230 protein-coding genes, 4 tRNA genes, 1 pseudogene and 1 riboswitch (2 of these 236 running past the window's edge) are annotated in these 218249 nt (G+C 68.7%); of the genes and pseudogenes, 109 read left to right on the top strand and 126 right to left on the bottom strand.

The genetic code is table 11. The annotated features are described in order from the left end of the window. The 4 genes from ACIA58_RS08830 to ACIA58_RS08815 form a co-directional block, all read right to left on the bottom strand. Positions 1–623: the beginning of an extracellular solute-binding protein gene (locus tag ACIA58_RS08830; RefSeq protein WP_396403003.1), read on the bottom strand. Its footprint begins 652 nt before the window's first position; 623 of the gene's 1275 nt are visible here — the first part of the coding sequence; its start codon is at positions 621–623; its stop codon lies off the left edge, out of view. Between the two features lie 185 nt (positions 624–808). After that, positions 809–2050: a hypothetical protein gene (locus ACIA58_RS08825; RefSeq protein WP_396403002.1), complete on the bottom strand. Its 1242-nt coding sequence runs from the start codon at positions 2048–2050 to the stop codon at positions 809–811. Then, entirely contained in the window at positions 2047–2457 is a 411-nt protein-coding gene (locus ACIA58_RS08820) for a hypothetical protein (protein ID WP_396403001.1), read from the bottom strand. The genes ACIA58_RS08825 and ACIA58_RS08820 overlap by 4 nt, the downstream gene beginning before the upstream one ends. Before the next feature lie 37 nt (positions 2458–2494). Continuing rightward, on the bottom strand, positions 2495–3547 hold the full coding sequence (locus ACIA58_RS08815; RefSeq protein WP_396403000.1) for a substrate-binding domain-containing protein: 1053 nt from the start codon (positions 3545–3547) through the stop codon (positions 2495–2497). Between the two features lie 76 nt (positions 3548–3623). On the opposite strand from ACIA58_RS08815, the gene ACIA58_RS08810 reads away from it, so the two are divergent. Continuing rightward, positions 3624–4259, top strand: a complete 636-nt coding sequence (locus ACIA58_RS08810; protein WP_396402999.1) for a DUF624 domain-containing protein — start codon at positions 3624–3626, stop codon at positions 4257–4259. A gap of 62 nt (positions 4260–4321) precedes the next feature. Next, positions 4322–5806 carry a DHA2 family efflux MFS transporter permease subunit gene (locus ACIA58_RS08805; RefSeq protein WP_396402998.1) on the top strand — a complete coding sequence of 495 codons (1485 nt, stop codon included), beginning with the start codon at positions 4322–4324 and terminating at the stop codon, positions 5804–5806. A gap of 58 nt (positions 5807–5864) precedes the next feature. Here ACIA58_RS08805 and ACIA58_RS08800 read toward each other — a convergent pair whose 3' ends face one another. Further along, entirely contained in the window at positions 5865–7115 is a 1251-nt protein-coding gene (locus ACIA58_RS08800) for an MFS transporter (protein ID WP_396402997.1), read from the bottom strand. 196 nt (positions 7116–7311) lie between these two features. On the opposite strand from ACIA58_RS08800, the gene ACIA58_RS08795 reads away from it, so the two are divergent. Both ACIA58_RS08795 and ACIA58_RS08790 read left to right on the top strand, forming a co-directional pair. Next, positions 7312–9876, top strand: coding sequence for a Tex family protein (locus ACIA58_RS08795; protein ID WP_396402996.1), 2565 nt, complete (start codon positions 7312–7314; stop codon positions 9874–9876). 59 nt (positions 9877–9935) lie between these two features. After that, a complete protein-coding gene (locus ACIA58_RS08790; RefSeq protein ID WP_396402995.1) occupies positions 9936–10475 on the top strand; it encodes a dihydrofolate reductase family protein in 540 nt (179 codons plus the stop codon). Positions 10476–10479: 4 nt separating this feature from the next. Here the strand turns inward: ACIA58_RS08790 and ACIA58_RS08785 are convergent, their stop codons facing one another. Both ACIA58_RS08785 and ACIA58_RS08780 read right to left on the bottom strand, forming a co-directional pair. Next, positions 10480–10680 carry a heavy-metal-associated domain-containing protein gene (locus ACIA58_RS08785; protein ID WP_396402994.1) on the bottom strand — a complete coding sequence of 67 codons (201 nt, stop codon included), beginning with the start codon at positions 10678–10680 and terminating at the stop codon, positions 10480–10482. Next, entirely contained in the window at positions 10677–11057 is a 381-nt protein-coding gene (locus tag ACIA58_RS08780; protein WP_396402993.1) for a nuclear transport factor 2 family protein, read from the bottom strand. The genes ACIA58_RS08785 and ACIA58_RS08780 overlap by 4 nt, the downstream gene beginning before the upstream one ends. A gap of 37 nt (positions 11058–11094) precedes the next feature. On the opposite strand from ACIA58_RS08780, the gene ACIA58_RS08775 reads away from it, so the two are divergent. After that, entirely contained in the window at positions 11095–11667 is a 573-nt protein-coding gene (locus tag ACIA58_RS08775) for a TetR/AcrR family transcriptional regulator (RefSeq protein WP_396402992.1), read from the top strand. Between the two features lie 35 nt (positions 11668–11702). On the opposite strand, the gene ACIA58_RS08770 is transcribed toward ACIA58_RS08775, so the two are convergent. Further along, entirely contained in the window at positions 11703–12479 is a 777-nt protein-coding gene (locus tag ACIA58_RS08770) for a GNAT family N-acetyltransferase (RefSeq protein WP_396402991.1), read from the bottom strand. Between the two features lie 23 nt (positions 12480–12502). Beyond that, positions 12503–12940 carry a helix-turn-helix domain-containing protein gene (locus ACIA58_RS08765; RefSeq protein WP_396402990.1) on the bottom strand — a complete coding sequence of 146 codons (438 nt, stop codon included), beginning with the start codon at positions 12938–12940 and terminating at the stop codon, positions 12503–12505. A gap of 47 nt (positions 12941–12987) precedes the next feature. On the opposite strand from ACIA58_RS08765, the gene ACIA58_RS08760 reads away from it, so the two are divergent. From ACIA58_RS08760 to ACIA58_RS08750, 3 genes are all read left to right on the top strand, one after another. Then, the gene (locus ACIA58_RS08760) at positions 12988–14169 is read left to right on the top strand and encodes an MFS transporter (RefSeq protein WP_396402989.1); all 1182 of its coding nucleotides are present in this window, start codon (positions 12988–12990) and stop codon (positions 14167–14169) included. Between the two features lie 301 nt (positions 14170–14470). Then, positions 14471–14656, top strand: a complete 186-nt coding sequence (locus tag ACIA58_RS08755) for a hypothetical protein (RefSeq protein WP_396402988.1) — start codon at positions 14471–14473, stop codon at positions 14654–14656. Next, positions 14653–14979 (top strand): hypothetical protein, encoded by a 327-nt coding sequence (locus ACIA58_RS08750; protein WP_396402987.1) that lies wholly within the window; start codon positions 14653–14655, stop codon positions 14977–14979. Before ACIA58_RS08755 ends, ACIA58_RS08750 begins: the two co-directional genes overlap by 4 nt. A gap of 146 nt (positions 14980–15125) precedes the next feature. Here ACIA58_RS08750 and ACIA58_RS08745 read toward each other — a convergent pair whose 3' ends face one another. Both ACIA58_RS08745 and ACIA58_RS08740 read right to left on the bottom strand, forming a co-directional pair. Beyond that, complete coding sequence (locus ACIA58_RS08745) at positions 15126–15878, bottom strand: hypothetical protein (protein ID WP_396402986.1); 753 nt, start codon at positions 15876–15878, stop codon at positions 15126–15128. A 425-nt stretch (positions 15879–16303) separates the two neighbouring features. Continuing rightward, positions 16304–17104: a methyltransferase domain-containing protein gene (locus ACIA58_RS08740; RefSeq protein ID WP_396402985.1), complete on the bottom strand. Its 801-nt coding sequence runs from the start codon at positions 17102–17104 to the stop codon at positions 16304–16306. An 89-nt stretch (positions 17105–17193) separates the two neighbouring features. On the opposite strand from ACIA58_RS08740, the gene ACIA58_RS08735 reads away from it, so the two are divergent. Beyond that, a complete protein-coding gene (locus tag ACIA58_RS08735) occupies positions 17194–18051 on the top strand; it encodes an aminoglycoside phosphotransferase family protein (protein WP_396402984.1) in 858 nt (285 codons plus the stop codon). Here ACIA58_RS08735 and ACIA58_RS08730 read toward each other — a convergent pair. Further along, a complete protein-coding gene (locus tag ACIA58_RS08730; RefSeq protein WP_396402983.1) occupies positions 18043–18786 on the bottom strand; it encodes a phytanoyl-CoA dioxygenase family protein in 744 nt (247 codons plus the stop codon). The genes ACIA58_RS08735 and ACIA58_RS08730 overlap by 9 nt on opposite strands. Positions 18787–18954: 168 nt before the next feature. After that, a complete protein-coding gene (locus ACIA58_RS08725; RefSeq protein ID WP_396402982.1) occupies positions 18955–19317 on the bottom strand; it encodes a nuclear transport factor 2 family protein in 363 nt (120 codons plus the stop codon). A gap of 113 nt (positions 19318–19430) precedes the next feature. Between ACIA58_RS08725 and ACIA58_RS08720 the strand changes: the two genes are divergently transcribed. Together ACIA58_RS08720 and ACIA58_RS08715 are read left to right on the top strand one after the other, a co-directional pair. Further along, on the top strand, positions 19431–20225 hold the full coding sequence (locus ACIA58_RS08720; RefSeq protein WP_396402981.1) for a helix-turn-helix domain-containing protein: 795 nt from the start codon (positions 19431–19433) through the stop codon (positions 20223–20225). Continuing rightward, positions 20222–20725, top strand: coding sequence for a DinB family protein (locus tag ACIA58_RS08715; RefSeq protein ID WP_396402980.1), 504 nt, complete (start codon positions 20222–20224; stop codon positions 20723–20725). Before ACIA58_RS08720 ends, ACIA58_RS08715 begins: the two co-directional genes overlap by 4 nt. Before the next feature lie 38 nt (positions 20726–20763). Here the strand turns inward: ACIA58_RS08715 and ACIA58_RS08710 are convergent, their stop codons facing one another. Together ACIA58_RS08710 and ACIA58_RS08705 are read right to left on the bottom strand one after the other, a co-directional pair. Beyond that, positions 20764–21846 carry a hypothetical protein gene (locus ACIA58_RS08710; RefSeq protein ID WP_396402979.1) on the bottom strand — a complete coding sequence of 361 codons (1083 nt, stop codon included), beginning with the start codon at positions 21844–21846 and terminating at the stop codon, positions 20764–20766. Continuing rightward, positions 21846–22361: a SigE family RNA polymerase sigma factor gene (locus tag ACIA58_RS08705; protein ID WP_396402978.1), complete on the bottom strand. Its 516-nt coding sequence runs from the start codon at positions 22359–22361 to the stop codon at positions 21846–21848. The genes ACIA58_RS08710 and ACIA58_RS08705 overlap by 1 nt, the downstream gene beginning before the upstream one ends. Before the next feature lie 156 nt (positions 22362–22517). Here ACIA58_RS08705 and ACIA58_RS08700 point away from each other — a divergent pair, with 156 nt between their 5' ends. Then, the gene (locus tag ACIA58_RS08700) at positions 22518–23714 is read left to right on the top strand and encodes a hypothetical protein (protein WP_396402977.1); all 1197 of its coding nucleotides are present in this window, start codon (positions 22518–22520) and stop codon (positions 23712–23714) included. A gap of 48 nt (positions 23715–23762) precedes the next feature. Here ACIA58_RS08700 and ACIA58_RS08695 read toward each other — a convergent pair whose 3' ends face one another. The 5 genes from ACIA58_RS08695 to ACIA58_RS08675 form a co-directional block, all read right to left on the bottom strand. Further along, positions 23763–24428 (bottom strand): hypothetical protein, encoded by a 666-nt coding sequence (locus ACIA58_RS08695; protein ID WP_396402976.1) that lies wholly within the window; start codon positions 24426–24428, stop codon positions 23763–23765. Between the two features lie 64 nt (positions 24429–24492). Next, positions 24493–25185 carry a hypothetical protein gene (locus tag ACIA58_RS08690; RefSeq protein WP_396402975.1) on the bottom strand — a complete coding sequence of 231 codons (693 nt, stop codon included), beginning with the start codon at positions 25183–25185 and terminating at the stop codon, positions 24493–24495. Continuing rightward, entirely contained in the window at positions 25182–25706 is a 525-nt protein-coding gene (locus ACIA58_RS08685; protein ID WP_396402974.1) for a SigE family RNA polymerase sigma factor, read from the bottom strand. The genes ACIA58_RS08690 and ACIA58_RS08685 overlap by 4 nt, the downstream gene beginning before the upstream one ends. Positions 25707–25727: 21 nt before the next feature. Continuing rightward, a complete protein-coding gene (locus ACIA58_RS08680; RefSeq protein ID WP_396402973.1) occupies positions 25728–27065 on the bottom strand; it encodes a diguanylate cyclase in 1338 nt (445 codons plus the stop codon). A 148-nt stretch (positions 27066–27213) separates the two neighbouring features. Then, positions 27214–28773 (bottom strand): helicase HerA-like domain-containing protein, encoded by a 1560-nt coding sequence (locus tag ACIA58_RS08675; protein WP_396402972.1) that lies wholly within the window; start codon positions 28771–28773, stop codon positions 27214–27216. 177 nt (positions 28774–28950) lie between these two features. Here ACIA58_RS08675 and ACIA58_RS08670 point away from each other — a divergent pair, with 177 nt between their 5' ends. Together ACIA58_RS08670 and ACIA58_RS08665 are read left to right on the top strand one after the other, a co-directional pair. Next, positions 28951–29244, top strand: a complete 294-nt coding sequence (locus ACIA58_RS08670; protein ID WP_396402971.1) for a type II toxin-antitoxin system VapB family antitoxin — start codon at positions 28951–28953, stop codon at positions 29242–29244. 28 nt (positions 29245–29272) lie between these two features. Beyond that, positions 29273–29836 carry a LytR C-terminal domain-containing protein gene (locus ACIA58_RS08665; RefSeq protein ID WP_396402970.1) on the top strand — a complete coding sequence of 188 codons (564 nt, stop codon included), beginning with the start codon at positions 29273–29275 and terminating at the stop codon, positions 29834–29836. A gap of 4 nt (positions 29837–29840) precedes the next feature. Here the strand turns inward: ACIA58_RS08665 and ACIA58_RS08660 are convergent, their stop codons facing one another. The 5 genes from ACIA58_RS08660 to ACIA58_RS08640 form a co-directional block, all read right to left on the bottom strand. Beyond that, on the bottom strand, positions 29841–31352 hold the full coding sequence (locus ACIA58_RS08660; RefSeq protein ID WP_396402969.1) for a potassium/proton antiporter: 1512 nt from the start codon (positions 31350–31352) through the stop codon (positions 29841–29843). A 98-nt stretch (positions 31353–31450) separates the two neighbouring features. Next, positions 31451–31541, bottom strand: a tRNA-Ser gene (locus ACIA58_RS08655). A 13-nt stretch (positions 31542–31554) separates the two neighbouring features. After that, a complete protein-coding gene (locus tag ACIA58_RS08650; RefSeq protein ID WP_396403322.1) occupies positions 31555–31983 on the bottom strand; it encodes a nucleoside deaminase in 429 nt (142 codons plus the stop codon). A 31-nt stretch (positions 31984–32014) separates the two neighbouring features. Then, a complete protein-coding gene (locus ACIA58_RS08645) occupies positions 32015–32488 on the bottom strand; it encodes a tRNA adenosine deaminase-associated protein (protein ID WP_396402968.1) in 474 nt (157 codons plus the stop codon). Positions 32489–32730: 242 nt separating this feature from the next. Beyond that, entirely contained in the window at positions 32731–32913 is a 183-nt protein-coding gene (locus ACIA58_RS08640) for a hypothetical protein (RefSeq protein ID WP_396402967.1), read from the bottom strand. Between the two features lie 116 nt (positions 32914–33029). On the opposite strand from ACIA58_RS08640, the gene upp reads away from it, so the two are divergent. Beyond that, on the top strand, positions 33030–33671 hold the full coding sequence (gene upp / locus ACIA58_RS08635) for a uracil phosphoribosyltransferase (RefSeq protein WP_396402966.1): 642 nt from the start codon (positions 33030–33032) through the stop codon (positions 33669–33671). 6 nt (positions 33672–33677) lie between these two features. Here the strand turns inward: upp and ACIA58_RS08630 are convergent, their stop codons facing one another. The 4 genes from ACIA58_RS08630 to ACIA58_RS08615 all read right to left on the bottom strand — a co-directional run bounded on the left by ACIA58_RS08630 (position 33678) and on the right by ACIA58_RS08615 (position 37645). After that, on the bottom strand, positions 33678–34640 hold the full coding sequence (locus ACIA58_RS08630; RefSeq protein WP_396402965.1) for a hypothetical protein: 963 nt from the start codon (positions 34638–34640) through the stop codon (positions 33678–33680). 3 nt (positions 34641–34643) lie between these two features. Beyond that, positions 34644–35609 carry a hypothetical protein gene (locus ACIA58_RS08625; RefSeq protein WP_396402964.1) on the bottom strand — a complete coding sequence of 322 codons (966 nt, stop codon included), beginning with the start codon at positions 35607–35609 and terminating at the stop codon, positions 34644–34646. Between the two features lie 95 nt (positions 35610–35704). Beyond that, on the bottom strand, positions 35705–36607 hold the full coding sequence (locus ACIA58_RS08620) for a 1,4-dihydroxy-2-naphthoyl-CoA synthase (RefSeq protein ID WP_396402963.1): 903 nt from the start codon (positions 36605–36607) through the stop codon (positions 35705–35707). Between the two features lie 24 nt (positions 36608–36631). Continuing rightward, positions 36632–37645, bottom strand: coding sequence for a LacI family DNA-binding transcriptional regulator (locus ACIA58_RS08615; RefSeq protein ID WP_396402962.1), 1014 nt, complete (start codon positions 37643–37645; stop codon positions 36632–36634). A 144-nt stretch (positions 37646–37789) separates the two neighbouring features. Here ACIA58_RS08615 and ACIA58_RS08610 point away from each other — a divergent pair, with 144 nt between their 5' ends. Together ACIA58_RS08610 and ACIA58_RS08605 are read left to right on the top strand one after the other, a co-directional pair. Continuing rightward, on the top strand, positions 37790–39718 hold the full coding sequence (locus tag ACIA58_RS08610) for a Xaa-Pro dipeptidyl-peptidase (protein WP_396402961.1): 1929 nt from the start codon (positions 37790–37792) through the stop codon (positions 39716–39718). 244 nt (positions 39719–39962) lie between these two features. Continuing rightward, positions 39963–40769, top strand: coding sequence for a hypothetical protein (locus ACIA58_RS08605; RefSeq protein ID WP_396402960.1), 807 nt, complete (start codon positions 39963–39965; stop codon positions 40767–40769). Between the two features lie 94 nt (positions 40770–40863). On the opposite strand, the gene ACIA58_RS08600 is transcribed toward ACIA58_RS08605, so the two are convergent. Next, on the bottom strand, positions 40864–41790 hold the full coding sequence (locus ACIA58_RS08600; protein WP_396402959.1) for a helix-turn-helix domain-containing protein: 927 nt from the start codon (positions 41788–41790) through the stop codon (positions 40864–40866). A gap of 127 nt (positions 41791–41917) precedes the next feature. Here ACIA58_RS08600 and ACIA58_RS08595 point away from each other — a divergent pair, with 127 nt between their 5' ends. Both ACIA58_RS08595 and ACIA58_RS08590 read left to right on the top strand, forming a co-directional pair. Further along, a complete protein-coding gene (locus ACIA58_RS08595; RefSeq protein WP_396402958.1) occupies positions 41918–42247 on the top strand; it encodes a PadR family transcriptional regulator in 330 nt (109 codons plus the stop codon). Beyond that, on the top strand, positions 42244–43506 hold the full coding sequence (locus ACIA58_RS08590) for an HAAS signaling domain-containing protein (protein WP_396402957.1): 1263 nt from the start codon (positions 42244–42246) through the stop codon (positions 43504–43506). The genes ACIA58_RS08595 and ACIA58_RS08590 overlap by 4 nt, the downstream gene beginning before the upstream one ends. Here the strand turns inward: ACIA58_RS08590 and ACIA58_RS08585 are convergent. The 12 genes from ACIA58_RS08585 to ACIA58_RS08530 form a co-directional block, all read right to left on the bottom strand. Then, a complete protein-coding gene (locus ACIA58_RS08585; RefSeq protein WP_396402956.1) occupies positions 43503–44222 on the bottom strand; it encodes a GNAT family N-acetyltransferase in 720 nt (239 codons plus the stop codon). The genes ACIA58_RS08590 and ACIA58_RS08585 overlap by 4 nt on opposite strands. A 119-nt stretch (positions 44223–44341) precedes the next feature. Beyond that, complete coding sequence (locus tag ACIA58_RS08580; protein WP_396402955.1) at positions 44342–45325, bottom strand: adenylate/guanylate cyclase domain-containing protein; 984 nt, start codon at positions 45323–45325, stop codon at positions 44342–44344. Next, positions 45315–45713 carry a cyclic nucleotide-binding domain-containing protein gene (locus ACIA58_RS08575; RefSeq protein WP_396402954.1) on the bottom strand — a complete coding sequence of 133 codons (399 nt, stop codon included), beginning with the start codon at positions 45711–45713 and terminating at the stop codon, positions 45315–45317. Before ACIA58_RS08575 ends, ACIA58_RS08580 begins: the two co-directional genes overlap by 11 nt. Before the next feature lie 57 nt (positions 45714–45770). Continuing rightward, positions 45771–47156 carry an FAD-dependent monooxygenase gene (locus ACIA58_RS08570; protein WP_396402953.1) on the bottom strand — a complete coding sequence of 462 codons (1386 nt, stop codon included), beginning with the start codon at positions 47154–47156 and terminating at the stop codon, positions 45771–45773. Next, the gene (locus tag ACIA58_RS08565) at positions 47153–47794 is read right to left on the bottom strand and encodes a VC0807 family protein (RefSeq protein ID WP_396402952.1); all 642 of its coding nucleotides are present in this window, start codon (positions 47792–47794) and stop codon (positions 47153–47155) included. The genes ACIA58_RS08570 and ACIA58_RS08565 overlap by 4 nt, the downstream gene beginning before the upstream one ends. Continuing rightward, positions 47794–48387, bottom strand: coding sequence for a TetR/AcrR family transcriptional regulator (locus ACIA58_RS08560; protein WP_396402951.1), 594 nt, complete (start codon positions 48385–48387; stop codon positions 47794–47796). The genes ACIA58_RS08565 and ACIA58_RS08560 overlap by 1 nt, the downstream gene beginning before the upstream one ends. A gap of 32 nt (positions 48388–48419) precedes the next feature. Continuing rightward, on the bottom strand, positions 48420–49112 hold the full coding sequence (locus ACIA58_RS08555) for a class I SAM-dependent methyltransferase (RefSeq protein ID WP_396402950.1): 693 nt from the start codon (positions 49110–49112) through the stop codon (positions 48420–48422). Beyond that, positions 49109–50311 (bottom strand): 3,4-dihydroxy-2-butanone-4-phosphate synthase, encoded by a 1203-nt coding sequence (locus ACIA58_RS08550; protein WP_396402949.1) that lies wholly within the window; start codon positions 50309–50311, stop codon positions 49109–49111. Before ACIA58_RS08550 ends, ACIA58_RS08555 begins: the two co-directional genes overlap by 4 nt. A 180-nt stretch (positions 50312–50491) precedes the next feature. Then, the gene (locus ACIA58_RS08545; protein WP_396402948.1) at positions 50492–51418 is read right to left on the bottom strand and encodes an ArsR/SmtB family transcription factor; all 927 of its coding nucleotides are present in this window, start codon (positions 51416–51418) and stop codon (positions 50492–50494) included. A gap of 150 nt (positions 51419–51568) precedes the next feature. Continuing rightward, positions 51569–52915: a threonine/serine exporter ThrE family protein gene (locus ACIA58_RS08540; RefSeq protein WP_396402947.1), complete on the bottom strand. Its 1347-nt coding sequence runs from the start codon at positions 52913–52915 to the stop codon at positions 51569–51571. Next, positions 52905–53882: a sugar-binding transcriptional regulator gene (locus tag ACIA58_RS08535; RefSeq protein ID WP_396402946.1), complete on the bottom strand. Its 978-nt coding sequence runs from the start codon at positions 53880–53882 to the stop codon at positions 52905–52907. The genes ACIA58_RS08540 and ACIA58_RS08535 overlap by 11 nt, the downstream gene beginning before the upstream one ends. 39 nt (positions 53883–53921) lie before the next feature. Continuing rightward, positions 53922–55415: a DUF4038 domain-containing protein gene (locus tag ACIA58_RS08530; protein WP_396402945.1), complete on the bottom strand. Its 1494-nt coding sequence runs from the start codon at positions 55413–55415 to the stop codon at positions 53922–53924. A gap of 45 nt (positions 55416–55460) precedes the next feature. After that, a riboswitch (FMN riboswitch) is annotated at positions 55461–55594 on the top strand. A 90-nt stretch (positions 55595–55684) separates the two neighbouring features. Here ACIA58_RS08530 and ribB point away from each other — a divergent pair. Next, positions 55685–56323, top strand: coding sequence for a 3,4-dihydroxy-2-butanone-4-phosphate synthase (gene ribB, locus ACIA58_RS08525; RefSeq protein WP_396402944.1), 639 nt, complete (start codon positions 55685–55687; stop codon positions 56321–56323). Here ribB and ACIA58_RS08520 read toward each other — a convergent pair. Genes ACIA58_RS08520 through ACIA58_RS08490 form a run of 7 tightly spaced genes read right to left on the bottom strand, consistent with a single transcriptional unit; the run spans position 56307 to position 63160 of the window. Next, on the bottom strand, positions 56307–57275 hold the full coding sequence (locus tag ACIA58_RS08520; RefSeq protein ID WP_396402943.1) for a transketolase family protein: 969 nt from the start codon (positions 57273–57275) through the stop codon (positions 56307–56309). The genes ribB and ACIA58_RS08520 overlap by 17 nt on opposite strands. Continuing rightward, entirely contained in the window at positions 57272–58150 is an 879-nt protein-coding gene (locus ACIA58_RS08515; protein ID WP_396402942.1) for a transketolase, read from the bottom strand. The genes ACIA58_RS08520 and ACIA58_RS08515 overlap by 4 nt, the downstream gene beginning before the upstream one ends. Beyond that, positions 58147–59142 carry a sugar phosphate isomerase/epimerase family protein gene (locus ACIA58_RS08510; protein ID WP_396402941.1) on the bottom strand — a complete coding sequence of 332 codons (996 nt, stop codon included), beginning with the start codon at positions 59140–59142 and terminating at the stop codon, positions 58147–58149. Before ACIA58_RS08510 ends, ACIA58_RS08515 begins: the two co-directional genes overlap by 4 nt. Before the next feature lie 9 nt (positions 59143–59151). Then, positions 59152–60048 carry a carbohydrate ABC transporter permease gene (locus ACIA58_RS08505; RefSeq protein ID WP_396402940.1) on the bottom strand — a complete coding sequence of 299 codons (897 nt, stop codon included), beginning with the start codon at positions 60046–60048 and terminating at the stop codon, positions 59152–59154. After that, entirely contained in the window at positions 60045–60941 is an 897-nt protein-coding gene (locus tag ACIA58_RS08500; protein WP_396402939.1) for a carbohydrate ABC transporter permease, read from the bottom strand. Before ACIA58_RS08500 ends, ACIA58_RS08505 begins: the two co-directional genes overlap by 4 nt. A gap of 3 nt (positions 60942–60944) precedes the next feature. After that, positions 60945–62270, bottom strand: coding sequence for an ABC transporter substrate-binding protein (locus ACIA58_RS08495; RefSeq protein WP_396402938.1), 1326 nt, complete (start codon positions 62268–62270; stop codon positions 60945–60947). Further along, complete coding sequence (locus ACIA58_RS08490; protein WP_396402937.1) at positions 62270–63160, bottom strand: nucleoside hydrolase; 891 nt, start codon at positions 63158–63160, stop codon at positions 62270–62272. Before ACIA58_RS08490 ends, ACIA58_RS08495 begins: the two co-directional genes overlap by 1 nt. Before the next feature lie 157 nt (positions 63161–63317). On the opposite strand from ACIA58_RS08490, the gene ACIA58_RS08485 reads away from it, so the two are divergent. Continuing rightward, complete coding sequence (locus ACIA58_RS08485; RefSeq protein ID WP_396402936.1) at positions 63318–64727, top strand: FGGY family carbohydrate kinase; 1410 nt, start codon at positions 63318–63320, stop codon at positions 64725–64727. On the opposite strand, the gene ACIA58_RS08480 is transcribed toward ACIA58_RS08485, so the two are convergent. Next, positions 64714–65532: a hypothetical protein gene (locus ACIA58_RS08480; protein WP_396402935.1), complete on the bottom strand. Its 819-nt coding sequence runs from the start codon at positions 65530–65532 to the stop codon at positions 64714–64716. The genes ACIA58_RS08485 and ACIA58_RS08480 overlap by 14 nt on opposite strands. Before the next feature lie 339 nt (positions 65533–65871). Here ACIA58_RS08480 and ACIA58_RS08475 point away from each other — a divergent pair, with 339 nt between their 5' ends. The 7 genes from ACIA58_RS08475 to ACIA58_RS08445 all read left to right on the top strand — a co-directional run bounded on the left by ACIA58_RS08475 (position 65872) and on the right by ACIA58_RS08445 (position 73186). Further along, the gene (locus ACIA58_RS08475) at positions 65872–66606 is read left to right on the top strand and encodes a cupin domain-containing protein (protein ID WP_396402934.1); all 735 of its coding nucleotides are present in this window, start codon (positions 65872–65874) and stop codon (positions 66604–66606) included. An 11-nt stretch (positions 66607–66617) separates the two neighbouring features. Further along, positions 66618–67778, top strand: a complete 1161-nt coding sequence (locus ACIA58_RS08470; RefSeq protein WP_396402933.1) for a Gfo/Idh/MocA family protein — start codon at positions 66618–66620, stop codon at positions 67776–67778. Next, positions 67778–68938: a dihydrodipicolinate synthase family protein gene (locus ACIA58_RS08465; protein WP_396402932.1), complete on the top strand. Its 1161-nt coding sequence runs from the start codon at positions 67778–67780 to the stop codon at positions 68936–68938. Before ACIA58_RS08470 ends, ACIA58_RS08465 begins: the two co-directional genes overlap by 1 nt. Further along, complete coding sequence (locus ACIA58_RS08460) at positions 68935–69750, top strand: sugar phosphate isomerase/epimerase family protein (RefSeq protein ID WP_396402931.1); 816 nt, start codon at positions 68935–68937, stop codon at positions 69748–69750. The genes ACIA58_RS08465 and ACIA58_RS08460 overlap by 4 nt, the downstream gene beginning before the upstream one ends. Before the next feature lie 19 nt (positions 69751–69769). After that, positions 69770–70516: a sugar phosphate isomerase/epimerase family protein gene (locus tag ACIA58_RS08455; RefSeq protein WP_396402930.1), complete on the top strand. Its 747-nt coding sequence runs from the start codon at positions 69770–69772 to the stop codon at positions 70514–70516. A gap of 91 nt (positions 70517–70607) precedes the next feature. Further along, positions 70608–72047: a diguanylate cyclase domain-containing protein gene (locus ACIA58_RS08450; protein WP_396402929.1), complete on the top strand. Its 1440-nt coding sequence runs from the start codon at positions 70608–70610 to the stop codon at positions 72045–72047. A gap of 68 nt (positions 72048–72115) precedes the next feature. Next, on the top strand, positions 72116–73186 hold the full coding sequence (locus ACIA58_RS08445) for a hypothetical protein (protein ID WP_396402928.1): 1071 nt from the start codon (positions 72116–72118) through the stop codon (positions 73184–73186). A 70-nt stretch (positions 73187–73256) separates the two neighbouring features. On the opposite strand, the gene ACIA58_RS08440 is transcribed toward ACIA58_RS08445, so the two are convergent. Genes ACIA58_RS08440 through ACIA58_RS08430 form a run of 3 tightly spaced genes read right to left on the bottom strand, consistent with a single transcriptional unit; the run spans position 73257 to position 74809 of the window. Then, positions 73257–73739 carry a GNAT family N-acetyltransferase gene (locus tag ACIA58_RS08440; protein ID WP_396402927.1) on the bottom strand — a complete coding sequence of 161 codons (483 nt, stop codon included), beginning with the start codon at positions 73737–73739 and terminating at the stop codon, positions 73257–73259. Positions 73740–73784: 45 nt separating this feature from the next. Then, complete coding sequence (locus ACIA58_RS08435) at positions 73785–74582, bottom strand: Fic/DOC family protein (protein WP_396402926.1); 798 nt, start codon at positions 74580–74582, stop codon at positions 73785–73787. After that, positions 74579–74809: an antitoxin VbhA family protein gene (locus tag ACIA58_RS08430; RefSeq protein ID WP_130445777.1), complete on the bottom strand. Its 231-nt coding sequence runs from the start codon at positions 74807–74809 to the stop codon at positions 74579–74581. Before ACIA58_RS08430 ends, ACIA58_RS08435 begins: the two co-directional genes overlap by 4 nt. 164 nt (positions 74810–74973) lie before the next feature. Here ACIA58_RS08430 and ACIA58_RS08425 point away from each other — a divergent pair, with 164 nt between their 5' ends. From ACIA58_RS08425 to ACIA58_RS08405, 5 genes are all read left to right on the top strand, one after another. After that, on the top strand, positions 74974–75849 hold the full coding sequence (locus ACIA58_RS08425) for an aldo/keto reductase (protein ID WP_396402925.1): 876 nt from the start codon (positions 74974–74976) through the stop codon (positions 75847–75849). A gap of 63 nt (positions 75850–75912) precedes the next feature. Then, the gene (locus ACIA58_RS08420) at positions 75913–76257 is read left to right on the top strand and encodes a tetratricopeptide repeat protein (protein ID WP_396402924.1); all 345 of its coding nucleotides are present in this window, start codon (positions 75913–75915) and stop codon (positions 76255–76257) included. Positions 76258–76312: 55 nt separating this feature from the next. Then, positions 76313–76441 carry a hypothetical protein gene (locus tag ACIA58_RS08415; protein ID WP_396402923.1) on the top strand — a complete coding sequence of 43 codons (129 nt, stop codon included), beginning with the start codon at positions 76313–76315 and terminating at the stop codon, positions 76439–76441. 87 nt (positions 76442–76528) lie between these two features. After that, positions 76529–77629 (top strand): LLM class flavin-dependent oxidoreductase, encoded by a 1101-nt coding sequence (locus ACIA58_RS08410; RefSeq protein ID WP_396402922.1) that lies wholly within the window; start codon positions 76529–76531, stop codon positions 77627–77629. After that, entirely contained in the window at positions 77626–78228 is a 603-nt protein-coding gene (locus ACIA58_RS08405; RefSeq protein WP_396402921.1) for an FMN reductase, read from the top strand. Before ACIA58_RS08410 ends, ACIA58_RS08405 begins: the two co-directional genes overlap by 4 nt. Here ACIA58_RS08405 and ACIA58_RS08400 read toward each other — a convergent pair. After that, a complete protein-coding gene (locus ACIA58_RS08400; protein ID WP_396402920.1) occupies positions 78214–78987 on the bottom strand; it encodes a TetR/AcrR family transcriptional regulator in 774 nt (257 codons plus the stop codon). The genes ACIA58_RS08405 and ACIA58_RS08400 overlap by 15 nt on opposite strands. A 94-nt stretch (positions 78988–79081) precedes the next feature. Between ACIA58_RS08400 and ACIA58_RS08395 the strand changes: the two genes are divergently transcribed. Further along, positions 79082–80029, top strand: a complete 948-nt coding sequence (locus ACIA58_RS08395; protein WP_396402919.1) for an ATP-binding cassette domain-containing protein — start codon at positions 79082–79084, stop codon at positions 80027–80029. Next, complete coding sequence (locus tag ACIA58_RS08390; RefSeq protein WP_396402918.1) at positions 80026–80811, top strand: ABC transporter permease; 786 nt, start codon at positions 80026–80028, stop codon at positions 80809–80811. Before ACIA58_RS08395 ends, ACIA58_RS08390 begins: the two co-directional genes overlap by 4 nt. On the opposite strand, the gene ACIA58_RS08385 is transcribed toward ACIA58_RS08390, so the two are convergent. After that, positions 80738–82447 carry an ABC transporter ATP-binding protein gene (locus ACIA58_RS08385; RefSeq protein WP_396402917.1) on the bottom strand — a complete coding sequence of 570 codons (1710 nt, stop codon included), beginning with the start codon at positions 82445–82447 and terminating at the stop codon, positions 80738–80740. The two genes, ACIA58_RS08390 and ACIA58_RS08385, sit on opposite strands and share 74 nt — an antisense overlap. 306 nt (positions 82448–82753) lie before the next feature. Beyond that, positions 82754–83521, bottom strand: a complete 768-nt coding sequence (locus ACIA58_RS08380; RefSeq protein WP_396402916.1) for an SDR family NAD(P)-dependent oxidoreductase — start codon at positions 83519–83521, stop codon at positions 82754–82756. An 82-nt stretch (positions 83522–83603) separates the two neighbouring features. On the opposite strand from ACIA58_RS08380, the gene ACIA58_RS08375 reads away from it, so the two are divergent. Beyond that, the gene (locus ACIA58_RS08375; protein WP_396402915.1) at positions 83604–84143 is read left to right on the top strand and encodes a GNAT family N-acetyltransferase; all 540 of its coding nucleotides are present in this window, start codon (positions 83604–83606) and stop codon (positions 84141–84143) included. 419 nt (positions 84144–84562) lie between these two features. On the opposite strand, the gene ACIA58_RS08370 is transcribed toward ACIA58_RS08375, so the two are convergent. From ACIA58_RS08370 to ACIA58_RS08345, 6 genes are read right to left on the bottom strand one after another with little or no spacing between them, the layout of a single operon-like run. Continuing rightward, the gene (locus ACIA58_RS08370) at positions 84563–85378 is read right to left on the bottom strand and encodes a bifunctional allantoicase/(S)-ureidoglycine aminohydrolase (RefSeq protein WP_396402914.1); all 816 of its coding nucleotides are present in this window, start codon (positions 85376–85378) and stop codon (positions 84563–84565) included. Next, positions 85375–86715: an allantoinase AllB gene (gene allB / locus ACIA58_RS08365; protein ID WP_396402913.1), complete on the bottom strand. Its 1341-nt coding sequence runs from the start codon at positions 86713–86715 to the stop codon at positions 85375–85377. Before allB ends, ACIA58_RS08370 begins: the two co-directional genes overlap by 4 nt. After that, positions 86702–87898, bottom strand: coding sequence for a glycerate kinase (locus ACIA58_RS08360; RefSeq protein ID WP_396402912.1), 1197 nt, complete (start codon positions 87896–87898; stop codon positions 86702–86704). Before ACIA58_RS08360 ends, allB begins: the two co-directional genes overlap by 14 nt. Beyond that, a complete protein-coding gene (gene gcl / locus ACIA58_RS08355; protein ID WP_396402911.1) occupies positions 87898–89673 on the bottom strand; it encodes a glyoxylate carboligase in 1776 nt (591 codons plus the stop codon). The genes ACIA58_RS08360 and gcl overlap by 1 nt, the downstream gene beginning before the upstream one ends. Beyond that, positions 89673–90557, bottom strand: coding sequence for a 2-hydroxy-3-oxopropionate reductase (locus ACIA58_RS08350; protein WP_396402910.1), 885 nt, complete (start codon positions 90555–90557; stop codon positions 89673–89675). The genes gcl and ACIA58_RS08350 overlap by 1 nt, the downstream gene beginning before the upstream one ends. Positions 90558–90574: 17 nt before the next feature. Then, the gene (locus tag ACIA58_RS08345; RefSeq protein ID WP_396402909.1) at positions 90575–91387 is read right to left on the bottom strand and encodes a hydroxypyruvate isomerase family protein; all 813 of its coding nucleotides are present in this window, start codon (positions 91385–91387) and stop codon (positions 90575–90577) included. Positions 91388–91540: 153 nt separating this feature from the next. On the opposite strand from ACIA58_RS08345, the gene ACIA58_RS08340 reads away from it, so the two are divergent. The 6 genes from ACIA58_RS08340 (at position 91541) to guaD (ending at position 101023) form a co-directional block, all read left to right on the top strand. Beyond that, entirely contained in the window at positions 91541–93073 is a 1533-nt protein-coding gene (locus tag ACIA58_RS08340; protein WP_396402908.1) for a PucR family transcriptional regulator, read from the top strand. A 124-nt stretch (positions 93074–93197) separates the two neighbouring features. Beyond that, positions 93198–95126, top strand: coding sequence for a 2-oxo-4-hydroxy-4-carboxy-5-ureidoimidazoline decarboxylase (uraD, locus tag ACIA58_RS08335; RefSeq protein WP_396402907.1), 1929 nt, complete (start codon positions 93198–93200; stop codon positions 95124–95126). Further along, a complete protein-coding gene (locus tag ACIA58_RS08330; RefSeq protein ID WP_396402906.1) occupies positions 95123–96559 on the top strand; it encodes a xanthine dehydrogenase small subunit in 1437 nt (478 codons plus the stop codon). The genes uraD (ACIA58_RS08335) and ACIA58_RS08330 overlap by 4 nt, the downstream gene beginning before the upstream one ends. Then, the gene (gene xdhB, locus ACIA58_RS08325) at positions 96556–98895 is read left to right on the top strand and encodes a xanthine dehydrogenase molybdopterin binding subunit (protein ID WP_396402905.1); all 2340 of its coding nucleotides are present in this window, start codon (positions 96556–96558) and stop codon (positions 98893–98895) included. Before ACIA58_RS08330 ends, xdhB begins: the two co-directional genes overlap by 4 nt. Beyond that, a complete protein-coding gene (gene xdhC, locus ACIA58_RS08320) occupies positions 98892–99749 on the top strand; it encodes a xanthine dehydrogenase accessory protein XdhC (RefSeq protein WP_396402904.1) in 858 nt (285 codons plus the stop codon). The genes xdhB and xdhC overlap by 4 nt, the downstream gene beginning before the upstream one ends. Then, positions 99746–101023, top strand: a complete 1278-nt coding sequence (gene guaD, locus ACIA58_RS08315; RefSeq protein ID WP_396402903.1) for a guanine deaminase — start codon at positions 99746–99748, stop codon at positions 101021–101023. The genes xdhC and guaD overlap by 4 nt, the downstream gene beginning before the upstream one ends. A 28-nt stretch (positions 101024–101051) precedes the next feature. On the opposite strand, the gene ACIA58_RS08310 is transcribed toward guaD, so the two are convergent. The 8 genes from ACIA58_RS08310 to ACIA58_RS08275 all read right to left on the bottom strand — a co-directional run bounded on the left by ACIA58_RS08310 (position 101052) and on the right by ACIA58_RS08275 (position 107144). Then, positions 101052–101999, bottom strand: a complete 948-nt coding sequence (locus ACIA58_RS08310; protein WP_396402902.1) for a type IV toxin-antitoxin system AbiEi family antitoxin domain-containing protein — start codon at positions 101997–101999, stop codon at positions 101052–101054. 133 nt (positions 102000–102132) lie between these two features. Then, positions 102133–103506, bottom strand: coding sequence for an 8-oxoguanine deaminase (locus tag ACIA58_RS08305; RefSeq protein WP_396402901.1), 1374 nt, complete (start codon positions 103504–103506; stop codon positions 102133–102135). After that, positions 103479–104384 carry a factor-independent urate hydroxylase gene (gene pucL / locus ACIA58_RS08300; protein WP_396402900.1) on the bottom strand — a complete coding sequence of 302 codons (906 nt, stop codon included), beginning with the start codon at positions 104382–104384 and terminating at the stop codon, positions 103479–103481. Before pucL ends, ACIA58_RS08305 begins: the two co-directional genes overlap by 28 nt. Positions 104385–104389: 5 nt before the next feature. Beyond that, on the bottom strand, positions 104390–104704 hold the full coding sequence (uraH, locus tag ACIA58_RS08295; RefSeq protein WP_396402899.1) for a hydroxyisourate hydrolase: 315 nt from the start codon (positions 104702–104704) through the stop codon (positions 104390–104392). Further along, positions 104701–105195: a 2-oxo-4-hydroxy-4-carboxy-5-ureidoimidazoline decarboxylase gene (gene uraD / locus ACIA58_RS08290; protein ID WP_396402898.1), complete on the bottom strand. Its 495-nt coding sequence runs from the start codon at positions 105193–105195 to the stop codon at positions 104701–104703. Before uraD (ACIA58_RS08290) ends, uraH begins: the two co-directional genes overlap by 4 nt. A gap of 91 nt (positions 105196–105286) precedes the next feature. Then, positions 105287–105682 carry a helix-turn-helix domain-containing protein gene (locus ACIA58_RS08285; protein ID WP_396402897.1) on the bottom strand — a complete coding sequence of 132 codons (396 nt, stop codon included), beginning with the start codon at positions 105680–105682 and terminating at the stop codon, positions 105287–105289. Continuing rightward, positions 105675–105914: a thiamine-binding protein gene (locus ACIA58_RS08280; RefSeq protein ID WP_350853623.1), complete on the bottom strand. Its 240-nt coding sequence runs from the start codon at positions 105912–105914 to the stop codon at positions 105675–105677. Before ACIA58_RS08280 ends, ACIA58_RS08285 begins: the two co-directional genes overlap by 8 nt. A 27-nt stretch (positions 105915–105941) precedes the next feature. Continuing rightward, the gene (locus ACIA58_RS08275; RefSeq protein WP_396402896.1) at positions 105942–107144 is read right to left on the bottom strand and encodes a DUF6986 family protein; all 1203 of its coding nucleotides are present in this window, start codon (positions 107142–107144) and stop codon (positions 105942–105944) included. A 114-nt stretch (positions 107145–107258) separates the two neighbouring features. Here ACIA58_RS08275 and ACIA58_RS08270 point away from each other — a divergent pair, with 114 nt between their 5' ends. Continuing rightward, positions 107259–108026, top strand: coding sequence for an IclR family transcriptional regulator (locus ACIA58_RS08270; protein ID WP_396402895.1), 768 nt, complete (start codon positions 107259–107261; stop codon positions 108024–108026). Positions 108027–108035: 9 nt separating this feature from the next. Here ACIA58_RS08270 and ACIA58_RS08265 read toward each other — a convergent pair whose 3' ends face one another. Together ACIA58_RS08265 and fgd are read right to left on the bottom strand one after the other, a co-directional pair. Beyond that, positions 108036–108614: a GNAT family N-acetyltransferase gene (locus ACIA58_RS08265; RefSeq protein WP_396402894.1), complete on the bottom strand. Its 579-nt coding sequence runs from the start codon at positions 108612–108614 to the stop codon at positions 108036–108038. Positions 108615–108645: 31 nt separating this feature from the next. Next, positions 108646–109650 (bottom strand): glucose-6-phosphate dehydrogenase (coenzyme-F420), encoded by a 1005-nt coding sequence (gene fgd, locus ACIA58_RS08260; RefSeq protein WP_396402893.1) that lies wholly within the window; start codon positions 109648–109650, stop codon positions 108646–108648. A 91-nt stretch (positions 109651–109741) separates the two neighbouring features. Here fgd and ACIA58_RS08255 point away from each other — a divergent pair, with 91 nt between their 5' ends. The 3 genes from ACIA58_RS08255 (at position 109742) to ACIA58_RS08245 (ending at position 111825) form a co-directional block, all read left to right on the top strand. Next, a complete protein-coding gene (locus ACIA58_RS08255) occupies positions 109742–110083 on the top strand; it encodes a hypothetical protein (RefSeq protein ID WP_396402892.1) in 342 nt (113 codons plus the stop codon). Between the two features lie 370 nt (positions 110084–110453). Then, positions 110454–111287: a carbon-nitrogen hydrolase family protein gene (locus ACIA58_RS08250; RefSeq protein ID WP_396402891.1), complete on the top strand. Its 834-nt coding sequence runs from the start codon at positions 110454–110456 to the stop codon at positions 111285–111287. A 37-nt stretch (positions 111288–111324) separates the two neighbouring features. Beyond that, on the top strand, positions 111325–111825 hold the full coding sequence (locus ACIA58_RS08245) for a methylated-DNA--[protein]-cysteine S-methyltransferase (RefSeq protein ID WP_396402890.1): 501 nt from the start codon (positions 111325–111327) through the stop codon (positions 111823–111825). 85 nt (positions 111826–111910) lie between these two features. Here ACIA58_RS08245 and ACIA58_RS08240 read toward each other — a convergent pair whose 3' ends face one another. Further along, positions 111911–112372: a hypothetical protein gene (locus ACIA58_RS08240; protein ID WP_396402889.1), complete on the bottom strand. Its 462-nt coding sequence runs from the start codon at positions 112370–112372 to the stop codon at positions 111911–111913. 19 nt (positions 112373–112391) lie between these two features. Next, positions 112392–113234 (bottom strand): DUF72 domain-containing protein, encoded by an 843-nt coding sequence (locus tag ACIA58_RS08235; protein WP_396402888.1) that lies wholly within the window; start codon positions 113232–113234, stop codon positions 112392–112394. A gap of 18 nt (positions 113235–113252) precedes the next feature. On the opposite strand from ACIA58_RS08235, the gene ACIA58_RS08230 reads away from it, so the two are divergent. Continuing rightward, positions 113253–114188: a phosphotransferase gene (locus ACIA58_RS08230; protein ID WP_396402887.1), complete on the top strand. Its 936-nt coding sequence runs from the start codon at positions 113253–113255 to the stop codon at positions 114186–114188. 96 nt (positions 114189–114284) lie between these two features. Here the strand turns inward: ACIA58_RS08230 and ACIA58_RS08225 are convergent, their stop codons facing one another. Then, complete coding sequence (locus ACIA58_RS08225) at positions 114285–114659, bottom strand: hypothetical protein (RefSeq protein ID WP_396402886.1); 375 nt, start codon at positions 114657–114659, stop codon at positions 114285–114287. 52 nt (positions 114660–114711) lie between these two features. Between ACIA58_RS08225 and ACIA58_RS08220 the strand changes: the two genes are divergently transcribed. After that, positions 114712–115092 carry a VOC family protein gene (locus ACIA58_RS08220; protein WP_396402885.1) on the top strand — a complete coding sequence of 127 codons (381 nt, stop codon included), beginning with the start codon at positions 114712–114714 and terminating at the stop codon, positions 115090–115092. On the opposite strand, the gene ACIA58_RS08215 is transcribed toward ACIA58_RS08220, so the two are convergent. Further along, a complete protein-coding gene (locus tag ACIA58_RS08215; protein ID WP_396402884.1) occupies positions 115089–115583 on the bottom strand; it encodes a hypothetical protein in 495 nt (164 codons plus the stop codon). The genes ACIA58_RS08220 and ACIA58_RS08215 overlap by 4 nt on opposite strands. A 146-nt stretch (positions 115584–115729) precedes the next feature. On the opposite strand from ACIA58_RS08215, the pseudogene ACIA58_RS08210 reads away from it, so the two are divergent. The 3 genes and pseudogenes from ACIA58_RS08210 to ACIA58_RS08200 form a co-directional block, all read left to right on the top strand. Next, positions 115730–115855: pseudogene (locus ACIA58_RS08210) on the top strand (ClpX C4-type zinc finger protein); the annotation flags it as partial. Between the two features lie 218 nt (positions 115856–116073). Further along, positions 116074–116766, top strand: a complete 693-nt coding sequence (locus tag ACIA58_RS08205) for a nucleotidyltransferase domain-containing protein (RefSeq protein ID WP_396402883.1) — start codon at positions 116074–116076, stop codon at positions 116764–116766. A gap of 69 nt (positions 116767–116835) precedes the next feature. Beyond that, positions 116836–117741: a threonine/serine dehydratase gene (locus ACIA58_RS08200; protein WP_396402882.1), complete on the top strand. Its 906-nt coding sequence runs from the start codon at positions 116836–116838 to the stop codon at positions 117739–117741. Here ACIA58_RS08200 and ACIA58_RS08195 read toward each other — a convergent pair. Further along, on the bottom strand, positions 117738–118496 hold the full coding sequence (locus ACIA58_RS08195) for a phosphotransferase (protein ID WP_396402881.1): 759 nt from the start codon (positions 118494–118496) through the stop codon (positions 117738–117740). The two genes, ACIA58_RS08200 and ACIA58_RS08195, sit on opposite strands and share 4 nt — an antisense overlap. Before the next feature lie 34 nt (positions 118497–118530). Here ACIA58_RS08195 and ACIA58_RS08190 point away from each other — a divergent pair, with 34 nt between their 5' ends. Further along, on the top strand, positions 118531–118671 hold the full coding sequence (locus tag ACIA58_RS08190) for a hypothetical protein (protein WP_396402880.1): 141 nt from the start codon (positions 118531–118533) through the stop codon (positions 118669–118671). 26 nt (positions 118672–118697) lie between these two features. Here ACIA58_RS08190 and ACIA58_RS08185 read toward each other — a convergent pair whose 3' ends face one another. Further along, positions 118698–119453, bottom strand: a complete 756-nt coding sequence (locus tag ACIA58_RS08185) for an SAM-dependent methyltransferase (RefSeq protein ID WP_396402879.1) — start codon at positions 119451–119453, stop codon at positions 118698–118700. Positions 119454–119531: 78 nt separating this feature from the next. Between ACIA58_RS08185 and ACIA58_RS08180 the strand changes: the two genes are divergently transcribed. The 4 genes from ACIA58_RS08180 (at position 119532) to ACIA58_RS08165 (ending at position 122033) form a co-directional block, all read left to right on the top strand. Continuing rightward, positions 119532–120563, top strand: a complete 1032-nt coding sequence (locus ACIA58_RS08180) for a hypothetical protein (RefSeq protein ID WP_396402878.1) — start codon at positions 119532–119534, stop codon at positions 120561–120563. Between the two features lie 5 nt (positions 120564–120568). After that, positions 120569–121015: an NUDIX domain-containing protein gene (locus ACIA58_RS08175; protein WP_396402877.1), complete on the top strand. Its 447-nt coding sequence runs from the start codon at positions 120569–120571 to the stop codon at positions 121013–121015. Positions 121016–121075: 60 nt separating this feature from the next. Then, complete coding sequence (gene smpB / locus ACIA58_RS08170) at positions 121076–121555, top strand: SsrA-binding protein SmpB (protein WP_396402876.1); 480 nt, start codon at positions 121076–121078, stop codon at positions 121553–121555. Between the two features lie 118 nt (positions 121556–121673). Continuing rightward, positions 121674–122033, top strand: coding sequence for a YciI family protein (locus tag ACIA58_RS08165; protein WP_396402875.1), 360 nt, complete (start codon positions 121674–121676; stop codon positions 122031–122033). Positions 122034–122142: 109 nt separating this feature from the next. Here ACIA58_RS08165 and ACIA58_RS08160 read toward each other — a convergent pair whose 3' ends face one another. Continuing rightward, positions 122143–123366: an MFS transporter gene (locus ACIA58_RS08160; protein ID WP_396402874.1), complete on the bottom strand. Its 1224-nt coding sequence runs from the start codon at positions 123364–123366 to the stop codon at positions 122143–122145. Next, positions 123366–124760, bottom strand: a complete 1395-nt coding sequence (locus ACIA58_RS08155; protein ID WP_396402873.1) for an FAD-dependent oxidoreductase — start codon at positions 124758–124760, stop codon at positions 123366–123368. The genes ACIA58_RS08160 and ACIA58_RS08155 overlap by 1 nt, the downstream gene beginning before the upstream one ends. 79 nt (positions 124761–124839) lie before the next feature. Here ACIA58_RS08155 and ACIA58_RS08150 point away from each other — a divergent pair, with 79 nt between their 5' ends. From ACIA58_RS08150 to ACIA58_RS08135, 4 genes are all read left to right on the top strand, one after another. Beyond that, complete coding sequence (locus ACIA58_RS08150) at positions 124840–125208, top strand: ArsR/SmtB family transcription factor (RefSeq protein WP_396402872.1); 369 nt, start codon at positions 124840–124842, stop codon at positions 125206–125208. A gap of 518 nt (positions 125209–125726) precedes the next feature. After that, positions 125727–126422, top strand: a complete 696-nt coding sequence (locus ACIA58_RS08145; RefSeq protein ID WP_396402871.1) for a helix-turn-helix domain-containing protein — start codon at positions 125727–125729, stop codon at positions 126420–126422. Then, the gene (locus ACIA58_RS08140; protein ID WP_396402870.1) at positions 126419–127177 is read left to right on the top strand and encodes an aquaporin; all 759 of its coding nucleotides are present in this window, start codon (positions 126419–126421) and stop codon (positions 127175–127177) included. Before ACIA58_RS08145 ends, ACIA58_RS08140 begins: the two co-directional genes overlap by 4 nt. Beyond that, positions 127174–127581, top strand: coding sequence for an arsenate reductase ArsC (locus ACIA58_RS08135; RefSeq protein ID WP_396402869.1), 408 nt, complete (start codon positions 127174–127176; stop codon positions 127579–127581). Before ACIA58_RS08140 ends, ACIA58_RS08135 begins: the two co-directional genes overlap by 4 nt. A 44-nt stretch (positions 127582–127625) precedes the next feature. On the opposite strand, the gene ACIA58_RS08130 is transcribed toward ACIA58_RS08135, so the two are convergent. After that, positions 127626–127701: transfer RNA gene (locus tag ACIA58_RS08130), tRNA-Arg, on the bottom strand. A 109-nt stretch (positions 127702–127810) separates the two neighbouring features. On the opposite strand from ACIA58_RS08130, the gene ACIA58_RS08125 reads away from it, so the two are divergent. The 4 genes from ACIA58_RS08125 (at position 127811) to ACIA58_RS08110 (ending at position 132552) form a co-directional block, all read left to right on the top strand. Next, positions 127811–128365 carry a hypothetical protein gene (locus ACIA58_RS08125; protein ID WP_396402868.1) on the top strand — a complete coding sequence of 185 codons (555 nt, stop codon included), beginning with the start codon at positions 127811–127813 and terminating at the stop codon, positions 128363–128365. A gap of 155 nt (positions 128366–128520) precedes the next feature. Further along, a complete protein-coding gene (locus tag ACIA58_RS08120) occupies positions 128521–129111 on the top strand; it encodes a hypothetical protein (protein ID WP_396402867.1) in 591 nt (196 codons plus the stop codon). After that, a complete protein-coding gene (locus ACIA58_RS08115; protein WP_396402866.1) occupies positions 129108–130337 on the top strand; it encodes a hypothetical protein in 1230 nt (409 codons plus the stop codon). Before ACIA58_RS08120 ends, ACIA58_RS08115 begins: the two co-directional genes overlap by 4 nt. Positions 130338–130662: 325 nt before the next feature. Next, positions 130663–132552 carry a phosphoenolpyruvate carboxykinase (GTP) gene (locus tag ACIA58_RS08110; protein ID WP_396402865.1) on the top strand — a complete coding sequence of 630 codons (1890 nt, stop codon included), beginning with the start codon at positions 130663–130665 and terminating at the stop codon, positions 132550–132552. A gap of 61 nt (positions 132553–132613) precedes the next feature. On the opposite strand, the gene ACIA58_RS08105 is transcribed toward ACIA58_RS08110, so the two are convergent. After that, positions 132614–133267: a phosphoribosyltransferase gene (locus ACIA58_RS08105; protein ID WP_396402864.1), complete on the bottom strand. Its 654-nt coding sequence runs from the start codon at positions 133265–133267 to the stop codon at positions 132614–132616. Positions 133268–133410: 143 nt separating this feature from the next. On the opposite strand from ACIA58_RS08105, the gene ACIA58_RS08100 reads away from it, so the two are divergent. Then, positions 133411–134277 carry an LLM class flavin-dependent oxidoreductase gene (locus ACIA58_RS08100; RefSeq protein WP_396402863.1) on the top strand — a complete coding sequence of 289 codons (867 nt, stop codon included), beginning with the start codon at positions 133411–133413 and terminating at the stop codon, positions 134275–134277. A gap of 131 nt (positions 134278–134408) precedes the next feature. Here ACIA58_RS08100 and ACIA58_RS08095 read toward each other — a convergent pair. Further along, positions 134409–134498, bottom strand: a tRNA-Ser gene (locus ACIA58_RS08095). Between the two features lie 274 nt (positions 134499–134772). On the opposite strand from ACIA58_RS08095, the gene ACIA58_RS08090 reads away from it, so the two are divergent. The 4 genes from ACIA58_RS08090 (at position 134773) to ACIA58_RS08075 (ending at position 138853) form a co-directional block, all read left to right on the top strand. After that, positions 134773–136353, top strand: coding sequence for an LCP family protein (locus ACIA58_RS08090; RefSeq protein WP_396402862.1), 1581 nt, complete (start codon positions 134773–134775; stop codon positions 136351–136353). 77 nt (positions 136354–136430) lie between these two features. Beyond that, positions 136431–137396 carry a hypothetical protein gene (locus ACIA58_RS08085; protein WP_396402861.1) on the top strand — a complete coding sequence of 322 codons (966 nt, stop codon included), beginning with the start codon at positions 136431–136433 and terminating at the stop codon, positions 137394–137396. A gap of 34 nt (positions 137397–137430) precedes the next feature. Beyond that, positions 137431–137889 (top strand): hypothetical protein, encoded by a 459-nt coding sequence (locus ACIA58_RS08080; protein ID WP_396402860.1) that lies wholly within the window; start codon positions 137431–137433, stop codon positions 137887–137889. Between the two features lie 4 nt (positions 137890–137893). After that, complete coding sequence (locus tag ACIA58_RS08075) at positions 137894–138853, top strand: acetylxylan esterase (protein WP_396402859.1); 960 nt, start codon at positions 137894–137896, stop codon at positions 138851–138853. Between the two features lie 7 nt (positions 138854–138860). On the opposite strand, the gene ACIA58_RS08070 is transcribed toward ACIA58_RS08075, so the two are convergent. Next, positions 138861–139265 (bottom strand): GNAT family N-acetyltransferase, encoded by a 405-nt coding sequence (locus tag ACIA58_RS08070; protein WP_396402858.1) that lies wholly within the window; start codon positions 139263–139265, stop codon positions 138861–138863. Between the two features lie 102 nt (positions 139266–139367). Here ACIA58_RS08070 and ACIA58_RS08065 point away from each other — a divergent pair, with 102 nt between their 5' ends. Then, positions 139368–142532, top strand: a complete 3165-nt coding sequence (locus ACIA58_RS08065; RefSeq protein ID WP_396402857.1) for a BTAD domain-containing putative transcriptional regulator — start codon at positions 139368–139370, stop codon at positions 142530–142532. 87 nt (positions 142533–142619) lie between these two features. Continuing rightward, the gene (locus tag ACIA58_RS08060; RefSeq protein ID WP_396402856.1) at positions 142620–144026 is read left to right on the top strand and encodes an FAD-binding oxidoreductase; all 1407 of its coding nucleotides are present in this window, start codon (positions 142620–142622) and stop codon (positions 144024–144026) included. Between the two features lie 6 nt (positions 144027–144032). On the opposite strand, the gene ACIA58_RS08055 is transcribed toward ACIA58_RS08060, so the two are convergent. Then, complete coding sequence (locus ACIA58_RS08055; protein WP_396402855.1) at positions 144033–145244, bottom strand: alpha/beta hydrolase family protein; 1212 nt, start codon at positions 145242–145244, stop codon at positions 144033–144035. Between the two features lie 111 nt (positions 145245–145355). Next, complete coding sequence (locus tag ACIA58_RS08050) at positions 145356–145586, bottom strand: hypothetical protein (RefSeq protein WP_396402854.1); 231 nt, start codon at positions 145584–145586, stop codon at positions 145356–145358. Between the two features lie 72 nt (positions 145587–145658). Here ACIA58_RS08050 and ACIA58_RS08045 point away from each other — a divergent pair, with 72 nt between their 5' ends. Continuing rightward, positions 145659–146597 carry a hypothetical protein gene (locus tag ACIA58_RS08045; protein ID WP_396402853.1) on the top strand — a complete coding sequence of 313 codons (939 nt, stop codon included), beginning with the start codon at positions 145659–145661 and terminating at the stop codon, positions 146595–146597. Here the strand turns inward: ACIA58_RS08045 and ACIA58_RS08040 are convergent. After that, positions 146583–147005 carry a MarR family winged helix-turn-helix transcriptional regulator gene (locus ACIA58_RS08040; RefSeq protein ID WP_396402852.1) on the bottom strand — a complete coding sequence of 141 codons (423 nt, stop codon included), beginning with the start codon at positions 147003–147005 and terminating at the stop codon, positions 146583–146585. The genes ACIA58_RS08045 and ACIA58_RS08040 overlap by 15 nt on opposite strands. Before the next feature lie 76 nt (positions 147006–147081). Here ACIA58_RS08040 and ACIA58_RS08035 point away from each other — a divergent pair, with 76 nt between their 5' ends. Next, a complete protein-coding gene (locus tag ACIA58_RS08035) occupies positions 147082–147906 on the top strand; it encodes an NmrA family NAD(P)-binding protein (RefSeq protein ID WP_396402851.1) in 825 nt (274 codons plus the stop codon). A 47-nt stretch (positions 147907–147953) separates the two neighbouring features. Here ACIA58_RS08035 and ACIA58_RS08030 read toward each other — a convergent pair whose 3' ends face one another. Beyond that, entirely contained in the window at positions 147954–148820 is an 867-nt protein-coding gene (locus ACIA58_RS08030) for an HIRAN domain-containing protein (protein WP_396402850.1), read from the bottom strand. Positions 148821–149052: 232 nt separating this feature from the next. Here ACIA58_RS08030 and ilvA point away from each other — a divergent pair, with 232 nt between their 5' ends. Beyond that, complete coding sequence (gene ilvA, locus ACIA58_RS08025; RefSeq protein WP_396402849.1) at positions 149053–150336, top strand: threonine ammonia-lyase IlvA; 1284 nt, start codon at positions 149053–149055, stop codon at positions 150334–150336. A 21-nt stretch (positions 150337–150357) separates the two neighbouring features. On the opposite strand, the gene ACIA58_RS08020 is transcribed toward ilvA, so the two are convergent. The 7 genes from ACIA58_RS08020 to ACIA58_RS07990 all read right to left on the bottom strand — a co-directional run bounded on the left by ACIA58_RS08020 (position 150358) and on the right by ACIA58_RS07990 (position 157544). Beyond that, a complete protein-coding gene (locus ACIA58_RS08020) occupies positions 150358–150810 on the bottom strand; it encodes a hypothetical protein (RefSeq protein ID WP_396402848.1) in 453 nt (150 codons plus the stop codon). 65 nt (positions 150811–150875) lie between these two features. Next, complete coding sequence (locus ACIA58_RS08015; protein WP_396402847.1) at positions 150876–151118, bottom strand: LuxR C-terminal-related transcriptional regulator; 243 nt, start codon at positions 151116–151118, stop codon at positions 150876–150878. Between the two features lie 5 nt (positions 151119–151123). Continuing rightward, positions 151124–152545 carry a rhamnulokinase family protein gene (locus ACIA58_RS08010; protein WP_396402846.1) on the bottom strand — a complete coding sequence of 474 codons (1422 nt, stop codon included), beginning with the start codon at positions 152543–152545 and terminating at the stop codon, positions 151124–151126. Further along, positions 152542–154005 (bottom strand): arabinose isomerase, encoded by a 1464-nt coding sequence (locus tag ACIA58_RS08005; RefSeq protein WP_396402845.1) that lies wholly within the window; start codon positions 154003–154005, stop codon positions 152542–152544. The genes ACIA58_RS08010 and ACIA58_RS08005 overlap by 4 nt, the downstream gene beginning before the upstream one ends. A gap of 9 nt (positions 154006–154014) precedes the next feature. Beyond that, complete coding sequence (locus ACIA58_RS08000; RefSeq protein WP_396402844.1) at positions 154015–156048, bottom strand: bifunctional aldolase/short-chain dehydrogenase; 2034 nt, start codon at positions 156046–156048, stop codon at positions 154015–154017. A gap of 2 nt (positions 156049–156050) precedes the next feature. Continuing rightward, positions 156051–157214, bottom strand: a complete 1164-nt coding sequence (gene rhaI / locus ACIA58_RS07995; protein ID WP_396402843.1) for an L-rhamnose isomerase — start codon at positions 157212–157214, stop codon at positions 156051–156053. Positions 157215–157217: 3 nt separating this feature from the next. Continuing rightward, a complete protein-coding gene (locus ACIA58_RS07990) occupies positions 157218–157544 on the bottom strand; it encodes an L-rhamnose mutarotase (RefSeq protein ID WP_396402842.1) in 327 nt (108 codons plus the stop codon). Between the two features lie 206 nt (positions 157545–157750). Between ACIA58_RS07990 and ACIA58_RS07985 the strand changes: the two genes are divergently transcribed. Then, positions 157751–158827: a LacI family DNA-binding transcriptional regulator gene (locus tag ACIA58_RS07985; protein ID WP_396402841.1), complete on the top strand. Its 1077-nt coding sequence runs from the start codon at positions 157751–157753 to the stop codon at positions 158825–158827. 55 nt (positions 158828–158882) lie between these two features. After that, on the top strand, positions 158883–159965 hold the full coding sequence (locus tag ACIA58_RS07980) for a YbhN family protein (protein WP_396402840.1): 1083 nt from the start codon (positions 158883–158885) through the stop codon (positions 159963–159965). On the opposite strand, the gene ACIA58_RS07975 is transcribed toward ACIA58_RS07980, so the two are convergent. Beyond that, positions 159953–160588: a TetR/AcrR family transcriptional regulator gene (locus ACIA58_RS07975; RefSeq protein WP_396402839.1), complete on the bottom strand. Its 636-nt coding sequence runs from the start codon at positions 160586–160588 to the stop codon at positions 159953–159955. The genes ACIA58_RS07980 and ACIA58_RS07975 overlap by 13 nt on opposite strands. Before the next feature lie 77 nt (positions 160589–160665). Between ACIA58_RS07975 and ACIA58_RS07970 the strand changes: the two genes are divergently transcribed. Together ACIA58_RS07970 and ACIA58_RS07965 are read left to right on the top strand one after the other, a co-directional pair. After that, the gene (locus ACIA58_RS07970) at positions 160666–161469 is read left to right on the top strand and encodes an alpha/beta fold hydrolase (protein ID WP_396402838.1); all 804 of its coding nucleotides are present in this window, start codon (positions 160666–160668) and stop codon (positions 161467–161469) included. A 40-nt stretch (positions 161470–161509) separates the two neighbouring features. Then, complete coding sequence (locus tag ACIA58_RS07965) at positions 161510–162061, top strand: DUF4240 domain-containing protein (RefSeq protein ID WP_396402837.1); 552 nt, start codon at positions 161510–161512, stop codon at positions 162059–162061. Between the two features lie 34 nt (positions 162062–162095). Here the strand turns inward: ACIA58_RS07965 and ACIA58_RS07960 are convergent, their stop codons facing one another. From ACIA58_RS07960 to ACIA58_RS07945, 4 genes are all read right to left on the bottom strand, one after another. Then, positions 162096–162413 (bottom strand): MerR family transcriptional regulator, encoded by a 318-nt coding sequence (locus tag ACIA58_RS07960; RefSeq protein ID WP_363879581.1) that lies wholly within the window; start codon positions 162411–162413, stop codon positions 162096–162098. A gap of 581 nt (positions 162414–162994) precedes the next feature. After that, a complete protein-coding gene (locus ACIA58_RS07955; RefSeq protein ID WP_396402836.1) occupies positions 162995–163660 on the bottom strand; it encodes a hypothetical protein in 666 nt (221 codons plus the stop codon). A 3-nt stretch (positions 163661–163663) separates the two neighbouring features. Beyond that, positions 163664–164890 (bottom strand): RNA polymerase sigma factor, encoded by a 1227-nt coding sequence (locus ACIA58_RS07950; RefSeq protein WP_396402835.1) that lies wholly within the window; start codon positions 164888–164890, stop codon positions 163664–163666. Continuing rightward, on the bottom strand, positions 164887–165240 hold the full coding sequence (locus ACIA58_RS07945) for a YciI family protein (RefSeq protein WP_396403321.1): 354 nt from the start codon (positions 165238–165240) through the stop codon (positions 164887–164889). Before ACIA58_RS07945 ends, ACIA58_RS07950 begins: the two co-directional genes overlap by 4 nt. Positions 165241–165420: 180 nt before the next feature. Here ACIA58_RS07945 and ACIA58_RS07940 point away from each other — a divergent pair, with 180 nt between their 5' ends. The 3 genes from ACIA58_RS07940 to ACIA58_RS07930 all read left to right on the top strand — a co-directional run bounded on the left by ACIA58_RS07940 (position 165421) and on the right by ACIA58_RS07930 (position 167511). Next, positions 165421–166815, top strand: a complete 1395-nt coding sequence (locus tag ACIA58_RS07940; RefSeq protein ID WP_396402834.1) for an MFS transporter — start codon at positions 165421–165423, stop codon at positions 166813–166815. 96 nt (positions 166816–166911) lie between these two features. Next, positions 166912–167067 carry a DUF6131 family protein gene (locus tag ACIA58_RS07935; RefSeq protein WP_166679556.1) on the top strand — a complete coding sequence of 52 codons (156 nt, stop codon included), beginning with the start codon at positions 166912–166914 and terminating at the stop codon, positions 167065–167067. An 81-nt stretch (positions 167068–167148) separates the two neighbouring features. After that, positions 167149–167511, top strand: a complete 363-nt coding sequence (locus tag ACIA58_RS07930; RefSeq protein ID WP_396402833.1) for a YciI family protein — start codon at positions 167149–167151, stop codon at positions 167509–167511. Here ACIA58_RS07930 and ACIA58_RS07925 read toward each other — a convergent pair. Both ACIA58_RS07925 and ACIA58_RS07920 read right to left on the bottom strand, forming a co-directional pair. After that, positions 167482–168249 (bottom strand): enoyl-CoA hydratase/isomerase family protein, encoded by a 768-nt coding sequence (locus tag ACIA58_RS07925; protein WP_396402832.1) that lies wholly within the window; start codon positions 168247–168249, stop codon positions 167482–167484. The two genes, ACIA58_RS07930 and ACIA58_RS07925, sit on opposite strands and share 30 nt — an antisense overlap. 102 nt (positions 168250–168351) lie before the next feature. Then, complete coding sequence (locus ACIA58_RS07920) at positions 168352–168900, bottom strand: ester cyclase (protein ID WP_396402831.1); 549 nt, start codon at positions 168898–168900, stop codon at positions 168352–168354. A 58-nt stretch (positions 168901–168958) separates the two neighbouring features. Here ACIA58_RS07920 and ACIA58_RS07915 point away from each other — a divergent pair, with 58 nt between their 5' ends. Further along, the gene (locus ACIA58_RS07915; RefSeq protein ID WP_396402830.1) at positions 168959–169606 is read left to right on the top strand and encodes a TetR/AcrR family transcriptional regulator; all 648 of its coding nucleotides are present in this window, start codon (positions 168959–168961) and stop codon (positions 169604–169606) included. Positions 169607–169770: 164 nt separating this feature from the next. Next, entirely contained in the window at positions 169771–170739 is a 969-nt protein-coding gene (locus ACIA58_RS07910; RefSeq protein WP_396402829.1) for an SH3 domain-containing protein, read from the top strand. 59 nt (positions 170740–170798) lie between these two features. On the opposite strand, the gene ACIA58_RS07905 is transcribed toward ACIA58_RS07910, so the two are convergent. After that, the gene (locus ACIA58_RS07905) at positions 170799–172067 is read right to left on the bottom strand and encodes an FAD-binding oxidoreductase (protein WP_396402828.1); all 1269 of its coding nucleotides are present in this window, start codon (positions 172065–172067) and stop codon (positions 170799–170801) included. Positions 172068–172145: 78 nt separating this feature from the next. Here ACIA58_RS07905 and ACIA58_RS07900 point away from each other — a divergent pair, with 78 nt between their 5' ends. Beyond that, the gene (locus ACIA58_RS07900) at positions 172146–172883 is read left to right on the top strand and encodes an aminoglycoside phosphotransferase family protein (protein WP_396402827.1); all 738 of its coding nucleotides are present in this window, start codon (positions 172146–172148) and stop codon (positions 172881–172883) included. Here ACIA58_RS07900 and sigJ read toward each other — a convergent pair. Further along, positions 172864–173802 (bottom strand): RNA polymerase sigma factor SigJ, encoded by a 939-nt coding sequence (sigJ, locus tag ACIA58_RS07895; RefSeq protein WP_396402826.1) that lies wholly within the window; start codon positions 173800–173802, stop codon positions 172864–172866. The genes ACIA58_RS07900 and sigJ overlap by 20 nt on opposite strands. 37 nt (positions 173803–173839) lie before the next feature. On the opposite strand from sigJ, the gene ACIA58_RS07890 reads away from it, so the two are divergent. Then, positions 173840–174625: a glycoside hydrolase family 16 protein gene (locus ACIA58_RS07890; RefSeq protein ID WP_396402825.1), complete on the top strand. Its 786-nt coding sequence runs from the start codon at positions 173840–173842 to the stop codon at positions 174623–174625. 147 nt (positions 174626–174772) lie between these two features. Further along, positions 174773–175822: an anthranilate phosphoribosyltransferase gene (trpD, locus tag ACIA58_RS07885; RefSeq protein WP_396402824.1), complete on the top strand. Its 1050-nt coding sequence runs from the start codon at positions 174773–174775 to the stop codon at positions 175820–175822. Here the strand turns inward: trpD and ACIA58_RS07880 are convergent. Both ACIA58_RS07880 and ACIA58_RS07875 read right to left on the bottom strand, forming a co-directional pair. Beyond that, complete coding sequence (locus tag ACIA58_RS07880) at positions 175800–176561, bottom strand: alpha/beta fold hydrolase (RefSeq protein WP_396402823.1); 762 nt, start codon at positions 176559–176561, stop codon at positions 175800–175802. The genes trpD and ACIA58_RS07880 overlap by 23 nt on opposite strands. Next, a complete protein-coding gene (locus ACIA58_RS07875; RefSeq protein WP_396402822.1) occupies positions 176552–177541 on the bottom strand; it encodes an acyltransferase domain-containing protein in 990 nt (329 codons plus the stop codon). The genes ACIA58_RS07880 and ACIA58_RS07875 overlap by 10 nt, the downstream gene beginning before the upstream one ends. 124 nt (positions 177542–177665) lie before the next feature. Between ACIA58_RS07875 and ACIA58_RS07870 the strand changes: the two genes are divergently transcribed. Next, positions 177666–178391: a DinB family protein gene (locus tag ACIA58_RS07870; RefSeq protein ID WP_396402821.1), complete on the top strand. Its 726-nt coding sequence runs from the start codon at positions 177666–177668 to the stop codon at positions 178389–178391. Positions 178392–179163: 772 nt separating this feature from the next. Here the strand turns inward: ACIA58_RS07870 and ACIA58_RS07865 are convergent. Beyond that, positions 179164–180102: an aminoglycoside phosphotransferase family protein gene (locus ACIA58_RS07865; RefSeq protein ID WP_396402820.1), complete on the bottom strand. Its 939-nt coding sequence runs from the start codon at positions 180100–180102 to the stop codon at positions 179164–179166. Positions 180103–180942: 840 nt separating this feature from the next. Beyond that, a tRNA-Ser gene (locus tag ACIA58_RS07860) sits at positions 180943–181031 on the bottom strand. 133 nt (positions 181032–181164) lie between these two features. Between ACIA58_RS07860 and ACIA58_RS07855 the strand changes: the two genes are divergently transcribed. The 3 genes from ACIA58_RS07855 (at position 181165) to ACIA58_RS07845 (ending at position 184568) form a co-directional block, all read left to right on the top strand. Then, entirely contained in the window at positions 181165–182403 is a 1239-nt protein-coding gene (locus tag ACIA58_RS07855) for an MFS transporter (RefSeq protein WP_396402819.1), read from the top strand. A 72-nt stretch (positions 182404–182475) separates the two neighbouring features. After that, complete coding sequence (locus ACIA58_RS07850) at positions 182476–183693, top strand: MFS transporter (RefSeq protein WP_396402818.1); 1218 nt, start codon at positions 182476–182478, stop codon at positions 183691–183693. Positions 183694–183938: 245 nt separating this feature from the next. Beyond that, positions 183939–184568 (top strand): gamma carbonic anhydrase family protein, encoded by a 630-nt coding sequence (locus tag ACIA58_RS07845; RefSeq protein ID WP_396402817.1) that lies wholly within the window; start codon positions 183939–183941, stop codon positions 184566–184568. Positions 184569–184593: 25 nt separating this feature from the next. Here ACIA58_RS07845 and ACIA58_RS07840 read toward each other — a convergent pair whose 3' ends face one another. The 5 genes from ACIA58_RS07840 to ACIA58_RS07820 all read right to left on the bottom strand — a co-directional run bounded on the left by ACIA58_RS07840 (position 184594) and on the right by ACIA58_RS07820 (position 189545). Next, positions 184594–185211 (bottom strand): sucrase ferredoxin, encoded by a 618-nt coding sequence (locus ACIA58_RS07840; protein ID WP_396402816.1) that lies wholly within the window; start codon positions 185209–185211, stop codon positions 184594–184596. A gap of 368 nt (positions 185212–185579) precedes the next feature. Continuing rightward, positions 185580–186767: a cupin domain-containing protein gene (locus tag ACIA58_RS07835; RefSeq protein ID WP_396402815.1), complete on the bottom strand. Its 1188-nt coding sequence runs from the start codon at positions 186765–186767 to the stop codon at positions 185580–185582. A gap of 73 nt (positions 186768–186840) precedes the next feature. After that, entirely contained in the window at positions 186841–187416 is a 576-nt protein-coding gene (locus tag ACIA58_RS07830; RefSeq protein WP_396402814.1) for a hypothetical protein, read from the bottom strand. 249 nt (positions 187417–187665) lie between these two features. Next, the gene (gene cobC, locus ACIA58_RS07825; RefSeq protein ID WP_396402813.1) at positions 187666–188694 is read right to left on the bottom strand and encodes an Rv2231c family pyridoxal phosphate-dependent protein CobC; all 1029 of its coding nucleotides are present in this window, start codon (positions 188692–188694) and stop codon (positions 187666–187668) included. A gap of 59 nt (positions 188695–188753) precedes the next feature. Beyond that, positions 188754–189545, bottom strand: coding sequence for a carbon-nitrogen hydrolase family protein (locus ACIA58_RS07820; protein WP_396402812.1), 792 nt, complete (start codon positions 189543–189545; stop codon positions 188754–188756). Between the two features lie 60 nt (positions 189546–189605). Here ACIA58_RS07820 and ACIA58_RS07815 point away from each other — a divergent pair, with 60 nt between their 5' ends. The 3 genes from ACIA58_RS07815 to ACIA58_RS07805 are packed head-to-tail and all read left to right on the top strand — an operon-like array spanning position 189606 to position 192052. Then, a complete protein-coding gene (locus tag ACIA58_RS07815) occupies positions 189606–190145 on the top strand; it encodes a molybdenum cofactor guanylyltransferase (RefSeq protein ID WP_396402811.1) in 540 nt (179 codons plus the stop codon). 49 nt (positions 190146–190194) lie between these two features. Further along, positions 190195–191058 carry a phosphotransferase family protein gene (locus ACIA58_RS07810; protein ID WP_396402810.1) on the top strand — a complete coding sequence of 288 codons (864 nt, stop codon included), beginning with the start codon at positions 190195–190197 and terminating at the stop codon, positions 191056–191058. Positions 191059–191074: 16 nt separating this feature from the next. Then, complete coding sequence (locus ACIA58_RS07805; protein ID WP_396402809.1) at positions 191075–192052, top strand: NAD(P)H-quinone oxidoreductase; 978 nt, start codon at positions 191075–191077, stop codon at positions 192050–192052. Here the strand turns inward: ACIA58_RS07805 and ACIA58_RS07800 are convergent. Continuing rightward, positions 192042–192458 carry a VOC family protein gene (locus ACIA58_RS07800; RefSeq protein WP_396402808.1) on the bottom strand — a complete coding sequence of 139 codons (417 nt, stop codon included), beginning with the start codon at positions 192456–192458 and terminating at the stop codon, positions 192042–192044. The two genes, ACIA58_RS07805 and ACIA58_RS07800, sit on opposite strands and share 11 nt — an antisense overlap. 72 nt (positions 192459–192530) lie before the next feature. On the opposite strand from ACIA58_RS07800, the gene ACIA58_RS07795 reads away from it, so the two are divergent. Then, entirely contained in the window at positions 192531–193103 is a 573-nt protein-coding gene (locus ACIA58_RS07795) for a TetR/AcrR family transcriptional regulator (protein ID WP_396402807.1), read from the top strand. Here the strand turns inward: ACIA58_RS07795 and ACIA58_RS07790 are convergent. Further along, positions 193087–193248 (bottom strand): hypothetical protein, encoded by a 162-nt coding sequence (locus ACIA58_RS07790; protein WP_396402806.1) that lies wholly within the window; start codon positions 193246–193248, stop codon positions 193087–193089. The genes ACIA58_RS07795 and ACIA58_RS07790 overlap by 17 nt on opposite strands. A 25-nt stretch (positions 193249–193273) precedes the next feature. On the opposite strand from ACIA58_RS07790, the gene ACIA58_RS07785 reads away from it, so the two are divergent. Both ACIA58_RS07785 and ACIA58_RS07780 read left to right on the top strand, forming a co-directional pair. Further along, a complete protein-coding gene (locus ACIA58_RS07785) occupies positions 193274–193804 on the top strand; it encodes a CGNR zinc finger domain-containing protein (protein WP_396402805.1) in 531 nt (176 codons plus the stop codon). A gap of 86 nt (positions 193805–193890) precedes the next feature. After that, positions 193891–194511: a bacterial proteasome activator family protein gene (locus ACIA58_RS07780; protein WP_396402804.1), complete on the top strand. Its 621-nt coding sequence runs from the start codon at positions 193891–193893 to the stop codon at positions 194509–194511. Positions 194512–194515: 4 nt separating this feature from the next. On the opposite strand, the gene ACIA58_RS07775 is transcribed toward ACIA58_RS07780, so the two are convergent. After that, entirely contained in the window at positions 194516–195325 is an 810-nt protein-coding gene (locus tag ACIA58_RS07775) for an HAD family hydrolase (RefSeq protein ID WP_396402803.1), read from the bottom strand. A 577-nt stretch (positions 195326–195902) separates the two neighbouring features. On the opposite strand from ACIA58_RS07775, the gene ACIA58_RS07770 reads away from it, so the two are divergent. Further along, on the top strand, positions 195903–196460 hold the full coding sequence (locus ACIA58_RS07770; RefSeq protein ID WP_396402802.1) for a WhiB family transcriptional regulator: 558 nt from the start codon (positions 195903–195905) through the stop codon (positions 196458–196460). 139 nt (positions 196461–196599) lie between these two features. Here the strand turns inward: ACIA58_RS07770 and ACIA58_RS07765 are convergent, their stop codons facing one another. Next, positions 196600–197394 carry an HAD family hydrolase gene (locus ACIA58_RS07765; RefSeq protein ID WP_396402801.1) on the bottom strand — a complete coding sequence of 265 codons (795 nt, stop codon included), beginning with the start codon at positions 197392–197394 and terminating at the stop codon, positions 196600–196602. Beyond that, complete coding sequence (serS, locus tag ACIA58_RS07760; protein WP_396402800.1) at positions 197391–198665, bottom strand: serine--tRNA ligase; 1275 nt, start codon at positions 198663–198665, stop codon at positions 197391–197393. The genes ACIA58_RS07765 and serS overlap by 4 nt, the downstream gene beginning before the upstream one ends. A gap of 257 nt (positions 198666–198922) precedes the next feature. Between serS and ACIA58_RS07755 the strand changes: the two genes are divergently transcribed. Both ACIA58_RS07755 and glnII read left to right on the top strand, forming a co-directional pair. Beyond that, positions 198923–200515 (top strand): diacylglycerol kinase family protein, encoded by a 1593-nt coding sequence (locus tag ACIA58_RS07755; RefSeq protein WP_396402799.1) that lies wholly within the window; start codon positions 198923–198925, stop codon positions 200513–200515. Positions 200516–200721: 206 nt separating this feature from the next. After that, positions 200722–201741, top strand: coding sequence for a glutamine synthetase GlnII (gene glnII, locus ACIA58_RS07750; protein WP_396402798.1), 1020 nt, complete (start codon positions 200722–200724; stop codon positions 201739–201741). Positions 201742–201823: 82 nt separating this feature from the next. Here glnII and ACIA58_RS07745 read toward each other — a convergent pair whose 3' ends face one another. Then, positions 201824–202297 (bottom strand): hypothetical protein, encoded by a 474-nt coding sequence (locus ACIA58_RS07745; protein ID WP_396402797.1) that lies wholly within the window; start codon positions 202295–202297, stop codon positions 201824–201826. 130 nt (positions 202298–202427) lie between these two features. On the opposite strand from ACIA58_RS07745, the gene ACIA58_RS07740 reads away from it, so the two are divergent. Beyond that, positions 202428–203015, top strand: coding sequence for a GNAT family N-acetyltransferase (locus ACIA58_RS07740; protein WP_396402796.1), 588 nt, complete (start codon positions 202428–202430; stop codon positions 203013–203015). 130 nt (positions 203016–203145) lie between these two features. Here ACIA58_RS07740 and ACIA58_RS07735 read toward each other — a convergent pair whose 3' ends face one another. Next, complete coding sequence (locus ACIA58_RS07735) at positions 203146–203622, bottom strand: DUF4446 family protein (protein WP_396402795.1); 477 nt, start codon at positions 203620–203622, stop codon at positions 203146–203148. A 112-nt stretch (positions 203623–203734) separates the two neighbouring features. On the opposite strand from ACIA58_RS07735, the gene larB reads away from it, so the two are divergent. Both larB and larC read left to right on the top strand, forming a co-directional pair. After that, positions 203735–204451 carry a nickel pincer cofactor biosynthesis protein LarB gene (gene larB, locus ACIA58_RS07730; protein WP_396402794.1) on the top strand — a complete coding sequence of 239 codons (717 nt, stop codon included), beginning with the start codon at positions 203735–203737 and terminating at the stop codon, positions 204449–204451. Next, positions 204451–205749 carry a nickel pincer cofactor biosynthesis protein LarC gene (larC, locus tag ACIA58_RS07725; protein WP_396402793.1) on the top strand — a complete coding sequence of 433 codons (1299 nt, stop codon included), beginning with the start codon at positions 204451–204453 and terminating at the stop codon, positions 205747–205749. Before larB ends, larC begins: the two co-directional genes overlap by 1 nt. Here the strand turns inward: larC and ACIA58_RS07720 are convergent. Both ACIA58_RS07720 and ACIA58_RS07715 read right to left on the bottom strand, forming a co-directional pair. Continuing rightward, a complete protein-coding gene (locus tag ACIA58_RS07720; RefSeq protein ID WP_396402792.1) occupies positions 205746–207290 on the bottom strand; it encodes a DUF2029 domain-containing protein in 1545 nt (514 codons plus the stop codon). The two genes, larC and ACIA58_RS07720, sit on opposite strands and share 4 nt — an antisense overlap. Further along, positions 207287–208093 (bottom strand): glycosyltransferase family 2 protein, encoded by an 807-nt coding sequence (locus ACIA58_RS07715; protein ID WP_396402791.1) that lies wholly within the window; start codon positions 208091–208093, stop codon positions 207287–207289. The genes ACIA58_RS07720 and ACIA58_RS07715 overlap by 4 nt, the downstream gene beginning before the upstream one ends. Positions 208094–208291: 198 nt before the next feature. On the opposite strand from ACIA58_RS07715, the gene ACIA58_RS07710 reads away from it, so the two are divergent. Both ACIA58_RS07710 and ACIA58_RS07705 read left to right on the top strand, forming a co-directional pair. After that, entirely contained in the window at positions 208292–208879 is a 588-nt protein-coding gene (locus ACIA58_RS07710) for a dihydrofolate reductase family protein (protein WP_396402790.1), read from the top strand. Between the two features lie 92 nt (positions 208880–208971). Further along, positions 208972–210189, top strand: coding sequence for an arginine deiminase (locus ACIA58_RS07705; RefSeq protein ID WP_396402789.1), 1218 nt, complete (start codon positions 208972–208974; stop codon positions 210187–210189). 232 nt (positions 210190–210421) lie between these two features. On the opposite strand, the gene ACIA58_RS07700 is transcribed toward ACIA58_RS07705, so the two are convergent. After that, on the bottom strand, positions 210422–211390 hold the full coding sequence (locus tag ACIA58_RS07700) for a DUF5926 family protein (protein ID WP_396402788.1): 969 nt from the start codon (positions 211388–211390) through the stop codon (positions 210422–210424). Positions 211391–211429: 39 nt separating this feature from the next. Beyond that, positions 211430–211846, bottom strand: coding sequence for an ATP-binding protein (locus ACIA58_RS07695; protein WP_396402787.1), 417 nt, complete (start codon positions 211844–211846; stop codon positions 211430–211432). Positions 211847–212177: 331 nt separating this feature from the next. Here ACIA58_RS07695 and ACIA58_RS07690 point away from each other — a divergent pair, with 331 nt between their 5' ends. The 4 genes from ACIA58_RS07690 (at position 212178) to ACIA58_RS07675 (ending at position 215530) form a co-directional block, all read left to right on the top strand. Then, positions 212178–213002: a hypothetical protein gene (locus ACIA58_RS07690; RefSeq protein ID WP_396402786.1), complete on the top strand. Its 825-nt coding sequence runs from the start codon at positions 212178–212180 to the stop codon at positions 213000–213002. 92 nt (positions 213003–213094) lie between these two features. Continuing rightward, on the top strand, positions 213095–213850 hold the full coding sequence (locus ACIA58_RS07685) for a hypothetical protein (RefSeq protein WP_396402785.1): 756 nt from the start codon (positions 213095–213097) through the stop codon (positions 213848–213850). Next, entirely contained in the window at positions 213766–214467 is a 702-nt protein-coding gene (locus tag ACIA58_RS07680; RefSeq protein ID WP_396402784.1) for a phytanoyl-CoA dioxygenase family protein, read from the top strand. The genes ACIA58_RS07685 and ACIA58_RS07680 overlap by 85 nt, the downstream gene beginning before the upstream one ends. After that, positions 214460–215530, top strand: coding sequence for a polyprenyl synthetase family protein (locus ACIA58_RS07675; protein ID WP_396402783.1), 1071 nt, complete (start codon positions 214460–214462; stop codon positions 215528–215530). Before ACIA58_RS07680 ends, ACIA58_RS07675 begins: the two co-directional genes overlap by 8 nt. Before the next feature lie 13 nt (positions 215531–215543). Here the strand turns inward: ACIA58_RS07675 and ACIA58_RS07670 are convergent, their stop codons facing one another. Beyond that, positions 215544–216407, bottom strand: a complete 864-nt coding sequence (locus ACIA58_RS07670; protein ID WP_396402782.1) for a glycerophosphodiester phosphodiesterase — start codon at positions 216405–216407, stop codon at positions 215544–215546. A 39-nt stretch (positions 216408–216446) separates the two neighbouring features. Between ACIA58_RS07670 and ACIA58_RS07665 the strand changes: the two genes are divergently transcribed. Beyond that, positions 216447–217427 carry a zinc-binding alcohol dehydrogenase family protein gene (locus tag ACIA58_RS07665; RefSeq protein ID WP_396402781.1) on the top strand — a complete coding sequence of 327 codons (981 nt, stop codon included), beginning with the start codon at positions 216447–216449 and terminating at the stop codon, positions 217425–217427. A 173-nt stretch (positions 217428–217600) separates the two neighbouring features. Here the strand turns inward: ACIA58_RS07665 and ACIA58_RS07660 are convergent, their stop codons facing one another. Beyond that, positions 217601–218249 carry the 3' portion of an LLM class flavin-dependent oxidoreductase gene (locus ACIA58_RS07660; RefSeq protein ID WP_396402780.1) on the bottom strand. 680 nt of this gene lie beyond the right edge of the window, so only the last 649 of its 1329 coding nucleotides appear in the window; its start codon lies beyond the right edge, outside the window; it ends in the stop codon at positions 217601–217603.

Genomic DNA, 218249 nt, shown 5'->3' with positions numbered 1-218249 from the left:
AGGTCGAAGCCGCTGCGGGTGATGTTGCCGTTCTTGTCCCGTTTGGTCAGCTTCTCGGCCGCGACCTTGATCTCGGCCAGCGACGTCGGCGGCTTGTTCGGGTCGAGGCCCGCCTCGACGAACGCGCTCTTGCGGAGCGCGACCGCGCGGGCGTCGGCGAGCAGCGGGTAGGCGTACAGCTTCTTGTCGTACGTGACCGCCGGGATCAGCGCCGGGGTGCTCTTCTCCTTGATGAAGTCCGGCGTCACGCCGTACTTGCCCAGGTCCTCGAAGATGTTCTTGGAGGCGAACGGCTGGACCCAGCCGACGCCGGTCACCATCACGTCGTACGGGATCCCGGCCGCGATCGAGGTGGCCAGCTTCTCGTTCAGGTTGTTGTACGTCGCGAAGTCCGGCTCGACCTTCATCTTCGGATAGGTCTTGTGGAACTCGTCGACGACGTTCTGGAACGCCTCCCGGCCCTTGGTACTGGGCGGGAAGGACGGGATGAGCACCCGCAGCGTCCCGGTCGCCTCGGCCGGCGGGACGCCGTCCGTGCTCTTGTCGATCACCCCGCTGCCACAACTGCTGACCACCACGCTGAGCGCAGCCGCCAGCAAGGTCAGTCCCACACCACGTCTCACAGGGGAACTCCTTCGCTGCCTGTTTCAGCCGGGGGCCTGCGACCCCTCAAGTGCAGCGAAAGTATGGGAAAGGGCTTTCCTCGTCAATACCTCAGCGCTCGAATGATCACATTCGATCACGATCGGAACCTGACCGATCAGAGTTCCGGCCCACGGACCCAGCGCCTGAACTCACCGGCCGGCACTCAGCGCTGACCCTCCGGCCCCGGCCGCTGAGCACCACTCCCCTGCCGCTGAACCGCCGGCGCAGCCGCCCCCGCACCGCGCGCCCCCTGCCGATCAGCACTCAACCGACTGGCCGACGCCAACGGAGGCCCAGACAACCCGGCCCGAGCCGCTGCCGCAACATCCGGCGGCAACGCAGGAGCCGCCGGTTCGGCCGGAGCCGCCGAGGCAGCCGCGGAGGCGGGAGCAGGTGGGGACGCCGCTGATGCGGCCGATGCCGCGGGGGCCGGAGAGCCCGGCACCGCGGTAGACCCCGCGGGCCCCGGAGAGACTGTGGGCGCCTCGGAGGCCGCGGGAGAGCGGGGGTCGTTGCCACGGTCAGACTGGGTGGTGCGGCCCTGCTCGGCGCTGGTGCCACGCTGCACCTGTTCGCCTGGCGCGGGCATCTGCCATTGCTTCTTCAGCCGGCTGATCACCTTGGACCCCTCGGCGGCAGCTTGAACACCGACGGTGTGGCGCGCGTTGGCATCCGCGTCCTTCGGCAGCTTCGACACCTTGCTGAACTCGGTGCCCATCGCTCTGGCTATCTGTCCGACGGCTTGCTCCCGCTGCTCGGCCGGGATCAGCCCAGGCAGCTTGCTGTTGTCGTACATGGCCTCGGCTGCCACCCGGAACTTCTGGTCGGCGGGTACGACGGCAAGCTTGCCGATCAGTTCGTCGCGCGGTACGCCGGACTGACGCCCGACTATCTCTGCAAAGCCCTCGACCGCGGGAGTGAACTCCTTGTAGACCATCGGGGACTTGACGTTCTTGATCCCCGGCGCGACCTGGTCGACTCCGAGCTCGTCGATGTAGGCGTCCAACCGCTGATGCGCGTAGAGCTCGGTCACGCCCTCCTCCAACTGGCGTACGCCAGGGCCGTTGGCCATCGCGGCGTACGACTGCGAATGCTCCCGGCCCTCCGATGCCAGCAGGTGCACGTTCTCGTGCAGGACGACCCGGATCGCGTCGCGGTACCTCCGCAGCTCGGACTTGTCCTGGTTGTGCACCCGCGCGTTCCGGAACATGTCCTGGAGCGGCTCGTCCACGTGACGTGGGTTGTACGAGATCGAGTTGTCCCAGTTCGCGGTGCCGCCGAGCTCACTCGGGCTTGGGATCGGCGTACCGAAGCGTCCGTTCCAGGATGAATGGTTCGCACCCGAGACCTGCACAGCGGCTTTCGCCTGCTCGCGCATCAGCTCCCGGAAGCTGGTGACCTTCATCGCATCAGCCGCAAAGCACCGATCAGCATCTGGAGCGTGTGCTCGAGGGCTCCGATCTCGCGTTGCTCGTCCGGAGTGCCGTTGGCCGCGATGCGCGACAGTGCCCGGACAGCTTCCTCTGCCCGGGCCAGGCGCTCGGCCACGGTGCCTTCGTTCCGGTCGCCTTCGGCGAACGCTTCACGGGCCTGCAGGATGATCTCGGAGGGAGGCTCACCAGGCTCGCGGGCGATGATGTCCTCGATTCCCGCAAGTACCGAGTCGGCCAGGTGGCGGTCGTCCTCGTCGTCGATCTGTTCGGCCAGCGCGCGGAGACGCGGGATCTCCGCGGTCAGGTCGGTGTCGCGCCGGCCCTCGATGATGCTGTCGGCGACGCGTTTGTACTCGACTTCGAACTCGGCGTACTCCACGTGCGCTTCTCCCCAGATCCGGTGCAATGCTCCAAATTTACCCGGCGGTGCCGCAGGAGGTGCGGATGTTGAGGGTGGGGAGGAGGCTGAGGTGCTGGATGGGGGCGGTGGGGGACTGGACTTTGCGGAGGAGGAGGTCGCAGGCGGTTTCGCCTAGGGCTCGGCGGGCCGGGGAGATCGCGGTGAGGGGTACGACGGCGAGGGAGGCGGTGACGTCGTTGTAGGCGATGACGGCGAGGTCCTCGGGGACGCGGAGGCCTAGCTCCATCGCGCGCTCGACCAGGCGGGCGCCGTGCTCGTCGGAGTGGACCAGGACGGCGCGGCTGCCGAACGACTCGCACTCGGCGAGGAACGCGTCGAGCTGCGTCACGGCGCCGGGGTCGTCGCCGCGCATCGGGAGGTCGACGGGCGACAGGAAGACCTCCACGCCGAGCGCCTTCGCGGCCGTCTCGATGCCGCGGCGGAGCCAGTACGCCGTGACCGTGGCCTGCAGGTTGATCGCGATCCGGCGATGGCCGAGTGCGACGAAATGGCGCAGCGCCAGCATCGCGCCGTACGCGTGATCGGTGCGGACGTGGTCGTACTCGCGGGCCACATGCGGGAACCCGAACGCCCGCTCCATCAGCACCACGGGTACGTCGATGTCGTCGAGCCTGGTGTCGAGCCGCTCCGCATCGCCGTCGCCGAGCGCGGTGCTGATCAGGAGGCCCGCGACCCCGATCCCGAGGACCTTGTCGATCCGGTCCCGCTCCATCGCCACGTCGTACCCGGAGACGCCGAGGACCAGGCGCGCGCCGTACCGGTCGGCCATCGCCTCGGCGCCGCGGATCACGTCGGAGTAGTACGACGCGGCGCTCGGGACGATGATGCCGATCGTCAGCTGACTGCCGCGGGTGCCCTGGTCGGCGGTCTGGGTGCCGATCGCGCCGCCGTGCACGCGGCGGAGCAGGCCGGCCGAGTCCAGTTCGGCCAGGTCCCGGCGTACTGTGATCGCGGAGACGCCCAGCTCGGCCACCAGATCGGCCACCCGGAGCCGGCCGTGCCGCCGCAGGCTCCGCAGGATCAGCTCGTGGCGCTCCTGTGCAAGCATGCGGTCCCCTGATCTTCGCGTGATTGTTCGTGATCATACGATCAAGGCACGCCCGGACGGAACGAGGAGACGATCGGTGGCTGTTCCCCCTGCTGACGGCGGCGCCGGCCGGACCACCACGGTGCTGGCGAAGCTGTCGGTCGTCGGCGACCTGCTGATGCTGCAGCTGGTGTTCGTGGTCATCAGCCTGGGCATCCTCACCCTCTTCCCCGCCGCCTTCGCGATGCAGCGGGTGCTGCCGGACGCGATCAGCCAAGACAAGCCGAAGCTGATGCGGCGGTTCTTCAGGGAGTTCCGCTGGGCGATGAAGCGCTTCTGGCTGTCCGGCTTCGGGCTGTACGCCGGTGCGGTGCTGCTCGCGTTCGGCATCTCGTTCTGGGCGTTCGCCAGCGGTCCGATGCGCGTTTTCGCCCTCGTCGTGCTAATTCCGCTGACCGGGATGATCCTCGGGCTCTATCTGAGCGGCCTGGCCGTGCTGCCCGAGGCGGCTGCGGACGCCACCATGAAGACGGTGTTCCGGTCCGCCAACCTGTTCCTGCTGCGTCGGCCGATGCCCGTGGCCGGCGGGGTCGTCGTACTGCTCACCTGGTTCGCTCTGGCGTCACAGGTGCCCACACTGCTCGTCGTCGGGTCCGGACTGGTGCCGGCCCTGACGGCGTACATGCTGTCGCGGAAGCCTCGCGAAAAAACTTCTGACGACGTGTCAATCTGAGCTCCTCCAGTTCGACGTATGGGTGTAAGGCCACCAACGACGAACTGCAAGGAGACCCCAAGATGTACGCGACGACCGACACCCTGGCGACTTCGCCGGCCACGCAGGGCGGCCGCTCGCGCTGGCTGGCTCTGTACACCCTCTGCGCGGGCATGTTGATGATCGTGCTCGACGTGACCGTGGTGAACGTGGCGCTGCCGGCCATCCAGGACGACCTCGGCTTCTCCAGCTCCTCGCTGGCCTGGGTCGTGAACGCCTACCTGATCGCCTTCGGCGGCCTGCTCCTGCTGGCCGGCCGGCTCGGCGACCTCCTCGGCCGGCGGAACGTCTTCACCGCCGGACTGATCGTTTTCACCGCCGCCTCCGTACTGTGCGGCCTGGCGCGGACCCAGGAGCTGCTCGTCATCGCCCGGTTCGTCCAGGGCGTCGGCGGTGCGCTGACCTCCGCCGTGATCCTCGGCATGATCGTGACGCTGTTCCCCGAGCCGCGGGAGCAGGCCAAGGCGATCGGCGTCTACGCGTTCGTCGCCTCCGCCGGTGGCTCGATCGGACTGCTGGCCGGTGGCGTCCTGACGCAGGCGATCAGCTGGCACTGGATCTTCTTCGTGAACCTGCCGCTCGGCGTGCTGACCGCCGCACTCGCGGTGAAGCTGATCGAGAAGGACAAGGGCCTGGGAATCGGCAAGGGCACCGACGTACCGGGTGCGGTGCTGATCACCGCGGCGCTGATGGTCGGCGTGTTCACGATCGTCAAGCCGGCTGCCGAGCTTGGCTGGACCGCTCCGCGGACGCTGACGCTGGCTGCGGTGACTCTGGTACTGCTGGCCGGATTCGTCGCCCGTGAGGCGACCGCCGCCAACCCGCTGGTCCCGCTGCGGATCTTCCGCTCCCGGACGCTGACCGGTGCGAACCTGATCCAGGCGCTGTCCAGCTCCGGGATGTTCGGCATCTTCTTCCTGGGTTCGCTGTACCTGCAGCGCGTGCTCGGGTACGACGCTCTGCAGATCGGACTGGCCTTCCTGCCGACCACCGTGGTGATGGGGCTGCTGTCGGTGAAGTACTCCGAGAAGCTGGTCATGCGGTTCGGCCCGCGCCGCCCGCTGATCGTCGGACTGTCCCTGATCGTGGTCGGACTGGCGCTCTTCACCCAGGCGCCGGTCGGCGGCAACTACTTCGTCCACGTCCTGCCGGTGCTCGCGCTGCTCGGCCTGGGCGGCGGCATCTGCTTCCCGGCTCTGATGGGCCTGTCGATGTCGGACGTGAAGCCCGAGGACGCCGGCCTGGCCTCCGGTCTGATCGGCACCATGGGCGAGGTGGGCGCCGCCCTCGGCCTGGCCATCCTGGCCACCCTGTCCGCCACCCGCACCGCCGGCGCTACCACCAAGTCCCCGCTGGAGGCCCTGACCACCGGCTACCACTTCTCCTTCGGGGTAGCGGCCGCCATCGTCGCTGCCGCGGTGGTCGTCGCCATCACGGTGATGCGTCCGGCCAAGCAGCCGGTCGCGGTCGAGTCCGACGAGGACGAGCTCCTGCTCGAAGCCGCCTGACCTGCAGTACGACGAACTCCCCGGTGACCACGCCCTGGTCCCGGGGAGTTTGTCGTACTCAGGGCACGTCGACCTCGCGGACCTCAGCCAGCGGAGTGCGCAGTACGTCGAGTGCGCGTGCGAACAGGTTGATGATCGCGAACGGGACCAGCAGGGCGGAGAAGCAGAGCACACCGACTGTGGCGCCGAGGGCGTCCGCGAGGACACCGACCAGGATCATGCCCAGCCAGACCAGTGACTGCGCTGAGAAGTTCGCGACCGATCCGACGCGGCCGACGTACGCATCGGGGACCAGACTGGCCACGTACGCCTCCCAGACCGACACGGTAGGGACGGACGCGAAGACGAACAGCGCCGCCGCCACGGTGATCTGCCACGGCTCCGGAGCGACTGCGGCGAGCGCCAGCGTCATCACGTACACCCATCCGCCGATCAGGAACACCGTGCGGGGCCTGACCCGGCGCAGGATCCAGCCGGCGACCACCGCGCCGATCAGCCCTCCGACGAGGACGATCGAGTTGGTGAAGCCGACGGTCCGGGGTCCTGCGCCACGGTCCCTGAGCAGCACGATCAGCAGGAGCAGGAACGAGTTGCCGACCATGTTCGTGACCGCGACCCAGAGCATCGAGTAGCGCAGGAACGGTTCGCGGCGTACGACGCGCAGCCCGGCGCGGACGTCGGCCAGGAAGCTGGGCTTCTGCTCACCGGGTGCGGCGCGATCCGGACCGAGCGGCCGCCGGATGAGGGCCGAGAAGAACGAGCCGAGCAGGAAGGTGACCGCGTCGAACCCGAACGGCAACCAGCGGGCCGCCGTGTAGAGGATGGCGGACAGTGGCGATGCGATGAGCTGCGCCGCCTGGTGGAGTCCTTGCTCCTGGGCAGCTCGCGCGGCGAACTGCTCCCTTGGCACGATCCGGCGCAGCGCCGGGAGCTCTGCACCCGACAGGACGCCGGACAAGAGACCGTTGACCAAGCCGATGCCGCCGAGCAGGAGCAGTCGAACGTGACCCGATGCGACCGACACGGCGACGCCGGCCATCAGGATCGCCTGTACCAGCGGTACGACGACCAGGATCAACCGCCTGCTGACCCGATCGGCGAGGGCACCGCCCCACAAGGTGGTGATCAGTCCACCGATCCGCCCGGCCGCGCCGATCACCCCCGCGGCCGCGACCGACCCGGCGCCGAACACCACGAGCAGCGGGAAGGCAACCAGCGTGACGTTGCTCCCCAGCACGGAGAGCGCAGTACCGGTCCACCAGCTCAGGTAGTCCCGATTCCGCCACAACGATGACGAGCCGGAAGCCATCCCCGCATGCTCGCACCACTCGGGTCCAAGCCTCGCCTACACCTGAAGGCGGGCCCGTTGACGGACGGCGCCTACGGGTTGTCCACAGGCGGGGGTGGGACGGGTTTCGGGGTGGGGGGTGGGATGGGGAAGGATATGGAGCCCGGCCGGGGCAGAATGTTCGGCGGGTTTGTCGGTAGAGGGGAAGCGGACAGTGGTGGTGCAGTCGATCGAGCAGCGGATCGCCGGGGAACTGGAGGTCGGCGAGAACCAGGTGCGGGCGGCGGTGGCGCTGCTGGACGAAGGGTCGACGGTCCCGTTCATCGCGCGGTACCGCAAAGAAGTCACCGGGATGCTGGACGACGCGCAGCTGCGCTCGCTCGAGGAGCGGCTGCGGTATCTGCGTGAGCTGGAGGAGCGCCGGCAGACCGTGCTCGAGTCGATCGAGAGCCAGGGCAAGCTCGACGACGCGCTGAAGGAGCAGATCCTCGCCGCGGACACCAAGTCCCGGCTCGAGGACATCTACCTCCCGTTCAAGCCGAAGCGCCGGACCAAGGCCATGATCGCCCGGGAGAACGGTCTCGAGCCGCTCGCCGACGGCCTGATGGCCGACCCGGACGTCGAGCCGTTCGCCGCGGCCGCGGTGTTCGTGAACGCCGAGGTGCCCGACCCGCAGGCCGCCCTCGACGGCGCCCGCGCGATCCTGGTCGAGCGGTTCGCCGAGGACGCCGACCTGATCGGTGACCTGCGCGAGCGGCTCTGGTCCCAGGGCCGGCTGGCGTCCGCCGTCCGCGAGGGCAAGGAGACCGACGGCGCGAAGTTCTCGGACTACTTCGACTTCGACGAGCCGTTCACGAAGATGCCGTCGCACCGGATCCTCGCGCTGTTCCGCGGCGAGAAGGAGGACGTGCTGACGGTCTCCGTCGAGCCGCTGCCCGCGGGCGTGGAGGTCGACGGACCGACGGAGTACGAGACGACCATCGCCCGCAAGGTCGGCATCGAGAACCAGGGCCGCCCGGCCGACAAGTGGCTGGTCGAGACGGTCCGCTGGGCCTGGCGGACGAAGATCCTGGTGCACCTCGGCATCGACCTGCGGATGCGGCTGCGGCAGGTCGCCGAGGACGAGGCGATCCGGGTGTTCGCGGCCAACCTGCGCGACCTGCTGCTGGCCGCTCCGGCCGGCACCCGCGCGACGATGGGCCTCGACCCGGGCTTCCGCACCGGCGTGAAGGTCGCTGTCGTCGACGCCACCGGCAAGGTGGTCAACACCGGCGTCATCTACCCGCACGTCCCGCAGAACCAGTGGGACAAGTCGATCGCCACCCTGGCCGCGCTCGCGGCCGCGCACGACGTCGACCTGATTGCCATCGGCAACGGTACGGCGTCGCGCGAGACGGACAAGCTGGCCGCCGAGCTGATCGCCAAGCACCCCGAGCTCAAGCTCACCAAGGCCGTGGTCAGCGAGGCGGGCGCGTCGGTGTACTCCGCGTCGGCGTTCGCGTCGCAGGAGCTGCCAGGGATGGACGTGTCGCTGCGCGGCGCGGTCTCGATCGCCCGCCGGCTGCAGGACCCGCTGGCCGAGCTGGTGAAGATCGACCCGAAGTCGATCGGCGTCGGCCAGTACCAGCACGACCTCCCGGAGAACTCGCTGTCCCGCTCGCTCGACGCGGTCGTCGAGGACTGTGTGAACGCGGTCGGCGTCGACCTCAACACCGCGTCCGCGCCGCTGCTCACCCGGGTCTCCGGCATCACGCCAGGGCTGGCGGACAACATCGTCCAGCACCGCGACGTCAACGGCCCGTTCAAGTCGCGTACGGCGCTGCGCGAGGTCGCGCGTCTCGGCCCGAAGGCGTTCGAGCAGGCGGCCGGGTTCCTCCGGATCCCCGACGGCGACGACCCGCTCGACACGTCCAGCGTGCACCCGGAGTCGTACCCGGTCGTACGGCGGATCCTCGACGCGACCGGCTCGGACGTGAAGTCGCTGATCGGGTCGTCGGAGCTGAAGCGGCTGAAGGCGGCCGACTTCGTCGACGACATGTTCGGGCTGCCGACCGTCACGGACATCCTGGCCGAGCTGGAGAAGCCGGGGCGTGACCCGCGGCCGGCGTTCAAGACCGCGGTGTTCGCCGAGGGCGTGGACAAGATCGCCGACCTGAGGCCGGGGATGACGCTCGAGGGCCAGGTCACCAACGTGGCCGCGTTCGGGGCGTTCATCGACATCGGCGTCCACCAGGACGGGCTGGCGCACGTTTCCGCATTGTCGAAGAACTTCGTCAAGGACCCCCGCGAGGTGGTCAAGCCCGGTGACATCGTCAAGGTCAAGGTGCTCGAGGTCGACATCCCGCGCCAGCGCATCTCACTCACTCTCCGTCTTGACGACGAGCCAGGCGCCGGATCAGGTCGCCCGGGCGACCGCGGCTCCCGGCCGGCAGGCAACCAGGGCGGACGCGGACAAGGCCGCGGCCAGGGCGGGCAAGGCCGTGGACCAGGCGGCTCAGGCGGCTCAGGCGGCTCAGGCGGCTCAGGCGGCTCAGGCGGCGCGGGCGGCCAGGACGGTCGCGGTGGCCAAGGTGGGCGCGGCGGCCAGGATGGTCAAGGCGGTCGTGGTGGACAGGGCGGCCAGGGCGGTCGTGGTGGACAGGGCGGGCGCGGCGGGAATCGCGGTCAGGGCGGTCAGGGCGGTCAAGGCGGTCAAGGACGAGGCGGCAAGCAGTCCGAGACGCCGATGGACGAGACCTCGCTCGCCGACGCGTTCCGTAAGGCAGGCTTCACGGTCCGTTGATGTCGAAGGGTGACGACCGGGTCCGACGTACCAGGTGAACCCCAACGAGGAGGAGTCTGATGCGCGACCTGATCGTCACCCAGAACATCACTGTCGACGGTGTGATCGAGGCAGGTGACTGGTTCGGACCCGCGGACGGCGGGCCGGAGGTGCTCCGAGCGCTGCGCGAGCAGATGGCGCGGGCGGACGCGTTCCTGACCGGTCGTGTGACGTTCGAGCAACTGCGCGGCTACTGGCCCGCGCAGACGGACGACCCGACCGGCGTCTCGGAGTACCTCAACCAGGTCCAGAAGTACGTCCTGAGCTCGACGCTGCGCGATCCGGGATGGCAGCCGACCACGATCCTCAGCGGTCTGGACGAGGTACGCCGCCTGAAGGACGCCCCCGGCAAAGACATCGTCTGCACCGGCAGCATCGACGTCACCCACCAACTGATCATGGCTGGGCTTGTCGACGAGTACCGGCTGTTCGTCTACCCGTCGGTGGTCGCCGAGGGTCGCCGGCTGTTCCCTGACGGCTCACCGCAGTCGCTGACGTTGAGCGACTGCACGTCGTTCCCGAGCGGCGTTGCCCTTCTCACGTACCGCCGGACGGCCTGACGGGTCACTCCGCCATCTCGTAGCCGGCGGTCTCGACAGCTGTGCGGATCGCGGCTGCATCGACAGGTCGATCGCTGACCAACGAGACCGTCCCGGTCGGCAGGTCCACCGTGACCGACTCGACGCCGGGGATCGTCCCGAGTTCCTCGGTGACGAAACCGACGCAGTGGCCGCAGGTCATTCCGAGCACGCGGAAGGTCGTCATGCCGCGGTCACATTGCGCGTGGCTTGGGTGGTCCGGCGGATCCGGCCGTCCGGGGCGAGTTCGCCGAACAGGTAGACCTCGGTCGAGATCGTCCGTCCACGGCGCAGCTCGGCGTGGATCGTGAACCGAGCCGCCAGCCGGTCGTCGGTCCGGATCGCCTCGTGGACGTCGTACGAGCAGGAGACCAGGTTCTTCCGGACCGGGCCGAGGTGATCGATTAGTCGCTGCCGGTCGAGGGTGATGCCGTCGGCGATCTGCTCGATGTCGGGCGTGTAGTACCGGTCCACGACCATGGCGGCGTCATCGCCCGCGACGACCTCCCGGGTGAACGATTCGAAGAAGTCCGCGACGAACTCCCGTGCGCTTAACTCTGACATACTGTCAAAGATAAGCAGATCCGTTAAACTTGACAAGGTGTCAGAGAACAAGCCGGTACGTCGGCGCCGCCGCGCTGATGCGGACCGGAGTCGTACGGCGATCCTCGCGGCGGCGGTCGCCCTGCTGGACGAGCAGCCCGACGCGAGCCTGGAACGCATCGCGGAAGCGGCAAGCGTCACCAGGCAGACCGTGTACGCGCACTTCTCGTCCCGCGACGTCCTACTGAATGCCGTCCTCGATGAGCTGACCCGGGAGACCCTGCAGGCGATCGACGCCCTCGAGCTGGACGAAGGCCCGGCGCTGGACAAGCTGTTGCAGTTGATCAACCTGAGCTGGCGCGCCTTCGAACAGCACCCTCTACTGCTGCACGTACCGCAAACGTCCGGTTCAGCTGAGCGGCACGATCCGGTGGTCCAGCGGTTCGCCCGCTTGATTCGCCGCGGTCAACGCGCAGGCGAGATCACCCGCGAGCTCCCCGTCGACTGGTTGACCACGTCGCTGATCGCTTTGGGCCACGCCGCCGGTGAGTCCGCAGCCACAGGCCGCCTCGCCACCAGAACCGCCAGCAAGACCCTCAACACCACCATCACCCGACTCCTGCAGCCCTGACCACCGCACGCACCGACCGCCGCGGCGGAGAGGCGTCAGCGTAGGTCGGACAAGTGGCCGCCTGGGTCGCCGAGGTGTACGGCGGTGGCTCGTGGTGCGTAGCCGAGGCGGCGGTAGACGCGGTCCGCGCCGTCGTCGCCCGGCGTGAGCCAGGCCAGCGTGGCGCCGCCCAGCTCGAAGGACTTCAGCGTTGCGTACGCCGTCGCGATCGCACCGAGACCGCGGCGCCGGTGGCTGTGGATCGTGCCGACGCCCGCGACCTCCGACACCTCGTCCGCAACCGCCGTCCACGCCGCTGTAGCCGCCGGTACGCCGTCAACGTGCACGAGGACCGCGCCGCCATCGGCCGGATCCGGCTTGTACGGGAAGTCGGCGCTGTCCATCTCGTACGCCTCCGCGCCCACCGCATTCGCCACGGCCTGCTCCTCCGCGGACGCGACGACCGACACCGTCGTACCGTCCGGAAGATCGGGAACGATCAGCTCGGCCGGCTCGACCACCAGCAACGGCAGCCGCGACACGATCGTCATCCCGTTCGCCTCGAGCGCCTCAGCCAGACCGGCGCTCGCCTCGTCGACGAACTCCGCGTGCACCCACCGCCCCTCGGCCGCGAAGGCCTGCCGGATCGTGTCGATCGCCCACGGAATCTCCTCCGGATCGAACGCCTGCCCAGGCTCGGCCGCGAGTACGGCGGACAGGTACCAGGCGTCGTCGTCGTGCAACATGCCGGCCAACGGCCCGGCGATCACCTGTCGCCTCGAGCGCGCCGAACCGGTCAACTGAGCCGCGGCGATCCGCGCACCGATCTCCATGACCGGACCTTACGGTGCGGCGATCACAGCGCGCGACCGGGTTGCGCGAGCAGGAGCAGGTCGAGGAACCGGCTCAGGTCGGCCTCGCTCGGCGGGCGGCCCAGCAAGACTGCGAGCGAGTCGAGCGCCGCGACCAGATCGCGGCGCGTGGCCGCGCGTGACCGGCCGCCGGCAACCGCGGCGACAACCGAGTCGACCCGATCGGACCCGGACACCAACTCCGCTCCGGCCGACGGCAGCGGGGGCGGCTCCTCCTCCCCGATCCGCACCTCGAGCTGCGCCCCCAGCGCCGTCGCGAGCCGATCCAGCGCGGCCACGGTCGGATTACCCCGGCCGTTCTCCAGATTCGCGATGTACGGCACGGACAGACCGGCGTCGACGGCCACCGACGCGATGGTCCGACCGGCCGCCTTGCGACGGTCGCGCAGTACTTCGCCCAACTCCATGGGCACTATCTTCACAGAACACTCTTGCCGATGTCTATTCCTTGAGGATAGATTGCCGCGTCGTGAGAGATTTCCGCAGACTCTGGTTCAGCGGCGCGGTGTCGGGCATCGGGTCCTGGCTGCTGGTCGTGGCGATCCCGTTCTACGTGTTCGCGTTGACCGGGTCGGCAGTGGCCACGGGACTGACCCTCGCGCTGGAAGCCCTTCCAGCGTTGACGATCGGGCCCTGGGCCGGCGTACTGCTGGACCGCTGGGACCTCGCGCGGGCGATGTGGATCGCGGACCTCGCCGGCGCGGCCGCGGTCGGAGTGATTCTGTTCGCCGACCGGGATCACGTCTGGCTGATCTACCTCGCGATCCTGCTCGAGAACACCGCCACCACCGTCTTCCGGCCCGCAGCCCGCGCCCTGATCCCGGCCGTCGTCGGAACCGGCAGCGAACTCGCGAAAGCCAACGCGATCAACGCCGTCACCAGCAGCGCGATCCGGCTGGCCGCACCGCCGCTCGGTGCGCTCCTGCTGGCCGGCCCCGGGATCAAGTTCGTCCTCGTCGTCGACATCGTCAGCTACTTGTTGTCGGCAGCAACGATCGCGACCGTCCGCACGCGCCGCCACGCGACCACCGGAGTACCACCGCGACCCTTCGAGGGACTCCGCGCCGTGATCAGCCATCGAGCGCTCCGCGGCATCCTGATCGGCCAGACGGTCTTCCTCACCGCGAACGCGGGACTGACCGCACTCCTCGTGCCGTTCACCGTCGGTCGCCTTCACGCCCCCGGGTACGTCGTCGGCTACCTGATCTCCGGCCTCGGAGCCGGATACCTCGTCGGCGCCTCCTTGAGTACGAAGGCCGCCCGGCTCCTGGGCACCCGCGAGATCCTGACCCTCACCCAGTTCGTCACCGCCTTGGCGTACTTCGCCCTGTTCAACGCCCCCAGCGTCCCGCTAGCCATCGCCGCCGCGGTCCTGATCGGCCTGCCGGGAAGCATTCTGCTGATCACAGTGGAAACCACGATCCAGCGGTCGGCACCAACCGCGGTGCTGGCCAGCGTCGGCGCGCTCTTCTTCGCGGCGGACTCACTCGCCCTGCTGATCGGCGCACTCGCCGCCCCGGCGATGACGCTGGTCCTCGACCTGCCCCTCACGCTCAACGTCATCGCGGCGACCGCCGTCTGCGCGGCAACCCTTACCCTGATCGTCCTGCCGCGCCACCCGGCGAGCTTCACCCGGAAATCCGGTGTGTGAGCACGCAAATGCAAGCGGTTAGCAGGACGTCATATGTTTCTCGCCGAATCAAATAGCCCCGGGCGTCGCCGAATCGTTATCGGCACATTGCTGCAACCATTCTTGACATGGATTCCCGGTGCCACGGGTACTGGTCAGAGAGGCCGTTGACCTGCGGATTCGTAGGGTTTCCCTACTCTGCGTTAGGCCTCTGTAAAGGTCCCTTCCAAACTGTTCCGGAGGGGCCCGTCGATGTTGTGTTCTTTACTCAGCACCGGACAAAGCCGTCCGGCGCACACCAAACACTGTCGAAGGAACCGCGATGACCGAGACGCTCGAGACCCCCGCAACGCACCGTCGGGTGCGGGTCTGGTTCGGCGGTCACCCGATCGCGGACCACACCACGAGCGTGGAGCAGGCAGGTCAGTACGAGGAAGCCATGCGCCGGCGGTTCGCCTCCCTCCGGGTGACGAGCGAGCCGGTGCTGGTGGACGCGGCAGGACGATGACCACCCGGCCGACGCTGCTCGGGTATGTACGGGCCGACGCGCTGAGCTGCGCGGAGGAGCTGGCCGCGGCGACCGATTCACTCGCCGCATTCGCCAGCGCGGAGGGCTTCACCCTCGGCACCGTCTACACCGAGCGCGATGCGGCCGAGTCAGCTGCCTTCCACGCATTGCTCGACGAAGTGAAGCGGTCCGACGTCCGCGCGGTCGTCGTACCGACGATGAACCACCTCGGCATCGGCGCGACTCCGGCCGAGCTGCGGCAGCACCTCGAGTTCCACCAGGCGCAGGTCTGGGCGGTCGACCCGAGGGTGACAACTCCATAGACAAGCGGAGCTGACGTCTTGACCCCTGCATCGGCGTCGGTTCCGCTCTCCACCTCCACAGCTGCACCGGGGATGCCCGGGCGGTAGTGGACCAACAAGGCCCCACCGGCTGCTACCGGTGGGGCCTTGCCCATGTCGCGACGCGCTCAGGAAACGATCGTGTAGCCGTACCGCTTCATCACCGCGGCGACCGAGGTGTTGAAGATCCCGGTCACCTCCAGCTTGAAGTGCAGTTGCACCTTCCGGATCACTCGCTGGAAGTGCAGGTGCCACGGCACGCCCGCCGGCGGGACGGTCTCGGCCTTGCTGATCGCGCCGACCCGCGGATGCGCCGCCCAGGCGATCACCCTGGCCCGGTCCGCGCCCCACACGCCGGTCATCGCGTCGTGCGTCCGCGCGTACGCCATCGCGGCGAGCGAGATCGTCGAGTCCGGCACCGGCTGCTTCGGCGGGTGTGCCTTCAGGTACAGCTCCCAGGTCATCCCGTAGTACCCGGGCGGCCCGTCGTCCTTGCCGCGGTTCGCCAGGCCGTTGAGCTTGCGGTGGTACTCCGTGACCTGGACCGCCGCGCCGCGGGACAGGTCCTTGTCGCCGACCGCGATCGCGTGCACGTGGTACGGCCAGTTGCCCTGCGCCGGTGTCCGGATCCAGGCGGCGAACCCGACCGCGCGCATCGCCTTCACCACCGCGACCCGCTGGGCGGCGCTCTTGGTCCGTACGTCGATGTCGACCGCGCCGCCGCCGTCGTGCGTGCCGGCCGACGCCTCCACGCCGCCCTTGTTGTACGACCCCTGCAGGATCGCGAACTTCGACTTGTACAGCTGCTCGGCGGCCTCGACCATCGCCACGGTCCGCCGGTTCATCGTCACCCCGCGCCAGGAAATCCTTGCCTCAGGCATCTTTTTCCCCGGTCGCCGGGCCGAGGATCAGCTCCGCGTCCTCGGCGGCGCCGAGCGCCTCCAGCTGGTCCAGCTCGTCGTCGGTCAACTCGTCGTCGAACACTTCCGGCATAGCCCCGTTCCTTCCCCCTGGACGATCGCGCGCCGACCCCCGGCGGGCGAAATCCTGACCCAGGGTAGGCGCGTGCCAGGTCAGGTAACTAGCTGTGAAGGTTTGAGGAACGTGAAGTTTTCCGTCCGATCCGCGTGCCGGGGTGTGTGCGAACGGGCGACCTGGGGTACCTCTAGGTGGTCCCGCGGTTCGGTCAGTGCCATTCGGGCATGGGTGGTGTTCACCGAGCCGCGAGTTCTCCCACTGAGGGGCGGGAGAACGACCGGCCCGGCGGGTGTGTCTCTCCCAGGATGCACCCGCCGGGGTACGGGGTTCAGAGTGCGGACGCGACGAACAGGTACCTGTTCAGGCTGAAGAAGTAGCTCGCGCCGAGGCTCCGCAGATCGTCCGCCCAGGCGCGCGCCTCGTCCTCGGTGACGTCGGCATGACCAGGGACGAAGTCCGACACGATGTCGATCAGACCGGCACTGTACGTGCGCGCGTCGTACCCCGTGTTGAGAATCGGCACCACCTGCTCGTGCGTAAGCGTGAAACCGGACTTGGCCAGTACGTCGCCCAGCGTCCGGGGCAGATGCGGATCGGCCAGATGGTCCTCGAACGCGGTGAGCACCCGGGCCATCCGCCCGTCGTCGCTCGACCGCCACACCGCCGAACCCCAGTCGGTGTCGAGCAGTACGACGCGACCTGCCGGCCGGAGCACCCGTCGTACCTCTTCCAGCGCGGCGGCCACGTCGTCGACGTACTCGAAGACCTGGGTCGAGACCACCACGTCGAAGCTCTCCGCCGGATGCGGGATCCGCGCGACCGATGCGAGCTCCAGCTCGATCCGCGGCCCGCCCGGCACGTCTGTCCGGCTCCCTGCGATCGCGAGCATGCTCTCGCTGATGTCGATGCCACAGATCCGGCCGTCCGGCCCGACCTCACCGGCCATCTCGGCCGCCAGCAGCCCTGGTCCGACACCGGCGTCCAGCACGCGATCCCCGGGCCGCAACGCCAGAGCCGCCCGCACCACCCGTCGCTGTTCGATCACATCCGGCGTCCGGTAGACCGACTCGATCTGCCGGGAAACTTCCGGGTCGAACTGCAACCCGTCCACGTCAACCTCTCCGCCCATGTCCCACATCATGGTCTGCGATTCCGTTCCCGGGGAGGCCTTTTGGAAATCAAGGGGCGTGCCCCGGGGTGCCCCGCTACGGTTTCGGGGTGATAGAGCTGCCCCGGACGTTCCTCGAAATGCCACGCTGGTGGACCGAAGGGCAGGCCTGGCTGGAGTCGCTGCCGCGAGCAGTCGACGAGCAGTGCCGCCGCTGGAACCTCGCTGTGGCAGGCCCGATCGCCCATGGATCGAACGCGATCGTCGTACCGGTCGAGCGGGACGGCATGGAGCTCGTACTGCGGATGTCGCCGTCCGGTGACGAGGTCACGCAGCACGCCCGGGCGCTGAAATGGTGGGACGGCCGCGGCATGGTCCTGTTGCTGGACGACGACGCCGAGGCCGGGGCGATGCTGCTCGAGCGGCTGTCGACTCCGTTGACGACCCGGCCGATCGACGAAGCGATCGCCGTACTCGGGCAGCTGATGCGCAGGATCGCCGTGCCCGGGCCGGAGGATGCGCTGTCGACCGCGGACATCGTGACGACGCGGTCGGCCGAGCTGGAGCCGCAGTGGGAGCGGCTCGGCCGTCCGTTCGACGCCGCGATCCTGCGCGAGGCACTCGACATCGCCCCGACCGAGACCACCTCGACCGCGGCGGTCAACGGCGACTTCCACTCCGGCCAGGTCCTGGCCGGGGACCGGGAGGCGTGGCTGATCGTCGACCCGGTGCTGTACCGCGGCGACATCGAGTTCGACCTCGGTCGCGTCCTGTGGTGGGACCTCGACAAGATGACCGACATCGTCCCGTACTTCGATCTTGCGGTCCGCGAAGCCGGTCTGGACCGGGACCGGGCGCGCGACTGGGTGATCTGGCGAACGGTCGACTACTGGCTGTGGGGACTGGCTGCCGGACTGACCGAGGATCCGGTCCGGTGCGCCCGGCTGATCAGCGCCCTGTCACGATGATGAAGCTTTGTAGATGAAGCGGCTGCGCATCATCCGGGGCGTGTCGGCCGCGTTGCGCGCGATCGAGTGCAGGATCCACGGATGCGTCAGGTACACGTCGCCGGCCTGACCGGTCAGCTCGATGACCCGGACCGGCAGACCGTCCAGGTCGGCCGGCGCCATCGGGTCTACCGTGCGCTCCTCGGACGTGAGGTTGCGGAACCACGGATCTGACCGCAGTACTTCGTCACGCACAGCCTTGAACTCGCGCTCTTCGGTCGTGGTCAGGAAGCGCTCGATCACCTTGTGCGAGCCGGCGACCTGCGGAGTCCCGCCGCCACCCGGCTCGAGGTCGCCGAGCAACGCCCAGATCTTGACCGACTGGGGTGTGTCATCGAAGCCCACGTCCGTGTGCCACTGGCGATGCGGGACGACCCACGCGCCGCCCTCCGGCATCGTGACGAGGACCTGCCCCTGGTGCTTCGGCTCGAGCCACTCACCCAGCAGCCCGTCGAGCGCCGATCGCACCCGCGGCCCGAGGATCGCGTGGGCCGCGCGAGACGACTTCGTGCTCTTCAAACCTGTCGGCCGCGACGGAGTCCAGGTCGACCGGTCGTCGCGATCCATCCCGTGCCGCTCGGACAACTCGTCCCATAAGGTGTCCCGCATCCGCGCGGCATCGTCGGCGGAGAACGCGGACGGGAGCTTCACGATCCCGTCGCGCTCGAAGACCTCCAGCTCTTCGGCAGTGAGCATTCGCCCATGCTGCGCCGACTGCCGCCGGGCTTCCACCCATTTACCAGTCCCCGATCGCCAGCTCCCTGTCCAGAAGGTGGCGTCCATTTCAGGGGTTATCCGCGTGACTTGGGGGTTCTGCCCTTGCACACCAGCAGAGAACCCCCAACACCGATGGATGACTGAGGTTCAGTGCGCGGGGGCGAAATCGTGGAAACCGATCAGCTTCTGAATCTTGCCGTCCGCGTCGAGGACGACGATGTCCGTGCCGCCGGCGACCGGGTCCTGGCCCTCGGCCTTCAGGTGCCAGGTCCAGCGCAGGTAGGAGTGGTGCTCGTCGATGTCGCCGGTCCGGACGAACGACAGGCCTGGGAACATGTGCTGCGCGGCGCCGACCAGCTTGTTCAGCTCGTCGTGGCCCGTGGTCTCGAAACTCGGGTCCTGGAAGGTCGCGTCGTCGGTCCAGGTCCCGGCGATGAACTCGGCCCGGCGGTCGGCGTCGGCGGCGTTCCACATCGCGAAGTACTGGTCGGCGAGAGCGGTTGCGTTCATGGTGTTTCCTCCTCGGAAGGTTTCGATGACCAGAACCCTGCCGCCGGGCCGGGGCTCCGGTCGATGACGTCAGAGGTAATGGAGATGTCTACGCGGACCGCTACGGTCGGGGTATGGCAGCGACGATCGAGGAGACGTTCCAGCGCCCGGTGGGCGAGCTTCTGCGCGGCTGGCGGGAGCGCCGCCGGCTCAGTCAGCTCGAGCTGGCGAACCGGGTCGAGGTGTCCACGCGGCATGTGAGTTTCGTGGAGACCGGTCGGTCCAGGCCGAGCCGGGAGATGGTGCTGCGGCTGGCCGAGCACCTCGACGTACCACTGCGCGATCGGAACCAGTTGCTCCTGGCCGGCGGGTTCGCGCCGATCTACAGCGAGGCGTCGCTGCACTCGCCGGCGATGCTCGCGGTCCGCAAGACCCTGCGCCGCCTGCTCAAGGCCCACGAGCCGTTCCCGGCGCTCGTGGTGGACCGCTGGTGGAACATCGTCGAGACCAACGCCGGGATCCAGATCTTCACCGCCGGCGTCGACGAGAAGTTGCTGCAGGCACCGATCAACGCGCTCCGGCTGACCCTGCACCCGGACGGCCTGGCCAAGCGGATCGGCAACATCGCCGAGGTCCGCGCCAGCGCGCTCGCGAGCCTGCAGCGCCAGGCCGCCAGCACCGCCGACCCGGAGCTCCAGGACCTGTACGACGAACTCCGCGAGTACGCCCTCGACGACAAACCGGCCCCACCCGGTCCGGCCGAGGTCGTCGTACCGTTCAAGCTCATGTACGACGGGCGGGAGCTGTCGCTGCTGACGATGATCGCGACCTTCGGCACACCGCTCGACGTGACGGTGTCCGAGCTGATGATCGAGTCGTTCTACCCCGCCGACGACGCGACCGCGGAGTATCTGCGAGGCCTCGCGTGAAGCCGGGCAGGGACGTCGCCGACACGATCGAGCTGCACCTGCAGTACCTCGATCGGTACCGCGAGATCATCGAGAAGAAGCTGACCGGGCTGAGCGACGCCGAGTTGCGTGGCAGCCGACTGCCGTCCGGGTGGTCGCCGCTCGAGCTGCTCAGGCATCTGGTCTTCATGGAGCGACGATGGCTGCGCTGGGGTTTCACTGCCGAGCAGGTCGATCATCCGTGGGGTGACTCGGGTGACGACCCCGAGGGCCGCTGGGCGGTCGCACCGGACGACTCGCTGGAGAGTCTGCTGGCTCAGCTGCACGCGGGTGGGGAGTTCACCCGGCAGGTCGTCAGCGGTGCGGATCCCGCGGCGGTCGCGGCGGCCGGTGGACGGTTCGGGTCTGACGACCGGCCCACGCTGAACTGGATCTTGTTCCACGTCCTGCAGGAGTACGCACGGCACGCGGGCCACTTGGACGTGGCCCGCGAGCTCGTGGATGGGGCCACCGGCGAGTAGGTCTGCAGGGAGGGCCTACCCGCCGGTGGCCGAGAGCCCTACCGGCCTGAGGAGGGGTGGCCGGTGGGGAATGCCGTCGGGAGGCCCGGCGTCGGGATGCTGTGGTTCGAGGTCGGCGTCGGCACCGCCGGGAGCGTCGGCCTGGCCGGCAGGGACGGCTTGGTCTGCGCCTTGCCGGGGTCGATCGTCACCTTCACGCCGCCCGAGACGGTCACCGTCGGCAGGGCCGGCTTCGGGGCGGTCGGCTTCGCCGTCGGCACGGACGGCTTGCCCGGCACGCCCGGGAGCGTCGGCTTGCCCGGCAGCGTGGGCTTCCCGGTCGGAACGCCCTGCACGCAGTCCGGCACGGCCGGGATCGCCTTGCTCGGCAGCGACGGCTTGGCGGTCGGGATCGCAGGCTTGCCCGGCAGGGTCGGCTTGGTCGTCGGGAGCTGTGGCTTCCTCGGCAGGGTCGGCTTGGCGGTCGGCAGCGACGGGAGCGTCGGCTTGCTCGGCAGCGTCGGCTTGCCGGTCGGCAGGGTCGGCTTGGACGGCAGGGTCGGCTTGGTCGACGGGAGCTGCGGCTTGGACGGCGGGAGCTGCGGCTTGTTCGGAAGCGTCGGCTTCGTCGTCGGCAGGGTCGGCATGGTGGGCTTGGTGGTGGGGATGCCCGGTCGCGTCGGCAAGGTCGCCTTACCAGGCAACGAGGGCCGGGTGGTCGGCAGGCTCGGCTTGCTCGGCAGCGTCGGCTTGCCGGCCGGCAGCGTCGGCGTGGCCGGAAGCTTCGGCGGGTTGTTCGGGTCGATGGTCTTGTTCACCGAGACCGTCACCTTGGGCAGCTGCGGCTTGGCCGGCAGGCAGGTCGGGTCCACCGACGGCGCCGTCGGCGTACCGGCGGGAACCACGGCCGGCACCGGCGGCTTTCCGCCGCCGGCCAGGATGTTCTTCACCGGAAGGGCCGGTCCGCCGACCGCGGCGGACACCGTCGCAACGGTTCCGGCCAGGGCGGTGACGCCCGCCGCGGCCAGTCCGCGGCGCAGCCAGGTCAGCCGCTTGCCGCGCCGCATCAGGTCACCGGTGTCCGGCTGCCACGGGTCCATCTCATAGGTCAGCGCGTTCCGTACTTGCTGCTCGTCACTCATCAGTTTCCTCCAACTCCGCTGTCGATCAGGTCGGGTGCCAGACGCAACTTGGCCAGCGCCCGGGAGGCCGTGCTCTTCACGGTCCCGGCCGCCATGCCGAGCAGCTCGGCGGTCTCGGCCTCGGAGAGATCCTGCGAGTAGCGCAGCGCGACCACGGCTCTCTCCCGGACGGTCAGACCACCGAGGGCCGAGAGCACGGCCTCCCTGGTCTGGACCGCCCCGGCGAAGTCCGCCACCGCTCGCTGGTCCCAATCGTTTGCTACCGGATCACTGGGTACTTCGTTGTTCCAGCGCCGGCGGGCCTGGGAGAGGAATCGGTTGACCAGCACCCGCCGGACGAACCGCAACGGGTCGCCCTCCAGCCGGTGCCATTTCGGATACGACCGCATCAACGCCTGCTGCACGAGGTCCTCGGCGGTATGCCGATCGCCGCACAACATCTCCGCGAAGCGGAGCAAAGGGGTCGACTGCGCCACGACGAATCGCTCGAAGTCGGCGTCCGCGGTCCGGGTCATCGATTCTCCTCAGCCTCTGTCACACCGGTCCAAACCCGCTGAGTCACCGATCGGGTTCTGTTCGGAGTGGGAGAAATTTATTCACGGGCTATACAGAGGTGGTGTTTGTTTGTCACATTGGGTGCACAAGCCTTCACCGCCCCGGAGGTTCCGCCCATGCGTACCAGCCGTCCAGCCGCACTCGCCGCCTGTCTGGCCGTGACCGCGGCGATCTTTACCGCGACCTTGCCCAGCACCGCCGCCGTACCCGAGCCCGTCGCTGTGTCCCAGCCCGTTGCGGGGTCCAGCAACGTCCGGGTCGAGGGCAGCCGGATCATCCTCGGCGACGCACCCGCCGCCATCGGCTCCGCCGAGATCAGCCAACGCTCCGGACTCGCAGAGCTCACCCCGGTCCACTTCGCCGACTTGACCTCGGCCGTGGTGGTCGGCTACTCGGCCGCCATACCAAACGGTATGTCCGGGTCGGTCGACATTCGGTCCTGGGCCGATGGCCGATGGTCAGAGTGGACCGAGGCGAGGGCCGGCATCCCGACCGCACTGCCGAGCGCCAGCGACCAGGTCCAGCTGCGCGTGATCCTGACCGCGCCTCCGACGGGCGGCAGTCCATCCGTTGCCGATCTGTCCGTGCAGCCGACCGACAAGGTCGTCGCGTCGCGGATGGGCATTCAGGCCGCGCCGCTCACGTCGCACGTCTTCGCCACCCGCGAAGGCCTGGTCGGCGGCACGACGGCCAACGGCCACGTGATCGTGAGCCGGGACCACTTCGTCGCACTGCCGTCACGTCGCGGCCTGTCCGGCAGCGGGTCCGGCACCTACTCGGTCAAGGTCTGCACCGCTTCCCGGTGTGCGTTCGAGCCGGTGTGGGACGTCGGCCCGTGGAACACCAAGGACGACTACTGGAACCCGAGCGCGACGCGCGAGATGTGGAAGGACCTGCCGCAGGGCAAGCCCGAGGCGCAGGCGGCGTACCAGGACGGGTACAACGGCAAGAAGGACCAGTTCGGCCGGACCGTTGCCAACCCCGCTGGGATCGACCTTGCGGACGGCGTGTTCTGGGACGCGCTGAAGCTGGCCGACAACGGGTTCGTCGACGTGACGTACCTGTGGACGGGTGACGGCGGCCGCGGGACGGTCTCGATCTCGTCCGGCTACCTCAACGTCCGCAACGCCCCGAACTCGACCGGCGCGATCGTCGGGATGGCGGGCAAGTCCGCGCAGGTCACCGTCGAATGCCAGACGACCGGCGAGAGCGTGACCGGCTCGCAGGGCACCAGCAACATCTGGCTGCGCGTCAACGCGGGCATGTACGTCGCGAAGGCGTGGATCTCGGCCGGCTCCTTCGGCGCCTGCTGACGCAAGCAGGGACTCCCATACGCCCGCCCACGTACGGGAGTCCCGGCGTCAGCGAGCCAGCGGGTCCGCTCCGCCACCGAAGCGCTTGAGCAGCTTGCCCTGCGCGTCGTACACGAAGACGCCGTTGCTGCGCGAGCCCTGCGGCGTCGACGGAGTCACCTGCGCGGAGGACTCGACCCAGCCGGCGATCCCGGCGAGCCGGTAGATCTTTCCGTACCAGGCCTTGGTCCCGACCGTGTAGACGACGGTCGCGGCCTGCGAGCTCTTGAAGACCGAGCTGACCGTACCGCCGACCGACTGCATTCCCGGGTCGGTACCGTCGCCGATGTTGGCGTTGCCAACGGTTTGCCGCCAGCCGAACGGCTCGTACGCCGGCTCACCCGGCTGTCGGCTGATCACGGCCCACTGCGTGCCCTTGGTCTTGAAGTACAGCCCCGGACCGAGCTTCACCTCCCGCCCGGAGGCCAGCGTCCCGACCGCGGGCCTGGCGTTCTGGAACTGGTACTTCGTTGCCTTGGGCGCCTTCTTCACCGGCGCCGTAGCCGTGGTGGTCTTCACGATCGTCCCACCCGGACCGCCCGCCACCGCGGTGTCCTGAGCGGCGGCCTTGTCGTTCGTCCCGGTGAATACCGCGACGGCGACCATCGTGCCCGCCACCGCGACCGCGGCGAGGCCGGCCGGCAGCAGCCGGGTCAGTCCTCTCCTGTCTCGCATCTCGTTGCCTTTCGCAAGGTTTCGTTGTCGGGCTGAAGGACGTGCCCGCCGCGAGAAAGGTTCTTCACCCGCGCAACGGATCGTCCTTGGGATCACCCAGACACCCGACCAGCTTGCCGTCGGCGTCGTACGCGAAGACGGACCGCGGGACGGCCGGGAGCGCCGCGGTCGCCGCGACCCAGCCCGGGATGCCGGCCAGCCGGCGGACCTGCCCGTACCAGGCCTTGCGGCCGGACGTGTAGACGACTGTGACCGCCGTCTGGCTCCTGAACACCGACGTCACCACGTTGCCGGAGATCTGCAGCCCCGGATCCGCGCCGTCGCCTATGTTGGCGTTCCCCACTGTCTGCCGCCAGCCGAACGGCTCGTACACCGGCTCACCCGGCCGCCGGCTGATCACCGCCCACTGGGTGCCCTTGGTCTTGAAGGACAGGTACGGACCGAGCTTCACCTCGACACCGGCGGCGAGCGAAACCACTGCAGGCCGGGTGTTCTGGAAGACGTATCGCGACGGCGTGACAGACGGGGTCACCGGCGGGGTCACCGACGAGGGGGTCGCAGCCACCGGAGGACCAACGGCCACAGGATCCTGCGCGACCAGCAGGCCGACTACGGCAACACCAGCGACTCCAGCCGATGCGGCGGCGGCCGTGAGCAGCCCACGGCGACGCCGCCGCCGCGCTCCGGCGATCACCCGCGCGGGGTCCAGCGCCGGGCTGTCCGTCCGCAGCTCGCGGAGCTCGCTCTCGATGCTCATACCGTCTCTCCCACTCCCGCCAACGCCGGCGCCGCACGGAGCTTCCGCAAGGCCCGGGCGTTCGAGCTTTTCACCGTGCCGACCGCCACTCCGAGCACAGCAGCGGTGTCCCCCTCGGACAGGTCCTCCACATGCCGCAGTACGACGACCGCGCGCTCCCGCCGGGTCAGCAACCGCAGAGCACTGAGCAACGCCAGCCGGCGATCACTGAGCCCGGCCGAATCACTCAGTGCGCCGGCCCAAGGCTCGAGGTCCATGAGATCGCCACTCGGCCGCTCCCGCCAGAGCCGTCGCCGCACCCACGACAGGTGCTGGTTGACCACCGCCTGCCGGACATACGCGAAGGGGTCAGCCATCTCGATCCGGTCCCAGCGCAGGTAGGCCTTCTCCAACGCCGTTTGCACCAGATCCTCGGCGAGCCCCGCATCCCCGCACAGCATCCGCGCGAAATGCATCAGCCGAGCGGACCTGGCCAGCACGAAGGCCGTGAAGTCGTCGTCGCGACTCCCCGCAGAACCCATCCGGCCTCCGTCCAGTTGCCCTCAGGCAACAGGACGCCGCGCCGGGGTCAAAGGTTCTGTCGCGTCGTAAATCTTGTCCGAGCCGCTCAGCCGGGCCGTCGCGACGGCGTCCGCGGCCAGGCGGACCCGGTTGCGGCCGGCGGCCTTGGCGGCGTACATCGCGCGGTCCGCGCGGAGCAACAGGTCGTCGACGGTCGCGCCGTCACCCGGGTGGACAGCGACGCCGATGCTGACCGTCAGGTGGAACGTGTCCGGATCCAGATCCGGATCGTCCAGTACGCCGGCGCACATCGCGGCCAGTGGACTGGCCGAGACCGCGTTGCGGAGGCGGTCCGCGGTGACTGTCGCCTCGTCGAGCCCGGTGTCCGGGAGCGCGATCACGAACTCCTCGCCGCCGAACCGGCCGATCACGTCCTTGACCCGGATGGCGCTGCGCAGGATGGTCGCGACCGCGCGCAGGGCCTCGTCGCCGACCAGGTGGCCGTGCCGGTCGTTGACCAGCTTGAAGTGGTCGATGTCGATCAGCAGGACCGCCATCGGCTCGCGCTGGTTCCGGGCGGTCCGCAGCATCTCCTCGGTCCGCCGGCGCCACCAGTCGACCCGGGTCAGGCTGGTCTTCGGATCGGTCTGGGCCTCGGACTCCAGTTGGCCGAGCAGCAGGGCGCGCTGAGCGGTCAGCGTGATCGGGATCGCCACGAACGCGAACCACGGGCTGATCAGGCAGGCCGCCGCGAGCAGGCACCCGAGGGTGGCGGCGGTCGCGTCGGTACACAGGTCGTCCAGCCCGCCGACGGCCTCGCGGCGGCTGCTGCCCGGGATGATCAGCGAGATCGCCAGGCCGCAGAGCAGGGTGTCGGTCGCGACGTACGCCGCGGCGGCGCCGACCATCGAGACGACCAGACCGAAGTCGCCGCCGACGAGGTCGCGGAGCGAGACGAAGACCGCGTGCGCGGCGCCGACCGCGAGCACGTGCACCGCGGTCGAGAAGGCCCACCGGTACGGGATGCACTTGCCGGCCCGGATCCGCCACCAGATCCGGAGCAGTACGGCGACCAGGATGGCCAGCGCCGGATGCAGGATGACGGCCGCGGCGATCATCCAGGCCGGGGCCAGGTCCTTGTGCAGCGCACCGCCGCGCCGCCGCCGGCTCTCCACCCGGCGAGCGCCCTCGACCGAGATCAGCGCCGAGACGGTCAGCGCGAACACCACGTCCAGGCCGCGCCAGTCCGGGCGGTCCGTGAACGCCTGCACGCCGTACCCGATGGCGGCCAGGTCGACGAGCACCACGACGGCGAACGCCGGGACCGTCAGGGTCCAGAGCGCCCAGGAACGTACCGCTCGCCTACTCTGCGCAACCATCACCTCACACGGTACGACGAGTGAGCGTCAGGTCCCAATCCGTGGCGGCGCGGCTGTGGATGACGACTTGGAAACGATCGACGGTCCTTCAGAATTCAGTCGTTTGATCAACAATCAGATGCGGGATTTCCCTTGCGGGGAAGGAAGATCAGCGCCGCCTGGCAGAGCCGAACAGCCCCCGGACGATCTCCCGGCCGGCCGAGCGGGCGAACTGCTTGAAGGCCGACGAGCCGATCACCTGCTCGACCATCGACTTCTCCTGCTTCTGCGACCGCGGCCGCGACTCGTGCTGCGGCTGCTGCTGCGACTGCTTGGCCTGCTCCTGGGCCTGCTTCTCGGCCTCGGCCTGCGCCGCGCCCGCCTGCACCTTCGCCGCCAGCATCTCGTACGCCGACTCGCGGTCGACCGGCTGCGAGTACTTCGCGTTGTTCGCCGACGCCTGCACCCCTGCGGTCATCTGCTCCGCGGACGCCGGTGCCATCAGCGACTGCGGCGCGCGCAGCCGGGTCCACGCGACCGGCGTCGGGGCGCCCTTCTCGTTCATCACGGTCACGATCGCCTCGCCGATCCCGAGCTGGGTCAGCACCTCACCCAGGTCGTACGACGAGCTCGGGAACGTCGACACCGTCGCCTTCAACGCCTTCGCGTCGTTCGGCGTGTGCGCTCGCAGCTGGTGCTGCACCCGCGAGCCGAGCTGCGCCAGTACGTCGTCCGGCACGTCCTTCGGCGTCTGGGTGACGAAGAAGACGCCGATGCCCTTCGACCGGATCAGCCGGACGGTCTGCGCGATCGCGTCCAGGAACGCCTTCGACGCGTCGTTGAACAGCAGGTGCGCCTCGTCGAAGAAGAACACCAGCTTCGGCTTGTCCACGTCGCCGATCTCGGGCAGGTCGTGGAACAGGTCGGCCAGCAGCCACATCAGGAAGGTGGAGAACAGCGCCGGCCGGTCCTGCAGGTTCGGCAGCTCGAGCAGCGAGACGACGCCCTTCCCGTCCCGCTGCTGCAGCAGGTCCGCGGTGTCGAACTCGGGCTCGCCGAAGAACGCCTCGGCCCCCTGGTCCGCGAACCCGATCAACGACCGCAGGATCACGCCGGCGGTGGCCGCGGACAGCCCGCCGAGCTCCTTCAGGTCGTCCTTGCCCTCGTCGGAGGTGAGGTGCTGGATGACCGAACGCAGGTCCTTGATGTCGAGCAGCGTCAGCCCGGCCTTGTCGGCGTAGTGGAAGATCAGCCCGAGCGACGACTCCTGTACGTCGTTCAGCCCGAGGACCTTGGACAGCAGCACCGGCCCGAACGACGTGATCGTGGCCCGGATCGGGATCCCCGTGCCCTGGCCGCCCAGCGCGTAGAACTCGGTCGGGAAGCCGGTCGCAGTCCAGTCCTGGCCGATCGACTTGGTCCGCGCCAGCAGCTTGTCGTTCCCCTCGCCGGGCTGCGAGACGCCCGACAGGTCGCCCTTGATATCGGCCGCGAACACCGCCACGCCGGCCGCGGACAGCTGCTCCGCCATCAACTGGAGGGTCTTGGTCTTGCCGGTACCGGTGGCGCCGGCGACCAGGCCGTGCCGGTTCATCATCCCCATCGGGATCCGGACTGCCGCCTCCGGTTTCGGCTCTCCGTCGACCAGCAACGCGCCGAGCTCGACCGCCGGCCCCTCGAACGCGTACCCCTGCTTGACGGTCTCCACGACGTCGGCATTCTCGGCCATGTCAGCGCGCCTTTCCCCGGTTGCCTGGAATCTCTCGGTACCACCCGGTCGGCATGCTAGTCCCCGCTGTCCGGATAGGACGTTTCGCGACGCCGAAAGGTTGTACGCGGCACCGGACTATTCCGGTGACATTCATGACCTGCACCTGAGACCTGTTACCCCGCTAGACTTCGGGGGGTGATCTTCAAGCGCGTCGGGGACGACCGGCCGTACCCGGAACACGGGCTGCGGCCGAAGGACTGGTCCTCGCTGCCGCCACGCCAGGTCCGGCTGGACGAGCTCGTCACGACGAAGGGCACCCTGGACCTGAACGCGCTGCTCGACGAGGACTCGACCTTCTACGGCGACCTGTTCGCGCACGTCGTGGAGTGGAAGGGCGACCTGTACCTCGAGGACGGCCTGCACCGCGCCCTCCGGGCCGCGTTGCAGCAGCGTCAGGTCCTGCACGCCCGGGTCTTGGTCGTGGACTGACCCATGTCTGCTCACGGGGGTTGAGCCGATGACAGCGATCCATCCGCAGCCGAGGCCGCATTCGCGCATCCGCTGGCGTACGCCGATCACGATGGTGATCCTGCTCGGCATCCTCGCCGGCGGCGGCTGGTGGGGCTGGAAGTCCCTGATCAACAGCAGCGCCGAGCAGACCTGCGTCGAGCAGAAGCTGCCGAACAACCGCCTGGTCCCGAAGCAGGTGGTCCTGAACGTATACAACGGCGGCGCCAGGGCGGGCTCCGCGCAGCGGGTCGCCGACGCGCTGAAGCAGCGCGGCTTCAACATCGGCAAGATCTCCAACGAGCCCAAGGGCAACAAGGTCGACGTGGCCGAGCTCCGCGGCGTCGCGGCGAACTCGCCCGAGCTCGCGCTGGTCGCCGGCCAGTTGAACCAGAAGGCCGTCCCGGTCGCCGACGGTCGCACCGACCACACCGTCGACCTGGTCATCGGTGCCGGCTTCGGCTCGGTCAAGCTCAAGGGCCTGCCGTCCGTCCAGGTCCCGGCCGGAAGCACGGTCTGCCTCCCGGTGGTCCACTCCACCCAGCCCATCCCCTCGGGACAGAACCCGAACTGACGCGTCAGTGCTGCTCGCGGCCGCGCTCGCCGAACCAGCCGGCGAGGCGGCCTGCTCTGGAGACGGCCCGCAGGCGGCGGACGGTCTGTTCGCGGACGGGGCTGGGAGCCACCACCAGCATCGCGTCGGCGGCGCGGAGGACGGTACGGCGGTCCGGGACGAAGGCACGTTCGCCGCGGATGACGAGCGAGACCGAGACGCCGGGCGGCAGCCGGAGTTCGCCGATCTCGACCCCGGCGAGCCGTGACTCGCTCGGGACGAAGACCTGCAGCATGTCCGCGCCGAGCGACTCCAGCGGCGCCACGTCGATGTCCACCTCGTGCGCAGCGTTCTCGTCCAGGACCTTCAGCCGGCCCGCCAGCCAGGGCAGCGACGGCCCTTGCAGCAGCGTGAACAGCAGGACCAGCACGAACACCACGTCGAAGATCCGGTCCGCCCGCGGCACCCCCTCGGCCAGCGGGATCGTCGCCAGCACGATCGGCACCGCGCCCCGCAGTCCCGCCCACGAGATGAACGCCTTCTCCCGCCACGGCAGCCGGAACGGCGCCGCCGAGACCGCCACCGACGCGAACCGCCCGACGACCGTCACCGCGATCCCGATCACCAGCGCGACCAGTACGTCGTTCAACCGGAACCGCCCCGGCGACGCCAGCAGGCCGAGCATCACGAACAGCCCGATCTGCGCGAGCCACGCGATCCCGTCGACGAACGACCGGGTCGCCATCCGGTGGGGCAGCTCCGCCCGCCCGAGCACCAGCGCGGTCACATAGACGGCCGCGAACCCCGATACGTGCAGCAGAACGGACCCACCGGCGTACGAGATGAAGGCCACCGACATCACCGCGAGCGGGTACAGCCCTGCCGACCCGAGCGCCATCCGCCGGATCAGCCCGACGCTGACCCACCCGATCAGCAGGCCGAACAGCGCGCCGACCACCAACTCGTACAGCACCAGGCCGGCGAACGACAGCAAGCCCTTCTCACCGACCTCGCCCGTGCTCACCAGGGTGACCAGCAGCACGGTCGGGGCGTCGTTCAGACCGGACTCGGCCTCGAGTGCGCCGCGCAGCCGTGGACGGATCGGCACCCGTCTGAGCACCGAGAACACGGCCGCGGCGTCGGTCGGCGACGTCACCGCCCCGAGCAGCACGGACAGCTGCCAGCTGAGCCCCAGGACGAAATGCGCCACGCAGGCGACCACGCCGACGCTGATCGCGACTCCGACCGTGGCGAGGACGAGCCCGAGCGGCATCACCGGGCGTACTTCGTTCCACCGGGTGGTCAGGCCGCCCTCGATCAGGATCACGACCAGCGCCGCGAACCCCAGCGCATGCGCCAGCTGCGCGTCCTCGAAATGGATGTGCCCCGGCCCTGATTCACCGAGGAGCAGCCCCATCCCCAGGTAGATCAGCAGCGACGGGAGCCCGAGCCGGGCCGTCAACCGCACCGCGACCACCGCTACCAGCAGGACCGCGGCCCCCGCCAGCAGAATCCGGTCGAGCTCCGATACATCCATGGGGCCCTCCCGTGTGATGCTCAGGTCCCGAGAGACGAAAACCCTGACGCATCACACAGCATCAGGGTCTCCGGCCTATCTCCACCCCGAAGGGTGGTTGGCGGTGGCGGAGGGATTTGAACCCTCGGACGGGGGTTGCCCGTCACGCGCTTTCGAGGCGCGCTCCTTCGGCCGCTCGGACACGCCACCGCCGAGGACAATATCAAGGCCGGTGACGAATGAAGAAATCGCGCAGCCGCGCGCCCGCCTCGTCGGCCATCACCCCGCCGACCACCTCGGGCCGATGGTTGAGCCGGCGGTCCCGTACGACGTCCCACAGCGATCCCACCGCGCCCGCCTTCTCGTCGTACGCCGCGAAGACCAGCCGGTCGAGCCGGGACAGCACGATCGCCCCGGCGCACATCGTGCACGGCTCCAGCGTGACGACCAGGGTGCACCCGGTCAGCCGCCACTCGCCGACGTGCCGCGCCGCCTCCCGGATCGCCAGTACTTCGGCATGCGCGGTCGGGTCGCCGGTCGTCTCGCGCTCGTTGTGACCGCGCCCGATCACCTGACCGCCGGCGTCCACCACGACCGCCCCGATCGGTACGTCGGGCAACGCCTTGTCGCCCTCCTCGAGCGCCAGCGTCATCAACCGCGACCACTCGCGCCGCAGGATCGGGCTAGCCAACAGCTTCGATCGCGTCGTGGAACTGGTTGCCGAACCCAAGCGCCTCGGCGATCTCCTCGAGCATCTCCTCCGGGTAGAGGTCGACGTCGTCGCACAGCGCGCCGAGGTCCATCGCGGTCATCCCGAGGTCGGCGAGGATGGCGAGGTCGCCGGCCGGCACCTGCTCGTCGTCGTCATCGGCCAGCGGGATGTCGAGCTCGTCGACGACCTGCCGGGCGATCGGCCACTCGGTCGCGGCGGTCACGTCGGAGATCAGCAACCGCGCCCGGCCACCGGCGACGCGGACCAGGACGAAGAAGTCCTCGTCGACCGAGACCATCCCGAGCACGCCGCCCTCGCCCGGGTAGCGGCGCAGTGCGGACACCAGCGCGGACAGGTCCGGCTCACCACGGAGCACCAGCGGGGTGACGGTCCAGTTCCCGTCCTCGGTGTAAGCGGCGACCGCGAAATCGAGGTCGACGATCATGGGGCCTCCCGGCCTGGACTGAGGAGCGGAGGGAGCGAAGCGACCGGAGTGACGAGGGAAGGCCGGGAGTCACAGCCCCATGATCCGCCGCGCCGGAGGCGTGGCGTCAGCAGAGTCATCGGCCCAGCCATGGCATCGGACACCGGGTCATCGTCCCAGACTCTGCCTCTCCGCGCGATCTCGGAGCGGTATCAGATCCGCCAACACCAGTCAACAGTCGGGCAGGTCCCCCAGACCCCCGCCTAGTGATGGTACGTCGCTCTGCGCATCGCCTCGCGGAGCCGCCGGACGCGGGCCCGCCGGGGCGCGATCCGGTCGCGCAGGGCCTTCGCCTCCTCCAGCTCGCGCAGGAACTCGGCACGCCGGCGCAGCCGGTCGAGGTCGCGGCGGGGGACAACCAGGCGCGGTCTGGGCTCGATGGTCATCGGCGTACTCCTGGTGGGCGAGACAGGGCACATTCCAATGCACTTCCGAGTCTGACAGCGAGCGCGCTTCGCCGTCGCGAATCGCCGAGCGCGTCACTCCGGTAGCGTTCCGGCTTATGCAGATCCTCGTCGTGGACCACCCGCTCGTCGCCCACAAGCTCACCGCGCTGCGCGACGAGCACACGGACTCACCCACGTTCCGGCGGCTGACCGAGGAGCTCGTCACGCTGCTCGCCTACGAGGCGACCCGCGACGTTCGGACCGGTCCGGTCACTGTCCAGACCCCGGTCGCGGAGGCGGAGGGCGTCAAGCTGGCCGCACCGAAGCCGCTCGTCGTGCCGATCCTGCGGGCCGGGCTGGGCATGCTCGAGGGCATGACCCGGCTGCTCCCGACAGCGGAGGTCGGCTTCCTGGGGATGGTCCGGAACGAGGAGACGCTGACAGCCTCGACGTACGCCGAACGGCTGCCGGAGGACCTGTCCGGTCGCCAGTGCTACGTCCTCGATCCGATGCTGGCGACCGGCGGCACGCTGGCCGCGGCGATCCAGTTCCTCGTCGACCGCGGCGCCGACCACATCACCGCGATCTGCCTGCTCGCCGCCCCAGAGGGCGTGGAGCGCGTCGAGCGCGAGCTTGACCACCTCGACGTCCCGTGCAACCTCGTGATCGCCGGCATGGACTCCCACCTCAACGACAAGGGCTACATCGTGCCGGGCCTGGGCGACGCCGGAGACCGCTTGTACGGCGTCGCCCAATAGCTCTGGTCAGACGAGGGTGTTGCGGTAGAAGAGGTTGGCGCGGCGGTCACCGGTGAGGCCGGAGGCGAAGCCGAAGTACAGCCGGGCGGTCGCGTCGGTGGAGCCGTAGACCGCCATCCCCTCGGGCTCGCGGTAGGTGAGGCTCTTCCCGGCCAGCGTGAGGAACGAGTCGACGAGTTGGCCGGCGTTGATGTCGTAGCACCACAGCTTCGAGGTCGCCTTGGTCTCGTCGGGGTCGCCCGGGTACGCCTCGCCCTCCCAGAAGTACGCGTACGAGCCGTACAAGGCCCAGCCCTGGAAGTCGATCCCGGCCGTCAGCGCCGGCTGCTTGAACGACGCGAGCACCGTCGAGAAGTCGCCCGTCCGCGCGGCGGCCAGCGAGTACACGTTGATGTGCATCCCGTCCGAGAGCGAGTGCCGAACACCCAGCTGCCCGAAGCGCTGATCGACGGCCGGTGTGAACACGCTCCCGGCCGCGACCGGCTTCCACTTCGTCACCGATGCCGACGTCAGCGTCTTCCCGTTCTGCCAAGGAAAGCGGCAGATCTGACGGCCACGCCCGTTGGTCGTGTCGACGTCGGTCTCGGTCCACAGGTACGTCGTGGTCCCGGAGGCCTCGGCCCCGATCGAGACCACGTGCCCGAACCCGGTCAGGTACATGTAGCCGAGCTCGTTGCCGGAGAAGTCGAGCTGCGTCAGCGCGACATCGCCGCTGTTGGCGCCGCTGCCGCCACGCAACTGCGCCGCGAACAGCCGGTTGTTCGGGGTGTCGAACGCGAAGGACTGCATCACGGTCGCGTCGTGCAGCGGCTGACTGCGGAAGAACTCGTTGGTGGTCGCGCTCATCTTGAAGCGCTTGGACTTCGGGAGGGACAGGGTCCGGGCGGTGGCCGCGGGTACGCCGAAGGTGCCTGCGGCAAGTAATACGCCGGCACCCGTCAGCAACCCGCGGCGGGACAGGTTGTCCATTGGCTAGACCAATCTGTTGCGATAAAAGAGGTTGGCCCGGCGATCGCCCGCGACACCGGAGGCGAAGCCGAACCGCAGCTGGGCGCGGCCGAACCGGTCGACGTGCACACCGACCCCCTCGGCCTCGCGGTAGACCAGGTCGGCGCCGTCCACGATCTTCACGGACTCGACGATCTCGCCTTTGTTGATGTCGTAGGTCCAGAGCTTCGACGTCGCCACGTTCGGGTCGGGCGCACCGGCGTACGCCTCGCCCTCCCACAGGTAGACGTACGAGCCGTACAGCGCCCAGCCCTGGAAGTCGATGTCGGGTGTCATCGCGGGCTGCTTGAACGACGCGAGCACGCGCGAGAAGTCACCGGCCCGCGCGGCCGCCAGCGAGTACACGTTGATGTGGAACCCGTCCGCCAGCGTGTGCCGGATCCCGATCCGGCCATGCAGCTGATCGACCGACGGTGTGAAGACAGCTCCGTCCGCGACCGGTTTCCAGCTCCGCAGGCCGGGCGAGTCCTTCGTCAACGTCGCGCCGTCCTGCCACGGGAAGCGAGCGACCTGCCGGCCACGAGCGTTCGCCGTGTCCACGTCGGTCTCGGTCCACAGGTACGTCGTCCGCCCGACCGCCTCGGCTCCGATCGAGACCGCGTGGCCGAACCCGCTCAGGTACATGTGCCCGACGACGTCACCGGCGAGCGTGAGCTGCGTCAAGGTGAGGTCGCCGCTGTTGGCCGGCGAGCCCGCACGCAACTGGCCGGCGAAGAGTCGCTGATTGTGGTTGTCGAACGCAATCGACTGCATGACCGTCACGTCGGCCAGCGGCTTGCTCCGGAACGCCTCTCCGCCAGGCCCGTCCAGGACGAACCTACGCGACGGCAGCAGCGTGAACGGGCGGGCGGAAGCGGGTGAGCCGACGGCCCCGGCGGCGAGCAGCGCACCGGCGCCAACGAGCAATCCACGGCGGGAGAGATTGTTCATAGCGCCCGACGGTAAGCGATCTACCGCGAACTGTCAGCAGTTCGCACGAAAATTTCTGTGAAAACCACAGAGATCGATGTTAAAAACTGTCAGAGCTAGTACGCGTACGGGTACGGCGACCAGTCCGGGTCGCGCTTCTCGAGGAACGCGTCGCGACCCTCGGCCGCCTCGTCGGTGCCGTAGGCGAGCCGGGTCGCCTCGCCCGCGAACAACTGCTGGCCGACCAGGCCGTCGTCGATCAGGTTGAACGCGTACTTGAGCATCCGCTGCGCGGTCGGCGACTTCGCGCAGATCTTCTTGCCCCACTCGAGCGCGACCGCCTCGAGCTCGGCGTGCGGGACGACCTTGTTCACCATGCCCATCCGGTACGCGTCCTCGGCGGAGTACTCGTCGCCCAGGAAGAAGATCTCCCGCGCGAACTTCTGCCCGACCTGACGGGCCAGGTACGCCGACCCGAACCCGCCGTCGAACGACGCCACGTCCGCGTCGGTCTGCTTGAACCGCGCGTGCTCCGCCGAGGCCAGCGTCAGGTCCGCGACCACGTGCAGGCTGTGCCCGCCGCCCGCGGCCCAACCGGGAACGACGCAGATCACGACCTTCGACATGAAGCGGATCAGCCGCTGCACTTCGAGGATGTGCAGGCGGCCCGCCTTCGCGGAGTCGATCGTGTCGGCCGTGGTGCCCTCGGCGTACTTGTAACCGTCCTTGCCACGGATCCGCTGATCGCCGCCGGAGCAGAACGCCCAGCCGCCGTCCTTGGGCGACGGGCCGTTGCCGGTCAGCAGCACGCAACCGACATCGGTCGACATCCGGGCGTGGTCGAGCACGCGGTACAGCTCGTCGACGGTCCGCGGCCGGAACGCGTTGCGCACCTCGGGCCGGTTGAACGCGATCCGCACCACACCGGCGTCAACTGCCCGGTGATAGGTGATGTCGGTCAGCTCGAAGCCGTCCACCTGCTTCCAGGCCGACGGGTCGAAGATCTCGGAAACAGTCACCCCGGGAGCATATTCCGAGGCTTTTCAGGCCCGTGCGGTGCTCTCCCGCAGTACTACTTCCGCCTTGAACGTCTCCGTCGTCACGTCGCCGCCCTCGATCGCGAGCTCGAGCGCACGCCGGCCCATCTGCTCCAGCGGCAGCCGAACCGTCGTCAGACCGGGCCACACGTCGCGCAGCGTCGCGATGTCGTCGAATCCGGCGACGCCGAGCCTGCCCGGTACGTCGACACCCCGCGTCCGCAAGGCGGACATCGCGCCGACCGCCATCACGTCGTTGACCGCGAACACACAGTCCACATCGGCCTGCCGATCGAGCAGTTGCTCCGCAGCGGCGTACCCACCGTCGCGGGTGAAGTCGCCGGCCTCGATCGCTACCGGCTGCAACCCGGCCTCGGCCAGGCCGGCCACGAACCCGGCCCGCCGGTCCCGTGCGGTCGCGAGCGTCTCGGGCCCACCCAGTACGGCGAACTTCCGCCACCCGAGCGCGACCAGCTCGCGGGCCAGATCGGCCGAACCGGTGCGGTTGTCCGGCTCGACCGTGTGCGCGGGCATCCCGGACTGGCTGACCAGTGCGAGACCCGCGCCGGAATTGAGGAAAGTCTCCACCTCGGACGCCGTCCGCGACAGGCTGTCCGCATCCGTACGCCGGCTGCCGATCATCACCGCCGCGCGCGCCCGCTGGGCCCGCAACGACGACAGGTAAGCGATCTCGCGGTCGGAGTCCCGGAACGTGCTGGCCATCATCACCAGCAGGTTGCGTTCGTCGGCGGCGCGCATCACGCCGTTCGCGATCGCGGCGAAGTACGGGTCCTCGATGTCGTGCACCAGGATGCCGACGACGTTCGTCGACGACTTGGCCAGGGCCTGGGCCTGCGCGTTCGGCGTGTAGCCGAGCTCGTCGGCGGCTGCCTTGACCCGCTCCTGCAGTTCCGGACGGGGAACCCGGTCCCCGCCGTTCAGCACACGGGAGGCGGTCGCGACCGACACACCCGCACGCTGTGCAACGTCCAGCAATGTCACCGGTGCTCGCAGATTCACTGGCCTACCCTTTCGTGCGTCCCCCCGGGGGCGGTGGCGGTCACCCTATCGAATCGCCCGTTCTCACGCTGAGTATCGGGCACGTCGCTGCCATTCTCGGCAGAACCTGGCGTTGAGGCGCGCGAGTGACTAGCCTTCCCAGCCATGACGACCGTCCGCGCCAGGGTGACGATCCTGGTCTCGTCCGCCGTGCTGAGCCTCGCGACCATCGCCGGTCCCGCCGTGGCTGCTCCTGTCCCGGACGGACCCCTTGCTGCCCCGGCAGCACCCAGTGTGCCGCAGCACGTCGATGCGCGCAGCAAGAGCACGCAGCCGGTCTACGACTACGCGAACGCGCTCCGCGAGTCGGTGTACGTCGACACCACCATGGACACCGACTCCGACGGCAAGGACGACGTGGTCGCGGTCGACATCGTCCGGCCGAGCGAGCCCGCCCTCACCGGCGTGAAGATCCCGGTCATCATGGACGCGTCGCCGTACTACTCCTGCTGCGGACGCGGCAACGAGAACGAGAAGAAGACGTACGACGGCGACGGCATGATCCAGAAGATGCCGTTGTTCTACGACAACTACTTCGTCCCGCGCGGGTACGCGATGATCGGCGTCGACATCCTCGGCACCGGCCGCTCCACCGGCTGCGGCGACGTCGGCGGCCGCGACGAGATCCAGTCCGTCGTCGACGTGATCGACTGGCTGAACGGCCGCAACACCGCGCACGATGCCGACGGGCAAGCGGTGAAGGCGACCTGGACCACCGGCGCGGTCGGGATGATCGGCAAGTCGTACGACGGAACGCTCGCGAACGGCGTCGCCGCGACCGGGGTGAAGGGCCTGAAGACGATCGTGCCGATCTCGGCCATCTCGTCGTGGTACGACTACACCCGCTCCGGCGGCGTACCGTACTCCGACGACTACATGCCTTGGCTCGGCGGGTACGTCGGCCACGACAGCCCCGCGTGTGAGGACGTCCGCGGCGATCTCGGCGACAACGACGACGATGACACCGGCAACTACACGGCGTTCTGGTCCGAGCGCGACTACACGAAGAACGCGTCGAAGGTGAAGGCGTCGGTCTTCATGACGCACGGGCTCAGCGACTACAACGTGCAGACCAACCACTTCTCGCAGTGGTGGTCGGCGCTGTCGCGCAACAACGTCCCGCGGAAGTTGTGGCTGGGGCTCGAGGACCACGTCGACCCGTTCGAGTTCCGCCGCGACGAGTGGGTGGACGAGCTGCACAAGTGGTTCGACTATTGGCTGCAGGGCCTGCAGAACGGCGTGATGAAGGAGCCGGCCGTCTCGATCGAGACGTCGCCCGACGTCTGGCGCAACTACAAGACCTGGCCGGCCGTGAACCGGCCGGCCTCGGTGCCGCTGTCGGTCGGCAAGCTAGGTGCCGCGGGCAAGGGTTCGGTGATGATCACGGACGATCCCGACCTGACCGAGGACGACATCGTCGCGGACCCGTCGGAGGTCATCGCCGGGCGGCAGATGTTCCTGTCCGCGCCGCTCACCGCCCCGATGCGGATCAGCGGCACACCCTCGGTCACGCTCCGGGTGAAGTCGGACTCGTCGACGACGCCGATCACCGCCCGCCTGATCGAGTACGGCGACGCGGAGCGGTACTCCGGGATCCGTACCACCGACGACAGCACCTGTGAGGGTTCGAGCACCGACTACGACGACAGTTGCTACTTCACCGTCGACAAGCTCACCACCCAGAGCGACCACGGCATCGTCAGCCGTGGCTGGATCGACGCCGCCCACAGCAAATCGCTCACGACCCCGACTCCCCTGACCCCCGGCAAGTGGACGACGGTGAACGTCCCCCTCCGCGCCCAGGACCAGGTCATCCCGAAGGGCCGCGTCCTGGGCCTGGCCGTCACCCTCTCCGACACCGAGTGGACCTCCCCCAACGACACCGGCGCCACCATCGACATCGACCTGGCCGGCAGCAAACTCAACATCCCGGTCACCTCCGGCAAACTCCTCGCCCCCACCCAGATCCACCCCATCGACGTAGACATCACCACCCCCACCCAACGCCCCAACCTCCACGACCCAAAGAACTGACCCCCCGCCGCCCCTTCGCCGACTCGTGGAGATCGGCTCGGCCGGCTCCCGTCCAGTCGTGGATATCGGCTCGCAAAATCTGCCTCGATCCACGACTCGCGGCCCGGGGCCGGAACCATTCGCCACGACTCGGCGGGGGTGTGGATAACGGGCGGCAGGTCGTGGGGGAAATTGGGAGAATGGTGGGGTGTTGACGGCAGCGCAGGCACGGGCCGCGGGGGTGTCTCGGGGTGTGCTGCGTGGCGTGCGTTACCGGCGTGTGTTGGGGTCGGTGTACGTCGACGCGCACGTTGCGGTCACGCCGCGCGTGCAGGCTGAGGCCGCGTTGTTGCTGACGCCCGGGGCGGTCGTCAGCCACCAGACGGCTTTGAGCCTGTGGTCCGCCAACGACCGCGCCGACGATGTCGTACATCTGACGGTCGAGCGCGATCCGCACGTCAGTCTGCCGCGGGTGAATGGCCTGCGCGTTCACGAAGTACAGAACCTCGAGCAGGTACTCCGGGATGGGCTGCCGGTGACTCCGCCCGAGCGCACGTTCCTCGACCTGGCCCCGTACTGCGACCTCGTCGACCTGGTCGCGGCGGGCGATTCCCTGGTACGGCGTACCGAGGTGAAGCCGGAGCATCTCGTCGAGCTGACGGCCGCGACGATCGGCGTCCGGGGCATCCGGCTCGCTCGCGAAGCCGCTGCGCTCGTCCGGTCGGGCGTCGACTCTCCGATGGAATCCCGGCTGCGGCTCCTGCTCGTCCTCAACGGGCTCCCCGAGCCGCGGGTCGGTCAGGTCGTCAGTGACTCCGGGGGCGGCTGGCTGGCGCAGCCGGATCTGAGCTACCCCGAGCTCAAGTTCGCGATCGAGTACGACGGTCAGCACCATCTCGGGGATGCCCGTCAATGGCGCCAGGACATCCGCCGCCGTGAGAACCTCGAACGCGCAGGCTGGCTCGTCCGCATCGTCACGGCGTACGACCTTCTCCATATCCCCGGCACCGTCGTCGCCCGCATCTCCCAGGACCTCCACGCCCGCCGCCACAACCCCCGCCTCGCCGCCTGATCACTCCGCCGACTCGTGGCGTTTGGTCCCTGCCCCGATCGCCGAGTCGTGAGAAACGGCTCGCGATCGCAGCCATTCTTCACGACTCGGCGGATTAGTTGCCTTCGGCTACGAAGTGCATCGGGTCGCCGGAGGAGAGGTCGGTGATGCCGGCGGTGTAGAAGGCGCCTAGGAGGAGGGCGCGGCGGTGGGCGGCGAAGGTCAGGACGTGGGCGACCATGCCGCCATAGGTGAAGACGCGGGGTGGTTCGCAGGTGGTGTCGACGAAGCTCTCGTCGAAGCGGCCGTCCTCGTTGAGTTGGTTGACCAGGGCGACGAAGCGGGAGCCGGCGTCGGCGTGGCGGGTGCGGAGTTCGGAGATCGGGGTGGTGACCTCGCGGCCGCACTCGGGGACCTCGAACGGGCGGTCCTCGACGGAGGCCAACCACATCTCCTCCTGCCAGACCAGGCGGTCCAGCAGGTACCGGATCGAGATGTCGTCGTCGATTCCTTCGACCGACAGCTCGATCGGGCGGTCCAGGGTGGCGGCGTCCAGGCGACCGCCGCGTTCGATCAGCTCGCCCGTCAACCAGACGTGGTGCTCGACCATTCTGACCAGTACGTCCATCCCTCTCACCTTTCTGCGGGCCGGCAGCCGTAGTCCGGCCGGCGGCTGGAAATGCACTCCACTCGGCGCCGACAGGAAGAACACCCGCGACGCTTCCCGACGCCACTCGCGTGGCGACATCCCGTACGACCTGGCGAACGCGCGGGTGAACGCCTCGTGCGACCCGTACCCGGCCTCAACAGCAACCTCGAGTACGGCGACCGCCTCGGTCAGCAGCCGGTACGCCGCCCGCTCCAGTAGCACCCGCCGCCGGAACGCGAACGGCGACTCCCCGGCCACCGCCCCGATCACGCGGTCGAAGTGGAACCGGGACAGATGCACGCGCTCCGCGAGCCCGGCCCCGTGCACCGACTCGCAGGGCGCAGCCATCCCGGCCGCGACCACCGCCACGAACTCCTCGAACACATCCGCCATGCCCACCACTCTGCCCCCATCCGCCCGCCGCCGACTTGATCGAGATTGCGGAACCCCACACTGGTTACCGCAGTACTCCGCAGTGTGTAGTACTGTTCTCCGCGGAACACCTGCTCGAGGAGACTTGATGGATACGAGCCAGCTACTCAAGGGCGTACTGGATCTCGCGGTGCTCGCCGTACTGCGGGACGCCGACGGCTACGGGTACGACGTACTGCGCCGACTGCGCGCGGCCGGTCTGGAGGACGTGGCGGACGCGTCTGTGTACGGGACGCTGCGCCGGCTGTTCGCGGCCGGAGCGCTGACGTCGTACGTGCAGCCGAGCGAGGAAGGCCCGCACCGGAAGTACTACGGGCTGAACAAGACCGGCCGCGACCTGCTCGCCCAGTCGACCAAGACCTGGACCCATTTCGCCGACACCATGTCGGTGCTGCTGCTGGAGAAGGAGGCCGCGTGAACAGCACCCTGACCGGAGCGGTCGCGCTCTACCTGGCCCAGGTGCGGGCCCAGCTCAACGACCTGCCGCCCGGTGAGCTGGAGGACGTGCTCCAGGACGTCAGCGGCCACCTGACCGAGGTGGCGGCCGAGCTCGGAGCACAGCCGACCTTCGCGGATCTGCAGCAACGACTCGGTACGCCGGCGCAGTACGCCGACGAGCTGCGGACGGCGGCCGGCTACCCCGCGCGCACCGCACCCGTCAGCAAGGACGGTCTGGACGCCGGCTGGAAGGCCCTGCGCTGGGGTCTGATCTCGGCGACGGTCGGCCCGTTCTTCATTGCCGTCGGCATCTTCGCGTGGTCGCAGGACGAGACCGCGTTCTTCGGGCTGCTCGGGTTGGGGATCCTCTTCTTCGCGTCGTTCCTCGGCGTACAGGCACTGCGCGGCCACGACCCGCGGATCGTGATGGACACCCCACGCGGCGCACGCGGCGCAACCGCGATCCGCGGGTGGATCGACCAGATCCCGCCGAACATCCGGCAGGAGCTGGTGACGATCGGCCAGCCGGTCTGGTGGGTGATCCGCGGCGTGATCGGCGCGGGCGGATTCTTCGCGCTGTTCGGAGCCGCGTCGGTGACCGTGGTCGGCGCGATCGCGGGCGCCGCGGTGTCGATCTGGATCGGCCGGAAGACTCAGCAGGACCGGCGCTGGCTGTGGTACGTCGTACCGCTCAACATCGTCGCGGCGATCGTGGTCCCGTCGTTCCTGGCCGCTGCGTACGCCGGTGCGTCGTTCGGGTTCCTCAACAACTACAACGACTACCGGGGCAATTCCTCGCGTTACGACCCGCCGTCGAACGGCCTGATGCTGAACGGGAACCCGATCACCAACATCTACCCGTTCGATGCCCAGGGCAAGCAGGTGCCGGTCCGGCTGTACGACCAGGACGGGAACCCGATCAGCCTGGAACAGCAGGACTGCGCGACGAACTACGGCCAGCAGTCGTCCCGCGACACGACCAGCAACCAGTTCCCGCAGGCCGTCGTCGTCCCGGACGAGAACGGCGATGCCGGCCCGGACAACTGCAAGGACACCACCAAGGCCCCGTTCGTCCCGCCGCCGGCCCCGGCGACCCGCACCACCCCGCCGCCGACCGCGGCCCCGACACCCACTCCGACACCGACCCAGACCCCAACGCAAAAGCCGACGCAGAAGCCGACCGTGAAGCCGAGTGCCAAGCCATCCGGCCCCAGCCCCACCGTCCACCCGACGCGCTAGCGCATGCCCGCAGCGGCGACTCGGCGGTACGTGTAGCCGAGTCGCCGATAGACCGCGATCGCCGCCGCGTTGTCGCCGTCGACCATCAACGCGACCCGTCCGTGGCGCTTGACCAGCTCAGCCGTCACAAACCCGCACACCTGCCGCGACAATCCCTTGCCGCGAGCAACAAAATGCGTCGCCACCCCCGCCAGGAACCCGACCTCCGGCGAACTCCACGCATCCGCCGCGATACTCAGCAGCTCACCGCGATCCCCGCGCAGCGCGGCCCACCGCCGTACGCCGGGATGCCCGGGCCACGCGTACGACTTGGGCGATGCCTCGACCAGCAATGCCTCCACGCCGGCGTCCCCGTCGAGCCAGGCCGCCGTCGTGGTGACGTCCGGCACCTCAGCCGCATCCATCCACCCGAACGAGGCCGAGAACACCAACCCCGGCACGCGCTCCGACAGCCCTCGTACCAGCTCCTCGTCCCCGAACGGCCGGTACGTCGGACCCACCTCGCACAGTACGTCTCGCACCAGCGGCGCCGCGTCCTCCACCGGACCGGTCACCGCGAGCCGATCGTGCTTGGACACGTCCGGCGACGCGACGGCGACCGCATCCCCCGAGCACCACGCCCGCACCCCACCGGCGAACCCCTGCGCGGCCCACTCGACGACCGGGTCGCCCCCGCTCACCAGCGAAAGGTCAGCCGGTGTCCTGATCTCCTGCACATACCAAACCGTATGTCATGCCGTGGTGAGCACCGCCGGGTTGGGGAGGATTATCTCCCGATTCGGGTACAAGATCTTCCCCAACCAGCAGTTCCGCGAAGCGGAGGGCGGGTGTGGCTTTATGGGGTGGTTGCTCGTTGGATGGCGTAGGGGACCAGGTGGCGGTAACCGCGGACCGAGACCCGGCGGAGGCGATGGAGGTCGTACGCCGGGTGGCCGTCCAGGGCCGCGGCCAGTTCGCGGTCGGCCAGCACGCGGCCGGGTTTGCACTCGGTGGTGAGGCGGGCGGCCAGGTTCACGACTTCGCCGTACACGTCGCCGAGGCGAATCAGGATCGTGCCGTACGCGAGCCCGATGCGCAGTTCCGGCAGCTCCTCGTCCGCGTTCACAGTGTCCTGGAGCGCCAGCGCGACCGCGGCGCCTTGCGCGGCGGTGTCGGCGACGAACAGGACCTCGTCACCCATCGACTTGATCACCCGACCGCCGTTGAGCGCGACCACGTCGGCGGCCATGCCCTCGAACCGCTCGATCAGCTCCCCGAGCTCGGCCTCGGACAGCCGGCGGGTCAAGCGCGTGTAGCTGACGATGTCCGCGAACCCGACCGCCCGCACTCCCCGCGCCAGTTCGTCGGACCCGGCCACTGCTCGCCCGGCCGCCGCAGCGAGGTGCCGGCGCCAGACGTAGGTCTGCAACCGCTCCATCGCCGGCAGCAGCAGTCCCGCGACCTCGATCGCCTCGTCGGCCGACAGCTTCGACCCGCCGAGGAAGTCCAGGAACATCGCCGACTGCCACGACGCCAGCCGCGACTGCGTCTGCCCGAGCTTGCGCGCCAGCGACGACTCCATCTCTGGCTCGATGAACTGGTCGTCCTCGAGCGCCGCGACCAGCCGCAGCGCCTCGACGTCGTCGTCGGTGAACGCCACCTCGTCGTCCGGGACGGTCGCGAACCCGAGCGCATGCCACATCCGCTCGGCCCGCTGGATCGAGATCCCGGCCCGCTCCGACACCTGCACCCGGGTGAACTTGCGCTCCCCGCCCAGCAACGTCCGCTCGAACTCCCGGGTCAGCCCGGACAGATCCGGCGCACCGTGGTCAGTGGCCACCGCGGCGCTCGGCGATGGTGGCGTCGATGGCGTCGCGGAAGGCGGGCAGCCGACGGGTCAGGTCGTCGAACTTCTCCCGGGTGAAGTGCAGCAGCTGCAGCCGCGACTTCGCCGTGACGGTTGCCGTCCGCAACGTGTTCTTCCGGACCGCGACCTCGCCGGCGATGTCACCCGGGCCGAGTACGGCGATCTCCTGGCCCTTCTCCCGGACCGCCGCGGTGCCGCTGAGGATCAGGTACGCCGCGTCCGGCGGCGTCTGCTCCAGGATCAGCGACCAGCCGGCCGGCACCGACACTTCCTCGCCGGCCCGGAAGATGTCCCTGATGTCCCGTCCGGACAGGTCCGCGAACAGCGGGAGATCCCGCGGGGACGTCCTACCCAGTGCCACGTCGATCCTCCTCGTCGGCCCCGTCTGGCGTTCCGCCGATGTTTCCAGTCAGTAACTCTAACGGCTTGTCGACGCCATGGTCACTCGAAGGTCCGAAACACGCAGAAACTCCGGTACTTCGGCCGCCGGGTCATCGGTTGCCCACCGCACATACCCGTCCGGCCGGACCAGAATCCGCGCCGCCGGAAGATCTCCACCCTCGAACAGCACGAACCGCCCATCACGAAGGCGCTCAGACACCGTCGCACCGTCCGCCAGCGTCAGATCCGGCATCCGCCGCCCCACCAACGGATGCTCCCCGCCTGCATACGCAAGCCCGATCCCCGAGATCACGCCGGCCAGCCGCCGATTCGCCTCCGGTACGCCGAGCAGGTCGACGAACGTCTCGCGCAGACACGCGACATCCTCGTCCGGCACCATCAGCACACCTTGCGCCCGCGTGTTCGCGAGTACGGCACTCCCGGCCGGGTGCCGTTCGTCGTGGTAGCTGTCCAGCAGGGCATCGCCGGCGTCGCCCCGCACGACCGCGCCGAGCTTCCACCCGAGGTTGAACGCGTCCTGCAGCCCGAGGTTCATCCCCTGACCACCCGTCGGCGAGTGAATGTGCGCCGCATCGCCTGCCACGAAGACTCGGCCGGCACGGTACCGGTCGGCCTGCCGGGACGCGTCGGTGAAGCGCGATCCGTACCGGAGTTCACGCAGTACGACGTCCTCGCCGTACCAAGCCCGCAGCGCGGCGGCGACCTCCTCGGGGGTGACCGGCTGATCCTTCGGCAGGTTTTGTTGCTCCGGGCCCGTGAACAGCGCACGGTGTACGCCGTTCTCCAGCGGCACCACCGTCATCACCGCCCCGTCCCGCGGCACCAGCGACGGCAACTCCCAGCCCGGCTCGACACCGGACATGACGACATCGGCAACCACCGCGCTGAACCGGCCGTCGCGTCCGGGGAAGTCGATCCCGGCCAGCTTCCGCACCGCGCTCCGCGCCCCGTCGCACCCGACGATCCACCCCGCCCGGATCGCCGTACCGTCCATGAACGACGCCTCGACGCCGGCCGGGTCCTGCCGGAGGCCGGTCAGCTCGAGACCACGGCGTACGACGATGCCCTGCACAACCAAGTGGTCCTCGAGCAGGTGCTCGATCCGTCGCTGCGGGATCCCCAGCTGGTAAGGGAATCTGGTGTCGAGCGCGGTGTAGTCGAGCGGGACCGGCAGACCGGCGAAATGCCCGGCCGGCAACCGTGGAGCCTCGGTGATCAGCGATCCGAGGAGACCGCGGGAGTGCAGGATCTCGACGGACCGCGGCTGCAGCGTCAATGCCTTCGACTGTCCTGGCCGCTCGGCGGCCTTGTCCACAAGCACGACGTTCGCTCCGGCGAGGACCAACTCCGCCGCCAGCAGGAGCCCGGTAGGCCCCGCGCCGACGACCACTACGTCGTTCATGCGAGCAGATCGTTCTTGCGCGAGTAGATCATCATGAACCCGTACAGCAGGGCGAACAGCACGATCCACTGGATCGTCGTCACGCCGGGGACCGCGTCGAGCGGCAGCGCGTACGCGATCACGACTCGGACGACCGCGTCGAAGACGAGACCGACACCCCAGACGACCGTGATCAGGCGGATGCCTTGCCGGAACCGCGGCTCGTGGTCCCAGCGGCTCACCCAGACCTCGCCGCCGCCCTTGCCCCGCTTGGCTTCCGCGATGCCGCGGCCGACGGCCAGCAGCAGAGGTTTGCCGAGGGCAACGGTTCCGAGCATCCACAGGCCACACAGCGCGGTGATCACGCCGTCCTTGGCGAGCAGCATCCGCGGGCTGTGCACCGCCAGCGACGCGATCGTGCCGACCGCGAGCGCGACGATCATGAACACGGCCATCCAGTCGATCGTCCGGCCGCGGACGATCGAGTACGCCGTCCGCACGACCGGGATCACCGATCCGGCCAGGGTCGCGCCGACGACGCCGACACCGGACTGGCGCAGGCCGTAGAAGATCAGCAGCGGCACGACCAGGTCGATCAGGACCGGCGCCAGCACTGCTCCCCAGCGCGCCTTGGGCTTGGCTTCCGTCGTCACTGTCATCACCGCTCCACTCGGGTCGCTCGGTCGAACGTCTCGATCAGCTCCCGCGCACAGCCCGCAGGATCGGCCCCGCCGACCAGGCGGCCGGCCACGGCGTCGATGGCGGCGCGCAGCGTGACCGCCATCAGCAGGCAGTCGAAGCGCCGGAACACGCCGGCCTGCCGGCCCGCCTCGAACAGCGCGACCAGGCGGGTAACCGCGCTGTCGGCCTCCTCGGACGGCACCTGGGCGCCACCGAAGACGATCTGCTGGACCGCGCGGACATGGTCCGGCCGGGCCGCGATGAACTCGACGTTCGACCGGATGTACGCGGCGAGCTTTCCCGGCAGCTCGTCGGCAGCCTCGATCGCCGGCCGCATCGCCTCCGCCGCGTCGGTGGTCACCCGGCGGAGGACCTCCGCCAGCAGCTCGTCCTTGGTGCTGAAGTGGTACGAGATCAGCCGCTTGCTGCTCAGCCCGGCGACCTCGCAGATCGCGTCGTACGAGGTCGCCGCGTACCCGCGCTTCGCGAGCACGGAGATCGTCGCCGCGACGATCTGGTCGCGGCGAGCCGCCGTACTCCGGGCGCGGTCCGTGCTCTGGTTTATCCGCATGAGTAAAAGTTACCCAGTCGGATAAAAGTCCGTCAAGTGCGCGCCGAGATCAAGAGGATCGGCGGGCGGCGACGGTGGATGGCGAGATGGGGGCAGGTCGCTACCTGGTCCGAAGTTGGGAGCGGTTCGTCCAGGGATTCCAGGCGGAAGCCGTGACGGCGGAGGGTGGCGACGATCGAGCCGATCGTGCGGTGATACTTCACCACCCCGGCGACGAACCAGGTCCGCTCCCGCCGCCCCTCATCCGCGTAGTTGTCGACCAGACAGTCAGCAGCGACCACCGGCGCCGTCATCATCGGATGCTCCACCGAGAACACGAATGCTCCACCCGACGCGAGCCATCCCGCGACCCGCGCGACCAGCGCAACGAAGTCCTCGACGTAGTGCAGCGCCATGCTGCTCACGACGAGGTCCGCGGAGCCGTGCGGCAGGTCGAAGGCGGCGACATCTGCGCGCTCGTACCGAACGCGGGGATGCCGGACCGCGGCCGCAAGCATCTGCTCCGAGGCGTCGACAGCAAGCACCTCAGCAGCTCCCGCGGCCGCCAGCCGAACGGCCAGCCCGCCTTCGCCACACCCCAGATCGACCACCCGAGCACCTGCAATCGGCAGAGCTGCGAGCACGGCGTCCATCGCGGGGATCTCCAGGGCATCGTTGATGCCCTGGCCGGTGCGGCGCAGTTGCCGGTAGCCCTCCAGGAACTGAGGGTTGTCGTACAGGCTCACAGCCAGCGCTCCAGATCGTGGATGTCGACCATCGGCAACTCCCACCGCAGCGCGAACTGCTCGAGGTCGGCCGCGCCCGCCATCACCCCGTCGGCTCGCATCACTTCGCAACACACGCCGACCGGCGCCAACCCCGCCGCAACGCACAACGCGACCGTCGCCTCGGTGTGCCCTTGACGCTCGTCGAGCAACCCAGGCCGCGCGGCCAGCGGGAACACATGCCCAGGTCGCAGGAAGTCCTCCGGTACGGCGTCCGCCGACGCCAGCCGGCGAATCGTCGCCGCCCGATCGGCCGCCGACACCCCGGTCCCGTCCGACGACGCGAGATCGACCGGAACGTGCATCGCCGTACCCTGCCGGTCACCACCGCCGGGGATCGGTCCGATCTCCAACCGCTCCAGTACGTCGGCCGCGCACGGGACCGTCGTGTGCCCACAAGCCTGTGTGAGCAGGAATCTCATCGCCTCCGGCCGGAACCGCTCACCCGCGAAGACCACGTCGCCTTCGCCCTCAGCCGTCGGATCCCAGACGACCACCCCGCCACCGGCCGCGATCTGCGCAACCACCTTCTGTACGCCGGCCTCGCCGCTGAGCTGACCCGCCCACGGCAGCTGTGCGACCGCTCGCTGCAACTCCGGCCCGTGTCCCTCACGCGCCATCCGGACGAGCAGATCGCTCTCGAGGTTGACCCGATCGCCGGCGACCAGCGTGCCGAGCTTGGTCTTCGCCAGTGTGGTCGGCACCAGTACGACCGAGAACCGGTCCTTCAGCACTTCCGCGACCGTGATGCTCACACCATCGATCGCAACCGACGTCTTCGCCACCAACCGGGCAAGGAGTCGCTCCGGCGGCTTGATCCAGACCCGATGACCGGCCGGTTCCACGTCGACGCGCAGCACCTTGCCGACAGCCTCGACATGCCCCTGGACCAGATGCCCGTCGATCCGGTCCCCGATCGCAACCGGCAGTTCGACGTGCAGCGTCGTACCGCCGGTGACCCGGTCGAACGTCGTACGGCGGCGGGTCTCGTCCGTCACGACGACCCTGATCTCCCCGGGCGGACCCGACTCCGCGGTGAATCTGATCCCGTCGAGGCAGACCGCGCCACCCGGCGCCACCACGACGTCCGACCTGACCAGCAACAGGTCGCCGGAAACCTCGGCGACGGTGCCTACATTCTCGATTCGTCCTGTGAACATGCTTCGCTCTCCGCCATTCGTTCATGGCCAGGGACATTGAGTCCGAGCTGAAGCGGGGTATCACCGCGTGGCCCCGGTCACACCGGGTCACTCCGCCTCCCGGCAGAGCCGACGGGCCTGGACTCACGTCCAACCGTCACACCGTGGAATCGCACCAATCGGCAGTAAACCACAGACGGGTCAGAGCACGTCCAGGAGATTGTTGCCCCGGGAGGTACGACTGACGAGGACTTGGCGACCATGGCGGTCACGGGTGATCAGCCCGGCGCGGGTCAGTACGTCGCAGTGGCGTGAGGCGGCTGCCGGCGTGACGCCCAACTCGGCGGCGATCGCGCCGACGGTCAGCGCGCAGCCCAACATCCGCAGCACCCGTGCACGCGGTCCGCCGAGCACGACGTCGAGCGGATCCTCGACCGATCGGACCGGACTCACATCGGGGAACCCCCGGAGCGGGTAGGCGATCGAGATGACGTCCGGCTCCATCCCGTTGACGAACAGTTGGTCCGGGGCGCCGATGCTCGGTACCAGGGCCAGCCGGCGTCCGGCGTACGGGATCAACTGGCTGCCGTCGATACAGAAGCTGTCGTCGGTGAAGGTCAGCCGTGAGCTGATCGTGTTCAGGGCATCGGGCAGGCGATCGCGGACGGCGGCCATACCGACACGTTCGGCCTCGGCGTCGAAGGCCGGCCGGAGCAGTCGCCACCGGGGTTCGAGAGCTCGCCAGCACAGGTCGCTCAACTCGGCATAGGCGCGGAGCCAGTTCTCGGGATCCCGGGCTGCCGTCCGCCAGACCGCCGAGTCGCCGCCGAGCGTCTCGATCTCGTCGAGGAACAGCTGTGGCGAGTACTCGCGCATGGCCGCCACCTGGTCCGGCACGGACACGTCCGACGGCGGGATGAGCGGGACCACCACATCGGGAACGCCACCGTTCTGTCCCGGCCGGAGCGGTCGCAGCAGTGGCTCGTACTCAGCTCGCGCGACGATCCGCCGCAGCGGTTGCAGGACGTGGCGGGACGAGTACGGGCCGCGGTGGCCGAGGGCTTCGCGCAGCGCCAGGAACACCGACTGCTGCGGCGACTGGACCAACACGACCTGCGGCTGCGCCATGACTCCTCCCTCGACACAACACGCTAACGACCAGTCGGCTCATCGTTGACGGATCCGTCAAAAGATTGTTGGCCAATCCACCGGAAGGCCACCATCGGAACCACCAACGCCCTTCCCACCAAGGAGAAAGTCGATGACCAGCAAGGACATCTAGGTTCCGGTACGGCGTCGGCGGCGCGGTCGGGTCGTTCGCCGGCGCACGGGGCGGCGCGGGCCTACCAGGCGGGGGCCCGCGAGCCGGTCTTCGAGGCGGCGGGCTTCGCGGCGGATCGGTTGGGCGAGGTACTCGCCGAGGATCAGGCCGGAGGCAAGTGCGACGCCGATGGCGACCGCGGTACCGAGGCTGACGATGCCGATCAGGTTGCCGAGGCCCATCAGCTCGTAGAGGCCCTTGTAGATCGTGAGTCCCGGCAGCAGCGGGATCGAGCCGGCGACGACCACAACCAGGGGCGGTACGCCGACGCGACGCCCGACGGAGTAGCTGCCCAGCCCGACGACGCACGCCGCCGCGGCGGTGGCCCAGGCCGGCCCGAACGACGCGCGGATCATCAACGTGAAGACCAGCGAGCCCAGCGCGCCCATCACCGCGACCGGCAGTAGAGCGCGGAGAGGTGCGTACGTCGCGTAGGCGAACGCGACCGCCATCACCGCACCCGACAAGACCATGACCGGCAGATTCCCGAGCTGGATCGTCTCGGCCTCGATGCCGACGTGCAGCCCGAACTTCAGTCCCAGCGCGAGCCCGAGCGAGACCCCCGCGATGATCCCGCCGGTGAGCAGCATCGCTTCGAGACTCCGGGCCGCCGCGGTCACGTAGTACCCGGTGATCGCGTCCTGGACGGCACCGGTGAGGGCGATCCCGGCCAGCAGCATGATGATGCCGGCGGCAACGACCAGGGACGGCTTCACCGGTGCGTGCACGGCGTACAGGATCAGCGCGACCGCGGTCGCGACGAAGGCGCCGGCGACCTGCTGGTAGAACGCGGGCAGCCGCTGCCGGTTGAACCAGCGGTTGCTCACGTCGATCACGATCGCGGTCAGCACCGCCACCATCGTGATCAGCCAGCCGCCGCCGAGCAGCAGCGTCGCGCCGCCGGCCATCACACCCCAGGCGAGTACGGCGCTCCACCGCGGGTACGGCGGACCCGCCGACGTCAGCCGGGCCAGCTCACGCGAGGCGTCCTCGCGGGTCACGTCGCCGCGGGCGAACCGGCGTACCAGGCTGTCCACGTCGGTCAGCCGGGAGAAGTCCTGGGACCGGTAGCGGACCAGCCGGATGTGCGTCTCGGGCGCGACGTCCGGCGCGGCCTGGTACGAGACCGCCATCGAGGTGAACGTGATGTCCACCTCGCACCCGCGCAGCCCGCCCGCCGCCGTCACCCCGAGGATCGTCGCGGTCGCGTCCGCCGTCCCCGCGCCGCTGGATAGCAGCACCTCACCGACCCGCAACGCCAGGTCGATGGTCGCGTAGACCTCCCGCTGCTCGTCAGGCTCCATCGAGAAGGCGATGGGCCATCGCGAGGTCGGTGATGAGGATGTTGACCCAGCCGCCGAGCATCGCGGCGCGGATCGCGGAGTACTTGCGGTCGCCGCCGGCGACGCCGATCCGGCGCGGCACCGCCAGCAGTTCCTTCGCGGTCACCCCGATGACCCGCTGGTCGAACGTCGAGCGCACAAGCTTTCCCTCTTCGTCGAAGAACCGGAAACACACGTCCCCGACGGCGCCGAGCCGGCGTAGCTCGTCCTGGTCGGCCTCCGCGACCGCGTTCCCACTGCGCTGCAGCAGCGGCGAAGGCTCGAGGCTGCCGATCCCGACCAGGGCGTCGGTGAGTTGTCCCCACGTGCCCAGAACGTCGCGAACCGACACGTCGTTCATCATCGCCCGCCGCACGCTGGGCGTCCCGACCAGACCGGGAGCGGGCAGGTAGACCGGCATCCCGCCGGTCAGCTCGGCGAACCGCGCGGTCAGCCGGGTGGCCTGCATCTGCACGGCGGCGTCCCCCAGGCCGCCGACGATCTGGACCACCTTGTCCACCACCGGCACGCTCTTGCGCGGCATCCGGTCGACCGCGCTGATCAGCGTCTCGCTCCACGACGAGATCCCGACCACGTGCCCACCGGTGAGCGTCATGTCGAGGTACGCCGCCGCGCCGGATCCGAGCGCCGGGAGTACGTCGTCCCCCACTCCGAGCGTGTCGACGACCACCGCGTCGCGCAACCCGTACCGGCCCTGCAGCTCGTCCTCGAGGTCGCTGTGGACGCCGCTCGGCATGGTCACCACGGTGTGCACGATGCCGACCTCGACGGCCTGCTTGAGCATCCGGGACACCCGCGCCTGGGACAGGTTCAGCTCGGCGGCGATCTGCGGCTGGCGGATGCCCTTCTCGTGGTACATCCGCGCCACCTTCGCGAGCAGCCGCAGCTCGTCCAGCCCCGGCTGGCGCACCGCGCGGTTCGCGTTCACCTCGACCCCCTCGCAACGTTCAGGAATACGGACTATAGGTCAGGCACGGCCGAGACAGAGGTAGACGCGTGGCGCTCCACCGGGGTCGGGGATCGGGGCGTTCCATGCGTCCCGCTTGCCGGTTGCGACGATCGAGCCGTCGCGGGGATCCACGATCGTGTACGCCAACGGGACGGTGTCGTCGAAGACCATCACCGGTCCGCCGTGCTCGCGGTACACGATCAGCATCCCGTCCGCGCCGCTCAGCGCCCGCCCGGAGATCACCCGGGTCCAGTCCGGCACCATGTCGGCGGTCGGCAGGCCCGCCAGGATCTTCCCGAGCATGCCGACGTACGTCGACCCCTCGAAGCCGATCGCCTCGTGCCAGCCCGCGCTGGGAGCCAGGAAGAACTCGGAGTGCCCCGGCTCCTCCGGATGCAGCCGCCACTGCCACAGACTGCCCGCGCCGTAGACGACGCCCATCGTCCCGCCCGCGCACAGGTTGCTCCACGCCTCGTGACCCTGCCACCAGCCTTCAGCGACGCCGGTCCGGCCGGTGTGCTCGTACGTCGGCTCGCCGTTCGCGACTGCCTTCACCGGCTCGTTCCGCCACATGTCGGCGACCCGGTCGGGAACGTGCTCGCCGGTGTGCCCGGTCTGGCACCACTGGAAGTCCAGCCAGTCGGCGTCCTGGTGAGCGTGCGCCCGGATGTGCGGACGGTAGTGGATGCCCGTCGGCTGCGCGTAGCAGTCGGCCGCGTGTACCTCGGCACCTCCGACCGCGGTCTGCGGCTCGTCTCCGGAGCCGTCCCCGCCGACGAGGTAGATGGCCGGCTGAGCGCCGTACCGTGCGACGAGATAGCGGCAGTACGTCGCGTACTCCTCCGGCGGGACGACTGTGCCCGCAACGTTCAGGCCTTTCCAGCCGAAGCCCTGGAAGACCGGCTGCAGGACCGGGACGAGGCCGTGGTCGACCAGGATGTCGAGCAGCTTGTCGAGGTACTGGAAGTACTCGACGTTCATCCGGTTGAGGTGGCCGTCGGGCAGGTCCTCGAAGCCGACGCCGAAGCCCTCGTCCTGGGAGCGGTCGCGGGGGCCGACCGCGCGCATGTCCGGTTGCACCGACATCAGCAGTACTGCGTTGAAGCCCTTGGCCTGCCGGTCGGCGGCGTACTCGCGGACCTGCTCGGGCGTGGCCCGCCACGGAAGCGCCCACGCGGTGTCGGCGACCAGTATCGCCGGCGTCCCGTCGGCGTGAATCAGGCTGCGCCCGCCAGGCGACATCCGCCAGAACCCGTGCCGGTAGAACGGGTTGGCCTCGTCCGCCGGCGCAGCCGAGACCTCGAGCTCACCGACGGCGGACCCGCTCGTCCAGCGCCAGCGCCCCGCCTCCGGCGGGGCGAAACGGACCCGCCAGGTCTGCCCACCGTCCCAGAACGCCGGCCGCCGCAGGCGGCGGCCGGACTCGTGCTCGAAGTCCACCCAGACCTCGGTGCCGGACTCCTCGCCGGTCAGCGTGAGTTCGGTCGAGCGCCAGACGGATGAGATGGACATGACACTCCAAGGGTGCTCTTAGCCGTTAAGCTGAGGATGAAAGACACACGTGCTCTGGGGTCGGTGAAATTCCGAGCCGGCGGTGACAGTCCGCGACCCGTGACTTCGCGAGAAGAAGCGGTTGACCCGGTGGAACTCCGGGACCGACGGTTAAAGTCCGGATGGGAAGACGCACGTGGCAGCTTCACGTTTCCTGCGCGAAAACAGGAGGCGTGAGGTTTGTCGTTGCCCCGGAGTGCTGTCGGAGCACTGCCGAGAGGACAACGACCGTGAACACCATCACCAGTCCAGGCACCAGCCCGGGCACCAGCCTGGACACCATCGAACGCGCCGTCGCCGAGATCGCCGCCGGACGGCCGGTCGTGGTCGTCGACGACGAGGACCGTGAGAACGAGGGCGACCTCACCTTCGCCGCGAGCCTCGCCACGCCCGAGTTGATGGCGCTGCTCGTCCGTCACACCAGCGGATATGTCTGCGCACCCGCTGCGGCGGAGCTCCTGGATCGGCTCGAGCTCCCGTTGATGGTCCCGAACAACCAGGACAGCCTGCGGACGGCGTACACGATCTCCGTGGACGCGGCGACCGGTGTCGGCACCGGCATCTCCGCGGCCGACCGGGCGCGGACCGTCCGGGTGCTGGCCGACCCGGCGGCGCAGCCCGCGGACCTGATCCGGCCCGGTCACATCCTGCCGTTGCGCGCCGTCGACGGCGGAGTCCGGCAGCGGCCCGGTCACACCGAAGCCACGGTCGAGCTCGTCCGCCTGGCCGGCCTGCCGCCGGTCGGTGTGATCGGCGAACTCATGAACGACGACGGCACGCTGATGACTGGCGCGGACCTGCGCGCGTTCGCCGACGCTCATGACTTCGCAATGATCTCGATCGCAGACCTGGTCACTTACCTGTCATGACGAGCTTGCGGGCGGCGTCGGTGATGCCCTCGGGGGACAGGCCGTACCGGTCCAGGAGGTAGCCGGCGGACCCCGTGGGCGCGAACTCGGGGAACCCCAGGATCGTCACCCGCGCCGGATGGTGCTGGACGACGGTCTCCGCGACAGCGCCACCGAGACCGCCGCTGGACACGGCCTCCTCGGCGGTCACGATGCCGGCCGTCTCCCGCGCAGCCGCGACCACGGCGTCGGTGTCCAGCGGCTTCACCGTCGGCATCGACACCACGCGGGCCGAGATCCCCTCCTCGGCCAGTCGCTCGGCCGCGGCCAGCGCCCGCCACAGCACGGTTCCGTTGCTGATCACCGTGACGTCGTTCCCCTCCCGGACCGTGATCGCCTTGCCGAGCTGGAACTCGTAGTCCTCCGAGTACACCTTCGGCACGCTCATCCGGCTGACCCGGATGAACACCGGGCCCTCCGACGCCGCCGCCCAGCGCAGGGCGGCCGCGGTCTCGATCGGATCCGCCGGGACGATGATCTTCATGTTGTCGATCGCCCGCAGCCAGGCGATGTCCTCGACCGAATGGTGCGTCGGCCCGAGTTCGCCGTACGCCACGCCGGGGCTCATGCCGCAGAGCTTCACGTTGGTGTTCGAGTAGGCGACGTCGGCCTTGATCTGCTCGAGCGCGCGAGCGGTGAGGAAGCAGGACGCCGCCGAGACGAACGGGATCCGGCCCCCGTTGGCCAGCCCGGACGCGACGCCGACCATGTCCTGCTCGGCGATGCCGACGTTGATCAGCCGGTCCGGGAACGCCTTCCGGAAACTGTTCAGCTTGCTGGAGCCGACCGAGTCGTTGACCACCCCAACGATCCGGTGATCGGCCTCGGCCAGCTGGGCCAGCGTCTCGACGTACGCGTCCCGGCAGTCGTACCGCGGCTGGTCCGCGATCGAGGGTCTGTCGGTGACGGTCATGAGAGCTCCTTCAGGGCCTGCTGGTACTCAGCGGCATCGGGGACGCGGTGGTGCCAGGCGACGTTGTTGCTCATGAACGAGATCGGGTGCCCCTTGTGCGTGTGGGCGATCACGAAGGTCGGCTTGCCCGGCCGGAACGGTACGGCGGACAGCACGTCGAGCAGTTCGCCGTGGTCGTGCCCGTTCACCTCGACGACCGCGAACCCGAACGCGGCCGCCTTCTCCGGCAACGGGTCGAGGTCGTTGGTCTCCTTGGTGGTCGCGCCCTGCTGCAGCCGGTTCCGGTCGACGATCAGGGTCAGCCGGTCCAGCTGGTACTGCGAGGCCGCCATCATCGCCTCCCAGTTCGAGCCCTCCTGCAACTCGCCGTCGCCGACGAGCACGTACGTACGACGCATCGAGACGTCGAGCTTGGCCGAGAGAGCGTGCCCGACCGCGATCGGCAGACCGTGACCGAGCGGACCGGTGTTGGCCTCGACGCCGGCCACCTTGGTCCGGTTCGGGTGACCGTTCAGCGCGGACAGCGGCTTGAGGAACGTGGCGAGCTGTTCGACCGGCAGGAATCCGAAGGTGGCGAGCGTGGTGTAGAGCGCGCCGGCGACATGGCCCTTGCTCAGGATGAAGCGGTCCCGCTCGGCGTGGTTCACCGTGGCCGGCGAGATGTCGAGCACAGCGCCGTACAGCGTGGCCAGGATGTCGATCGCGGAGAAGTCGCCGCCGATGTGCCCGGCGCCGGCGTAGTGGACCAGCTTGAGGTCCTGGATCCGGATCTGCCTGGCCGCCTCGGCGATGTGCGCGATCTGCTCGGTACGACCGGCATGCGCCGGCAGCCGGCCGAGCACCGGCATCGTCGTGTGTTCGGCGGTCAGGGTCATGCGAGCTCTGCCATCGAACTCAGCAGGACCTTCTGGACCAGCTTCTGCGCGGCCAGCGCGTCGTGCGACGCCTGGGCGGCCGCCAGCGCGTCGTCGTCGAGTAGGTCGAGCGCGTGGTGGATCGCCTTCAGGAAGGTGATCGCCTGCTTCGCGGTCTGGACGCTGTCCTCGCGGAACGGGAACTGGTCCAGCTGCCAGACGCCCTCCCAGTTGTTCTTCCGCAGCGTGTGGAAGAACTCGAACGTCTCGACCAGGTGCACCGAGCCGACGACCATGTCGTCGTCCCAGCCGCGAAGGTTGTCGTTGACATCGATCGCGAACAGCCGGCCGTAGTCGATCGCCAGCTGCGCCGCGTCGGCCGGCGTCTCCAGCCCGTACAGCGAGTGGCCGAAGTCGAGCAGGATGCCCAGGTTGGGCAGACCGATCTTCTCGATCCCGAGCAGCGTCCGGGCGACGTTCGGGAAGATGATCTTCACCCGCGGCTCGCGCGGCTTGTACTCGATCACGAAGTTGATGTCCGGGTGCGCCGACACCAGCTCCTTCAGGCCGTCGAGGGCGAGGTTCCAGATGTCGTGGTAGTTGACCTGGAACGGGTAGTCCCAGCCGTCCTGACCCGGCCACAGCTTCACGTACGAGCAGCCCAGCTCCTTGGCCAGCTCGGTTGCCTGGTGCAACAACTCCATCGCCTGCTTGCGGACGCCCGGGTCCGGGTTGGTCAGTGAGCCCTTGACGAAGTCGCGGGTGTAGATCTCCGGGGTGATCGCGATCGCCTTGAGGTTGTTGCGTTTCAGCGCGTCCTTGACCTCGGCCAGCGTTCCGTCGTACCCGGCGAACGGCCAGTTCAGGTCGACCACGGACAGGTCGCCGACGGCGCCGGCCCGGTCGATCTGCTCGAGCAGGCCGACGGGATCGCCGTACCCGTCGGTCGCGTAGCGGTCCTTGTAGGTGGCGAAGTGCCAGATACCCGCGCCGAAGACCGGCATGTCAGTCATATTTTGTTCCTATCCTTTGAGGGAGCCGGCGGTCAGGCCGCCGACGATCCAGCGCTGGAGCAGGGTGTAGGCGATGAGGATCGGGACCACTGCGATCAGGATGCCTGCCGCGAGTCCGGTGTTGTTGTTGGCGAACTGTCCCTGGAAGTTGAGCAGCCCGACCGGGATCGTCTTGTGCGCGTCGGAGTTCAGCAGGATCAGCGCGAACAGGAACTCGTTCCAGGTCGCGACCGCGTCCAGGATCGCCACCGTCACCAGGGCGGGCACCGACAGCGGCAGGATCATCGTGAAGAACACCCGCCAGTCGCCGGCGCCGTCCACCTTCGCGGCCTCGATGATCTCGTCGGGGATCTGCCGGAAGAACGACTGCAGCACCAGCACCTCGAACGGGATGCCGAAGGCCAGGTACGGCCCGATCAGCCCGAAGATGCTGTCGGTGGCGCCGAGCGAGCGCATCATGATGAAGACCGGGACGATCGTGATGTAGATCGGGATCGTCAGCCCGAGGAACACCGAGAACATCACCGTCCGGCGGAACCGCATCCGCAGCTTGGCCAGCGCGAACCCGAGCATCGCCGAGACCAGCACGCCGAGCGGCACCTTGATCGCGGCCAGGATCGCGCTGTTCTTGTACGTCGTGGCGAAGTTGCCGATCCCCCACGCGTCGGAGAAGTTCTTCCAGGTGAAGTGATCGGGCCAGGACAACGGACCGTTGCCGATGAAGTCCGCGAGCGGGCGGACGGCGGTGATGACGAGCAGGGCGAGCGGCGAGATCCAGAAGAGGGCGACGACGACGAGGACAAGCGTCATCACCAGACCCCGGCGCCCCTTCTGCCCAGGACTGACCGGTTCGACGGCGGCCGTCTCGGTCGGGAGGTCCAATCTGGCGGGGGCGATGGAGGTCATGACGCCTCCTTCGTCTGCGAGCGGACGTACGGGATGCCGACGGCGATCGCCACCAGGGTGATCACGACGGCGATCGCCGTGCCGTAGCCGGCCTGGTAGTACTGGAAGACGTTGAAGTACATCCACGTCCCCATCACCTGCGTCGACGTACCAGGACCGCCGTACGTCATCGCGTAGATCATGTCGAAGACCTTGAACGAATCGATCAGCGACAAGGCGATCACGATGTAGTGCGCGGGCCGCAGGCTCGGCATCGTCACGTGCCAGAACTGCTGCCACTTGGTAGCGCCGTCGACGGTCGCCGCCTCGTACAGCTCGTTCGGAATCCCTTGCAGGGCGGCCAAGTAGAGCAGCATCGGGAAGCCGGTGCGCAACCAGATCGCCGGCACCATCACGGCCCACAACGCGGTCGAGTCCTGCCCGAGCCACGGTTGGGCCAGCCCATCGAGCCCGATCAGGCGCAGGAACGAGTTGATCGCGCCGTACTGCGGGTTGTACAGCCAGCCCCAGATGCTCGCGATGGACACCAGCGGCAGGACCGCGGGTGTGTAGAAGATCAGCCGCAGGATCGGCTTGCCGTGCACCTTGCCGTTCAGCGCGATCGCCAGCAGCAGGCCGATGACGGTCGGCACCGCGATGGTGACGACGGTCCAGATCAGGTTGTTCCGGACCGCGGTCAGCACGACCGGGTCGTGCGGCATCTTGAGGTAGTTGTCCAGCCCGACGAACTTGTACGACGCGCTCAGTCCGTCCCAGTTGGTCAGGCTGAACCACAGTGACGACACCGCCGGGTACACCAGGAACGCGACGTACACCAAGAGCGCGGGCAGGGCGAACAACCAGGGCGACCAGCGGCCGCGCTTCGGCTTCGCCAGAGCGACTGTCGTTGCCATCCGCTAGCTCTTCGCCCAGGCGGAGATGATCTCCTGCATCTTCTTCGACGCCGCCTCCGGATCGACCTTCCCTTGCAGCAGGTCGCTCTGCACGCTGAAGTACTGGTCGGCCTGCTTCTTCGGGAACGCCTGGTCCTGGATCGTGTAGAACCCGTTCTTCCCGTACTTCGTCGACCACTCGGCCGACAGCGGCAGCGACTTCGGGTCCGGCTCAGCGCCCTTGACCGTCGAGGCGGTGATGTTCATCGCCTTCTGCGCCGCGGGCTGCACGATGAAGTCGATCAGCGCGGCCGCCTTGTCGGCGTTCCCGGTCTTGGCGTTGACCATGTAGCCCTCGACGAAGCCCGAGTGCCGCGCGGGCGACTTGTCCGTCGGCAGCTCGAAGTTGCCGAACCCGGAGGGGCTCTTCTTCGCGGCCAGGATCGCGCCGGCCTCGGTCCACTGACCGGCGATCGTGTACGCCGTCTTGCCCTGCACGTACCACGGCTCGACATCGGACGGGTCAAGCGCGAGTGCGCCCTGAGGCAGCCACTTCTTGTCCTGCCACTTCTTGAACAGCGTGAACGCCTCGACCACCTCGGGCCGGTCCCAGCTCTCACCGCCGGTCAGCAGCTTGTCGTGCAGCTCCGGTCCCGAGGTGTGCTCCAGCAGGTACTCGAACAGCCGCATGATGTCCCAGCCGTACTTGCCACCCAGTCCACACGGCGTGACCCCGACAGCCACCAGCTTGTCGTTCACGGCCTCGAGCTCGGCGTACGTCGTCGGCGGCGCGCTCACGCCGGCCTTGGCGAACAGCGACTTGTTGTACCAGGCACCCAGTCCGAGCTGCACGAACGGTACACCGGACTTCACGCCGTCGAACGTCATACCGCTGATCGCCGTGGTGTTGAGCTTGGAGTCCCAGCCGTACTTGTCGTAGTACTTGCTCAGGTCCAGGGCCTGCTTGGCCTTCGCGAACGGGCTGCCGATCTGGCCGCCCCAGATCCGCCAGACGTCCGGGCCCTTGCCACCGAGCAGCTCGGTCCGCAGCTTGTCCGGGTACACCGCCGCACCCGATCCGGGCAGGCTGTCGACGGTGGTCGTCGTACCGTTCTGCTCGTCGAACTTCTTCACCTGGGCCTTCAGCAGGCCGATCGTCGAGTCGTCCTCGTAGGTGAACAGGCGCAGATTGTTCGACGCCGCCTGAGTGGCTCCCCCGCCCGTCGACGTACCACCGCCGGTGCAGGCGGACAGACCGGCGCCGAGCGCGGCGGCGGACGTGAGGCCGAGGAAACCACGGCGGCTGAACGTGCTCATCGACCGGGGTGGTGGGGTGGGGAAGGTATTCATCAAGAGCTCCTTTGGCGGGCAAAACGGCGGATTTTGGCGAACATGTCCTCCAGCAGGAAGCGGACGTCGACCTGCTCGCAGACCTGGATGGGGTTGTCGGTGCCCGGCAGGTACCAGCCGTCGATACCGAAGCGCGGCGCCGGCCGGGTCCGGAAGTTGCCGCTGTGCGGGTAGAGCATCAGGGAGATGGCAGGCGAGTCGCCGAGGGAGCGGGACTCGATCGGCTCGCCGTGGTACGTCGCGTTCCACTCGACCAGCTGGTCGATCAGGTACTTGCCGAGCGGGCCGGCGTCGCCGATCTTCTCCTCGAGCTCCGCGTAGCTGACCGAGACCTTCGTGTAGACGTCGCTGGTGACCTGCCAGACGGTGATCCCGGAGCCGAAGACGACGTTCGCGGCGTGGATGTCGTTCGACAGGTTGAACTCCATCCGGTGGTCGGCCGCGTAACCGTTGTAGCCGCGGCCGCCGATCCAGACCACGATCACGTCCCGGTTCACCAGGTCGGGCTCGAGCAGGATCGCCGACGCCATGTCGGTGAGCGGGCCGAGGAACGACACGAACAGCGGGTCGCCCTTCGACGCCAGCTTCGACTCCTCGATGATCAGCCGGGCGCCGGGCGAGTCGAGCGGGGTCTGCTCGTCCGGGATGCCGGTGGTGGCGCCGTTCGCGACCGGGATCTTGCCGGTCAGGTCGAGCAGGTCCAGCAGCAGGTCGATCTCCTCGCGGGACTCCTCCATGCTCCGGTCGGACCGGTGGGTGCCGAAGTGCGCGGGGATCAGGCCGCGTACGTCGAAGGTGGGCGACAGCAGCCCGTGCACGATCGCGAACTGGTCGTCTGCCTCGTTCTTGGCATCGGTATTGATGATCACCCGGCGTCTGCTCGGCTTCACGCGGTCTCCTCTTCCACCCGCCGCCGAAGGCGGCGTTCTTTTGTTCCTGCTCTTGTGTTGGTTGTGAATAGATATTCAGTAGTGCATAAGCTGTCGTCATGAGTGTCGCCACGCGGCTAGAGTCGCGTCAAGAGTTCAGTTGAAACTTGGAGGGCGGATGGTCCAGGCGGTACTCGCGATCGACCAGGGCACGACCAACTCCAAGGCGGTCCTGGTGAGCGCCGACGGGACCGTGCTGGGGAGCGGCTCCGCCCCGGTCGGCCTGTCCACCCCACGCCCCGGATGGGTCGAGCAGGACGCCGAGGACCTGTGGCAGAGCGTGGTGCAGGCAATCGCGACGTCTTTCACAGCCGCGGGCTCCGCGGTCGACCTCGCCGCGATCGCGCTCTCCACCCAGCGTGAGTCCGTCGTCGGCTGGAGCCGGTCGGGCCAACCGGTCGGCCCCGTCCTCGGCTGGCAGGACACCCGCACCGCCGCCTGGTGTGCCCAACTGCCCTCCGCCGTTGACGGTCTGGTCCGTGAACGGACCGGGCTCCGGGTGGATGCGATGTTCTCGGCACCGAAGATGCGCTGGCTCCTCGATCGGTCCGACGCCCTGGTCGGCACCGTCGACGCCTGGCTGATTCACCGGCTGACTGGTTGCCGTGAGCATCTGATCGAGGCCGGGAACGCCTCGCGCACCTTGCTTTTCGACGTTCAGGAGTTGGACTGGTCCCCGGAGTTGCTCGACGCGTTCGGCGTACCGCGGTCGGCGCTGCCCGACGTACGGCCGTCCGATGCGGGCTTCGGCGTGACGGCCGGTGTGCCGGGTCTGGCCGACGGGATCCCGATCATCGCCGTACTCGCGGATTCGCATGCGGCGATGTACGGGCAGGGGTGCACGCAGGCCGGGATGGTCAAGGCCACGTACGGGACGGGGTCGTCGGTCATGGCGCCGCTGGACGGGTTCGTCGAGAGTGGCTGCACGCTGGCCTGGCTGACCGATCGGCCGGTCTACGCGCTCGAGGGGAACATCGTGTCATCGGGCGCGGCGCTCGCGTGGACGGCCGACCTCCTCGGCCTGCCCGACGTCGGCGCCCTCGTCGCCCTCGCCGCGAGCGTGCCGGCGGCGGAGGGCGTCGTGCTGGTACCGGCCTTTGCCGGATTGGGCGCGCCGCACTGGGACCGCGAGGCGCGCGCGGCGTTGACCGGCATGAACAGCTCCACGACTCGCGCTCACATCGCCCGGGCAGCCGTCGACGCCGTCGCCCATCAGATCTGCGACATCACGGACACGATCCCGGGCGAGCCGAAGAGTCTGCGCGCCGACGGCGGGGCGACGGTGTCCGAGCTGTTGATGCAGACCCAGGCGGACCTTCTCGGCCGGCCGGTAGAGGCTGCCGACGTACCAGAGGTTTCCGCGCTGGGTGCGGCCGAGCTCGCGTGGACGACGCTGGGCGGGACGACCGGCTGGGCCGCGCGACGTTCGTACCGGACCTACCAGCCCGGGATCGATGCCGCCGCGCGGGCCGAGCTCCGGGCGCGGTGGGCCGGAGCGGTCGCGTCCGTCCGGGTCAGGCCAGCTTGATCCGGAAGACCGCCACCCGGGCGTTGTGGTCGTCGACGTTCATCGGGACCACGTTCGTGGTGACCAGGTCGAGCTGGACCGTGCCGTCGCCGGGCAGCCAGTTGATCCGGTCGATGCCGTCACCGAAGACCTTGCGCTCGGCGTCCTGGCCGGTCGCCTTGTCGTAGCCGGGGTTGTTGGTGTCCGCCGTCCAGATCACCAGGTGACCCTTGTCGTGGTGGGCCATCACCCGCTCGCGGTGGGTCTTCTTGTGCAGGTCGTAGTAGGCGCGCAGGTTCGGGTTCTGGTCGCCGTTGTACGCGCCGTGCAGGTAGTGGGTGTTGATCAGGACGAACTTCAGCCCCGGGTGCGCGCCGTGCTCGACGACGACCTCGTTGATCCAGCGCGGCGGGCTCACGTTCGGGACGACGCCGTGCACGAAGGTGGGCTTGGAGTTGATCACCTTCCACGGCGTCGGTACGGAGATCGGCACGCGGTAGGAGCTGGGGTCGTTGAGGAACGCGTTGGCGTAGGCGTCGCCGAAGTTCTGCGCGATCATCGCCGGCTCGCCGGTGTCACCCTCGCTGATCTCCTGCCAGCCGACGAACGGCCGGTTGCCCGGATCGCCGCTGCGCACGGCCTGGATCGCCGGGCCGCGGGCCGCGAGGTTCTTGCGGCCGATGTTCGCCGTGATGACCGGGAGCCGGAACCAGTCGGTCGCCGCCGAGGCGGACCTGGCCCCGGCCACCGAACCGAACGTCGCGGCGCCGGCGAGCGCACCACCGCCGAGCATCAAGGCCTGCCGTCTACTGATCCTGTTGACCATCACTGCCTCCACAAGGGTCCGGCTCTTCAGCCGGGGGCGGGTGTCTTGTCGACCAGGGCGTGTCTCCCGATCCCCCGCCGTAGCGAGCAGGTGCTCGGTGCGGCGAGGTGCCGTGCCGAGTGCCGCGCAGTAGGCGGGGGATCGGGAGACACGCCCTAGCTACGACGGACGGTACTGGGCGACGGTTCCAGACCGCCGGGGGTGACCGCGGTTCCGCCCTGTGACCGGATGTGGCTGGAGATCGCTTTCCGTCACAGGTTGACTCGGTCGGGACGCCCACCTATGGTTACGGTCACAGGCTGTGGAAAGCCCTTTCCCAGGCTCAGGAGGGAGGCGCCCATGTGTGAGTTCGAGCCCGGACCGGCCATGGCGCTGCCCGGCGGTATCGGCATCTCGAAGCTGAGGGTGTACGACGTCGAGGCCTCCGACGGCCTGGTCGGCGGTACGCCGCACGTGCACCTGGCCTGCTCCGAGGGGTACTACGTGCTGTCCGGCAAGGGCGCCGTACGGACGCTGGACGCGAAGGGTTCCACCGAGGTCCCGCTGCGGGCCGGCGCGGTGGTCTGGTTCGGCCCGGGCACGATCCACCGGCTGGTCAACAACGGCGGCCTGGAGATCCTCGCCCTGATGTCGAACTCCGGTCTCCCGGAGGCCGGCGACGCCGTCATGACGCTGCCGCCGGAGTACCTCACCGACCGCGAGACCTACCTGCAGGCGACCGCCCTCAGCGGCGAGGGCGACGCGCGGACCGCGTCCGCGATGGCCCGCCGCGAACTCGCCGTTCAGGGGTACGCCGTACTGCGGGAGCGGTACGAGTCGGAGGGGCCGTCCGCGCTGGACGACTTCTACGCGGCCGCGGTCCGGATCGTGCAGCCGCAGCTCGCGGACTGGCGCAAGCGCTGGGAACAAGGCGCCCGCCGGCTCGCCGACGAGACCGGCGCCGCCCTCGACGCGCTGGAGGCCGGCACCGCGCCGCACCTGCAGGCGGCCGAGCTGCACCAACTCCCCGCACCTACTGACTCCGGCCTGCACGGCATGTGCGGCCGCCTCGACGTCTACGACACCAACGCGTGAGAGGTACGACTGTGAACGAGCGACGCATCGGCATCGTGATGAACGGCGTCACCGGCCGGATGGGCCTGCGCCAGCACCTCGAGCGTTCCATCGTGGCGATCCGGGAGCAGGGCGGACTGCTCGCTGCCGACGGCACGATGATCATCCCCGAACCGATCCTGGTCGGCCGCAACGAGCTCAAGCTGCGCCGGATCGCCGAGCAGTACGGCCTGGAGCGGTGGACCACCGACCTGGCCGAGGCGCTGGCCGAGCCGGACGTCGAGATCTACTTCGACTCCCAGCTCACCCAGCTGCGCGAGAAGGGCGTCCGCGCCGCGGTCGAGGCCGGCAAGGCGATCTACTGCGAGAAGCCGATCGCGGAGAGCCTGGACGCCGCGACCGACCTGGCCCGCACCGTGATCGACTCGGGCCTGAAGAACGGCGTCGTGATGGACAAGCTGTCGCTGCCCGGCCTGCGCAAGCTGAAGCGGCTGGTCGACGGCGGGTTCTTCGGCCGGATCCTGTCGGTCCGCGGCGAGTTCGGCTACTGGGTCTTCGAAGGCGACTGGCAGGAGGCGCAGCGGCCGTCCTGGAACTACAAGGCAGAAGAGGGCGGCGGCATCATCCTCGACATGTTCTGCCACTGGAGGTACGTGCTCGACCAGACGTTCGGGTCGGTCAAGTCGGTGTACTGCCAGGGCGCGACGCACATTCCGACCCGGGTCGACGAGCAGGGCGACAAGTACACGGCAACTGCGGATGATGCGGCGTACGGCGTTTTCGAGCTCGAGGGCGGGATCGTCGCGCAGATGAACTCGTCGTGGGCGACGCGGGTGTTCCGCGACGAGCTGGTCGAGTTCCACGTGGACGGGACCGAGGGGTCCGCGGTCGCGGGGCTGCGGCGCTGCCGGGCGCAGCACCGGTCGGCGACACCGAAGCCGGTGTGGAACCCGGACCTGCCTGCCACCGAGAAGTTCCGCGAGCAGTGGGCCGAGGTGCCGGACAACGAGCCCTTCGACAACGGATTCAAGGTCCAGTGGGAGATGTTCCTGCGGCACGTGGTCGACGACGCCCCCTTCACCTGGGACTTCATCGAGGCAGCCAAGGGCGTACAACTCGCCGAGCTGGGCCTCCAGTCGTGGCACGAGGGCCGCAAACTCGAAGTACCCAAGCTCGCCCTCGAGGTCCAGTAATGGCGCTGGAACTCAAGCTGCCTGCAAGCGCAGCAGACGGTGGGCTGGAGACCTATCGACTGTCCGGGACGCCTGTTGCTCAGGGCACCTATTCGCCGGCGCGGTCGCGGTTGGCGTTCGCGGCGGCTCATGTTGTTGCCGATCCGTTGGGTGACAACTCGCCGGGGGCGCCGGCGGTGATCGACTGGGAGCACACGCTGGAGTTCCGCCGGCACCTGTGGTCACTCGGGTTGTCGGTCGCGGAGGCGATGGACACGGCGCAGCGCGGGATGGGCCTGGACTGGAAAGCCACGCAGGAACTGATCCGCCGCTCGGCAGCCGAGGCGCCCGACGGGCGGATCGCGGTCGGCGTCGGGACGGACCAGCTCACCGCACCGGCGTCACTGGATGCGGTCATCGGCGCCTACGAGGAGCAGCTTGCCGTTGCGGAGGACGTCGATGCGCAGCCGATCATGATGGCCAGCCGGGCCTTGTGCGCGGCGGCCGAATCCCCCGACGACTACCGGAAGGTGTATGACCGCCTTCTGACGCAGTCGTCCCGACCGGTGATCCTGCACTGGCTCGGGTCCATGTTCGACCCCGCCCTGGACGGCTATTGGGGCAGCGCGTCGTTCGATTCCGCGGCCGACACGGTCGTTGGTCTGATCAACGACAACGTGGCCAAGGTCGACGGCATCAAGATCTCGTTGCTCGACGCATCGTATGAAGTTGCCCTGCGCAACCGACTGCCCGAGGGCATCCGGCTCTACACCGGGGACGACTTCAACTATCCCGAGCTGATCCGCGGCGACGAGAACCGGCACAGCGATGCCCTCCTCGGGATCTTCGCGGCCATCGCCCCCGCCGCCGCGACCGCCCTGAAAGCTTTGGACGACGGTGATCTGGCCGAGTACGAGCGGGTGTTCGCACCGACCGTCCCGCTCGCCCGGCAGATCTTCTCCGCGCCCACCTACTACTACAAGACCGGGATCGCCTTCCTGGCTTGGCTGAACGGCTTCCAGCCCGGCTTCACGATGGTGGGTGGCCTGCAGACCGGGCGGTCGTTGCCGCACCTCGCCGACACGTTCCGGTTGGCCGACCAAGCCGGCGTACTCATGAACCCCGAGGTGGCCGTCGACCGCTTCGGTCAACTGCTGCGCGTGAGCGGTGTCGACGCATGAGCCGCTACAGCCTGAACCAGGCGACAACGAAGTACTGGCCGCTCGAAGACGTCGTCGCGGCGAGCGCGAACGCCGGTCTGGAGTGGATCGGCCTGTGGCGCGAGCCGATCCAGGAGTACGGCGTCGACAAGGCGGCGAAGCTGGTCGTGGACGCGGGCCTGAAGGTCTCGTCGCTGTGCCGGAGCGGGTTCTTCACCTCGACCGATCCGGCCGAGCGCAAGGCGAAGATCGAGGACAACCGGCGGGCGATCGACGAGGCCGCGACGATCGGTACGTCGGTGCTCGTTCTCGTCAGCGGCGGGCTGCCCCAGGGTTCACGCGACCTCGATGGTGCGCGCGGCATGGTGCGTGACGGGCTCGCCGAGCTGGCGCCGTACGCCTCCGAACGCGGTGTGAAACTTGCGGTCGAGGCTCTGCACCCCATGTTCTGCTCGGACCGCTGCGTGGTGTCGTCGCTCGGCGGTGCGCTCGACCTGGCCGAGCAGTTCCCGGCGTCGCAGGTCGGCGTGATCGTGGACGCGTACCACCTGTGGTGGGACGCGGACGTGTACCGGCAGATCGAGCGGGCCGGCGAGCGCATCCTGTCGTACCAGGTCAGTGACTGGGTTGTTCCACTGCCTCAAGACACGTTGCTCGGGCGGGGCATGATGGGCGACGGCTCGATCGAACTGCGCCGACTGCGCGAGGCCTGCGACGCGGCCGGGTACGACGGCCCGATCGAGGTCGAGATCTTCAACCAGCAACTGTGGGACGCGCCCGGCCAGGAGGTCTTCGACCTGGCACTGGCGCGCTACAAGGAACACGTTATCTAGCGAACGAGGAGCTGTCTGTATGACTATTCCCGCCGACGGGATCGGGATGCACCTCTACACGATGCGGGACGTCCTGGCCGAGGACTACCCGGGGACGCTCAAGCGCCTCGCGGGCATCGGTTATCGCACGGTCGGCGTGAGTGGGCGGTTCGACCACAGCGCCGAGGAGATCCGGTCGTACGCCGACGACGCCGGGCTGAAGATCGTGCTCGAGCACGTCGGGTACAAGCGGCTGTCCGACGACTGGTCCGGCGCGCTCGCCGAGGTGAAGACGCTCGGGGCGCAGTGGGCCGTCGTACCGTCGATCCCGTCCGAGCAACACTCGGTCGAGGGCTTCAAGGCCGCGGCGGCCGCGTTCACCGAGGCCGGGAAGGTGGCGCGGGACGCCGGGCTGAAGCTGCTGTTCCACAACCACGGACGCGACTTCGACGAGGTCGACGGGCAGGTGCTGTACGACATCCTGCTGGGCGTGGATCCGGAACTGCTCGGGTTCGAGCTGGATCTGTACTGGGCGGTGGACGGCGGGCATGACCCCGCGAAGCTGTTCCAGGAGCACCCCGGCCGGTTCCCCGCGCTGCACGTCAAGGACATGGCCGAGGACGGCTCGTGGGAGGACGTAGGAGCCGGCAAGCTCGACTTCGGCGCGATGTTCGAGCACGCCCAGGCGGGTGGCGTCGAGCAGTGGCTGGTCGAGCACGACAAGCCCACCGACGCCTGGAAGTCGGCCGAACGCAGCTACCGCGGCCTGACCGAGATCCGGTACTGAGAAGTTCTCAGAACTGTGAGAACCAGCGCTTAACCGGGTCAATTCCGTTTGCGTCTGCTCACACGTGGTGAGATCGGCCTATTCTCGACGAGTGCAGAACGATCCCACGGTTCGGCTGTCCGCCGTCCGTCGACTGTACGAAGTGAGCGCCCGGATGGGCGCTGGGCGAAGCCTTGCCGAAACGCTGCAGGCTGTCGTCGACGGGGTCGTGAACGGGCTCGGATTCGGGATCGCCGTACTGAACCTGCGGCACGCGGACGGGAAGTTCGAGGTGATCGCGGTCGCCGGTTCGCCGGAGGCGCGGGAGGCCCTGCTCGGACGCGTGAGCGCACCGGACATCTTCGACACCGAGTTCGCGATCGCGGACGCGTGGGGCAAGCTCCGGTTCGTGCCACACGAGCGGCTGCCGGAGGGCGAGGTGGTCGGGTGGGTGCCCGATGTACCCGTGTCCGACGACCCTGACGCGTGGCACCCGCTGGACGCGCTGTTCGCGCCGCTGTACTCCTCCGACGGGGAGCTGGTCGGGATGCTCTCGGTCGACCTGCCGGAGGACCAGCGACGGCCGGGACCGATCCACCGTGAGCTGCTGGAGATCTTCGCGACGCAGGCCGGCCTCGCCATCGACAAGGCGCGGCTGACCGATCAGCTGCTCGCCGAGAAGACCCGGCTGGAGGCGAGCGAGGCGACGTTCCGGCTGGTCTTCGAAGGCGCCGGGAACGGGATGGCGACGATCGGCTTCGACGGGCCGGAGCGGGGCCGGATCCTGCGCGTGAACGACGCCTTCTGCCGGATCACGGGGTACGTGGCCGGCGATCTGCTCGGGGCGCGGCTGGCGCGGTTCCTGCGCGACGAGGAGCCCGGGTCTACCCGCACCGACCTCGAAGATGTTGCTGCTGGCAACGAAACGTACCGGTTCGAGCGGGTGTTCACGCAGCCGAGCGGGAACGCGATCTGGCTCGGCGGTACGGCGGCCATCGTCGAGCAGGGCGCCGACCGGCCGCGGATCCTGCTGATCCAGATCGACGACGTGACCGCCCGCAAGGACGCCGAACGGGAACTACGCCACCACGCCGCCCACGACCCGCTCACCGGCCTGCCGAACCGGCGGTTGTTGCAGCACCGGTTCACGAAGGTGCTGGAGCGGACGCGTACGACGGGCCGCCCGGGCGCGCTGCTGTTCTGCGACCTGAACCACTTCAAACTGGTCAACGACGGCTACGGCCACGAGGCCGGCGACCGCGCGCTCCGCGAGATCGCCAACCGCCTCACCACAGCCGTCCGCCACGGCGACACGGTTGCGCGGCTGGGTGGTGACGAGTTCGCCGTACTGGCCGAGGACATCGCGGGCGAGGACCTGGTTGCCCTGATCACCCGCCTCGAATCCGCCGTCAGCCGCCCGCTCCCCAACATCGCTGTCAAGGTCACCACCAGCGTCGGCACAGTCCCCATCACCCCCACCACCACCGACCTGGACACCCTCCTGCACGAGGCCGACCAGGCGATGTACACCGCCAAGAACCGCCGCAGCTGATGGCAGCAAGCTGCAGGGGACTTGAAGCAGCCGGCGACGCCCCGCGAACACAAGAACCTCATCGGCGAATGACCCGCGTCGTCACGGACGGTCCGTTCTGGCTCGAGTACGGGCAGATCTACGTCGTCGGTCCGGACGAGTCCTGCAGTCTGCAGGAGTCCTTTGCGGGCCAGCGGAACGGCCTGTGCGGTGCGGCGGTGCCCGGCAGGTTGTTCCTGCGGACCGGGCTGCACACGGGCAAGGTCGAACTTCGGGTCGAGGTACATGACCGGATGCCGTCGGTCGAGTACGACGCTGAAGACGTGGTCGAGGCGTCGTATCTCCCGCCCAGCGGTGTGTTGCTGACAAGCCTGGGGTATCAGCGGCTGCCGCTGGAGCTGGAGCAGGCCACCTACCGGGTCCGGTACTCCGCTTGGGGCATGGACGCCGGCCACCAGGCCGGACCACCAATGGACGGCGAGCCGCTGGTCGACCGGTACCTCCTGCAGTTCTGGCCGGCCCGGCCTGCCCCGGAGCGCGTCGTGAAGCAGACCAGCAAGCAAGCGGCGTACTGGCATGACGTCGCCCGGGCCTCGCCGACACCAGAGCAACTCGCCGAACAGCACGAGGAACGGGAACGTCAGCAGGCAGAGCAACGAATCGCCGAGGACGCCGCGACCTGGGGCGGCAGGCTGCCAAGTGAGCGGCTTCTGGAGGTCAGGTTCGCTCGAGAGCTGTGCGGCCTCGACCGTCCGCTGGTCGATGCGCTCGAGAGGGCCGACGAGGACACCCAGCGCGCGGTCGCTCGCTGGGCCGCCCGCCGGACCTGCACCGAGGCTGGTTATCTACACGACGAAAACATCACCCGGATCCTCGACGGCATGGACCGCGGAGACGACTTCTGGCCACTGCTCTACCCGCCGAACCCGGATCCGTCGGGCAAGGTCGAACTCGTCTTCGGCAAGCTGAAGTCGGCCTGGGACGACGCCGCCACACCACTGGACAACGTCGAGGCGATCGTCAAACAGACCTACGCCGAAGACCCACTCCGCGCCGCCGTCGGGGCGATCTGGTTTGCCCTCGGAGCATTCAGCAACGAGCGGCTCCCGCTGGCCGAGGTCCGTCTGGAATTCGGAGCTCTCATGACCCCGGCTCCCTAACAGCCTCCCCGGCCAGGCAAACACCACCACCTGCCAACACATGGCGCTCGCCGCGTGGGGCTTTCCTTCCCTACGAGCCCAGTTCGGTGAGGGCTTCGTCGGTTAGGCGGTAGACGGTCCAGTCCGATTGCGGGTGGGCGCCCAGGGACTTGTAGAAGTCGATGGCGGGGGTGTTCCAGTTGAGGACAGACCATTCGAGGCGTTCGTAGTTGTTGCGGACGCACTCCTCGGCCAGGGCTTTCAGCAGCGCCTTGCCCAGGCCGGTGCCTCGGGTTTCGGGGCGGACGAAGAGGTCCTCGAGGTAGATGCCGTGGACGCCTCGCCAGGTGGAGAAGTTGAGGAACCAGATCGCGCAGCCGGCGACCTCGCCCTCGTGTTCGGCGACGTGGCAGAAGGCCGCGGGGTTGGGGCCGAACAGGGCGGTCTCCAGTTGCGCCTCGGTCAGATGGCACTCCTCCGGCGCGCGTTCGTACTCCGCCAACGCGTACACGAGCTGCACGATCGCCGGGATGTCCTCCAGCCGGGCACGGCGGATCCGTTCGTCTGTCTGCATGACCCCTATCCTGCCCGGCGGTCGACGGTCGGTCGCGGTCGATGGTCAGTCGCGGTCGGCGGCGAGCTCGGCTCCGAGGTCGGCGGTGTGGGTGTCGGGGCGTTCGCCCTGACCGTTCGTGGTCTGCTCCGACTCGTCGATCCCGGCGTACGCCGTGTTCTGCAGCGCGAGCGCCTTCGCGAGCTCCGGGTCGGCCGCAGCGGCAGGCTCGCGTTCGACAGTCATCTTGTCGAAGACCGCGTGCAGCTTGGTCGGATCCGGCGGGTCGTGCGCCGGGTCCTCGGGGTAGGAGTCGCTCGACGCCTGGTCCCACTCCCACTTGTCGACCTTGTCGAAGTCGAGCTTGTACGGCGACAGCTCGGCCACATGGGACATGTACACCTTGCCGCTCCCACCGTTGCCCTCGCGGAACGGGTGCGCGATGTTCTGGAAGCAGTAGACCCTCGCGATGTTCTCGACGAACTCCTGCCGGCTCATCGACGACCAGTCCTTGTTCCTGATCAGCTTGTCGCCGATCTTGTCGACCAGCTCGTCCAGCTCCTTGTACGGCACGAAGCCCTTGCCGGCCTTGCTGATCCCGACCTTGCGGAACTCGCCCGCCCAGTCGTACACGTCCTGCAGCAGATGCCGGTGGATCGCCTGCACATGCGCCTTGTCGAAGGTCCGCGGGATCTCGACCTCACCGCGATCGATCTCGCCCTGCCGAACCGCGCGCAGCCGGTACTCCGCCTGCCGCAGCTCGAAAGAGTCCTGCAGGCCCAGCTTGTTCCGCAGGACGTCGCCGCCTGGCTTCAGCATGTACGCGTCCCAGCGCTGTGTCGCGTCCGAGACGGGCTGGGTCACACCGGATCGCCGCCGGTCACCTTCGACATCGTCCGGCGGATGTACTCCGCGGTGTCGATCCGGCCCGCCTCGCGGTCGGCCAGGTCGGCGACGTCGTCGCGTTGCGGCTCCCAACCCTCGAGCCGGTTGTTCGCCAGCGCGTCGCTGACCCGCTGCTTCTGGTCATCGTCGAGCGATTCGAACAACTCCGGCCAGCGTTGGGCGTAGCGGCACGGTTCGTAGGCCATCAGTCAGCTCCCCGAGTAGCTAGCAATCGGGCCAGCCTAGCGAAAACGCAGTTCTACCGGCCGCCGTCCGCTACCGAGCGGCGAGGCGATTAAGCAGCCGCAGTACTCACTGTGTGCGAATATTCCTGTTGGAATTGTCGTCGGCCGCGCGGGAGGTTGGAGATATGGCAGCTGACACGAACAAGACCCGCCGGATCGGTGACGTCGAGGTGTCCGCGATCGGGCTCGGCGGAATGCCGATGTCGATCGAGGGCCGGCCCGACGAGGCCCGGTCGATCGCGACCATCCACGCCGCGCTGGAGGCCGGGATCACGCTGATCGACACCGCGGACGCGTACCACCTGACCGCGACCGACGACGGACACAACGAGAGCCTGATCGCGAAGGCGCTGGCGTCGTACGGCGGTGACACCTCCGACGTGCTGGTCGCGACGAAGGGCGGCCACCTGCGACCCGGCGACGGCAGCTGGACGCTCAACGGCTCCCCGAAGTACATCGCCGAGGCGGCTGAGGCGTCGCTGAAGCGGCTCGGTGTGGAGGCGATCGGGCTGTACCAGTTCCACCGGCCCGACCCGAAAACGCCGTACGAGGACTCGGTCGGCGCGATCCGCGACCTGCTCGACGCGGGCAAGATCCGGATGGCCGGCATCTCGAACGCGAACCCGGCGCAGATCAAGCAGGCCAACGAGATCCTCGGCGGCCGCCTGGTCTCGGTCCAGAACCAGTTCTCCCCGAAGTTCCGCTCGAGCGAGCCCGAGCTGGAGCTGTGCGACGAGCTGGGCATCGCGTTCCTGCCGTGGTCCCCGCTCGGCGGCATCACCAACGCGAGCGAGCTCGGCACGAAGTACCCGGCCTTCCAGACCCTCGCCGCCGAGCTGGGCGTCAGCCCGCAGAAGCTCACCCTGGCCTGGATGCTCGCGAAGTCCCCGATCGTCATCCCGATCCCCGGCTCCAGCCGCCCGGAGACCATCCGCGACTCGTACTCCGCCGTCGACCTACAGCTGACGGCCGAGCAAGTCGCCACACTCGACGCAGCCTGATCCAGCGCCGGGTCGCGCCGGAATACCACCGCGCGACCCGGCGTTCTGTCGCGCGTGGAAGACATGCGTGCACTGAGCTACGGCCTCGGCCAGCAGTACTTCGAGGAGCGGGACTACCGCGGCGCGATCCGCGCACTGAAGCCGGTCGTGGACGAGACCCCGGACGACGTCGGCACGCGCCTGTTGCTGGCGCGGGCTTACTACCACGCGGCCCTGCTCAAGCCGGCCGAGGAGCAGTTACTCCAGGTGATCGAGCGCCAGCCGACGGAGTACTACGCCCACCTGATGCTGGCACGAACCCTCGAACGCCAGTCCCGCCGTGACGAAGCCGTCAAACACCGCCGCATAGCAGCCGCCCTCACCGGCGACGACGACCTCCTGGACTCGCCAACCCACCGAACCAACTAGTTATCCACAGGCACGCAGATTCCAACTGCCTTCGGCCTCCTGGTTCGGCGAGCTCGTGCTGATCGTTGTCGCCGGGCTGCTGAGTAGCGTCGCGCTGGCCGGCGTCGTGGTCGCTTCTCGCAAGCAGGTCTGGCAGTTGGCCGCTCGTGATGCTCGGCACGTGATCGAGCGCGCGGGGATCTGAGTAGTGCCGGTGGAATGACTCGCTCGGGATTGGCGTTCTCTTCAGCATCCGTAGTTTAATAGTTAACTACCTAGGCGAGGAGGACAGATGCAGTTCGGGGTGTTCAGCGTTGGCGATGTGACCGAGGACCCGACGACCGGGGTCACGCTCAGTGAGGGTGAGCGGATCAAGGCGATGGTGGCGATCGCGCTGAAGGCCGAAGAGGTCGGGCTCGACGTGTTCGCGCAGGGTGAGCACCACAACCCGCCGTTCGTGCCGTCGTCGCCGACGACGCAGCTCGGATTCATCGCGGCGCAGACGTCGAAGATCATCCTGTCCACCTCGACGACGCTGATCACGACCAACGACCCGGTGAAGATCGCCGAGGACTACGCGATGCTGCAGCACCTGGCCGACGGCCGGGTCGACCTGATGATGGGTCGCGGCAACACCGGCCCGGTGTACCCGTGGTTCGGGCAGGACATCCGCAACGGCATCGCGCTCGCCGTCGAGAACTACGCGCTGCTGCGCCGCCTCTGGCGCGAGGAAGTCGTCGACTGGGAAGGCAAGTTCCGTACGCCGCTGCAGGGTTTCACGGCGACGCCGCGGCCGCTGGACGACGTACCGCCGTTCGTGTGGCACGGGTCGATCCGGTCGCCCGAGATCGCCGAGCAGGCGGCGTACTACGGTGACGGGTTCTTCCACAACAACATCTTCTGGCCGATCTCGCACACCAAGCAGATGATCGACCTGTACCGCCGTCGCTTCGAGCACTACGGGCACGGCGCCGCGGACCAGGCAATCGTCGGGCTCGGCGGTCAGATCTTCATGCGGAAGAACTCGCAGGACGCAGTGCGCGAGTTCCGGCCGTACTTCGACAACGCTCCGGTCTACGGACACGGGCCGTCATTGGAGGACTTCACCCGGGAGACGCCGCTGACGGTGGGGAGCCCGCAAGAGGTGATCGAGCGGACGCTGTCGTTCCGCGAGCACTTCGGTGATTATCAGCGGCAGCTGTTCCTGATCGACCACGCCGGCCTGCCCTTGAAGACTGTGCTGGAGCAGTTGGACATCCTTGGTGAGGAGGTCGTTCCGGTACTGCGGAAGGAGTTCGCCGCGCTGAAGCCGGCGCACGTGCCGGACGCACCGACCCACGAGTCTTTGAAGGCCGCGGCGGAGCGAGCCCGTGAACTGGAGACGATCGAATGAACGAGAAGGTCATCGCAGTGGTGACGGCTGGGCTGACGACACCGTCGTCGTCCCGGCTGCTCGCCGACCAGCTGTCCGCCGCGGTCACCGATGAGTTGTCCGGTCGCGGGATCACGTCCCGCATCGAGACGATCGAGGTCCGCGACCACGCGCACGACCTCACCAACAACCTGCTCACCGGCTTCCCGTCGGCCGAGCTCCGTGGGGTCCTGGACACGGTCGCGGCGGCCGACGCTCTCATCGTGGTCAGCCCGACCTTCAGCGCGTCGTACTCCGGCCTGTTCAAGATGTTCTTCGACGTACTCGACGACCAGGCCCTGGCCGGCAAGCCTGTCCTCCTGGGCGCAACCGGCGGCACCGAGCGCCATTCCCTCGTCCTGGACTTCGCCCTCCGCCCGCTCTTCGCCTACCTGAAGGCGCTCCCGGTCCCGACGGGCGTGTACGCCGCCTCCACCGACTGGGGCCCCAACGCAGCGAGCCTCCGCCCCCGCATCATCCAGGCTGCCGGCGAACTGGTAGCCGCCCTCCACCACGAGCCCCCCGCAAAGTCCGACCCCTTCACCAACCCCACCCCCTTCGAAGACCTACTCAACAGCTGATCGCGACGCGATCAGCTGGGTCAGGCCGTCGAGGATGGTGGACAGGCCGAAGGTCAGGGCGTGGGCGGGGTCCAGCACTGATTGGAAGTGTTCGCCTACTGCGGTGCCTACTCGGCCCGCGAGGGGGAAGTGGGTGCCGGACATGACGGTGGTGAGGGTCGGCGAGATCTGACGCCACCACTCCTCGTCGGTGAGGCCGGAGTCGCGTTGGGTGCGGAGTTGCTCCGCGCCGGCTCGGGCGGTGCCCTGGACGTGGGTGAGGACGAGGGTCAGCGCGGAATCCATCTCGACGTCCGTCAGGCCCAGCCCGTCGAGCGGGCGTAGCTCGGCCTCGTACTTGCGGGTGATGTTCGGGCCCAGCGCCGTCCGCATCGTCGGTACCTCGTGGATCCACGGGTGTGCGGTCAGGATCTCCCAGTTGCGGCGGGCAATGAATTCGAGCGCGCCCCGCCACCCGCCGGGCTGCTTCGCCGGCTCGTCGTCGTCCGCGTACAGATCGCCGTACACGCGGTCGAACATCAGGTCGGTCAGCTCGCCCTTGCCCGGCACGTGCGTGTAGAGCGACATCGTGCCGACCTTCAGCCGCTCGGCGACCATCCGCATCGAGAGCGCCTCGAGGCCGTCGGTGTCGGCGAGCTCGACCGCCGCGTCCACGATCGCGCGCACGGTCAGACCGGAGCGGCCGGGTTTGGCGTGACTCCCCCAGAGCAGCGCCAGGCTGCGCGCCGGATCGGGCGCAGCCGCCTTCCTTCCCGCCACCGGAACCTTCTTCCACCGCTCGTCGTTGAACGCATCGTACCCGAGCCGTACAATGTACGGTACACTCTACGGCTCAACGACCCGAGAGGTGGGAATGACTACGGAAACAGTGATCGAGGCCGTCGGCGTACGGAAGAACTACAAGGGCGGCACGGACGGTGCGGGGCTGAACGGCTTCGACCTGGCGGTCACAGCCGGCACGGTGACGGGGCTGCTCGGCCCGAACGGCGCCGGCAAGACGACAGCGGTGCGGATCCTGTCCACGCTGCTGGAGATGGATTCAGGTACGGCGACGATCGCGGGGTACGACGTCCGCCGGCAAGGCGCGGAGGTACGCCGGCGGATCGGACTCGTGGGGCAGTACGCCGCCATCGACGAGGTGCTTACCGGTCGGCAGAACCTGGTGATGTTCGGGCGGCTCAACCATCTGAAGAACGCCAAGACCAGGGCGGACGAGCTGCTCGAGCGGTTCGGCCTCACCGAGGCGGCCGGGCAGGCGGTGAGCAAGTACTCCGGCGGGATGCGGCGGCGGCTGGATCTCGCGGCGAGTCTGATCGTGGCGCCGCGGGTGCTGTTCGTGGACGAGCCGACGACCGGGCTCGATCCGGCCGGGCGGATCGAGGTGTGGTCCGCCGTGCGGCAACTGGTCGACGGCGGTACGACGGTGTTGCTGACGACGCAGTACCTGGAGGAGGCGGATCAGCTGGCGAACCGGATCTCGATGCTGAAGGCGGGGAAGGTCGTTGCCGAGGGCACGCCTGACGAGTTGAAGACGCAGCTGGGATCGGACCGGCTGGAGTTGGTGCTCGCGGATCCGGCTGACGTACCGCGGGTCGTGGAGTTGGCGGGGCCGTTGGCGGACGGGGAGATCCAGGTGGTCGGCGTACGGGTGAGTGTGCCGGTGAAGGATCGCACCAAGGCACTGGTGGTGATGGCGAACTCGTTGCACGAGGCAAAGATCGAGCCGGAGGACATCACGTTGCGGCGGCCGACGCTGGACGAGGTCTTCCTGCACCTGACCGGGCCGGAGGTGGCGGCGTGAGGTGGGCGCTGGCCGACAGTTGGACGATCGCCCGGCGGACGTTGACGCACTGGTGGAACCAGCCGGGGCTGGTGATCTTCCAGTGGTTCTTCCCGGTGCTGATGCTGCTGATGTTCGGCGGGCTGCTGGGCGGGGCGATGGAGTCCCCGGACGGGTCGTCGTACTACGAGTTGCTGGTGCCCGGGATCTTCGCGCTGGCGATGTTGTTCGGGCTCGAGGGCACGATGACGGCGGTCACGACGGATGTGTCGAAGGGGGTGACGGACCGCTTCCGCTCGCTGCCGATGAGCTCGACGGCGGTGGTGCTCGGCCGATGCATCGCGGACATGCTCGAGTCGGCGGTGACGCTTCTCGTACTGGTCGCGACCGGCCTGGCCCTTGGCTGGCGCTGGCACGAGGGTCTTCCGTCGGCGCTCGCGGCCTTCGGGTTGCTTTTGCTGCTGAGGTTCGCCCTCCTCTGGGTCGGCATCTTCATCGGCCTCACCGTGAAGAACGCCCAGAGCGTGACGATGGTCCAGGTCCTGGTCTGGCCGATCGGTTTCCTCTCCAGCACCTTCGTAGCCACGTCAACCATGCCCGGCTGGCTCGGCACGATCGCTCAGTGGAACCCGCTGTCGGCAACGGCCACCGCATCCCGAGAGCTTTTCGGCAACCCCGACCCGTCATCCACCGCTACCTGGATAGGCACCCACGCAGCACTGGCCGCCCTCATAGCTCCCGTGCTGCTGACAGCAGTTTTCCTGCCGCTCTCGGCGCATCGCTTCCGAACTCTGTCCCGCTGAGCGTCACCACACGGTCGGCGTACGGCATCAGGGCTGGGTCGTGGGTTATGAGGATGGTGGTGCGGTTGTGGGTCAGGGCTTGGAGCGGAGTGATGATTTGGTGCGCTGCCGTGGGGTCCAGGCCGGCGGTGGGCTCGTCGAGCACTAGGACGGGGGTGTCGCGGAGCATGGCCCGGGCGAAGGTGAGGCGTTTGAGTTGGCCGCCGGACAGCCTGGGGGCGGACGGGTCCAGGCGGGTGTTGTAGCCGTCGGGGAGCGCTGAGATGAAGTCGTGGGCGGCGGCTGATCTGGCCGCGCCCACGACCTCTGCGTCGGTGGCGTCGGGGCGGCCGTAGGTGATGTTCGCGCGGATCGTGTCGGGTAGTACAAGCGTCTGCTGCGAGAGCAATGTGATGCTCTCGCGCAGACGCCGTACCGCCAGAGACGGCAGCGGTACGCCGTCCAGCCGGATCGTGCCGGCGGCCGGGTCGTAGAAGCGGAGCAGGAGCTTCGCGATCGTGGACTTGCCGGTGCCGCTCGGCCCGGTGAGGATCACGAACTCGCCGGGCTCCACGGTCAGGTCGAAGTCGGCGAGCGCAGGAGTGTCAGCGCCGGGGTAAGTGAGCCCGACCAGGTCGAACTCAAGGCGTCCGCGGACGTGGTCGAGTTCGACCGGGTGGTCCGGATCGGTGACGGACGGCGTGACGGCAAGGATCTCCGTGAGGCGTTCGGTGGCGGCGGTGGCGGCGGTCGCGGTGAGGTTCAGTTCGCCGAGGCTGCGGAGCGGCGGGTAGAGGTACCCGAGGAACGCTGCGAACGACAGCAGCGCGCCGAGCGACATCCGGCCCTTGGAGATCTCCCAGACCCCGAGGCCGATCACACCGAGCACGCACAAGGTCTCGAGGACCTCAACCACCTGCTCGTACAGTTCGCTCCGCCGCGCGCCGCTCACCGAGGCGCGCATCCACGACACTGCCTCGCGATCCAGCCGACTCTCCTCGGACGGCTTGCGGTCGTACGCCTGGGTCAGTTCGATCATGCCCAGTGACTCCTCCAGCACCGAGGTGATCGCACCGTCGGCGACCCGTTCGGAGCGGGCGAAACGCCTGATCGGACCGGAGAAGGCCTTCGCCGCCAGCCACAGCAGCGGCGCCAGGCCGAAGGTGACGAGGGCAAGATCCCAGCGCAACCAGAACGCCGCGGCCGAGAACAGTACGACGCGGAACACCGCCGAGATCACGCCGATCGTCGAGGAGACGACCAACTGCTCGATCGCCTCGACGTCACCGCTGAGCCGCTCGACGAGATCGCCGCGCCGGTACCGCTGGAAGAAGTCCGGCGGGAGGTCCTGCACATGCGCGAACACGCGGGCGCGGAGTCGGCGTACGAACCGCTCACCACTCCAGTACGCGAGCGAGTTCCCGAAGTACCCGATGATCGCGCCGACGACCGCAACCGCCAGCCAGGCCGACGCGGGATGCCAGAACGCGGCGAGCGAGCCCTGCTCCAGCGCGTTGTCGGTCAGGTTGCCGAAGAGCAGGATCGCAACGGTCTCGCACACCGCGGCCGCGATCACACAAGCACACACCAGGACGTACCACCGCCGGTCCCCTCGCGTCAGCGGCCAGAACCGCGCGAACGCCTGCCGGATCGTCATTTGCCGCCTCCCGTTCGGACACGCCGATGGGGCCTGCGGAATGCAGGCCCCATCGGCAGAGAACTGAGGTCAGCGCGCGATCGGCCGGCGGCGGCGCGGCGCCTTCTTGGCGGGCTTCTGGTGGCACGCGCCACCCTTCGGGGCCTTCGGCTTGAGCGGGGCGATCTTCTTGAAGCTCATGGCAGTTCTCCTTCGTGTGTTGTTTGTTGCCGCGGTCAACTTCTTGCGACAACCACGAAGTTAGCCACCCAGTCTTGGGGATCCATCCCAGGTTTCTGGCAAAAGCTGAAGAGTCCAACCGGTTGCCTAGGGCGTCAATTGGCCGCCGTTGATCTCGATGATCTGGCCGGTGACGTACGACGACATCCGCTCGGAGGCGAGGAACAAGATGGTGCCGACGCACTCGTGCGGGGTGCCGGTGCGGCCCATCGGGATGGTGCCGAGCATCGCCTGCATCTGCGCGTCGGCGGTGTGCCGCTCGTGGAACGGGGTCTTGATCACGCCGGGCGCGATCGCGTTCACCCGGATGCCCTCCGGGGCGAGCTCCTTGGCCAGACCGCGGGTGAAGGTGCTGACAGCGCCCTTGCTGGTCGCGTACACCACCGACCCGCCGGCGCCGCCGGTCCGCCCGGCGATCGACGTGACGTTGATGATCGAGCCGCCGCCCTGCGCCCGGAACACCGGCACGATCCGCCGGCTCAGCGCGAACACCGACGTCAGGTTCACGTCGAGGATCCGGTGGAACTCGTCGTCGGGCACCTCGGCGATCGGGGACCGGTTGACCAGGTCGCCGGCGTTGTTCACCAGTACGTCGATCCGCCCGTGCTGGGCGAGCACCTCGTCGATGAACGCGTCCGCCGACTTCGGGTCAGCCAGATCCGCCTGATGCAAAGACGCCGTACCGCCGGCCGTCTGCACCGCCCCCACGGTGTGCTTGGCCCCCTCCTCGTTCCGGTGATAGTGGAGCGCGACCGAGGCCCCCGTCTCCGCGAACCCCACCGCCGCCGCGGCCCCGATCCCGCTGCTGGCCCCGGTAACCACCACAACCTGATCCCTGAAATCCAGATATCCCATGAGCCCTATCCTCTCCTGTCCCGACCGCCGTAACGCGCCGTACGCGCGTCCGCCGAGACGGACCCGGGGGTATTTTCGAGGGATGGGATACGCGCTCGGGGAGCTGGGGCTGCGGCGGTGGCGGACGGGGGATGCGCTGCGGCTCGCGGCGGCGCACGCCGATCCTGAGATGGCGAGCCAGGGCGGGATCGTGGACCGGGCGTCCGCGGTGGACTGGATCGGGCGGGTCGCGGACCTGGACAACGGGCACGTGTACGCCGTGGCGGACGCCGACGATCACCCGATCGGCTGCGTCGCCGTGACGAACATCGACCGGCACCAGGTCGGCTGGACCTGGTACTGGACGCTCGCCGACGTCCGCGGCCACGGAGTCGCCCGGGACGCCCTGCGCGCCCTGGCCGGCTGGGCGCACGAGCAGGCGGGGCTGTACCGGCTCGAGCTCGGTCACCAGTTGAACAATCCAGCATCCTGCGCGGTCGCCGCCGGCGCCGGCTTCCTCTCCGAAGGCATCGAACGCCAACGCCTCGCCTTCGACGGCACGCGGTACGACGTCGAGCGCCACGCCCGCCTCCTCACCGACCCCCTCACCCCACCGGCCCGCCCCGTCCACATGACCGACTGACCGCCCCCGCGCCCCGCGCCCCGCGCCCAGCACGCCACCGCGCCCGCACCCACGCACGCCCCCGCACCGCCCTGGTCCCAGCCCCGGACGTCTCAGGGGCCAACCCCGCAGTTGTTGGGTTCGCCCCTCCAGATTTCCGGGGCCAAGCCACAAGCTCAGGGGTTGGCCCCTGAGACGGCGGCGGGTGTCGGCGGGACGGCGGCGGGACGGCGGGACGGCGGCGGGACGGCCGGGCGTCGGCGGGGCGGCGGGGCGGCGGCGGGGCGGCGGGACGGCGGGGGGACGGCGGGGGGACGGCGGGGGGACGGCGGGGGGACGGCTGAGCCGGGCCTGACCGAGCCGGGCGCAGGGAGGCTGGGCCGGGTGGTGCGGCCGTCATTGCTGGGGCCACGGCGTCGCGGACATTGTCCGCACAGAGCTCAGAGTGTGAGCTTGGGGTGGCGGTTGACGTCCTTGTAGAGCAGGTAGCGGAAGCGCCCGGGGCCACCGGCGTAGCAGGCCTGCGGGCAGAACGCGCGGAGCCACATGAAGTCGCCCTCCTGCACCTCGACCCAGTCCTTGTTCAGCAGGTAGACCGCTTTCCCCTCCAGCACGTACAGCCCGTGCTCCATCACATGCGTCTCCGGGAACGGGATCACCCCGCCCGGCTCGAAGCTGACGATGTTCACGTGCATGTCGTGCCGCACGTCGTCCGGGTCCGCGAACCGCTGCGTCTTCCAGCGTCCCTCGGTGCCCGGCATCTCCCGGCCCTCGACGTCCGCCTCGTTGGTGACGAACGCGGGCGGTACGTCGATCCCCTCGATCCGCTCGTACGCCTTCCGCACCAGGTGGAACGTCGCGACCGCGTCGCTGGTGTTCCGCACCGTCCAGTCCCCGCCCGGCGGCAGGTACGCGTACCCGCCCTCCGTCAGCGTGTGCTTCTCACCCGCGACCGTCAGCACAAGGTTGCCTGAGACAACGAATACGACAGCCTCGGCGGCCGGATCCGTCTCCGGCTTGTCGCTGCCGCCGCCGGGCCCGACCTCGACGATGTACTGCGAGAAGGTCTCCGCGAACCCGGACAGCGGACGCGCGATCACCCACAACCGGGTGTCGTCCCAGAACGGCAGCCGGCTGGTGACGATGTCGCGCATCGTGCCGCGCGGCAGGACGGCGTACGCCTCGGTGAAGACCGCGCGGTCGGTGGTGAGGTCGGTCTGCGCGGGCAGTCCGCCTTTCGGCGCGTAGTAGCTCATCGTTCTCCTCGGGTCAGCAGGCGGCCGCGCGGGTCGACGTCGATGTCGATGGGTCGGCCGCCGAGCCAGGTACTGCGAACGACACCGGTGAGCGTGCGTCCGTCGTACGGCGTGATGGCGTTCTTGTGCTGGAGCTTCGTCGCGTCGACGATGAAGGTCTCGTCCGGGGCGAGGACGCAGAAGTCGGCGTCGTACCCGACGTCGAGGCCGCCCTTGGTGGCCAGGCCGGTCTGCTTGGCGGGCGCGGCGGACATCCAGCGGACGACGTCGGACAGCGTGAAGCCGCGGCGGCGAGCCTCGGTCCACATGGCGGGCAGGCCGAGCTGCAGCGACGCGATGCCGCCCCACGCCGTACCGAAATCGCCGGTGTCGAGGTGCTTGAGGTCGACCGTCGACGGCGAGTGGTCGGAGACGACCAGGTCGATCGTGCCGTCGCGCAGACCGTCCCAAAGGAGCTCGCGGTTGGCGCCTTCGCGGATCGGCGGGCAGCACTTGTACTGCGTGGCGCCGTCGGGGATGTCCTCCGCGGTGAAGCTCAGGTAGTGCGGGCAGGTCTCCGCGGTGATCCGTACGCCGTCGTTGCGGGCCTTCGCGATCAGCGGCAGGACCTCGGCGCTGGACACGTGCAGGATGTGGACGCGGCAGCCGGTCTCGCGGGCCAAGTCGAGGACGCCCGCAACGGCCTCGTTCTCGGCTGCGCGCGGACGGGAGTTGAGGAAGTCGAGGTAGCTCGCGCCGTTCGGCGGGGTCGCTTCGTCGATGCGGTGGGCGTCCTCGGCATGCACGATCAGCAGCCCGTCGAAGCTGCTGATCTCCCGCATCGCGGCCTCGAGCTGCGCGTGATCGAGCGGCGGGAACTCGTCGACGCCCGAATGCAGAAGGAAGCATTTGTAGCCGAACACGCCGGCGTCGTGCAGCGGCCGCAGGTCGGTGACGTTGCCCGGGATCGCGCCGCCCCAGAAGCCGACGTCGACGTACGCCTGGGTCTCGGCGGTCTTGCGTTTGAGCGTGAGGGCCGGGACGTCGCAGGTCGGCGGGATGCTGTTCAGCGGCATGTCGATGATCGTGCTGACGCCGCCGTAGGCCGCTGCCTTCGTCGCGGAGGTGAAGCCCTCCCAGTCGGTGCGGCCGGGATCGTTCACGTGTACGTGGGAGTCGACGAGACCGGGAAGCAGTACCTCGTCGTCCGCGAGGCGGAGATCGGCGGCCGTCCGGAGGTCGGCGTCGTACGGCGCGATCGCCACGATCCGCCCGTCCCGGACGCCGATCGCACCCGGCTGCTCGCCCAGGGGGCGCACTACTCGCCGGGCGCGGATCACCAGATCAAGAGCGTTCATCCGATGCCTCTCTCCTTCCCGTCATCGTAAGGTGCTCGACCGCGATCCGTTCGCCGAGCTGTTCGAGCAGCGGCTTCGGCTCGGCGATGCAGCGCTGGACGTCCGGCTCGAGGTCGGTGAGCGCGTAGGCCGCTCGCACGCCGGCTTCCCGTAGCTGGTGAGGTTCCAGCCGGTTCACACCACAAACCGCAACCACCGGAATACCCGCCGCCTTCGCGGCTACTCCAGCCACGGCCTTCCCGTGCAGGGTCTGCTCGTCGAGCGCCCCTTCACCCGTGATCACGAGGTCGGCCCCAGCAAGCTGCTCGTCGAACCCGACCATCTCCAGCACCAGCTCGATCCCCGGCCGGAGCTCGGCACCGAGGAGCGAAAGGGCCGCGAACCCAACTCCACCCGCCGCTCCAGCGCCCAGTGCGTCTCGCAGATCCCGGCCGGTGTGCTCGGCGACCAGGTCCGCCCAGGCGCTCAGCTTGCCGTCGAGCTCGCTGACCTGCTCAGCCGTGGCGCCCTTCTGCGGCCCGTAAACAGCCGCCGCGCCCCGGGCCCCCGTCAGCGGATTGTCCACATCACAAGCCACCACGACCTCCACGCCCTCCAGGCGGCCGACCATTTGGGGGGTTAACCCCTCAAATGGTCCCTTCCCAGTCGGTATTCGGGGGGTAGAACCGGCACGTTGAGGGGTTAACCCCCCAAAGTGTGCGGGCTGCGCCGGGCGGTCCGGGTCGGTGGGTACACCGCGGGTGAGGGCCGCGATCAGGCCGGCGCCGCCGTCGGTGGAGGCGCTGCCGCCGATGCCGAGGATGATGCGGGTGCAGCCGGCGTCGACGGCCGCGGCGATCAGTTCGCCGGTGCCGTACGACGTAGCCGTCAACGGGGCCGGGACGCCACCGGGGAGCCGTACGAGGCCGGAGACGTCCGCGAGCTCGACGACCGCGGTATCACCCTGGCGGGCGTACCCGGACTTGACCGGTTCGCCCGTGGGGCCCGAGGCAACGACCGGGACGAGCACGAACCCGGCGCCGACGGCAGCGGCGAGCGTGCCGTCACCACCGTCGGCCACCGGCACCGCGACCACGGTCGCGTCGGGGCAGGCTCGTCGTACCCCGGCGCCGACCGCGGCCGCCACCTCCGCGCTGGTCAGACTTCCTTTGAACTTGTCGGAGGCAACTACTACCCGAACCATCAGTCCAGCAAGGCCAAGGCAGTCGGCGCGTCCTCGGGCGAGATCGCCAGGTCTTCGAATTCGATGACGTTGTCGATCTCGACGCCCATGGAGACGTTGGTGACGCGCTCCAGGATGACCTCGACGACGATCGGGACCTGGTGCTCGACCATCAGCTTCTTGGCCTGCTCGAGCGCCGGCAGGATGCCGTCCGGCTCGAAGACCCGCAATGCCTTGCAGCCGAGCCCTTCGACGACCTTCACGTGGTCGACGCCGTACCCGTTGACCTCAGGACTGTTGATGTTCTCGAAGGCCAGCTGCACGCAGTAGTCCATGTCGAACCCACGCTGCGCCTGGCGGATCAGCCCGAGGTACGAGTTGTTCACCACCACGTGGATGTACGGGATGTTGAACTGCGCCCCGACCGCCAGCTCCTCGATCAGGAACTGGAAGTCGTAGTCACCCGACAACGCCACCACAGTGCTCTCCGGGTCCGCGACCGCGACCCCCAGCGTCGCCGGCACGGTCCAGCCGAGCGGCCCGGCCTGGCCCGCGTTGATCCAGTGCCGCGGCCGGTACACGTGCAGCATCTGCGCGGCCTGGATCTGCGACAGCCCGATCGTGCTGACGTAGCGGACGTCCGGCCCGAACGCCCGGTTCATCTCCTCGTACACCCGCTGCGGCTTGATCGGCGTGTTCTCGAAGTGCGTCTTCCGCTGCAACGCCGTACGCCGGTCGCGGCACTCCGCGGCCCACGCAGTACGGTCGGCCAGCCTGCCGTCGGCGGCCCACTCGCGCGCCACCTCGACGAAGACCTCGAGCGCGGCCCGCGCGTCCGAGACGACCGAGTAGTCCGGCGCGAACACGCGTCCGATCTGCGTCGGCTCGATGTCCACGTGGATGAACTTCCGCTCGCCGCGGTACACGTCCAGGCCACCGGTGTGCCGGTTCGCCCACCGGTTGCCGATGCCGAGCACCACGTCGGAGGCCAGCATCGTCGCGTTCCCGTACCGGTGCGAGGTCTGCAGTCCGACCATGCCGGCGCTCAACGGGTGGTCGTCGCCGATGGCGCCCCACCCCATCAACGTCGGTACGACGGGAATCCCGGTCAGCTCCGCGAACTCCACCAGCAGATCGGACGCGTCCGCGTTGATCACCCCGCCACCGGCGACGATCAGCGGCTGGGCGGCCGCTCCGAGCATCTGCAGCACCCGCTCCGCCTGCGCCCGGGTGGCCGCGGGACGGGAGACCGGAAGCGGCTCGTAGGTGTCGATGTCGAAGTCGATCTGGGCGAGCTGTACGTCGAGTGGCAGGTCGACTAGCACGGGACCCGGACGACCTTCGCGCATCACCTGGAACGCCTTCTGGAAGGTGCCCGGCACCTGCGCGGCCTCCATCACCGTGACCGCCCACTTCGCCACCGGCTTGGCGATCGACGAGATGTCGACGGCCTGGAAGTCTTCCTTGTGCAGCTTGGCGACCGGCGCCTGGCCGGTGATGCACAGGATCGGGATCGAGTCCGCGGCCGCGGAGTACAGGCCGGTGATCATGTCGGTGCCGGCCGGGCCCGACGTACCGATGCAGACGCCGATGTTGCCGGCGCGAGCCCGGGTGTAGCCCTCGGCCATGTGCGAGGCGGCCTCGACGTGGCGGGCGAGGACGTGCTTGATCCCGCCGTGGGCACGCATCGCGCTGTAGAACGGGTTGATCGCCGCGCCGGGCAGCCCGAACGCCTGCGTCGAACCTTCCTTCTCCAGGATCAGTACTGCGGCGTCAACCGCGCGCATCCGGGCCATCAGCCGATCTCCTTCCCGGACAGTCGCTCGACGCCGCGCAGCAGAGCCGAGTGGTCGAGACCGCCGTCGCCGTTCGCCCGCGCCGACGCGACGAGCTGCGCGACGAGAGCACCGAGCGGTACGACGACACCCGCCTCGCGCGCAGCCGCGGTCACGATGCCCATGTCCTTGTGGTGCAGGTCGATCCGGAACCCGGGCTGGAAGGAGCGCGACAGCATGTTCTCCTTCTTCTGGTTCAGCACGGTGGAGCCCGCCAGGCCACCGCCCAGCACCTCCAGTGCGGCCTTCGTGTCGACGCCGTACGCCTCCAGGAAGATCACCGCTTCGGAGACCGCCTGGATGTTCGCGGCGACGATCAGCTGGTTCGCGGCCTTGACCGTCTGGCCTGAACCGCTCGGGCCGACGTGGACGACCGTCGTGCCGACCGCGTCGAACAGCGGCTTGGCCTTGGCGAAGTCGTCCGCGTCGCCGCCGACCATGATCGACAGCGCGGCGTTCTTCGCACCCGCCTCGCCGCCGGACACCGGAGCGTCGAGCAGGTGGAAGCCGAGCGCCCGGGCCTGCTCGGCGAGCTGCTGGGTGACGTCCGGCCGGATGCTGGAGAAGTCGATGATCAGCGTGCCGGTCTCGGCCAGCTGGAAGACTCCGTCCTCACCCTCGAGCACGTCCTGGACGTCCGGCGAGTCGGGCACCATCACGCAGATCACGTCGGCGCCCTTGACCGCGTCGGCCAGCGAGGTCGCGGCCCGGCCGCCGGCGGCGACGAGGTCCTCGGCCCGCTCGGGGCTGCGGTCCAGCCCGGCCACGGTGTGGCCGGCGTTGGCGAGGTGGACGGCCATCGGGTTGCCCATGATGCCGAGGCCGATGAAGGCGATATTCGTCATTTCGTTCTCCTGGGAATTCAGCGGCGCTCGAACGGGAGCCAGCCGAAGCTTGCGTCTGAGGTTGTGGACGGCTTGTACTCGAGCCCGACCCAGCCGGCGTAGCCGTTCGCCTCGAGGGCGGTGAGCTGGTGGTCGAGCGGGAGCGTGCCGGTACCGGGCTCGTTACGGCCCGGCGCGTCGGCGATCTGCACGTGGGCGACCCAGTCGGTCTGGTCGGCGATCACCTTGTTCACGTCGTCGCCGTTGACCGCGAGGTGATAGAGGTCGGCGAGCAGCCCGACGTTCGGTACGTCGTGCGCCAACCGGACTCGATCGATCACGGTGAGGGCGTCGGCCGCCGTCTTCAACGGGTACCGTTCCGCGCCGCTCACCGGCTCGACCAGGACGGTCGCGCCGATCCGAGCCGCGGCCCGGGCGGCAAGGGCGAGGTTCTCGACCGCGAGGTCGTCCTGCTCCTGCTGGCTGGTGCCGTCCACGCGGTTTCCGTAGAGAGCGTTGAAGCCCTGGGTGCCGAGCCGTTCGCCGATGCCGACGGTGACGTCGACGTTGTCGCGGAACTCGCTGGACCGCTTCGGCCAGGACACCAGCCCGCGGTCGCCGCCGGGCATGTCGCCGGCGAAGAAGTTCAGGCCGGTCAGCTGCACACCGGCGTCGGTGATCGCGGTGACGAACGCGTCGACCTGCCGCTGCGGCGGGACGGCCTCGACGAACGGCCACCAGAACTCGACCGCGCTGAACCCGGCGCGACGGGCGGCCGCCGGCCGCTCCAGCAGAGGCAGCTCGGTGAACAGCAGCGAGCAGTTCACCGTGTACCGCAGTTGGTGGCTCATCCTGACTCCATTTTTCCGTATTGCGGAAGTTCATTTCTGTTCTGCGAAAACCATAGGGTGGTCGGACGAGAGCGTCAAGGTCTCGATCCACCGGCAGCAGGGGCTGTCTCGCGTAGGCGCGCGCGTTGTACGTTCCTCTAAAGGAGGTGTGCCGTGCTGCTGGCCGAGTTGCTGGACGCGCCCGAGCTCGGGCTGCGGTTGCTGCATTCGGCGGGCGGAGTGCTGGATCGCCCGATCGGGCGACTCGTCACCACCGACCTGCTGGAGCCGGGGCGGTACCTGAACGGCGGTGAGGTGGTGCTGACCGGGCTGGTCTGGCGACGCCGGCCGATGGACAGCGAGGTGTTCGTCGCCTCGATGGCGGGGCGCGGAGCGACCACGATCCTGGCCGGGAAGGCCCAGCTCGGGGACGTGCCCGCGGATCTGCTCGAGGCCTGCCGGCGGTACGAGGTCACGTTGATCGAGGTGCCGATCGAGATCGCCTTCGCGGACGTGACGGAGTACGTCGCGGCAGCGGGATCAGCCGAGACCGGGGCTCGGTTGTCGGCCAGTCTCGTCCGTCAGCGGCAGCTGCTGTCATCGATTGCCGCCGGGCGGAGCCTCGACGAGTTGGCGGCGCGGATCTCCGCCGAGATCGGGCACGACTGCCGCGTGATGACTCCGACCGGGCGCCACGTCGTCCCCGGCCCGGGTGAGCTGGATCCGGACGCGGCCGACGCGGTCACCCGCAAGTTCCTGACCGCGGATCGCACGCCTGCGGTGGCGATGACGATCGACGCGTCGTACAGCCTGTTCCCGGTCGGATCCGGGCTCGGGAACCGGCTGACGGCCTGGGTCGTGGTGATCGAGGGCGACCACAACGAATGGTCCCGCGACCACGTCGAGGCTGTGCACGAGCTGTGCGCGATCGCCGCGCTGGACCGGGCCCGCCGCGACGAGGGCCGCCGGGCGCTCCGGCCGCTGGTCGCGGACGCGCTCGCGCTGGTCGAGTCCGGCGCGCCGCAGGCCGAGGTCGCGGCGCGGCTCAAGCAGGCCGGAGCACACTCGGAGCGACCGATGGTCATAGCCGTCGCCGAGCTCCGCGACGACGGACCGACCGAGGTCGCGTTGAGCCTGCTGGAGGACGTCGCCCTGACCGTCGGCCCGGCTGTCGTTGCGCCCGGACGCGACGGGTTGCTGGTCGGTTTCCTGCCCTACACGCCGGGGTTGCCCGAGCATCTGCGACGCGCCTTCGGCCGCCTCGGCCCGGGGCTGGCCCGAGGCCGGCTCGCGGTCGGCATCAGCGGCGAGACCTCGGTCGACGCACTCGCCGGCGCGCTGGAAGAGGCCCGCTTCGCGCAGCGTGCCGCCGGCGCCGGGCGTGCGCCGGTGTCGATGGTCACCTCGGACGAGGTCGCATCCCATGTGCTGCTGCTCGCCACGCTGCCCGACGACGTACGGCGTACGTACACCAACCGCGTCCTCGGAGCGGTCGTCGAGCACGACCGCCGGACCCATGCCGACCTGCTCACCACGCTCCAGGCGTTCCTCGCCTGCTCGTGTTCCTGGACGCGTACGGCGGAGTCGCTGCATCTGCACGTGAACACCGTTCGCTACCGGATCGAACGCGTTGAGCAACTGACCGGTCGCGATCTGTCGAGCCTGGAGGACCGCGTCGACGTGTTCCTGGCGCTCAAATCCCTCTAGTTGTGTGATCGTCCAAAGGGACGTGTTCATCAGCGGTTCATCTTCGGAGGTTCACCGGGTGCAATCCGGGCCGGAGTGAGCCGATGCTCGGGTGCAGGTCAAAACCCCCGAGGAGCGTGTCCCGATGAAGGCAGTCCTGCGACCCAGTAGCCGGCGATCCAGCCGCCACCCCGTCGACCAGCTGCTGCCTCCGGGCAAGCTGGCGGTGTACGGCGCCCAGCACGTGCTGGCGTTCTACGCCGGAGCCGTGATCGTACCGATCCTGCTCGCCAGCTCGATCGGTCTCACCACCGAGCAGCTCATCCACCTGATCAACGCCGACCTGTTCACCTGCGGCATCGCCTCGATCATCCAGTCGGTCGGCTTCTGGAAGGTCGGCGTCCGGCTGCCGCTGCTGCAGGGCGTGACGTTCACGGCAGTGTCGCCGATGATCGCGATCGGCCTCGCCGCGGGCGGCGGGACCGACGGCCTGCTGGTCATCTACGGCGCCGTCCTGGTCGCCGGGCTGGCCACCTTCTTCATCGCACCGTTCTTCAGCAAGCTGATCCGGTTCTTCCCGCCGGTCGTGACCGGCTCGGTGATCACGATCATCGGCCTCGCGCTGCTGCCGGTCGCGGCCGGGGACGCGGTCGGCGGCGCCGGCCCGGACGCTGCGCCGACGAGCGCCAAGAACATGGCCTACGCGCTGGGGACGCTGGCCTTGATCGTGCTGATCCAGCGGGTCTTCAAGGGCTTCATGGCGACCATCGCCGTCCTGATCGGCCTGGTCGCCGGGACCCTGGTGGCCTGGGCGTTCGGCGACGCGCACTTCGGCGCGGTCGGGGACGCGGCTTGGGCCGGGGTGACCACGCCGTTCTTCTTCGGCTGGCCGAAGTTCTCGGTGGCGGCGATCATCTCGATGGTCGTGGTCATGCTGATCACCGCGGTGGAGACGACTGGTGACGTCTTCGCGACGGGTGAGATCGTCGAGAAGCGGATCGGCCGCGAGGACATCGCCCGGGCGCTGCGCGCCGACGGCCTGGCCACCACGATCGGCGGCATCTTCAACTCGTTCCCGTACACCTGCTTCGCCGAGAACGTCGGCCTGGTCCGGTTGACCCGGATCCGCAGCCGCTGGGTGGTCGCGACGGCCGGCGCGATCATGATCCTGATCGGGCTGCTGCCGAAGGCCGGCGCGATCGTGGCCGGCGTACCGCACCCGGTGCTGGGCGGCGCGGCGCTGGCGATGTTCGCCACCGTGGCCGTGGTCGGCTTCCAGACGCTGGCCAAGGTCGACTTCCACGATCACCGCAACGTCGTCATCGTCGCGACCAGCGTCGGCCTGGCGATGTACGTGACCGCGCAGCCACAGGTCGCGCAGGCCGTGCCGGACTGGGCCGAGATCATCTTCGGCAGCGGCATCACGCTGGGCAGCCTGACCGCGATAGGCCTGAACATCCTGTTCCACCACGTCGGCAAGAACTTCGGCCCGGCGGTGGCGGGGCAGCCGGGTGACACGGTCCGGCTGGACCAGGTGAACAAGATGACGCGCGAGGAGTTCGTCGAGACGTTCGGCGGGCTGTTCCAGGGACCGCGCTGGGCCGTCGAGCGGGCCTGGGACATGCGGCCGTACGCCGACACCCACGCGCTGCGGCGTTCTTTCCAGGAGGCGTTGTTCTCCGGCTCGCGGGACGAGCAGCGGGAACTGATCCAGGCGTACCCGCAGCTCGGCTCGCAGTTCGTCGCCGACGGTCTGAGCGGAGAGGCGTCGCTGCGGGACCAGTCGGACAAGGGTCTGACGTTCCTCGGCGACCCCGAGCGCGACCAGCTGGCCGCCATCACGTCGGCGTACGAGGACCGCTTCGGGTTCCCGCTGGTGATCTCGGTTCGCGACGCCGAGTCGTACGACCGGATCGTCGAGCAGGGCCGTGAACGACTGAGCAACTGCGAGAACCAGGAGCACGCCGCCGCGCTGCTCGAGATCGCGAAGATCGCCGGCTACCGGTTCGACGACTTCGTGTCCGACGCCAACCCGATCCACAGCGCCCGTACCCGTTGGAGCACGAACCGATGACTACCCAAGCACTGCGAGCCCCTGCCGTCACGGTGAACGGTGAGGTCACCGCTCTCGGCGACATTCCCGTGCACACCACGGTTCTGGACTGGCTGCGCGACCGCGGTCTGACCGGCGCCAAGGAAGGGTGCGCCGAGGGCGAGTGCGGCGCGTGCTCGGTCCTCGTCGCCCGGACCGGCATCGACGCGCCGACCGAGTGGATCGCGGTCAACGCGTGCCTGCTGCCGGTCGCGTCACTCGACGGACAGGAGCTGGTCACGTCCGAGGGCCTCGGCTCGCCGGCCGAACTTCACCCGGTTCAGCGCGAGATGGCCGTTCGTGGGGGTTCGCAGTGCGGCTACTGCACACCAGGCTTCGTGTGCAGCATGGCAGCCGAGTTCTACCGCCCGGGACGTGCGTGCGGTGAGGGCGATCATGAGCACGGCCCGAACGGCTTCGATCTGCATTCGCTGAGCGGCAACCTGTGCCGGTGCACCGGCTACCGGCCGATCCGCGACGCCGCCTACGCCCTCGAGGACCCCACCGAGAACGACGCTCTCGCAGTACGGCGTAACTCGCCGCCGCCCGCCCCGGCGCCCACGGGCCTGTCGTCGGCCGAGGGCGAGTTCATCCGCCCGACGACGCTCGCCGAAACCCTCACGGTGCTGGGCGATCGGAACGACGCGGTGCTGGTCGCCGGTTCGACCGACCTCGGCGTCCAGGTGAACATCTTCGGTTCCCGCCCGCCGCTCACGATCGCGATCGACCGCCTGCCTGAGCTGCGCGAGTTCAGCGTCGCGTCCGACGAGGTCCGGCTGGGTGCGGCGCTGACGCTCACCGAGATCGAGCGGCAGCTGGCGGGCCGGGTGCCGTTGCTGGCCGAGCTGTTCCCGCAGTTCGCCTCGCGACTGATCCGCAACGGCGCGACGATCGGCGGGAACCTGGGGACCGGATCACCTATCGGCGACACCCCACCTGCACTCCTGGCACTGGACGCTCGACTCGTGCTCGCGTCGTCCCGGGGTGAGCGCGTGGTGCCGTTGGCTGAGTACTTCACCGGGTACCGGCAGACCGTGAAAGCCGCCGACGAGTTGATCAGGACGATCGTGATCCCGTTGCCCTTGGCACCGATGACGGCCTTCCACAAGATCGCCAAGCGCCGGTTCGACGACATCTCCAGCGTCGCGATCGGGTATGCCGTCGACGTTCGCGACGGCGTGGTGCAGGACGCGAAGATCGGCCTCGGCGGCGTCGCGGCGACTCCGTTGCGAGCCCGGGAGACCGAAGCCGCGCTGATCGGTCAGCCGTGGAACGAGACGACCGTACGAACCGCGGCCGGCGTGATGGCCGCGGAGGGTACGCCGATGGACGATCACCGCGCGAGTTCGTCGTACCGGTCGGCGATGCTCGGGCAGTCGTTGCTCCGCTTCTACTTCAAGGGGGTTGACGCATGAGCTCGTTGTCAGAGCGGCCCGCTGCCGCCGTTGTCGGCGTTCCGCTGCCGCATGAGAGTGCTGCTCTGCATGTGACCGGGACCGCCTTATATACAGACGATCTCGTCGTCCGGACGAAGGATGTGCTGCACGCGTGGCCGGTTCAGTCGCCGCACGCGCACGCGCGCATCACCGCGTTGCGCGTGAAGCCGGCGTACGACGTCCCTGGCGTGGTGCGGGTGCTGACCGCGGACGACGTACCTGGGGTGAACGACGCCGGGGTGAAGCATGACGAGCCGTTGTTCCCGGGCGAGGTGATGTTCAACGGGCACGCGGTGTGCTGGGTGCTCGCGGAGACGTTGGAGGCTGCGCGGCTCGGGGCGCTGGCGGTCGAGGTCGAGTACGAGCCGCTGGCGTCGCTGGTGACGGTACGAGAGGCGATCGAGGCGGGGAGCTTCCAGGGCATCGGGCGGCACCTGGAGCGTGGCGATGTCGAGGGGGCGCTGGCTGGGGCGGCGCACGTGTTCAGCGGCGAGTTCGAGTTCGCCGGCCAGGAGCACTTCTACCTGGAGACGCATGCGGCGCTGGCGCAGGTGGACGAGTACGGGCAGATCTTCATCCAGTCGAGCACGCAGCATCCTTCGGAGACGCAGGAGATCGTTGCGCATGTGCTGGGCCTGGCGAGCCACTCGGTCACCGTGCAGTGCTTGCGGATGGGCGGCGGGTTCGGCGGCAAGGAGATGCAGCCGCACGGGTTCGCCGCGATCGCCGCGCTCGGCGCGACGCTGACCGGGCGGCCGGTGCGGCTGAGGCTGAACCGGACTCAGGACATGACGATGTCGGGCAAGCGGCACGGGTTCCACTCGTCGTGGCGGGTTGGCTTCTCCGACGACGGTCGGCTGGTTGGGCTGGATGCGACGCTGACCGCCGATGGCGGGTGGAGCCTCGACCTGTCGGAGCCGGTGCTGGCGCGGGCCATGTGCCACATCGACAACGCGTACGAGATTCCGCACGTCCGCGTCGACGGGCAGATCGCGAAGACGAACAAGACGTCGCAGACCGCGTTCCGCGGCTTCGGCGGGCCGCAGGGGATGCTCGTGATCGAGGACATCCTCGGGCGGTGCGCGCCGCTGCTCGGGTACGACGCCTTGGAGCTGCGTCGACGGAACTTCTACCAGCCGGGCGACGCCACGCCGTACGGGCAACCGGTGCGGCATGCGGATCGGCTGGAGTCGTGCTGGAGTCAGGTCCTGTCGGGTGGCGAGATTGAGGCGCGGATTGCTGCGTTGGAGGCGTTCAACGCGTCGCACGAGCATGTGAAGCGCGGGTTGGCGATGACGCCGGTGAAGTTCGGCATCTCGTTCAACCTGACCGCCTTCAACCAGGCTGGGGCGCTCGTCCATGTTTACAAGGACGGGTCAGTGCTGATCAACCACGGCGGCACCGAGATGGGCCAGGGCCTGCACACGAAGATGCTGCAGGTCGCTGCGACCACGTTGGGGGTGCCGCTGGCGCGGGTACGGCTTGCGCCTACGCGTACGGACAAGGTGCCGAACACGTCCGCGACTGCTGCGTCGTCCGGTGCCGATCTGAACGGTGCGGCGATCAAGAACGCCTGCGAACAGATCCGCGAGCGGCTGGCGCAGGTTGCCGGCGGGCGGCTCGGGATCAGCCCGTCGGACGTTCGCTTCGTGGACGGCGACGTGCGAGGGCTGTCCGGTGAGGGCGTTCCGTGGAACGAACTGGTTGGCATGGCCTACATGCAGCGCGTGCAGCTGTGGGCGGCCGGGTTCTACCGGACCGAGGGTCTGCACTGGGACGCCAATGCGATGCGCGGCGAGCCCTTCAAGTACTTCGCGTACGGCGTTGCGGCGGCCGAGGTCGAGGTGGACGGGTTCAGCGGGGCCTATACGTTGCGGCGGGTCGACATCGTGCACGACGTCGGCGACAGCCTGAGCCCGTTGATCGACATCGGGCAGATCGAGGGCGGATTCGTTCAGGGCGCCGGATGGTTGACGCTCGAGGACCTGCGGTGGGACGACAGCACCGGCGACCGGCGGGGGCGGCTGGCTACTCAGGCGGCCAGCACGTACAAGCTGCCGAGCTTCTCGGAGATGCCGGAGGTCTTCAACGTCCGGCTGCTGGAGAAGGCTCACGAGGAAGGCGCTGTCTACGGCTCCAAGGCTGTGGGTGAACCCCCTCTGATGCTGGCGTTCTCCGTCCGTGAGGCGTTGCGCAACGCCGCGGCGGCCTTCGGCCCGGCGGGCACCAGCGTCGACCTGCCTTCACCGGCAACCCCGGAAGCCGTCTATTGGGCTCTGGACCGCGCACGAGGCGGTGTCTCATGGAATGGATGAAAGCCGTCCAACGGCTCCGATCCGGTCGTCGGCCGGGAGTCCTCGTCACCGTCACGTCGGTACGGGGACATGCTCCGCGCGAGGCCGGGGCGAAGATGGTGGTTGCCGCTGACAACGTCTGGGCGACTGTCGGCGGCGGCAACCTCGAGGCCCTGGCGGTCGAGCGTTCGCGGGAAATGATCGCGGACGGGATCACGGTGCCTGAGGAGCTGACGGCGGCGTTGTCGGACAAAGCGCCGTACCAGCACGGGGTCCAGTGTTGTGGTGGAGAGGTGAAGCTGTTGCTGGAACCGTTGCCTGTGGTGCCGTCGGTGGCGATCTTCGGGGTCGGGCATGTCGGGCTCGAGCTCGCGCGGATCCTCGCGCGGCACGACATCGAGCTGCACCTGGTCGACTCGCGAGCCGATCAGCTGACGACGGATCGGCTCGCCGTACTGGACGATGCGGTGGCCCAGGTACACGTGCACAACGTGCCGGTGCTGCCGGAGCTCGTGGTCGGCGAGCTGCCGCCCGGCACGCACGCCCTGATCATGACCCACGACCACGCCGAGGACGCCGCGCTCTGCGACGTTGCCATCCGCAACGACGCGCTGGCCACGATCGGGCTGATCGGATCCAGCGCGAAGTGGACCCGCTTCCAGCGCAAACTCGCCGAGGACGGCAACACCGAGGAAGCGATCGCCCGGATCACCACGCCGATCGGCATTCCCAGCGTGACCGGCAAGGAGCCGGCCGTCATCGCGGTCGGCGTTGCCGCCTGGCTGCTCGAACGTTTTACCGCCGAACGGCATCCCGTGTCGGCCCAATCTGCCGAGCGTCGCCCCGCGTCGGCTCATCGTGAGGCGAAGGCATGACAATCTTCCGTGGCACGTTCATCGACACGCCGGAGAACCCGTTCAACGGCGGGAACCTGCGCGTGGACAGCGACACCGGCCTGCTGGTCCAGGACGGCGTGATCGTTGCTCGTGGCCCCTTCCTGGAGATCCGGAGCGCACACCCCGCCGAGCAGGTCGTGGACCTGACCGACGGCGTCGTACTCCCCGGCTTCGTCGACACGCACGTGCACTTCCCGCAGATCCGCGCGGTCGGCGGCCTCGGCCTGCCGCTGCTCGAATGGCTCGACCGGTACGCCCTGCCGGAGGAAGCGCGGATGGCGGACGTCTCCTATGCCACGGGTGTGGCCAACGAGTTCGTTCGCGGCCTGGCCGCAGCCGGGACCACATCGGCGCTCGTCTTCGGCGCGCACTACTCCGACGCGGTCGATGCGCTGTTCAACGCCGCGTCCGGCGTCGGTCTGCGGGTGACCAGTGGCCTGGTGCTCAGCGACCGCCTCCTGCGGCCGGAGCTCCTGACCACCCCGGTCCGCGCGTACGCCGAGTCGCTCGCCCTCGCCAACCGCTGGCACAACGTCGGCCGCAACCGGTACGCCGTGACACCCCGCTTCTCGCTGTCCTGCACCGACGACCTCCTGGCCACCTGCCACGAACTGATGGAGGCGATCCCGGGCGCCCTGTTCACCTCGCACGTGAACGAGAACGAGGCCGAGATCGCCTCCGTGGCCGACCTGTTCGGAGGCGCCGACTACGTCACGACGTACGACCGCCACGGCCTGGTGGACCGCCGTACCGTGCTCGCCCACAACGTCCACCCGACGGACGTGGAGCTCAAGGTGCTGGCCACCAGTGGGGCGACCGTCGCACACTGCCCGACGAGCAACGCGGCGCTGGGCAGCGGACTGTTCCCGCTCAGCCGGCACCTGCAGTACGGCGTACGCGTCGCGCTGGGCTCCGACGTGGGCGCCGGCACCGGCTTCTCGCTCCTGAAGGAGGGCCTGCAGGCGTACTTCTGCCAGCAACTCCTCGCCGACCAGGGCCGCCCCCTGACCGCCGCGCACCTCCTCTACCTCTCCACCGCCGCCGGCGCCGAGGCCCTGGACCTCCCGCAGGTAGGCCACCTGAGCGTCGGCCAACACTTCGACGCCCAACTCCTCCGCCCCGCCGACGGCTCTCCCTTGGCGGTAGCCATCACCCACGCCGAAGACACCGAAGAAGCCCTCGCCCGGATCTTCACCCTAGGCACCCCCGCCGACGTTCAAGCCGTCTGGATCAACGGCACCTTGCTGCACTGACGACCTAATCGGGACCTCGGACAAGCTTTTACTTGTCCGAGGTCCCCGCTGCGTGTCCGAGCCCCCGCCATAGCCGATCAGCCGTCAGGCTCGGCCGGTCCAGGTCGGTCCAGCCGACTCGGCAGACGCCATACCCGCGCTCCCGCAGACGGTCCTCACGCCACTTCTCCGCGAGTACGACGTCCGCGCTGCCGCCGTACTTCATCGCCCCGTCGAACTCGACCACGAGCTGGCCCGCGAGCAAGAAGTCGACCCGCCCGATCAAGCGGCCCGAGTCGCCGCGGATCTCGACCTGCAGCTCCGGCGCCGGCAGCCCATGGTTCGCCATCAGCACGCGCAGGCGGGACTCGCCCACCGACTCACTCAGACCGTTCGCGAACCGGGTCGCGGCGCTCGCGGCCGGAGAACCTCGCCAGTGGCGATGCCGCAGTACGGCGGCGGCAAGCTTGTCCGGATTGGTCAGCCGCTCCCGGAGGGCAGCGTCGGCCAGCACCACGCCGGTCTCGTACGACGCCGTGCAACTCGTCTCGACGATCGCACGCTCGACGCTCATCACCCGGAGGCCGTCGATCTCGACGATCTCCTCGGCCGCGATCGGCGATCGATGCACCCGGGTCCATTGGCTACCCCGGCCCCGCCCGGACCCCGGTCGGGTGAAGTGGGCTTTCGCGAGATCGAGCCCCCAGCTGGGCAGCCCGTGCAGGACCGCAGCAGACTGGTGACTGACAACGACGTCGCGGAGGCGGTCACCCGACATCTGGACGTTCAGCCGGTGCAGCCGGGTCGCCCGCTCCCAGGGTGGCTCCTCGGTCCACCAGTCGGCGGGCTCGACGTACGAGTTGTAGCTGAGTCTGACCCATTGCCCACTGCCGAGCCGTTGCCGCAGTTCGCTGTCGCTGTACCCGGCGGCGCTGACGTCGGCCCGGGTGAACCACCCGTTCCGATCAGCCGCGATCATTTCCAGTCTCTTGTTCACACCCCAGAAGATGCACCGGGACGGACCATCTCGGCGCGACAATCCGAGACCTGTGGACAAACGTTGGACCCCAACCGGGGTCTGCGGACAAGCAATGTCTTGTCAGCAGTCCCCAGTGGGTGTCCGACGGTGGTCAGGTGACGAGGCGGGACTGGGTCCGCGCGACCTCGGCGGCCACGGCAGCCTCGTCCACGCTGACGAGTGAGTCGTTCTGTACGACGGGGCGGCCGTTGACCAGGAGTAGGGCCAGCGGGGGTGGTGTGGAGAGGACGAGGGCGGCGACAGGGTCGGGGATGCCGGCGTGGGGGAGGGTCGTCAGGTCCCACAGGGCCAGGTCGGCGAGTTTGCCGGGCTCCAGGGAGCCGATGTCGTCGGCGCGGCCGAGGATCTGGGCGCCGTCGAGGGTGGCCATTTCGAGCGCGGCTCGGACGGTGAGGGATTGGGGGCCGCCGCGGGCTCGGGCGAAGAGCAGGGCATGGCGGACTTCTTCGACGAGGCTGCCGGATTCGTTGCTGGCGGCACCGTCTACGCCCAGGCCTACCGGAGCGCCGGCCGCGCGGAGGTCGGCGGTGCGGGCGATGCCGGCGCCGAGCCGGGCGTTGGAGCTGGGGCAGTGGGCCACGCCGGTGCCGGTGCTGCCGAGGTGCTTGATCTCGGCGTCGTCGAAGTGGATGCCGTGCGCGAACCACACGTCAGGCCCGGTCCAGCCCAGGCGGTCGGCGTACTCGAGCGGCGTGCACCCGTACGTCTCCCGGCACCAATCGGTCTCGTCCGTCGTCTCGGCCAGATGTGTGTGCATCCGTACGCCGCGGCGCCGGGCCAGCTCGGCCGAATCGCGCATCAGTTCGCCGCTCACGCTGAACGGCGAGCACGGCGCGACCACGATCTGCAGCATCGAGTCCGGCGACGGATCGTGCCAGCGGTCGATCGCGGCCTCGGTTGCGGCGAGGATGTCGTCGCGGTCCTCGACCACGGAGTCCGGCGGCAGTCCTCCGTCCTTCTGACCGCGATCCATCGACCCGCGGGCCGGATGGAAGCGCAACCCGATCTCAGCTGCCGCTGTGATCTCGGCAGCGAGCAGATCGCCACCGTCGCGCGGGAAGACGTAGTGGTGGTCGGCTGCCGTCGTACATCCGGTCCGAGCGAGTTGGGCGAGCGCCGCCCGCGCCGCGACGAACACGGTCTCCTCGGAGATGCGCGCCCAGACCGGGTACAACGTGGTCAACCACTCGAACAACGTCGCGTCCGCGGCCAGTCCGCGCGTCACCCATTGGTACAGGTGCTGATGCGTGTTCACAAACCCCGGTGTGACAAGACATCCCGACCCGTCGACCACCCGGGCGCCGTCGTACGCCGGCGCGGAACCGGGGCCGACCGCAACGATCCGCTTGCCCTCGACAACCACATGCCCGACGAACTCGCGCCGGGACGGATCGAGGGTCGCCACGTAGGCCCCCTCGATCACGATCACCGACATCGTCAGCAGAACCCGGGTGTGGCGTGCCACGCACTGCCGGCGTCGCTCGCGTCGTCGCGCGTCACGGTCGCCTCGATCAGGCCGTACGGGCGGTCCGCCGCGATGAAGACCTCGCCCGGGTTCTCGTCGCCGAACGGCGAGAGGTCGACCAGGAAGTGGTGCTTGTTCGGCGCGGAGAACTTGATCTCGGCGACCTCCGGGTGCTGCTCGAGCACCGCCTCGCCCATGCCGTACAGCGTCTGCTGCAGGGCGAGACTGTGGATCGTGGCGAACTGCGAGAGCAGCAGCCCCTTGATCTGGTCGTACGACTTGTCCCAGTCGACGTCGTTGTGGTCATACCGCCAGCGCGCGACCAGCGACGTCGCGAGGATCCGGTCGTTCGTCTCGGGCAGCGTCGTGTACTTGTCCTTCAAGAACCCGTGGAACTCCGACCCGGTCGACTTCAGTACGACGAGATCGCTGATCCCCGACACGACGTACGACTTCCGCTCCGCGCCGCGGCCCTCGACGTTGACGACCGTCGTACGCACCCCGCCACCGGTCCGGACGAACGAGTGGTCGTGGTCCTGACCGTCGACCTGGATCCGGTCCCAGGCGTACTCCTCGACCTCGACCCGCGCGCCCTCGGCGGCCGGCGACGCCTCGAGGAAATGCGCGCCGAGCGTCAACGCGTAGTCCTCGATTGCCCCGACGCCCTTCTCCTTGGCGAAGGCGAACGCGGTGTTCTTCTGCGTGTCGGTCGGCAGTACGTCGCTCTGGTCGCCGGTCGTGTGCGCGGCCTCGAAGTTGCCGCGCAGGGCGGTCGAGACGTTCAGGTCGCGGATCTGGTGGCGGGGCGTGTCACGGTAGATCCGGACCACGCGGCTCTCGGCTTTGCCGTACTGGTTGGCGCCCAGGTGGATGGCCATCGGGGTCAGCTCCCTCGGTAGGTGGAAAACGCGAACGGGCTGAGCAGCAAGGGGACGTGGTAGTGCCGCTCGTCGGCGACCAGGAAGGTCACGGAGACCTCAGGAAAGAAGATGTCCTGACCGGTGGTTGCCGCATACGTCGCGACGTCGAACCACAGCCGGTAGGTGCCTGGTTCGAGCGTCGGCGTGAAGGCGAGCCGCCCGTCGTCGTTCGTCGCACCGGTCGCCAGTACGACGTCAGCTTGGTACAGCTGCACCGGAACACCCTGCGCCGGCCGGCCCAGTGCGGTGTCGAGCACATGGGTGCTGAGAGAACTCATGCGTCCACCACCTTGGCCAGACGGAGCAGCGCGATCTTGCGCAGCTCCTCGTGAACGACTGGTGCCTCGGTCGCGTCGTCGTGCGTGAGACGCTCGCGAAGACTGGCCAGCATGTCCTGCGCGGACAACCCGGTGGCGCAGATCAGGAACACCCGGCCGAACCGCTCCTCGTACTGACGGTTGCCCTCGGCAATGGCCTGCCGCACTTCCGGGTCGTCGCCGACGCCGGACTGTTCCTTCCGCGACCAGGATGCCTCGGCGCTCGCACCCTGCGGCCGGTCACCGATCCGCGGGTGCGCCTGCAGAGCCCGGTCGACCTCGTTGTCGTCGAGCTCCCGCAGCGACTGGTCCGCGACGGCGGTCAGTGCGGCGAGGTCGCCGTACGGCCGCTTGGCCAGGATTCCGTCGACCCAACGGGGCACGTCGCAGCAGGCCGCCAGGGCCGGCCGCAGCCGGTCAGCCGGAGTGGAGTTGAACTCCTCCAGGTCCACGGATCACACACCTTCTCGAATCCCGAAATCGACTTTCCGTATGACGAGAGCGTGACATCCGACTCGCCTGTCGTCAACAGTTTGTTGAAAATCAGCGGGCGCGGTTCAGGTAGTTGTAGACGGTGAAGCGGGTGACGCCGAGCGCCTCGGCCACGATCTCCGCGGACTTCCGGAACTCGAACGCACCGCGCGCCTCGAGCATCAGCACCGCCTGCTGCTTGTCATGGCGGGACAGCTCGTGCAGCGGGCCGCCCAACTCCTCGGCGACGCCGGCCAGCAGGCTCTGTACGCCGCCTTCGGCGTTTTCAGGCACCTTGGACCGGGTCTTGGAGGCGGCTTTGACCGGAAGGCGTACGGCGACCACGGGCTTGCCGTCCCACTGGAGCGTGACGTCATCGTCGCGAGCGTCGGCGGGATCGACGAGCTGGGCGTTCAGCCGTTCGACCAGCGGCGTGATCGCCCGTACGAGGGCGTGCTGCTCAGGCATCGCGGCGTACCTGCAAGGTCACCTGGCTCGCGCCGCCGGCGAACGCCGCCTCGAGCACCTTCGGGAGCGCGGGCAGCAGCAGGTGCTGCTCGCCGCTCACCTGGGTGCCGAGCGGGCCGAACTCACACTCGAGCCCGGCCTCCTCGGCCGCCCGCAGCGCCTCGGTCGCATGCGCGGGCGGCGAACCCTCGACATCGAAGGGCTCCGTGGTGAACTCCGCTACGAGTCTCATGTCGCGAGGCTAGCGCCACGCGAGGCGCTAGTCCTCCGGCACGGCCCTGCGGGCAAGCTTCGCCAGGCCGGTTGTGTCGAACTCCGTCGTGTCGATGGCGCCGCACTCGATGCCGCGCAGTACGAAACCGGCGAGCGCTGCCGCAGTGGCCGGCTCGTCGAGGTAGCCGGACTCGCCGTGGCCCAGGTACGCACGCAAGCGACGAGCGGCCTGGTCGAAGCCCTCGCGGTAGAACAGGTACGTCGCCGCGAAACGGGTCGGGAGCTGGGCGGGATGCATGTCCCACCCCTGGTAGATGCCGCGGGCGAGCGAACGCCGTACCAGCCGGAAATGGAGGCGCCACGCATCGTGTACGGCGTCGCCGACCGGGAGAACGTTGGTCGAACCATCGGATACGAACACACCGGTGCCGGCCGCGGCCAGCTGCATCACGTCCTTGGCGTGGTCCGCGACCGGGTGCTCCATGCTCTGGTACGCCGCCGCGACGCCGAGCGAGGCGGAATAGTCGTACGTGCCGTAGTGCAATCCGGTGACGCGGTCGCCGCCGGACTTGACCATCCGGGCGATCAGCGCGGTGCCGTCGGCGCCGAGGATCGCCTGCGGGGTCTCGACCTGGATCTCGAACTTCAGCAGCGGTAGGCCGTACTGCTGCTCGATGGTCTCGAGTACGAGCACCATCGCCTCGACCTGCTCGACGGACGTCACCTTCGGGAGGGTGATGACGAAGCCGTCGGTGATCGTGGCCGCTTTGAGGAACAGGTCGAGGGTGCGGACCGCGCGGCGGCGGGTCGGGGCCTCGAGCGACTTGATCCGCAGTCCGTGGAAGGGGGTCGCCGGGGTCTTCTGCGCTGCCAGGGCTTGGGCGACGGCGGTTGCGGCGGCGTCCTCTTCGTCGTCGGGCCGGTTGCCGTAGCCGTCCTCGAAGTCGATCCGCAGGTCCTCGATCGGCTCGTGCTCGAGCTTGGCCCGGACCCGGTCGTACACGTCGTCGGCGAACTCGTCCGGCAGATCAAGCACCTTCGCGAGCTCCGCGGCCGATCCGCCGTACGCGTCGAGCGCCGCACGCGCCTGCGCACCCCAGTCGCCGACGGTGCGTACGTCGAACCGATCGGCCGGCACATACACCGTGTGGATCGGCTGGCGGACGCCGCGATCGCCTCGGTAATCGGCGGCCAGCGCCGCGTCCGCAGCGGCCAGGCGCCGGTCGAGCTCAGCCAGCAGGTCGTCCATATGGCCTCCTTTTTCCGTATGGTGGAGACTAATGTCTACTGTGCGGAAGATACAACTATCTGGATCTTCCGGGATCTGGCGCTAAACTTCCGTCATCCGGAAAGGTGGAGTCTCATGGCGGAAACGAACGGCGGTCCCAAGGGCCGTACCGGCAGTGTGCAGTCCATCGAGCGCGCCTTCGGGCTGCTCGAGACCATGGCCGACGCGGGCGGCATGATGGGCCTGTCCCAGCTGGCCACGGCCTCCGGCCTGCCGCTGCCGACGATCCACCGACTGGTTCGAACCCTGGTCGACCTCGGCTACCTGCGTCAAGAGCCGTCGCGGCAGTACGTGCTCGGGCCGAAGCTGATCCGGCTCGGGGAGAGTTCGTCGCACATGCTGAGCGTCTTCGCGCGTCCGCACCTCGCGCGCCTCGTCGACGAACTCGGCGAATCCGCCAACATGGCGATGCTCGACGGCGACCAGATCGTGTACCTCGCCCAGGTGCCGTCGCGGCACTCGATGCGCATGTTCACCGAGGTCGGACGCCGCGTCCTGCCGCACTGCACCGCTGTTGGCAAGGCGATCCTGGCGCAGTTCCCGGAGGCGGCAGTCCGCGACCTCCTGCACCGCACCGGCATGCCGCAACACACCGACAACACCATCACGACAGCGGACGCCTTCACCACCCAACTCCACCAAGCCTCCGACCACGGCTACGCAATGGACGAAGGCGAGCAAGAGGTAGGAGTCCGCTGCGTCGCCGTCGCAGTCCCCGACGCCCCGACCCCACTAGCCATCTCCATCTCAGGCCCCGCCGGCCGCATGACGGAAGACCTGGTCGAACGCGCCGTACCCCTCCTCACCCAGGCCGCCAAGTCTCTGTCCGAAGACCTGCATTAGGCGACCTCCTTATTCGGGTGAATAGGTTCGCCATTGTTCGGTGAGCTGATAGCCGAGCGACTGGCTCGCGCGCAGACTGGCTTGGTTGGCAGCTGCGCCGCCGGTGGAGAAGCGGGTGATGCCGACGTCGAGGAAGGCGAGGATCGACGCCGCCTTGACGGCTTGGGCGACCCCTCGCCGACGGTGGGTGGCTAGGACCGAAGTGAAGGCGGTGTCGCCGAAGCCGTCCTTCTGGCGGATCACCGTGGCGCCCACCAACCGGTTGCCGTCGAACGCGCCGAACACTCGGTTGCCCGGCCACAGCGCGCGGAAGTCGACGAGCTCGCCCACCACGCGGTGCGTCGCGGGCGTGTACGGGTAGTCCGCCTCGTTCGCCTTCTCGAGGTTGTGCAGGAGCTCGGCCGACTCGGGTCCCAGTTCGCGGATCGTCAGCCCGCCGGCGGTCGCACGGCGTACGGCGGACTCCAGCAGCTCGCGATCCGGGTCGAACAGTCGCACCGCCCACGACTCGGCGACCACGCGGTAGCCGGCTGCTTCCAGCTCGGCGCACCGCGGGTCGTCGTCGCGGACGATTTGATAGTCGGGCACTCGCTGATTGTGAGCTGCCTGACTCCTCAGCTCAAGACAGTTTGCGCAGCAACGGCAGAACGTCTTCGGTGAACTGGGTCAGGAACCGCTCCTGGTCGTGCCCAGGACCGTGTACGACGAAGTGGTTGAAGCCCGCCTCCAGGTACGGCTGGAACTGCTTCACGACCTCCTCGGGGTCCGAGGCCACGATCCACCGCTTCGCGACCTGCTCGATCGGCAGCTCGTCGGCGAGCCGCTCCATCTCGGTCGCGCTGGTGACGCTGTGCTTCTGCTCCGGCGTCAGCGACAACGGCGCCCAGAACCGCGTGTTCTCCAGCGCCTGATCGGCGTCCCGGTCGTACGAGATCTTGACCTCGAGCATCCGGTCGATGTCCTCGAACTTCTTCCCGGCCTTCTCGGCGCCCTCACGCACGGCGGGCATGAGCTTGTCGGTGTACAGCTCCATCCCCTTGCCGGACGTCGCGATGAACCCGTCGCCCGCGCGCCCGGCGTACTTCGCGACCAGCGGTCCGCCGGCAGCGACGTACACCTTGATCGGCGTCTCGGGGCGGTCGTAGATGAACGCGTCGACGGTCTTGTAGTACGGCCCCTCGGAACTGACGCCGTCCTTCGTCCACAGGTCGCGGATCAGCTGCACCGACTCGCGCAGCCGGGCGAACCGCTCCTTGAACTCGGGCCACTCCATCCCCGACACGGCGATCTCGTTCAGCGCCTCGCCGCTGCCGACGCCGAGCATGACACGCCCGGGGTACAGCATGCCGAGGGTCGCGAACGCCTGCGCGATCACGGCCGGGTTGTACCGGAACGTGGGCGTGAGCACCGACGTACCGATCAGCACCCGGTTGGTCCGCTCACCGACCGCTGCCATCCACGCGAGCGCGAACGGCGCGTGCCCGCCTTCGTGCCGCCACGGCAGGAAGTGGTCCGACACGGTCACACTGTCGAGCCCGAGCTCCTCGGCCCGGACGGAGTACTCCACCAGCTCCCGCGGCCCGAACTGCTCCGCCGAAGCCTTGTACCCGACTCGAATGCTCACCCTCTGCTCCAAACGTCGTCTGCGCGTACTCCGGAGGACAACCGCGTCCAGGTCCGACTTTATGCCGCCCCGGGTCGCTACCATCCTTCGCGTGTATACGGACGACGCCCGAGTGCTGGGCCTGATCGGTACGACGTTTCGCACGGCTGGACTGCCCTCGATCCGGGTCACCGTGCCGGCCGCCCTTGCGGAGCGTGCCGTCGCCGCCTGGGAGCAGGACGATGCCGGCGAGCCGGACGGCGCGCGGGTGCCGCCGCGGCCCGAGGACCCGGCCGCTCGTCTGCAACGGCACCGGGCCGGAGCGCTGGCGCTGATCGGCCTGTCGATCACCGAGTCCGGCAAGCTGGACGCCGACGGGAACACGGTCGTCGACCTCAGCCCGGAGCTGGTCGGGGTAGCCATGGACGCAGCCGGCGACCACTTGCGCCGCTGAGGATCCTCCATACCGTACGGTTTGGTATGCCGTACCATACGGTTTGGTATGCCCGCCCGGGGCGGCGAGCCTGATTGACTCCGTCGCGGCGACTCGGACAAGATGTGGGTCCGGCGCGGCCCGCGCCTCACCTTCGTCGACCGGCCCCAGCTCGGTCACAACGAGAAGGCAAAGGGACTTCCTGTCTCGGGCCGCTCGTCCTGGTCAGCCGCCTCGCCGGGATCGCTGGGGGATCGCGTGCGAGTGCGTGGAAGGCCAGATGACAGCGCACAGGAACTTCAAGCAACGGGTCCGAGCCCGCGCCGCGAAAACCGGTGAGTCCTACACGTCTGCCCTCCGGCACTTCCGTCCGACTCCGACAGGAGAAGACATGCCGGAAACCTTACGAATCGCCGTCGCCCAGACCACCGTCCACGAGGACCCGACGAACCCCGCCCTGCTCCGCGAGAGCGGCACCGAGGTACGTCGCCTGATGCGCGAGGCCGCGGCCGCCGGGGCGCGCCTCGTCCACTTCACCGAGGGGGCGATCTGCTTCCCGAGCAAGCGGGTGATGTCCTCGCTCGGCCCGGACGAGGTCGGTCCGTCCGACTGGACCAAGGCGGACTGGAAGGTCCTGCAGGACGAGGTCGACCAGATCGTCGCCCTCTCCCGCGAACTCAGGATCTGGACCGTGCTCCCGACGGTCCACCAACTGCCCGGCGCGCGGCCGCACAACAGCATGTACGTCGTGTCCGACCAAGGAAAGCTGGTCGTACGGTACGACGAACGCATGCTGTCGACGACCAAGGTCACCTGGATGTACACCCCGGGCAAGGACCCGGTGACCTTCGAAGTGGACGGGTACCGGTTCGGGCTCGCGCTCGGGCTGGACGCGATCTTCCCGGAGGTGTTCACGGAGTACGACCGGCTCGGGGCCGACGGCGTCCTCGTGTCGTACTGCAGCAACGGCGTGGACCGCAACGAGCACATCGGGATCCAGGCCCGGGGGATCGCGGCGATCAACACATCCTGGATCAGTCTCGCGGTTCCGGCCAACCCCGGCGCCGGTCTCGACGCGGGCGTGATCAACGCGCGCGGCGAGTGGGTCGTCCAGGGGCCGTCGGACAGTACGCCGGCGGTTGTGGTGGCCGACGTCGACCGGGCTGACTTCAGCGAGACCGGCCGGAGCTTCCGGCAGCGGACGCGGGAGCGCGTCGGGTCGTAGGCCCTCACAGGTCCGGGTGCTGACACGTTCTACCTGCATGAACAGGCACGCGATTGTCAGCACCCGGATCGGTGACCTCACTTTGGTCGCCGCCGACGACGTACTGGTCGGCGTCTACTTCCCTCATCACTGGGTCAAGCCGACCGCGGAGACGCTGGGTGAACGAGTCGAAGCCACCGACCCGTTCATCGCCGCGGTCGTCGAGCAGTTGGAGGAGTACTTCGCCGGTGGGCGGGTGACCTTCGACCTTCCGACCCGGCTGCACGGCGACGAGTTCCAGCGCCGGGTGTGGACAGTCCTCGAGGAGATCCCGTACGGCGAAACGACGACGTACGGCGAGATCGCCGCGCGGCTGGGGGAACCGGCTCACGCGGCGCAGGCTGTCGGCAAGGCGGTCGGGCAGAACCCGTTGTCGATCGTGATCCCGTGTCACCGGGTGATCGGGAAGAACGGCTCGCTGACCGGGTACGCCGGCGGGCTCAAGCGGAAGCAGTTCCTGCTCGACCTGGAGCAGCCCGTCGGAGCCCGGTTGTTCTGAGAGGCGGACCTGAGGCACTCACTAACGTCCGCCCGCGGCCGTGTCGCCGCCGCGGCTGAGCGTGCGGCGGCGCGAGGCGAGGGGGTTAGTGAGTGCTGGCGGTCAGGTCGCCGACCTGCTCGGCGTACCAGTCGAGTTCGGTCAGGTGCTCGGCGATCTGGCGGAGGGTCCAGTTCGGGCTGCGGTCCTTGTCCCACTCGGCCGGGTCGAGCGCCGCGTACCGCAGTACGAAGGTCCGCCCGAGTCGGCGCAGTCGCTGCTCGGCCTCGCGCACGTCCTCCTCGGAGAACGGCGCGAGGTCGGCGGCGGACGTGAGCGCGCTCGCGTGCCACTCGTCGGGCTGCGTCGGTACGCCGGCCAGCAGCGCCTCGATCTCCGCGAGGTGATCGACCATGTGGTCGCCGATCCGGCGGACCGCCTTGTGCGGGGTGAACGTCCGCCCGTCGTCGGACGTCCGCGGCTCGCCGTCCCAGGCCGGCCAGGTGACGACCAGCTCGAGGGACCGCTCCACTGCTTGCTCGACGAGCTCTCCAGGGTTCTCAGTCATGCCGCCGACGGTAAGCCCGTCACACTTCGGCGGTGGCCGAACTGATCCCGAGCCGACCCGCCAGCCGCTCGGCGTCGTACGGCGCGTGCACCTTCACGTCGTTGTCGAAGTACACGTAGGTGTCGCACTTCCACGACCGGATCGTCCGCGCCCACCGGCCGAGCGACTTGTCGTCGTACCCGCTCACGTAGAGCTCATCCGCACCGTGCAACCTGACGTACGCGAAGTCCGCGGTCACGTCGTTGAACATCGGCCACTTGCCGGCCGTGTCCGCACACACCACCGCGACGTCGTGCTCCCGCGCCAGCTCGACGAATCCCTTGGTCTTGAAGCTGTCGTGCCGTACTTCGATCGCGTACCGCAGCGGGATGTCGACGGTGCACTCGAGCAGCGCGCGACCCTCCATCCGCTCATCGTGGCCCTTGGCAACCTCCGCAGCAGCGGACGTTGTCCGGGGCAACTGCGCGAAGAATGCCGCGCACCGCTCCGCGTCGTACTGGAAGTTCGGCGGCAGCTGCCAGAGCACCGGTCCAAGTTTGTTGCCGAGCGCAAGCACTCCGGACGCGAAGAAGTTGGCCAACGGCGCGTCCACGTCGGCCAGTCGTTTCATGTGCGTGACGAACCGCGGGCCTTTGACCGAGAACACGAACCCGTCGGGCGTCTCGTCGTACCAGCGCTGGTACGACGTCGGACGCTGGAGCGCGTAGAACGAGCCGTTCAGCTCGATCGAGTTCAGCCGGTTCGACGCGTACTCGAGCTCGGCGCGCTGCGGGAGACCGTCGGGGTAGTAGACCTTGCGCCACGGCGGGTAGCGCCATCCGGAGATGCCGACCCGAAATCGGGTGTCCGGCCAGCGCGTCATCCCTCGATTATTGACCCTATGCACATCGACCGCGGGGCGTACCCGGATGCACAGACGCCCTGGGAGGACCCATCCTGCCGCTCCGCCGCCCTCGACTGGCTCGATCGGAAGCTCGTGGCGCTCGGCATCAGCGAGACAGGACCGCGGCGGGTGCGACTCCGGCCCTGGTCGGTGATCGTCCGGGTCTGCGCCGAGCGCCCGGTCTGGTTCAAGGCGACCTCGCCCGGCAGCGCGTTCGAGCCCGCGCTCACCGAGGCGCTGTCGCGATGGACTCCCGAGCACGTCCTCACGCCGTACGCCGTCGACACCGCCCGCGGGTGGTCGCTCCTCCCGGACGGCGGCGCGCTCCTGCGTGCGCAGACCTTGGACGTGCGGCACTGGGAGGAGGTCCTCGCGCAGTACGCCGACCTGCAACGGGCGCTCGTTCCGCGGGTCGATGAGCTGGTGCGGCTCGGCGTACCTGATGCCCGGGGTCTCACGCGGCTCTTCGACGAGACGGTGGCCGGCAACCGGACGCTTGGTGTGGAGGATCGTGAGCGGTTGCTCGCGTTCCGGCCTCGGTTGGTGGACTGGTGCGCGGAGCTTGCCGCGTTCGGGATCCCTGCGACGCTCGATCACGCTGATCTGCACGATGGTCAGATCCTGGTCGCCGGTCCTGGGCGGTACACGTTCTTCGATTGGGGTGACGCGAACGTCGCCCACCCGTTCTGCAGTCTCCTCGTCGCGATCGACCGCGCGGCCGAACTGCTCGGTCCGGACGTCGCACCGCGGCTCGAGGACGCGTACCTGGAGCCGTGGACCGCGGAACACCCACGCCCCGCGCTCCGCCGGGCAGCCACGCTCGCCCGCCGGCTCAGCCACCTCACCCGCGCCGGCTCCTGGGGGCGCCTCTTCCCCGCGACCGCCCACATCGGCGACCCCGAGCGCGCCGCCGCACTCCTCCGAATGGTGTGACCCCGGATCCCCACGCCATCACAATCGCCACGATCGCGCGGGCTCAGGCCTGACCCCGCAGTTCGGAGTCGATTGTGATGGCGTGGGGATCCGCGATCAGGTGGGGATCCAGGTGGGCCACCACGGCGGGACGTTGCCCGGGCAGGTGCCGGGTGAGCCGGCCGGGGTGCCTTGCCAGGAGAACAGTGCGAGGTCGGCGATCGCGATCGCGATGGCGGCCGCGATCAGCGAGAACAGGAAGGCCTTCCCGGCGTACCGGAAGACGACAGTGAACAGCACCAGGTTGACGATCAAGGCGAGCGGCACCCCGAGGAACAGCAGCGTCAGTCCGTTCGGCACGCTGCCGGTGACGTCCACATGACAGGCCTTCCACGCCCGCGACGTGATCACCACCAGCCCGAACGCCGCCCCACCGCCGACCAGCACCGCAAGGAACGACTCGCCCTTGCTCCCCTTCGCCGCAAACGCCATGCAATCACCGTAAGTGATCCACCCGACCACTTCAGCCGTCAGACTGCTGTGTATGGACATCAAGCACCGAATGATCGTCTTCGACGCTGCCGACATCGACGCCGAGAGCACGTTCTGGGCGGAGTTCCTCGGCGGCACGGTCGAGAAGTGGGGCGATCGCTGGCGCGCGATCTGGGTGGACGGCGGATGGGCGCTCGGTGTCCAACTGGCCCCTGACCACGTCCCCCCGGAGTGGCCCGATGGTGCGCCGCAGCAGATCCATCTCGACCTGTACTTCGAAGGCATCGACGCGCACGCCGCGGCGCACGAGCAGGCTCTCGCACTCGGCGCCCGGCTTCTCAAACCCGCCGAGGATCCCGCCGCCGCCCGCGGTGTGCAGGTGTACGCCGACCCCGCGGGGCACCCGTTCTGCTTGTGTTGGGCGCCCGGCTAGTCGTCGAGGGGATGGAGGTCGACCGGGGTCAGGACCCAGCGGAAGCCGTACTTCGGGGTGGCGGTGCGGTCGACCTTGTCCGGGGCGAAGTACTCGCCGATCAGACTCAGCAACCGCTCGTGGAACTCCGCGACCCGCTCACCCGGCACCCGCCCCGCGTGCTCCCCACTGTCCTGCACGAACCCCGCTCCGAACATCCCCGCCGCCGCGTCGGCGTACGCCTGCACATAGTCCTGCGCACTCGCCCCCGGCAACTCCGTACGCGCACCCTTCTCCGGCGCCGCCCGCTCCGCGAACTCCACCCCAGCCTCGGTATGCCGCCACACCCCGCCGTCCTCCACGACTCGACCAGCATCGCGAAGCCTCCCGAGGTACCAAAGCACCCGAGCATCCGTCACACCCAGCCGCTCGGCGATCTCACCCAACCCCCGCGGTTCCCCCAACAACGCGACGATCCCCCGCGGCAACTCCGACTCATCCCAATCCGCCATAGGACGTACTACTACCACGCATCCAGACGAGGTGGGGCCCACTCGCTGGGCTGAGCGCCTCCGCGCTTCTCCCCGCTCTTGACCGGCTGGAGTTGTCAGGTTTAGCCTGACAAGCGTGTCAGGGTGAGCCTGACAAGTTGGGAGTCATGGTGTCGGACAATCTGTTGGGTTGCTCGTTCTGCGGGAAGTTGCAGACCGAGGTGGAGCGGCTCATCGCCGGGCCCGGAGTGTTCATCTGCAACGAGTGCGTCGGGCTGTGTGAACAGCTGATCAGCGGGAAGCCGATGCCGACCTTCCCGCCCTTGGACGGGAAGACCGACGAGGAACTGCTGGCCGACATGGCCCGCATCGACGCCTCCCGCGGCATGGTCGAGGCGGCCGTGCAGGACCGCGTACTGCGGCTCCGCTCGCGATCCGTCACGTGGGCGCGGATCGGCGAGTCCCTCGGAATCAGCCGCCAATCAGCCTGGGAACGCTTCTCGGGCGAGGAATGACCAGCACACCGCCGGCACCCCGGCTGGCCGACCTGCGCGAGAGGTGGCTGAGTGCAGTCATCGCCGCGCTCCAAGGTGATGCGAAGGTGGCAGGGGTCGCGTTGGTCGGTTCGTTGGGCGCGGGGCGTGCTGACGACTGGAGCGATGTCGATCTGCTCGTCGTCGTGGAAGACCTCGACGACTACGCCGTGCCCGGTCGGCTGCCGCAAGGCCCCGGACGACTCGCGTTCGAGATCGATGCCCGGCACAACGGTCCCCGCGGCACGAGAGCGATCAGCGCACAGTACGTCGTGGAAGACCTGCCGCTATGGGTCGACTGGCACCTTCATCCCGTCTCACTGGCGAACTGGCCGTCCGACAGCAGCGTCATCTTCGATCGGCGCGGAATCGCCCCGACGCCGGCCACACTCTCGGAGTACCTCAACCGCGGCGAGCACGAGCCGGCCACGCCGAAGACGGACGACGAGCACGACGCGATGCGGCTCGCACTGATCCCGATCGCCGCCAAGCAAGTAGCCCGCCAGTCCCCCGACGCAGCCCGCACGATCGAATACCTCGGCGGGGATCACACCGCAGACCAGCTCTCCGCGCTGGACGAACTCCTGAACCAGTTCGAACACCTCGGCCGCGCCGACAGTCTCGCGGCCGGGCGTGCGTACGTCGAGCTGCTCCGCGGCGCGATCCGTTAGGTTTGGTTCGTGGCAGAGAGTCGGCTTGATACTGGTCGGATTCGGGCGGCTCGGCGGGTTATCGATCCCGTGTTCTTGGACAGCCCGCAGTATCTGTGCGAGGCGTTGGAGCCGGCGCTCGGGTGTGCGGTGAGCATCAAGCTCGAGACGGCGAATCCGGTTCGCAGCTTCAAAGGACGCGGGACCGAGTTGGTTGCGAGTCAGTTGGCCGAGGCCGGTGCGCGGGCGGTCGTTTGTGCCAGTGCGGGCAATCTCGGCCAGGCCCTCGCGTGGTCCGGGCGGCGGCGCGGGCTCGACGTCACCGTGGTGGCTTCGCGGTTCGCGACGCAGGCGAAGCTCGATCGGATCCGCGCGCTCGGCGCCAAGCTGGAGTTGGTCGACGGCGACCACGAGCTGGCACGGGAACGAGCCGCGGCGATCGCGCAGTACGACGGAATCCGGTTGCTCGAGGACAGCCTGGACCTCGAGACCTGCGAGGGCGCGGCGACGATCGGGCTTGAGCTGATGGAGGGTACGCCGGCATTCGACACCGTGCTGATCGCGCTCGGCGGCGGGGCGATGGCGACCGGCGTGGGGCATGTGGTGAAGGAGTTGGCGCCCGAGGTCGACGTGATCTGCGTGCAGCCGGCGGGCGCGCCGGCGCTGACGCGTTCGTGGCAACAACGCCGCGTCGTCACCACGGACTCCGTCAACACGATCGCCGATGGCGTCGCCGGCCGGTTCCCCATCCCGGAGGTCCTCGACGACCTCCTGCTGATCGCCGACGACGCCGTACTCGTCCAAGAGGAATCGATCATCACCGGCATGCGCCTGCTCTACGACCACGCCGGCCTCATCGTCGAACCGTCCGCCGCCCTGGGCCTGGCCGCCCTCGTCGAGGACTCCACCCGCTTCGCAGGCCGCCACATCCTCACCATCATCTGCGGCAGCAACGTCGACCTACCCGCTTACCAGCGCTGGATCGCCGACCGTTAGGTGGTCAGCGCTGCGACCCATTCGTCGTGGTGTTGCTCGATGTATGCCGCAGTCGGGCCCCAGTAGTCGGCGTGGCCCTCGGCGTACAGGCGGGCCCATGGTTGCTCGCCGGTGCGGTGGCCATTGACGAGCAGTTCGTACGAGCCGCGCGTGCGGGCCGCGATCTGCGCCGGGAAGGCTTGGCGTTGCTCGAGGTCGAGGCCGTACCCGTCGGCCAGGGCGCGCAGCCGCGGGGCGTCGACCTGTACGTCGCCGCTGGGTACGAAGGGCACGAACCCGGTTGCGGCGTACCCGAGGTCCCACAGTCGCGATGCGGGGCCGGCGTTGTCCCAGTCGATGAACACCCAGCGCTCGTCGTTGGCGACCAGGTTCCACGGGGCGAGGTCGTTGTGGCAGATCAGGTCGCCGCTGGCGGGGTCAGGGACCAGGATCTGCCAGGTGACATCCGGGGCCGGCCGGAAGGTCTCCATCGTGTCGTGCAGCTCTCGAATCAGCCGCCCGACTTGGCGCAACTCGTCCAGCGAGAGCGGCGGAAGCGTGTCGGCGAGGTCACCCGGTACGTACTCGAGGACGTGCCGCCCCTGGTCGTCACGCCCGTACGTGCGGGGCGCACCGTCGAACTGCTTCTCCGCCAGATGCGTGAGCACAGCCTCGACCCCGGCCGTCTGAGGAAGCGAGGGCTTCCGCACCGTCGACCCGATCCGCACGACCCGCTCGGCGACGTTTCCTCCCGTCAGCACCTCTTCAGCTTCCACGCCGCCATCATCCCGGACCGTAGGCTCTACCGGCATGGATCTAGCAGCCCTCCAGGCACGCGCCGTCGAGATCAGCCGACTCTACGACCGCCACAACACCTCCGCCGGTCGCACCGAGTGGACCACCACCGACCTCACCCTCGGCTTCGTCGGCGACGTAGGACACGCGGCGTAGATGACCGACAACCTCGAGGCCAAGCTTTAGTTGCGGCGGGCAACTACTCGGGTAAGGCCGAGGGACCGGCCGGCATCGGTGCGGAGCATTTGGGCTTCTGCGCGGCCCGGCGTACCGCTGTCGTGATCGCAGGCTTCGTTCCACTGCAGCCAGTCTCGCCAACCGTCGGGTAGCCGGTCGGCGACCTCGACGGTGACGAGGCCGGTCTTCTCCCAGTGCCGGCGCCACCAGCCGGGGCTGTGCCAGGCGCAGAAGTCCCACATCCAGTACGACTCGAGGTGCGGCGGCGGAAGCGTCTCGTACTCCTCGGCGAGTCCGGGCTGCACGATGCCGATCTGCCCGCCCCGCTTCACGAAACGCGAGTAGTAGCCGAGGTACAGGTCGTCGGTGCCGAAGTAGTGGTAGGCGCCGATGCTGACCATCGCGTCGAAGAAGTCCTCGGCGAACGGCAGGGCGTGAGCCTCCGCGTAGATCGGGTAGACCTGGTCGTCCACCTGCGCTTCGGCGACTCGGCGCAGGTTCTCGTCCGGCTTGACCCACAGGTCCGTCGCCCACACCTCGACGCCGTACTCCCTGGCCAGGAAGATCGAGCTCAGCGCAGCGCCACATCCCATGTCGAGCACCCGCATACCGGGCTCGAGCGACATGAATTCGGCCAGCGCCTCCGCCTGCCACACCGGGTTGGGCCCCATCCCGCCGTCGACCATCCAGCGAGCCGAGTACGCGGCCGAGCGCGGATAGCGTTCATTCCTGAGCAGTACGGCGAGCTCGGCGTCATCCATGTGACGGGAGTGTGCGAGACCACGCTCCGACCAGGCAAACGGTTATTGCTGTCGGTGGTGGGCGGTAGCGTCCCGCGGGTGTCGCACTATCCGCCGCCGGCCAGACCACTGGGTCCGGACGCTGACGGGCACTGGGTACGGCGCTGGACGTCCGCGGAGTGGGCGCGGACTGTCGATGCGTGGGTGGGTTGTCGACTCGCGGAGCGCGGTCGCCGGATCAGCGGCGTACCTGTCACCTATCGGGCTCGCTTCTGGTCCGTGACGCGCTGCTATCCGACCGTCGAGGGCCTGGTGTGGTTCAAGGAGAACAATCCCGGGCATCGGTTCGAGCCCGGGCTGGTCGCCCGGTTGGCCCGGCTCGCGCCGGACGATGTGATCGTGCCGCTCGCGGTGGACCGCGAACGTGGCTGGCTCCTGGCAGACGATCAAGGTACGACGGTTACGCATCCCGACGTCGCCGATCAGCCGACGCGTCGCATCATCGTCCGTGCGCTGGCCCGCCTTCAATGCACCGTCCTCGGCCGCCTCGACTCCGCTGATCTCGTCGAGATCGCACCTCGTACGGCCGGTGATCGAGTGCGGGCCGTGGCTCAGGAGTGGGCGTCGCTGCTGCCCGGCCATCCGCTGCGTCTCGACGTGCTGGAGCGAGCCGCGCGGGCGGCCGACGTACTGGATCGCCGCACCGCATCCCTCAGCGACGCCGTACCGCTCGACCTGGAGCTCAACGACGTGTACCCCGCCAACATCTTCGCCGACCGTTCGACCGGCGTACTGCGCCCCCGCTTCTTCGACTTCGGCAACGCGATCTGGGGCCACCCGTTCGTCTCCCTGCACGGCTTCCTCGACTCAGTCGTCGAGTGGACCTGCGCCTTTCTGTCCCGCCCAGACCGCGCTGAACTAATCGACACCTATCTGACCGTTTGGCGCGAGCACCTGGACGCCGACCCGCAGGTACTACGCGCCGACCTGGCCGTCACCGGGGCCCTGACCAACGTCCATCGCCTCATCTCATGGCAACGGCTGATCCCATACGCCGACCCCCTAGAACTCCGCGCCCGCGCCGAAATCCCCCACAAATACCTGACCAGCACCCTCGCTTTGGCAGGCTAGACACCGTGGAACCCACCACCCATTTCGGCATCTACGCCCTCTGGCAACAAGACGGCCACCTCGTCCTCGTCCGCAAAGCCCGCGGACCATACGAGGGCCTGCTAGACCTACCAGGCGGCTCACCCGAACCCACCGAATCCGAGTCGACCACCCTCCACCGCGAACTACGAGAAGAGTGCGGCGTGGAACTAACCCGGACACTCGCCAGCGTCACCTTCGAATTCCACGTCCCCACCGATTCCTCCGGCCACCCCATCAACTTCACCCACACGGCCGCCGTTTCCCACGTAGAGGTAGCGGGCCCCGTCGTACAAGACATCGAGTCCGAGGACGTCCGAGGCGCCGTCCTCGCAACAAAAGCCCACACCCAACTCTTCTCCCCCCTCGTCACCCAAGCCCTCCACCACTTCCCCCACCTCGCAGGCGGCGCGACGGGCACGATGCTCCGCTGAGGTACTGCCTCGCGCGCGAGGGTTCCTGAGGGAGTTCGGGTTCTCGGGCAGAATTGAGGGGTGAAGAAGTCGGATGTCGAGCCTGTGATTGCGCGTAACCGGAAGGCTGCTCATGACTACCAGTTGGGTGAGTCGTGGGAGGCGGGGATCGTGTTGCAGGGGCCGGAGGTCAAGGCGTTGCGGGCGGGGCGGGCGTCGTTGGTGGGCGGGTTCGCGATGGTTGAGGACCGGGAGATCTGGCTGCATGCAGTGCACATCCCGCAGTACTCGCAGGCTCGCTGGTTCGAAGGGGGTTCCCGGCGCAAGCGGAAGTTGCTGCTGCATCGGGCCCAGATCGACAAGATCGAGCGCAAGGTCAACGAGGGCGGTCTGACGATCGTCCCGCTGGCCCTGTACTTCAAGGACGGGCGCGCGAAGGTGGAGATCGCGCTTGCTCGCGGGAAGAAGACCTGGGACAAGCGGCACGCGCTCGCCGAACGCGAGGCGACCCGGGAGGTGGAGCGCGCGGTCAGCCGCCGCCTGAAGGGCCGCCGGGACTGATCACCGAGCCGTCGCGGTCCGGTGAAAACTTTCTCGGCGAGGCTGTCGGATTCGCCGGATGCCGTTCGTAGCGTAGGTGCAGGCGGACAGCAGGTCCGCTCGAGCCGAAGGAGCAGCTATGCCCGAGTACCTCATCTACTTCAACCAGCAGTGGGTGGGTGACCACACCGAGGAGTGGTTCCGTAGTCGCGGACCGCTCGCGATGGCGGTCGTGGACGAGATGAAGGACGCCGGCGTGTACGTGTTCGCCGGCGGGCTCAAGGAGGAGGACGGCCCGATCTACAGCGCCGACCCCACCAGCGGCGAGGTGCTGCTCACGGACGGACCGTACATCGAGACCAAGGAGTATCTCGGCGGCTTCGCGATCGTCGACGTCCCCGACGACGAGGCCGCCAAGGTGTGGGCAGCCAAGATCGCGGAGGGCTGCGGCTGGCCCCACGAGGTCCGCGCCTTCAAAACCCAGGGCAGCCCGGACTGACATCCCGCGAGAGAGCGGACACAAAAGCCCAGGTCAGAGAAGCTCTGCCTGGGCTTTCGTCTGCGCGCTCGGAGGGATCTGCGCATCACCCTGGCCGGCGCGGCCTGCATTAGGAAGCGGTCGGGAGATAGCGGGTTGCGGTGAGGGCCAGGGCCGCGAGGGCGCAGGCGGAGGCTGCGGTGAGGATCAGAGGTGTGTAGCCGAGGGCGGTGGCGACGGCCGCGGCGGCCAGCGGGGCGGTGGCTCCGGCGATGGTGGTCGGGGTGCCCAGGATTCCGGCGATGGTGGCGTAACCGTGGTCGCCGTAGCGGTCGAGGATGATGGCCGGTTTCGCGAGCGAGGCGACGCCGAACCCCAGGCCGAAGGCGATCAAGCATCCGGCCGCACCGGCGATGCTGTGCCCGGCGGCGGGTAGGAGCGCGAGCGCGATGCCCTGCACGAGCACGATGACGGCGGTGATCGAGGTGATGGGCAACCATCGGCGCAGGATCGTGACGGTGACACGGCCGGTGACCGACAGCAGGCCCAGGACGCCGGTCAGGGTTGCGGCGGTGGTGGGTGTGTGGCCGAGCCGGGTCAGGTAGGTGACGAGGTGGACGCCGATGACGGCCAGAGCTGAGGTGTGCAGTACGAACGCGACCGCGAGCAGCCAGAACCCGGCATCGCGAAGTACGCGGCTGGGCGGACCCGCGTGGTGTTCAGCCTGCGGCGGTGCTGGTGGCGGCGCCGTCGAGCGCAGTACGAAGGCGTGTAGCGGGATGGTGGCGACGGCGAGCACGGCAGCCAGTACAACGAGGGTTTGCCGCCAGCCGTAGACATGGATGAGTTGGCCCGTGAGGGGGATGAAGATCGAGCTGGCGAATCCGGCGACCAGGGTCACGCTCAGCAGAGCCGTAGTACGGCGTTCTGGGGCGGTCACGGCGACGATAACCGCGAAGGCCGGCGGATAGAGCACCATCGCCGAGGCGACGCCGAGTACGACGAACACGGCGTACAGCTGGCCCGGCGACTGCACCCGCGACCAGGCCAGGACCGAGCCCGCGGCGATGACCGCGCCGACGGTCATCAGCGCGTGGCCCCCGCGCCGGTCGAGCCAGCGTCCGACCGGGATGCCGAGAACGGCGCTGATCAGCGACGCTGCCGTGAGCGCTCCGGTCGCGACCGTGGCGGAGATGCCGAGCTCGGTCCGCATGGGCTCGAGCAGCGCGCTGAAGGCGTAGTACAAAGTGCCGTAGCTGACGGTCGTCGTGATCGCGAGCGCCGCGACCACGTCCCGCCGGATGCCTCCGCGACCGGTGATCCTGCGCCCGGTCGCAGAGGTTGCCGAAGGCATCAGCCGCAGCAGCCCGACGACTTCGTCGTGTCGTTCTCGATGACGGTCAACAGCCCGCCGCTGATACCGGTGGCGAGTCCGCGGCCGGCCGGAGCGGAGATCTCGACGGCCTTCGGAGCCGGTCCGCAGCAACCGCCGGCCTCGTCGGCCGTGCCGCCGTAGGCGAGGTTCGACGAACAAACGCCGGTCTCCGGCAGGTCGAGCTGAACGTCGCGCGCAGCTTCCCAGTCGCCTGCCAGCGCGGCCACGACAGAGCGAGCCTGTTCGTAGCCGGTCGCGAGAAGGAACGTCGGGGCGCGGCCGTAGGACTTGGCGCCGACCGCGTAGTACCCGGGCTCGGGGTGGGTGAGCTCGTCGACGCCGTGCGGCGGGACCGTGCCGCAGGAGTGCTGGTTGGGGTCGATCAGCGGCGCGAGCGCGCGGGTGGATCCCATGATGGGGTCCAGGTCCAGGCGCAGCTCGGAGACCATGTCGTGGTCGGGCCGGAAGCCGGTGGAGTTGACCACGGTGTCTGCCACCACCTCCCGCTCGCCAGACGTGAGCTGCACCCTGCCAGCAGTGCGACCGATGCGTTCGATCCGGAAGGAGCTGACCAGTTCGACGCGACCGGACTGCACGAGCTTCTTCAGCCGGGACCCGAGCGCGCCGCGCGCGGGCAGCTCGTCGGCGTCGCCGCCGCCGTACGTGCGGGCCTGGTCGGTCCCGCGCACAACCCACACAACCTCGGTACCTGGGACCTCGTCGGCGAGCTGACCGAGGTCCAGCAGGGTCGTCGCCGCGGAGTGGCCGGCGCCCACGACCGCCGTACGGCGGCCTGCGTAGCGCTCCCGATCCGCGCCAAGGACATCGGGCAGGGCGTGCGCGATGCCAACTGCGTCGGGCTCACCGCGCGCCGGGATGCCCGAGCCGCCGAGCACGTTCGGCTTCCGCCAGGTGCCGGCCGCGTCGATCACGGCCGACGCCAGCAGTTCGGTCCCGTCAGCCAGCCGGATCAGGAAGGGTGCGGCCTCGCGGCCGGTGGTGCGGATGCGGTCGAAGCCGACCCTCGTCACGGCGGTGACCTGGGCGTTGTAGCGGATGCGGTCGTTCAGCTCCGGGGTCTTGGTCAGCGGCTTGAGGTACGAGTCGATGAGGTCACCGCCGGTGGGGAGCGTGCCGAGGTCAGGCGCGGTCCAGCCGGACTGTTCGAGCAGGCGGCGAGCTGCGGAGTCGATGTCGTAGCGCCACGGGCTGAACAGCTTCACGTGCCGCCATTCCTCGATCGCCGCCGCGACGGTCGGGCCGGACTCCAGTACGGCGAAGTCCACGCCACGCTCTGCGAGGTGCGCGGCGGCCGCAAGACCGACCGGGCCTGCACCGATGACGACGACCGGCGCCCCTGTCTGCTCGCTCACGATCCCAACTCCCTATCTAGAAGATCATCGAAACAACACTTAGCTTGCCTCGTGATTCGACAAGAGTCAAGATAGACCCATGTCGAAACAAGAGCTCGCGTTGATCCCCGTCGCGAGCGCAGGCTGCTGCGCGCCGATCTCAGACGCCGCACTCGATCCGGCCGGAGCCACCGAGGGTGCGGCCGTGTTCAAGGCGCTCGCCGATCCGATCCGGCTCCGCCTGTTCTCCATCATCACCTCGGCCGGCAACGAGATCTGCGTCTGCGATCTGACTCCGCAGTTCGACGTCAGCGGACCGACGATCTCGCACCACCTGAAGGTGCTCCGGGAGGCCGGTCTGGTCGACTGCGAGCGGCGCGGCACCTGGGTCTACTACTGGCCCGTGCCCGAGAAGCTGCGGTGGATCGCCGGGCTTCTCGCCGTACCGGACACCGCCTCGACACACTGACCCGCACTCAAGCCCAGGCGAAGCCGACACTGGCGAAGCTACCCCCACCGCCCCTCGCCCCGCACCTCCCCTCGCCCCGCACCTCCCCTCGCCCCGCACCTCCCCTCGCCCCGCACCTCCCCTCGCCCCGCACCTCCCCTCGCCCCGCACCTCCCCTCGCACCGCACCTCCCCTCGCACCGCACCTCCCCTCGCCTCATTCCCCGCCCCTCGCCTCATTCCCCACCCCGCGCACCGGCCCTCGCCCGCCGTTCCCCGCGCCTCGCGCTTGTTGTCGAGTCGTGAGTTCCGGTTCTTCTCGGCAGCCGATTTTCACGACTCGGCGGGAGCGAGGGACGCCGATTGCCACGACTCGACGCAGGCAGGGCTGACGAACCAGGCCGGCCGGTCGACCCAGTTGCCCGACGTGTTGCGCCGGCCCGGCATTGATCTGAACCGGGTCGCGCTCGGGGCGATCGGTTCCGGCGTACGATCGGCGACGCTTGACAGGCTGGGGATACCTCAATAAATATTGAGTCAATGAAGCCTGAGCAACCCACCCTGGCGGAGCGATCCCGCATCCACGCGGCGCTCGGTGATCCGGCGCGGCTGGCAATCGTGGACACCCTGATCGCCGGCGACGCCGCGCCCGGGGAGCTTGCGGCGGCTCTGGACCTGCCGACGAACCTCGTCGCCCATCACCTCAAGGTGCTCGAAGCTGCCGGGCTCGTCGTACGGACACGCTCCGAGGGCGACCGGCGCCGTACCTATGTCCGGCTCGAACCGGACGCGCTGGCCGCGATCGCCACCCCCGCGTTGATCGCCGCCGAGCGAGTCGTCTTCGTCTGCACCCAGAACTCTGCACGCTCCCAGCTCGCCGCGGCGATCTGGGCCCGGCGCAGCGACGTACCGGCCGTCTCCGCCGGCACCGAACCCGCCGGCCGCGTACACCCTCGGGCGATGAAGGTTGCCCGCCGCCACGGCCTCGACCCCTCCGGCTGGCATCCGAGCCCCCTGCGCGAAGTTGCTGAAGGCAATGATCTTCTCATCGCGGTCTGCGACAACGCCCACGAACATCTGCCCGGCAACCGACGACCACAGCTGCACTGGTCGATCCCCGACCCGGCGCCCATCGACACCGACGCAGCCTTCGAAGCCGCCTACGCCGAGCTGACCAACCGGATCGACCGGCTAGTGCCCGCCCTGACGGCAGAACCCACGAGGAGCAAGCGATGAGCCGCGCGCAACCGCTCTGGCGCCGCGCCCTCGCCGAAGGACTCGGCACCGGACTGCTGGTGACCGTCGTCGTCGGCTCCGGGATCGCGGCCGCCAAGCTCTCGCCGAGCGACACAGGTTTGCAGCTGTTGGAGAACTCCTTTGCCACCGCACTCGGGCTCGCCGTGCTGATCCTCATGTTCGGGCCGGTGTCCGACGCGCACTTCAACCCCGTCGTATCCCTCGTCGATTGTTGGCTCGGCCGACGTTCCGGGACCGGACTCACCGCGCGCGACCTCGCCGCCTACCTCCCGGCCCAGCTCGGCGGCGGCATCATCGGGGCGATCCTGGCGAATCTCATGTACGACGAAACCGCCGTCACCTGGTCGACCACACACCGATCGGCCGGCCATCTGTACCTCGGCGAGACAGTCGCCACCGCCGGGCTGATCCTGCTGATCTTCGCGCTCGCCCGAACCGGCCGCGCGGCGTCGGCCCCGGCCGCGGTCGGTGCCTACATCGGTGCGGCCTACTGGTTCACGTCCTCGACCTCGTTCGCCAACCCGGCGGTCACCATCGGCCGGGCTTTCAGCGACACCTTCGCCGGTATCGCGCCCGGCTCCGTCCCCGGCTTCGTCGTCTTTCAGATCCTCGGAGCCGTCCTCGGTACAGCCGCAGTCGCCGTCCTCTACCCCGACGCAGCCAAAGCCGATCTGTACCTCGGCGAGGCCGTCGCCACACCTCACGCCGAAACCACCGCAGGAGCGCCCTCGTGAGTAAACCCACCGTCCTGTTCGTCTGCGTCCACAACGCCGGCCGCTCCCAGATGGCCGCCGGCTGGCTCCGGTCCTTGGCCGGTGACGACGTCGACGTACTGTCGGCGGGTTCCGAACCCGGACACCAGATCAACCCCGTCGCCGTCGAGGCAATGCGCGAGGTCGGCATCGACATCACCGCGAACACCCCGCGACTGCTGTCCACCGAGGACGTACAGGCCAGCGACGTGGTGATCACGATGGGCTGCGGCGACGCATGCCCGTTCTTCCCCGGCAAGCGCTACGAGGACTGGAACCTCACCGACCCAGCCGGCCAACCGATCGAGGTAGTCCGCCAGGTCCGCGACGAGATCCACACCCACATCGAAAACCTGCTCGACGACCTACGTCCCGACCACCCGTAGACACACAAAAGCCCAGGTCAGCGAACTGATCCTGGGCTTCGACGTGGCGCGCTCGGAGGGATTCGAACCCCCAACCTTCTGATCCGTAGTCAGATGCTCTATCCGTTGAGCTACGAGCGCTGGACAACGTCGAGTAACGATACATGGAGGGGGTGGGTGTAGGCCAATCGGCTCTGGTGGGCGGCGCGGTGGGGGGTACTGCGGGGGTTTTCAGCCCTACGATCCGCGCATGGGTATCGAGGACTTGCTGGGTGGGCGGGATCTGGGGGACGTGAAGAAGGCGGTCGGGTTCGTGATGGAGAACTCGGACGACTTCCAGAAGGTGCTGGAGTTGGTACGCGGGTTGCCGGACGGCGCGGTCGGGGTCATCGGCAAGCTGCCGGAGCTGCTGAAGACGATCGGGACGGGGCTGGCGGAGGCCGGCGAGCAGGCGGCGAAGGCGGCCGGGGCGCTGGTCGGGGACGACGGCGAGGGCGGCGCGCGGAAGGCGCTGACCGGGAGCGCCGGCACGATGAACGCAGCCAAGGACAGGCTCAAGGACGCGGCCGGGATGCTGTCTGGACTGGCGGGTGAGCTGGACAAGATCCCCGGGATCGGCGACGCGGCGGCGAAGAAGCTGACCGACGGCAGCGGACAGATCGGCGGGGTCGCGACCGAGGTCGAGAGCCTCGCCGGCAACCTGCAGGAGCTGTCGGACATCCTCGCCACGGTCGGCGACGCCCTGAAAGGCCTCGGCACGAAGCTCACCGAGTCCGGCGGATCGGTCAACACGCTCCTCGACTAGTACGCCGGGCAGCCGGACCCCGGCGAAATCGGATGCCACTGGCAACCACCCGGGCGGTGCCAGGCCGGGCTGGGAACCGGCCGGACGGTGTCGTGCGTCCAAGGGCGGTTGCCTGATGGGTTAGGGAGGACCTCCGCGTGGTTAAGGTCGCGGGCATGGGTAGTCGACTGGTGCGGGGTACGGCGATCGGGTGTGGGGTGGCGGCGATCGCGGGTGGTGGGATCGGGTGGGCGGTCGGTGAGCCGGTGACGCCCGCGGACATCGTGCCCGCGCGGGTGATGCCGGCGGACCTGTGCGCGCGGATCGGGGACGTGTCGAGCCTGTTGCCGAAGGCATCGAATGGGGCGGTGACGATGACGCAGGTCGGCAGTACGACGATCACCTGCGAGGCGGGAAGCTCGCGCGCGAAGGTGCGCCAGTACACCGCGGCGAGCATCAAGGTCACCATCACGCCGTACGGCGGGCAGGATGCCGGGGCGGGGAATGCGCCGTTCACGCCGACGCAGACCGCGAAGAAGGTCTTCACCCGGTCGCCGATGAAGACGCTCGACGAGAGCCGGCCGTACCCGACCAAGCTCAGCCGGACCGCGAGCGGCATGGCCGGCGAGTCGTGGGCGGTGCATGCACTGGTGCAGCGCGCGGACATCGTCGTACAGGTGGACTACACGGCCAATCCGGTGGACGCGGACGTGGCGCAGAAGGCTGCGCTGGCGCTGGCCGACCGAGCCATCTGGGAGAGCAAGTGAGTACGCCGGAGATCCCGGGCTACCAGCTGGACCAGCGACTCCTCGAGCACCCGCTGGCCGAGTTGTGGCACGGCCGCACGTTCACCGGGATGGAGATCGTCGCGCTCGTGCTGAGCGAGGACGGCGCCCGCGACGAGACGGTCGTCGACCGGCTGACCCGCGCGAGCCGCGACGCCGCGCTCGTGCCCGGCCAGCAGGAGGCCCCGCTCTGGGCGGCGAACTTCAACTCCAGCCGCCCGTACGCGATCACCCAGCTGATCCCCGGGCAGACCGGCGCGGAGCGGCTGATCGACCCGCTCGACGGCATCATCGGGAACGACGACGTGTCGCTGCGGGCGGTCCGCGAACAACTCAGCGGGTACGGCGCCATGCCGCCGACACTCCCCCTCGCCGACAACGCCAACCACAACATCCCGTCGTACGTCGACCACCCGCACCAACCGCAATCACAGCAGCAACCCCAGCCGGACCCGCAGCCCGGCGAGCAGTCGAAGATCGACATCGCCCGCCAGTACAGCCGCAAGATCGGCTCCTGGATCTACGCCGTGATCGCGGTCGTCGTGCTGATCGTCTTCAGCATCACGTACTCGATCGGGTCCGCGATCGGCAGCGCCGTGAAGAAGGACGACCCGGCCGGCGCCGCGCCCGCAGCGGCCGTCAGCCCGGAGGCGCTCCCGGCCAAGGTCCTGATCCCGCCGATCGACATCGTCACGACGGCGCCGTACAAACGCCCTGACGGTTCCGCCGGCGTCTTCGGCGCGACGTACGCGGCCGGCGCGGACCTCCAGATTGTCGCGAACGCCGAGTTGCCGTTCGCGCTCGGCTGGCCGCGGCCGCCGCAGGTGATCCGGCTGGGTGAGTCCTCGCAGCTGATTCTGCGGAAGGTCGTCACCGCGACCGAGTACGACCCGACGAACGGCCTGAAGAACTCGTTCCAGGTGCAGCTCGCGCTGCACCCGTGCGTGAGTCTGGCGCAGTGCCTGGCCGACCGGCCGTCGTTCGACCAGCTGTGGACGAAGATCTACAAGACGACCACTCCGACGACCGCGAAGGACGCCCGGACCTGGCTGACGGTGTCGGCCAAGGCGCCGTACACGATCACGATGACGCACGCGTTCCAGAGCGGCGGTCAGTGGTGGCTGGTCGGCGCGATGGTCTACGGCCAGGTGGCCGAGGCGCCCGACGTCCAGCGGGTCGTCAACGACATCTGGCGGCAGACCAGTTGATCGACCGGAGGATTTGCTGAAACGGCCCGCGCGGACAGCGCGGGCCGTTCTCATTTTCACAAGCTTCGACGGAAAGCGATTGTCGCGAAAACTTTGTGACCGGGTTCACTTTCTGGTGGTTCACAGCCCTTGGGTCCGTCGCGTACCGTAGTACCACTTGCACACTGGTATACGCCCACTGGACGCACTGGTATGCGAGCGATCACACCGCCAGCCAGCTGCATCGAACCGCCGGAGACCCCGGCGGCCGGACGCCGTACCCGCCTTTCAGCGTCGAGGGGCAGACCGTCGCCGGGCCCGACAGCCGAGAGGGAATGAGCCGCGAATGACGACTACCGCCAGCCCGACCCATACCGAGACCGCCAACACCGCAGCCGCCAAGGACCCCCTCCCCGGCGAAACCCCGACGCCGTACGACCTGACCGACGCCCCGACGCAGCACGCCGGTCTGCTGACCTGGGTGGCCGAGGTCGCCGAGCTCACGCAGCCGGACCGGATCCACTGGGTCGACGGGTCGGACGCGGAGTACGCCACGCTGACGAACGAGCTGATCGCGGCCGGCACGATGGTCCGGCTGAACGAGGAGAAGAAGCCGAACTCGTTCTGGGTCCGCACCGACCCGAGCGATGTGGCCCGGGTCGAGCAGCGCACGTTCATCTGCTCTGCCGAGGAGAAGGACGCGGGTCCGACCAACAACTGGATGGACCCGGCGCAGATGAAGGCGCTGATGACCGAGCTGTACCGCGGCTCGATGCGCGGCCGGACGATGTACGTCGTCCCGTTCTGCATGGGTCCGTTGACGGCCGACAAGCCGATGTTCGGCGTCGAGATCACCGACTCGGCGTACGTCGTCGCGTCGATGCGGATCATGTGCCGCACGGGCGCCGAGGTACTCACCAAGCTCGGCGAGGACGCGTCGTACGTGCCCTGCCTGCACTCGGTCGGCGCGCCGCTCGAGCCGGGTCAGCAGGACGTGCCGTGGCCGTGCAACGACGAGAAGTACATCGTCCAGTTCCCCGAGGAGCGGGCGATCTGGTCCTACGGCTCCGGGTACGGCGGCAACTCGCTGCTCGGCAAGAAGTGCTACTCGCTGCGGATCGCGAGCGCGATGGCGCGCGACGAGGGCTGGCTGGCCGAGCACATGCTGATCCTCAAGCTGATCTCGCCGGACAAGAAGGTCCACTACGTCGCCGCCGCGTTCCCGAGCGCCTGCGGCAAGACCAACCTGGCGATGCTCGACCCGACGCTGGACGGCTGGGAGGTCGAGACGCTCGGCGACGACATCGCGTGGATGCGGTTCGGCAAGGACGGCCGGCTGTACGCGGTGAACCCGGAGTTCGGCCTGTTCGGTGTTGCCCCCGGCACCGGTTGGAAGACGAACCCGAACGCGATGCGCACCATCGAGAAGGGCAACTCGGTCTTCACCAACGTCGCGCTCACCGACGACGGTGACGTCTGGTGGGAGGGCTACTCGCCGACCCCGCCGGACCACCTGACCGACTGGAAGGGCCGCGAGTGGACGCCGGACAACGGCGAGCTCTCGAGCCACCCGAACAGCCGCTTCTGCACGCCGATCAAGCAGTGCCCGATCATCGCCGACGAGTACGACGACCCGAACGGCGTACCGATCTCCGCGATCATCTTCGGCGGCCGCCGCGCCACCACGGTCCCGCTGGTGACCGAGTCGCGCGACTGGGCGCACGGCGTGTTCATGGGCGCGACCCTGTCCTCGGAGACCACCGCGGCCGCGGTCGGCCAGGTCGGCGTCGTCCGGCGCGACCCGATGGCGATGCTGCCGTTCCTGGGGTACGACGCGGGGCAGTACTTCGACCACTGGCTGACCGTCGGCAAGCAGCACGACGCGGCGCAGCTGCCGAAGATCTTCTACGTGAACTGGTTCCGCAAGGACGACGCGGGCAAGTTCGTCTGGCCGGGCTTCGGTGAGAACAGCCGGGTGCTCAAGTGGGTCATCGAGCGGATCGAGGGCCAGGCGGACGCCGTCGAGACCGCGATCGGCCGGGTGCCGGCCGCGGACGCGCTCGACGTCGCCGGACTCGACATGACCGCGCAGGACCTCGAGATCGCGCTCGACGTCGACGCCGAGGAGTGGAAGGCAGAGATCCCGCTGATCGAGGAGTGGTTCGCCAAGCTCGGCGACACCGTCCCGACCGAACTCAAGGTCGAGCTCGACAACCTCAAGGCCCGCTTGGGCTGACGAACTCCGGTCGCCGTGTCGGAAGCCGGCGGTCGGATCAACAGCGCGGTGCCTCGGCTCATCAGCCGGGGCGCCGCGCTGTACTTTCTGCGAGCACCCGCCGAACCTCGTCGTCGCTCACCGACGAGAAGTCCCGGTACGCCTGACCGACCGCGTTGAAGTACCGCGGGATCCAGGCGCACACCACCTGGTCCGCGATCCGCGCCAGTCGGCGGCAGCTCTCCACGCCGCCTACGGGTACGGCGACGATCACGCGCGCCGGCCGCTGGCGCCGTACCGCTTCCACCGCTGCTCGCATCGTCGCGCCGGTGGCCAGCCCGTCGTCGACGAGGATCACGACACGATCCCGTACGTCGATCGGCGGCCGATCACCGCGGTACGCCTGCTCGCGCCGGCGCAGCTCCCGCATCTCCTGCCGACGTACCGCCTCCAGCGCCTCCGGCTCGACGCCCCGCGCGATCTGGTCGTTGCGGACCACGTGCAGGTCCTCGCCGACGCCGGCGATCGCGCCCATCGCCAGCTCGGGCTGTCCCGGCAGCCCGAGCTTGCGCACGATCAGTACGTCGAGCTCCGCGCCGAGGGCGTCCGCGACCGGCGCCGCGACGGGTACGCCGCCGCGCGCGAGCCCCAGGACCAGGACCGAACCGGCGACCCGCCCGAGCTCCTCGGCCAACGCCTCGCCGGCGGCCGCCCGATCCGGATACGGCCTCCTCATGCCGCCATGATCCAACTACGTTGACTCCATGCGAATCCCTGAGAGCGCTCGAGCCGTGCTCGACGGCCGGGTGGCGCTCACGCTGGAGACACGGGCACCGCACACATCACCCCCACGAAAATCGGAGGCGTAGGCCCATGGGCATGAAAATTGGTGTGATGCTGCCGCTCGGGGCGGGCGACGGGCCTGACGGTGGCATGCCCGGCTGGAAGGACGTGCGAGCTGTCGCGGAGGCGGCCGAGGAGGGCGGCCTCGACTCGGTCTGGATCGCCGACCACTTCCTCTACCGCGACCCCGAGGGCCAGATCTACGGCATGCACGAGTCCTGGACCCTCCTGACGGCAGTCGCCGCGGTCACGTCCAGAGTCGAACTGGGAAACATGGTCCTCTGCGCATCGTTCCGAGACCCCGGCCTGACCGCAAAAATGGCCGCAACCCTCGACGAAGTATCCGGCGGAAGACTGATCCTAGGAGTCGGCGCAGGCTGGCACGACCCCGAATACGAGGCCTTCGGCCTACCCACCGACCACCGCGCAGGCCGCTTCGAAGAATGGCTCGAGATCGTCGCGAGAATGATCCGCGGAGAAACAGTCACCTACAAAGGCACGTACTACGACGTGCGCGAAGCAAACCTGGACCCGGCCCCACCCCACCGAATTCCCATCCTCATAGCCGGCCACCGTCCCCGCATGATGCGCCTCACCGCCCAATGGGCCGACCTGTACAACACCGCCTGGTACGGCACCCCTAACGAAAAGGTCGAAGAGCGCCTAGAAACCCTCCGTCAAGCAACAGCGGCAGCAGGCACCTCGGTAACCCCCACCGCAGGCATCATCGTCCGCGACCCCGACCAACAGGTCGCCGACCCCAGCCCCCAAGCAATCCCAGTAAAGGACCTACCAGAAGCAATCGGGGCGTACCAAAAACTAGGTGTAGAACACCTGATCATCTCCCCCGAACCAATGACCCCCACAACGGTAAAGCGAATCGCAGAAGCAAAGGGTCACTAAAAACAAACCCAGCCACGCACCCACCGGGGGTCCGGGGGGCGGAGCCCCTCCGGGTGGGGCCTAGGGGTTGCACCCCAGAAAAGGCCGGAGCTCCCTAGCCTGCGCTTTCTGCAGGCAGGGAGCTCCCAGAGCGGAGGCGGCGGGATTTGAACCCGCGAGAGGGGATTACCCTCAACCCGCTTAGCAGGCGGGCGCCATCGACCGGACTAGGCGACGCCTCCTCCGACGATCCCCACGCGGGGGACACGACGACGGCCAAGACTATCCGCTCGACCGGCCCGGCGGCAAAGCGGGTGCGCAAACCTGGACCGGACACTCTCGGTGGCGGGGGCGGTACGTTGCGGCAGTAGCCCACGGCCCCTGTACTGTGGCGGCATCGACGGGGGTCGCCAGCTTCACGTCAACCAACTTGGTGTCGTGGGCGTCTGAAGTACCGTGGGCCGCTGCGGGCGGCCGACGGAGGGATCGCCACGTCGTCGATCAGGGAACGGAGCCATGTCGCGGAGTACTCGCGCAGCCGGTCGGAGGGCGGCGCCTCGTGCCAGCCGGTCCCGGCAACGTTCGCACCGGGCCAGGACGGCCTCGAAGGCAATCGGTCTGACCCTGCTCAGCGCCCTCGTGCCGGGCACCGGCCTGTTGATGGGTGGCCGGAAGAAACTCGGCGCGTTCGTGCTGACGATCAGCGTCGGCCTGCTGCTGATCGCCGCGTACGTCGGCCTCACGCAGCGCGACTCGGTGCTGGCGCTGGCGGTCTCGCCGCGACAGTTGCTGATCGCGACCGGCGCCGTCGTACTGCTCGGGGTGTTCTGGATCTGGGTCGTGGTCGCGTCGCACAAGCTGATCCGCCCGGTGAGCATGACCTACACGGGCCGGCTGGTGGGCTCGATGTTCGTCGGGTTGCTGTGCTTCGGGATCGCGGTGCCGACGACCGTCGCCGCGCAGACCGTGATGGCGCAGCGCGACCTGGTCGGCAGCGTGTTCCAGTCCGAGGGCAACTCCAAGAGCGCGACCCGACCGAAGGTGAGCAACGCCAAGGACCCGTGGGCGCACACCCCGCGACTGAATCTGCTGCTGCTGGGCGCCGACGACGGCGCCGGCCGGACCGGTGTGCGGACCGACACGGTGATCGTGGCCAGCATCGACACCAAGACCGGTGACACGTCGCTGATCTCGCTGAGCCGGAACTGGATGCGGATGCCGTTCCCGGCCGACTCCCCGCTGCACAAGATCTACCCCGACGGGTACTACGACCCGAGCGGTCCGGCCGAGCAGCCGGAGTTCTACCTCGACTCGATGTACGACAACATCCCGCGCCAGCACCCCGGCGTCCTCGGCCAGACCGACAACATGGGCGCCGACGTGGTGAAGCTGGCCGCGAGCGCGGCCCTGGGCCTCGACATCGACTACTACATGCAGGTCAACCTGGCCGGCTTCCGGCAGATCATCGACGCGCTCGGCGGGATCACCGTGAACGTCAACTACCGGGTGCCGATCGGCGGCGACTACGGCGAGGGCCCGGGGTCGAACAGCGAGAAGAAGCCGAGCGGCTACATCGAGCCGGGTCCGAACCAGAAGCTCGACGGGTACCACGCTCTGTGGTTCGCCCGCGGCCGGTACGGGCTGAGCGACCCGTCGCGGCAGGAGCGGCAGCGTTGCACGATCCACGCGCTGGTCAGCAGCGCGAACCCGCAGGCCCTGGTGACGTCGTACCAGCAGATCGCGAAGGCCGGCAAGCAGCTGCTGCGGACCGACATCCCGCTGGACATCCTGCCGGCGTTCACGCAGCTCGCGCTGAAGGTGAAGAACGCCAAGGTCTCCAACATCGACCTGGACAAGAGCAAGAACTTCCCGACCGGCCAGAACCCGAACTACTCGGCGATGCGGGAGATCATCCAGAAGGCCCTCTCCGCGCAGACCAAGCCGGTCGCCTCGACGCCGACGGTGAAGCCGACCAAGAGGCCGACCTCCGGGACGACGAAGAAGCCGACGCCGACGAAGACCACCCCGACCACTCCGGGGACCGCGGAGAACCTGAACGACGCGTGCGCCTACAACCCCAGCCAGACCGGAAACTGAGACAAATTCGGTTGATTGAACCCCAGGCGCGGAAGTATTGACCCAAAGTGAAACTTTAGTCACACCTGGGGGTGACTGTGAGGCGATCACTGGCGGTTGTGGTCGGTGCCGCGGTGCTGGCCTGTGCGGGCTGCAGCAGCGAACCGGAGAAGGGTGACGCACCCGCCGCCGGTGGTACGACGAAGACGACCACAAAGCCTTCGTCCACGGCGCCTAAGTCCACGCCCAAGCCGAGTCCGGTGGCGCTCTCGGTGCCGATGTACCAGCGCGCGCTGACGAATGTGGAGAAGGTCCTCAAGCCGTCCGTCGCCCGGGTGATGAACGCGAAGACCATCGCCGCCTTCGACGCTTCCCGGCTCCAGCTCGCGAAGGCAGTCGTCATCGAACGCAGCGCGCTCGCGAAGATCACTCCGCCGAAAGGCCTGGTGACGGCGCATCCCGCCGTACTCGATGCCTTCGACGCGTACGCCGGGGACGTGGCCACCGAGTTGAGCAAGGCCGGGGGCACGAAGACCGGCTGTGGTTTCCCCAAGGCGCTGGACGTCCGGCTGTACGAGGCGAAGAGCGGCCTGCGGTTGGCGTACGCCGAGCTCGCACAGAGCGTCCAGAAGTCGATCGGCAAGGGCGTGAACTTCGGCGCGCTGTCGGTGCCGCCCAAGCTCAGCCAGCCGGCCGTGATCGCGGGCCGGGGCGAGAACGGCGACGTGTTCCAGCGGTCCGGCCCGCGCGGCTCGGGCTCGCTCGAGATCACCAACGCCGGCGACGACGTGGTGATCGTGATCGCCACCAGCAACCCGCGGAAGCCGGAGGCCTCGATCTACGTCCGGGGTAACAAGAGCGCCAGGCTCACCGGGATCCGCAGCCAGGACTACTGGGTGTACTTCAAGTCGGGGACGAACTGGGACGCGAAGAACCACCGGTTCACCGAGGGCTGCTCGTACCAGAAGTTCGACGACATCTTCGACGGCTCGTACAACTGGACGATCAGCCTGGCCAAGACCCCGCTCGGCAACGCGTCGTCGTCGGAGACGGAATCCTTCTGACGTGTTCACCCCCGGCGGATGAGATCCTGTGTCGATGCGTACGACGTACCGGATGCGGGCGGGTCGGTTCCTGGGGATCCTGGCCGCCGGGCTGATCATTCTCGGGGTGGCCGTGGTGCTGTGGGCACTGGGGCTGCCGTCCGTCGCGGTATCGGTCTTCGTCACGCTCGGCGGGGTGATCGCGCTCGCCGGCCTGTGGATCCTGGCCCGGCCGCCCAAGGTCGCGCGACTGCGGGACTCCGACATCGAGGTGCGCGGAGTACGGACGCCGTGGACCGATGTCACCGAGGTCGGCCGGGTGGAGACGACCCACGGGGAGGCGATCGTGCTGCGCACCAAGCAGCCGGACCACCCGATCCTGCTGCCGTTGTCATGGCTCTCGCCGAAGCAGGTCCCGTCGCTGGAGACGACGCTGCGCGACAAGCTGAACGCCGCGCACGGGTACACGATCTGGGACGGGACTGCCCCGGAGGACTCCGGCAGCGCAGAATGATGCGGTGCTTTCCTTCGAACTGTCGTACGACGAGCTACTGACCTACCAGGGCACGAATCCGCGGCCGGCGGACTTCGACGAGTTCTGGGACAAGGCGCTGCTTTCACTCGACGAGGTCGCGGCCGACGCCGAATTCGTCGACGCCGTCGATTTCCCGCTGACCACGGCGACGGCGCAGCATCTGTACTTCAACGGGACCGGCGGATACCGGGTGCACGCGAAGGTACTGCGGCCCGCCGAGCCGACCGGGCCGGCCGTGCTGCTCTTCCACGGGTACGGCGGGGAGCAGCCGAAGTGGGTCGAGCTGCTGCCGTACGCGGCGCGCGGGTTCACGGTGGCGGCGCTGGATGTGCGGGAGCAGGTCGGCTTCCGTACGTCGTCGCAGGAGGGCAACAGCTTCTCGTTGCAGCATCATCTGGTGCACGGGCTCGACGCCGGGCCGGACGGGCTGCTGTACAAGCACATCTTCCTGGACACGCGGCGGCTGGCGGACCTGATCGGCGGGCTGCCGGAGGTGGATGCCGCGCGGATGGCGACCACCGGTTGGAGTCAGGGCGGCGGGCTGTCGTTGGTGGCGGCGGCGCTGACGCCGTCGATCAAGTACACGGCGAGCGTGTTCCCGTTCCTGTGCGACTACCAGCGGACGTGGGACCTGAACCTCGAGACCGCGCCGTACGACGAGATCGTCACGTGGTTCCGCAAGCGCGATCCCCGGCATCTACGCCAGGAGGAGGTGTTCACCACCCTCGGCTACATCGACGTACAGAACCTCGCTCCCCGCATCCAGGCCGAGGTAACTCTCTTCGTCGGCCTCGAGGACCAGGTCTGCCCGCCCTCCACCCAGTTCGCCGCCTACAACAAGATCAACTCACCAAAGGAAACCCGCCTCTACCCCGACTTCGGCCACGACGACCTCCCCGGCGCCCACGACGACATCTACCAACTGATAGGCACCAAGCTCTAACCACCAGCTACAGCAGGAACCAGTAGTTGATGGTTGGGCCTTGGGTGGCTGGGCCGGCGCCTAGGGACTCGTAGAGGGTGCGGGCGGGGGTGTTGTGGGCACCGGTGGTCAGGAACATTTTGGTGGCGCCGGCGGTGCGGCCTGTGGTCATGAAGGTGGAGACGAGGGCCCGGCCGATGCCCCGGCCGCGGTAGGGCTCGAGGACCTCGAGTTGGTGGAGGTAGAGCATGGGCGGGCCGGCGGGACGAGCCAGCTGATTGCCCCAGCACCAGCCGGTGATCTCGTCGGCTTCGGTAGCTACGAAGACCATCGTGCCGGGTGTTGCGAGGTACTTCGGGTCGGCGTCGGCGTTCATGAAGGTGCGGACGGCTCGCGTGAGTAGGTCTGGGTCCGGTACGGCGATGGTGGTCATGCGGAGTCGTCCAGGAAGTCGTGGATGTTGTGGTTCCACCGCTGGCTCATCCGTCCATCCTCGCCGAAGGTAGGTCCTACGATCGTGGGGGGAGGGTGAAGGTTGCGAATCCGGCTGCTCGGTGGTTTCGCTGTCGATCGCGGCGGCCGATCCGTCGATCCGAGGGTCTGGCGTCTCCGCAAGGCGCGGACGCTGGTCAAGCTGCTCGCGTTGACCCGTGAGCAGCGGCTGCACCGCGACGTACTGCTCGAGGCGTTGTGGCCGGACCGCTCCCCGACATCCGCGGTCAACAATCTCCACCAGGCCCTGCATGTCGCGAGGAGGGCGCTCGCGGGCGACGAGCCGAGCAACGGATTGCTGGAGTTGCGCGACGACTTCGTCGTACTGCTCGCGGACGGGCTCGTCGACGTCGACGTACGGACGTTCGAACGGCTGGCGACCCAGGGCCGGACCAGCGGCGACCTGGCCGACCTCCGCGCCGCAGTCGCCGCGTACGCAGGCGATCTCCTGCCGGAGGACCGGTTCGAGGACTGGGCCGTGCGCCCGCGCGAGGAGCTCCGCGCGACCTTCGGCAACCTCCTCGTCGACCTGGCGGACGCGGCCGCAGCGGCTGGCCAGGAGGCGGAGGCGTTCGATGCCCTCACGCGCGCGCTCGCCATCGATCCGCTGCACGAGCACGGCGTGCGGAGTCTGATGCGACGGCACGCGGCGACGGGCCGTTCGTCGGAGGCGTTGGCGCAGTACGAGCGGTTGAGAAGCGACCTGCGTACGGCGTACGGCACCGATCCCGACCCGGAAACCCAACGCCTGTACCAAGAGCTGCTGTCCGGCGCCGTCACCATCGAAGCGCAGCCAAGGCACAACCTCGCCCCCGCGTTGACGAGCTTCGTAGGACGCGAGCGGGAGATCGCGGACGTCCATCGCCTGATGGCGCAAGGCCGACTCGTCACGCTCACCGGCGTGGGTGGCGCCGGCAAGACCCGGCTGGCCGAGGAGGCCGCGCGCCGCCTCGTCGACTCGTACGCCGACGGTGTCTGGATCGCCGACCTGGTACCGGTAGCCGATCCGCAACTCGTCGCCGACAGCGTCGCGGCCGCGCTCGGCCTCGACCCCGCGGCCGGCTCGGACTCGATGCGCACCCTGATCACCCGCCTGGCCTCGCGGAACCTGCTCCTCGTCCTCGACAACTGCGAACACCTGCTCGCTGCCTGCGCCGGCCTCGCCAGCGCAGTACGGCGAAGTTGCCCCGGCGTCAGCCTGCTTGCGACCAGCCGCGAACCCTTGCACGCGCCGGGCGAGGTGACGTTCCGCGTGCCCTCGCTCGAGCTCCCGGAGCCGGCGGACGCGGGCGAACTGGACCGGCTCGGCACGCTGTCGTCGGTGCGGCTCTTCGTCGATCGAGCCCAGGACGTCCGGCCCGGCTTCGTCCTCGACGCGGACAACGCCACCGCGGTCGTGGAGATCTGCCGTTGTCTCGACGGCATTCCGCTCGCACTCGAGCTGGCTGCCGCGCGCGCATCGCACCTCGAGGCGGCGGAGATCGCCGCGCGGCTCGGCGAAGCGCTGTCTTTGCTCGGTCGCCCCGGTGAAGTCACTCGCCACGCAACACTGCGAGCGACGCTCGAATGGAGCCACGCCTTGCTGTCGTACGACGAGCAAGTGCTGCTCCGCCGGCTCGCCGTCTTCTCCGGCAGCTTCTCGCTCCGGTCCGCTCAGCAAGTGTGCGCCGACGACCGGATTCCCGAGGTGCTGGACGTCCTCGGCCGGCTGGTCGACAAGTCGTTGCTGCTGGTGGACCATGACGGACAGCGCTCCCGGTACCGACTGCTGGAGACCATTCGGCAGTTCGCGCATGAGCGCCTCGTCGCCGCACACGAGGCGGTGGCGATGGAGACGGCCCACTGCAAACACTTCCTCGAGCTCGCGGCCGACGAGGATCCCGAGCGGGCCGGCGTCGTCGTCGAACGCCCGCAACTGCTCGACGCCGACCACGACAACCTCCGCGCCGCGCTCGGCTGGGCGCTCCGCCACGATCACGAGCGGGCCTTGCTGCTCGGGCTCAGCCTGTCGCCGTACTGGCTGGCCCGCGGTCATTTCTCCGAAGGTGCGGGCTGGCTCGAACGGGTACTCGAGGTCGCGGCAGGACCACCGCGCGAGCGAGCGCGTGCCATCTTCGCGCTGGCGATCCTGCTCGCCCGCAGCGGCCTGGCCGACCGCCTCCCCCGGCTCGGCGACGAGGCGGTCGCGGTGGCCGAGCAGTCCGGCGACCCGGTCGACCTCGTGACCACGCGGGTGCTGCGCGGCACGCTGCTGCTCGGGAGCGGCGATCTCGACGAGATCGAACAGACCGCCGTCGATGCACTCACCCAGGCCGACTCGCTCGGTACGGCGCCGGTGGCCGCGGCCGCACAAGGGCTGGCCGCGATGACCGCGCTGTTCCGCGAAGACACCGAACTGGCCCGGGAGCGCTTCGAAGAATGCCTGCGCCGGCTGCGGCAGATCGACGGGAACCCGGGCCGCTTCTTCCCGGGCGTCACGATGTGCCTGCCGCTGGTACCGATCGACGGATCGTGGGTCCCGGTGTTCGAGGAGACGTTCCTCCTCGGTCGCCGGGTCGGCGCTCTGCAGGGCACGGGCTACGCGTTGTCGGGCTTGGCCGATGCGCACCGATTGACCCGAGACCTCGACGCGGCGCAGGACGCCGTACGGCGGTCCGTCGATACCTTCACCGAAATCGACGACGCGTCCGGGCTCGGCCACGCCCTCAACCATCTCGGCTGCATCGAACGCGACCAGGGGCTGTTCGGTCCGGCCGAGAGGCATCTGCGCGACGCGCTCCGGATCCGTCAGCAACTGGGTGATCGCCGCGGTGAGAGCTTGACCCTCGCCAACCTCGGTCTGCTCGCCGCGGCGGCCGGCGACCCCGGGGCGGGACGGCAGCTGACCCGCGCCGCCCTCGACCGCGGCGAGGCGGTCGACGATGCACCCGCAGCCGGCGGTGCGCTGCTGAACCTGGCCGTCGTCGAGCTGTACGCCGGCGAGCGCCGTACCGCTCGGGTCCTGGCCGAACAGGCGGTCGAGGCGTTTCATCCGCAGGGATATCTCCGGCTCGAGGCGTGGTCCCGGCTGCTCACCGCGGAGCTCGCCTTCGAGGACGGTGACACCGAGGTGCTCGACAGACACGGTCCGGTGGCGTTGGAGATCTTCACCCGCCTGGGTTGCCGCATCGGCACGCCGCGTGCCGCCGCGCTGCTCACGGGCCGCTAAGTCGCGCTAAGCCATTGCGAAGACGTCCTTCCTAATGTCGTTGGCGGGGTCCGGGAACCGTCCTGGCCACAACGATCAGGAGTGGAAATGACAACGACGCAAGCGCGGCAGGACACGCTCGGGGAGGCCACACTCGGTGAACTCGCCGAGGGACTTCGTGGCGAGCTGATCCGCCCGGCCGACCCGTCGTACGACGATGCGCGGTCGATCTGGAACGCCGCGCACGACAAGTTGCCGGCGCTCATCGTCCGGTGCAAGGGTGTCGCCGACGTCATCCGGGCCGTGGAGTTCGCCCGGAGCGAGGGGTTGACGTTGGCGGTGCGGGGCGGCGGTCACAGCATCCCCGGGTTCTCGACGACCGACGGCGGCATCGTCATCGATCTGGCGCCGATGAACTCGGTCCGGATCGACCCCGACCGGCGCCGGATCGTGGCGCAGGGCGGATGTACGTGGGGAGACGTCGACGCCGAGGCCCAGGCCTTCGGGCTGGCCGTCACCGGTGGGCTGGTGTCCACGACCGGCGTCGCGGGCTTCACGCTCGGCGGCGGGATCGGCTGGCTCGTCCGCAAGGCCGGGCTGGCCTGCGACAACCTCGTCGGGGCCGACGTCGTCACCGCCGACGGCCGGTACCTGCACACGAGTGAGACCGAGAACCCCGAACTGCTGTGGGCGTTGCGGGGCGGCGGCGGCAACTTCGGTGTCGTCACGTCGTTCGAGTTCAAGGCGTACGACGTCGGTCCGACCGTCTTCGCGGGCCTCGTCTTCTACCCGGGCGACCGCGCGGCCGACGTACTGCGTGGCTTCGGTGACGCGGCGGCGTCGGCGCCGGACGAGTTGTCGTTGGCAATCAATCTGACCACCGCACCGCCGTTGCCGTTCCTGCCGGAAGAGGTGCACGGCAAGCCGATCGTCGCCGTCCTCGGCATGTGGTCCGGGCAGCCGGAGGCCGGCGACGCCGCGACCCGGCCGTTCCGCGAGCTCGCGCCGGTGGTCGCCGATCTCTTCGGGCCGATGCCGTACAACGCGATGCAGACGCTGCTCGACCCGCTGTTCCCGCGCGGCCTGCGGAACTACTTCCGCTCGGCCTTCTTCGGCGACCTCGGGCCGGCGACCGTCGACGCGCTCGTCGCCGCGCACTCCGCGACGCCGAACGGCCTGTCGGAGCTGCACGTTCACCACCTCGGTGGTGCGATGGGCCGGGTCCCGGCCGACGCCACGGCGTTCGGGACCCGCGACCGCGAGTACATCCTGAACGTCGTCGCCCGGAGCGAGGACGCGGCCGGGTACGACGCGGCGGTCGAGTGGGCTCGCTCGGCCGGGAGTTCACTCGGGCCGGACGCGGCGTCGTACGTGAACTTCACCGGTGAGACGAACGACGACATCGTGCGTGCGTCGTACCCGGCGGCGACCTACGAAAGGCTCGTGGCGGTCAAGAACACCTACGACCCGACGAACCTGTTCCACCTCAACCAGAACATCCGGCCCGCGAGCTAGCGGAGCTCACCGGGTGCAGGACGTCGCGGCTGCGCGTCCGGCGAAGCGGTCGGCCGTCCAGGCGAGGATGTCTGGCATGGCGCCGTCGTCGATGCCCTGCACCCACGGGTAGGTGTCGTGCTCGAGCCCGGGGTACGTCTTGTACGTGAGGCGTGTCCCGAGCCGGCACTGCGCCGTCGCGATCTGGTCGGTGACGCCGACAGGTACGACGGTGTCAGCCTCGCCCTGGAGCAGCAGGACCGGGCCGCCGAGCTTCTGGGTCCCGGCCGAGTTGACCAGCAGGTACTTCCGGAAGGCGGGATCGGTCGAGTACGCCGGCGTGACCAGCTGCGGCCCGGTCAGGTCGGCGTACGCCGTGAACGCCGCGCTCAGGCAGCCGATCGCGGTGATGCCGATCCGGTCGTAGGCCTCGGGCGTGAGCAGTCGCCGGGGCTGGATCCTCGGGTCACTGAAGTGCGCGCCCTGGGCAATCATCGCCGCGAAGGCACCGTACCCGGGAGTCGCGGCAACGTGGTCGACGACCTCGGACAGGTTTGCGACCGGCGACGTGAGGACGGTACCGAGGTACCCGGGCTGCGGGCGGAGGCGCTGCCGCTCCGCGACGCCCATCGCCGCGCCGCCACCCTGCGAGTGGCCCCACAGCACCCACCGCGACGACAGGTCCGGCCGCACGCGGCGGGCCGCCTGCTGGGCGTAGATGACGTCGTTGGATTCGGCGGTCTTGTTGACGAGCTCAGGCCTGCCGTCGGTGCCGAGACCCGCGTAGTCCGGCGCGACGACGGCGAAGCCACGGTTGACGAAGTCCATCATCTGGTTGCCGTGGTAGAGGTCCTTCATCAGCGACGGCGCACACGGCCGGCCGATTCCGCTCGAGCCGTGCGCGTCCACCACGACCGGCCAGCCGCCGGCCGGCGTCTTGCCCTCGGGCACCAGCACAACGGCTGTCGCGGCCACATCGCGACCGGTCGAGGTCCGGGAGTGGTACATGATCCGGGTCGCCGGTCCGGCCGTGTAGTCGGACGTCGCCTGCTTCCGGATCACCGACCCCGCCGGTGCCCAGGGCAACGGAGCGGGCGCGTCGTAGAACGAGGTCCGCGGTACGGCGTTCTGATGTTGCAGGTCCAGCTGGCATTGCACGTCGCAATCGGCCGCCTGAGCCGGCGCGGCCAGGCCGGTCACCGCCGTAGCCGCGGCGATCAGGGTGATGAGGTGTCGCACGTCGCTCTCCAGAATGCTTGGACCCACCCCCAATGGGTTGGCCACCGCATCCCAGGACACAGCCCGACCTCACGCCTGTGACGTCCCGGCCCGTGATCTACCTCTCAGAAGTCAGTTGCGCTTCAGGGCGGCGTCGATGGTGGCGAGTAAGACTTGGTCGTCGTCGGCCCGCCAGGTGTGCGCCTTCGCGCAGGTCCACTGATCCGGCTGGGCCGGAACGACGCAGCCGAAGAGGCGGACCTTGCCGGCGGCCGCTGCCTGCCGAGCGACGGCGGTCGGGAGGCCGTAGAGAATCGGCACTCCCTGCTGCCCGCAGACCGGGCACTCCGGTGCGCTCGCCATACATCGAGCCTACGTCACACTGCTCTGCCGTACGATCGGCCGACAGCGCGATCCACGGCATCAGGAGGAACAGTGGCGTTCGGGTTCAAGTCTGCCGCGCAGCGGGCGGCGTCTGCCCGGGGCCACTGGTGGGACCGCATGTCCGTGATGGTGCAGAGGCACACCGGGCGCCCGATGAAGGACAACGTGGGCCGGTTCGACGGCTCCAGCGTGGCCGGAGACCGGGCGGCCATCTGCGACGCCATGGCCGATGCCTATGCCGGGGAATTCAGGCACCAGGGCCTCGTCCGCGGTCTGGCCAGGCAGGTCGCCGTACAGGATGTGGACAACATGATCGCGGCCAGCGACGTCCCGCGCACTTACCAGTCGATCCTCGATCAGAGGTCTACCGGCGACCCCGAGCCTGCCGATCTGCGCGACCGCCTGCGGGAGGCCGCGGCAACCGGCTTCACCGAGACGATCGGCGATCACCTCGGCGACCGCCGTCCGGCCGCGGAGATCGCCCGAAGCATGCTGGCGACATCCCACGGCCAAGGGCCGCAGAACTCGCCGCTGCGAACTGCCGCCGCGGCTCTCTTCAGGGCGTCGCCGGAGGCGCAGGCGATGATCCCGCCCGAGCAGCACGAGAACGCGATCACCGGTGTCCAGCAGGCGATGGAGCAGCGCGCCGTGGAGATCGAGGCCATTGCTGCCCATGACCTGACCGGACACTCAGGCCTGCCCCCGCGGCCACTCGAGCAGACTCTGCTCGAGTCCCGAATGCTCGGCAACGAGGTCGCCGGCACCGGCATGGAGGCGGTGGAGCGGCTCGCGTACCCGGCCGCGCCGACGGGCAGGCCGATCCAGGCAGCGGCGGTCGACGTCCGCGCTGCACAGGCCGTCGCGTCATCGGGTGTCGCCACGGCCGGCAGTGCCCCGACCGGCGGTGCGGGCGGTACGCCGGTGGACCCGGGACTGCCCTACCGCATGGGCACCAACGAGACGAATCGCTCCGGCTCACGCGAGGTCTGACACCAGCACGTCCTGGATCTTCGTCAGCGCCTTCATCAACTGGGCGCGCTCGGTCTTCGTGAGGGTCGCGGTGATGCGGTCCTCGAGAGCCTGCCGCTCGGCCTCGATCGGCTTCTGCAAGGCCCGGCCGGCAGGTGTCAGCCACAGCCGGACGAGCCGGTTGTCGTGCGCATCGGGGCGCCGCTCGAGCAGACCCGACTCCGCGAGCCGGGTCGCGAGTTTGGTGACGGCCGGGGTGGTGACGTTGACCGCGGCGGCGATCTCGCCCGGCGTACGACCGTCCTCCGCCCACAGCGCGGCGAGCAGATGATCCTGCCCCAGGCGCAGCCCGTGCCGCTGTACGGCGGCGTCCGCCGCGGCGCGCAGCAACTTCGACGTCTTGCTGTGCAACTCCAGGAACTCGGGCATGAAGGGGCTCCTTGACGATCCAATCGTTTACCGGTTAACGTTCTCGACGAATCGTTAACCGGTAAAGGAGTCTGTCATGCTACTCATCACCGGCGCCACCGGACACATCGGCCGCGAGCTCGTCGACGAGCTCAACCGCCGCGGCGCCGATTTCCGCGCCCTGGTCCGCAGCCCCCGCCCGGAGCTGCCCGCCGAGCAACAGATCGGCGACCTGGACGGACCACTCGACCTGCACGGCGTCGACAAGGTCTTCCTGCTCGTCCCCGGCACGGGCCTCGACCACACCGCCAACGTCGTGAAAGCAGCACGCGAGGCCGGAGTACGGCACGTCGTCTACGTCTCGTCGTACGCCGTGCTCGGCGACCCGATCCCGGCGATGGGTCACTGGCATCACGAACGCGAGCAGCTCATCCGCGACTCAGGGATCCCGGCAACGTTCCTCCGGCCGACCGGCTTCATGACGAACGCGCTGGACTGGCTACCGACGATCCGCGCCGGCGGTTACGTACTCGATCCGATCGGCCCGGGCCGCGCCGCACCCATCGACCCGGCGGACATCGCGGCCGTCGCCGCCACCGTCCTCACCGAGGCGGGCCACGAGAAGCAGGAGTACACCCTGACCGGCCCCGAGGCGTTCACTCTCGCCGAGCAGGTCTCGATCCTCGCCGGCGCGATCGGCCGCACCCTCGAGGTACGCCCGATCGAGACCCCCGAGGAGGCCGTCCGGTTCCGGTACCCCGACGGCGCCCCGCCGGACCTGGCGGCCGCCATCGTCGAAGGCCTGGAACTCATGCGCGCCGACACGGTCGGCCTGCGCACAGAGACGGTCCGCCGTCTCACCAGGCGCGAACCACGACGGTTCGCGGCCTGGTGCGACGACAACCAGCTGTTGTTCAAGTAGCTCTGCAGTACCGGCCTGGTGAGGCATGGTCAGTACTGCGCAGCCGCCTAGTTGGCTTCTTTGGTTGCCCAGTAGTGCCATTGCGGGGACGCGACTGGGGAACGGGCCAGCCCGTCCGGCCAGGTAGCCGGCAGGTCGTGGCTCCGCGCCGCGTAGAGAATCACCTCCGATGCGGTGCGGTCGCCGCGGACGGCGACCCGGGCGGCGGTCTCGGCTCGCATGTCGGCGAGATAGTGGATCGCGGGCAGGAACTCGGCGCTCAGCCGCGGACTGAGCCGGCCGACAGGTTCGTCGTCGAGCCGGATCTCGACCACGATCCGGTGCCGGTCCTGGATACCGTCCTCCTCCTCGATCGCGTGCATGGTGGCGTACACCCAGCACTCGCCCTCCGCGCGGAAGAACGGCGCCAGTACGTCGGGATGCACTTCGCTGCCCGGCACGACGATGCCGCTGCCGGGCGGTAGCAGGTGGAAGCTGCCCGGTGGGGGCAGGTTCACCGGCACGAGCATGTGCGGCTGCCCGAGGGCGACCGCGACACTGGCGTGGAACTCGGTGCCCTGGGCGCCCTTGCCGTCCCAGTCCGCCGGCTCCCACTCACTCACCCACAGGTGGCACGGAACCTGCGGTTGCAGGCCTTGCGCCATCAACTCCGACAACACCGGGTGGTACCGGTGCGCGTCGTCCCTCGGCAGATAGCCGACAACCTTGCCCTGCACCCGGACGGCGATCGACCGCGGGTCGAAACGGTTGTGCGGTTCCGGGACGAGGTCCGCCTCGGTGTCCAGATCTGCGCCACGCGCTGGGATGGGATCGGGAAACAGGCTACGGATCGCCTGCTCGTGCGGAGCCTCCCGCACGACCTCCTGACCACACCACAGGGCGTCTCCCCACAGACTGAACGGAATCAGTTCCATTCTTGCCCTCCAGTCCTCACTGACCGGCTTTACTCGGCTCATCTGTTCCAGGGACCTGGTCGTTACACCGAGTGAGCGTATGAAAACTAGACTGCCCAGTGAAAGGCCGTTTCACGCATGGTGCAAGAGTCTGATGCGCAATGGGTATCCGCCGGTCCGGACTGTGGACGCGGATCGTCTTGTGCAGCGAGCGAATCAGGGAAGATCGTGCAAATGCACGGGAAGGAACGTCATGCAGGGCAGTAGTTCAGTCGCTCGATCGACCACTCCGCGGACCGTCGACGCGGCGGCGATCGAGGCCGCGGTCGACCGTCTGGACGGTGTCGCCGTGCGCACACCGTTGCAACGCAACCTCCGCCTGTCGGAGCGCACCGGCGCCCAGGTCTGGCTGAAGCGGGAAGACCTGCAGATCGGCCGTTCCTACAAGCTCCGCGGCGCGTACAACCTGATCGCCCAGCTCGACGACGCGGCCAAGGCGGCGGGCGTGGTCTGCGCGAGCGCCGGCAACCATGGTCAGGGGCTGGCGTATTCGTGCCACATCCTCGGTGTCCAGGGCAAGGTGTTCGTACCGCGGACGACACCGCGACAGAAGCGGGACCGGATCGCGGCCCTCGGCGGCAAGCAGATCCAGGTGATCGTGACCGGCGACACGTACGACGACGCGGCGGCCGCGGCCCTCACGGAAGGCCGGAAGACCGGGGCAACGATGGTTCCTGCCTTCGACGATCCGAGAACCGTTGCAGGGCAGGGCACCGTGGCCGTCGAGTTGGTGGACCAGCTCGGCCAGGCTCCCGACGTACTCGTGGTTCCGGTCGGCGGCGGCGGTCTCGTTGCAGGGGTTGCAACATGGATCCAGGAGCGGCATCCCGGCGTACGCATCGTCGGCGTCGAGCCGGGTGGCGCGGCGAGCATGGCGGCGGCGTTGGAGGCCGGCGAGCCGGTGACGTTGCCACACCTGGACAGCTTCGTGGACGGCGCCGCGGTGCGACGGGTCGGCGAGGTGACGCTGCCCCTCGTGCAGCGCGCCGGCGTCGAACTGATGTCGGTGCCGGAGGGACTGGTGTGCTCGGAGATGCTCGAGCTCTACCAGACCGATGGATTGATCGCGGAGCCCGCGGGCGCTTTGTCGACAAGTGCCCTGGGCAACGGTCTCGACGTACGGCCCGGTGAGACCGTCGTCTGCCTGCTGTCGGGCGGCAACAACGACGTCAGCCGGTACGGCGAGATCCTCGAGCGCTCGCTGGTGCACGAGGGCCTGAAGCACTACTTCCTGGTGACGTTCCCGCAGGAGCCGGGTGCGCTGCGCACGTTCCTCGACGGCGTACTCGGCCCGGACGACGACATCACCCTGTTCGAGTACGTGAAGCGCAACAACCGCGAGACCGGCGTCGCCCTGGTCGGTATCGAGATCGGCAACCGAGACGACCTCCCCGGCCTACTCACCCGGATGGAGGCCGCCCCACTCGACATCGAACGAATCCACCCGAACTCCCCCGAGTTCAGGTACCTGATCTAGTGCCCTGATCTACTGCCCGGGTCAGTGCTTGGTGTGCTTCGAGCCTCGGGGGTCGTGCGGGTGGTTCCCGTCGTCCCAGTCCGGGTCGACGTGGTCCTGCTCCGCGCGCTCGCGCTGCGCCTCGGGCCAGAGATCCTGCGCCTGGGTGCGGTGCTCGTCGGACTCCGTGCGGGCCTCGGCCGCCGCGTCACGGCGCTCGCTGGCGCCAGCTGACAGGCGTCGCGCCTCAGCCGCCTTCTCGTCGGCGATGGCCTGCGCCTTGCGGGCCCGTGCGTCGACCTCGTCGGCCGCGGCCTGCTGCTTCTCGGCCCGCATGGCACTCGTGCGCGCCTCCTGCTCGTGCTCGTACGCCTCCTGCCGGTCGCGCTCGGCCCGGCGCTTGGACGCCTTGGACATCGCCCCGGCAATCAGGGCAACCACGATCACCAGCACGGCAATCGCGACAACAATCCAGACGACGGTCATTCCGTCCATCGCTCCTCCTCGGCTCGATGATCAGAACCACCGGTACCCGGGCCGAGCGCTGCCTAACGCCTACGTCAGACCAGGCCGCGGCGGGCGGCCCAGACGATGGCCTCGATGGCGGTGCTGAAGCCTAGGCGGTCGCAGATCAGCCGGGTCCGGCGGCGAACGGTCCGCTCGGAGAGCTCGAGGCGGCGCGCGACCGCGTCGACCGGCAGACCGGTGGCGAGCAGGCGGAGTAGTTGCAGATCATCATGGCTGATCTCCCGCGGCGGCACCCGTCGCGCGAGCGGTCGAATTTCCTGGGGGAGGACGGTCATACGAATCACCTGGTTCCGAACATCCGGGACTCGGCGGCGTCCCAGTCGGCCGGTTTGCCCTGCGGGGTGTAGTGCCGCAGGCGATGGGTGGAGCGGACCAGCGCGCGCATCGCGGCCAGGTCCGGCAGTGGCTCGCCGAGAGAGCGAGCTTGGACAAGTACGTTGCCGAGCGCCGAGGCCTCGACCGGGCCGGCGAGGACCGGCATCCCGCACGCGTTGGCGGTCAGCTGGCAGAGCAGTTCGTTCTGCGATCCGCCGCCGATGACGTGCAGTACGTCGACCTCGCGGCCGGCGATCGCCTGCGCGGACCGCAAGGTACGCCGGTACGCCAGCGCGAGGCTCTCCAGAATGCAGCGAACGACCGCACCCCGGGACCGTGGCGGCTCCTGCCCGGTCGCCCGGCAGTGCTCCTCGATCCGCGCCGGCATGTTGCCAGGGGCAAGGAATTCGGGCGCGTCGGGATCGACGAGTACGGCGAACGGCGGCGCACCGGCCGCGTCCCGGAGCAGCCCGTCCAGGTCGTCGTTCCCCCAGACCCGCCGGCACTCTTGGAGGATCCACAGGCCCATCACGTTCCGCAGGAAGCGGATCCGGCCGTCCACGCCGCCTTCGTTGGTGAAGTTGGCCTCCCGGGCCTCATCCGTCAGGACGGGTGCGTCGAGCTCGAGCCCGACGAGCGACCAGGTCCCGGACGAGATGTAGGCGAACCGCTCGTCCGCCGCAGGCACGGCAACCACGGACGATGCTGTGTCGTGCGACCCGACCGCGATGACCGGGATCCCGTCCGGCAACCCGGTCTCGTCCGGCAGGACGTTGCCGATGAGATCACCCGGCTCCCGCAGCTGCGGAAACACCCGCCGCGGCAGCCCTACCCGGGAGATCAGCTCGTCACTCCAGTCCCGGGCCGACACGTCGTACAGCTGGGTAGTGGATGCGTTGGTGCGCTCGACGCCGATCTCCCCGGTCAGCCAGTACCCGAGCAGATCCGGGATCATCAACAGACTGCTCGCCTGGTCGAGCACCTCGACGGCCAGCTGGTAGATCGTGTTGAAGGGCAGTTGCTGAAGGCCCGTAACGGCGTACAGGTCAGCGGCCGGCACCTTCGCCAGCACACGTTCCATCACACCGTCGGTGCGAGCGTCGCGGTAGTGCGCCGGATTGCCGAGCAGGTGTCCGGCGCCGTCGAGCAGGCCGTAGTCGACCGCCCAGGAGTCGATGCCGATTCCGTCGAGCGCGCCGGCAGCCTGCAACCCGTCCAGGGTCGACCGGTACAGATGCAAGATGTCCCAGTAGAGCCGCCCGTTCGCCCGGACCGGCCCGTTCCAGAAGCGGTGCAGCTCGTGCAACTCCAGGACCTGGGCGCCCACCTCGCCGAGCATCACCCGCCCGCTCGAGGCACCCAGATCCACGGCCGCGACACGCTTCACGGCGCCACCACGGTGAGGTCGAGATGCAGGAGATCAGCTACCGCGGTCAGGTCGGCCGCACGGTGACCGGTGCCGAGCGCCCAGTGATGCGCGACCCCGGATGCCGACCACGCGTCCGTCCACTCGCCGGGATCGCAACCGAAGTCCACCCGTGACGTGGTGTTCCCGATCTGCAGCAACGGCCCGGGTACGACGTTCCCCTCGGAGGCGATCAGGTTGAACGATCCGTCCCGCCGTTGACCCAGCCCGCAGACGGTCACCGGCCCCTGCTGTACGTCGAACTCCACCGACACGCCCCAGCCGCGCTTCCCGTGGTACACGCCCAGCCCACGCAGCAACGGCTTCCGCGCCGAGATCGCCAGATGCGCCGGGCCGTCGTGCCCCATCTCGACGACGTTGTCGTGGAAGTTCAGCGCCTGCAGCTCGGTGAACGATCCGCCCGCACCGAGCTTGTCCATCACCAGCATCGCCAGCGAGGTCCGCAGCTCGTACTCGCCGGCCGCCGGCACACCCCTTGCCGTCAGCAACGACGCGCCGAGGATCATCCCGGCCGCGACCCGCTCGTGCGTCTCGCCGTCCAGCCCGCGGTGGTAATAGGCCAGCGAATCAAGGGCGAAGTCCTCGACCAGCCGGTCCAGCGCGACCGAGACAGTGGCGCCCCAGCGGAAGTCGTCCTCGTTCACCGAGTCGTCCAGGGTGAAGATCTCCCGGGCGACCTTCATCCGCGACTCGGTCTCGGCGTCCGAGACCTTCTCCACCCGGACCCGGAGATCGTCGATCTCGAGGATCTCCACGTGGCCGCCGAGCTGCGCCGACACCAGCGTCGGGTCGGTGATGACGTCCATCATGCCGGGGTAGAGGTGCCCGAGCAGACCGTGCCGCCCGTGCCGGAGCGCCGCCCGGACGCCGGCAGCGCGGATCCACCTGTCGATCCGCGCCCACGCCCGCTCGTCCTCGAGGTACCCCGACACCGACCGGAAGTCGATCCCGCAGCGCTCGAACGCGTTCGCCATCTCGGGCAGCGGGCAGGCCCCGCAGTACGCGAGCCAGGCCCCGGTGTCGAAGGACGCGTGATCCATCGCCTCGGTCGGCTGCAGGTTGAGCAGGAGCACCGGTGCACCGCTGCGCTGCGCCACCGGCACCAGCATCGACGCCGTCATGTACGTCGTGAGGAAGCCGACGATCAGGTCGCAGTCCGCCAGCCGCAGCTTCTCGGCCGCCGCGGCTCCTTCCTGCGCGTCGGAGATGAAACCGACGTCCACGACCTCACAGTCGAGCGCAGCGAACCGCTCGGACACACGCCGGGCCGACGCCTGCAGTTGCGGCAGCAGCTCGGGGAACTGCGGCCAGTACGCGCCCAGACCGCCCGCGACCAGACCGATCCGGGTCTTCCGCGGCTCGACCCAGGGCAGCAGGCCGTTCCCGTCGACGGAACGACTCGGGTCGGTGCTCCACATCATCGAACTCCTTTACCGCAGGAAGGCGGCTGCCACGCCGGCGTCGACGGGCACGTGCAGGCCGGTCGTGTGGGTGAGCTCGCCACCCGCTAGCGCGAACACCGCGGCGGCGACGTTCTCCGGCAGGACCTCGCGCTTGAGCAGGGTCCGCTGGGCGTAGAACGCGCCGAGCTCCGACTCGGGAACGCCGTACACCGCGGCCCGCTGTGCGCCCCAGCCGCCGGCGAAGATGCCCGAACCGCGGACGACGCCGTCGGGGTTCACGCCGTTGACCCGGATCCCGTACTCGCCGAGCTCGGCCGCGAGCAGCCGGACCTGGTGCGCCTGGTCCGCCTTCGCCGCGCCGTACGCGACGTTGTTCGGACCGGCGAAGACCGAGTTCTTGCTGGAGATGTAGATGATGTCGCCGCCCATCCCCTGGTCGATCAGCACCTTCGCGGCGGCGCGCGACACCAGGAACGAGCCCTTCGCCATCACGTCGTGCTGCAGGTCCCAGTCACGTTCCGTTGTCTCCAGCAACGACTTCGAGATGGAAAGTCCAGCATTGTTGACGATCAGGTCCACCCCACCGAAGGCGAGGACGGCGTCGCGCATCGCAGCCTCGACCGCGTCCGCCGACGACACATCGGCGCCCACGGCAACGGCCACGTCGGACGAACCGAGCTCCTTCGCGACCGCCTCGGCAGCCGCCAGGTCCAGGTCCGCGACGACGACACATGCGCCCTCAGCGGCCAGCCGCCGCGCGATCGCCTTCCCGATGCCCGATCCGCCACCGGTCACCAACGCGACCCGGGTGGCGAGCGGCTTCGGCTTGGGCATCCGCTGCAGCTTGGCCTCTTCCAGCGCCCAGTACTCGATCCGGAACTTCTCCCGCTCGTCGATCGGCGCGTACGTCGATACCGCCTCGGCGCCGCGCATCACGTTGATCGCGTTCATGTAGAACTCGCCGGCCACCCGTGCGGTCTGCTTGTCCTTCCCGAAGCTGAACATGCCCACACCCGGCACCAGCACGATCGCCGGATCAGCGCCCCGCATCGCCGGGCTGTCGGCGTCCGCATGCCTGTTGTAGTAGGCCGCGTAGTCCTCGCGATACGCCGCGTGGAGGTCGCGAAGCCGCGCCACCGCATCCTCCAGCGGTGCGGTGGGCGGCAGGTCCAGTACCAGGGGACGAACCTTGGTGCGCAGGAAGTGGTCCGGGCAGGAAGTGCCGAGGGCAGCCAGCTCGGCCAGCCTCTCCCGGGCGGTGAACTCGAGCACGACGTCGGAGTCGTTGAAGTGTCCGACCTGTGGCTTGTCGGTCGACGCGAGGCCGCGAATGACGGGGGCCAGCGCGGCGGCACGCACCCGGCGTTCGTCGGCCGGCAGCGCTTCGAAGCCTTGGACGACCGCGCCGAACGGCTCAGCCTTGCCGTTGTCGGCGAGGAAGCGTTCCGCCGTGCGGATGATCTCCAGCGAGTTGGCCTCGCACTCCTCGGACGTGTTGCCCCACGCGGTGATGCCGTGGCCGCCGAGCACGCAGCCGATCGCGGCAGGGTTGTCCCGCTTCACCGCGGCGATGTCCAGACCGAGCTGGAACCCGGGCCGCCGCCACGGCACCCACACCACGCGATCGCCGAAGCACTCCGCCGTCAGCTTCTCGCCGTCCGCCGCGGTCGCCAGCGCGATCCCGGAGTCCGGGTGTAGGTGGTCGACATGAGGGGCGTCGACCAGCCCGTGCATCGCGGTGTCGATCGACGGCGCTGCGCCGCCCTTCCCGTGCAGGCAGTAGTCGAACGCGGCGACCATCTCGTCCTCACGGTCGACACCCGGATAGGTATCGACCAGGGCGGTCAGCCGGTCGAGCCGCAGTACTGCGAGACCCTTCTCGGTCAGCGTGCCGAGGTCGCCGCCGGATCCCTTGACCCACAACAGCTCCACGGGGTCCTGCGTGACCGGATCGGTCGCCGTACCCTTCGCCGACGTGTTGCCGCCGGCGTAGTTGGTGTTGCGTGGATCGGCACCCAGTCGGTTGCTACGCGCAACGAGCTCGGCGGCGGTGTCGCTCACTCTTATGCTCCCCATCCAGCTTGCTGGCCGCCGACGCGGTCCTTGGTGATCTGCTCGAAGTAGCCGCTGCGCTTGTACGCCGCGACCGGGTCGGCGTCCAGGCCCTGTGACTCGCGCAGTTCGGCGAGCAGTGGCCGGACGTCGGTGTTGTAGGCATCCATCAACGCGGCGTTCGCACCCAGTACGTCGCCCTCCTGCTGCGCCTTCCGCAGTACGTCGCGGTCGACCAGCAGCGCCTTCGCGGTCGCCTCCTGCACGTTCATCACCGAGCGGATGATCGCGGGGATCTTCTCCTCGATGTTGTGGCACTGGTCGAGCATGAAGGCGATCCCGCGGGCCGGGTCGAGCGCGTCGCCGCGGACGATCTCGTTCATGATCCGGAACAGCTGGAACGGGTCGGCCGCCCCGACCATCAGGTCGTCGTCGGCGTAGAACCGGCTGTTGAAGTCGAACGCGCCGAGCTTCTTGGTCCGGAGCAGGAACGCGACGATGAACTCGATGTTCGTCCCCGGCGCGTGGTGGCCGGTGTCGATACAGACCGTTGCCTTCGGCCCCAGTTCGAGACAGTGCGCGTACGACGTACCCCAGTCGGGCACGTCGGTGGTGTAGAAGGCCGGCTCGAACAGCTTGTACTCGAGCAGCATCCGCTGGTCGTCGCCGAGCCGGTCGTACACCTCCTTGAGCGCGGTGGCGAGCCGGTCCTGGCGGTCCTGGATGTCGTCCTGGCCCGGGTAGTTGGTGCCGTCGGAGAACCACAGCTTCAGGTCGCGGGACCCGGTCGCGTCCATGATGTCGACGCACTCGAGCAGGTGGTCGGTCGCCTTCCGGCGTACCGCGGGATCCGGGTTGGTGACGCTGCCGAGCTTGTAGTCGTCGTCCTGGAAGACGTTGCTGTTGATCGCGCCGAGCCGGACGCCCTGCTCCTTCGCGTACGCCGCCAGGCCTGAGTAGTCGTCGACCTTGTCCCACGGGATATGCAGGGCGACGCTCGGCGCGACCCCGGTGTAGGAGTGGACGACGGCCGCGTCGGCGATCTTCTCCTCCGGCGAGCGCGGTACGCCGGGCTGGGCGAACACCTTGAACCGCGTGCCGGAGTTGCCGAACGCCCACGAGGGTAGCTCGATCTCCTGGCGGCTCAGTGCGGCCTTCACGGCATCGGTCGTCATGGGTCAGCCCTCTTTCAAGTGGAAGATCTCGGGAAGCAGGAGGAACGACTCGTCCGGCGGCCGCCCGTCGATTCCGGTAAAGAACTCGGTCATCTCCGACTGCCAGCGCGTGTTGACCTCCGTGGCCGCCATCGCCTTCTGGGCGGCGTCCAGGTCCTCGGCCTCGACGTACCCGATGAGCAGCCCGTCGTCGCGGAGGAACAGCGAGTAGTTGTGCCACCCGGAATCCCGCAGCGCGGCCTGCATGTCGGGCCAGACGTTCCGGTGGCGGTCGACGTACTCGGCCAACCGGTCGGGCCGGACCTGCAGACAGAAGCAGTAACGATTCACGGCGTCACCTGTACTTGGGCGGGTCTCTGCTGGACAGCGGGTATGAAAGGTTTCAACAGCGTCCCATGACGCTAAGCGCGGTGCCCCGTGGCCGTCAAGAGGCTGCCCACGTTTCGCGGCCGATCCCGGACCGTCGGCGCGGAGAATCTGCACGGAGCAGGTATTCTTCGGCAGCTAACACGTTTCAAGTGCGCAGGGAGGTTCTCGTGTCCGTGGATGATGCGGAAGCCCTGCCCGAGCGGACCAGGCGGCGCCGGACCCCGAAGCCGCACGCGGCCGGCGTGAAGGCGGTCGCCGCCGCGGCCGGGGTCTCGCTGGGAACCGTCTCGAACGTGCTGAACCGGCCCGAGGTCGTCAGCCCGCTCACCCGTGCCAAGGTCGAAGCGGCAATGGCCGCACTGGGCTTCGTCCGGAACGAATCGGCCCGGCAGTTGCGCGCGGGGTCCAGCCGGATCCTCGCCTACCTGATGCTCGACGCCGGCAACCCGTTCTTCACCGACGTCGCGAAGGGCGTCGAGGAGGCTGCGCAAGCGGCCGGGCTGTCGGTCTTCCTCTGCACCAGCAGCGAGGACGCCGACCGCGAGGCGGCGTACCTCGATCTGCTCGAGCAGCAGCGGGTGCAGGGCATCCTGATCACGCCCATCGACCAGAACTCGTCCCGCCTGCGCAAGCTGCCGTCCCGCGGTACGCCGGTCGTCGTGGTCGACCGAGCCCTGGACGAGGCGGAGCACTGCTCGGTCGCGGTGAACGACGTACTCGGCGGCGAGCTCGCGATCTCGCACCTGCTCGAGCTCGGCCACGAGCGGATCGCGTACGTCGGCGGCCCGAACACGATCGGCCAGGTCGTCGACCGGCGCGAGGGCGCCCGCCGCGCGCTGCGGACGGCCGGGAGGCCGTCCGCAGACCTGATCGAGCTGACCACCGGCGCACTCACCGTCGCCGAAGGTAGGGGCGCAGGGCAACGACTTGCCGGTCTTCCGGCGGACCGCCGGCCGACCGCGGCGTTCTGCGCGAACGACCTGCTGGCGTTGGGATTGCTGCAACAATGCGTGAGCCTCGGGCTGCGCGTTCCGGAGGATCTCGCGATCGTCGGGTACGACGACATCGAGTTCGCCGAGGCCGCCGCCGTACCGCTGACGTCGGTGCGTCAGCCGCGACAGCTGCTCGGCCGGACCGCCGCGGAGCTGCTGCTGGACGAATCGTCGAACCCGGACCACGAGCACCAGCGCGTCACCTTCACGCCTGAGCTGGTAGTTCGCACGTCAACTCGCGGGACTCTCTAGACCAGTCGAGCGCGCTATGGTGGCGAGGCGAGGGGTTCTCTGGGCGAGGTGAGTCATGCGCATCGCTGGCGGGGGTTTGGTGCGGCGATGGGGCGGCCGCGCTGTCGGCCTGGCGATCACCGGTGTCGGCCTGTACATCGTGGCGCCGAGTGTCCTGTCACTCTTCGGAGCGTGGCCACGCCTCGCGGACGTGGATCCCTGGTGGTTCCCGGTCCTGGTGGTCCTCGAGGGTTGCAGCTTCGCCGCGCTGTGGTGGCTCGCCAGGCTGGCCCTGAGCGCCGGCGATCAGCAGGCCGAGGATCAGCACGCCGTGGATCAGCAGCCGCCTGGGTGGGGCACGATCGCCACGGCGCAGCTGGCCGGGAACGCGGCCACCAAAGTCGTTCCCGGCGGCGCAGCGACCGGCGGAGTCCTCCAAGCCAGGCTCTTGATCAGCGCCGGCCAACCGGCCGCGGTCGTCGCCTCCGCCTTGACCGCGATCGGCTTGATCACGACCGGCGTACTGCTGCTGTTGCCCGTGCTGACCATCCCCGCAGTACTGATCGGACCGCCGCCGGCCCGGCAACTCGAGCTCGGCCTCCTGGTCTCGCTGATCATGGCGGTCGTCATCGTCGGTCTCGGACTGGCCGTGCTCACCTGGCCCCGGTTCGTGGTGCTGATCGGTCGCGGCTCCGGACACCTCATCCACCTCGTCAGGCGCAGCGTGACAGCCGACAGCTGCGCCGCGCTGCTGGCCGCCCAGCGGGACCGGGTTGCCGCCGCGTTCGAGGGCCGCTGGTGGGCCGCGGCCTTGGCGGCGGCAGCGAATCGCATGTTCGACTACGCCGCACTCGTGGCCGCGCTGGCGGCTCTCGATGTGCACGCTCGCCCCTCGATGGTGCTGCTGGCCTATGTCGTCGCCCAGGCCCTCGCGATGATCCCGATCACGCCGGGTGGTCTCGGCTTCGTCGATGCCGGCCTCACCGCACTCCTCGTCCTGATCGGAATCAGCCCGGACGCCGCGCTCATCGGGACGCTCCTGTACCGGCTCGCCTCCTTCTGGCTACCGATCCCGGTCGGCCTCCTGGCCTGGACGGGCTGGCGGATCCACCTGCATGTCACCAGACCGTCGAGAACAGACGACGATCAGGTGCCATAGGCGGCGAGGAACACGTCGGCCGCCTGGTCGGCGAGGTTCTCCAGCTCACCTGGCTTGGGGCGCTGCCGGGTGCCGGCGAACATGGCGCGGTTCATCGGCTTGTACATGACCAGTCCCGCGAACTGGTACGCCGCGAGCGTCGGGTCGTCGAGCTCCTTCAGCAGACCGCGGTCGCTCAGTCTCGTCAGCGCTTCGCCGAGCGCGCCGAGCGATTGGTCGAAGCCTTGGCTGAACCACGCGCCGCAAACTTCGGGGAAGCGGTCGGCTTCGGCGATGACCAGCCGGCGTAGCTGCAGGACGCTGTCGGCGGTGAGGCTCTGGAGCAGGCGATGAGCCAGCGCGCGCAGGGCTTCCCGGGCGTCGGCGGCTCCGTCGAGCGTGTCGACGTACGCCTGCACGAGGCCGTCCATCACCTGGTCGCTGGTGCCGAGGACGATCTCGGCGAAGAGACGCTCCTTGTTCTCGAACTGCTTGTAGACGGTCTGTTTGGAGACGCCGGCGTTCGCGGCGACCTCGTCCATGCTGGCGCCGAGATACCCGTGCTGGAGGAAGGCCGCGGTCGCCGCGGCCAGGATCGCGCGGCGTTTGCGGGCTGTGCGTCCCTCGGTCTCTACCTGCTCCATGCGGAAATCATACTAGACAGTCCAGTTCTGTCGCGAGTACTGTACGGTCTAGTTTCCTGCGATGTGAGGAGAAGACCATGAGCACCGCGAAATCGGCCGACGGCACCACGATCGCGTTCGATGCGTACGGCGAGGGCCGGCCGTTGATCCTGATCGACGGCGCCACCGCGCACCGCGCCGTCAACCCGGCGAACGCGGAGGTCGGGCAGCTGTTGAGCGACGAGTTCCGGACATACGTGTACGACCGGCGCGGCCGCGGACAGAGCTCCGACACCGCGCCGTACGCGATCCAGCGCGAGATCGAGGACATCGCCGCGCTGATCGAGGACGCGGGCAAGCCGGCCATCCTGTTCGGCTGGTCGTCGGGCTCCCTACTCGCCCTGGACGCCGCCGAGGCCGGCCTCCCCATCGCCGGGCTGGTCCTCTTCGAGCCGCCCGTCGTAGTCGACGACGTCCGCCCACCCCTCCCGTCCGACTACGTCGAGCAACTGGACGCCTTCGTCGCCGATGGCCGCCGCGACAAGGCCGCCGAACTCTTCATGACCGCCGCCGCCGGCCTCCCCACCGAAGCCGTCGCCGGCATGAAGCAGTCCCCGTACTGGGCCCCCGTCGAAGAAATCGCCCACACCATCGCCTACGACGGCCGCATCATGGGCACCACCATGTCCGGCAACCCCCTCCCCACCGACCGCTGGTCCACCGTCAAACTCCCCGTCCTCGTCCTCCACGGCAACAAAACCTGGCCCGCCCTCTCCACCGGCGCCCAAGCCATAGCCACCCACCTCCCCACCGCCACCCTCCAACCCATCCCCGGCGAAAACCACACCACGGAGCCCGCCACACTCGCTCCCGTTCTGCGGACCTTCGCCCGCGGCCTCTGACCCCTCCCGTTGGACCCGGGGTGGGTGAGATGGTTTGGGGGTGGACAGGGATGGGTTCTGGGGTCTTGTCGAGGATGCGCGGGCCTCGGTGGATGACACCGTGGCTGATCCGGACGGGGTTGCGGACGCGTTGACCAAGGTGCTGGGTGCGGCGCAGGCCGAGGAGATCGCGGAGTTCGGGGTCGAGCTCGCGCGGTTGCAGGTCGAGTCGTACCGGTGGGACCTGTGGGCGGCGGCGTACCTGATCAACTCCGGTGCTTCGGAGGACGGGTTCGATTCGTTCCGCGGGTGGCTGATCGCCCAGGGGCGCGAGGTGTGGGACGCCGCGCTGGCGGGCCCGGACTCGCTCGCGGACGTGGTCGACGAGGACCGGCCGGAGGGTTTCGAGGGGTTCGACGGGGAAGGGATGCTGCACGTCGGCAGTCACGCGTACAAGAACGTGACCGGCGACGACGCGGCGTACTGGAAGGCCGTCGACGCGAACGCCCCGGACACCCCGGACCTACCGGCCGGCCAGGAGATCGACTTCGACGACGCGGACGACCTCGAGACGCACCTGCCCCGCCTCGCGGCCCTCTACCTGGACGCCTGACTGCGGCCGAACGTCCGTTCCCGATCCCAGGTCTCTAGTCCTGGTTGCGCATCTCTTCGTTGATGCGCAGGGCTTCGGCGAGCTGGTCTTCCAGGATGATGATCCGGCAGGCGGCCTCGAGCGCGGTCCCCTGGTCGACGAGCTCCCGGGCGCGGGCAGCCAGGCGCAGTTGGTAGCGGGAGTAGCGGCGATGGCCGCCCTCGGAACGCTGCGGGGTGATCAGCTTGGCTTCGTCCAGGCTTCGCAGGAAGCCCGGGGTGGTGCCGAGCATCTCGGCAGCGCGTCCCATCGTGAAGGCCGGGTAGTCCTCGTCGTCGAAGTTGGCCGGTCCCGTGGTCGGGGTTGAACTCATCAGTCTCTCCGTGTGCGGGTTTGGGGCATCACACCTCCATGTCGATGGGCCCCGGTGCCGAAGCACCGGGGCCCTGGGTTTGGAATTGTCACCGTCGACCGGCCGTGAGGCCGGCCCTTACAGATCCGCAGCGTGTCGCTTGGAAGCTTGACCCTGCGGGATTACCAGCTTGCGTAACCGAAGACCACCTCCCATTGACGTAACCGCGGCACCCGCCAGGCGAAGTACTGGCACTGACGGGAGATCCGACGGCGTGATCCTGACCCTTCATGTATCGCGAACTACTACAACCGCAACTGCAACTACGTCCGTCGAGCCTGGAACCCTTCTCAACCACTGGCCCCAGCTCGCAGCGGACCCTGGCGTGAAACCCGAGCCCCTTCACTGATCGGCTCGGCGGAGTCCGCCGTCCTACCTACTTCCACAACTCCGGACAGGTCGGTAGCTGTCCACCTCAGCTTCGATGTTCTTCACTGTCAACACCAGGGACATTACACACCCCAGCACCGAATGTCTAACCTCGCCACCATAGATTTTGAGGATGTCGCAGGAGAGCTTCGGCCAGGCAGTTGCGGCCGGCCTCAGGCGGGCTCGCCACTGAGGCGTTCGATGGCGGCGCGGAGGCGGCGGCGCCAGCCGGACTGGCCGGCTTCCTCGTCGGCGGCGGCGAGGCTGACCAGGTGCTGCGCCATCTCGAAGCTCTCGGTGGTCTGCGGCTCGACCTCGGCCAACGCCGACTGCGGCTCGTCGTGGTCGTACCCGAGCGATCGGCCCGTCCACCCGAACCCGTCCGGCACCAGCAACTCCGGTACGAGCGTCTCGTGGCTGAGCGACGTCAACTCCTTGTCGCCGTTCCCGATGCTGAAGATCGTCGTACCGCGTCGCCGTACGTCGCTGATGCGCTCCAGCAGCGTGTCGGCCGGATTGTCCTCGGCGACCACCAGCAGCGACTCCCCGCGACCTGCGTCCCGTAGCCGGTCCAGACCGATCGCCAGATGCGGCGGGGCGTCCGGCGGCGGCGCCCAGCGGACCAGCGACGGCCGGGCGTCCTCGATGCCGGCCCGGTGCAGCTCGTCGTCCAGATGCGCCGTCAGGTGCCACGGCTCGTCGTCGACCGGCCCGAACAGCATGAGTCCGCTGCGTCTGGTGGTGAACCGCCGCAGCGCATAGCCGAACTCGGTCGTCCGGCTCCCCAGCTCAGTGCCGCTCAGCATCTCCCGGAGGAGTGAGGCTCTGGTCAGATCCACACCTCAGGCTAACCGGTCCGCCTTCGACTGCAGGTAGTTCCGCTCGGGCACACTCGTCGTACGCCGGGCCGCCAGCAGGTAGCTCTCCCGCGCAGCCGCGACGTCACCGGACATCTCGAGCAGATGCGCGCGCACTGCCTCCAGCCGGTGGTTCATGCGGTCGTCAGCCTCAAGTGGTTCGAGTACGGCGAGCCCCTCCTTCGGACCGACCGCCATAGCGACCGCGACCGCGTGGTTGAGCTTCACCATCGGGTTGTCGACCAGCTGCTCGAGTACGTCGTACAGCGCGACGATCTGCCGCCAGTCGGTGTCATCGGCGTGCTCAGCGGTGTCATGGACCGCAGCGATCGCGGCCTGCACCTGGTACGGCCCCAGCTGCGACCGGGACAGCGCATCGGTCACCAGCGCCTCACCCTCGACGATGGTCGCCTTGTTCCACTTCGACCGGTCCTGCTCCGCCAGCGGAACCAGCGCGCCCTCCGTACCGGTCCGCGCCGGACGACGTGCGTCAGTGAGCAGCATCAGCGCCAACAGACCGGCCACCTCGCCGTCGTCCGGCAGGAGCTTCCGCACCCCGCGCACGAGCCGGATCGCCTCGGTGGTGAGCTCCGCACTGTGCAACGACGTACCGGACGACGCCGTGTACCCCTCGTTGAAGATCAGGTACAGCACGTGCAGTACTGCGCCCATCCGCTCGTCCCGCTCTGCCTCGGGCGGCATCTCGAACGAGCTGCCTGCCTGCTTGATGCTCCGCTTGGCCCGGCTGATCCGCTGCGCCATCGTTGCCTCCGGCACCAGGAACGCGGCCGCGATCTGCGCAGTGGTGAGACCTCCGACCGCCCGCAGCGTCAGTGCGATCTGCGACGCCGGTGACAGCGCCGGGTGGCAGCAGAGGAACAACAGCGTGAGCGTGTCGTCCCGGCCACCCGGATCGTCGATCTCCGGGCCTGAGGCAACGAACTCCTCCGGAGCGGCGAGCTGGGCCGCGTTCTCCTCGCGCCGCCGGCGTGCCGACTCGCTGCGGAGCAGGTCTGTCAGCCGCCTCGATCCGACCCGGATCAGCCAACCACGCGGGTTGTCCGGCACGCCCTCGCTCGGCCACTGCTGCGTAGCCGCCAGCAGGGCCTCCTGGACCGCCTCTTCGGCCAGGTCGAAATGGCCGTAGTGCCGGACCAGCGCACTCAGCACCTGCGGCGCCTGCTCGCGCAGCAGCAGCTCGAAGTCGCTCACATCTCCAGCCCAGACGCATCCATGACCGGTCGCACCTCCACGGCGACGTACTCCGCGTCCGGCATCCGGGCTGCGTACCCGATCGCCTGATCGATGTCGTCACACTCCACCAGGTAGAACCCGGCCAGGTGCTCCTTGGCCTCGGCGTACGGACCGTCCGTCGTGCTCGTAGTGTCGTCACGCACCTGCACGGTCCGGGTGGTGATCGGGTCGGCCAGACCGGCCGCACTGACGAGTAGACCCTGCTCGGTGAGCTCCCGCGTCAGCGTCTCGTGCGCAGTGCTCAGTCCCTCGCGTTGCTCGGCGGACAGGCTCGCCCAGCTCTCAGAGTTGCTGTAGATCAGCAGCATGTACTTCACAGGCACCATCCTGTCCCTCGCGGAGGCCCCTGTGACCCCCTGTCACCCGGTACGTCGAAACAAGCCGCCCGAACTTCGACAGATCCGGAATGTCGAACTCGTCCCGATCAGCACCGACGTCTCCCCCGAGTGACGCTCAGCCTGGGCGTCCCGGCGTACAGGAGACATCTGATGGTTTCGCATTCGAAACGCTGGCTGGCGCTGGCGCTGCTCTGTCTGACCGGTTTCATGATCATTCTGGACGCGTCGATCGTGCTGGTCGCCATACCGTCGATCGAGCGGGAGCTGACGTTCTCGACCGGCGGCGTGCAGTGGGTGCCCAGCGGGTATGCGCTGATGTTCGGCGGACTCCTGCTGCTCGGCGGCCGGATCTCCGACCTGGTGGGACGCCGGCGCGTGTTCATAGTCGGACTGCTGCTGTTCGCCGGCTCGTCCCTGTTGTGCGGGTTCGCGTGGAGTGGCGACGCGCTGGTCCTCGCACGCGGTCTGCAGGGCGCGGCGGCCGCCGTACTGGCGCCGAGTGCGTTGTCGATCGTGATGACCACGTTCCCGTCCGGTCCGGACCGCAACAAGGCACTGGGCATCTGGGGCGCGACCAGTGGTGTCGGGGGTACGGCGGGGTCGCTCATCGGCGGGCCTGTGACGGACGGACTCGGCTGGCAGTGGATCTTCTTCATCAACGTGCCGGTCTGCGTGCTGGTCGTCGTACTGGCACCCATGCTGCTGCTGGACAGTCGCGGACCAGGGCGCCGCGGTTTCGACGTCGCCGGCGCAGTCACAGTGACCGCCGCCCTCATTGTCCTCGTGTACGCAGTCATTGAGGCACCTGACTCGTCGGCAACCCGGACTGCTCTGCTCTTCGTCCTCTCGGCCGTCCTGTTCGCAGCGTTCGTCGTAGTGGAGAAGCGATCCGCTGCACCACTGGTACCGCTGCGGATCTTCCGCTCCCGCGCACTGGTCGGCGGCAACCTGATCACGATCGCCTGGGGCCTGGCGGCGTTCGGACTCAACTTCGTCTACACGCAGTACGCCCAGCTGGCGTTGGGGGCGTCCGCGGTCCGCTACGGCCTCATGTCCGCCGTACTCGCGGCCGCCGCGGTCGTCGCGTCCATCATCGGCCAGCACCTCGTCACCCGGGTCGGTACACGTTTGGTCGCCTTCGTGTCGCTGTTGATCGCCGGCGTCGGTACGACGCTGATGACTCAGCTCACCGTGAACTCGGGGTACTTCGAGCTGGCGTTCTGGGGCCTGACGATCTTCGGCGCCGGACTGGGTGCTGGTACGGTCGCCGGCTCCATCGCCTCCCTCAGTGACGTGCCCGGCGAGGACTCCGGTGTCGCTTCCGGCCTGCAGAACGCCAGCTTCCAGATCGGCGGCGCGGTCGGTGTCGCGGCGGTCTCCGCGGTCGCAACAGCCAGTACGTCGGGCGCAGCTCCGGTCGACCTGACCCACGGGTACCGGATCGCCTTCGCGACCGTGTGGATCTTCCTCGCAATCGGTCTGGCCGGCTGCGGCCTACTGCTCACGCGAAAAGGTTCACTCGAACTTGAACCGGTCGGGTCATGACATCAAACACTCGTTGGAGGTTCGAAGTCCGAAGCCTGGGCACCTGGTTCGTGTGGCTGCCAGCGACCGCCCGGTGGCCCTTGAGAAGGAGGCTTCATGCTCATCCTCGGTTTGATCCTGCTGATTTTGGGATTCTTGCTGAGTATCCCGATCCTGTGGACCATCGGCATTGTGCTGCTGGTGGTCGGAGCGGTGCTCTTCCTGCTCGGATCGACGGGCCGTGCTGTCGGCGGCCGCCGGCACTGGTACTGATCCAACCCCGACCTGAACGGCCGGACCCCGCGGACCACAAGTCCGCGGGGTTCTGTCCGTCCGCGTCGCTACGGTGAACCTATGAAGTACGTCGTGATGATCTTCCACAGCCTCGACCGCGCGTGGACCGAGGAGGACCAGCAGGGTGTCGTCCGGTTGACGCGGCTCAAGCGGGAGCTGGCCGAGTCCGGTGAGCTCGTCAGCTCGGAGGGCCTGTTGCCGCCGGAAGAAGGGCGGATCGTCCAGATCCGCGACGGTGCGCAGGTCGTCACCGACGGGCCGTTCGGTGAGGCGAAGGAGCAACTCGCCGGCTACTTCCTGGTCGACGTGGTCGACGACGAGCGAGCTCAGGCGGTCGCGTCGCAGGTCTCGGCCGCGGTCGGCGACCGGGTCGAGCTCCGCGGCACGCTGCTCTCAGCGGGAATGCCACAGGAACTCGGGTGACCGCTTCTGCGTGAAGGCGTCGATCCCCTCCGCGAGTTCACCGGAAGCGATCGTCTCGCGGTACCGCCGTACCGCTGCCGTGTCGGCGTCCTGACCGGCCAGCAACGCGTTCACCGACTCCTTGGCCGAGCGGATCGTCAGCTGCGACCGCGACACCAGCGTCCCGGCGAGCGTCTCGGCCGCTGCCATCGGATCGTCGGCCACCCGGTCGACCAGCCCTTTCAGCTCGGCCTCGGCCGCGGTCAGCAACTCCCCGCTGAAAAGCAGGTACTTCGTCGTAGCCGGACCGACCAGATCGAGCAGGACCTTGATCGCGGCCGGCGGATAGACGACGCCGATCCGGGCCGGCGTGACTCCGAAGCTCGCATCCGGGGCGGCGAACCGGAAGTCGCAGTTCACCGCGATCTCCAGACCGCCGCCGATGCAGTGCCCGCGGACGACCGCGATCGTCGGCTTGGGGAACTCCCGCAACGCCGCCTGCGCCCGCAGGTTGAACGTCCGTAGCTCGGCCATCGGATCGGCCGGGTCGGCACCGGAGATCAGCTCCCGGATGTCCGCACCGGCGGAGAAGCTCGACCCTTCGCCGGTCACGAGCAGGACCTTCACCTCGTCGTCGTCGGCCAACTCCGCGAGCAACCCGGGCAGGGCCTCCCACATCGATCGGGTCAGCGCATTCCGCTTCGCGACCCGATCGATCACCAGCCGGGCGACCACGCCGCGCTCGATCCGGAAGTTCATCCGCGCAGTCAACCAGCAACCACCGCCGTACCGCCGCGCTGTGGGTCACACCGGATCCCCAGGCCATCACAATCGCGAGAGCTACGGCCGTCGAGGCCTGGGTCAGCGCGACGGCGCCGATTGTGATGGCGTGGCGATCCGCCTTGCCCGAGCCTTCGCACGGGCCATTCGCACCAGGTAGACCGGCGTCGGAGGCACCCAGCCGAGTTGCTTCGCCTGGCCGAGGTCGTCGCGATTGGCCCAGTGCTCGAGGATCTGCGCGTCCTCGACCCGGAACCAGTGCGACTGGGTGACCGCGAACCTCTTCCCGGTCGGCGGGAACGCCGTGTCCACCTCGCCGTTGGGCGTATAGACGACGAACGGCGCCACGTGCCGCCCGCTCATCGTCGCGTTCACCGCCACCAGGTTGCCCTCAGCAACGAAATGGTGGATCTCGTACGCCAGCCCGTCGAAGGCGGTCCGCAGCCAGCGCGCGGTGGCGTAGAACCCGTCCGGTCCGGCGACGCGGCACTCCGGCGGCTCGATCTTGCCCTCGCGGTTCACCGCCCGCGGATGGATCAGCTCGTCGAAGTCGGACCGCTCCCCGTCGGCCATGATCAGGATGCTGCGGGCGGCGATCTCGCCGGCCGACACGCCTGCTGTCGTACTCATCGTGGTTCCCCCAATAATTCGATACAGTTGGACTGTACTCAAAAGCATGCGAGGTGGAATGGCCGACGTCAAGCGGAACTACGACGCCACTTCCCGGCGTGAGCGGGCCCAGCAGCGGCGGCGGGACGTCGTGGTCGCGGCGCAGGAGCTGTTCGAGGCCGACGGGTTCCAGGCGACGACGATCAGCGCGGTCGCGCGACGGGCCGGCGTCTCGGCGGAGAGCATCTACAAAGGCTTCGGCACCAAGGCGGCACTGGCGAAGGCGGTGTTCGACTTCGTGATCGCCGGCGACGACTACCCGGTGCCGATCGCGCAACGCCCCGAACTGCTCGCCGTCCAGCACGAGCCCGACGTACGCCGGAAGATCCGGCTGTACGTCGCCGGCCTGGTCGACCGGCAGCAACGGTCGGCGCGCGTGCAGATCCTGATCCGGGACGGCCGGCACGGCGACGAGACGTTGCGCGAAACCTGGCAGACCCTCCTCGACGAGCGCCTGATCGGGATGACGATGTTCGGCCGCCACCTGCTCGAGACCGGCGATCTGCGCCCCGGCATCACCCTCGAGGAGGTCGCCGACGTCCTGTGGACGTACATCTCGGTCGAGCTCTACGAGCTCCTCGTCCTGCTCCGCGGCTGGCCCCCCGAGCGGTACGCGGACCACCTCGCGAGCGTGATCACGACGGCGATTTGTCCACCAAGCGTTTGATCTCGGAACGGTTACATCCGAATACCGGGCGAATCACGCTCGCGGCGAGCCTGTGGATGTTCGTAATGCGTTAAGACCGAGGGCCGATTCGAACCGGCGCGGCGAAGTGTGCTTGACTCCTCCGGTCGATAACGTTTTGGTCTCGGCAGATTGGGTTCGGACAAGTGGCTGAAGGACGGCATAGACAGGCGCGGCACCGCCAACCGCGCAAGAAGGTGATCCAGCCCGGTCTCGCGAAAGTAGCGATCCCCGGCGCGGCAGTGGCCCTGGTGGCCACCGGATCGGCAGCCGCACTCCCCGCTCAGCACGTCAAGCTCGACCCGTCGATCGCCAGCTCGTCCCTGCAGCTGTCGCGCGACACCACGATCAGCCGGGACGCCCTGCGTCCGCCGATCAGCACCACGTCGACGACGCCGGCCCCGAAGCCGACCGCGTCCCCGACCGCGAAGCACCTGAAGAAGCAGGCGCCGATCCCGACGCCGACCTCGGCGAAGACCCGCGCCGCCGCGGAACTGAACGCGGCGCCGCCGAAGATCAGCGGCACGAAGTACACCACCACCGACGTGAACCTCTGGTCGCTCCCGCTGACCGGCGTCCTGCTGGACGTGCTGCCGAAGGGCACCAAGGTCTCGGTCACCGGCAAGGTCGACGGCATCTGGGCGGAGGTCGTCAGCGGCGGCAAGTCCCGCTGGGTCAAGGCGCAGTACCTGTCCGCGACGAAGCCGGTCGCGGCCGTCGCCGGCGGGATCTCGCAGGCCGCCTGCAAGTCCGGCTCCTCGATGGAGGAGGGCCTGACGCAGGACGCGATCCGGGTGCACCGGGCGATCTGCGCGATGTTCCCCGACATCTCGACGTACGGCGGGCTGCGGTCGGGCGACAGCGGCTCGGAGCACTCGACCGGTCGCGCGGTCGACATCATGATCAACAGCTCGTCCGAGGGCCAGGAGATCGCCGACTGGCTGAAGGCCAACTACAAGAAGCTCGGCGTCAGCCAGCTGATCTGGGAGCAGCACATCTGGACGGTCCAGCGCAGCAGCGAAGGCTGGCGCGCGATGGAGGACCGCGGCGGTGCGACCGCGAACCACATGGACCACGTCCACGTCTCCGTCTACGGCAACTCCGGCACAGTCTGAATTCCTGAGGCGCCCTGAGCGATCCGGTCCCTTGCCCTCCTGGGGACCGGGTCGCTTTTTTACGGCCGGATGTTCGCGTTCAGGTGGAAGAAGTTCGTCGGGTCGTAGGCACGTTTCACGTCGCGCAACCGCTCCAGGTCTGTGGCGTCGTACGCCGTGTCCGCGCGGCCCGGGTCGCCGAGGAAGTTCACGAACGTGCGGCCCGAGCTGGGCAGGCCGGCAACCTCGCGGTCGATGATCAGTGAGTACGACGCCTGCCGGTGCCCGACCGGTCCCGCGCCGGGCCCCGGGTGAGCCATCGCGCCGCCCCAGTGCCGTACCTCGACGGTCGCGTCCTCGAGCTCGGCGACGATGTCGATCACGTCGTCCGTGAGCGTGTCCAGGAAGTCCAGGTGTCGCGCCGGGGTGCCGCCCATCGTTGCATCGGCGTACTCGATGGTCCGCAGTTCGCCGGCGAGGCGCTGGCCGGCGATTGCGAAGAGCGGCTTGAGCAGGTGTTCCGCGAGGTCGGCGGCACCGGCGTACATGACCTTGATCGCGACGGCACGCTGCTCGGTGCCGGGGACGCGGGTCAGGAGGATCGCGGTGCTCAGCTCGTTGGGGATCGTGGCGGTCCAGTCGCGGTACCGGCGGAGGATCGCGGCGGCGCGGTCGATGCCGTAGTACACGATGCCGGCGTGGACCTGGCGGACCGGGTACAGGCGGAATTCGAGCGACGTGACGATGCCGAAGTTGCCGGTGCCGCCGCGGATCGCCCAGAACAGGCCGGCGTGGTGCTCGGCGCTCGCGATGACCGTACGTCCGTCGGCGGTGACGACCTCGGCGCGGATCACGCTGTCGGCCGCGAACCCGTACTTGCGGGCCAGCCAGCCCACGCCGCCGCCGAGTGTGTACCCGGTGACGCCGACGTCCCGGTGCGACCCGGACAACGGAGCGAGACCGAACTGCCGGGCCGCATCCAGCACCGCGCCCCAGCGAGCCCCTGGTGCGACCTTGGCGATCCGGCGCTCCGGATCGATCAGCACCGACGTCATCGGCGTCGTCTTCAGCAGGATCCCGCCATCCGCCGGCACGCGGGTCCCGTGACCGGTCGCCTGCACAGCGATCGGTACGCCGTACTCGCGGGCTGTCCGCACCGCTGCCTGTACGTCGGTCCTGCTGTACGCCTCGGCGATCAGCAGCGGGCGCGAGTCCACCGAGGGGATCACGGAGCGCCGCTGCTCGTCGTACTCGAGCTCTCCGGGCAGCCGGACGGCGCCGTTGAACCCCGCCCCCAACAGCCCCGCGACAACGTCACTGGCAACCGCTGCAATCGCCTGCGTAGACATCCGATCCCACTCCCTCGCCGTATCAGCTCCTGCCCATACGTCGAAGAAGAGACCCCGTTATCGACACACACTTTCCCGATGACCCACACAATCTCGGTCTCAGGCTCAGTTCTGACCAAGCACTACGTCTCCTGGGCCCGCAACGAGCCCGACCGAGAGTGGGCCGCCCTCACCCTCGTCTCCCAGACAGCCCCCGACCTCGTCCCGCACCCCCTCGCCGCCTCCCCAGCCCCCTCGCTGACGATGACAGTCATTCCCGGGCAGTCGCTCGCCCCGCCTGTCACCCCAGGCCAACTAACAGCTCTGGGCAACGCCATCGAGACCCTCTGGTGGATCCGACCCGAGACCTTGCCCGCGATCGACCTGTCAGCGCTCGTCGATCGCACCCGCTCCGGTCTGACGGTGCTGCGGGACGGCGACGGCGTGATCGCTCAGGCGGCCCGCACCTGGCTGGAGAGGAGGCCGCCCGACCTCAGCGCCGTACAGGATCCGGTGGTCGCGCACGGCGATCCGAACCTCGCCAACTACCTGTGGGACGGCACGCAGGTTCGGATCGTCGACTTCGAGGACGCCGGGTTGGGAGATCGCACCGTCGAGCTGGCGAACCTGGTCGAGCACCTGTCAGGTCGCGGGACCGACTGGACCCCGTTGGTACGGCGGTTCGCCGTCGACCCGGAGCGGTTCCAGGCAGCGCGCTGTCTGTGGGCAGGTTTCTGGTTGACGCTGATCGGGCCGGGTGGACCCAGCGCGGACCGCAACCCGCCCGGCACCGCCGAGGCCCAGGCGGGGCGGGTGCTCAGGCTGGTAGCGGGATGACCTCGAGGCGGTCCAGGTCGGCCAGGATGTCGATCTGGGTGATCTTGCCGTCGGTGACTGTGACAGCCGTGACACCCATCAGGCGATCGTTGACCACGGTGATGACCCCGGGCGTACCGTTCACGATCGCCAACTGGTTGTACGGCGCCATCCGGCTGAACAGGAGCGCCTGCTCGACGACAGCCTTCGCACCACGCACCAGCTTCGACACGGCCGGCCCTGCGAACTCCGCGCTCGCCGAACCGGCGTCCGCACGCAGTAGTACCTCTGGGTCGAGCAACTCGAGCAGCGCCTCGAAGTCGCCACCGCGGGACGCCGCCATGAACGCCTCGACGACTGCCCTCTGCCGACTCATGTTGCCGTCACTCGCAGGAGCACCCTGGACCCGCCGCCGCGCCCGGCTGGCGAGCTGACGCGTCGCAGCGGGCGACTTGTCCACAATCGTCGCGATCTCGTCGAACCCGACCCCGAACATGTCGTGCAGCACGAACGCCAACCGCTCCGCCGGCGAAAGCGTCTCCAGTACGACGAGGAGCGCCAGTCCGATCGCGTCCGCCTGGATCGCCTCGTCCTCCGGCCCTAGCTCACCGTCCGCCGGGCCGATGATCGGATCCGGGACGTAGGTGTCCAGTGAGTCCTCCCGCCGCGACTTCCGGCTACGCAGCTGGTCCAGACACACCCGCGACACCACAGTGGTCAGCCAGCCCGCCAGATTACCGACGTCACTCACGTCGGTACGGCTCAGCCGCAGCCAAGCCTCCTGGACGGCGTCCTCTGCCTCAGCGAGCGACCCGAGCATCCGGTACGCGACCGCACGCAGGTGCCCACGGTTCTGCTCGAACTGCCGAGCCAGCTGCTCATGGTCGTCCACCGCTGCCTTCTCCTGTCGCATCGCTTCCCTGACGAATCGGAGCACCATGATGTGACAACCCATCCGATCGACTCATGATGGGGTCATGAGTCGGGTACGTGGTGACTTGGCGTTCGCGGACGACTTCGACGCGTCATCCCTCGACCTCTCCGTCTGGTCACCGCATTACCTGCCACAGTGGAGCTCCCGTGCGGCGTCCGCAGCGACGTACCAGCTGGGCGACTCGTGCCTGACGCTCAGCATCCCGGTCGAGCAGGGGCTGTGGTGCGAGGGCGATCACAAACCCGACCTGCGGGTGTCTGGCATCCAGTCCGGCAACTACTCGGGCCCGGTCGGCAGTGTGGTCGGGCAACAGCCGTACCGCGAGGGGCTGGTCGTCCGGGAGGAGCAGGAGGCCTTCTGGGGCTGGACTCCGAACGGCGGGTACGTCGAGCTCCGGGCGCGGGCCGATCTGAGCGCGCGGTCGATGGTGTCGCTCTGGATGGTCGGACTGGAGCAGCAGCCGGAGCAGTGTGGGGAGATCTGCGTCATGGAGGTGTTCGGCGATGCTCTGCTACCGGGCCGGTCCGCCGCCGTGGGTATGGGGCTGAAGACGATCCGCGATCCCGCCGTACCGCAGGACTTCGAGGCGGTGCGCCTGCCCATCGATCTGCGTGAGTTCCACACGTATGCGGCCGAGTGGACCGGTGGTGAGGCGACATTCTTCGTGGACGACGCGGCGATCCGCAGTTGTCAGGGCGCGCCGACGTACCCGGTGCAGCTGATGCTGGCGGTCTTCGACTTCCCGGACCGGTCGAGTGAGGAGCACGTTCCGACCTTCACCGTCGACCACGTCCGTGGATGGCACGTTGCGGAGGCGTTGGTGGCCTGACTAAGGTCGGTGGCATGTTCCAGCGCGCGAGTATGTGGTGGGCCGTCGACTGACGGCCTGATTCCGCGCGTACCCACCCGGCCGTCTCCTGCGAGGCGGCCGTTGTGATGTCTCCTCGTGGGCGACCCAGCACCTCGAGGACACCCGATGGCGACAACACTCCGGACCTGGTCCGGCCTGATCTCCGCACTTCTGGCCGGCTCCGACCTGTCGGCAGCGGACACCGGCTGGGCGATGGACCAGCTGGTGCTGGGCGACGCGTCACCGGCCCAGATCTCCGGGTTCCTCATCGCGCTGCGGGCCAAGGGCGAGACTCCTGACGAGCTGAACGGACTGGCCGCGGTACTGCGTTCGCACGCGACGCCGGTGCGGATCCAGGGACCGTTCGTGGACATCGTCGGGACGGGCGGCGACCGGACTGGTGCAGCGAACATCTCGACGATGGCGGCAGTGGTCGCCGCCGCAGCAGGTGTCACGGTGGTGAAGCATGGTGGACGAGCCGCGTCTTCAACGGCCGGTGGTTCTGGCGATCTGGTCGAGCACCTAGGCGTGCCACTCGACCTGTCCGCCTCACAAGCTGCTGCCGTCGCGTCTGAGGTCGGTCTGACGTACCTGTTCGCTCCACGCTTCAATCCGGTGCTCCGTCAGGTCGCCGTCGTACGGCGCGAGCTGGCAGTCCCCACCGCGTTCAACGTACTGGCGCCGTTGCTCAACCCGGCTGACCCCGCACATCAGCTCGTCGGCGTCGCCAGCGCGCAGATGCTGCCGGTGCTGGCCGGTGCGCTCGCCAAACAAGGCAAGTCGGCGCTGGTGGCGCGCGGTGACGACGGACTCGACAAGCTCACCACTACTGGCTATTCACGTGTATGGGTGGTGCACGGCGGCTCCGCGACGGAGACGGTGCTCGACCCGCGGTCGCTCGGTCTCCGGCCGTCGACTCTGGCCGATCTCCAAGGCGGTGACCCCGCATTCAACGCTGCTGCTCTCCGGGCGCTTGTTAACGGAGCACCCGGGCCGCTCCGGGACGCAGTACTGCTCAATGCTGCAGGTGCTCTGGCCACGCTGTCCCTGGGCAAGGCGCCGCTGCTTGATCTGCTGGCGGACGCGTTGGTGCGCTGCCGTCATGCCATCAACACGGGTGAGGCCGCTCGAGTACTGGAGGCCTGGACCTGTTCTACCCAGCTGCGTAGTTGTTGATGGCGTCGATCACCAGCTGTGGATTGCGCAGGCTGGGGTAGTGGTCGGCGCCGGGGATCCAGGTGAACTGGCAGCCGGGGATCCGGGCTGCGGCGGCTCCGGCCGAGGCGGTAGCGATCGGTCGGTCCTGGTCACCGACCATGACTGTCGTCGGGGCGTGGATCTCATTGAGGCGGTCGTACACGGGCGGCTCCGGCTGGAGGTACATGCCCTGTTCGAACCAGGCCGGGGCGGCGGCGCGCAGCTGATCGACCACGGCGTCGTCAGTCACGGTTGGCGCCCACACCGGCAAGCCGAACTGCACCAGCCCGTCCACGTCCCGATTGGCGATGAGCTGGGCGTACTGCGCATCCAGGTCCGGCTCCTCGAGTACCGGGAAGCCACGCACGCTCGGGCACAACAGAACGAGGCCATGGACGCGATCCGGATGCGAGAGCGCAAAGCTGAGCGCGGTACCGCCACCCATCGAGCAACCGACCAGGACCACCCGCTGCAGGTCCAGCTGCTCCAGTACGGTCACCAGGTCGTCGACCAGCGAGAACTCGGTGCTCGGCATCGGAGAGCGCCCGTACCCGCGTACGTCGTACCGCACGATGCGCCGCCCGTTGAGCCCGGACACCACCAGGTCCCACACCCGCGAGTCGCCGGTGCCTGGATGCAGGAAGACGATCGGTACGCCGTCACCGGCCAGGTGCTCGGTCCACAGCTCGTCCTGCCCTACCGGAATCCTTAGCTCCATCCCCTCAGCATGCCCGTGCGTCCGTACCAGTGCCGCCCGGCACGCAGGTGCGTCACGAACGCTCGTTGCAGTGAGGTGTCCTGCGGGATGCTGTCGATGTCCACTGCGTCATCAGGCGCCGGCAGCTGCAGGCCGAGTCGCAACAGCTCGCGGTCACCCTCGGTCGGGTCCTCGGGCGGCAGCAGCGGGAGCAGGTCGAACCGCTGCTGAAAACGGATGATGTTGGAGTCCGGCCGCAGGTACTCCGCCAGCTGTGGGTCCAGCAGCCACGAATGGCAGACGAACGCATGGACGGGTTCCTCCGGGTACCAGCGCTTGAACGACTCGGCCGCAGCGGCGACGGACTCCTCCGACTCCTGTACGTCGAGTGGGCCGCTCGGCGGGATGTGGATCATCAGCACGTACCCGGAGACCCCATCACCTAGCCCCAGCTGGGCGCGCGTGAAGTCGTGCCGACCGATCTCGTAGTCGGCGCCACGGAACCGCAGCGGTGGACCCCACAACGGCATCAGTCCGATACCGGATCGCCCGAAGACCTGCCTGTGCGTCGACATGACTCCACCCAGAGCCGAGACAGTCGCCTTGGTCACCGACTCCGGGACACTCCGGGCTCTGTGCAGCTCGAGCAGTCGCGGGACGTTGGCCAACAGCGCCCAGGCAATCGCGAACAGCCCGACCGCTGACGCGTTCCGCGGTACTGCGGGCCAGCCGCGGAAGGCGGTCGAGGGCAGTGCGAGTCCCATGTCCCGCTCGACCTCGCCGGCCAGTGCGGACGCGATCGTCCACCACTCCGGGTCGTTGTCCGGATCGGGCCGCGCTGCGAGCATCGCTTCCCGATCGGTCGCCTGGACCCCGCAGTACTCGATCAAGGCCTCGGCGTCCTCGGGTATCCGCAGCCCGTCTCCCACCTCCAGGCCCTGGAACCGAGCTCGGTCCCGCTCGGAGAAGCCCACTCGTTCCGCCGCACCCAGAACGTCCACAACCAGTTCCCTCCGCCGCGTGGTCAGTCTCCCGACCTCACCACGGGCCGGGCGCCGAGCGCACGACTTTTGTGTCCTAGGTCACGGATACGCTCGCCCCACTATCCACGACGAGGGAGATGGCATGACGAAGTTCGGTCCGTCCGACGACCTGAAAGGCGCGGAGTTCTTCGACGCGAACCTGCGCGGGGCTCGGTTCGTCGAGTCCGACCTGAGCGGCGTGGTGATGCGCGGCGTCGACATCCAAGGGGGCGACATCGACGCGCCGTGGCTGGGCACGGCGGACGCCAGCCTGAAGGTCAACGGCGTCGACGTCGTGCCGTACATCGACGCCGAGCTCAACCGCCAGTTCCCCGGTCGCGAGCACCGGCGCGCGGAGGACCCCGACGGCCTGCGGGCAGCCTGGGCCGAGGCCGAGCAAGCCTGGGCAACCGCCCGCGAGCGCGCCGAAGCCATGCCCGCCGGCACGGTCGACATCGCGGTGGACGGCGAGTGGTCGTTCGCGCAGACAGAGCGACACCTGGTCCACGCCACCGACACCTGGTTCGGCCGCAGCATCCTCGAGCTCGACGACCCGTACCACCCACTCGGCCTGAGGTACGCCGCGACGGACGGCGCCGCCACGCCCCCGCCGTACGCCGACGTCCTAGAAGCCCGCGCCGACCGCGTAGCCATGGTCCGCGACTTCATCGCTGCCACCACCCCGACCGACCTGGACGCCCCCCGCAAGAACCCCCACAGCCCCGAGCACCCCGAAACAGTCCGCCGCTGCCTCCACGTAATCCTCGAGGAAGAGTGGGAACACCTCCGCTTCGCCACCCGGGACCTCAACGCCCTCAACCCCGGCTAGCGGTCCCAGGTGATGGGGTCGCACGAACCCGACCATTGGCGTACGACCCCATCACGTTCCGGATCGACACCGATTCAGATGTCCTTGCTGTCCGCGCGCATGGTCGCCCTCCCGTCCTCTGGTGTGAACACCTGAGGACGCTAAAGAGCCCCGCTGACGAACCGCTGACAATCCACTAACAGCCCGCTTCAGGCCCCTGACCTGCGCAAATGTAGCGAGGGGGTGCCGTGCCATGGTGCGCGCAGGCCCGCACAGGGCTCAGACGGCAGGATCTCGCCCAACTGGAGGGTCGTCAGCCCATTGCCCCGTGCCGCCGGAAGCCTGGATGAAGCTCGCCGGTTGACGCCTCTGACGACCCGGTGCGATATGGACCGGAGTTGACGACCGTGCGGATGTGGGTTCGGAGAGGTCACCTCACGCCCATAGGCACGTACAGGAACTCAAATGTCTTCGACACCGAAGCCGTCCTGTCGGCCCATGAAGCGATCCGCTCTCGATCGAAACCGACTCGCCCGGCGCCTCTTCACGGCGGTCGCCGGAATTCGCGCGACTTGGCTGTCGCGTGCTTTCTGCGATGGTTCACCAACCTCACACCAGCGCGGCGGAACGACATCCTCCGGCTGATTGAGGCCATGCGACGGCGATGAGCCAGGTCGCCACCATTCGCCCGCGCGCCCCGCCGGGCTGCGAGGTTGCGTAGCCCGGCACGCTGATATCCCCCTTACAGGCCCTCAAGTGGAGAGCAGCGTCGATTTCGGCACGCGCGACCACTTTATGACCATTGACTGAGAGCGGTGCGAAGGAAAGCGTCGCGCCTTTCGGTGACGGCAGCGGCGCCCAGGAGGCTACCGTCGTCGGCGAATCCCGCCCAACCGTCCATCACTGTCGGCGTGTTCAGCGCGGCCACGGCATCCCAGTAGGGCACGCCGACTGCCTCCCGGCCCGCCTGCCGCTCCCAGCCCTCCAACACATGGGACGGCGCGTCCTGGCCGTACTGAAGGGTCATCTGCATCCGCAGGCTGCCGAGATCTACGCCCGGATTACCAGCCCCGGCTGTATTCCAGTCGATCAGCGCAACGCAACGGTCCTCCCACAGCATGTTGCCGCCCCAGGCGTCACCATGCACGAACACCGACGCGACTGCCGGCATCCCGTGCGACCTGACCCGCTCGTCGGCCTGCTGCAGCAAAGGTGTGGTCGGCATCAGGCCCCGCAAGCGTTCATCGGCGCGGTCGTCGACGGCGCACGGCCGCGGCCGGTATGGCAGGTGGGCCTGCGGAACCAGCCTGAAGGCGTGGACCCTGGCAAGGGCCGCTCCCGCTTCGCGGAGCCGGGCGACCGAAACCGTCGGCGAGAGACCGGCGCTGCCAGGCAGGAAGGTCTCCAGGGTGGCGACGGTTCCGCTCGCCTTCGCGTCGAGATCCGCAGCGATCAGCCGCGGCGCGGCCAGGCCATGAGTCTCGGCCAGCTGAAGCGCGCGTGCGTTCGTGATCACCCACGCCGCAGCGATCCATCCCCGGACAGGGACCTTCAAGATCACGTCCCTGGTCCGGCCCGCCGGTCCTTCGATTCCCAGGCGGAACGTGCCCGAAGGGCGGTGCTCGCCGCGGGTCAGGCCCTCGGACGAAACGACGCTCGTCCCGCCAACCGCCTCGGCCGCCCAGCGCAGAACCTGCTCATTCGGCATCTTGCCTGCGTGTGCTCTTGCCATTTCATTACTTTACCGGCTCTACACCCTCATCTGTGATGAGCCCGAATAGCTACGGCAGCAAGGTGTCCGGCGAAGCGTTGAAGTCTTCGAGGCCCCAACCCACAGGTCGTGGAGACTCGTCTGGCGCACCACTCCATCGCTCAGGCAAGAAGGTCCAGAAGCTCTGACTGCCGTCAGGGACGATTCGGAGTTTGAGCCCTTCACCTTCGCCGGCATCCAGTGCCGCGATGCCTTCTGCTGCATTTCTGATTCTTTCCCCATTCGATTTCCCCAACGAACTCCCCGAGCGGCACGGCGTCTAGATGCGAACGTGCTTACACGATCCTTAAGCCGTTGAAACACCGTTTGTGGGTGCCGTCTCGGCACGAAGTTCGCCAGCCTTCCCAGGAGGCGGATCTGTGCGGTGTGCACGTTCTGAAGAAATCACCGTTTGAAGCCATGGCCCTAGATTTCAGTTCTGCGAGCTGGACTGTTCGGTTCTCGAGCTGCAGGGTCCCAACTGTCCCACTGTCCCACTGTCCCAGCACAACCTCCGACGTGCGCAAACAGGTGGGACACCCGCCGTCGAGTGTTGTCCCAGGTGTCCCAGGCAACCGCCTCCCCAGTTGGCGCGCTCCCGTGCTTCGTGCCAGAGATGAGGCTGGAACACCGGGGCGGTTGTTGGGGCAGGCTCTGAGCGAATGACCAGATAGCGGGGTCGGTTCGCGGGCACGATGCGGGCACAGATGGCCGTACACGGCCGCCGCTGGCCGGACATGAGCAGCTGCAACCGGACTGCGGAGGTGATGCCTCCCAGCTGGTGTTTCAGCTGGTCAGAGGCCTGTTACTGGACTTCGAAGGCGGAGGGTGTGGGATTCGAACCCACGATGACGGTCACCCGCCATACCGGTTTTCAAGACCAGCGCACTCGGCCACTATGCGAACCCTCCCGGCGGTTACCGCCGAGGGTCGAGGATAGCGCAGGTGGGGTGGGGGAAATCGGCGTGCGGGGGCGGGAGGCGGCCGGTATGGTCTGGGCAGCGGCGGGCGTCCCGTTGATTTCGTCGTGCCCTCAGGAGTCTCATGCGTTCGCTTGGCGCGTTTGCGTTCCCGTCTGAGCTCGGGTCCGACTTCCGCAAGATCTGGCCGGCGTCGATCATCTCCAACCTCGGCGACGGTGCGATGGCCGCTGCCGGCCCGCTGCTCGTCGCCTCGATCACCACCGAGCCCGCGGCGGTGGGCGCCGCGGCCTTCATCCAGCAGCTGCCCTGGTTGCTGTTCGCGCTGTTCAGCGGCGTGCTCGTCGACCGGCTGGACCGCCGCCTGATGATCGTTGCCGCTGACACCTTTCGGGCGATCGTGCTGGCGGCGCTCGGTGTCGCCGTACTGCTCGGCACCTCACCGCTCTGGGCGATCTACGTCACCCTCTTTCTCCTCGGCACGGCGGAAACGCTTGCAGACAACGCCTCTGGGGCACTCCTCGTCAGCGCCGTGCCGAAGGATCACCTGGGCAAGGCCAATGCCCGACTGTTCGCCAGTGCCACCGTCCTCCAGCAGCTCGGCGGACCACCTCTGGGCGCACTGCTGTTCGCGGCCGGCGCCGGCATCCCATTGGTCTTCAACGCCGTCACTTTCGCCGCCGCAGCGACCCTGATCGCCCGCGTCGCCGTGCGTCCGCAGCTCCCGGACCACTCCACTCGCGGGGCCGTGTGGCACGAAGTCCGCGAAGGTGTCCGCTGGCTCTGGCAGCACTCCGGCGTACGGACGCTCGCTTTGTCGATCCTGGTCATGAACATCACCTTCTGCGCCGCCTTCGCGACCTGGGTGCTCTTCGCCCGCGAGCGGCTCGGTCTGAGTGAGACGCAGTTCGGTCTGCTCATATCGGTCGGTGCAGTCGGCGGTGTGCTCGGTATGCCGACGTACCACTTCCTGGAACCGCGCGTCGGCTCCGTGACGCTGCTACGCGCTGGTCTGGTCATCGAAACAACGGTCCACCTCGTCCTCGCGCTCACGAGGAACCCGTGGGTCGCCGGCGCGACCATGGCCGTCTTCGGCGTCCACGCGGTGGTGTGGGGCATCGTCTCTACTACTACGCGTCAGCTCGTCACGCCGGATGCCCTGATGGGCAGGGTCAACAGTGTGTACCTGCTGGCCTCAGTAGGCGGTGCTGCGATCGGTTCGGTCCTCGGAGGCGTACTGGCCCAGCGGTACGGACTGGCGGCTCCGTTCGCGATCGCGTTCGTGGCGATGGTCCTGATGACGGTGGTCGCGTGGCGCCCGCTGCGGCACGTGTCGGCACGGCAGGCGGGCATGGTGGACTGAAATCCGATGGAACGGCTGGAGAGCGCTTGCTAGAGTTCGCCAGCCGCCGAGATGAGATGGGAGCGCTTCGCCATGCCCGCAGCCACGTCACTCGGCCTGCCGAACGTCCGAGGCCGGGTACCGCTGCTGGCCGGCCTCGCGATCGACTCGTTCGGCGGTGGGTGTGCCGGGCCGCTGCTGCTCCTCTACTTCAACAAGGTCGCGGGCATCGAGCTCGGCACGGCCGGGTTGATGCTGACCGTCGCGACGCTCTTCTCCATCGCCGCACCAGCCGCAGTGGGAGTGGTGATCGACCGGGTCGGCCCGCGCAACATCGTGGTGGCCGCACAGTTCGCCCAGGGGCTGGCGTTCACCGGCTTCTTCTTCGGGCGGTCGATCTGGATTCTGTTCCTCTGCTCGCTGGTGATGGCGACCGGGCAGCGCGTGTTCTGGTCGGCGATCTTCAGTCTGCTCGCGGACGTGGCTGATGAGGGCGAGCGGGACAAGTGGTTCGGGCTGGGCGGGATGATGCAGGCAGGTGGTCTCGCGCTCGGTGCACTGGTGGCCGGCTGGCTGCTGGCTATCGGCGGCGACACTGCGTTCCTGGTCGCGATGGCAGTCAACGCAGTGACGTTCTACCTGGCCGGCCTGCTCCTGCTGCGGCTACATCCCTCGCACCACCAGCGGACCAACCAGGACAGCGGACCAGCGCCGCTGCTCCGCAAGGACAAGACGTTCCTCGTACTCATCGGCGCCAACACCCTGCTCGCGCTCTGCACGATGATGCTGGGCGTCGGAGTACCTGTGTACGTCACCGAGGCGCTGACCGTACCCAAGTGGCTGGTCGGTGTGCTGATTGCTGCGACGGCGGTTGTCCTCGCGACCGGCCAGACCCTCGTCGTACGGCACACCGAGGGGCGGCGTCGTACGAACGTCATGGTGGTCGCTGGGATCACCTACGCGGTGTGGGCGGTGCTGATGGCGCTGCAGGTACACATCGCGGCGGCGTTGGTCGTACCGGTGCTCCTGCTCGCCACGGCCTGCTACGCCTTCGCCGACGTACTGCACGCTGCGACCAACAACGCTCTGTCGGCTGTGGTCTCGCCGGTCGTCGGGCGGGGGAAGTACCTGTCGTACTGGCAGTACTCGTTCGCGTTCTCGAGCGTGCTGGCCCCGGGGTTCTTCGCGCAGCTTTTCGAGGTTCGGCACGAGTTGCCGTGGCTCGCTCTTGCCGGGCTCGCGCTCGTGGCGAGCGTGACGATCTACGTGCTGGCGCGGGTCTCGCCGCGGCTGAGTTCCGCGCGAATCTGACCGCTCCCGGCGCACGTTTCCTGACCTGTCAGGATGCGTTGCATCTCATCGAACATCTGTTCTAATGTTGGCTCAGTTCGCGGTTCTCCACCCGGATTGTCCGATGGACCGAGCCTCCCACCTCAGATGTGGACGGCCCGGAGGACACCGCCGCCCGGGTTGTGAGGACCAGGGCAGTGGAGAGTCCGCACGCAAGACTGGTACAGCTGGAGCGAGGTGGTCACGCAACGAGAGGACAACGACAGATGCTGCTGGAACACCGCGGCCGACGACCGGTCGTGCCCGAATCCGCGTACGTCGCACCATCTGCCGTGCTCTGCGGCGCCGTCGTCCTTGGCGAAGGCAGCAGAGTCCTGCACGGTGCGGTGCTGACCGCGGAGAGCGGCGAGGTACGCCTCGGCGAGAACAGTGTGGTGATGGAGAACGCCCTGGTGCGCGGCCGGGCCGACCATCCCGCCCTGATCGGCGACGCGGTCCTGGTAGGTCCCCATGCACACGTGAACGGCGCCACGGTCGAGGACGAAGTCTTCATCGCCACGGGCGCCGCGTTGTTCCCCGGTTCCGTCGCCGGCGCGGGCGCGGAGCTCCGGATCAACAGCGTGCTGCACGTGAACTCGCGCCTGGAAGCAGGCACGATCCTCCCGATCGGATGGATCGCGGCCGGCAACCCGGCCCAGCTCTTCTCCCCGGACCGGCACGAGGAGCTGTGGCAGATCCAGCGCGAACTGGACTTCCCCGGCACGGTGTACGGCGTCCCGCGGGGCACACCCCTGCGCGAGATCATGGCCCGCCAGTCGGCGTTCTACGGCGCGCACCGCGAAGACCGCCTCGTCGAAGATCGCACTGGCGAAGATCGCCCTGTCGACCCGAGCTGAGCGGGGTCCTCGGCCGCCTGAGGAGTCAGGTGGCGGTCAGGGTGTGGAGTTCGAAGCGACGGATCTGCGTGGGAGAGGTGCCTGCGCAGGTGAGTCGGGCGTTGACGGTGTCGAGGTGTGCTGACACCTCGACGGAGATCGAGCCGATCGCTGCGTCACGGCTGGTGGGTGCTTCACGGCTGGTGGGTGCGAGGAGGATTCGCCAGTGGTGGTTGGGGAGTTGTTGGACCGATTGTGGGAAGAGGTGGTCGACGGCTGGTGAATGACCGGCGGCTCGGGCGAAGTGCTGGGCGGCTTGTACGGGAGGGATGAACGCACCTGATCCACGGAGGAGATCAGGTACTACGAAGCCCTGGTCGTACTGCCTGGCGAGTTCGCCGGCGCGGGTTGGTGGGACATGCCCGTAGAAGAGCCCATGCGGAAGTACGACGACGTTCGCCGCGAAGCGGTCGCCGCCGATGTGGCTGCACTCCCAGGTGCGGCCCGGGTGGGCGGAGGCGAGCGCGGCGGCGACCGGTCGGCCTCGTACAGCGCAGCACGCGTCGTGGCGCCCGTGTGTGCAGACGAGATAGACGGGCTCGTTGCTGACCGTGCCTGGATCCTTGCCCGCGAGCACATCCAGCAGATACTCGTCCGTCGGCAACGGCCCCCACCGAACCTCTTCACGCCCAGGCCGGCAGTCCACCAGTCCCCACCGTCGCCCGCGCGTCCGATCCACCCGCCCGTACCGCCGAACCAACACCGGCCGGATCCCCAACTCCCGACACACCCGCCCGACCACATCCCCCAACCCCGCAGTTCCAGGGGAGCTGTGTTGGAGGGCTGTGAGGGCCTGGCGGGGCCAAGGGGTGTGGGATTCGATGAGGAGCCAGCGCTCGGCGGGTGGAGCGGTGGCGATCAGGGAGTCGTGCCGAAGATCGGCTTGAGCTGCGCAGCCTGTCTCTGGTCGGTATCCAGCGTCCCCGCGATCCACGACACCCCACAATTCCACACCGGCTCGAAGCGCGACCTTCAGTTGTCAGTTGCTACTACTACGGCTTCGGTGAGTAGGCGGCGGACGAGGACGAGTTGGTCGGCGTCGTCGAGGGCGGGGAGGTTGCCTACCTTGCAGTCGGCGCCTGAGGTGAGTTCGGCGACGGCTGCTGCGGTGGCCGGCGGGAACGTGATGGTGCGGTCCGGTAGTTGAAGCACGACCGGGTCGCCGGGGATGACCCGACAGCGGAGGCCGGCGCGGAGGCGGACAGTCGTGCCCACGGAGAGAGACGCGATCGAGGCCGCATGGGCCAGCGGCGGGAGCGGAGCTGGGCGGTTGCCAGACCAGGTGCGACGACGGAGTCGGGCAGCCAGCGCGTCTGGAGTAGCGGACTGGATCTCCCGTGTGAAGAGCTCGACCACAGCCGGCATGAGCTCGCCGAGCTGCTCCGGATCGCCCGGGTCGAAGCCAAGAGGTAGTGCAGTACGCAACCCCGCCTGGCTGGCGGCCAGCGCGGCCAGCTCCTGCACCAGCAGATAGCGCGTCATCGTGTGCAGCCCGACCGTCAGGTGCGCGCTGACCCCACCTAGCGCCTTGGCGGAGTGCAGGAATCCGCGCGGTACGTACAGCGCATCACCCGGCCGCAGTACCTCATCGATCACCGGCGTCTTGTCGCGCGCGGCCGCCGCGACGGCCTGGTAGTGGTCTGTCCATGGCTGGTTCCGCAGCGGGTCGAGGTGCACCGGCTCGTGGACGGTCCAGTGCTTCTCGCCTGCCACCTGCAGTACGAAGACGTCGTGTACGTCGTAGTGCGCCGAGAAGCCCTGCGATTCCGCAGGAGTGATGTACGCATTGATCTGCACTGGATGGCCCGCGTCGGCCGACAACTGTGTTGAGAAGTCGACGAGCGCCGGCCAGGTCCGGTGGAGCGCCTGCAGTACGAGGGTGTGCCCGCCGGCGAACAGTGCCGCCACCTTGTCGTCGCGCACTTGGTCGGCGACTTCCGCGCCGACGCCGGCCGGTCCGGTGAACTGACTGTCCCCCACGACCGACCCGTTCTTGGCGATGCGCAGGAACGGCGTCCGTAGACCGCGACGAGACAGCAGCTCGTCAACGGCCTCAAGGCTGAACAGGTCGTCGTACGGCGCTGGCAGATCCGGAGCGTGGGACAGCAGGGCCCGCGAACCCCAGTAGGTGCCGGCGAAATCGTCCAGCTCGCCGGCCACACAACGCCGGAGCGCCGGACGCTCATCCCGCAGCGACCCACCGGCCCGAGGGTGACGGGTCGTGGGGTCGGGTTCAGGCGGGAGAGGCCCGGCGTCCGGCATGTCGCTCACCAGCTTCCGGAGTTCCCGCCGCCACCATCGCCTTCGCCGGCACCGCCACCGGCACCGCCACCAGCTCCGCCACCAGCGCCACCGTCAGCGCCGCCGTCCGAGGCGCCTTCGTTCGCCCCGCCGTCCGCAGTACCTTCGCCATAGCCACCGGATCCGCCGCCGGCGCCATCGCCAGCACCACCGTCCGCGCCGCCGTCCTGCGCACCCTGCGAAGCGCCACCATCGGCTGGGCCCTCGCCGGCGCCACCATCGGCACCACCATCGGCACCGCCGTCAGCGCCGCCGTCCGAGGCGCCTTCGTTCGCCCCGCCATCCGCAGTGCCCTCGCCATAACCACCGGACCCACCGCCGGCGCCATCACCAGCACCGCCATCGGCGCCACCATCCTGTGCACCCTGCGAAGCGCCACCATCGGCCGGACCCTCGCCAACGCCGCCCGCGCCGCCATCGGCACCGCCGTCAGCGCCACCGTCCGAGGACGAGCTGTCGCCGTACCCACCAGACGTGTTGCCGCCCGAGCCTCCGTTCTCGCCGGCACCGCCGTCTGCTCCGCCATCTGTACCGCCGGGGGTGGCGCCCCCGTCGGCCAGGCCTTCGCCACCTCCGGACGAGGTGTTCATGTCGTCGTCGCTGAGACCCATTGTGCTGCTCCCTTCGCGAATGGCCAGAAAGGTGCCCGGGACATCACCAACGGGGCACCCTGGCCATCTTGTGCGCAAAGTGGAGCTCGGCTAAACCCCCCGAGCGTTACAGCGCCAACTCGATTGAGCGCCAGGACCAGATCAGTTCACCGCAGCAGATCGGCAAGCACCTTCACGAACCCGTCGGTGACATCGTCCGGCCGCACAGCGATCCGCAACCAGTCCGGCCCCAGCCCTGGGAACGTGTCCCCACGCCGGACCGCAAACCCCTGTACCCGCAGGGATTCCCGCAGTTCGGCAGCACCACGAACATGCACGAGAACGAACGGCGCCGACGCCACGCCGTACGCCGAAAGCCCGGGGACAGCGCCGAGCCTGTCAAGCAGGTGGACGCGTTGCCGGGAAATGTCCAGCGCGGCCTGTGCCGCCTCCGCCACCGCCCGCTCGTTGCTGCAGGCAATTGCCGCTGCGAGAGCAGGAGTGGACACCGGCCATTGCGGTTGAACGGCTGACAATTGTTCGATCAAACTCGGCGCCGCAAGGACATATCCGACTCGCAGCCCGGCAAGTCCCCAGGTCTTGGTCAGGCTGCGCACCACCACGAGCCCCGGGATCGACGCCCCGGCGAGCGACTCGGGCTCACCCGGTACGGCATCCATGAATGCCTCGTCGACGACCAGGATCCGATCGGGCCGGGCCAATTCGCGCAGGACGTCGGCCGGGTGCAGCACCGACGTCGGATTGGTGGGGTTGCCAACGACCACCAGGTCGGCATCGGCCGGTACGGCGGACGGGTCCAGCACGAACCCGTCCTCCGGCCGCAGGATGACTCGATCGACCAGGTGACCGGCCGAGCGCAAGGCCGCTTCGGGCTCGGTGAATTGTGGATGAACGACGACCGGATGCCTCGGCCGGAAGGCCCGCGCGATCAGCACGAACGCCTCCGCGGCCCCAGCGGTGAGCAGCACCCGATCCGGCGCGACACCGTGCCGCCGCGCGACGGCCTCGACCGCCGCACCCGACCGTGGGTACGCCGCGAGGTCGGTCAGGCTCGCCGTGATCGCATCGACCAGCCACGCCGGCGGGGTACCAGTACGTACGTTGACGGCGAGGTCGACCAGTCCCTCGCCGACCTCGAGATCGCCGTGATGCTCCAGATCAAACGCATCCACCACGCCCAGGAGGTTAACGTGTCAGCGAGTCTTTCGGACCAGCGAGTCCGCGCACTGAGCGATCAGCGCGGCGTGACGGCGTACCGGCGGTTCTGGAGAGAGGGGTTGCGTTTGCGTACGTCGGCCAGCCGCTCGCCCGTGATCTCCGCGAACGCATGGCCGTCCGCCTCGCCCACCGACGCCAGTGCGATGCCCTGTGGGTCTATGACCTGGCTGAGGCCGCAGTACTTCTTCCCGTTCTGCGCGGCCGCCGCGACGTAGCAGGTATTCTCCACTGCCCGTGCGGTGAGCAGCGTGGTCCAGTGGTGCTCCTTGAGCGGTCCACGCACCCAGGCCGCCGGGATGACGAGCACCTCTGCCCCAGCGTCGATCAGTGCGCGGGAGAGCTCTGGGAACCGCAGGTCGTAGCAGGTCATCAGACCGAGCTTCCGGTCACCGATCTGCACGACTACGGGGGCCACGTCCCCCGGAGTCAGCTGGTCAGACTCCTTGTACCCGAATGCGTCGTACAGGTGGATCTTGCGGTACGCGCCGAGCAGTGCGCCGTCCGCCCCGACGGCCAGCAAGGTGTTGTACGGGCGGTGCTGGTCACAGCTGCGCTCGAACATGCCGGCGACGATGGCCACGTCGTGCTCGACCGCGGCCTTCCGGAGCGCCGCCACGAACTCACCGTCCAGTGACTCGGCCGCCTCTGCCACCGACTCACCCTCGACCGCGAAGTCGGACATCATCGCTTCAGGCAGGACAACGAGGTCAGGCCGGCCCTGCGCTGCGTCCGCGACCAGGCGGGCGGCCAGGTCACGGTTGGCAGCCTTGTCGTAGCTACTGGCTGTCTGCACCACGGCGATCCTCATTCCTCCATGGTGCCGCAGAAGTCAGAGATTCAATCTCACGCCAGGTGCGACACTGCGTGCGTGGAGTTTGACGCGGTGGTGCTGGCTGGGGGCGGGTCCACTCGGTTCGGTGGGGTGGACAAGGCGATGCTGGTGCTCGACGGGGCGACGCTGCTCGATCGAGTGCTGACGGCAACGGCTGGGGCGGTGTCGACGGTGGTGGTCGGCCCGGTGCGTACGACGTACCGCGAGGTCGACTGGACCGTCGAGGATCCGCCGTCGGGTGGACCGGTGGCAGGACTGGCGGCCGGACTTCAGCGAGGTAGGGCGCCGGTTGTCGTCGTCGTGAGCTGCGATCTGCCCTGGCTGACGAAGGACGCCGTGGCCACACTCGTCGACGGACTAGATGGCCACGACGGCCACGGCCTGCGCGACACGTCCGGGCAGGAGCAGCAGCTCGCGACGGCGTACCGGCGTACCGCCCTCGCCGAGGCGATCCGGCGCGTCGGCGATCCGCGGGACAAGTCGGTACGACGTACGCTCGCCGGACTCGACCTGACCTGGACCGAGCCGACGCACGCCGGTGACGACGTCGACACCTGGGCAGACCTCGACGACTGACAGCAGACGACTGACTAAACCGATGGACAAGGCTCCTAGCGTCGAGCCTGTGGATATCGCCCGCATCGTGACCGACGCCCGCCCCGGCACCGAGATCGTCGAGGTCGTGGAGCGCACCGGCGGACAGCTCAGCAGCGTCTACGAGGTGCGCACGACCGCCGACCCGCTGATCGTGAAGGTCTATGCGGCGGAGTGGGCCTGGAAGCAGGCGAAGGAAGTCAACGTCTACGGGATGCTGGAACAGGAACTCGACGGCTCGATCCCGCGGGTGGTGCACGTCGGCGACAGCGTCACGATCCTCACCAAGCTCGACGGCGTGCCACTGTCCGAGCTCGAGCCGCCGGACTGGCGCGCGATGTACGGACAACTCGGCCAGTTGCTCGCGCGGATCCATCGCATCGCGCAACCGGAGTACGGCTACCTGACCGATCGGATCCTCGATCCCCTGCCGGACAACTCGCAGTACATGGAGCGGCAGTTCGCGACGAAGCTGGACGAGTTCGAGCAGCTCGGCGGGGACAAGAAGCTGCACGCGAAGATCGAGGCGTACGTCGAGGAACGCAAGCAGCTGTTCGCGGAGAACCGGGCCGCCGTCCTGTGCCACAACGACTTCCACGAAGGCAACGTGCTCGTGGATCCGGCCACCTGGCGTGTCACCGGCTTCATCGACGTCGAGAACGCGATCGCGGCCGACCCGCTGATCGACCTCGCCAAGACGATCCAGTACTCCGTGCAGGGCAACGCCGAGAAGCTCGCCGGGCTCACCGACGGGTACGGCGCGTTGCCGGCCGACCGTACCGATCTCTACCGGCTCTACCACTCGCTCGAACTATGGGACTGGTTCAAGTCGATAGGCGAGACCACTTACCTCGACAGCATCGCCGGAGACATGGAGCAGCTCGTCGCAACCTGAGGGTAGGTTGTGAAGCATGCGAGCTGTCGTATGTGAGGGTGCCGGCGGAATCGAGGTCCTCGGGGTCGGCGAGATCCCGGACCCGCAACCAGCCGTCGACGAGGTCGTCATCGACGTCGTCGCCGCGGGCGTGAACCGGGCGGATCTCCTGCAGCGGCAGGGCTTCTATCCGCCGCCGCCCGGCGCCCCCGGCACGATCGGACTCGAGGTGTCCGGCCGGATCGCCGAGGTCGGCGCCGAGGTCGAGGGCTGGTCCGTCGGGGACGAGTGCTGCGCACTGCTCGCCGGCGGCGGCTACGCCGAGAAGGTCGTCGTACCCGCTCCGCAGGTGATGCCGGTCCCGGACGGTCTGGACCTGGTGAGCGCGGCCGCACTGCCCGAGGTGGTCGCGACCGTCTGGTCGAACATCTTCATGACCGCGCACCTCAAGGCCGGCGAGACGATGCTGGTGCACGGCGGCTCGTCCGGGATCGGCTCGATGGCGATCCAGCTCGGTGTCGCCCACGGCGCGCGGGTGCTGACCACGGTCGGCAGCAAGGAGAAGATGGAGTTCTGCACCCGGCTCGGTGCGGATGTCGCCATCAACTACAAGGAAGCCGAGTGGGCGTCGGTCGTCCAGGAGGCGACCAAGAACGCCGGCGCCGACGTGATCCTCGACATCATGGGCGCGAAGTACCTGACCGACAACGTGAAGTCGCTCGCGTACGACGGACGGCTGGTCGTGATCGGCATGCAGGGTGGCGCGAAGGGCGAGGTGGACCTCGGGCGGCTGATGAGCCGGCGCGGGTCGATCATCGCCACCGGTCTGCGGTTCCGCTCGGTCGAGGACAAGGGCCGGATCCTGGCCGAGGTCGTCGGCCACGTCTGGCCGCTGATCGCGGAGAAGAAGGTCCGGCCGATCGTCCACTCCACCTTCCCCCTCGCCGAAGTCGCCGAGGCCCACCAGGCCCTCGAGCAGTCCAGCCACCTGGGCAAGATCCTGCTCACGATGTAGGCAGGTTCGCCGCCACCCACTCGGGGTCGGGCTCGACCAGCTGGATGACGTCGAGCCAGGTGCCGGCGGGGTCGCGGACGAAGAAGTGCCGCTGGCCGAACACCTCGGTCACCTGCTCGGTCTCCAGCCGGACGCCGCCTTCGACCAGCGAGGCGGCGACCTTGTCGACGTCGTCGACGACGAAGCCGAAGACGCAGCCGGTCTCGCTCAGCGCCGACACCGCCGCCGGAACGGTCGGATGGCCGCGCTCGCAGATCGCCAGCTCCCAGTCCGCCGTACCCCGGCGGAGTGTGACGAACCAGCCCAGGTCGATCCCGATCTGGAGGTCGAAGTACTGCGCGTAGAAGGCGGCGACCTCGGAAGGCCGGTCGGTGACCACGGTCGCGCCGAATGCCGCGGGTTGCATCTGTTCTCCTGACTACTACAACTGTCGTTGTTGTGTACGACAGTTGTAGTGGAATCCTGCTACCCTGTCAACATGCCGCGGAACCCGGAACGCCGTACCCAGCTGGCCGACGCCGGCCTGGCCGTCCTCGCCGAGTCCGGCGCCCGGGGGCTCACCCACCGAGCCGTCGACGCTGCCGCCGGGCTGCCCGCCGGGACGGCGTCGAACTACTTCAAGACCCGTGACGCGCTGCTCGGCGCTCTCGGTGAGCGGATCTTCGAGCGGCTCGCACCGGACGAGGCCGTCCTCGAGCCGCTCGCCGAACGCAAGCCGGACGTCGACTTGATGACCGACTATGTGCGCTACATCGTCGAACGGCTGCTCGGCCGCCCTGAGCTCTCACTCGCGCTGCTGGAGCTCCGCTTGGAGGCGGCCCGCCGGCCAGGCCTGCACGAGATTCTGTCGCGCACGATCCGGCAAGGTTTCGACGCCGACGTCGCCTTCAACTCGAACGCCGGCCTGCCGGGCGGCGCCGAGGAGATTCGCCTGCTGCACTTCGCGATCGACGGCCTCGTCCTCGACCAACTGACCCCAGGCACCGGACATCCGTACGACGTCGGGGCGACCGCGGCCCGGCTGGTCCGCCGCCTCACCGCGAAGGACTGATCGCAACCTCCGGGTACGCGACGGGGTACGGCGGTGTGCTGGTGATGCGCCACTGGCCGCAAGCGCACCGCTGGTACACGACCAGACCCTCGCTGACCTGGTGGGCGGAGACCGCGCTCCAGCGATGCCGATGGGTTTCTGTCATGAACCCATCGTGATGTAATGGCATTATGCATCTCAACCCTTACGGCGCGGACGCCGTCCTGCTGGCGGTCAACCTGGTCACCCGGCCGGCGACCACACCGGACGAGCTGGCCGAGCGCTGCGAGGAGAGCGGCGTCGAGAGCCGGCTCGTGCGCGAGCGGCGCGTCACCGCCGCCGACCTGGCCGCCGTCCAGATCGCGGTCGAGGAGTGGCTCCGGGTCGTGGACACACAGGACGAACAGACGCGGGTGGATCTGGTGAACGCGATGCTCGCGAAGTACACCGAGCATCCGCGGCTCACCAACCACGCCGGCGACGGCTGGCACATGCACTACCGCCCCGAGAACGTCCCCGTCGGGCGACTGGTCGCGACCCTCATCAGCACAGGTACGGCGCTGCATCTGGCCGGACGTGGCATCTCCCGACTCGGCCGCTGCGCCACCGACGGCTGCGAGAACGTGTACGCCGACCTGTCCCGCACCGGCCGCCAGCGCTACTGCAGCCCCACCTGCGCCAACCGCGACGCCGTACGCCGCCATCGCGCCCGGGCATCCTGAGACGCTCTTTGTGCACCGGCCGACCACCCAGTGGAGCCAGAGATGGTTGGTGAGTGCTCAAAGTGGGGCCGAACTAGGATGGGGAGATGAGCGAGAGCAGCAGCGAGGGCCAGGGTGTTCCGATGGCCGGGGCGAGGACCGAGGACGGCAAGGTGCTGATCGTCGGGCCCGACGGTATGGCCGTCGAAGGGCCGCCGCGCTCCGACAACGATCACGACCACGACGACCGGGACGACGAACCGCGTTCGGTGACCGAGCTGGTCGAGCAGCCGGCCAAGGTGATGCGGGTCGCCAACATGATCCGCCAGCTGCTGGAAGAGGTGAAGTCGGCTCCGCTCGACGAAGCCTCCCGGGCGCGGTTGCGCTCGATCCACGAGGCGTCGATCAAGGAGCTGGAGAGCGGTCTGGCTCCGGAGCTGGTCGAGGAGCTCGAGCGACTCAGCCTCGACTTCACCGACGACAGCACGCCGAGCGACGCCGAACTGCGGATCGCGCAGGCGCAGCTCGTCGGCTGGCTGGAGGGCTTGTTCCACGGCATCCAGACGGCGTTGTTCGCGCAGCAGATGGCCGCGCGCCAGCAGCTCGAGCAGATGCGTCGCGCGCTGCCCGGCGGCCAGCAGCTTCCCGGCGAGGAACACCCCGGCTTCCCCGGTGCGCCGCAGGCCGGCAACCCCGAAGGACCCGGCAGCGGCGGGATGTATCTGTAACGCCTTATTTCAAAGGCTGTAACAACTCCTCGAGGACGGCGGCGACGCCGTCCTCGTCGTTTGCCGGGCAGACTTCGTCCACCACCGCGAGTACTTCGGGATGCGCATTCGCGACGCCGTACGACGTACCCGCCCAGGCGAGCATCGGCAGATCGTTGACGGAATCACCGAAGGCGATCGTCTCGGCAGCCGAGATCCCTTGTTCTGCGGCGAAATCGGCCAGCATCGCGGCCTTCGAGACGCCGTTCGCCGAAATCTCCACCAAACCGTGACCGCCGCTGTGGCTGGCCGTCACTCGTTGGCCGACCAACGGTGTGACGCGCGCCAGCAACTCGTCGGAGTGCAGGCTCGGATGCCGGACGAGCAGTTTTGCGGCCGGCTCCGAAAGTAGCTCCTCCACCGCCGCGACCAACGTGTCGTCCGGTTTGGGCCAGCGATTGAGGTAGACCGGTTCCTGTCCGTAGCGGTCCGGTCGCTCGATGGCGAACTGCACGTCGGGAATCGCCGTACGGATCGCCTGCGCGACGTCCAGCGCGACAGCGGGATCGATCAATCGGGTCCGAATCGCCTTACGCCGCAGGACGTCGTACAAAATAGCGCCGTTGGCAACTATCGCAATTCCGTGATCGCCGACGAGGTAGGACAGGTCGTGCAGCCAGCGAGGTGGCCTGGCGGTGACCATTACGAAAACACTTCCGGCCTGCTGTGCCGCGAGGACTGCGGCGCGCGTCCGGCCGGACACCGTTCCGTCGCTGCGGACGAGCGTTCCGTCGAGATCGGTGGCTATCAGGCGGGGGTACTGCGGAGCCGTCACGAGGTCCACCGTATCCTCGTCGGCGCCGGTGCCGCATTACTCCTCCGAGCACCTCGGGCGCAACCTATTGAACCTTGGTTTCAGCCCGTTTTGACTTATCTGATTGAGCTTTTGACAACGTCATCAGACCGTTACGGCAGGATGCTGCAAAGGCAGCAAGTTCCCCTGCGCTGCACGGTTGGCGCGTGATTTCATGCGGTGGTCTGGTGGGGAACCGGCGGCTGTTCGGCCGCGTCCTAAGCGTGTTCTGGATCAGCGCGACTGATGCCGTCCCACCTCCGGAAGCACACACAAACGTCGAAGAACTGTTGTGGAATTGGCTGCAACCAAAACCGCGGCAGTGGCGTCAAGAGTTATGGATCGGTGCGTCCCGCGCCCGGGACGACACGGTGGGCCGGCAACACAGCGCGGGTCCATCAGCTAGCGGATCCGTGCGGACGAACGTTGTTCACCGTTCGTTCACTCGGGTCTTGATACTTGGGGAGCCTTGATGACCGTCAACAGCGCCAATCTAGCGGGGCCAGGGGGCAGTAGCTCTCGAGCGGCTGTCGACACATCTTCCATCAGGGAGGGGGCAATGACCGGCTGCATCGCCCGTTCCGACATCTTTCAGCACCGCCTGATGGAAGAGCCGCCGCCCGCGTCCGCAACCCGTCGTACACGGGAGCGGTACGAACAGCTTGTCCGCGAGGCAAAGGCGTTGTGCGCGTCCTGCCCGCTGTTCACCGACTGCCTGTACAGCGCGGTCGCCGAGCACGACGTCAGCGGTTTCGTCGCCGGAACGACTGCTGTACAACGGCGTTCGATCCGCAACCTGCTCGACGTCGAGGTGCAGGCCGACGACTTCGACCAGCTCGCCGGTGCGCGGGGAACGCGCCGCCCGGTGAGTCACGAAGAGGTCCTGCGACTGCGCACGCAGTACCCGAACGACAGCCTGGAGTCCCTCGCCATGCGGCTGGGTTGCTCGCTGTCCACGGTGAAACGGCACCTGCGGCGTGCGCGCCGCGGGCAGAGCCCGGCAGCCAAGACGCCGCGGCCGCGGCCCGAGGTCAGTGCGGTGCTGGACGCGTTCGACACCGTCGTCGACCACCAGCGCGGCCAGCCACGCCAGGCCGGCAGCAGCCGGGTCGCCTGATCCGATACTCGGCCCGCCAGCGGACTATCGGAGACCGATCGACCTCAGGCCCGGAACTCCTGTGTACACAGGGTTCCGGGCCTTTCGGTTGCCCAGGGCAAGTCAACCCTTTCGACCGTGACCGAAAGGACTTGCCGTCCTAGAACCAGCGATTCAGGATGGCGGCGACGCCGTCGTCCTGGACCGACTTGGTCACCTCGTCGGCGGCCGACTTCACCTCGTCAGGAGCTGAGCCCATCGCGATACCGAGCCGCGCGTACGTCAGCATCTCGATATCGTTGCGTCCGTCCCCTATCGCGAGCAGGCCGGACGGCTCGAGGTCGTACTGCGCGAGCGCGACCTTCAGCCCCGTCGACTTGTCCACGCCCTCGGGGGCGATGTCGAGCCAGGCGGTCCAGCCGACGAAGTAGCTGACGCCGTGCAGGCCGAGGCGTTCCGCCAGGCGGACGAAGTCGCTCTCGGACTGGTCCGGATCGCGGATGATCAACCGGGTCACGGGTTGCGGCGCGAGCTCGTCGTCGCCGACCACCCGGATCCTGGCGTCACGGCCGAGGTCGCCGTCCGGGAACGGCGCGGTCACCAGGTAGGTGCCGTCGGACTCCTCGACCGCCATCCGCGCGTTCGGCGCGTACTTGCGCACCGACGTGATCACCGTCGACGGGTCGAAGGTCCGCTCGTCGACGACCTCGCCGTCGGGGAACCGCATCGTCCGCGCGCCGTTGCTACAGACAACGAATCCGCCGGCCGGCAGGCCGAGCCGCTCGGCCACCGGTCGGGTGGTCGACCAGGCCCGGCCGGTGGCCAGGATCACCGGCACCTGCGCGGCGGTACGGCGTACCGCGTCCAGGACCGCGGGGGACATCCCCTCGTCGTGGTCGATCAGCGTCCCATCGATGTCCAGGGCAACGGCCGTCGGCCGTGGTCCTTGACTCATTTGGCGACCGGTTCGAGGACTTCGCGGCCGCCGACGTACGGCTGCAGGGCGGTCGGCACGCGGACCGAGCCGTCGGCCAGCTGGTGCGTCTCCAGGATGGCGACGATCCAGCGGGTGGTGGCCAGCGTGCCGTTCAGCGTCGCGACCGGCTGCGTCTTGCCGTCGGCGTCGCGGTGCCGGATGTTCAGCCGGCGCGCCTGGAAGTCCGTGCAGTTCGACGTCGAGGTCAGCTCGCGGTACCGGCCCTGCGTCGGCACCCACGCCTCGCAGTCGAACTTCCGGTACGCCGAGACGCCGAGGTCACCGGTCGCGGTGTCGATCACCCGGTAGCTCAGCTCCATCTTGTCGAGCATCTCCTTCTCCCAGGCCAGCAGCCGCAGGTGCTCGGCGGCGGCGTCCTCGAGCTTGCAGTAGGAGAACATCTCGACCTTGTCGAACTGGTGGACGCGGATGATCCCGCGGGTGTCCTTCCCGTGCGACCCGGCTTCCTTGCGGTAGCAGGACGACCAGCCGGCGTACCGGATCGGGCCGTCGGACAGGTCGACGATCTCGTCCATGTGGTAGCCGGCGAGCGCGACCTCCGACGTACCGGTCAGGTACAGCTCGGGGTCCTCGAGCCGGTACACGTCGTCGTGCGCCGACAGGTACCCGGTGCCGCCCATCACCTCGGGCTTGACCAGCGTCGGCGTGATCATCGGGGTGAAGCCGTTCTCCACCGCCTGCTGGACGGCCAGCTGGAGCATGCCGAGCTGGAGCAGCATCCCGGCGCCCTTGAGGAAGTAGAACCTGCTGCCCGAGATCTTGGCGCCGCGCTCCATGTCGATCGCGCCGAGCAGCTCGCCCAGCTCGAGGTGGTCGCGGGGCTCGAAGCCCTCGGCGGCGAAGTCGCGCGGCTTGCCGACCTCCTCGACCACGACGAAGTCGTCCTCGCCGCCGACCGGGGCCTCGTCGGAGACCAGGTTCGGCAGGGCCTTGGCGAGCTCGTCGAAGCGCTGCTCGGCCTCCTTCGCCGCCGCCTCGTTGACCTTCACGTCGGCGGCCACGGCCTTGGTCCGCTCCAGCAGCGCGGCGCGCTCGTCGCCCTTGGCCTGCGCGACCGACTTACCGAGCGTCTTCTGCTCGGCCCGGAGCGCCTCGAAGGCGGAGATGGACGATCGACGCTCACTGTCGGCGACCAGGATCTGGTCGACCAGGTCCGTACTCTCACCGCGCTTGGTCAGGGCCGCGCGGACGACATCGGGGTTCTCACGGAGCAGTTTCGCGTCAATCACACCCTGAGGGTAATGCCCCTCGTCCAATCGTGGGTGCCCAGCTCCGGTGTCCAGGTAGGTGCATCGCAAGGCGGAGGAGGAGGGCAATGCGGAGCATTGCACGACGACGACAACGCCGCGAGGCGCCTGGCTGGGCGCCGGAGATGGGTGCCCACGGTTGGACGAGGGGCATTAAGCGGGGCGTGTCATGGGCGGCGAAGTCTATTCGGGATGATGTGGTGGATGCACATGATCACAGAGGGGGATCTGAGCGGGCGATGAACCACCACCCACCCAGTCAGGTCGGCCGTGTGCTCACGGTCGTACTGGGTGCGCTGCCGTTCACGGTGATCACGCTGCTGGTCTTCGAGCACTGGCCGCCGCTGGCGCGCTGGGACCAGTCGGTCGCCGCTCGCGCCGCGTCGTACGGCGCCGCGCACGAGAATGTCGTCGACTTCTGGCAGGTGGTCGGCGCGATCGTGATCCCGTGGACGTCACGGGCGGTGATCGTGATCGTGGCGGCGTACCTGTGGCATCGCCGGGCCCGGCTGCTGACGTTCTGGCTGCTCACGTCGGCGGCCGCGGAGCTCGCGCTGGTCCAGGCCGTGAAGGCGATCTTCGAGCGCGAGCGGCCGACCCAGATGCTGGTCGAGAACGACGGCTTCTCGTACGTCTCCAGTCACGCGACGGCCGCGTTCGTGATGGCCGGCGCGCTCGGGGTCGTCCTGCCCTCGGTGCGTGGCTGGCGGCGGCGGTTCCGGCTGCTGGTGCTGCTGCCGGTGATCGCGGTCGTGTGGATCGCGTCCGCCGACCGGATCGCGCTGAACGTGCACTACGTGTCCGACGTACTCGGCGGCTGGGCCCTCGGGCTGGCCATCCTGACCGCGACCTCGATCGGGTTCGGGCTGCGGCCCGGGCTGCGGCGCCGCCGTCGCCGTACGCCGTCCGATCGTGACAGTACGGCGCCCCCGCCGCGCGCAGCCGTCATCGTGAACCCGATCAAGGTCGGTGACGGGGTCGCGTTCCGCCGGAAGGTCACCCGGGCGCTCGAGGTCCGCGGGTACGACGACCCGCTGTGGCTGGAGACGCGCCAAGACGACGCCGGCAACGCGATGGCCAAACAGGCGATCGAGAACGAGTCGGACCTGGTGCTCGTGGCGGGCGGCGACGGCACGGTCCGCGTGGTCTGCTCGGCGCTCGCGCACACCGGCATCCCGGTCGGCGTCATTCCGGCCGGCACCGGCAACCTGCTGGCCCGCAACCTCCACATCCCCCTCGACCTGGACGACGCGCTCGAGCGAATCCTCGAGGGCCGCGACCGCCGGATCGATCTGGTCCGGGTGCATGGTGACGAGCTGGACACGGATCACTTCGCGGTGATGGCCGGGCTCGGGCTGGACGCGGCGATCATCTCGGACGCGCCACCGCACTTGAAGAAGCAGATCGGCTGGACGGCGTACCTGGTGTCCGCGGCGAAGAACATCAATCACCCGTCGGTGCGGGTAACGCTCGCGCTGGATGACGCGGAGCCGATCGATCGGCGGGTGAGGACCGTCGTGGTCGGGAATGTGGGCATGCTGCAGGCAAATATCCCGCTCCTGCCGGATGCTCGACCTGACGACGGGTTGCTGGACGTGGTGGTGATCGCGCCGCGGCGGGTGACCCAGTGGCCGATCGTCCTGTGGCGCCTGATGACCCGGACGAACCGGACCGACATGTACCTGGAGCGCTTCACAGGGCACAAGGTGGAGATCCACGCCGCGGTGGATGTGCAGCGGCAGCTCGACGGCGATCCGATCGGGCCGGGGCGATACCTGGTGTGCGAGATCGAGCCTGGGGCGCTGACGGCGCGAGTCCCCAAGCGGCGATAGGTTGCCTGAGGCAATCAAGCCGCCACGAGGCCCCGCAGGGATGGTCGCCATCCGCGTCGACCACCGTCACACCAGGAGACGTTGGGGTCGGCGGGCCGGTTAACACGCTGTTCACAATCGGGCAACAGGTCCGTAATGGCCGATTGACACTGTCGACATCGGCCGGTCAGGAACAGCTGAGGGACGGCCGCGACGAAAGGACAGACGTGACCTACAAGGCCGAGTACATCTGGATCGACGGTACCGAGCCGAGCGCGCGGCTTCGCTCGAAGACGAGGATCCTCGCCGACGGCGCCGAGCTGCCGGAATGGGGCTTCGACGGTTCGAGCACCAACCAGGCTCCCGGTGACAACTCGGACTGCGTGCTCAAGCCGGTCTTCTCGTGTCCCGACCCGATCCGCGGCGGCGACCACAAGCTGGTGCTGTGCGAGGTCTACCTCGTCGACGGCACCCCGCACCCGACCAACAACCGGGCCAAGCTCCTCCCGATCGCCGAGCAGTTCGCCGAGCAGGATTCCTGGTTCGGCATCGAGCAGGAGTACACCTTCTTCCAGGAGGGACGCCCGCTCGGCTTCCCGGCCGTCGGCTTCCCCGCCCCGCAGGGCCCGTACTACTGCGGTGTCGGCGCCGACGAGGTCTTCGGCCGCGAGATCGTCGAGAAGCACCTGGATGCCTGTATCGACGCGGGCGTGAAGATCTCCGGCATCAACGCCGAGGTCATGCCCGGCCAGTGGGAGTTCCAGATCGGCCCGGCGGGTCCGGTCGAGGCCGCCGACCACCTGTGGGTGGCCCGCTGGCTGCTCTACCGCATCGCCGAGGAGTACGACGTCGCCGCGACCCTGGACGCCAAGCCGGCCAAGGGCGACTGGAACGGCGCCGGTGCGCACACCAACTTCTCCACCCGGGCCATGCGCGAGGGCTACGACGCGATCATCACCGCCTGCGAGTCCCTCGGCGCCCCCGGCAAGGTCGAGGAGCACATCGCCGGCTACGGCGACGGCATCGAAGAGCGCCTGACCGGCGAGCACGAGACCGCCCCGCACGACGTCTACAGCTACGGCGTCTCCGACCGCGGCGCCTCGGTCCGCATCCCCTGGCAGGTCGAGGTGGACAAGAAGGGCTACATCGAGGACCGCCGCCCCAACGCCAACATCGACCCCTACAACGTCACCCGCCTCCTGGTGAACACCTGCTGCGCCGCCCTGGAAAAGGCCGGCCAGGTCTGAGTGCGATCCTGAACGACGGCTGCTCGCGCCGGGCGACGCCGACGCGTGACGCCGCGCCCGGGCAGGCTGCACGTCAAGAGGCTCAGAACTCCTGGTCGAGCCAGTCGCAGACGATGTCGGCCACCTCGGTGGCCGACAGACCAGACGTCTCGACGACCAGGTCGGGATTGGCTGCCTGCTTGGGCAGGGTGTTCTGGTACAGGGACAGACCAACGGGGTGCTGATGGCGACGCTGCCGGTCGGCCAATGGCTCGTCAGTGGCCACTAGTTCGATCATGGCAACCCTGGCCAGACCCTGCGCACGCAGATCAGCGAGGCGCCGCTCCAGGTCTGCATTGACGTCGGGCTCGAACGCTTGCCCGTCGACAATCACGCCTACCCCGGAGGCCAGCATCGCGACGATGGCTGCGTTCATCGCCAGCAGCATCGCGATCGCGTCCGGGCCGGCTTTGATTCGGCGCGTCCCCGGAAGCTCTGGCACGTCCTGATAGCTGAATCCCCGCTCGACGGCGTACCGGGCACCAACGACGCCGCCGGCCCACTGGCCAGGCACCATCCGGTTTGCACGATCGGCCGCACCAACCGGCGTCGCCTTCCGTGGGTGACCCGGGAACGAGCGTACGGGCACCTCCGCGGAGGTCGGCCAGCGGACGTAGAACGTCCGGAATCAGGGTTATGTTGGCGGCATGCCCGACTTCGTGATCAAGGCGCTCACGCCGGAGACGTTCGACGACTTCGCCGCTCTCGTCGAGCGGAACAAGGGCATGTTCGCCAGTTGCTGGTGCACGCACTTCCATCCCGACTGCGCGGAGAAAGGCCAGACCGCCGAGGGGAACCGGGCGCTCAAGCAGCGCCTGGTGGCCGACGGGATCGCGCACGCGGCGCTGGTGTACGACGGCAACCGGGCCGTCGCCTGGGCGGAGTACGGATCCCCCGAGGAACTCCCCAACATCCAGCACCGCAAGGAGTACGTCGCCACTGCCGAGCGCCTGCCCGACTACCGGGTCACCTGCATCCTGGTCGAGCGCAGCTTCCGCGGTCAGGGCCTGGCGGCGATCGCCCTGCGCGGAGCCGTCGAGCTGATCGCAAAGGCCGGCGGCGGCCTGGTGGAGGGCTACCCACACGACACGGGCGGGGTCCGGAAGAAGAACTCGTCGTTCCTCTACAACGGCACCCGCACGATGTACGAACGCGAAGGCTTCACCTACAACCGCCCCAAGGGCCTGGGCAACTGCGTGATGGTCCGCGAGGTGGCCGCGAGCACTCACGGCTGACCGTGCCGGCGCTCCTGGCCTGCGCAGCATGCGGGACTCACGAGCGCGCGGGGCTGACCGCACCCGCCACGGACTGCGGAGTGGGCGGGGGCGACTGCGTTCCAGGCGGGGCGGTTGCATCCCGCGTGGGTCAGTTGACGGTGGGGCCGGCTTCCTTGTGGAGGGTGTCGATGGCTTCTTGTTCTTCTGGCGAGAGTTTGGATTCGCTGGTGAAGGACTTGATTTCCTTGGCGTACGTGCGCGCGTCGGCGCGGCTGTTGATCGACGTGAGGACGACGCCGTCGCCGTTGTTGTCGAGGATCGCCATCGACCAGGAGAGTTTGCCGCCGGTCTCGCCGAACGCGTCGTACCGGACGACGGCGAGGTGCTGGAGGGTCTCCTTCAGTTCGCCACGGGTGACGGCGAGTTCCTTGCCGAGTTTGCGGAGTTCGGACTTCACCGTGCCGGGCTTGGGTTCGGGCTCGGGCGCAGGTTCCGGCTCCGGGAGGGCGGCGGGCGCGGACGACGTGGCGGTCCGGGCCCGGAGGGCCTGGATGGCGAAGACCAGGGCAAGCACCGCCACGAACAGGGCGGCGACCCCGAAGGCACCGGCTAACGTCGAAGACACGCACGAGAGCCTAAGGCATCCGGTGTTATGCCTGAGTATTCAGGCGATCGCACAGCGTGTGCGAGTCGGACCGGATGCCGTACCTCGGGCCGGGGCAACGTAGATTCGCGGCGTGACACATTTGCCTGATCAGGGCCCACAACCGGGCGTCCACGACCTCGGCTACGCCCGTCTCGACACCGATCGGTTGGAGCGTACCGGCGACGCTGAAGTCGTTTACGGGGCCGGCAAGACGCCGTCTCAGGTGGTGGAACTGCTGCGGACCTTGCACGCAACCCACCCGGGACACGCCGTACTGGCGACCCGCCTCACCGAAGAAGCGCAGGCGGCGGTGACCGCTGCGCTGCCGGAGGCTGTGGTCGATCCGGTCGGGCGTACGGCGGTGCTCGGCGAGCCCGGCGTACTGCGTGGGACGGTCGCCGTGGTTGCTGCTGGTACGTCGGACGCGCCGGTGGCAGCCGAGGCGGCGACGACGGCGCGCGTGTTCGGGGCCGACGTGGACGTGATCACGGATGTCGGCGTGGCGGGGCTGCACCGGGTGCTCGGCGTGCGGGAGCGGCTCGATGCGGCGGACTGCCTGATCGTCGTCGCGGGGATGGAGGGTGCGCTGCCGAGCGTCGTCGGCGGGCTGGTCGGCGTACCGCTCGTGGCGGTGCCGACGTCGGTCGGGTACGGCGCTTCGTTCGGCGGGCTGGCTGCGCTGCTCGGGATGCTGAATTCGTGCGCGCCCGGGGTGTCGGTCGTGAACATCGACAACGGGTTCGGGGCCGGGGTGTTCGCGGCCCGTGTCGCCCGGCAGTCCGTTCCCCGCGAAACGAAGGACGCCTGATGCGCATCGCCTGGCTCGACTGCTCCGCCGGCGCCTCGGGGGACATGCTTCTCGGCGCGTTCCTCGCTGCCGGCGCGGACCTGAACGCGGTGAACGCGGCCGTCGCCGCCGTCGACCCGTCGTTGTCCGTCACCGTCAAGCAAACGGCCCGCCACCAGATCGCCGCCACCAAGGCAACCGTCGAGGTCAACGGCGAACCCCACCCGGAAAACCTCCCGGACGCGGGCCACACCCACAACCACGACGCCGAGCACGCCCACGAGGCGGGCCACGGCCACGGCCACGGGGCGGATCACGTCCACGGGGCGGATCACGTCCACTCGGGCCCCACGCGGGCCTGGGCTGACGTCCGGCGCTTGCTCGAGGAGGCGGCGCTGAGCGACGCAGTCCGACGACGGTCGCTCGACACCTTCGCGAGGCTTGCTCGCGCCGAGGCGGCAGCTCACGGCGTGGAGCCGGACACCGTGCACTTCCACGAGGTCGGCGCGCTGGACGCGATCGCGGACATCGTCGGCGTAGCCGCGGCGTCCGTGTCGCTTGATCTCGACCGGATCATCGTGTCGACCGTCGTGCTCGGTGGCGGCCGGCAGGTCCGTGGGCAGCACGGCGGCATCCCGATCCCCGGCCCGGCAGTCCTCTCCATCCTGGCGGAGGCGCAAGCACCGGTCACCGGCGGCACAGCGCCGTACGAAATGACGACGCCGACCGGCGCGGCTCTGCTGGCAAGCCTCGCGGACGAGTACGGCACCCTGCCGTCGATGCGGATCCAGCAGACCGGTGTGGGCGCCGGCGGGCGTGATCCGGTCGAGGTGCCGAACATCCTCCGCGTCGTCCTCGGCGAGACCACGGAGGGTTCCGCCACCGAGCTCGTCTACGAGACCAACGTCGACGATCTCGACCCGCGGATCTGGCCCCAGGTCCTCGCCCGGCTGATGGAAGCGGGCGCCGCCGACGCGTGGCTGACCCCGATCCTGATGAAGAAGGGCCGCCCGGCGCACACGCTCTCGGTTCTCGTCGGCAGCGCGAACGCCGAGACGGTCCGGGCCGTGATCCTGTCCGAGACCTCGGCGATCGGTCTGCGCGAGTTCGGCATCCGCAAGCACGCCGCCGACCGCGAGTTCACCACGGTCGACGTCGAGGGCCAGCGCATCCACGTGAAGATCGCGCGGTACGGCGGTCAGGTGGTCAACGTCCAACCGGAGTACGACGACGTGGCCGCCGCCGCGAACGCGCTGAAGAAGCCGGTGAAGAGCATCCTCGCCAAGGCCGTCGCCGCAGGTCACGACCTCTGGAACTAGTGCGCTTCGGCCTTCTGCGGGACGGCCTTCTGTTTGCGGCGCGGCCAGTCGTACGGCCACCATTGCGCACCGCTGCGCCGCGCCCAGACGATCAGGCCGATCAGCACCGCCAGCTCGATCGCCGGGCAGAGCGTGTCGCGCAGCCGTGCGCTGAAGAACTCCAGCGAGTCGGACAGGCTCGCCGCGACCTGCCGCGCGTTCGGGTCGCGGCCTGGTACGTACGCGATCGCGAGCATCGTCGTACGAACGACCATCAGGCCGTCCACCTTCGACGCCGCGACCGCGGCGAGGGCGACCCAGGCGATCACGTCGTACCAAGGCAGTGAGTACATCGCGGTCAGGACCCAGGCGATCGCGTAGATCGCGGTGTACCGGATCGCGGCCGGCGTCGGGTCGTCGGGATGGGTCTGCGGCACCAGCGACTTCGGGAAGACCTGCGTCAGCAGGATCGCGACCATGATCAGGCCGACCCACGCGAGGATCGCCAGAACGGTGCGGACCAATCCGTTCGGCAGGAACAGCGTGAAGAAGCTGAGCAGCACCTTGTGCGGCGTGCCGGTCGAGATGAACGACGTCTGCGACCGCGCCTGCTGGAACGCCTGCAGCCCGACGATCGCGTACAGACCGCCCATCGCGATCGCGCCACCGCCGCAGAAGAACGCGGCCTTGCGCCGATCGGCGCGCAGCGCCCACAGCATGGCGATGCCGACCAGGCCGATCGACAGCTTGGTGCAGCCCGCGACGCCGATCAGGATGCCGGCCAGGAACACGTGCCGCCGGAACAGCACCAGCGCGATGACCGCGAACATCACCGCGATCGCGTCGTTGTGAGCGCCGGCCAGGACCGACCACAGGATCAGCGGGTTCGCGAGGCCGAGCATGATCACGCGCCGCCGGGCCGGCAGATCCTTGCCGACCAGCTTGACCAGCAGCAGACCGGTGACCACCAGGCTGATCCCGACCGACAGCTGCAGCATCCACACGGTGAGCTGGGCGGAGTTGCCGCCGATCAGCGACGAGAGCCACTGGATCCAGGTCGCGATCGGCCCGTACACGCTGCGCGCGCCCTGCCACGGCCGCTCGGTCGCGGCGATGACCGGGTCGTACCCGAGCCGGATCGTGTCTGCCGGCGAGGCCGTGTACGGGTCGCCGCCGAGCGCCATGATCCGCCCGTACGCCGCGTAGATCAGGACGTCGCCGGAGGCCATCGGCGGCACCAGCGTGATGGCCGCCGTCGTACCGATGCCCAAGGCAATCAATCGGTCGACGCGCGGCGCCCAGCCGTGCCGAAGCGCCTTGGTGGCAAGGAAAACGCCGTATCCTCCGAGCGCGATCGCGACGTAGATCATCACCGACACGAGCCAGTCGTTGGCATGCGCGTCGAACCAGTACGACGGGAGCCACGGGTGCCGGCCGGTCAAGGTCAGCACGACCACGGACGGGCCGAGCAGGCCGACCGCGACGATCAGCGCCGTACTGACGAGGTACAGAGCGACGGCGCGCCGTCCGTACTTCTGCCCGAGCTGAAGATCAGTGCTCATTGCGCGGACTTCCGCGGGAAGAGACTGCGTAGCGACGGTCCACCACCGTCCGCGGGCAGCGCACTGCGTGCGGACAGTGCCCGCCGGACGTGCAGGTACTGCTTCGCGCGGTGCAGCTGACCGCGCAGATCAGTCCCGGTGGCCCGGTGCCGGACGTCGATCGGCACTTCGAGAATGCGGAAACCCTTCCGGCCCAGGTCGATCGTCAGCGCCGTCTCGACCCCGAACCCCGCAGCCAGCGGTACGGCGGAGTCGAACGCGGCCCGGGTCAGGCACCGCTGCCCTGACAACGGCTGCTCGGGCGCCCAGCCGGTCGCCTCCTCGATCCCGGCCCGCGCGAGCCGTACGACGAATCCGTGCCCACCGGCCTTTGACCCGTCGGCCCGTACCTGCGTGGGCAACGTCCCGATGGTCATGTCCGCGCGGCCGGTCTGCACCGGCTCGATCAGCGGCCCTGCACCGGACGCGGTGTCGGTCAGGTCGGCGTCGAGGAACAGCAGGTGCCGCGCCCGGGCCCCGTCCCGCGCCGCGACCGCCGCTGTGCCGGTCTCCATCGCCGCCGCCTTCCCCCGGTTGCGCTCGTGGCGCACGACGACGGCGCCGGCGCGCTCCGCGGCCTCCGCAGTACCGTCAGTGGAACCGTCGTCGACGACCACGACCAGGTCCACCCCGATGATCTTGTGCACCGCGTCGACGGTCGCCGCGATCCGCTCGGCCTCGTCCTTCGCCGGGATCACGCAGGCGACGGCGCGCTCGAAGGGTTCGGGGGACACGTCGTTGTTGGGTGCAGCATGACCGGACACAGCACCGCAGCCTAGTTCCTCTCCAGCCGATCGACCTCGTCAGCAGCCGTCGGCTGTGGATATTCGTTCTTTCGTACGACGGACCGGTCAGCCAGGTGGCCGGTCGATATCGGCCAGGTGGCAGATGTTCCGGGGTCGCTGCGGCGGCAGGATCTCAGGTGTCAGGCAAACCGAACCGAAACCGGAAGAGGTACCAAGATGACCCGCACCGTGACCGCCAACATCTCGCTCTCGCTCGACGGCCGGGTGAACGGAGCAGGCGGCGACTACGACATGAGCTGGATCGTCCCGCACGCGATCACCGAGGGTGCCCGCGACCACATGATCCGGGTGACCGCGCCGGCGACCACGATCCTGCTCGGCCGGAAGAACTACCAGGGCTTCGGCGGCTTCTGGCCGGGTGTCGCCGACGACGAGAACGCGGCGCCGCAGGACCGCGCGGTGTCCAAGTGGATGAACGAGACCGAGAAGGTGGTCTTCTCCTCGACACTCACCGAGGCGCCGTGGCAGAACTCCCGGATCGCCGACGCCGAGCCGGCCGACGTGGTCAAGCAGCTGCGCGGTCAGGAAGGCGGCGACATCATCGTGCTGGCCAGCACGAGCGTGATCCAGGCGCTGCTGGCCGCCGACGAGGTGGACCGGCTGAGCATCACCCTCGACCCCGAACTGGTCGGCGGCGGCATGCGGCTGTTCGACGACGGACTGCCGGCCACCTCCTGGAAGCTGGCCGACTCCACCACCACCGAGTCCGGCGCCCTCTGCCTCCTCTACGACCGTGTTCGCTAATCCGATCCATCGTGGGATATTGTCGGACAATCAGACAGATTGAGGGAACTGCCGTAGCGTGGTGGGCCACAACGGAGTGAAGGGGCGGACGGATGACTGAGGCGCAGCAGCACAGCGGCAAGGCGTACGGCGTCGACAGCGAGGTCGGTCCGCTCCGGACAGTCATGCTGCACCGCCCCGGGAACGAGCTCCGCCGGCTCACCCCGCGCAACAACGACAAGCTGCTGTTCGACGGCATCCCCTGGGTCGGCCGGGCCCAGGACGAGCACGACGCGTTCGCCCAGGCACTCCGGGACCGCGACGTCGAGGTGCTGTACCTCGGCGAGCTGCTGACCGAGTCCCTCGCCGATCCGACGGCCCGGGCCCGGGCCGTCGCCGGCGCGACCGAGGACCTGCGGCTCGGCGACACCCTGCGCGACCACCTGCGGGCGTCCCTCGGCGACCTCGACCCGGCCGGGCTGGCCGAGGCGTTGATGGCCGGCGTACGCAACGACGAGGTCCGGGCGGGCGGGCTGGTGACGTCGCTCCTCGCCCACGAGGACTTCCTGATCGACCCCCTGCCGAACCTGCTCTTCACCCGCGACTCGAGCGTCTGGATCCGGGACTCGATCGCCGTCACCTCGCTGGCGATGCCGGCCCGGGCGCGCGAGACGCAGCTGACCGAGCTGATCTATACGTTCCACCCGCGGTTCGCCGGCGCGGACAAGGTGTACGACCACCAGTTGGAGCACGTCGAAGGCGGAGACGTGCTCGCGCTCGGTCCCGGCGTACTCGCGGTTGGAGTTGGCGAGCGGACGACTCCGGCTGGAGTGGAGCGACTGGCGCGGCGGGTGTTCGCGAAGGGGCTGGCGCACACCGTGCTCGCCGTACCGATCGCGCAGCAGCGCGCCACGATGCACCTCGACACCGTGTGCACGATGGTCGACACCGACGCCGTGCTGATGTATCCGAACATGGCCGAGGAGATGCGGGCGCTCGCCGTCACCACCGACGGCGGCCAGTTGCACATCGCGGAGCCCGAGCCGTTCCTCGTCGCGGCAGCGAAGGCGCTCGGCATCGACACGCTCCGGCGGATCGACACCGGCCTCGACCCGGTGACGGCCGAGCGCGAGCAGTGGGACGACGGGAACAACACCCTCGCCGTGGCACCGCGGGTGTGCATCGCGTACGAGCGGACCGTCGAGACCAATGCGCGCCTGGAGGAGTCCGGGATCGAGGTCATCCGGATCTCCGGCTCGGAGCTCGGTTCCGGCCGCGGCGGCCCCCGGTGCATGTCGTGCCCGGTGCTCCGCGCGCCGGCCACCAGCTGAGCGGGCTCCGGCCGCCACGTGAGCCCAACGACACGCGGAGTGAGATCGGGGCTTGTGGCGGACGACCTTCGTGAGTACTCTTCCTGTCTAGGCCCAGGCCCTGTTGCTCCCCCGTCAGCAGGACTTGGGCCGTCCACGTTTCAGAGCGTGTGAAGCGCCTCGCGGCCTAGACCACTCTGAGTACACGAAGCGCCCGGCTGAAGCCTCAGCCGGGCGTTCGTCGTACTGCGGGTCAGCGGATGGTGAGCTGACGGCTGGCCAAGCCGGCCCGAGCGGCGCGCTCTTCCGTCGTCAGCGGCGCCTCGGTGGCCAGGGCCTTGTCCAGGGCGGTGGCGAAGTCGGCGGCGGGCTTCTCGACGTCGGCGGCCTCGGTGCCGGCGGGGAGCTCCCAGACCGGCGCGAGTACGCCGAGGGCGCGGAACGAGCCGATCAGCCGGCTGCCGTCGATCAGCGCGGACGAGCCGGCCGCGTGCAGGCGGGCCAGCGCATCGAGGAGCGTGTCCTCGGTGTGCGGCATCACCCAGCGCAGGTAGATGCGGTCGCCGATCTGCGTCCAGTACGCCGCCTCGACCGACTCGAGCCGGACCGTCGGAGCCGCCGCGGCGTTCGCCCGCTCCAGGCCGGCCGCAACCTCACCGGTCGGGTCTTCGACATTCTCGCCGACCCAGTAGTCGAAGCCCTCGTGCACCTTGACCTCGAGCGGCTTGGACGTGTCGATCAGGTCCTGCAGCCGCGGTCCGTCCTTCATCAGGTCACCGAGCTGGATCGGGTTGCCCGGCTCGGTGTGCAGCGCGGCGGTGATCGCGTGCCCGAGGTCGCGGCTCGGGTCGCCCGAGGACGCGTGCGTCTGCAAGCCGATCCAGATCGTCTCGTCGTCGCGCACCAGGCCCGGCATCGCCATCGGCAGCAGGGTGACGAGGTTGACCACCTTGCCCGCGTTGTCGCCGATGAGCTCGGCCTCGACCGTGCCCGACGGGACGATCTCGCGGAACGCGATCAGGTCACACTCGGCCGGCAGACCCTCGAACGGCCGCACCACGAACGCGTCCGCCGCCTGCGCCCGGTCCTTGCCGTGGCACTGCTTGAACCGCTTGCCCGAACCGCACGGGCAGGGCTCCCGCGGCCCGACGTCGACCAGGTCGGCCGGATCGAGGGTGACGGTCGTCGTGTTCTTCGCGCGCTGCCGCGACTTCTTTCCCATAACAGCGCAGTCTTGCAGCCGGACGTGCCCGAGTGCGAACTAGCTCGGGACGATCGCGTGCACCGTGCGGTGATGGGCGGCCGTACGGACGTCCCAGCCGGAGGTGAGCATGTCGACGATCGCCAGTCCGCGGCCGCCGATCGACTCCGGGTGGGTGTCGCTGATCCGCTGCGGCTCGGTGTCCCCGCGACCGTCGGTGACCTCGACGTGGATCCCGGCCCGGTCGATCCACCAGGCCGCACGAACCTCTCCGGCCGGCAACGGCGGCGCGTACCGGATCGCGTTCGACAGCAGCTCGGAGAGCACCAACTGCGCATCGTCACCAGCCGAATCGGTGACCCGGTAGCGCTTCAGGTAGGCGGCCAGACGACGACGGGCGTCCGCTACCGCGGACACTTGATGCGGCAGCACGACGTCCACGACGCTAACGTCGGCGGGCAGGGTCGCAGAGGACAAGCAGGGTCTCCTCGATGATCGGTTCAGCCACAGTGACTTCTGCCCACGATCCGGCCCTGGAAAACCACCGCAGGTATTCCGTTACATAGGCCACCGAAGATCGCGCCTAAATCCCAAGAAACCGTAACGAAATCGACGGAATTGAACGTTGCAATAACCGCCCGCATTCACCCCGCTACGTATCCGCACCACGTGACACCCGCCACACGAAATCGACAGCATGTGTCACACCGACAGCAAGCATCCCGTCGCGCCGTAACGTGACATCGGTATTGCAGGATGTACACCCCGTAGGGGTCCGACATCGCGCATGCGGCTTGGGGAGCGGTTAGTGGGGGATCGAGTTCCGGCGCCGGCTACTGGCGGCGACGGCACGAAGCGGGCGGATGCCGCCGAGAAGCAGGCCGGCCGGTTCGCGGTGCTGACAAAGCGAGCCTGGATCGGCGTGCTGGCCAGCAAGGCCCGGCTCGGTGCACTCGCCGGCAAGGCCCAGTTCGAACTACTGACCAGTAAGGCCTGGTTCTACCTGGCCCTGGGAACCATCGCGACGCTGGCGTTCGTCGTGTTTCTCATCGTGGGTTACGACCTGTTCAGAAGCAGTGTGGTCGATCTCGGCAAGTCCGGGCCTGCGTCCGAGTGGGCCGGCGCCCTCTTCACGGCGCTGAGCACCCTGGTGCTCGCCTACCAGTTGCGGATGATCGGCCTTGCAGCAGAGCGGAGGCGCGCCCAGAACCTGGATCTGGTCCAGCCGATAGGACGGCTGACGGCCTGGGCCCGTAACTCGTCTCAGCAGGGGTGGCTGCTGACAGTGGCCGTGCGCAACGAAAGCGAGGAACATCTCCAGGATCCACAGGTCGGACTTGCGTGGTTCGGCGAAGCAATGGACGAGCAGTGGTTGATCGGCGCGCCCGACGAGCAGCAAGATGTTCGCAACGGCGCTGCGGAGCTTTGCGTCACAGTCAGCAGTGTCAAGATCAGCAGCGTGGACCACCCGATTCTGCTGATTCACATCCCTCAGAAAGCGTGTGCCGAGATGGACGAGGTCGTGGGGGCTCTCGCGGTCACTCTTCAGTGGAGCACCCAGGCCGGGCCCAGCGAGCCGCTGCGAGTTCCGTTGACCTCTGCACGTCCGATTCCGAGGAGCGGCGTGCGATGAGGTTGAGCTCTGGGGACGTCACTCTCATCCTGCTCGCCGGCGGCTACAACACCCGGATCCGACGGACCGAGCACTCGTTGCCGAAGAGTTTGATGGCCCTGGACGACGTTCCGCCTGTGATGGTCTTGCTGACACGGCGATTCCTGCGCGACGGAGCCCGGGTCGTGGTGACCTGTGATGCGCAGGCAGCGGACAAGTTCCGCCAGCTGTATCCGGAGGTTGCCGGGTCTGTGAAGATCGTCGAAGACGACTTCGTGGGCACCGGTCGAGCGCTCCGAATGGGCGTAAAGGCCGCCCGTACGCGCTGGGTTCTCGTTGCCAACGCAGACACCGTCGTGCCCGTCGATCTGATCGCCTGGTACCACCACGTCGATCTCGCCGGACCCGTTCACCAACTGCTGGTCCCACGAAGCGTTCAGAATTCGGAGCTCATCGGCATCGATCCCGGTACTGGCCTTGTGAAGCACTGGGGCGAATCCACCGGCCGGTCACCCGCCTGCCGATTGCGGCCGGCTTCGTCGACCGGCGTCTATCTCGTGCACCGTGGCTCCTGGCTCGCGTGGCAGTACAGCTCCGGCCAGAGCCTGGAACGGGACATCCTCCCGCAGGCGGTGGCCGACGGCCTCGTTCACGGAACCATCGCCCCGAGCTCGCGTCCGGTCTTCGACTACGGCACCACCGAACGACTGCTCGAGTTGCAGGACAACGATCGACTTCGCCACGACCTGTTGGCTGCTGCCCACCTTGTTCCGAAGGGATATCGGTGTCCTCCGCCCAGCTTCAGCTCCGAACGCACGGCTATCTCAAAAGACAGGCTCTTGTCAGCCGGGAGCGGTGCGCTGAGCTGACGCAGGAGTTGAAGTCTGCCGCTGCGAGCATTGATCCGGCCAACGATTCGCTGAGGCTCGAAGATCCGGCCGAAGCCGCCATCGCCTCCGTGCTCCAAGTGCCCGCTCTGCGCACGCTCGTCACTCAGCTGCTGGGCCCGAGCTGGGTCCTGGTCGTCAACCGCCACAACCATGTCGTCATCGACCGGGGCGATGGATCGCGCGCGACACGGATGCACCGGGATCTCCTGCACTGGAGCCGCAATCCCATCACCGTGCTACTCATGCTGGATTGTGCGGAGAATGATCCGCTTGCGTGGCCGTCCCTGTTGCCGGGATCGCACCTGTGGCCCACCGCAGAGCAAAGTAACGGCGGCGGCTACTGGCTGGATGAAACCCCTGAGTCGGAGCAGGTGCAGCAGGCGCTCAAGGTTCCGATGAGCCAGGGTGACGTGCTCGTGATGGACGGCATGACCTTTCACGCAGCGGGCGCCGGCTCTCCGGAGTACGCGCGGGTCATGATGTCGCTGTGCCTTCGGACGGCTGACGAGCTCACCGGAGAAGTCGGAACGAACGAGCAGCTCATCGCCGGATCGGTGCGCTACGAAGGCCAGTCGCGTTGGAGAGCCCATGGTTAAGCACTGGTGGAACGTCCAGGGCGACGAGGGCCAGAAGCCGAGGATCGTCGAGCTTCGCGAGGCGCAGTGGGACTTCTACGAGGAACACGTCGTACCCACGCTGTTCCGCCTGCTCAACCACGAACTCAGTGATGCGGTGGGAAGCCAGCTGAAACAGCGCCTCCGTTACAGCGCCAGATTCCGGCCCTCGCAGCTCCTCTACGCTTTCAGCCAGGACTGGGAGCTTCGACCCGACGTGGTCATCTGGGCATCTGCCAGTCTCGAGTTGCTGTACCTGGGCCGCGTGATCCTCGACGACGTCGCGGATCAGCACGACCAACGCTGGGGCCTCCCAGCGGTACGTCGGGTGTTCGACGATGCATCGGCCGTCCAGATAGCCAATCTGCTCCAACACACCGCCGTGCTGTGCGCAACCAACATCGACGCGTTGTCCGGTGAGCGATCCGCGATACCCGCAGCCGGCGTGGTTGCCGAGTACGGTCGGCAGATCAACGCGGCGATGCTCGAAGAGTTGCAGTGGCGGAAGTCGACGATCGCGGAGACGTCGTACAAGTCCATCGCCTTGCGCAAGGTGTCATCAGGCCAGCTGACGATCGACCTGCTCCGGTTGATCGCGCCTGCCGACCACGCGGCGGACCTCGCGAAGCTCGCAGTGGCGATCGAGAATCTCGACTTCGCGGCCTCGATCACCAACGACGTCACCGAGTCCAATCTGCGGCGCGGGCTGGAAGAGGTTCGCTTCCTCGGCGGTGAGCGCCGCGGGAAGAAGTCCGAGATCCAGCTCAACCGTCCGACGATCTTCAGTGTGATCCTCGCCTCGGACGAGTTCCTGCTACGCAATCCCGAGGTCGGTCTGGCGCTGCCTGACTTCACCAACATGAAGCTGCCGGAGATCTTCACGTACCTCGACGACACCGGAGCCATCCGGGATGCCGAGCATCGGATTGCGGCGCTGGAGCAGACGGCAATGCCGCTGATTCAGCGGAACACGAACGTCTACACATTGCTCGACCGAGCGCGAACGACCAACCCGACGGACGAACCACCGCAGGTTGAGTCCTGACGTAGCCGGCAAGTCAGGTCCGACGACGCCGGTCACGGCTCCTGGGCGGATAGGTATAGGTCGGGGTAGGAGGCTTCGGCGGCTCCGCGAGGACCTTCAGGGCGGCCTCGGGGCGGTCGGTGATTAGTGCGTCGACGCCGAGGTCGCGGCAGCGGCGGAGGTCTTCTTCGGCGTTGACGGTCCAGACGTGGACCTGGTGGCCGTGTTTCTGTGCGCGGTCGACGTACTCCGGGTGGGCGGTGACGATCTCCAGGCTCGGGCCGGCGTACGAGACTCCGGTGGGTAGCGAGCCGTCGCGGAAGCGCAGGGGGACGCGGTCCATCAGCAGGACGGTGCGCAGGCCGGGTGCCGCGGTACGCAGCCGGCGCAGCGAGAGCCAGGAGAAGCTCATCACGCGGACCGGCGACTCCGAGCCGAGTTTCGGGCGGGCCCAGCCGTAGCGGTCGAGGGCCTCGATCAGGCGCTTCTCGACGAGTCCGGCGTACCGGGTCGGGTGCTTGGTCTCGATCGCCAGCTCGACCGGCCGGCCCGCGTCGCGGACGGTGGCGAGCAGTGTGTCGAGCGTGAGCACCTTGCGTACGTCGAGGCCGGGCAGCTCGGCCTCCTCGTCGAGGTCGGCCCACGGGCGCTTCCACGAGCCCCAGTCGTACGACTCGAGCTCGGCGAGGCTCATCGTGGACAGCACGCCACGGCCGTTCGAGGTGCGCTCGATCCGGCGGTCGTGGACGCAGACGAGGTGCCCGTCGGCGGTCAGCCGGACGTCGCACTCGAGTCCGTCCGCACCGACTTCGATCGCCCGGCGATAGGCCGCGAGGGTGTGTTCCGGATTGACTTCACTGGCGCCGCGATGGGCTACGACGCGCGGGAGCTTCCGCATGAAGGAAACTCTTTCACACCGTCGGCGAGGATTGCCGGCATGGACATGCGGGCGATTGTGCTGGACGGGCCGATGGCGCCTGAAGAGATGCGGGTACGGCGGGTCGCGGTGCCGTCGGCGCGGGCCGGCTGGGTGCGGATCAAGGTGGAGGCGTTCGGGCTGAACCGGTCCGAGTACCACCTCCGCGCAGGCCTCGCGACGAACGCACGGTTCCCGGTCGTCCCCGGGATCGAGGCGGCCGGGACGGTCGACGCGGCGCCGGGCGGCGAGTTCGCGCCGGGGCAGCAGGTGGTCGCGATGATGGGCGGGATGGGCCGCGCGTACGACGGCGGGTACGCCGAGTACACCGTCGTACCCGCGTCGTCGGTCATACCGGTGACGACCGACCTCGACTGGGCGACGCTCGGGGCGCTGCCGGAGCTGCTGCAGACCGCCCACGGCTCGCTCTACACGGGTCTCGCGATCGAGCCGGGTCAGTCGTTGCTGGTCCGCGGCGGTACGTCGTCGGTGGGTGTCGCCGCCGCCGTACTGGCGAAGGAACACGGGCTGACCGTCCTCTCGACAACGCGAAATCCACAACGGCTGGATGTACTGCGCCAGCTCGGCGTCGATCACCCGATCGTTGATGACGGCAACGTTGCGGAAAAGGTGCGGCAGATTGTCCCGGACGGCGTCCACGCGGCGCTCGAACTCGTCGGCACGAATGTGTTGCCGGACACCCTGAAAGCCACCGCGGTCCACGGCACGGTGTGTTTCACCGGAATGCTCAGCGATGCCTGGACGATCCCGGACTTCTACCCGATGGACTACATCCCGAACGGCGTCCGGCTGACCGCGTACGGCGGCGAGAGCTCCGACCTCCCGGCGGACGCCTTCCAGCGCTACGTCGACCTGGTCGCCGCGGGCAAGCTCCCGATCCGCATCGACCGCGTCTTCACCATGGACGAGATCGGCGAAGCCCACCGCCTCATGCAGGACGGCGGCGCGGTCGGAAAGCTCGTCGTACGAGTCCATCCGTAAACCCCCGCGTGGGCTGCGAGCCCGGGGGTGCGGATCTGTGGGCCATCGCAATGCGCGCTGGCGGGGCGGCTTCCGCGGGTGGTGCCGGTCGCGGGGCGGTTGTGGTGGTGTGGGGATCCGGGTTTGGGGGCTGGTGCTGGGGCGGCCACCTGGCGGCCCCGGCACCAGCCGGTCTAGGCGGTTGCGTTTCGTAGGGCGCTGGTGGGGCGGGGGAGGTTGTAGTGGGAGCGGAGGGTGGTGCCGGTGTACTCGGTCCGGAAGAGGCCTCGGGACTGGAGGATGGGGATTACCTCGTCCACGAAGGTCTCAAGTCCGGACGGGAGCACCGGCGGCATGATGTTGAAGCCGTCGGCGGCACCGGCGTCGAACCAGTGCTGGATGGCGTCCGCGACCTGCTCCGGCGTACCGGTGAACGTCCGGTGGCCGCGCCCGCCGCCGAGTCGGCCGATCAGCTCGCGGACGGTCAGCTTCTCGCGCCGGGCCAGCGTCACGATCAGCGTGTAGCGGCTCTTCGCGCCCTCGATCTCGTCCTCGTCCGGAAGGTCCGCGGGCAACTGCTCGTCGAACGGCAGGTCCTCCGGCGCCACCTTCAGGGTCTTCGCCAGCTGCAGGCGCGCGTACTCCGGGCGGATCAGCTCGTCCAGCTGCGACTCCAGCCGCTGAGCCTCCTCGACCGTGGAGCCGATCACCGGCACGATCCCCGGCAGGATCTTGATCGACCCCGGATCACGCCCCAGCGCCGCCGTACGGGCCTTCAGGTCCCGGTAGAAGTCCTGCGCGTCCCCCAGCGTCTGCTGCGCGGTGAACACCGCCTCGGCGTAC

Origin of the sequence: Kribbella sp. NPDC051586 (genome assembly GCF_044453965.1) — a bacterium.
GTDB lineage: Bacteria > Actinomycetota > Actinomycetes > Propionibacteriales > Kribbellaceae > Kribbella.
The sequence above is the reverse complement of the archived record's forward strand: the minus strand, read 5'-3'. Positions and strand labels throughout refer to the sequence as shown.

Excerpts from the sequence above, each read along its gene's own strand:
- ACIA58_RS08825 (WP_396403002.1), bottom strand. The coding sequence starts at position 2,050 with ATGAAGGTCACCAGCTTCCGGGAGCTGATGCGCGAGCAGGCGAAAGCC.
- ACIA58_RS08815 (WP_396403000.1), bottom strand. The coding sequence starts at position 3,547 with ATGCTTGCACAGGAGCGCCACGAGCTGATCCTGCGGAGCCTGCGGCGG.
- ACIA58_RS08805 (WP_396402998.1), top strand. The coding sequence starts at position 4,322 with ATGTACGCGACGACCGACACCCTGGCGACTTCGCCGGCCACGCAGGGC.
- ACIA58_RS08800 (WP_396402997.1), bottom strand. The coding sequence starts at position 7,115 with ATGGCTTCCGGCTCGTCATCGTTGTGGCGGAATCGGGACTACCTGAGC.
- ACIA58_RS08790 (WP_396402995.1), top strand. The coding sequence starts at position 9,936 with ATGCGCGACCTGATCGTCACCCAGAACATCACTGTCGACGGTGTGATC.
- ACIA58_RS08785 (WP_396402994.1), bottom strand. The coding sequence starts at position 10,680 with ATGACGACCTTCCGCGTGCTCGGAATGACCTGCGGCCACTGCGTCGGT.
- ACIA58_RS08780 (WP_396402993.1), bottom strand. The coding sequence starts at position 11,057 with ATGTCAGAGTTAAGCGCACGGGAGTTCGTCGCGGACTTCTTCGAATCG.
- ACIA58_RS08770 (WP_396402991.1), bottom strand. The coding sequence starts at position 12,479 with ATGGAGATCGGTGCGCGGATCGCCGCGGCTCAGTTGACCGGTTCGGCG.
- ACIA58_RS08755 (WP_396402988.1), top strand. The coding sequence starts at position 14,471 with ATGACCGAGACGCTCGAGACCCCCGCAACGCACCGTCGGGTGCGGGTC.
- ACIA58_RS08750 (WP_396402987.1), top strand. The coding sequence starts at position 14,653 with ATGACCACCCGGCCGACGCTGCTCGGGTATGTACGGGCCGACGCGCTG.
- ACIA58_RS08745 (WP_396402986.1), bottom strand. The coding sequence starts at position 15,878 with ATGCCTGAGGCAAGGATTTCCTGGCGCGGGGTGACGATGAACCGGCGG.
- ACIA58_RS08740 (WP_396402985.1), bottom strand. The coding sequence starts at position 17,104 with ATGGGCGGAGAGGTTGACGTGGACGGGTTGCAGTTCGACCCGGAAGTT.
- ACIA58_RS08730 (WP_396402983.1), bottom strand. The coding sequence starts at position 18,786 with ATGCTCACTGCCGAAGAGCTGGAGGTCTTCGAGCGCGACGGGATCGTG.
- ACIA58_RS08725 (WP_396402982.1), bottom strand. The coding sequence starts at position 19,317 with ATGAACGCAACCGCTCTCGCCGACCAGTACTTCGCGATGTGGAACGCC.
- ACIA58_RS08720 (WP_396402981.1), top strand. The coding sequence starts at position 19,431 with ATGGCAGCGACGATCGAGGAGACGTTCCAGCGCCCGGTGGGCGAGCTT.
- ACIA58_RS08710 (WP_396402979.1), bottom strand. The coding sequence starts at position 21,846 with ATGAGTGACGAGCAGCAAGTACGGAACGCGCTGACCTATGAGATGGAC.
- ACIA58_RS08705 (WP_396402978.1), bottom strand. The coding sequence starts at position 22,361 with ATGACCCGGACCGCGGACGCCGACTTCGAGCGATTCGTCGTGGCGCAG.
- ACIA58_RS08700 (WP_396402977.1), top strand. The coding sequence starts at position 22,518 with ATGCGTACCAGCCGTCCAGCCGCACTCGCCGCCTGTCTGGCCGTGACC.
- ACIA58_RS08695 (WP_396402976.1), bottom strand. The coding sequence starts at position 24,428 with ATGCGAGACAGGAGAGGACTGACCCGGCTGCTGCCGGCCGGCCTCGCC.
- ACIA58_RS08690 (WP_396402975.1), bottom strand. The coding sequence starts at position 25,185 with ATGAGCATCGAGAGCGAGCTCCGCGAGCTGCGGACGGACAGCCCGGCG.
- ACIA58_RS08685 (WP_396402974.1), bottom strand. The coding sequence starts at position 25,706 with ATGGGTTCTGCGGGGAGTCGCGACGACGACTTCACGGCCTTCGTGCTG.
- ACIA58_RS08680 (WP_396402973.1), bottom strand. The coding sequence starts at position 27,065 with ATGGTTGCGCAGAGTAGGCGAGCGGTACGTTCCTGGGCGCTCTGGACC.
- ACIA58_RS08675 (WP_396402972.1), bottom strand. The coding sequence starts at position 28,773 with ATGGCCGAGAATGCCGACGTCGTGGAGACCGTCAAGCAGGGGTACGCG.
- ACIA58_RS08665 (WP_396402970.1), top strand. The coding sequence starts at position 29,273 with ATGACAGCGATCCATCCGCAGCCGAGGCCGCATTCGCGCATCCGCTGG.
- ACIA58_RS08660 (WP_396402969.1), bottom strand. The coding sequence starts at position 31,352 with ATGGATGTATCGGAGCTCGACCGGATTCTGCTGGCGGGGGCCGCGGTC.
- ACIA58_RS08650 (WP_396403322.1), bottom strand. The coding sequence starts at position 31,983 with ATGACGCTGGCGCTCGAGGAGGGCGACAAGGCGTTGCCCGACGTACCG.
- ACIA58_RS08645 (WP_396402968.1), bottom strand. The coding sequence starts at position 32,488 with ATGATCGTCGACCTCGATTTCGCGGTCGCCGCTTACACCGAGGACGGG.
- ACIA58_RS08640 (WP_396402967.1), bottom strand. The coding sequence starts at position 32,913 with ATGACCATCGAGCCCAGACCGCGCCTGGTTGTCCCCCGCCGCGACCTC.
- upp (WP_396402966.1), top strand. The coding sequence starts at position 33,030 with ATGCAGATCCTCGTCGTGGACCACCCGCTCGTCGCCCACAAGCTCACC.
- ACIA58_RS08630 (WP_396402965.1), bottom strand. The coding sequence starts at position 34,640 with ATGGACAACCTGTCCCGCCGCGGGTTGCTGACGGGTGCCGGCGTATTA.
- ACIA58_RS08625 (WP_396402964.1), bottom strand. The coding sequence starts at position 35,609 with ATGAACAATCTCTCCCGCCGTGGATTGCTCGTTGGCGCCGGTGCGCTG.
- ACIA58_RS08610 (WP_396402961.1), top strand. The coding sequence starts at position 37,790 with ATGACGACCGTCCGCGCCAGGGTGACGATCCTGGTCTCGTCCGCCGTG.
- ACIA58_RS08600 (WP_396402959.1), bottom strand. The coding sequence starts at position 41,790 with ATGGCGGATGTGTTCGAGGAGTTCGTGGCGGTGGTCGCGGCCGGGATG.
- ACIA58_RS08595 (WP_396402958.1), top strand. The coding sequence starts at position 41,918 with ATGGATACGAGCCAGCTACTCAAGGGCGTACTGGATCTCGCGGTGCTC.
- ACIA58_RS08570 (WP_396402953.1), bottom strand. The coding sequence starts at position 47,156 with ATGAACGACGTAGTGGTCGTCGGCGCGGGGCCTACCGGGCTCCTGCTG.
- ACIA58_RS08565 (WP_396402952.1), bottom strand. The coding sequence starts at position 47,794 with ATGACAGTGACGACGGAAGCCAAGCCCAAGGCGCGCTGGGGAGCAGTG.
- ACIA58_RS08560 (WP_396402951.1), bottom strand. The coding sequence starts at position 48,387 with ATGCGGATAAACCAGAGCACGGACCGCGCCCGGAGTACGGCGGCTCGC.
- ACIA58_RS08550 (WP_396402949.1), bottom strand. The coding sequence starts at position 50,311 with ATGTTCACAGGACGAATCGAGAATGTAGGCACCGTCGCCGAGGTTTCC.
- ACIA58_RS08545 (WP_396402948.1), bottom strand. The coding sequence starts at position 51,418 with ATGGCGCAGCCGCAGGTCGTGTTGGTCCAGTCGCCGCAGCAGTCGGTG.
- ACIA58_RS08540 (WP_396402947.1), bottom strand. The coding sequence starts at position 52,915 with ATGGAGCCTGACGAGCAGCGGGAGGTCTACGCGACCATCGACCTGGCG.
- ACIA58_RS08530 (WP_396402945.1), bottom strand. The coding sequence starts at position 55,415 with ATGTCCATCTCATCCGTCTGGCGCTCGACCGAACTCACGCTGACCGGC.
- ACIA58_RS08520 (WP_396402943.1), bottom strand. The coding sequence starts at position 57,275 with ATGACCGTCACCGACAGACCCTCGATCGCGGACCAGCCGCGGTACGAC.
- ACIA58_RS08515 (WP_396402942.1), bottom strand. The coding sequence starts at position 58,150 with ATGACCCTGACCGCCGAACACACGACGATGCCGGTGCTCGGCCGGCTG.
- ACIA58_RS08510 (WP_396402941.1), bottom strand. The coding sequence starts at position 59,142 with ATGACTGACATGCCGGTCTTCGGCGCGGGTATCTGGCACTTCGCCACC.
- ACIA58_RS08505 (WP_396402940.1), bottom strand. The coding sequence starts at position 60,048 with ATGACCTCCATCGCCCCCGCCAGATTGGACCTCCCGACCGAGACGGCC.
- ACIA58_RS08500 (WP_396402939.1), bottom strand. The coding sequence starts at position 60,941 with ATGGCAACGACAGTCGCTCTGGCGAAGCCGAAGCGCGGCCGCTGGTCG.
- ACIA58_RS08495 (WP_396402938.1), bottom strand. The coding sequence starts at position 62,270 with ATGAATACCTTCCCCACCCCACCACCCCGGTCGATGAGCACGTTCAGC.
- ACIA58_RS08485 (WP_396402936.1), top strand. The coding sequence starts at position 63,318 with ATGGTCCAGGCGGTACTCGCGATCGACCAGGGCACGACCAACTCCAAG.
- ACIA58_RS08480 (WP_396402935.1), bottom strand. The coding sequence starts at position 65,532 with ATGGTCAACAGGATCAGTAGACGGCAGGCCTTGATGCTCGGCGGTGGT.
- ACIA58_RS08475 (WP_396402934.1), top strand. The coding sequence starts at position 65,872 with ATGTGTGAGTTCGAGCCCGGACCGGCCATGGCGCTGCCCGGCGGTATC.
- ACIA58_RS08465 (WP_396402932.1), top strand. The coding sequence starts at position 67,778 with ATGGCGCTGGAACTCAAGCTGCCTGCAAGCGCAGCAGACGGTGGGCTG.
- ACIA58_RS08460 (WP_396402931.1), top strand. The coding sequence starts at position 68,935 with ATGAGCCGCTACAGCCTGAACCAGGCGACAACGAAGTACTGGCCGCTC.
- ACIA58_RS08455 (WP_396402930.1), top strand. The coding sequence starts at position 69,770 with ATGACTATTCCCGCCGACGGGATCGGGATGCACCTCTACACGATGCGG.
- ACIA58_RS08445 (WP_396402928.1), top strand. The coding sequence starts at position 72,116 with ATGACCCGCGTCGTCACGGACGGTCCGTTCTGGCTCGAGTACGGGCAG.
- ACIA58_RS08440 (WP_396402927.1), bottom strand. The coding sequence starts at position 73,739 with ATGCAGACAGACGAACGGATCCGCCGTGCCCGGCTGGAGGACATCCCG.
- ACIA58_RS08430 (WP_130445777.1), bottom strand. The coding sequence starts at position 74,809 with ATGGCCTACGAACCGTGCCGCTACGCCCAACGCTGGCCGGAGTTGTTC.
- ACIA58_RS08425 (WP_396402925.1), top strand. The coding sequence starts at position 74,974 with ATGGCAGCTGACACGAACAAGACCCGCCGGATCGGTGACGTCGAGGTG.
- ACIA58_RS08420 (WP_396402924.1), top strand. The coding sequence starts at position 75,913 with ATGCGTGCACTGAGCTACGGCCTCGGCCAGCAGTACTTCGAGGAGCGG.
- ACIA58_RS08410 (WP_396402922.1), top strand. The coding sequence starts at position 76,529 with ATGCAGTTCGGGGTGTTCAGCGTTGGCGATGTGACCGAGGACCCGACG.
- ACIA58_RS08405 (WP_396402921.1), top strand. The coding sequence starts at position 77,626 with ATGAACGAGAAGGTCATCGCAGTGGTGACGGCTGGGCTGACGACACCG.
- ACIA58_RS08395 (WP_396402919.1), top strand. The coding sequence starts at position 79,082 with ATGACTACGGAAACAGTGATCGAGGCCGTCGGCGTACGGAAGAACTAC.
- ACIA58_RS08385 (WP_396402917.1), bottom strand. The coding sequence starts at position 82,447 with ATGACGATCCGGCAGGCGTTCGCGCGGTTCTGGCCGCTGACGCGAGGG.
- ACIA58_RS08380 (WP_396402916.1), bottom strand. The coding sequence starts at position 83,521 with ATGGGATATCTGGATTTCAGGGATCAGGTTGTGGTGGTTACCGGGGCC.
- ACIA58_RS08375 (WP_396402915.1), top strand. The coding sequence starts at position 83,604 with ATGGGATACGCGCTCGGGGAGCTGGGGCTGCGGCGGTGGCGGACGGGG.
- ACIA58_RS08370 (WP_396402914.1), bottom strand. The coding sequence starts at position 85,378 with ATGAGCTACTACGCGCCGAAAGGCGGACTGCCCGCGCAGACCGACCTC.
- allB (WP_396402913.1), bottom strand. The coding sequence starts at position 86,715 with ATGAACGCTCTTGATCTGGTGATCCGCGCCCGGCGAGTAGTGCGCCCC.
- ACIA58_RS08360 (WP_396402912.1), bottom strand. The coding sequence starts at position 87,898 with ATGGTTCGGGTAGTAGTTGCCTCCGACAAGTTCAAAGGAAGTCTGACC.
- gcl (WP_396402911.1), bottom strand. The coding sequence starts at position 89,673 with ATGGCCCGGATGCGCGCGGTTGACGCCGCAGTACTGATCCTGGAGAAG.
- ACIA58_RS08350 (WP_396402910.1), bottom strand. The coding sequence starts at position 90,557 with ATGACGAATATCGCCTTCATCGGCCTCGGCATCATGGGCAACCCGATG.
- ACIA58_RS08345 (WP_396402909.1), bottom strand. The coding sequence starts at position 91,387 with ATGAGCCACCAACTGCGGTACACGGTGAACTGCTCGCTGCTGTTCACC.
- uraD (WP_396402907.1), top strand. The coding sequence starts at position 93,198 with ATGAAGGCAGTCCTGCGACCCAGTAGCCGGCGATCCAGCCGCCACCCC.
- ACIA58_RS08330 (WP_396402906.1), top strand. The coding sequence starts at position 95,123 with ATGACTACCCAAGCACTGCGAGCCCCTGCCGTCACGGTGAACGGTGAG.
- xdhB (WP_396402905.1), top strand. The coding sequence starts at position 96,556 with ATGAGCTCGTTGTCAGAGCGGCCCGCTGCCGCCGTTGTCGGCGTTCCG.
- xdhC (WP_396402904.1), top strand. The coding sequence starts at position 98,892 with ATGAAAGCCGTCCAACGGCTCCGATCCGGTCGTCGGCCGGGAGTCCTC.
- guaD (WP_396402903.1), top strand. The coding sequence starts at position 99,746 with ATGACAATCTTCCGTGGCACGTTCATCGACACGCCGGAGAACCCGTTC.
- pucL (WP_396402900.1), bottom strand. The coding sequence starts at position 104,384 with ATGGCCATCCACCTGGGCGCCAACCAGTACGGCAAAGCCGAGAGCCGC.
- uraH (WP_396402899.1), bottom strand. The coding sequence starts at position 104,704 with ATGAGTTCTCTCAGCACCCATGTGCTCGACACCGCACTGGGCCGGCCG.
- ACIA58_RS08285 (WP_396402897.1), bottom strand. The coding sequence starts at position 105,682 with ATGCCTGAGCAGCACGCCCTCGTACGGGCGATCACGCCGCTGGTCGAA.
- ACIA58_RS08280 (WP_350853623.1), bottom strand. The coding sequence starts at position 105,914 with ATGAGACTCGTAGCGGAGTTCACCACGGAGCCCTTCGATGTCGAGGGT.
- ACIA58_RS08275 (WP_396402896.1), bottom strand. The coding sequence starts at position 107,144 with ATGGACGACCTGCTGGCTGAGCTCGACCGGCGCCTGGCCGCTGCGGAC.
- ACIA58_RS08270 (WP_396402895.1), top strand. The coding sequence starts at position 107,259 with ATGGCGGAAACGAACGGCGGTCCCAAGGGCCGTACCGGCAGTGTGCAG.
- ACIA58_RS08250 (WP_396402891.1), top strand. The coding sequence starts at position 110,454 with ATGCCGGAAACCTTACGAATCGCCGTCGCCCAGACCACCGTCCACGAG.
- ACIA58_RS08245 (WP_396402890.1), top strand. The coding sequence starts at position 111,325 with ATGAACAGGCACGCGATTGTCAGCACCCGGATCGGTGACCTCACTTTG.
- ACIA58_RS08240 (WP_396402889.1), bottom strand. The coding sequence starts at position 112,372 with ATGACTGAGAACCCTGGAGAGCTCGTCGAGCAAGCAGTGGAGCGGTCC.
- ACIA58_RS08235 (WP_396402888.1), bottom strand. The coding sequence starts at position 113,234 with ATGACGCGCTGGCCGGACACCCGATTTCGGGTCGGCATCTCCGGATGG.
- ACIA58_RS08230 (WP_396402887.1), top strand. The coding sequence starts at position 113,253 with ATGCACATCGACCGCGGGGCGTACCCGGATGCACAGACGCCCTGGGAG.
- ACIA58_RS08225 (WP_396402886.1), bottom strand. The coding sequence starts at position 114,659 with ATGGCGTTTGCGGCGAAGGGGAGCAAGGGCGAGTCGTTCCTTGCGGTG.
- ACIA58_RS08220 (WP_396402885.1), top strand. The coding sequence starts at position 114,712 with ATGGACATCAAGCACCGAATGATCGTCTTCGACGCTGCCGACATCGAC.
- ACIA58_RS08215 (WP_396402884.1), bottom strand. The coding sequence starts at position 115,583 with ATGGCGGATTGGGATGAGTCGGAGTTGCCGCGGGGGATCGTCGCGTTG.
- ACIA58_RS08205 (WP_396402883.1), top strand. The coding sequence starts at position 116,074 with ATGACCAGCACACCGCCGGCACCCCGGCTGGCCGACCTGCGCGAGAGG.
- ACIA58_RS08190 (WP_396402880.1), top strand. The coding sequence starts at position 118,531 with ATGGATCTAGCAGCCCTCCAGGCACGCGCCGTCGAGATCAGCCGACTC.
- ACIA58_RS08185 (WP_396402879.1), bottom strand. The coding sequence starts at position 119,453 with ATGGATGACGCCGAGCTCGCCGTACTGCTCAGGAATGAACGCTATCCG.
- ACIA58_RS08165 (WP_396402875.1), top strand. The coding sequence starts at position 121,674 with ATGCCCGAGTACCTCATCTACTTCAACCAGCAGTGGGTGGGTGACCAC.
- ACIA58_RS08160 (WP_396402874.1), bottom strand. The coding sequence starts at position 123,366 with ATGCCTTCGGCAACCTCTGCGACCGGGCGCAGGATCACCGGTCGCGGA.
- ACIA58_RS08150 (WP_396402872.1), top strand. The coding sequence starts at position 124,840 with ATGTCGAAACAAGAGCTCGCGTTGATCCCCGTCGCGAGCGCAGGCTGC.
- ACIA58_RS08145 (WP_396402871.1), top strand. The coding sequence starts at position 125,727 with ATGAAGCCTGAGCAACCCACCCTGGCGGAGCGATCCCGCATCCACGCG.
- ACIA58_RS08140 (WP_396402870.1), top strand. The coding sequence starts at position 126,419 with ATGAGCCGCGCGCAACCGCTCTGGCGCCGCGCCCTCGCCGAAGGACTC.
- ACIA58_RS08125 (WP_396402868.1), top strand. The coding sequence starts at position 127,811 with ATGGGTATCGAGGACTTGCTGGGTGGGCGGGATCTGGGGGACGTGAAG.
- ACIA58_RS08120 (WP_396402867.1), top strand. The coding sequence starts at position 128,521 with ATGGGTAGTCGACTGGTGCGGGGTACGGCGATCGGGTGTGGGGTGGCG.
- ACIA58_RS08110 (WP_396402865.1), top strand. The coding sequence starts at position 130,663 with ATGACGACTACCGCCAGCCCGACCCATACCGAGACCGCCAACACCGCA.
- ACIA58_RS08105 (WP_396402864.1), bottom strand. The coding sequence starts at position 133,267 with ATGAGGAGGCCGTATCCGGATCGGGCGGCCGCCGGCGAGGCGTTGGCC.
- ACIA58_RS08100 (WP_396402863.1), top strand. The coding sequence starts at position 133,411 with ATGAAAATTGGTGTGATGCTGCCGCTCGGGGCGGGCGACGGGCCTGAC.
- ACIA58_RS08090 (WP_396402862.1), top strand. The coding sequence starts at position 134,773 with ATGTCGCGGAGTACTCGCGCAGCCGGTCGGAGGGCGGCGCCTCGTGCC.
- ACIA58_RS08080 (WP_396402860.1), top strand. The coding sequence starts at position 137,431 with ATGCGTACGACGTACCGGATGCGGGCGGGTCGGTTCCTGGGGATCCTG.
- ACIA58_RS08070 (WP_396402858.1), bottom strand. The coding sequence starts at position 139,265 with ATGACCACCATCGCCGTACCGGACCCAGACCTACTCACGCGAGCCGTC.
- ACIA58_RS08060 (WP_396402856.1), top strand. The coding sequence starts at position 142,620 with ATGACAACGACGCAAGCGCGGCAGGACACGCTCGGGGAGGCCACACTC.
- ACIA58_RS08050 (WP_396402854.1), bottom strand. The coding sequence starts at position 145,586 with ATGGCGAGCGCACCGGAGTGCCCGGTCTGCGGGCAGCAGGGAGTGCCG.
- ACIA58_RS08040 (WP_396402852.1), bottom strand. The coding sequence starts at position 147,005 with ATGCCCGAGTTCCTGGAGTTGCACAGCAAGACGTCGAAGTTGCTGCGC.
- ACIA58_RS08035 (WP_396402851.1), top strand. The coding sequence starts at position 147,082 with ATGCTACTCATCACCGGCGCCACCGGACACATCGGCCGCGAGCTCGTC.
- ACIA58_RS08030 (WP_396402850.1), bottom strand. The coding sequence starts at position 148,820 with ATGGAACTGATTCCGTTCAGTCTGTGGGGAGACGCCCTGTGGTGTGGT.
- ilvA (WP_396402849.1), top strand. The coding sequence starts at position 149,053 with ATGCAGGGCAGTAGTTCAGTCGCTCGATCGACCACTCCGCGGACCGTC.
- ACIA58_RS08020 (WP_396402848.1), bottom strand. The coding sequence starts at position 150,810 with ATGGACGGAATGACCGTCGTCTGGATTGTTGTCGCGATTGCCGTGCTG.
- ACIA58_RS08015 (WP_396402847.1), bottom strand. The coding sequence starts at position 151,118 with ATGACCGTCCTCCCCCAGGAAATTCGACCGCTCGCGCGACGGGTGCCG.
- ACIA58_RS08005 (WP_396402845.1), bottom strand. The coding sequence starts at position 154,005 with ATGATGTGGAGCACCGACCCGAGTCGTTCCGTCGACGGGAACGGCCTG.
- rhaI (WP_396402843.1), bottom strand. The coding sequence starts at position 157,214 with ATGACGACCGATGCCGTGAAGGCCGCACTGAGCCGCCAGGAGATCGAG.
- ACIA58_RS07980 (WP_396402840.1), top strand. The coding sequence starts at position 158,883 with ATGCGCATCGCTGGCGGGGGTTTGGTGCGGCGATGGGGCGGCCGCGCT.
- ACIA58_RS07975 (WP_396402839.1), bottom strand. The coding sequence starts at position 160,588 with ATGGAGCAGGTAGAGACCGAGGGACGCACAGCCCGCAAACGCCGCGCG.
- ACIA58_RS07970 (WP_396402838.1), top strand. The coding sequence starts at position 160,666 with ATGAGCACCGCGAAATCGGCCGACGGCACCACGATCGCGTTCGATGCG.
- ACIA58_RS07960 (WP_363879581.1), bottom strand. The coding sequence starts at position 162,413 with ATGAGTTCAACCCCGACCACGGGACCGGCCAACTTCGACGACGAGGAC.
- ACIA58_RS07945 (WP_396403321.1), bottom strand. The coding sequence starts at position 165,240 with ATGCTGCTGATCTACAGCAACTCTGAGAGCTGGGCGAGCCTGTCCGCC.
- ACIA58_RS07940 (WP_396402834.1), top strand. The coding sequence starts at position 165,421 with ATGGTTTCGCATTCGAAACGCTGGCTGGCGCTGGCGCTGCTCTGTCTG.
- ACIA58_RS07935 (WP_166679556.1), top strand. The coding sequence starts at position 166,912 with ATGCTCATCCTCGGTTTGATCCTGCTGATTTTGGGATTCTTGCTGAGT.
- ACIA58_RS07930 (WP_396402833.1), top strand. The coding sequence starts at position 167,149 with ATGAAGTACGTCGTGATGATCTTCCACAGCCTCGACCGCGCGTGGACC.
- ACIA58_RS07925 (WP_396402832.1), bottom strand. The coding sequence starts at position 168,249 with ATGAACTTCCGGATCGAGCGCGGCGTGGTCGCCCGGCTGGTGATCGAT.
- ACIA58_RS07920 (WP_396402831.1), bottom strand. The coding sequence starts at position 168,900 with ATGAGTACGACAGCAGGCGTGTCGGCCGGCGAGATCGCCGCCCGCAGC.
- ACIA58_RS07915 (WP_396402830.1), top strand. The coding sequence starts at position 168,959 with ATGGCCGACGTCAAGCGGAACTACGACGCCACTTCCCGGCGTGAGCGG.
- ACIA58_RS07905 (WP_396402828.1), bottom strand. The coding sequence starts at position 172,067 with ATGTCTACGCAGGCGATTGCAGCGGTTGCCAGTGACGTTGTCGCGGGG.
- ACIA58_RS07900 (WP_396402827.1), top strand. The coding sequence starts at position 172,146 with ATGACCCACACAATCTCGGTCTCAGGCTCAGTTCTGACCAAGCACTAC.
- sigJ (WP_396402826.1), bottom strand. The coding sequence starts at position 173,802 with ATGGTGCTCCGATTCGTCAGGGAAGCGATGCGACAGGAGAAGGCAGCG.
- ACIA58_RS07890 (WP_396402825.1), top strand. The coding sequence starts at position 173,840 with ATGAGTCGGGTACGTGGTGACTTGGCGTTCGCGGACGACTTCGACGCG.
- trpD (WP_396402824.1), top strand. The coding sequence starts at position 174,773 with ATGGCGACAACACTCCGGACCTGGTCCGGCCTGATCTCCGCACTTCTG.
- ACIA58_RS07880 (WP_396402823.1), bottom strand. The coding sequence starts at position 176,561 with ATGGAGCTAAGGATTCCGGTAGGGCAGGACGAGCTGTGGACCGAGCAC.
- ACIA58_RS07870 (WP_396402821.1), top strand. The coding sequence starts at position 177,666 with ATGACGAAGTTCGGTCCGTCCGACGACCTGAAAGGCGCGGAGTTCTTC.
- ACIA58_RS07865 (WP_396402820.1), bottom strand. The coding sequence starts at position 180,102 with ATGGCAAGAGCACACGCAGGCAAGATGCCGAATGAGCAGGTTCTGCGC.
- ACIA58_RS07855 (WP_396402819.1), top strand. The coding sequence starts at position 181,165 with ATGCGTTCGCTTGGCGCGTTTGCGTTCCCGTCTGAGCTCGGGTCCGAC.
- ACIA58_RS07850 (WP_396402818.1), top strand. The coding sequence starts at position 182,476 with ATGCCCGCAGCCACGTCACTCGGCCTGCCGAACGTCCGAGGCCGGGTA.
- ACIA58_RS07845 (WP_396402817.1), top strand. The coding sequence starts at position 183,939 with ATGCTGCTGGAACACCGCGGCCGACGACCGGTCGTGCCCGAATCCGCG.
- ACIA58_RS07820 (WP_396402812.1), bottom strand. The coding sequence starts at position 189,545 with ATGAGGATCGCCGTGGTGCAGACAGCCAGTAGCTACGACAAGGCTGCC.
- ACIA58_RS07805 (WP_396402809.1), top strand. The coding sequence starts at position 191,075 with ATGCGAGCTGTCGTATGTGAGGGTGCCGGCGGAATCGAGGTCCTCGGG.
- ACIA58_RS07800 (WP_396402808.1), bottom strand. The coding sequence starts at position 192,458 with ATGCAACCCGCGGCATTCGGCGCGACCGTGGTCACCGACCGGCCTTCC.
- ACIA58_RS07795 (WP_396402807.1), top strand. The coding sequence starts at position 192,531 with ATGCCGCGGAACCCGGAACGCCGTACCCAGCTGGCCGACGCCGGCCTG.
- ACIA58_RS07790 (WP_396402806.1), bottom strand. The coding sequence starts at position 193,248 with ATGACAGAAACCCATCGGCATCGCTGGAGCGCGGTCTCCGCCCACCAG.
- ACIA58_RS07785 (WP_396402805.1), top strand. The coding sequence starts at position 193,274 with ATGCATCTCAACCCTTACGGCGCGGACGCCGTCCTGCTGGCGGTCAAC.
- ACIA58_RS07780 (WP_396402804.1), top strand. The coding sequence starts at position 193,891 with ATGAGCGAGAGCAGCAGCGAGGGCCAGGGTGTTCCGATGGCCGGGGCG.
- ACIA58_RS07770 (WP_396402802.1), top strand. The coding sequence starts at position 195,903 with ATGACCGGCTGCATCGCCCGTTCCGACATCTTTCAGCACCGCCTGATG.
- ACIA58_RS07765 (WP_396402801.1), bottom strand. The coding sequence starts at position 197,394 with ATGAGTCAAGGACCACGGCCGACGGCCGTTGCCCTGGACATCGATGGG.
- ACIA58_RS07755 (WP_396402799.1), top strand. The coding sequence starts at position 198,923 with ATGAACCACCACCCACCCAGTCAGGTCGGCCGTGTGCTCACGGTCGTA.
- ACIA58_RS07745 (WP_396402797.1), bottom strand. The coding sequence starts at position 202,297 with ATGGTGCCTGGCCAGTGGGCCGGCGGCGTCGTTGGTGCCCGGTACGCC.
- ACIA58_RS07740 (WP_396402796.1), top strand. The coding sequence starts at position 202,428 with ATGCCCGACTTCGTGATCAAGGCGCTCACGCCGGAGACGTTCGACGAC.
- larC (WP_396402793.1), top strand. The coding sequence starts at position 204,451 with ATGCGCATCGCCTGGCTCGACTGCTCCGCCGGCGCCTCGGGGGACATG.
- ACIA58_RS07720 (WP_396402792.1), bottom strand. The coding sequence starts at position 207,290 with ATGAGCACTGATCTTCAGCTCGGGCAGAAGTACGGACGGCGCGCCGTC.
- ACIA58_RS07710 (WP_396402790.1), top strand. The coding sequence starts at position 208,292 with ATGACCCGCACCGTGACCGCCAACATCTCGCTCTCGCTCGACGGCCGG.
- ACIA58_RS07705 (WP_396402789.1), top strand. The coding sequence starts at position 208,972 with ATGACTGAGGCGCAGCAGCACAGCGGCAAGGCGTACGGCGTCGACAGC.
- ACIA58_RS07700 (WP_396402788.1), bottom strand. The coding sequence starts at position 211,390 with ATGGGAAAGAAGTCGCGGCAGCGCGCGAAGAACACGACGACCGTCACC.
- ACIA58_RS07685 (WP_396402785.1), top strand. The coding sequence starts at position 213,095 with ATGGCCCTGGACGACGTTCCGCCTGTGATGGTCTTGCTGACACGGCGA.
- ACIA58_RS07675 (WP_396402783.1), top strand. The coding sequence starts at position 214,460 with ATGGTTAAGCACTGGTGGAACGTCCAGGGCGACGAGGGCCAGAAGCCG.
- ACIA58_RS07670 (WP_396402782.1), bottom strand. The coding sequence starts at position 216,407 with ATGCGGAAGCTCCCGCGCGTCGTAGCCCATCGCGGCGCCAGTGAAGTC.
- ACIA58_RS07665 (WP_396402781.1), top strand. The coding sequence starts at position 216,447 with ATGGACATGCGGGCGATTGTGCTGGACGGGCCGATGGCGCCTGAAGAG.